This is a genomic window from Pseudogemmobacter sp. W21_MBD1_M6, from assembly GCF_052119585.1.
GTDB lineage: Bacteria > Pseudomonadota > Alphaproteobacteria > Rhodobacterales > Rhodobacteraceae > JBGQOJ01.
The window spans coordinates 1-169,188 of the sequence record NZ_JBGQOJ010000006.1 but is presented as its reverse complement, the minus strand read 5'-3'; the positions used below and the strand labels follow the sequence as shown (position 1 = coordinate 169,188).

Here is a 169,188-nt window from a genome sequence, read left to right as displayed (position 1 = left end):
GCTTGGTGCGTGGGCTGACGACATGATCCCGGTGCCGAGCAACACGCGGGTTTGGCTGGCGGCGGGCGTCACGGATATGCGGCGCGGCTTCAACACGCTGGCCGCACAAACGGAGAAGCTGCTGGCCGAGGACCCGTATTCTGGCCACCTGTTCGTCTTTCGGGGTCGCAGAGGTGACCTTTTGAAGATCATCTGGTGGGATACGCAGGGCGCATGCCTGTTCATGAAACGCCTCGAGAAAGGGCGGTTCGTCTGGCCTGCGGCCAAGGACGGAAAAATCTGTGTCACGGCGGCGCAATTGTCGATGCTTCTGGAGGGCATTGACTGGCGGACGCCGCAACGGACATGGCGGCCGTTGCAGGCTGGATGAACCAATAAAGCATGGGTTTATGGGCATTTTGCGTTCCGTTCAGGAGGCTGTTCGGATATAAAATGCGCATGCGCGCGACGTTCAAATCCCTGCCCGAAGACCCCACTGAGCTGCGCGCTGTCAGTGAATTGATGGCGGCCGAAATCAAGGCGCAGGCCTATCAGATCGAGAAGCTGAAGAAGGAACTGGCGGGACATCGCAAGGCCCGTTTTGGCAGCAAATCCGAAACCATGGATCAGCTGGCGTTCGATCTGCAGGAAGACACCGAAATTGCTGCCGCCTCCGAGGCGCAAAAGACAGCCCCCGAAACTGATACCGATCAAGACGCTCCTGCCAAACGAAACCACAATCGCGCACCGCTGCCCGATCATCTTGAGCGACAGGAGGAAATCCTGTCGCCGGGTGACGCCTGCGGCGATTGCGGTGGTGCGCTCAAGCAGCTCGGCGAGGACGTGACAGAAGAGCTGGAATACGTCCCCGGCCATTTTGTGGTGAAACGGATCGTGCGGCCGCGCATGACCTGCACCTGTTGTGAGGCTTTTGCTCAAGCCGAACTGCCCTCGCGCCCGATCACGCGCGGGCGCCCAGGGCCGGGCCTGCTGGCACATGTTCTGGTCGGTAAATATTGCGATCACTTGCCACTCTATCGCCAGTCGGAAATCTATGCCCGCGACAAGGTCGATTTGCACCGCTCCACGCTGACTGATTGGGTGGGGCGATCAACGGCGCTGCTGGAACCGTTGGCCGACCATATCGGCAAATTGGTTCGGGCCGGTCCCGCCCTGTTCGCCGACGATACGCCCGTCAAGATGCAGGCCAAAGGCAAGGCGCAAACGGCGCGTCTGTGGAGCTATGTGCGCGATGAACGCCCGTGGTGCGGACAAGCGCCGCCCTGCGTGTGGTATCAGTTCAGCGTCGATCGCAAAGGCGAGCACCCCTCATCCCACCTCAAGGGGTATAAGGGGGTGATCCATGCTGATGGCTACACTGGGTTCAACGGCCTGTTCGAGACAGACCGCGCCAGTGAGCAGGCATGCATGGTTCATGTGCGCCGAAAGTTCGTCGATATCTACGAAAGCGAAGGTTCTGCTATCGCTGAGGAAACGATCAAGCGCATCGCGGCCCTTTATGCCGTAGAAAAAGAGGCGCGCTATAAGCTCGCTGTAGAGCGCGTCGCTCTGCGACAGGACAAGGCAAAGCCAGTCTTTAACGCGCTGGAGGCATGGCTATCGCTGCAATTGCCCAAGATCTCCGGCAAATCGACCCTGGCAGCAGCCATCCGTTATGCGCTCGGCCGCATGCCAAAGGCGCGAGCCTATCTTGAAAACGGCGAACTGGAGCTGGACAACAATATCTGCGAGCGATCAATCAGACCGGTGACTCTCGGCCGCAAGAATTATCTGTTCATGGGGTCAAAAAGAGGCGGCGACGCTGCTGCCATCGCTTATACGCTCATTGAGACCTGCCGCATGAACAGTGTCGATCCCGAAGCATGGCTTCGCTGGGTTCTCGCCCGCGTCGCAGATCATAAGATCAACCGCCTCGATGACCTCATGCCGTGGAACTGGTTGGCTGAATAAGTCAACGCCAGTCAGACCGGACGCATACAAATCTTCTGCCAGTGTGTCTAGGCCTCTTGTTGAGTTGCCCATTACTTAGTCTCGAACATTTCTAATCATACGCCGATAGGTGATCGAAGTAAGACGAGACGCCGGACTGAGCCGTAGCGCAATATGGCAGCCTCAAACGCTCGACCACATCACTCTAGGTATTCGTCGTCAGTATCTGGCGCGGGGTCGAAGTTGTCGAAATAAAGTTGCCGATACAGGTGTAAGTTGATCCGAGTCGCTGTCGCTTTGTGGAGCGTACTAATTCCATTAGGGTCGCCGATTCTTGTCGCTTCGATCATGTAAGTTCCCCAAATCGAAAGGCCCTTTGGAAAATTCTTACTGTTCACGGCTGCTTCTGCTGCTACCTTAAAGCCACCATCCTCTTCACGGCAGCGGAATGACTCCCATTCGGCTCCAGTCGCCAAGTCGATCCTTGGTGGAATAGGATTGCCCCCACCTCCTCCTTCGGAGGGCGAGCGGCTACTAGCCCAGTCGCCATAGATTAACCTTGCTTGGTTGTTGGCTTGCTGAAGCTGAAGAAAAAGCCGCCGCTCCAGTATTGGAAATGAAGTCCCAAGGTCAACACCGGCGAAACTATCAGGAAAGCTACTACCGGTTACCGTAATAGGAATGTCGCTTCCACGAAGACGAACAATTTGCTTTACTAGCCCGTCCGCCCAGTTCGTTCTGCTCAAAAGGTCTCTGGACCAACCTGCATCAAGGACAAATCCAAAGTTAGCGTGCTCTGTTTTGCAAACTTCTTCAATGACTTGATCAAAGCGGCGCCCATTCTCGTGATCTAACCTCACCAGAAATGGTTTTTCTCGCTGATTGAAGCCATCGATCTGATTGCGGATTGCGGCAAGCTCGCCATGATTAACTTGAATGCAAGGGTGGGCATGTGGATGGTCGTCAAAAAAATTCACCCAACTCTGATTGTCATCAGAATGATCGACCAATTCAAGAAAGTCCTCCTGTGCCTTTCGTTTGACCTCCTTCACAGGTTCAAAAGGATCAATATCTAGGAAGTAATCGCGGTCACCAAAAACATTTTTAATTTTGAGCATTGCGGCTTCCAGAAGCTTTGCCGTCTTCCATGGCTTCAAGCAAAAGATCGGGGTCAAAAGATCTTTTGCGCTATCAGGAAGCTCGGCGACTGCCTGTAACTCAGCGTTCCGCAGAAACAGAGTTGGAACGTAAGACGTCGCTCTAATGTCAATTGCCACTTAGCCCAACCCTAACCTAATACTCATAGCCGCTTCGGACACATCGTAACGCTCTGCCATGAAGCGCGCAACCTCTGGTGTGGCACGCCCACCAAGCTCGCGCAAAACGCGAATGACGCTTCTTTCTGGCATCAAGAGCTGTGCTCCAAGGCGGTTTGCTTCGGCCTCGCGGGCATCTGACAGTGTAGAGCGGTACAGTATTGAATCTTCAATACCTTCCCCAATGGCGTCACGATGCAACAAGAAGTGAGCAATCTCGTGTGCGATAGTAAACCGCTGTCGAGTAGCTGCTTCATGTCTGTTTATTCTAATTCGAAACCCGGACGGGCTACTGTCAGACGGTTGGAGCTGTCCAGAAATTCTCGGTCGCAAAGTTGCGCTCTTAACTTCAATCCCAAGATCGCGGGCCATAGTCGCGATTTTGACAGGCACGCCTTCCAAGAAAGGCGCGATAATGGCCTTCTCATTCTGTGCAATCCTTTCCCATTCGCGGCTCATAGTGTCTCCTCTTCTCTTGCGCCCTCGTCATATTGTGTGTCGACCGGTTCAACCCCTCTATAGATGATCGACTTGGCTTCTTCTTTTACCAGATTGTGCAATTCCCCGCCTTCCTCCATTGCGTCTTTGAGGAAGGTTTTCGCAAGAGATGAAACGCGATCACCGATTGAGTTCCAGCCGATAAAAGCTAGAAGCGCCATGACAAAGCCAAGCGCCGCCAAGATAAGTGAAACCCCTGTAAGCATGATTGAAACGAAGTCCGAATAATTGATCCGAGTTATGGGTTCCTGCGGAATGTCGAGAAGTAAGCGTAATATAGCACTGGGATAGTGGGTCTCAGCCACGGCATCGGCGTTGACCACTGTAAACGGAGATATTAACGATACTGCTAGTACAATGGCATAAGCCCCTGCACCGCCTAGCGCGATAGCTGCAACGGTGATCAAAAAACGCTTCATGCGGCCTCCACGACAGTACTAAAGTTTCGAGTCTTCTCCCACAGGCGGACTCGCGACGCAACGCCCCTTGAGTTCCCCTTATGTTCTTATTCTGCGCGTTGTTGGAATGGAAAACAAGCTTCGCGTTTCGTCGGTCGTGAGACAGTTTGTTTAGCTGCCGATGATCTTCATCAAGAAAGTATTTTCAGGGATGGTTAGCAGAGCCACTGTGAGGTTGCGCAGAGTCGGTTATTGAGCTTGCTGGGAGCCGTGTGGATGGAGAGCCTAGATGGGACTCTACGCGGCCTCTAACGCAGCTTGCGGGTGAGACGTTCGGGTAGCCGCATCAAGAACTCATGCAATCCATCTACGGCGGTGCGCCGATTCCACATGACGCGGAGCAGGCCCTGCCGGGTGGCGCAGAAGCCGATAGCCTTCCATGGACGGACAGACTTTGAGGACAACGAGCTGCGCACCTGAACGATCCACTGGAGGTGGTCACGACAGGTAATGATGCGCAGTCGGCAATCAGCATCAGTGAAGATCACACCGGTATAGGCATCGGAAGTCTCGGACGAACTGGGCGCTGTATTAATGAGCAAGGGTATTTTGAGGACAGACCTGGAGAAGGCGTTCATGGAGATTATGTTCCTTGTGGACGGTGTTTGTGTGGATGTTGGTGCAGCGATGCGTTGCGAGGCCGCGCAGAGTCAGCGGTTAGGGTTGCGTCGGTATGTGTGACCGGAGAGGAAAGACGGAGACCTGCGCAGCCTTCAGGTACCGCTCATGGTCAGATGCAAGGGCGCCCCCTGAACTCCTCTCGACACGCTTCGCAGATGCAGACCCTAGCGGGATCGAAAGGGACCATGCGCGGCCTCCGCAATATCAGGGAGGCCTTCGATCAAAAGTGCCGCCAGCACCTCTGAGATAGACAACTCAACCCCAGTGTTGAGGGTTGCACGGTCTTGGAGACCCTCAACAATGCCCAGCACCTCGGGGCGGATGCGAACAGTACGCCATTGCTTAGCAGGCCCCGCCGTGAAGCCTGTTGCCATGCTGGCATGTTCAGGGAGGTGGAGATCGTGAAGGCGGGGAAGATCGTTCAGGAAGCGGACAGTGCGTTCGTGTCCATTCTGTTTATTGCGGGCGAATTGGGCCATGGTGGGTTCCTTGCGTGTGACAGAGCGAAAAGGGGAGCAGCCCTCGGGTGAACCAGAAGGGGCAGCTTGGGGAGACCCAATGCAGATCATCTCCACGGCATTAGCCGGAGTAGAGGTGAACCTGAGGGTAACTGGGGGCGCATGGATAGATAGAGACCCCCATGCAGATAGGTGTCGTTGAACATCTTCAGTCAGAAGGGGAAGCGTCGGGTGTTCTGGTGGAGGAGATAGAGCGATATGATCAAGTCTTATCTCACCCCTAACCAACCTCTAAGGTGAACCCCTGAGGGTCAACTGGGTTGTATGGGAGGAGAGGAGATAATGACTACCCCACTCTGAACACCCCTCTAAGGTGCACCTCTAAGGTAGTGATCTATAGGTAACCCTAACCATCTCTAGGCTATGGGTGGGGTTAATCGGCCACGCCTCGCAACCCCTTTTTCTTGTTCAGTTCGGCTTCAGGCCCGCTCAAGCCGTTCCAACGTCCGCATTACCTGCGATGCTGACCACTTACTGCCGCGAGGTGTGGTGACACCTGAGGTGTTAAGAGCCTCCGCAATCTCCCTTAAGGTCTTCCCTGAGGCTTTCAATGGACGAACCAGAGCGGCAACCCTTTGGGCGCTGGCGTCTGCACTGACCTGAATTGCCTTGTTCCGTTCTTCGGTCTTGGGCCGCAACCCGCCCAGCTTCACCCCGTTTGCCTTGGCCTCTGCCAGTGCAGCCTTGGTACGAATAGAGATGAAGTCCCGCTCCTGTTCAGCCAGCATTGCATACAAGTGTAATTCGATCTTTGAGGCCATGGGGATAGAGGCAACCCGAAAGATCACCTTTGGGTCTTCCATAAGGGTGGCGATAAAGGACACCTTGCGAGACAGTCGGTCTAGCTTGGCGACAAGGAGGGTTGCACCCGTCTTACGGCATAGGTCTAGGGCCTTGTTCAACTCAGGTCTGGTATCATCCGCGCCGGACAGAATGTCAGTGAACTCCCCGATGATCTCATGAGGTTCCTCTGCATATGTGGATAAAAATAGGTTCAAGTCTCGTTGTTGAGCGGCAAGACCAAGGCCGGATTGCCCTTGTTCCTTGGTAGATACACGACGGTAGAGTATGAACTTCTTCATGGCCTGACTCACATTTTGCGGGGACTATCGCTTCGTTGTGAGTCAGGCCGTTGCAAATGTCAACGTTCGTTGTGCGCGCAACAAATGATCACGCAGGCTGTAGCTTGGCCTTGATATAGTCGTCAACCTTAGCGGGCAACGAGGGGGGGACGTGACGGCCTCACATATAATCTCAGAGACTCGCATTTGTGGGGCGGAATATTTCGAGGTTGCCCCCAAAGAACTTACCACCAGCCGCGCATTGACCCGAAAACTGCAACAAGAAGAATGAGACCGCCGAGGCTGGCCCCTGCTTGGTAGTCGAAGTAGTCCAAGTTCATAATCCCTTCCCGGACCACCAGAGAGCTTCACCTTAAGGTCCGCATGGAGAGCGGAGACCACGAAATCAATGAAAAAGCCGAAGGAGTAATCCCCCTCGGCTCACATTGAATCTAAGTTGGGCCAGCAGTCCCTAGTGGCAATGGTAGGGCTTAGACCCAGCATGGCAGCACTGACCACGTGGCGAGTCCTTGCGGCAACCGCCGCCGTGTTCAACAATAATGTTTTCCTTTGTTACAGCGACTCCACCCGCAATAGTAGTTTCAGCCATTAGCGGAGCGGCTGACGAGAGCAGAACGCAATGAAACAATACCAATAGATTTTTCTTCATTTTTTCACCTTTGATAAAATAATGCAGTACCTCCAATGCTTCACCCTAGAGGCGAAAGTGTCAAGCCTCTTAAAATAGCCAAAGCAGAAAACCAACTCCGACAATCACTGCGACGATTACAAAAGACTTCCCCCCACTGCCTTGGGCCTGTGCCTTGGGCTTAGAATGAGCGGCCACCTTTGGGGCGCTTTTTCCCCCAGCAATCTTAGTTCGTGTGGAAAGGCCAGTTCCGGCTACACCTACGTTGGCGTGAACGCCTTTCTTACCAACGTTGACCGACGCCCCCCGCGCACCGACCGTGGTGCTTACCCCCCCGAGGCCTATGTTCAGCTTCACGCCCGGGGCGATCTTAATTCTCTTATTGAAACGAAAAGCCATAGCGAACTCCCTTGGCTGTAATACAGAGCACGGAATTGGTGGGACACTGCCACGCATCTATGATTCCCCCAAGACGAAACCTAAGGGGTAGGCAGTTGGTCTGAATGGCTGGTCTGAATGGATAGACTTCCAAGGAAATTATCTCATCAAGTCATTGAAATTGAATGAATATCTGAGATCTACATGAAGATGGTGGGTGATAAGGGATTTGAACCCCTGACATCTTCGATGTGAACGAAGCGCTCTACCACTGAGCTAATCACCCGATTACGGGCGGTTTAGCGTCACTCGGCGGCCACTTCAAGGGGCTCATCGCCATCATCCGGTGTATTCGCCTGAACTGCGTCGGGATCGGTGCGACGCAGCCGCAGGACCAGCATTTCACCGTTGGGAACAGATTTGCGGCGGGTGACCTTCAGCTTGCCGAAGGGTTGCAGGATGGGCTCTTCGCCGTTTTCAAGAGCAAGACCCAACTCGGCCAGAGTGGCATCGACAACAGACTTGACGGTCTGCTTTTTCACACCACAGGCCAATGCGACCCGCTCAACGAACTCTTTCTTGCGCAGCGCCGGACCTGCAACAACGGCAGTGTCGGCCTGATCAATTTGCGGCGTCGCGGCCATATCTGCCTTCGCGGTCGCGGCGGATTTTGCGCCTGCGGCCCCTGTCCCGGCGGAAGCGGCCTTTTTCGGTGTAGAAGTCGAACGTGTCGTCGTTGCTCGTGCCATGTCAGGTCTGCCCCGGTTTGTGTTTATTACCGGAACAATAGGCTTACTCGATGCATATTACCACAGATGTTTGCGGGCCCGGCGCAGGGGTATTGCCTGTAAAGACACCAAAAAAAAAGGCGCGCCGGAGCGCGCCTTCGATTTTCCGTGACCGCAGATCAATGCGCTGTGGCAACGCTCGCTTCACCCGGAGATTTCAGCGCCGAGGCAGCTGCCTCCTCTGCCGCTTCGTCCCATTCGATCGGCTGCGGCTCTGACACCAGCGCGTGCTTCAGAACATCCGTCACGTGGCTGACGGGGATGATGGTCAGCCCCTCTTTCACGTTGTCCGGGATCTCTGTCAGATCCTTCTCGTTCTCCGCCGGAATAAGGACCGTCTTGATCCCGCCCCGCAACGCGGCAAGCAGCTTTTCCTTGAGGCCGCCGATCGGCAACACGTTTCCGCGCAGCGTCACCTCGCCGGTCATCGCGATGTCCTTGCGCACAGGGATCTGCGTCAGCACCGACACAATCGAGGTCACCATGCCCACACCGGCCGATGGGCCGTCCTTGGGGGTCGCGCCCTCGGGCACGTGAACGTGGATGTCGATCTTTTCGAACAACGTCGGCTTGACCCCCAGCTTGGGGCTGATCGATCGGACGAAAGAGCTTGCCGCGTCGATGGATTCCTTCATCACATCGCCCAGCTTGCCAGTCGTCTTCATCCGGCCCTTGCCCGGCAGGCGCAGCGCCTCGATCGACAGCAACTCGCCGCCGACGCTGGTCCAGGCCAGCCCGGTCACAACCCCGATCTGGTCCTCTTGTTCGGCCAGACCGTAGCGATACCGCTTCACCCCCAGGAAATCCTCGAGGTTCTCGGGCGTCACCACGACATGGTCTGTCTCGTGCTTGACGATCTTTGTCAGCGACTTGCGCGCCAGCTTGGCGATTTCACGTTCCAGGTTCCGCACGCCCGCCTCGCGGGTATACGTGCGGATCATCTCCTTCAACGCGGCATCGGTCAGCTCGAACTCGCCCTTTTTCAGGCCGTGGTTCTTGATCTGCTTTTCGATCAGGTGCTGCTTGGCGATCTCGGATTTTTCGTCCTCGGTGTAGCCCGATAGCGGGATGATCTCCATCCGGTCCAACAGCGGCCCCGGCATGTTGTAAGAGTTCGCCGTGGTCAGGAACATCACGTTCGACAGGTCATATTCGACCTCCAGATAGTGATCGACGAAGGAGCCGTTCTGTTCCGGATCAAGCACCTCGAGCATGGCCGATGCAGGGTCGCCACGGAAATCCTGACCCATCTTGTCGATTTCATCGAGCAAGATCAGCGGATTGGTGGTTTTCGCCTTTTTCAGCGCCTGAATGATCTTGCCGGGCATTGAACCGATATAGGTCCGACGGTGGCCGCGGATCTCGGATTCGTCGCGCACGCCGCCCAGCGAGATGCGGATAAATTCGCGCCCCGTGGCCTTGGCAACCGATTTGCCCAGCGACGTTTTGCCGACACCCGGAGGGCCGACAAGGCACAGGATCGGCCCTTTCAGCTTGGCAGAGCGTTGCTGCACGGCAAGATACTCGACGATCCGTTCCTTGACCTTTTCAAGGCCGTAGTGGTCGTCATCCAGAACCTTTTGCGCGTGGCCAAGGTTCTTTTTGACGCGGGATTTGACGCCCCACGGGATCGACAGCATCCATTCCAGATAGTTGCGCACCACGGTCGCCTCGGCGGACATGGGCGACATGTTCTTCAGCTTCTTGATCTCGGCATCGGCCTTGTCGCGCGCTTCCTTGCTCAGCTTGGTCTTGGCGATGCGGGCCTCCAGTTCGGCAACTTCGTTCTGGCCCTCTTCGCCATCGCCAAGTTCCTTCTGGATCGCCTTCATCTGCTCGTTCAGATAGTATTCGCGCTGGGTGCGCTCCATCTGCGACTTGACGCGGGTCTTGATCTTTTTCTCGACCTGAAGCACCGACATTTCGCCCTGCATCAAGCCATAGACTTTCTCCAGCCGCTCTGCGACCGACAGCGTTTCCAGAAGCGCCTGCTTCTGGTCGACCTCGACCCCCAGATGCCCCGACACAAGATCGGCCAGCTTGGCCGGCTCGCGGCTTTCCGAAACGGCGGCAAGCGCCTCTTCGGGGATGTTCTTCTTGATCTTGGAATAGCGCTCGAATTCCTGACTGACCGTGCGCACCAGCGCCTCGATCGTCTCGGGCTCGCCGTCTTCCTCCAGCAGCAGCTCTGCGCTGGCCTCGAAGAAATTATCGTTCTGGTGGTATTGGGTGATGCGCACACGGCTGCGCCCCTCGACCAGCACCTTGACGGTGCCATCGGGCAGCTTCAGCAGTTGCAGCACATTGGCCAGCACGCCGACCTCGTAGATGCCATCGGCGGATGGATCATCGACGGTCGGGTCGATCTGGCTGGACAGCAGAATCTGCTTGTCGTCCTGCATCACTTCTTCAAGCGCACGAACGGATTTTTCACGCCCTACGAAAAGCGGCACGATCATATGCGGGAACACCACAATATCGCGCAGCGGCAGGACGGGGTAGGTCTGGTTGAGTTGCTCTTGCATGCTCTATCCTCAGTCTTGGCAAGAAGGTCCCGGCCCCGTTACATTCGGCAGCGCTCGACCTTCTCCGGTCATAGATATTGTAATTGGGGCGACACGCCCCGGCTTTCAACCACGCCAGTTATGGCAATCGACACAGAATGCCCGTGCAACGATCAAGGGGCAAGGCGATCTTGTCCCCATTGGCCGCAATTTTCAAGGATTCTGCGTATTTTTAGGGCTTCCGGGCCACCGGCACCGTCTCTTTCATCCCCTGAACGGCACATATCTCACATTTTTGAGAACGCAGGCGTCGGGCGGGCCAAAGCCCTGATTTTCTTTGATCCGGTTTGGCTGCCGCTGCCGGATGGTGCGCGCGGCAAAGCCACGGCGGCCATCATAGACGCTCGATGTCACCCTCGGCGCGGTCGGCATGAAATCTGGCCTGAAACGCGTCGAACGTGCCCGCAGCAATGGCCGCACGAATGTCCTGCATCAGGTCCTGATAGTAGTGCAGGTTGTGCCAGGTCAGCAGCATCCCCGATATCATTTCCTGGGCGCGGAACACATGGTGCAGATAGGCGCGCGAATAGTTCGAACAGGCGGGACAGGTGCAGGCCGCGTCCAGCGGGCGCGGGTCATCCTGATGCCGCGCGTTCTTTATGTTGACCACCCCGTGGCGGGTAAAGGCCTGCCCGGTGCGGCCAGATCGCGATGGCAGAACGCAATCCATCATGTCGATGCCACGGGCCACCGCCCCCACGATGTCATCGGGCTTGCCCACCCCCATCAAATAACGCGGCTTGTCCTGCGGCAGCATGTCGGGGGCAAAGTCCAGCACGTTGAACATCATCTCCTGCCCCTCGCCGACGGCCAGACCGCCAACCGCATACCCGTCGAAACCCACCGCGGTCAGGGCCTCGGCGCTTTCGGCGCGCTGGTCCTGAAACACGCTGCCTTGCTGGATACCAAACAATGCGTGCCCCGGCCTGTCGCCAAAGGCATCGCGCGACCGCTGCGCCCACCGCATCGACATCCGCATCGACTCGAGCGAGACCTTCTCTTCGGCCGGAAACGGCGTACATTCGTCGAAACACATCACGATGTCGGACCCCAGCAATCGCTGGATTTCCATTGACCGTTCGGGGGTCAGCATGTGGTCGGACCCGTCGATATGGGATTTGAACCTGACACCGTCTTCGGACATCTTGCGCAGCGCGCTCAGGCTCATCACCTGAAAGCCGCCGGAATCCGTCAGAATGGGTCTGTCCCAGTTCATGAATTTATGCAGCCCGCCCAGCCGGTCGATGCGTTCCGCCGTGGGCCGCAACATCAAATGATAGGTATTGCCCAGCAGAATATCGGCCCCCGTGGCCGCCACGCTTTCGGGCATCATCGCCTTGACCGTCGCCGCCGTGCCGACCGGCATGAAGGCCGGCGTGCGGATATCGCCGCGCGGGGTCGAGATGACGCCGGTCCGGGCCTTGCCATCGGTGGCATTCAGTTGAAAACGAAAGGTCTTTGACATGAGGCACCGTTGCAAGCTGGATCAAAGCGCGTATAGCGCAGATAAGACACAAGAGGAAAGCGACATGGACCAGAAGGGCACAGCGACGCAAGCGGATTTCCGGCTGGGCTGGGAAGAGTGGGCCGCACTGCCCGACCTTGGCCTGCCGGCGCTGAAGGTCAAGGTGGATACCGGCGCGCGCACCTCGGCCCTTCATGCCTTCGATATCGAGCCGTTTGACGACGCCGGAACACCCCGGCTTCGGTTCGGTGTGCACCCTGTCCCCGGACGCGACGATATCAGCATCGTCTGCACCGCCGATGTTGCGGACCGCCGCGAGGTGATCAGCAGCAACGGCGAGGCAGAACTGCGCTATGTCATCCGCACCGATATCCGCATCGGCACCCGCCAGTGGCCGATAGAGATCACCCTGACCAACCGCACAACCATGGCGTACCGCATGTTGCTGGGGCGCACCGCGCTGGACGAGGAGATCCGCGTCAGCCCCTCTGAAAGCTTTTGCCAGCCGAAACTGACTTATGACGGCTACAGCGGCGTGGAAACCGGCCACCCCCGCCCGCTGGCCATCGCGATCCTGACCCGCGAGCCCGAAGCTTACACCACCCGCCGCCTGATCGACGCGGGCGAGGCGGCAGGCCACCGCGTCGACGTGATCGACACCGCGCGGTGCTATATGATGATCGACGCCCGCACGCCGGAAGTGCACTGTGACGGTGCCCGCCTGCCCCGCTACGACGCGGTGATCCCGCGGATCGGCGCCTCGATGACGGCCTATGGCAGCGCGGTTCTGCGTCAGTTCGAAATGATCGGCACCTATTGCCTGAACGGCAGCGCAGGCGTCACGGCCACCCGCGACACGATGGCGGCGCATCAGACGCTGGCACGGGCGGGCCTGACCCTGCCGGTGACGGCACTGGCCCATTCCCCAAAGGATTCCGGCAACCTGATGGGCCTTGTCGGCCCCGCGCCCTTGATGGTGAAACTGATGGACGCGCCCCCCGGTCAGGACGTGGTTCTGGCCGAAACCCGGAAATCCGCGCAAACGGTGATTTCGGCGTTTCGCGGGCTGAAGGCCGACTTTCTGGTGCAATCGTTCCTGCGCGACGCAGTATCCTTGCGCCTTGTCGTCGTCGGTAAAAAAGTTGCAGCTGCCGTCGAATGGCAGGGCAGCGACGCCCCCCAGGTCAAAAAGACCGTGCCAAGCGCAGAGGAACGCCGCGCCGCCCTGCGCGCCGCGAAAGCCTTTGGACTTGGCTTTGCCGCTGTCGATATGCTGCGCAGGGCAGACGGGCCGATGGTGCTTAAAGTCAGCACAACACCCGCGCTGGAACAGGCAGAGCGGATCACCGGAAAAGATATCGCCGCCCGTGTGATCGACGATCTGACGCACCGCCTGCGCCCGGAACCACGTCCACGCAAAATGAAACGCAAAGTCAAATCACCCCGCCCCTAGACGATCGCCGCATAAACCTTATATAATCAGTCAACAACTCTATGAGGTCACAGATGACAGATCAGGCGACAGCCCCCCTTGAAGGCGCACCACTCATTCGGCCCTCAAGCACCGAACACCCTCTGTACGAGCAGGTCGTAGAGGCGTGCCGCTCTGTCTATGACCCGGAAATCCCCGTGAATATCTTCGATCTGGGGTTGATCTATACCATCGAGGTCGGTCCCGAATCCGATGTCCGCATCATCATGAGCCTGACAGCACCCGGATGCCCCGTGGCCGGCGAAATGCCCGGATGGGTCGCCGATGCGATCGAACCGCTGCAAGGCGTGAAAACGGTAGATGTGCAAATGACCTTTGATCCGCCCTGGGGCATGGAAATGATGTCTGACGAGGCACGTCTGGAACTGGGGTTCATGTGATGTTCGGAATTCCCGGAAAACAGGCCGTTTCGATGACCGACGCCGCCGCGCGCCAGATTGCCCGATTGATGGCCAAAGACGGCACAAAGGGTTTGCGCATCGGCATCAAGAAAGGCGGCTGTGCGGGTATGGAATACACCATGTCCTATGTCGCCGAGGTCGATCCGATGGACGAAGTCGTGGAACAGGGTGACGCGCGGGTGATGATCGCCCCTATGGCGCAGATGTTCCTGTTCGGAACGGAAATCGACTACGAGACCTCGCTGCTTGAATCCGGTTTCAAGTTCCGCAACCCCAATGTTGTGGATGCCTGCGGTTGTGGCGAATCGATCAAGTTCGACGAAAAGCTGACGGCGGACAAATGAGCCTCGCCGCGGCGGACATCGCCTTTGCGGTGGATCTGTTCGCAGGGCTGGGCAATATCACGACACGGAAAATGATGGGCGGCCTCTGCATCTATGCGGATGGCCGCCTTTTTTCGATCCTCGACGCGGATGGCACGGTTTACCTCAAGGCGCAGGGCGCTTTCGCGGACAAGCTGGACGCGGCAGGCTCACGGCCGTTCGTTTACAGCCGCAAAGACGGCACATCCCAATCCATGGCCTACCGGACCCTGCCCGAGGCCGCCCTTGACGACCCGGCCCTGGCTTGCGATTGGGCAAAGGACGCACTTGATCATTTGACATAGGAGATCGGCCATGCGGCGCAAACTTGCAGCTGGAAACTGGAAGATGAACGGAACCCCCGCGATGCTGGCCGGGGTCGGTGCGCTGGATGCGGACGCGGGCTGCGAGGTGCTTTTGTGCCCGCCCGCCACGCTGATCGCCCAAATGACGGATCATGCAAAGGGACGGATCACCGTCGGCGGGCAGGATTGCCACCCTCTGGCAGGCGGCGCCCATACCGGCGATATTGCAGCCAGCATGCTGAAAGATGCAGGCGCGACTTATGTCATTCTGGGCCATTCCGAACGGCGTGCCGACCACGGCGAGACCAACGCGACCGTTTCCGCCAAAACCCTTGCCGCATGGGATGCCGGCCTGACCGCCATCGTCTGCATCGGTGAAACCCTGGAAACGCGCGAGGCGGGCCGGACCCTCGACCTCATCGGCACCCAGCTTGCCGGATCGGTGCCCGACGGCGCCACGGCAGCCGGTCTTGTGATCGCCTATGAACCGGTCTGGGCCATCGGCACCGGCAAGGTGCCGACACTGGAACAGATCGCCGAAGTTCATGATTTCATCCGCGCAGCCCTTGAAACCCGCTTTGGCGCCGAAGGCACCGGAACCCGCGTGCTTTATGGCGGCTCTGTCAAACCCTCGAACGCGGCCGGGATCTTTGCCGTCCCCAATGTCGACGGCGCGCTGGTCGGCGGGGCCTCGCTGGCGGCAGAGGATTTCAACGGCATCATCGGCGCCCTCGCAAAGGCCTGATCCCGCTTCTGCCCATTCTTCTTGGTCCAAATATCCAAAAAAACGCCCACTCCCGGCGATATGCCAAGGGGTGGGCGTTGGTTTTTGGATATTTAGAGAACAAAGAATTATTTGATGATAGTCTCTGGACCCATCATCAGTGTCGGCAACCATGTCGACAGGATCGGGATGTAGGTCACCATGATCAGGAACACGAACAGCACCGCAAGGAAGGGCAGTGCTGCCACGACAACCCGCATCATCGGCATCCCCGCAACGCCCGAGGTCACAAACAGGTTCAGGCCCACAGGCGGCGTTATCATGCCGATTTCCATGTTCACCACCATGATGATACCCAGATGGATCGGGTCGATCCCAAGCGTGATCGCAATCGGGAACACCAGCGGCGCCACGATGACGATCAGGCCCGACGGCTCCATGAACTGCCCACCGATCAGCAGGATCACGTTCACGATCACAAGGAACATGATGGGCCCAAGCCCGACCCCCAACATCGCATCGGCGATATGTTGCGGGATTTGCTCGTCGGTCAGAACATGCTTCAGGATCAGCGCGTTGGCGATAATGAACATCAGCATCATCGTCAGCTTTGCCGCTTCGAACAGTGTCCTGCGGGTGTCCTCGTGGAAAAAGGCCGTGACCAGTGCAAGCGGCTTTTGCAGCAGCGTCAGGTTCGGCTGTCCGTCGGGCGTCTTCAGCGGCCCCATGTCACGGTAGACAAAGGTGGCGACAAAAAACGCATAGACAGAGGCGACTGCGGCGGCTTCGGTCGGGGTGAAAATCGCACCTGTGACGCCCGGAATGCCGTAGATCCCGACCATGATGATCACGATCAGAAGCAGACCCCAGATCGCGTCGTTGAAGCTGTCCCAGACCTCTCCCCAGCCCTGCCATTCGCCCTTGGGCAGGTTTTTCACCCGCGCCATGACATAAATCGTCAGCATCAGCATCGTGCCCGCAAGGATGCCCGGAATGACACCCGCAAGGAACATCCGCCCCACGGACACATCGGTGGCCGAGGCATAGACGACCATGACGATCGAGGGCGGGATCAGAATGCCCAGCGTGCCCGCGTTACAGATCACGCCGGCGGCGAATTCCTTGGTATAGCCGACCTTGACCATCGCGGCGATCACGATAGAGCCGATGGCGACAACCGTTGCAGGCGATGACCCCGACAGCGCCGCGAAAATCATGCAGGCAAGCACACCGGCAATCGCCAGACCGCCGCGCAGGTGCCCCACACAGGCAATCGAAAACCGGATGATCCGCGTCGCAACCCCGCCGGTGGACATAAAGCTGGATGCAAGGATGAAGAACGGGATGGCCAGCAGGGTGTAATGGCCCGCCATGGCCTGAAAGAACGACTGGGCGATAGACGCCAGAGAGGTATCGCTGAACATCAGCAGGAACAGCATCGACGACAGGCCAAGCGATACCGCGATCGGAACGCCGATCAGCAACAGGCCGACGATCATCACAAAGAGAAGGGCGACTTCCATGGTTTAGTTCCCCATTTTCTGCGCGGCGTCTTCGACCGCGTCTTCGGCTTCGTGGCTGACGATCAGCGTGTCCTGCGTGCCGCGCAGAATGCGGACCGTGGCCTGCACAAAACGCAACAACAACAAGGCGCAGCCGATGGGCAGCATGGTATAGGGAACGACATCCGGCAGCTTGCCATAGGCATCGCCGTCATTGATCAGGTCGCTCAGGAAATTCAGGAAGAACGGCATCGGCACCTGATCGGTTTCCATGAACGCGCGGCTGCGTGTCGGGGTGAATCCGGTCGGGAACCAGCGACCACTGGTCACATCAAGGCCCGCGAATGGCGCCCAGTAGTCCCATGCGCCTTTCATCAGAAGCACCGCGTAGAAAACGCAGATGAATGCAGCGATGATGGCCAAAGCGCGGCGCGGGCCACGGGGCAACAGGTTGGTCACGGCATCGACACCCAGATGGGTGGTCTTTTTGACGCCATAGCTGATCCCCAGCAGGACCATCCACGCGAACAACATCAGGACGACTTCAAGGCCCCAGATCAGGCTGGCATTGAACAGATACCGGCGCGCCACGTTCACAAACGTGAGGACCGTCATGATTCCAAGAGTATAGGCGATCAGGGTTTCTTCGACCGTGTCGATGAAACGTCCCATGCCCGACGTAGGCTCGTGTCTGTGTGACCCGCTCATTGTGCCCCTCCCCGTTTGCATTTCAGTTGGCAGAACGGCCCGGGGGTTCCCGGGCCGTTCCGTTTCGGCTGTTACCGATTAGTTTGCTGCGTTGAATTCCTGTGCCGCTGCGATGTTCTCGGCACCTACGTCGCCTTCGAACTCGCCCCAGACCGGCATCATCGCATCGACCCACTGCTGGCGCTGCTCTGCTGTCAGTTCGACGATCTTGCCGCCCGCATCCAGAATGGACTGGCGTGCTGCAAGGTCAACGCTGCCGACCGCTGCGTTACGCTCTACGGTGACCTCTTTCAGGATCGTCAGGAACTGGTCGCGCACATCGGCATTCAGGCTGTCGAGCCAGTCAACCGAGGCAACAACCATATAGTCGATCACGCCGTGGTTGGTTTCGGTGATGCCGTCCTGCACTTCGAAAAACTTCTGGCCATAGATGTTGGACCATGTGTTTTCCTGACCGTCCACAACGCCGGTTTGCAGCGCGCCATAGACCTCGGCGAATGCCATTGGCTGGGGCGATGCGTTCAGCGCCTTCATCTGTGCGACAAGAACGTCGGACGGCTGAACGCGGAACTTAAGGCCGGATGCATCAGTCGGCAGAACCAGTGGCTTCTTCGCCGAAATCTGCTTCATGCCGTTGTGCCAGAACTGAAGACCCTGCAGGCCGCGCTTTGCCATTGCGCTTTTCATCTTCTCGCCGGCTTCCGATGTCTGGAACGCGTCGACTGCGTTGATGTTCTTGAACATGAACGGCAGGTCGAACAGGCGGTATTGCTTGGTGAACGATTCAAACAACGACAGCGAAGGTGCCGCCAGTTGAACGTCACCCTGAAGCATGGCCTCAAGAACCTGCTCGTCCTTGTACAGGGTCGAGTTCGGGAAGACCTCCATGCAGGCTTTGCCGTCCATCTCTGCGTTGACCCGCTCCATCAGCAGCGAAGATGCGATGCCTTTGGGGTGCTTGTCCATGTTGGTGACATGGCTGAATTTGATGACGACTTCGCCATCGTCGCAGCCTGCGGCGTGGCTGGCGGCGTTGACCGCGCCTGCGGCAAAGCTGAGGGCTACTGCGGTAGCGACTGCGGTGATGAATTTCATGGTGGTTTCCTCCCAGATGAAGCAATTATTTTCGTCGTGCGCCGTGACTGGCACCCGCGGTCACAAAAGCGTGTCACAAGGGGTGGCTCAAGAAAAACATTCCACGATCTGCACATTCTGCAAAAAACCTTTTGTTTCAATAATTAAGACAAGCCATGCGCCAGACGGAATGCTGGTATGCAAATTTTATGGGCGAAAATCCGCACATAGGTTTGCGGTGACTGTGTGGAAATCCGCACAGCCTAGCGGTAGTCCTCGGCGCGAATCCCATAGCGGGTCAGCTTGTCGTAGAAGGTTTTGCGCGGCAGTTTCAGCGCCTTTGCGGTTTCCGTCGCATTGCCGCGATGATGCCTCAGCGCCTCGATCAGAAGCGAGCGTTCGACCTGCGCCAGTTGCTCTGCAAGGCCCGATTCCCGTTCCTTTTCCGGTTCGGACAGGTTCATCGCGAATCGCATCGCCGCATTCATCAACCCCCGCGCATTGCCGGGCCAGTCCTGTGCCATCAGGCGGCTAATGATTTCAGGCGTGATGTCGGGCGGTGCAAGGTTCGCCTGTTCGCAGGCAATGCCCACATATTTGCGGAACAGGATGGGAATATCCTCTGGCCGTTCGCGCAGCGACGGAATGCGGACCTGCATCACATCCAGCTTGTAGAACAGATCATGGCTGAAACGGCCCTCGGCAATCTCTGCCGCAAGATCCTTGTAAGTTCCCGCCAGAATGCGAACGCCGCGGGTGCCTTCCATCCGTTCCAGAAGGGCAAACTGCGCCTCGGCTGGCAAAGCCGCGATTTCGTCCAGAAAAAGCGTGCCGCGATCGGCGCTGGCAAAGGCGTCGGCCATTGCGTCCGACGACAACGAGGCGGCGGAGCGTTTCACAAACGGCTGCATCGCAAAGGGCGAGGACAGATGGATCACCTCTGCCACTTTCGATATGCCTGTTCCCGGTTCTCCGGTGATCAGAACATCGGCGCTGGATTTCGCCGCTGTGCGCACGCGGTCGCGCAGGTCACGCGCAAGGGCAGAGGCCCCGAACAGCATCCGCGAGGCCGGATCGCCTGTTTCCAGCTGCCGTTTCAAACGCCGGTTTTCCAGCACCAGCGTGCGGGTCTTCAACGCCCGCGCAACCACGACAAGCAAATCCTTCGGGGCACAGGGCTTTTCCAGAAAGTCGAACGCCCCCGCCGCCATACCACGCACCGCCATCGGCACATCGGCCTCACCGGTCAGCAAGATCACCGGCAAATCCGCGTCGATGGTTTGGGCATATTCCAGCAATTGAAAGCCGTCCTTGCCGGGCATCCTGACGTCGGTCACCACCACGCCAGCGAAATCAGGCGCGATGTGGTCTTTCGCCTCGATATAGCTGGCGGCAAGGGTCGGCGTCAGGTCTGCCAGTTGCAGCGTCTGGCCAAGCGCCTCGCGGATCGCAGCATCGTCGTCAACCAACAAAACGCGGGTAATCATGCGGCCTTCTCTATCGGTGCTGTTGCCAGTTCGACAGTAAACACCGCACCGCCGCCCTCGGCATTTCGGCCCCGGATCGCCCCGCCAAAGCTTTGGACCAATCCATAGGAAATGGACAGGCCAAGGCCCATCCCCTCGCCCGCGCCGACGGCCTTTGTGGAATAGAACGGGTCGAATATCTTGTCCGGCGCGGCAATGCCTGGCCCGGTGTCACGCACCTGCACAGTCGCGCGGGCCCCCGCCTGTTCGACCTTGATTTCCAGGCGTTTTCCGGCGCTGCCCTCCATCGCGTCGATGGCATTCGACACAAGGTTCAGGATCACCTGCTGCAACCGCACCTCGCCGCCGCGCACCAGAACAGGCACAGGCGGCGCGGCCCAGTCCACGGTCACATCCGCGCGGTCCAAACGGGCCTCGGACATTTCCAGCACGGCATCCACAACCGCCCCCAGATTGACCCGCACCATCGGCTCGCTCTCTTGCCGCGCAAAGGCCCGCAGGTTTTTTATAATCCGCCCCATGCGCCGCGCCAGTTCGGAAATCCGCGTCAGGTTCTGTGCGGCAATATCGGTTTTGCCGCGCTCCAGAAAAATCTCTGCGTTTTCGGCAAAAGACCGGATCGCCATCAGGGGTTGGTTCAATTCATGGCTGATGCCAGCCGACATCTGCCCCAGCGCCGACAATTTTCCCGCCTGTACCAGATCGGCCTGCGCCTTTTTCAGCGCGGCCTCTGCGTCTTGCCGCTCTGCCACTTCGCGGCGCAGGTTTTCGTTTACCTCAGACAGCTCTGCCGTGCGTTCCTGCACCCGCAGTTCCAGCGCGGCCTTCAGATCGGCCTCGACCAGCAACTGTTCCGCAAGGGCACGGCGGCGCTGCATCACTGTGAACAACATCGCCCCGAAGGCCATAAGCAGGGCCGCGGCAAAAGCCGCCTGCAACCGCGCGACCCGCTCCGCCGGGGCCACGTCGATCAGAACCTCGCCCGTCATCTCGATCAGTGGCAAGGGTTTCATCAGGTGCAAGGCGCGTTCAGGCAGATAGGGGCCCGCGTCCAGCGACCAGATCGAAAGGCCCTGAAAATCGGTCAGTTCATGGTCAATGAAAGGTCGCAGAGTTGTCGGATCATATTCCGCCGTGACCCCGCCCCGCCCCACAGCAGACCCGTCGTTCCGGGTGCGCAGCAACAATTCCGTTCGGTTCGACACAAAGATGACGCCAAGCCCGTCGGTAAAAAAGACCGAGTCAGGATCGCCGATCCAGTCGCCCTCCACGCGGCTGACATCCACCCGCACCCCCACCGCGCCCGTTGTGCGGCCAGAGGCGTCGAAAATCGGCGCCGCAAAGGTGAACACCCGCGCGCCGCTGTCGATATCCTGCGCGTGGAACGTTCCCGTGGCACCGTGCATGGCGCGACGGAAATAGGGCAGTTCGCGGTGGTTGACCTCTGCCCCGGTGGAACTGGCAAGCACCTTGCCCGCAGCCGAAGCCAGAAAAATCTCCAGGCTTCCGGTCTTGTCGGCGGTGCGCAGCAACAGCGAGGCGGCCTCTGGTACTGATCCGCCCTCGCCACGGGCCAAAGGAACCAGCGTCGGATGATCGGACAACAGCACCGCCAGTTCGCGGTATTGCGACAATTGCTGCATCAACCGGTCCGAGGCGAGCGACAGATCCGACCGCCCCCGATCCGCCAACTGGTCCAGCGCTGCACTATAGGCGAACCACCAGACACCGCCTGCAAATGCCGCGACGGTGAAAATGTAGAAGCACAGCGCAAGCGCAAGGCGGGTCATTGGCGGTTTTCCATTCCGGCCAGATTACACAAGGGCCGCTTGCAATTGCCAGCGCCTTTCGTGACGATCACGGCAAACACAGTCAGGCACCCCGACATGCAGATCGTCCATCAAAACCCGAATGACTCCGCCTTCGTGCAAAACCCCTATCCGTTTTACGACCATCTGCGCGGTCTGGGTGATCTGGTGTTCTGGCAGGACTACGGGATGGTCTGCACCGTCAGCCATGCCGCGACCAACACCATCCTGCGCGACCGCCGGTTCGGGCGCGAGGTGCCGGCAGAGTTGCAGGCACCGGTGCCGCCGCATCTTGCGCCCTTTTATGCGGTCGAGGCCCACTCGATGCTGGAACTGGAGCCGCCGCGCCACACCCGCCTGCGGTCCCTTGTCCTGCGGGCCTTCACCTCGCGCAGGATCAAGGCGCTGGGGCCAGAAATCGACGCGCTGTGCCACCAGTTGATCGACGCCTTTCCGCCCGATGAGTTCGACCTGCTGGATGTCTATGCGCGGCCCATTCCCGTCATCATCATCGCGCGGCTTCTGGGTGTGCCCGAAAGCATGGCAGGCGACCTGCTGCGCTGGTCCAATGCCATGGTTGCGATGTATCAGGCGGGCCGGACGCGGACAACCGAAGAGGCCGCCGCAACCGCCGCAACCGAATTCGTCGCCTTCATGCGCGGCCATATCAACGCCCGCCGGACGGCCCCCGCAGATGACCTGATCACGCATTTGATCGCGGCCAGCGATGGCGGCGAAACCCTGACCACCGACGAGATGATAACGACCTGTATCCTGCTGCTGAATGCGGGCCACGAGGCGACAGTCCACACCATCGGGAACGCCGTTAAAACCCTTCTGGATCATGGCCTTGTGGCGCGAAGTGAAGGGTGTGAGGCGCTGACCGAAGAGGTGCTGCGCTTTGACCCGCCGCTGCATATGTTCACCCGCCACACTTATGCCGGAACAGAGCTGTTCGGCCATCGTTTCGAACGCGGCGATCAGGTGGCCTGCCTTCTGGCCTCGGCCAACCGCGACGCGGCCATATACGCGAACCCCGACCACTTTGACCCCGCGCGCGCCATAAAGCCCCACACCAGTTTCGGCGGCGGCCTGCATTTTTGTGTCGGCGCCCCACTGGCGCGGCTGGAACTGCAAATCGCCCTGCCCGCGCTGTTCGACCGGCTGCCCGAACTCGCGTTATCAGGCCCCGCCAGATACGGCGATACCTACCATTTTCACGGGCTGGAACGCCTGCCCGTCAGACCGGCAGAACCGTCGTCGACTTGATCTCTTCCATCGACAACAGGGCCGTGACGTTGAACACGCGCACCTCTGAAATCATCGCCTGATAGAATGCGTCATAGGCCCGTGCGTTCTTGACGCGGACCTTCAGGATGTAGTCGATATCACCGGCCAGACGGTGCGCCTCCATCACCTCGGGGCGCGATTGCAGGGTGTTCAGGAACGCCTTTTGCCAGTCGGCCTCGTGCTCCGACGTGCGGATCAGGACAAAGAAACACGCCTCCAGCCCCAGCGCCTCGGGGTCCAGCAGAACCGTGTGCTGACCGATCACACCCGCCTCTTTCATCTTGCGGATCCGGTTCCACACCGGCGTCTTTGACGACCCCGCATGTTTGGCGATTTCATCCAGGGACTGGCTTGCATCGCGTTGCAGCTCTGCAAGGATTTTCCGGTCAACCTCGTCCAGACGGACTGCCATTCGCATTCTCCTTAGAAATCAGAACACCTGTATACATTGAGCGACTATACAGAACGTGCGTCCTTATCTGCAAGGGTCTATGGTCAAAATACAGGAAAATATCCTATATTGAGGCCTGAAGTCGAACAGCAGGGGCACCGATGAAACATTTTCCGATCTTCCTCGCCGTCGAAGGCCGCCGTATCGTTGTGTCCGGCGGTGGTGACGCGGCGCTGGCCAAACTGCGGTTGCTGCTGAAAACCGAAGGCCGGATCGCTGTGTTCGCGGCCTCCCCCGCGCCCGAGATCGTGGATTGGGCCAAGACCGGTCGCCTGTCTCTGACAACGCGCCCCCTGCAACGCGGCGACGCCATCTGCGCGGCGCTGTTCTATGGCGCGAATGAGGATGCGACCGAGGACGCCCGCACCGCCGCCATCGCGCGCGCGACAGGGGCGCTGGTGAACATCGTCGACAATCTGGGCGACAGCGACTTCATCACCCCCGCCATCGTCGACCGCGACCCGGTCGTTGTCGCCATCGGAACAGAGGGGGCGGCGCCTGTGCTTGCCCGCGCCATCAAGGCGGATCTGGAGGGCCGGCTTTCGCCCGTTCTTGGCACGCTGGCGCGGATCGGGAAAACCTTTCGGCACAAGGCGGACGCCTTGCCAATGGGGGCAAAGCGCCGCGATTTCTGGTCTGCATTCTACTTCAAGACCGGCCCGCAAGTAGTTGAAACTGCTGGGTCGGCGGGCATCATCCCCGCACTTGATGCTCTGCTTGACCATCACCTGGCCAAGGGCGATCAGATCGGCCGCGTCGATCTGGTGGGGGCTGGCCCCGGCGACCCCGAATTGCTGACGATGAAGGCGCGCAAGGCGCTGGATACGGCCGATGTGGTGATCTATGACCGCCTTGTCGCGCCGGAAATTCTGGAACTGGCGCGGCGCGAGGCAACCCTGCTTGACGCCGGCAAAGAGGGGTTCGGCCCCTCGGCCAGCCAGACCGACATCAATGCGATGATTGTTGAGCATGCCGCAAACGGTGCCTATGTCGTGCGCCTGAAGGCGGGCGACCCGACGGTGTTCGGGCGCCTTGATGAAGAGATCGAGGCAATCGAGGCCGCAGGCATAGCATGGCGGATCATTCCCGGTATCACGGCGGCCTCTGCCGCTGTGGCGGGGATCGGCCAAAGCCTGACCAAACGGCAGCGCAACGCCTCTGTCCGGTTCCTGACCGGTCACGACATGAAAGGCTTTGCCGAACATGACTGGCGCACATTGGCCCGCGAGGGCGAGGTTGCGGCGATTTATATGGGCAAGCGGTCCGCGCGGTTCATACAGGGCCGCCTGATGATGCATGGCGCAGGCCCCGCCACACCGGTCACGGTCATAGAGAACGCCTCTCGCCCCGATCAACGCGTTGTTTCCACGACGCTTTCCACCCTTTCGGCGGATCTGGACGAGGCAAACCTCTCTGGTCCTGCCCTAATGCTTTACGGCCTTGCGCCGCGTGCGGCCATGCTGGCCGCTTCCGAATTTCAGACACAGGATATCGCACTATGAGCCGCGCCTTCACCCCCAAAGTCGTCACCGCAAACGCCCTGATCGAAGGCGATGTGATCTATCAGACCGCCGCCGACACATGGACGCGCCACCTGTCGCAGGCAGAGGTGCTGACCGACGAGGCCGACGCGGAATTGCGACTGATCGACGCCAACCGCCACAAGAACGCAATCGTCGGCGCCTATCTGGCCGAGGTAAAGCGCGGACCGAACGGGCCGGAACCCACGCATTTCCGCGAAACCTTCCGCACCCGCGGCCCGTCCAACTACGTCCACGGCAAGCAAGAGGTAGAAACAAATGTATGATTACAACGCCTTCGACACAGAGTTTCTGGCAAGTCGCAACGCCCAGTTCCGTGCGCAAGTCGAGCGCCGTATCGACGGCAGCCTGACCGAGGACGAGTTCCGCCCGCTGCGCCTGATGAACGGCCTGTATCTGCAACTGCACGCCTATATGCTGCGGGTGGCGATCCCTTACGGCACGCTGGACGCGGGCAAGATGCGCCAGCTGGCGATGATCGCCGACCGGTGGGACAAGGGCTATGGCCACTTCACCACGCGCCAGAACATCCAGTACAACTGGCCCAAACTGCCCGATGTGCCGGACATGCTTGATGCGCTGGCCGAGGTCGAGATGCACGCCATCCAGACATCGGGCAACACGATCCGCAACGTGACCGCAGACCATTTCGCCGGTGCCGCCGCCGACGAGATCGAAGACCCGCGCCCCGTTGCCGAACTGTTGCGCCAGTGGTCCACCGACCACCCCGAGTTCCAGTTCCTGCCGCGCAAGTTCAAGATCGCCGTCACCGGCAGCGAGACCGACCGCGCCGTGACAAAGGCCCATGACATCGGGCTGCGCATGGTCCGAAACGACGCCGGACAGCCCGGTTTCGAGGTCATCGTCGGCGGTGGACTTGGCCGCACCCCGATGATCGGCAAGGTGATCCGCGACTTTCTGCCCAAGGCCGATCTGTTGCCCTACGTCGAGGCCATCGTCAGCGTCTACAACCTGCTGGGTCGCCGCGACAACAAATACAAGGCGCGGATCAAGATCACCGTGCACGAGAACGGCATCGACACGATCCGCGATCTGGTCGATGCGCGGTTCGCCCGGATCGTCGAGGGCTTCACCGGCTACGACCAGGACCTGCTGGCGCAGATCGAGACCGCCTTTGCCCCGCCCGTCTTCATCACTGCCCCCGTCGACGCCTTCGAGGCAGAGCGCGCGGCGAACCCCGCGTTCCGGTCGTGGTCCGATACGAACCTGACCGCGCATAAGGCGCCGGGCTATGCCATCGTGTCGATCTCGCTCAAGGCGCATGGCGAAACGCCCGGCGATGCCTCGTCCGACCAGATGCGGGTGATGGCCGATCTGGCGGAACGCTATGGCCACAACGAGCTGCGCATCAGCCACGAACAGAACGTGATCCTGCCCCATGTGCATAAATCCCACCTGCCGGCCCTTTATGCCGAACTGAAAGCGGCCCGTCTGGCGACCGCGAACATCGGGTTGATTTCCGACATCATCGCCTGCCCCGGCATGGATTATTGCGCGCTGGCCACGGCCCGCTCTATTCCGATCGCGCAAGAGATTGCCGTGCGGTTCGACGCGCTGAAGCTGGAACATGAAATCGGCGCGCTGAAGCTGAAAATCTCGGGCTGCATCAACGCCTGCGGTCACCACCATGTGGGCCATATCGGTATTCTGGGTCTCGACCGCGCTGGCGTCGAGAGTTACCAGATCACGCTGGGGGGCGATCACACGGAAAATGCCGCGATCGGCGAACGCGCCGGTCCGGGTTTCGGTGCCGACGACCTGATCCCCGCGATCGAGCGCATCATCTATGCCTACCTTGACCTGCGCGAGGGGCCGGAGGAAACCTTTATTGAAACCTACCGTCGCACCGGCCTTGCCCCGTTCAAAACCGCCCTTTATCCGGAGGCCCGCGCAGATGCCGCTTGAGGCCCCCCTTGCCCCTGTGGCGGAACGTGCGGCGCATCTGAACGGGCGCTACCGTCACCACGGGGCGACCGCCGTTCTGGAACGCGCCATGTCCGACCCGCAGGTCGGGCATCTGGCGATGGTGTCCAGCTTTGGCGCGGAATCCGTGGTGTTGTTGCATCTGGTGTCTGTCATTGACCGCTCTGTCCCCGTGTTGTTCATCGACACAGAGATGCTGTTCAAGGAAACCTTGCAGTATCAACGCGATGTGGCGGAAAAGCTGGGCCTGACCGATGTTCGCATCATCACGCCCGACCGCGAAGAGGTGTTTACCGAAGACAACGAGGGCCTGCTGCACCAATACGCCCCCGATGCCTGCTGCACCCTGCGCAAAACCCGGCCCCTTGCCCGTGCGCTGGCCCCGTTCGACGCGTGGATCACTGGCCGCAAGCGGTTTCAGGGATCGACCCGCGCCGATATCGAGTTTTTCGAGCCAGAGGGCGACATCAGGATCAAGGTGAACCCGCTGGCCCATTGGACCCGCGACGACATCCAGGAGTATATGGTCAACAACCGTCTGCCCCGTCACCCTTTGGTGGCGCAGGGCTATCCGTCTATCGGCTGTGCGCCCTGCACATCGGCGGTGAAAACCGGCGAAGACCCCCGTGCCGGGCGCTGGCGCGGTCAGGACAAAGAGGAATGCGGGATCCACTTTATCAACGGCAAAGCCGTGCGTGGGCCCATCGGCAAAGGAATAGAGCTATGACTGTGATCGTCACCGACGACGGCTTCGCGCCAGAGGATTGGACCCACGGGTTCCAATCCACCGACGCCCTGCCCGCCAATGACAATGCGGTGGCCGTCGATCTGGCCCCCGATGCCGACCTCGACGGCCTGACCGCGCATCTGGACCACATCGACCTGATCCGCATCGCGTTTCCGTCTTTTGCGGACGGGCGCGGGTTTACGCTTGCGCGGCGGTTGCGGCTGATGGGGTTTCAAGGGCGGTTGCGGGCTTATGGCCATGTGATTTCCGACCAATACGCAATGGCACGGCGCAGCGGCTTTGACGAAGTGCAGATCAACGCCGATCTGGCCGCACGGCAGCCCGAACCACAGTGGCTGGCCCGTGCCAACTGGCGTGACCATGACTATCAGTCGCGGATGCGCGGCTGATTACGGGGTTTCCCCTTCCTTCATTGACCTTTAGAACAGGAGGCGGTCCAATCGGGCCGCTATGTCCCTTATGAATGACCAGACCCCCGTGACCGAAGTCAAAGCCGCCGCCGTAAAGGCCCTGCCCGATGCGCAGACCGTGACAGAGGTCCATCACTGGACCGACCGTTTGTTTTCCTTCCGCGTGACGCGGCCCAAAACCTTGCGCTTTCGCTCTGGCGAATTCGTGATGATCGGGTTGCTCAAGGAGGACGGCAAGCCATTGTTGCGCGCCTATTCCATCGCCTCGCCGTCGTGGGACGAAGAGCTGGAGTTCTATTCGATCAAGGTGCAGGATGGCCCGCTGACCAGCCGGTTGCAGCATATCAAGGTCGGCGACGAAATCATCCTGCGCCCGAAACCCGTCGGAACGCTGGTGCATGACGCCCTGCTGCCCGGCAAACGGCTGTGGTTCTTTGCCACCGGCACCGGCTTTGCGCCTTTCGCCTCTTTGCTGCGCGACCCCGAAACCTACGAGCGATATGACGAGGTCATCATCACCCACACCTGCCGCGATGTGGCAGAGCTGGAGTATGGCCGCCAGTTGGTCGAGGGGCTTGCCGAAGACCCGCTGATCGGCGAATTCGTGGGCGACAAGCTGAAATACTACCCCACCACCACCCGCGAACAGAGCCCGAAGATGGGCCGCGTCACCGACAAACTGCGCGACGGGTCGATCTTTGCCGATCTGGGCGTGCCGCCGATGACCCCTGACGTCGACCGTGCGATGGTCTGCGGCTCGATGGGGTTGAACACGGATATGAAGGTGATCCTCGAAGGGTTCGGCCTGCGCGAGGGCGCCAATTCCGACCCTGCGGAATATGTGATTGAAAAGGCGTTCGTCGGATAGCCCGCCCCCGCCCCTTTCCCATAAAAAACGCCGCGTCAGGATCTCCTGCGCGGCGTTTTCTTTTGTCGGCCGTCGATGTCAGCGGTGCGGCGGGACCAGCCCGCCGCGTATCGCTTACATGTTCAGCGCGGCTTTGACCTGCTCCAGAACACCCTTCAGAACGTCGGGGTTTTCCTGGGCCTTGGTCAGCGCAGCCTTCAGCGTCGTTTTCTGCAACGCACCAAGGTCAGAGCCGTCGATCATCTCGGCGACTTTGTCCATGTTGAAGCCGTCAACGGTCAGCAGGTCGCCCGTGCCGGTTGTGACGGTGTCTGTTGCAGCCGTGACGGCATCCGGTGTCACCTCGGTTGCAGTCTCGGTTGCAGTTTCTGTTGCTGTGTCGGCAATGCTCGACGCGGCCTCTGTGGCGGACTGAACGGCAGACTCGACAGCTTCGGTCGCTGTGACTGCGGCGTCGGATGCGGTCGTGGCCGCAGCCTCGGCGGCGTCAGTTGCGATCTTTTCAGCGGCAGCGGCGGCTTCAGCAGCTTCGGCTTCCAGCTTTGCCGCAGCTTCGGTGGCAGCAGCTTCGGCGGCGGCGGCAACTTCAGCCGCTTTTGCTTCGGCAGCTGCGGCGGCTTCGGCGGCAGCAGCAGCGGTTGCGGCAGCGGCTTCTGCGGCTTTGGCCTCGGCCTCGGCGGTTGCTTCGGCAGCGGTTTCCATCGGGGTCGCGGTCTCTACAGCGTCGGTCACTGCGGTTGCGGTCTCTTCAACGGACTTGCCGCTGATGACGAAATACCCGCCCACAACAACAATAAGCGCGACGATCGCGACGATAACTTTATTCATAGCTCAATTTCCTTACTCTGGAAGAGTTTTGCGGTTAACCACGCGCCATATGGCAGAGCGGGCGATAAAATAAAAGCGCTTTGAAACCCGCAGGCAAGGCCTTGCCGAAATGCCTTTGAAATGGTGGTTGAAAGCCTGGCCCACTAAGTCTATTTTGCGCGTTAGATGAATTCACTATGCAAGGAACAATGCTATAGCCCGCAGACCCCACAACGCCCCGCCAGCACGTGATACTGGACCCCGCGTTAACGAACGTATCAACTCCCCCGAAATCCGGCTGATTGGCGCGGACGGCGAAAACGTCGGAGTTGTCACCCCTGCCCGCGGTATGGCATTGGCCGAAGAGGCTGGACTTGATCTGGTAGAGATTTCGCCGAACGCGGAACCGCCCGTCGTCAAGATCATGGATTTCGGCAAATACAAATACGAAACCCAGAAGAAAGAAGCCGAGGCGCGGAAGAACCAAAAGATCATCGAGATCAAAGAGATAAAGTTCCGCCCGAACACGGACAAGCATGACTACGAAGTCAAGATGCGGTCGGTATTCAAGTTTCTTGAGGAAGGCGACAAGGTAAAGATCACCCTGCGCTTCCGTGGCCGTGAAATGGCGCACCAGAACCTGGGTCGCGAATTGCTGGAGCGGGTGGCCGAAGACACCAAAGAAGCCGGTCGGATCGAGAACTTTCCAAAGATGGAAGGTCGCCAGATGATCATGCTGATCGGCCCGCTTCCCAAATAGGTCAAACCTGTCAAATTGACAAAAAGCCCCCGCCAGCGCGGGGGCTTTTTTGTATTCCAGTCCAGAGTGCGGGGGCCGGCAGGGCGGATTTCGCTGGGTTCCGGGCGATGCGTGCAACCTGTTTGCCTTATAGAATCACGCGCGCCCCCTGACCCCTTACCCAAAAAAATAGCGTAAAATCAGCCATCTGAAATGCCGGACAAATGATCGGCGCTCAGAGCATTTTCCCCACCGGCTATGACGATACCCGCGCCGGATGTTTCTTCTAGGCGGGCAGGTAGGCAAGCGTATACGGTGTTCCTATATAACTATGACAATGAGTGCCGAGTGAAATATCTAAATGCGACAGATGCCTTGCATCCTGACCGCATCGCAAAGGCAACCCGGGCCAGTCGACGATAACTTAAAAACATGTCAAAGTGACAAGTTTATCGCGCGGCAGAGTTGCTTTCGGTTATTTCATGGTGCTACCGTAGCTTGAGGGTTGTTCTTGATGGACAAAATTGAGGCAGTCACTGCCCTGCGGACCATGCTTCGCGATATGGAGCGGGAGCTTGGGTTGAGCGTCCTTTCGGGGGCGGAAAAAGATATATTGCTGGCTGCAAATAGCCTGTCAAAGGAACTCGGGGATGTAATTTCTTCTGACAACATTCGCAGACATGCGCTTGTGGAGCCACACGCACAGGCGACCTATCATCGTGCGCTGCGCGCCTTGGTCGGGCGCGGTCTGATCAAAAAAGCAAGCGGTTCAAAAGCAAGGGCCTATGTCGTCTGCTTGGAGGCCCCCAACACAGAATAACGATTTAGCTTAACACATGGCCAAAGGCGTACTCGATGCTTAAGAAGTGGTGGGACGCCTTTGCAATCGTTAGCATTGCATATTCGATATCGTTCTTCACGACATCCGAGCTTGTCACTCCGGTTCAGGCAATGGCATTTCCCCAGACCATCGTCGCGGGAAGCCTACTTTTCTTACCCCACGGAGTGCGCGTTCTGGCCGCATGGTGGCTTGGCTGGCGCTCTGTCGCAGTTCTGTTGCCAATATCATTCGCCTTTCATTACTACGTCTCAGGCCCCGCCGGCTTTATGATCCCGCAGGTTCTTGTGCCGGTATTCGGGGCGGTCTGTGCCGCAGTCGGGTTTTCGCTGATCGCACGGTTCCGGGACGATGGGGATGGATACTGGCGCATGAACATTGGCTGGCGCTGGATTATGGGGGCTGGCCTGATCTCATCGTTGATCAATGTCGCCGGAACATTCCTGACGACAGAGTTGTCGTTTGCCGGCGTATTCACCCAGGTCTTTGGCGACATCACCGGATTGTTCTTTATGCTTTTGATCCTGATGACCGTTTTCCGCTGGCAACGGATAAAGATGTAACCCCACCAGAAAATGCGAAAAGCCCCGTAAAAACGGGGCTTTCCTTTTAGTCGTCCACGGTGGATCAGACGGCCGCCGTAACGGCCCGCCCCGTCATCACGCCGATCAGATGCGCGCGATACTCGGGGGTTGCGTGCAGATCCCCGATCATCCCGTCAGCACTTGCCTTCAGACCCTTGATCGCCGCCGCCGAGAAATCCCGTGACAGCGCCTCTTCCGCCTCGGTCCAGCGGAACACGCCCCCTTCGGACGCGCCCGTCACCGCAACGCGCACGCCATCGGCGAACTTGGCGACAAAGACGCCGACCATCGCAAACCGCGAGGCTGGCTGCACGAACTTCTGGTAGTTGGACTTTTGCGGCACCGGAAAGCGGACCTCTGTGATGATCTCGCCCTCGTCCAGCGCGGTCGTGAACATCCCCAGAAAGTAGTCATCCGCCGGAATGGTCCGGCTGTTGGTGACGATCTGCGCCCCCGAGGCCAAAGCCGCCGCAGGATAGCAGGCGGACGGATCGTTGTTGGCCAGCGACCCGCCGATTGTTCCGCGCGTGCGCACCGCAGGGTCACCGATCTGGCCCGCCAGCCCGGCAAGTCCGGGATAGGCCCCGGCCCCCGCAGCCACCGCGCCATGCGTGGTGGCACCGCCGATGCACAGCAACCCGTCGTCGTTTGTGCAGATCCCCTTCATGTCGGGAATACCGCTTAGGCTGACCAGCGTGGCGGGTGATGCAAGGCGCTGTTTCAGCGTCGGGATCAGCGTTTGACCGCCCCCCAACGCCTGCGCATCTTCGCCTTTCAGCGCTGTTACCGCATCCGCAATGCTGGAGGGCCGTTCAAATTCAAAGTTATACATGGTTCGGCCTCCTTAACCGTTCATTGCAGACCATACGCGCTGTGGGGATAGCGGCATGTCGATATGGGTTACGTTAGTGTGGCCCGCGCGGTGCAGGGCGTCAATCACCGCATTGACGACGGCAGGGGGCGATCCGATCGCGCCCGCCTCGCCGCAGCCTTTGACGCCAAGCGGATTATGGGTGCAGGGCGTTACGCAGGAATGATCGACGTTGTAGAACGGCAGGTCATCGGCGCGTGGCATCGTGTAATCCATATAGCTGGCCGACAAAAGCTGGCCCTCGGCATCATAGGCGCACCCTTCAAGAAGCGCCTGACCGATCCCCTGCGCCACACCGCCATGAACCTGACCCTCGACGATCATCGGGTTCATCACATTGCCGAAATCGTCGGCTGCGGAAAAGCCCAGAACAGTGACCTGCCCTGTCTCGGGATCGACTTCGACCTCGCAGGCATAGGCGCCGGCGGGATAGGTAAAGTTGCCCGGATCGTAGAACGCGGTCTCTTCCAGACCCGGCTCCAGCTCTTCCAGCGGATAGTTGTGCGGGACATAGGCGGAAAAGGCGATCTCGCCAAAGGATTTGGCCTTGTCGGTTCCGGCAACGGTAAAGGATCCGTTCTCGAAAACGATGTCGTCAAGCGAGGCTTCGAGCATATGCGCTGCGATCTTCTTGCCCTTCGCGATGATCTTTTCGGTCGCCCGAACCATGGCCGACCCACAAACTGCAAGAGAGCGCGACCCGTAAGTGCCCATACCAAAAGGAATTTTCGAGGTGTCGCCATGGACGATCTCGACCTGTTCGATGCCGATACCCAGCATGTCGGACACGATCTGAGCGAATACGGTCTCGTGGCCCTGACCGTGGCTATGCGCGCCGACCATGACAGAAAGGTTGCCGGTGGCGTTCACCCGAACCGTTGCCGCGTCGTATAGTCCGACCCGCGCACCCAACTGGCCCACAAGGTTGGACGGCGCGATGCCGCAGGCCTCGATCCATGTCGACAACCCAAGCCCGCGCATCTTGCCGCGCTTGGCACTGTCCGCCACGCGCGCCTCGAAGCCGGCCGGATCGACCATCTCGACCAGACGGTCAAGCGTGGCGCCGTAATTGCCGATGTCGTAGACGACGCCGACGGGGGTCTGGTAGGGGAACTGGTCCGGCTGGATAAAGTTCCGGCGGCGCAGCTCCCATGGCTCCAGCCCCAGTTCGCGGGCGCATTTATCGACCACACGTTCGATCGAGAATGTCGCCTCGGGGCGGCCCGCCCCACGGTAAGCGTCAACTGGCGCGGTGTTGGTGAACACGGCCTTGACGTTCACATAGACCAGCGGCGTCTTGTATGGCCCCGCCATCAATGTTCCGTGCAGGAAGGTCGGCGTCACGGTGGCAAAGTTCGACAGATAGGCGCCGACATTGGCCAGTGTTTCGGTGCGCAGGGCAAGAAAGTTGCCCTCCAGATCCGTCGCCAGCTGAATCTTGGTGACGTGGTCGCGACCATGCGCATCGCTCAGGAACGACTCGGATCGGTCGGCGGCCCATTTCACAGGGCGGCCCAGACGTTTCGACGCCTCAAGCACCACAGCCTCTTCGCCGTAGTGGTAGATCTTGGAGCCGAAACCACCGCCGACATCGGGCGCGATCACGGTCAGTTTGTTTTCGGGAATGCCCATCACGAAGGCACTGATCAAAAGCCGCGTCAGATGCGGGTTCTGCGATGTCGTATACAGCTTGTAATCGCCGGTGCCGGGGTCGTAATCGCCGATCGACGCGCGGGGCTCCATCGCGTTGGGCACAAGGCGGTTGTTCACCAGTTCCAGCGTGGTGACATGGGGCGCTTTTTCGAACGCCTCGTCCACGGCGGCCTTGTTGTCCTCGATCCAGCCCCAGTCGAAACAGACATTGTTCTCGATCTCGTCATGCACCCGGTTCGCGCTGTCGGCCACGGCGGTCGCCATGTCGATGATCGCGGGCAAGGCCTCGATATCGGCGATGATCGCCTCGGCCCCGTTGCGCGCGGCGGCGATGCTTTCGCCAACGACAGCCGCATAGGCGTCGCCCACGTGGCGCACCTTGCCATGGGCCAGCACGGGGCGCTTTGGCTCTTTCATGGCCTCGCCGCCACGGCTTTGAATCAACCAACCGGCGGGGTTGCCGCCCTTGGCCACGAAATCCTCGCCGGTCAGAACCGCCAGAACGCCCGGCATCGCCTCGGCGGCAGAGGTGTCGATCGACACGATCCGGCCATGCGCCACCTGCGAGCGCACAAAGACCACATAGGTCTGGGCGTGCAAATTGATATCGTCTGTGTAACGCCCGCGTCCGGTCAGGAACTTGATGTCCTCGCGCCGGATTGTGCTGGCGCCGATGCCGTTGTCTTTAGGCATGTCTTCCTCCCAAAAGTCATATTGCGGGCAAGCGAAATAGCCGCCCCGCCGTCCGCGTTATTGCGCGGCGATTTGTGAAACGTCCTGTCCGCTGGCCGCCATGATCGCCTTGACGATGTTGTGGTAGCCCGTGCAGCGGCAGATATTGCCCTCGAGGTAATCGCGCACCTCGGACTCTGTCGGTCTGGGGTTCTCTTTCAACAGGGCGGCTGCGCTCATCACCATGCCCGGTGTGCAAAACCCGCACTGAAGCCCGTGATGATCCTGAAACGCCTGCTGGATCACGCTGAGCGACCCGTCGGCGTTTGCCATGCCTTCGATGGTCGAAACCGTAGCGCCGTCCGCCTCGTTGGCGAACATGGTGCAGGCCTTGACCGGCTCGCCGTTCACATGCACGACGCATGCGCCGCACTGCGATGTGTCACAGCCGACATGGGTGCCCGTCATTCTCAGATCGTCGCGCAGGAACTGCACCAGCAGGGTGCGGCCCTCAACCTCTCCCGAAACGGTCTTGCCGTTCACGGTCATGGTGACTTTTGTCATAGTTTCCTCCCTCTACACTTGGCTTCAGTAAATCACTTTGGGTCCGGGCGAGGTATTGCCCTTTAGTCGTAGATGGCGCTGTCCATCTTGTTAATGCTCTCGCGGTTGCGGGCGCGTCGGGATCTCTTTCAGCAACCCGCCCACCCCCATTTCGGCGATGTCGCGCGCCGTGACGGTGAGGCCGCAGGCGATCCGTTCCAGCACCCAATCCGCCCCGTTCAACGCGGGCGACCTTGCGCATCCGGGCAGGCCGATCACCGGCTTCCCCCCAAGATCGCCAAAGAACAGCAGGTTGCCGGGGTCGACCGGCATGCCAAAGCGCGTCACCTGCCCGCCCGCATCGCGCAGCGCCTGCGGGCCGACATCAAACGGGTCCGACGTGGCAGAGGCGGTGAGGATCAGCACCAACTCTCCAGTTGCGCGCCCGATCGCGGCGGCAACGGCGCCGGTGTCGTGCCGTGCGTCCAGCGTTTCGACCCCGGTCATTCCCAGCGCGGCAAGACGCGCGTAGACCGCCTTTGGTCTGGCCTCTGTCTCGGCCCCGGTGTGGGTGACGATCAGGGTCGCGCTGGAATAGATCACCGGCAAAACGCGGATCGCATCGGCGGCGGCACGCGCGGCGGCGGCCACGGCCTGCCCCGCCACCCCGTAGGAAATGATCTTGACCGTGCCGACCATCGTGCGCGGGACCACCCGCGTCAGGGGTGGCACGGTGGCCAGCGTGATCATCGGGTCGATCAGGTTCAACGCATGCAATTTGGCCACATCCAGTTCGACCACCCCGCGAATGGCGGAATAAAGATTCACCCGCCCGGTAAAGCTGTCCGAAACCTCGATCCCTGCCGCGACAGGATCGGGCACAACCGCACGGGCGATGGCATCCGCCGCCTCGTTCTCGTGCAGATCGTCCGCGTCAAGGCGGGCGACGACAACCGTCGCCTCGCCTGCGGCCTTCATCGCCGCAATATGGTCGGGGGTCAGTTCCACCCCTTTGCGCAACCGCTTGCCGCCCAGTTGCACCGAATGGGCAAGGATCGCACCCAGCGCGTCGTCGATAGGGACAGACCCGAAATACATCAGCGCCCCCGCAAAACCCGGGTGATCTGCGCCATGATCGACACGGCGATCTCGGCGGGCGATTTGGCCCCTATATCCAGCCCCACAGGCGCGTGGATACGGGCGATATCAGCCCCCGAAACCCCCGCATCGGTCAGGCGCGTCACCCGCTTGGCATGGGTCCGCGTCGACCCGAGGCACCCCAGATAGAACACATCCGACCGCAAAGCCGCCATGATCGCCGGATCGTCCAGCTTGGGGTCGTGGGTCAGCGTCACCACCGCCGTGCGCGCATCCAGCCCGTGTTTCGTCAGCGCGGCGTCGGGCCAGTCGTGCATCAAAACCGTGTCGGGAAATCGCTCCGGGCTGGCAAAGGCCTCTCTCGGGTCGATCAGAACGGGGTCGTAGCCGGCCATCCGCGCCATCTGCACCAGCGGCTGCGCGATGTGGACCGCGCCGATCACGGCCATTCGCAGCGGGGGATTATGGACGGCGATAAAGGTCGCGCTGCCCTCCTCGAAGCCGGATTTATCGCTGCGCATCCGTGCGGCAATAGACGCGCCCAGCGCCGCATCATCTGCATCCGCCAGACGCCGCTCCCATGTGTCGGTATTCACCACATAGGCCGCCGCACGCCGTTCTGCGCGGGCCGCGACAAGTGCCGCCAACAGATCCTCGGACATGGTGGCCACCGGTTCCACCAGCACACGAATGCGCCCTCCGCAGGCAAGCCCCACGGCAAAAGCCTCGTCGTCGCTGACCCCGTAGTCCAGAATGCGCGGCGCGCCGTCCTCCAGCGCATCCATCGCCTCGACCACAACCGCGCCTTCGACACAGCCGCCCGAAACAGACCCCGCAATCTCTCCGTCGCCGCTGATCGCCAGAAGGCTGCCAACAGGGCGCGGCGCAGACCCCCAGGTTTCAATCACACAGGCAAGGGCGGCCTTGCGCCCCGACCGGTGCCAGGCAAGAGCGGTTTCGGGAATTGCGTCGAATTCTACAGTCATCGGATCCTCCGTTATCCATGAATATGGGGCGGTTGATGCGGCTTGTCACATGGCAATTGCATGAGCGGCGGTTCTTTGGGACAAAGGTCGTAGTGATTGTATTTTTTTACCGGTAAAGATTTTTTATGTCGAATCCGAACACCCATGTCCGCACAGCCCGATTTCTGGCGCGTTTTGGCGCATGGCGCAGCCTTAGACGGCTGATTACCCGCCTGCATGCACGTAACGCGGGCCGCGCATGGGACATTCCCTTTGCGGTTCTGGACGAGCTTTTTGCCCGAACCGCCGGCGGATTACCCGATCTGGCCTATATGACGCTGTTGCTGCCACCGGGGCAATCCGCACTTTTTGGCGCGATCCTGCACAGCGCGCGCATCGGCGGGACGCTGCCGCTTGACGATCTCGTGGCAGACCGCACGATCCACCCTCTGACCCGGCTGGAGGCAAAGGGCTGGGCGCTTTTCCTGCGTCACCGCACCCTGCCCGCAGACCTTGGCGGACAGGGGCCGGCAAACCTGATCCAGTTCTGGGACAAATCCCCCCCGACAGAGATCGAGACCGGCCGTATCGCATGGGCTGGCGTTGCGGTGGGCAGCCATCGCATGTTCGACGATGTCACCGCCACCGACCAGCTGACAACGCTTTACGGCGCGCAAATGGCGCAGGTTTATCGCCGTCTTTGGCATCCGGCACTGAAATCAGACCTGTTCCGCGTGGCGTGGCTGGTGGCAAAGGGCGGCACCTATGTCGACGCCGACACGCTGCCGAAAAAGGGCGCGGCGGCGTTTCTGGCGGGCGCAGGCGAGGCCTGCTTTGCCGTGTCGTCCAGCAGCCTGCCCAAATGCGTGACGCTGAACCACTTTATCGGCGGCCCTGCGCGGTCGCCGCTTTGGACCGCCTATCTTGAACATATGCTGCGCCAGATCGGCACGCGGCAGGACGGGCCGATCTACATGCTGACCGGTCCGGGGGCCTTGACGCAGTTCCTGTATCGGCGGCGCGACGATTCCGTGATCGCGCCGCTGCGCCTGATCCCGTCCTGCGTGGCCCGGCGCCAGATCCTGAAACAGATCGACGCCCCCTACAAACAGACCGCCCGAAGCTGGAGCGTGTACGAGCATCAGATCGGGGTGCGGGACACGGATCTTCTGTCGGATTGATCCGGTGAAACCCGCCCGGCAAGACACGAAAAGGGCCGCGCGACCGGGGCGGTTCCCCTGATCGCGCGGCCCAATGGTTAGATTTTTGCCCGCAGCCTAGCGCGAGGCGACGACCTGTTGCAGGATCGGCGTAATGTCCCGCACGGAGACCCGGCGGTTTTCCCGCGCGTCCCCGTCTGATTTCACCTTCAGGTAGGCCTCGCCGTAGCCTTGAACCACAAGGTTTTCAGGCTGCACGTCGAAGTATTCCGTCAGGGCAAGTGCGACAGATTCCGCGCGTCTGTCCGACAGCGCAAGGTTGGAACTGGCGCTGCCGACCGCATCGGTATGCCCCTCGACAAGGAACAGCGCGCGCGGGTTGGCCGCAATGATGTTGCGCATTTCGGCCCCCAGCGCGGACAGCGCCTTTGCCTCGGTCGGATTGATCGCGGCAGAGCCTGTGTCGAACGTGATTGCATCCACCTCGATGGCAGGCACCATGTCGCGCACCCATTCGGTGTTGCGGATCTGGCGCAGGGAATAGCCACGGTCCAGGGCGGTGCCCGCCTCTGCCTCCAGCGCGCGGCGCAGGGCCGCCTCTTCCAACGTCTCGCCCTTCTTGATCGGCTTGATGTTCGCGGGGCGGGTTTTCGGCAGCGGGGCTGTCTCGATCGTGTCGTCGATAATCACGTATTCCTGCCCCTGCGCATTATAGCTGGTGCGGCGCAGGACCGTGCCGCGCGCATCGCGGATGGTGACCACTTTCGACCCGTCCTCGCGCAGGATCGTGCTGCGGGTAGAGCCGTCGTTGAACGTTTCCGTCGTCACGTCGGACCCGGGACGGCGCAGCAGCGTGTCATCGTCTTTCAGAACCTGAAGCGTGTCGCCGCGTTGCACGACCACGCGGTCGCCGGTGTTCGCCACGACCTTGTCACCGTTTTTCAAAAGTGATCCGACGATCACCGCGCCGGTGCCCAGCAGCAGGAATTTCTCGAAGTTGCTGAGGCCCTTTTTGCTGGGGGCGGCGGCCGTCGGGGTGCCATCGGCGGTGGTTGCAAAGTCCTCGCTGCTGGATCGCGCGGTTTCCTCGGTCACGACCTCTGTCGTGACTTCGGGCGCCGGAGCGTCGGCCTGAGGTTCCTCACCGGCAGGGGCTGCCGCTGCCGCAGCAGAGGGGGCCTCGGGTGCGGGTTCTTCAACTGTCTCGACGGGATTAGCGGCGTCCGCCTCAGTCGTCCCTACCTCGACCTCAGCCTCTGCCTCTGCTTCTGCGGCTGGTTCTGCGGCTGGTTCGGGTGTCGGTTCTGCTGTTGCTTCAGCGGCGGGTTCTTCGATTGCATCCGCAGCCGGCTCTTCCGCTGCCGCCTCGGCAGGTGCGGGTTCGGCGACGGGGTCTTCGACCACAATTGCAGGTTCGGCAGGGGCCGCGTCAGGGGCCGCCTCTGGCGCAGGGGTTTCGGTGACGGTCTCAGTCACGGGCTCTGTCACGGGCGCATCAGCGGCAGGTGCAGCGTCGACAACAGGTGCCGTCTCCTCGACAATGGGCACCCCTTCAACCACAGGGGCTTCGGCGGCTGGGGCGTCAGTCGCAGGCAGCTCTTCGACCAAAGGAACTTCGGCTGCGGGCACCTCTTCAACCACAGGGGCCTCGACCACAGGCGCGACCTCCTCTGCCGGTGCCGCCTCTTCCGTCGTGGCTGCGGCGTCAGGCATTACCTCTGCCGGTACTGGAATGGCTTCTATTCCCTCTGCACAGGGCAGCTCGGTTCCATCGGCACAGATCATTGGCACGGCGTCGCCGGTAACGGTTTCCTGCGCCATCAGTGGCAAGGCAGAGGGCAGCAGCAGCGAAAGGCTGGCAACGAGGGCGGTGCTGGTCTTCAATAGGCGAAGGGTCATGGGACGTCCTTACATAAGTCTGGTTCGCGAAATTAACGCAGACCTGCCACCCTTGGTTCCCGTTCACCATACAACTGCCCGTGACCGCGCGGCTTTCCGCCTAACCCAGTGCCTTCATCAGGCGCGTTTTCTCGCCCGTATCGTCGGGGCGGGACATCGCGTCGGCCAGTCCCTGCAACGACGCGATATTGTGGCCCGCGCGAAAGCTGTCCACATGCGGCAGCATCGCCGCGATGCCCTTGGCCTTGGGTGCGAAGCCGTCCCAGCGCAACAAGGGGTTCAGCCAGATCACGCGGCGGGCGGACAGGTGCAGCCGCTCCATCTGGCGGGCCAGCGCATCCGCATCGTCGCGGTCCAGCCCGTCGGTGATCAACAGCACGACCGCCCCCTGCCCCAACACCCGGCGCGACCAGTTGCGGTTGAAATCGGCAAGGCATTCGCCGATCCGCGTGCCGCCTTCCCAATCCTGCGCCTCTGCCCCTGCGGCGGCCAGCGCCGCATCCACATCGCGGTTGCGCAGGTGGCGGGTGATGTTGGTCAGGCGGGTGCCAAAGGTAAAGGCGTGCACCTCGGACCAGCCCGCGCCATTCTGGTTCGACACCGCGTGCAGGAAATGCAGAACAGCGCGGGAATAAGTCGACATAGAGCCCGAGATGTCGCACAGCGCCACAAGACGCGGCCAGCGGACGCGCTGTTTCTTCGAGGCGAAATCGCGCAACTCTCCGCCAGCGCGCAAGGACGCCCGCATCGTGGCCCGCCAGTCGGGGTGCGCACCGTAATGCGACGCGATCGTGCGGCGCGACTTCAGCGGTTTGATCGGCAGGCTGAGACGCGCCAGCATCCGCTTGGCCTCCGCCATCTCGGACAGGCTCATCTGTTCAAAGTCGAGGGTGCGCAGGCGTTCCTCGGTGCTGGTGGTCAGGGTCGCGTCGATGTCGAACGCGGTCTCTTCGCGCTGCTCTATGGCGGGCGCATCGCGCGTGGCACCGTCCAGCAGCGCCTCTGCCGCCCGTTTTTCCGCCGCCTTCAGCACGCGCTCCTCGGCCACCCCACGGATCGCGGGGATCATCAGCGACATCATATGTTCCAGGAACTGCGGGTCGCGCCAATACAGCCGGAATATCTGGGCAAAGACATCGCGGTGTTCAGGCCTGGAGACAAAGCAAGCGTGCAAGGTCCAGTAGAAATCCTGTTTGCTTGAAAACCCCGCCGCCTGAACCGCGCGGATCGCGTCGATCACCCGACCGGATCCGACAGGCAACCCCGCACGGCGCAGGGCGCGCGCAAAATGCGTGATGTTATGGGTCAGCTTCGGGTGATCGGGAAGATCGAGGGCGGGATACTCAACCATGGTGGCACGCCGGCCGATCCGGGGAATTCGAGTATTTAAGGAACAAAGTAAGGCAAAACTGTCTCATGCCGGCGCCATTGTCGCCCTGGCCTCCTCCAGCAGGCGCTTTGCCTCGGAGCCCTGGATTTTCTGGATGTCGTCCTGATATTTCAAAATCGCGCCCAGAGTGTCCGAAATCACCTCTGGCGACAGGGTGATGACATCCAGCGCCAACAGGCATTTCGCCCAATCGATGGTTTCGGCCACGCCCGGTTTCTTGAAAAGATCCTCGGTGCGCAGGCGCTGCACAAAGGCCACCACTTCGCGGCTCAGCGCCGCCGAGGCCTCGGGCACGCGGGCCTGAAGGATCTGCATCTCGCGGTTGAAGTCAGGATAATCGACCCAATGATACAGGCAGCGGCGCTTCAGCGCGTCATGCACCTCGCGGGTGCGGTTCGAGGTCAGGATCACGATCGGCGGCTCTGGCGCATGGATCGTGCCGAGTTCCGGGATTGTGACCTGAAAATCGCTGAGCGCCTCTAGCAGGAAGGCCTCGAAGGGTTCGTCGGTGCGGTCAAGCTCGTCGATCAGCAGCACTGGCGCACCACCGGCCTGCGGGCGCAGGGCCTGCAACAGGGGGCGCTCGATCAGATAGTCTTCGGTGAACAGCTCGGTCTTGAGCATATCGCGGTCCGCGCCCCCTGCGGCCTCGGCCGTGCGGATGGCGATCATTTGCGCGGCAAAGTTCCACTCATAGACGGCGCTGGACGCGTCAAGCCCTTCGTAGCACTGCAAACGGATCAGACGGCGGCCAAGGGCGGCGGCGATGGCCTTTGCGATCTCGGTTTTGCCGACGCCTGCCTCGCCCTCCAGAAACAAGGGGCGGCCCAGACGCAGGGACAAAAAGACCACCGTCGCCAGCGCGCGCCCGCAGACGTAGTTCTGGTCTGCCAGCATCTGCTGCACCGCGTCGATTGAAACCGTTTGGTCAGTCATGGTCACACTCCTTCTGAATGGCTAAAGCTGCATGCCCCATGCACCGCGTCAAGGGGGCCTTTGGTCTTATGCTTGCGCCTGCCTCTTGCCTGCGGCATTGAGAGGCAATGAATCCGTTGACAAGAACCCGCCTGATGACCCTTGTCGCTGCCGCCCTTGGTGCTGCGGCGTTCATCGCGCTGTCGCTGCCGCTGCCATTGTTGTTGGGGCCGATGGTCGGATGTCTGGTTTTCGCGCTGGCCGGCGCGCCTTTGCAGGGCATGGGGACATTCGGCGTGGTGATGCGCACCTTTCTGGGGGTGGCAATCGGCACGACGGTGACGCCGAACCTGATCCAGGAGTTACCCGGCTACGGGCCGACATTGCTTTTGATCCCGCTGTTTGTGGCGGTGATCGGGGCGGTGGGGTATCCGTTTTTCCGCTATGTCATGGGGTTCAACCACGCCACCTCGTTCTATTCGGCGATGCCGGGCGGGTTGCAGGATATGCTGATCTTTGGCGAAGAGGCGGGCGGCGACGTGCGCGCCATGTCGCTGATCCATGCGACGCGCGTTCTGGTCATCGTGACGGCGGCACCGATCCTGATGACGCTGGCCTACGGCATCGACCTGTCCGCCGCTCCGGGCCGCCCCGCCACCGATGTGGGCGTTGTGCAAATCCTGATCATGATCGCCGCGGGCCTGCTGGGCTGGAAAGGCGCAGAGCGGATCGGCATGTTCGGCGCGTCAATCCTTGGGCCGTTGATCCTGACGGCGGTTCTGTCGCTGTCCGGCATCATCCAGTCCCGCCCCCCTGCCGAAATGATCTGGGCGGCGCAGTTCTTTATCGGCATCGCGGTCGGATCGAAATACGCCGGTATAACCGGGCGGGAACTGCGTATCGATGTGGGGGCCGGACTGGTCTACAGCCTGTTTCTGGCGATCATCGCGCTTGTCTTTGTCGAGGCGGTGTTTCTGGTGTCGCCCGCTGGCACGCTTGAGGTCATTCTGGCGTTCCTGCCCGGCGGGCAGGCCGAAATGGCGGTGATCGCCATTGTGGCGGGCGCCGACGTCGGCTTTGTCGTGGCGCATCACCTGTTGCGGATCTTTGTCGTTATTCTTGCCGCCCCGTTTGTCTCCAGGTGGCTGGACAAAGAGGCACTTTAGCCTCTGCTTCAGCCTGTGCGACCTAATGCGGGAATTGCCCTGCGGCCAATGCCTTGTTAAGCCTGTGGTCAATCAAGGTTCATCCGGAGAATACCAATGACCATGCAGCCCAAGCTTTCCGCCAAAGACGCCCCCGACCTGTCGCGCTTTGATTGGGAAGATGCCTTGCGTCTGGAGGACCAGCTGACCGAGGACGAGCGGATGCTGCGCGACGCGGCGCGAACCTTTGCGCAGGATGTGCTGCAACCGCGCGTGATCGCCGCCTACCGCGACGAGGTGTCCGACCCCGGCATGTTCCGCGAAATGGGCGAGGCCGGGTTGCTGGGCCTGACCCTGCCAGAGCAATACGGCGGGCTGGGCGCGTCCTATGTCACCTACGGGCTGGTCGCACGCGAAATCGAGCGCGTCGACAGCGGCTATCGCTCGATGATGTCGGTGCAATCCTCGTTGGTGATGTATCCGATCTATGCCTACGGCACCGAAGAGCAGCGGATGAAATATTTGCCGAAGCTGGCATCGGGCGAATTCATCGGCTGTTTCGGCCTGACGGAACCCGACGCGGGGTCCGACCCCGCCGGCATGAAAACCCGCGCCGAAAAGACCGCGACGGGCTACAGGATCACCGGATCGAAGATGTGGATCTCGAACGCGCCATTTGCGGATGTGTTCGTGGTCTGGGCCAAGTCCGACGCGCATGACGGCAAGATTCGCGGCTTTGTTCTGGAAAAGGGCATGGACGGCCTGTCCGCCCCCAAGATCGGCGGCAAGCTGTCGCTGCGCGCCTCGACCACAGGCGAGATCGTGATGAAGGGGGTCGAGGTGGGCGAAGAGGCCCTGCTGCCCTTCGTCGAGGGGCTGAAGGGGCCGTTCGGGTGTCTGAACCGCGCCCGCTATGGCATTTCCTGGGGTGTTCTGGGGGCTGCGGAATTCTGCATGCATGCGGCAAGGCAATACGGTCTGGACCGCAAACAGTTCGACAAACCCATCGCGCAGACGCAGCTGTTCCAGAAAAAGCTGGCCGATATGTTGACGGAAATCACGCTGGGCCTTCAGGGGTCGTTGCAGGTGGGGCGTCTGATGGATCAGGGCAAAGCGGCCCCAGAGATGATCTCGATCATGAAGCGCAACAACTGTGGCAAGGCACTGGATATCGCGCGGGCCTCGCGGGATATGCACGGCGGCAACGGCATTCAGGAAGATTACCAGATCATGCGCCATATGGTGAACCTTGAAACGGTGAACACCTACGAGGGCACGCATGACGTTCACGCGCTGATCCTTGGCCGCGCGATCACCGGCTTGCAGGCGTTTTTCTAGGCAGCCCCGCACGACAGTGCCCAATTCTGGCCATGCGCCGAAAGAAAGAGGCAAGATGGCCGGAGTTGTCGGAATAACCTGCCTTCGGAATGATGGCCCGTATTGCGTCGAATGGATCGCGCATCATTTGGCCGCAGGGTTCGACCACATGCTGGTGCTGACCCATGACTGCGAGGATGGCAGCGATGCCCTTCTTGATGCGTTGGCCCGCACGCCGTCGGTGACGCATCTGCCTTTCAGACCATCGGGCAAGAAGTCGGTGCAATGGCAGGCGCTTCAGATCGCGAATGACCATCCTTTGGTGACGGCTGCGGACTGGGTCATGTTCTTTGATTGCGACGAGTTCCTGACCCTCGCGCCGCCGCTTGCCTCTGTGCAGGACATGATAGCCGCGATGCAGGAGATCGGTGGCCAGACTGACGCAATCGCTCTGCCCTGGCGGTTCTTCGGGTCCGCAAGGCAGATGGAAATCACGCCGGGCATGACCCCCGCACGGTTCACCCGCGCCGCGCCCGAGGACATCCATTTCTGGATGGCCCATCTGTTCAAATCCCTGATCCGGCCCAAGGCCTTCCGCCAACTGGGGGTGCACCGCCCACGCGGAAAGGCAAAGGCCCCGGCGCGTTGGCTTGGTCCTTCGGGGCGCAGGCTTTCTGACAGCTTTGCGCAAAGCGATGCCACCATCAGCCTTTACGGACAGAACTGCGGACCGACGCTGGCCTGCCTCAATCACTATTCCGTCCGCTCTGCCGACGAATTCATCCTGAAACGCGCACGCGGCCTACCCAACCACATGACCCGCAGGATCGATCTGGATTACTGGGCGGAACGCAACTTCAACTCGGTCAGTGACGACCGGATCAGGGACATGCTGCCCGCAACGACCGCGAAAATGGCACAGCTGTTGGCGGATACCGACACAGCCGCGCGACATGCGGACTGCCTGGCCTTCCACCGGCAGGCTCTTGAACGCCTACTGGAACAGACCGACGTCATAAAACTGCGCTGGCGGCTGTCGTTGCTTGGGGACAGCACCCCACCATCCGAAGAACAGGCGCGCCTGCACATGCGGCGCCTGCAGATGGCCCGCGACACTTCGGCCTAGCCATCCGGCCGCGCGCAGTTAAAGAAAAACCCCTCGGGCAGGGCCGGATCGAACACGGTGTCGGGAATAACCTGCGGGCCAGTCAGGAACACGTTCATCCCAAAGTGATGGTGCATCCGCGACAGGGCCATGAACCGCGCGGACACCAGCGCCTGATACAGGTCGTCAAACACCGGCTCTGCACGCAGCGCCCTGATCCGTGCGACATGTGCGTCGACACAGGCCAGATGGGCCGCCCTGATTTCGGGATCGTCCAGCAGGGCCGCAAGGGCCGTTTGCAGTCCGGGCAGATGGCGCTGGATCGAGATGTCATTCCGGGCGTTGTTGTTCATCCGGAACCAATAGGCCTGCCCCTGATCCCGCCCGGTATGGTTCACGCGGCCCCTGTCCCGCTTGACCAGAAAGCTTTCCGCATCGCGCACCGCATAGTGGTTCAGCGTCACCAGATCATAGCCATAGCTGCCCTTGCCGGACCGCCACCCCGTTTTCAAAAACGCCTGCGGCATCGGTTCGCCAGAGCCGTTCACCCAGTTCACCTGCATGGCCTTTGCCCGCACCAGCCCGCGCGGCCGGTGCACACCAAGGGACTTGAACAGCCCCACATTCCGCATCACCGTCTTGAAACCCCAGGCCTGATGCGGGCGGCGGATGTAGTGCGGCGCACAGCGCGTGAAACGCGATATGACGGGCGCATCCCTGAAACCGGCCTCGTCGCTGTTGCCGAACAACCGCCATGTCATTGAAATCATATTGGCATCGGGCACCGCCCCGTACAGATCCCGCAGGTGCCCCTGCCCGACGTGGATATTGATGAATTCATCCACATCCATCCCGATCACATAATCGGCGTCCCGGATCACGGGTTCATCGCTGGCGACGGTCAGCGCGGCATGTTGCGGCGCAAGGCCCATGTCCTGAAACGGGTTGTCCCGCCGCACCACAAGCCCGCGATCCGCCAGCAGATCCAGCAACCGGTCCGTGCCGTCGGTGCAGTCGTTGGTATAGACAAGGATGTCATCCACACCGATCATCCGGTGATAGGCCAGCCATTCCAGAATGAACGGTCCTTCGTTCCGCATACAGGTGACAATCGCGGTGCGGCCCGTCGCAGATCGGGACCCGGTCATTGCCGACGGGGCCGCATCGACAACGGGCGCACGCACGGGTTTGAAGTCGAAAAACCCCGACGCGCGGGCGACCAGACCTGCATCCTCGAACAAGGTTTTCTTGTCGATCAGTTGTTGCGGTGTCTTGTCGGGTTGGGACAGGCACATATGCCGGTCAAATGCACCGCCCCTGTCGCTGTCGCGGCCAGAGGTCGGTGCAAGGTCTGGCGCAAGGTCTATTGTCCATATTTGACTTTCAGCTATCAATTTTTGTGAAAAACAAACCCTGAATTGATTAAATTCAGAACCCAAAGGCGTGCAAATATGATCTCCGAACGCCGGGCTTGCCCCTTTGCGGATGCGCCAGGGATAGATGGCCCGTCCCTGCAACGGAAGCCTGCCATCCGGCTGGTCCCGCGCCACGGCGAAACAGGTCCGGCCATCCGCCAGCGGCTGGATCAGATCGCAAACATCGACAACAGCCACCCCTGCCGCCTGCCGCAGGTAACGGGACAAAGCCAGCCGATACAGAACCTCGGGGGCCTTTGGGCCAAATCCGGCACAATCCAGCAGCAGGACATGCGACATCCCCGTGACACGCGCCAGATCGGCCTCGTCAAGGCTATCGCCGGTGTTCAGGACAATCGCGGCGCTACACCCGTGCACTGCCGCGTGAAACATCAGCCAGTCCTGCACGGCAGCCGCGCCTTCATGGTGGCGGTGCCCAAGAATCACATCGGCCCCGTCGAGCGGCCCTGCACCGCCCGCAAAAGCCGGGCAGGACGCGCTGTGCCCTGCCAGCGACAAGGTTACATTTTCTACCCGTGCGGCAAGATTGGCGGTGCTGACAAAGGGTCTGTCCGCGCTGTCGCCCAGCCTCTGTATCCCCACAAGTCCGGCGAAATCGCGGTCTTGCCCCTCGCCCGCGCGATCCGGTGCGGCGGCGAAAAAACAGGTCAGATCAAAGCCGTGATCTGCGGCGGCGATCTGCGCGTCAAGGCAAACAAAGTCGCCTATTGCAACGGGTGTCAGACTGTCGCGCAGAATTCGGGGGCTGTGCGCGGACTTTGGCGGTTCGGGTTTTGGCGGACCGGTCATTGCCGAAGCGCGGCAAGCGCCGCGAATATCTGCTCCAACTCGCGCAGCTGGGCGGGCGAAAACGCATCGGCCCCGGACGACGGTGTCCCGCCTGTCGGCATCTCGAACAAACAGTCGCGGTCCGGGAAATACCGGGCGCGCAGCATCTCGTTCCCCGCCGTAAAACGGTCAAGAAAGACCCGCCGTTCTTCGTCGGTCATAATCGGTTGTTTGTCTTCGCGGCGCTGCGGATAGTGCTGCGCGAAATGGCGTTGGAATTTGCGCGGATCGGCCAACTTGTGTCTGGCGATCATCTGGAACATCTGCACACGGTTCAGGCCGGGCGATACGTTGATATCCGCCTCTGTTGTTCCGGACAAAGGCAGGCCGACCAACCCGCAAAAATCCGCGACGATCCCGCCCGCGTCCATCATCGTCTTGTCATAGACGCGCGGGTGCAATGTTACCCCGTCCGCGACCCCTTCCCACGGGGCCAGCATCGCCGCGTAGTCAGCGCCGCTTCCGTCGAATTTCTCGATATACTCCTGAAGGGTGCCGTAAAACCGCCCGTTCTTGGATTTCTGGATAAAGGCGGCCTCGATATAGGCGTCCTGCCTGCGCATATACACGACCACATGCAGGGGGCGATTGCGCAAGTTCGGCATGTGGCGAAACAGGACATCAGGCGCAAAGCCGTAAAACATCTCGCTGGAGATCACGCCGACCCGCGCCGCGTCCTGCGCGATGCGGGCGTTCAATCCGGCGGCGATACGCGCCAGATCCGTGGTCCGGTCGCGGTTGAACGCGATGGCAAATTCATTGGCGGTGTCGCGGCCATTGGGGGTGATATAGCTAAACCCTGCGCCCGTGCCCGGCCCGCCAGCGGCCATCAGGAACTTTTGCAACGACGAAGACCCCGATTTCGGCGTCCCGATATGCAGCCAGACCTCATCGACCATCGGAACCGCCTATGCCAGCAAATCGGGAACGGTCGAGATACGCTCGATGATCCTGCGATCAATCTTGGCCGGCCCCTCGTCAAAGATATCGCGCCCGATCAGGTTCAGGTGGCGTGACAAAAGCCGCATCTCTGTCGATGTGATTTCAGTGTAGAACTCCGCCGTCTCCTGGACCGACATCAGCTCCGCGATCTTGTCCCGATGCGATTGAACCGCCGCCATGTGCAATTCTTTCACGCCGGGCAATGCCAGAAGGCGGTCGAATTCTTTCTTGGCGCGGGGCAGATGGCGGCGGATAGAGGTGTCGCGTTCCATGTTGAAATTCATCCGCAGCCAATAGGCAAGCCCCTGATCGCGGTCCACATGGTTCACGCGCCCCCGGTCGCGCTTGACCACAAAGCTTTCGGCAGAGCGCACAGCGTAGTGGTTCAGCGTCACAAGGTCATAGCCGCAGGAATGCGTGCCAAAGCGCCAGCCGGAGTCAAGAAACTTGTCCAGCACAGGTTCGCCAGAGCCGTTGACCCAACGCACAGAGGCCAGCGTTTCCTTGATCGGGGACAAGGGGCGGTGAACCCCGATCCGCTTGTATTTTCCGGCCGCATGTTTGCCGCGCGTGCGGAACATGGTTTTGACCGCCCAGGCCTGTATCGGGCTGGGGCAATAGTGCGGGGCGCACAGGTCGAACTGCTCGGTGACGAAACGGTCCTCGTAGTGCAGCACATCGGAATTGCCGAACAACCGCCACATCATCGAGATGCAGTCGATCTCCCCGACCGCGCCCAGCAGATCGGCCAATGTTCCGTCGCCTACGTGGATATTCACGAATTCGTCCACATCCATAACCATGATCCAGTCGGCGGATTTGACGATATCCATATCCTCGGAATACCGAAGCGCGCCCTTTTGCGGGTTATAGTTGCCCTCCATCCGGGCATAGGGGTTATCCATCGTTTGCAGCACGCCCTCGCCCTGCAACCGCTCGAGGATCGTGTCGGTCCCGTCGGTGCAATCGTTGGTGAACACCAGAAAATCCGTGAACCCGATCGCGCGGTGATAGGCGATCCATTCCAGAATGAACGGTCCCTCGTTTTTCATGCAGGTGACGGCAAGGAATGTCTCGGACATGGTCAACCCGCCTTCCGGCGTTCCTGCGCCAACTGGTCCTGAAGGCGTTCCAGAGAGCGGCGGATGTTCTTCGCCTCGCGTCGTTGCAGCGTGTATTCGCAAACCGTGATGGCCAGTCTGGTCTTACCGCGTTTCTCGGCCTCCATCAGGATATCGTGCTGATACCGGTCCAGATCGCGGCGCTTGCGGAACAGGTCGTAGAACATCGGTTTCGACAACGTCCCGTCGGCGGCCGCAAACAGAATTTGCTTCATCACGCCCATCCGCACAAAGGCATTCGGCAGCTGGTGCCCCATGAATGGCGTCCGCAGCCAGGTCATGCCATCCGCCGGGATCCGCGACACCTGATCGAAATCGGGCTGGAAATAGGGATCGGCGATGACAAAGACGTTGCCCTTGTGTGCGTGCATTTTGGCCGCATCGTTGAACCGCCCGTTCCAGTCCAGTTTCCTGGTCCAGCCCCAGCGGTCGTCATCGGGCAGGATCTTGCGGTCCAGCGTTGATTGCGGCGCAACCGCCAGCACGTTGGCGTTCGGGGCGCAGGCGGAATAGACCAAGGCACCGAACCCGCCCATTGACGCGCCGTAGAACAGAACCTCGTCGAACTGCTCGAAGAACCCGCTGTCGCGCAGGGTCTCGAAGGCGTCATGGACAAACTCGTTCCGGAACCAGTTCCGCTGAACAGCCATCACGCCCAGAACCGAGCATCCCATCTTTTCCGACAGCACGTCAAAGCCCCAGGGCCAGCGCTGTTCATCGGTTTTCACGACGCTGAGGTTGTCGAATGTCACCACAAGGCGGCGCGATTTGGGCGCGAACATCAGCGCGTTATCGCCGCCCTCCCAGACGAACCCGCCAGCCCCTTTGACGAAACCGCGGATCTCGTCAAAGCGCGGGTAAAGCGGGGTATCCGAGGCAGAGGCGGGCGCGGGCGGCATCTTTGCGTCGAAACGCGGACCCGCAGCGACAGCCTTTGCCACCGTTTTTTCGGTCGCTTTGAGCGTTGGTTTAACAGGCACTTTAGCGGGCACCTCAGCGGGTGCTTTCACCTCCGCGTTATCCTCGCCACCCTCGTCCTCCCCGTCTTCTTCCTCTTTCGAGACGAAAAGGGCATCGGGGTGACCGGCAAGTGTCAGCCCGTCATACAAGGTCTTGTAATCCGGGCTGGCCAGCAGGCTTTCGATCCGCCCGCGGTGCCATTGCACGGCCTCTTCGTGCATCGCCGCCAGGGGGGCGTCGGCCAGCATCACATCCAGCTCTTTTTTCATCGCGGGAAGGCGCGCGTGGATGCGGTCGTCGACCTCGGTGCCGTAGTTGCGGCGGATCCAGTAATCAATGCCCTGATCCTGATCGGTGTGGTTGATCCTGCCGCGATCCCGTTTCACCAGAAAGCTTTGCGCGGACCGCAAGACATAGTGGTTCAACGTCGCCAGCCGGTATCCCAGCGACCGCTTGGTCGAACGCCAGCCGTTGTTGGTCAGCAGCATATCGGGCATCGCCCGCCCCGACCCGTTGACCCAGCGCACCTGATCGACATCATCCTCTTCGATCTTCAGGGGGCGGTGAACGCCGATCTTGGTGTAGGGCGCCGATTTGTGGAACATCGACTTGAACCCCCAGCCAAGGCGCGGTTTTGGGATGAATTCGGGGGCGCAGCGGGTGAACTGCTCCATCACGGGGCGGTCGGCATAGTCGTTGATGCCGCCGTTCCCGAAGAATTTCCAGGTGAAGGAAATGACATTGGGAAAGTTGCTGGCGCGAAACAGATCGGCAAAGGTGCCGTCGCCCACATGGATGTTCACGAACTCGTCCACATCAATGGTCAGCACCCAATCCGCCTGCGCATAATTCGGCTGGTGCATCGCATCGGCAAGCGCCACATGCTGCGGCTTCCTGGGTGACTCCTTTGTCCAGGGGTTGTCCAGACGCGTCAGATAGCCCAGCGTCTGCAACCGGTCGAGGATCGCGTTGGTATTGTCGGAACAATCATTGGTGTAGACCAGAAAATCCGTCACCCCGATCGAACGGTTATAGGCGACCCATTCCAGAATGAACGGCGCCTCGTTTTTCATCCCCGTGACGACAAGGATCTTTTCGTTGCTGATCGGGGCCTTCGGTGGCGCCATATAGCCCGTCATGGCCCCTGTCCGGCTTTCCAGATCGTCAATCATACGCTGGTATTCGGGGGATTGTTGCAGGGTCATCATCGGCATATCCGCCATCGCCTGCGGCATGTCCGGCGACACGTTCGGGTTCACAATACGCGTGTCGGGCCGCGAAGAGGTGTCTTGCGGCGCCTGTGGTTCTGGCACTGCCTGTCCTGCCGTCCCGGTCGCTTTCTCTGCCGCTTTCGCCTCTGCCTCGGCGACCACATGGGGGGGCGGCACGTCGGGGATCATCGCCTTTGTCGGGTCGATGCCGTGGCGGGTGATTGCCTTGCCCAGAAAGCTGCCCGGATTTGGAATGCCGTTTTCATGGGTGATGATCCGGCGGCGAATGCGGCGGTTCCACAGGTGAACACCGTAACAGCCCGCCCCCAGTTGCGCGTCAATATCAATGCCCGGATCCAACAGATCGCGCCGATCCTTGAACGAGACAGGAAAGAACGCCTCTTGCGGCATGACCTTATCCATCTCTCCGGTTTCGAACAGGAAATGGGTCAGGGCCGCCGGGCCCCAAACGCCCCACTCCAGCTCTGACACATGGATCGGCTCGCCTGCGGCTTTTGCCGCGTCCAGGCGCGCGCGCTCTTCTGGATTGGCCCAGGGCGGGATCGGGTATTCGGAATTGCAGAATTCGTTCAACTGCTTCAGCGTGCGCGAAAAGCGCGGCAAGCCCAGAACGGCGTTGCACACCAGCTTTCCGGTCTTTTCCCAGCCGAACACGAACTGGTCCTTGAAATCCCAAGGCTGCATGCACAAGACATCCGCATCGACCCAGATCACATTCTGCATTTCGATCATGCGATAGCGAAAGGCGTCCGCATGCACTGCGGGGCTGCCCGACTTCTTGTGCGTGATATAGCTGGTGCTGGGAAAAATCGTATTTGCGTCAAGCACCTCGATGCCATCGGGCACATTTTCCACATGCCCATAGCTATACAGAATGGTCCGGTGGCCATGGTCCTTGAAGGATTTAAGGCAAAGCTGCTCGAGATAGCTGAGGCTTCCACCAATCCAGAGCGAAGCGATTACAGGAAGCGTCATTGCGATTGCCTTCGTTTTAGTGTCACACAAATATAATCAAACCAGTTACGGCACTTTAGGGCGTTGTGAGAAACAATAAAACCGGGGAATTCCAACCGGCCCGCCTCTCGTATTGTCTTCACGGTGTGTCGCGCCTCAAAATCCCCTTTTCCGCGCCTTTTCCTTTCGGCGCCGCACCCAACTTTTATAGGGTAGAAATGGGGCGATTTTGTGCCCAGCGCGTTTCAGGGATCATCAGGCAGCGCCGCAGTCGACCCGCAACAAGACCTGCGAATGCTTGTCCTGTTTTTTCAGAACCTCGATTGTTCCTATCGCCTTCAGGACGCTGACACCGCCCGACTTTTTCCGGATGTCAAGAATGACCCCGCCCCCCTTGGCAATACGCCCCCGAAAGAACGCGTCATAGGTGTTCGCCGGATAATGGTAGCCGCAGGAAATCAGGCTGATACACAGATCGACCGGCGCAAGGCTCATCACATCCACTTTTTGCGGATTGAGCAGGGTGATTTTATCCGCAGGCACGCCGTTCGCCTCCAGAAATGCGCGGGCCTTGGCCAGACTGGAATATCCCGCTCCTTCCGCTTCAAGGCCGAAATGCCGCGCCTCGCTGGTCTCGATGTCGATCAGCACGATATCCGCGCCGTAGCGCCGGAACAGCAAAAGATCCGCAAAGGCATAGCCGCAGCCGATATCAGCGATCCGCTGGGGCGCGATGTCGTCCGCAACGGGGATCAGGGACGCGCATGCCTCTGCAATCGCGTCAAAGGCCTTGGTCAGAATGTCGTCTCTGTTGGCTGCGGCATAGGCAACCAGCGGCCCTTCGTCACCTGCCATCCATTGCCGCACCAAAGGACCGGTCGCGCCCACCTCGGACCGCTGAAGCACCAGATTGGCGATATCCCCGTCGTCGAACATCGAGAAATCCAGCCCCTCTGGCCTGCCCGGATGTTCTGGCGTGGCCGGGCGCTTGATCTGCATCAGGTGCTTGGTTTTCTCGGGGTCGATCCCGTGACGGTCCAGCAAATCGCCGACAAAACTGCCCCGTGCCGGAACCTGCCCGCGCTTGGCGGCGATATTGCGGAACCGGCGCCCCCAGAAATGGATCGACAGCGTATCGTCCTTGACCAGCGCGCGCGCCTCGTCTGCAGTTTTCGATTTCAAGGTGATACCGGCATTGGCAAAGGGCACGGGGTACAGAACGTGGCCGGGCTGCGAGTGCCTGATCTCTCCGGTCTGGTTCAGGAACCAGAACAGTGCCTCTGGCCCCCAAATACCCCATGGCAACAAGGACACATGAACGCCCTGCCCCTTGTCTTTCAGCGCTTGCAGCTCTGCCTGTTTTTCGACGCCATACCACGGCGGCACCGGATATTCGTCACTGGTGAATTTCAACATCGCCGCCAGCGTCTTGCTGGTTTTCGGCAGGCGCAGAACGCCGTTGTTCACCTGAGGGGTCGCGTCGGAAATCCAGCCATGCAGGTGCGAACCACGCTTGATGTCCCAAGGCTGGCAGCAGTAGGCATCGGTATCGGCCCAGATATAGTCGGTTTTCTTCAGCATGTGCAGCCGGAAAAGGTCCGCGTGATAGGCGGGACTGCCGGTTCGGGCATGGCGGATGATCTTTTCGGACGGAAGGATTTCTGCGGCATCACGCACATCCACACCCTCTGGCACATTGGCGACTGCATCATAGGTGTAAAGAACAACTTTGTGCCCATGATCCAGAAAGGATTTCAGGCACAGCTGTTCGAGCCAGCTTAGCTCCGCGCCAATCCAAAGCGACGCGATGACCGGAAGAGCCATAAACAGTTTCCTCTTTCACAAACACATTCAACCAAGAGAAGTTTAATTGTTTTCAGTTGGATAGGTAATAAACATCCACGGGATGCATTGTTCGCTTAACGATGGATAAGCGGTGAGAAATTGTCAACGACCCAATGATGCGCGCTGCGCCTTCAGGGTATAAAAGCCGCAGGAACAGGTTTTCCACCCTCGCGCAAAGCCAGATGCGGATTTCTGGCGGTGCTTCCCAAAAACAGCACAGCGGCTTCCAATTTCTGCCCCATTGTGCCACCATTGCAAAGCTTGGATGAACGTTACGGCCTTTGCGCAGTACCAAGTAAAAACGGAGCAGTGTTATGCGAACCAAATGCGCCCCTCTGACCGGGGATCAACAGGAATGGCTGGATCAGGTCGAGGAACTGGGCGAGGATTCCGGATATTTCGAACCGCTGGGGCCAGATCATTCCGCAATCTTGAGCGAAGGGTCGGCAACGCTTCTGGTGACCTTCGAAAGCATTCTGGACATCCGGTCCGAGGCGCCCGATGCCCTGCCTTTGGGAATGCGCTTGTCAGAGTCCAAAGGTTGGTCAAGCCTGTGCCTTCTGGCGCATGGCAACACCTGGTTCAGACATCGCGCGATTTACGAATATTTCGACCGTCTGGTCGATGACGGGTTCTTCGAGGAGTATGACCACGTCGTTTTCTACGGTGTCGGCATGTGCGGCTATGCCGCCGCCGCCTATTCGGTTGCCGCCCCCGGCGCGACCGTTATCGCGATCAGCCCGCAGGCAACGCTGAACCCGCGCATCACCGAGTGGGACGACCGGTTCACCGGGATGCGCCGCGAGGATTTCACCAGCCGCTACGGCTTTGCCCCGCATATGATCGAGGCCGCCGCGCATGCCTATGTTCTGTACGACCCCGAGATGCAGCTGGATGCGATGCATGCCGCGTTGTTCGATGGTTCGAATGTCAGCCGTCTGCGGTGCCGCCACATGAGCGACCAGATCGACAAGGCGCTTGTGACGATGGGCATTCTTGACCCATTGCTGGAAAAGGCCGCAGGCGGCACCCTGACAGAAGCCTACTTTTTCGCACTTTACCGTGCCCGCCGCGCTTATCCGCCCTATCTGCGCAAGCTGCTTGCCAGCGTGGATGACAGCGGGCGGCATGGTCTGACCGAACTGCTTTGCGCGAATGTCATTGCCCGAATCAACGCACCAAGGTTCCGCAAGCGTCTGGCGCAGCTGCAAGCCCAACGCGCGGAAAATGAAGCCCCCCAGACGCTGGAGACCCCGCAACGCGCCTGACGCGGACCAGGGCAGACCTGTCGTGCGCCCGCACACAGTGACCCGATCATGCACAGACCACCGGCAAAGTGAAAAACCGGCGCCCGACCCTCTGGCAAAATCCGCGTGGATTGTGTAGGCGCAGGCTATGACCCAAAGCCTCACCATACGTCGCCCGGACGACTGGCACCTGCACCTGCGCGACGGCGCCATGTTGCAAGGCGTGCTGCCCGAAACCGCCCGCCATTTTGGCCGCGCGATCATCATGCCCAATCTGGTGCCGCCCGTGGTCACCGCAACGGACGCCGCCGCCTACCGCGCGCGGATTATGGCGGCCCTGCCCGCTGGCATGGCCTTCGTGCCCTTGATGACGCTTTACCTGACCGAAACGACCGACCCCGCCGATGTCGCGGCCGCCCACGCCAGCGGCCTGATCACCGCGGTAAAGCTGTATCCGGCAGGCGCCACCACCAATTCCGCCAGCGGCGTGCGCAACTTCGAAAACGTCCGCTCCGTGCTGGAGCGGATGGCAGAGATCGGTTTGCCGCTGTGCATGCATGGCGAAGTCACCACCGCCGATGTTGACATCTTCGACCGCGAGGCGGTGTTCATCGACACGGTCCTTGACCCCCTGCGGCGGTCCATTCCAGGCCTTCGGATCATTATGGAACACATTACTACATCTCAGGGCGTCGATTACGTCAAATCAAATGCCAAGGACCTTGGCGCCACGATCACCACGCATCACCTGATCATCAACCGCAACCACATCCTCGTGGGCGGGATCAAGCCGCATTACTATTGCCTGCCCGTCGCCAAGCGCGAGGAACACCGTCTGGCCTTGCGGGCCGCCGCCACATCCGGCGATGCGCGGTTCTTTCTTGGCACCGACAGCGCCCCGCATATCGACGCGCTGAAGGAACATGCCTGCGGCTGCGCGGGGTGTTTTACCGCGACGAACACCATGTCCTGCCTCGCCGAAGTGTTCGAGCAGGACGGCGCACTGGACCGGCTGGAAGGCTTTGCCTCGCTCAACGGGCCGGCGTTTTATGGCCTGGAACCCAACACCGACACCATCACCCTGACCAAGGGAGATGCTGTCTTATATCCCGCCAGAATCGATACCGGCGCCGGCCCGGTCACCGTCTTTGATCCCGGCTTCCCCCTGCATTGGCACGTCAGCTAAGGACCCCCGCGATGATCCCCACCTCTTACCCCGACCGCGCAACCATGGCCCGCCTGACGGCGAAAATGCTGCTTGAAATCAAGGCAGTGCATTTCAACGCGACCGAACCGTTCACCTTTGCCAGCGGGTTCAAGGCACCGACCTATATCGACTGCCGCAAGCTGATCAGCTATCCGCGTATCCGCTCTACCCTGATGGATTTCCTGACCTGCACCGTGCTGCGCGACGCCGGGTTCGAGGCCTTCGACAACATCGCCGGTGGCGAAACCGCAGGCATACCCTTTGCCGCCCTTGTGGCCGAACGCATGGGCCTGCCGATGACCTATGTCCGCAAGAAACCCAAAGGTTACGGCCGCAACGCCCGCATCGAGGGTGAAATGACCGAAGGCCAGCGCGTGCTGCTGGTCGAGGATCTGACGACCGACGGCGGATCAAAGATCAGCTTTGTCGACGCGATCCGCGACACCGGCGCGACCTGCGCTCATACGGCTGTGATCTTTTACTACGGCATTTTCCCCGAAACGACCAAGACACTCGGCGACCACGGCGTTGCCCTGCACCACCTGTGTACATGGTGGGACGTGCTGGCCGAGGCCAAGGACAGCGGCGCCTTCGACACGGCCACCCTGACAGAAGTCGAGGCGTTTTTGCACGCCCCCCGCGATTGGGCCCCCAAAGGCGCCTGACCGGCTTGCGAATCGCAGTTCGAAGTGGTGGCGAGTAGGCCCGACAGCGGTCTGCGCGCCGACCTCGAAAAATTCGGAACCGTTGTAATTTTGCGCAAGCGTGCGGGACACAGCGCCTATATATTGACGACACGCCCTACAAGGGCGCATAATGTGGGGTGTACGCTGGTTGCGCAAACAATCCACATAAACATACATTTTGCCCCGATGGGCCAACAGTTTTATGACAAACGTCGGGAAGACAGGGGCATAAAAAATGAACGAGATATCGTCGATCGCACAGGCCGCAGCAGCGGCAGCAACCTCGGATTATCTGCCGCATAATATCGAGGCCGAACAACAACTTCTCGGCGCGATTCTGACGAACAACGACATCTATGACCGCGTTGCCTCGATCATCAAACCGCATCATTTCAACGACCCCGTGCACCAGCGAATCTACGAGGTCGCCGTTGCGAAGATTTCCAAGAACCAGCTCGCCTCGCCGGTCACGCTGAAGATTTTCCTCGAAGACGACGACGGCCTGAAAGAGCTGGGCGGCCCCGCCTATCTGGCCCGTCTGGCTGGTGCCGCAATTTCCTCGTTTGCCGCCCGTGATTATGCGCAGATGATCTACGATCTCGCGATCCGCCGCGAACTGATCCAGCTGGGCCGCGACATTTCCGCGACCGCCGCCAAGATCGACGTCGCAAGCGAGCCGAAAGAACAGATCGTCGAGGCCGAACAACGCCTTTACAAACTGGGCGAACAGGGACAGTCTGAAACCGGTTTCCAATCCTTCCTGCGCGCCGTGACCGATGCGGTCAATTCGGCCAACGCCGCCTACCAGCGCGATGGAGGATTGTCGGGCGTGTCCACCGGTCTTGTCGATATGGACAAGAAACTGGGCGGCCTACACCGCTCCGACCTTCTGATCCTTGCCGGTCGCCCGTCCATGGGGAAGACCTCGCTGGCCACAAACATCGCCTTCAACATCGCGAAAGCCTATAAAAAGGGCCTGAAACAGGACGGATCCGAAGGCGCTGTGGACGGTGGCGTCGTCGGCTTTTTCAGCCTCGAGATGAGCTCTGAACAGCTCGCCGCGCGGATCCTGTCCGAAGCGGCAGAGGTGCCCAGCCAGCAGATCAGGTCAGGCGACATGACCGAGGCAGAATTCCGCCGTCTGGTCGATGCCGCCAAGGCGCTGGAGGCCTGCCCCCTTTTCATCGACGACACCCCCGCGCTGCCGATCAGCCAGCTGGCCGCCCGCGCGCGCCGCCTGAAGCGGACCCACGGGCTGGACGTTCTAATCGTCGACTACCTTCAGCTGCTGCGTGGAACCGGCAAGGGCGAAAACCGCGTAAACGAGGTTTCCGAGATCACCCAGGGCCTGAAGGCCGTGGCCAAGGAACTGGATATTCCGGTCATTGCCCTGTCGCAGCTCAGCCGTGCGGTAGAAAGCCGCGAAGACAAGCGGCCCCAACTCAGCGACCTGCGCGAATCCGGATCGATCGAGCAGGACGCCGACGTCGTGATGTTCGTCTTCCGCGAAGAATATTACAAAGAGCGCGAAAAGCCCGGCGACCACGAGATGGAAAAGATCGCCATGTGGCAAGAAGAAATGGAGCGCCTGCACGGCAAGGCCGAGGTCATCATCGGCAAACAGCGTCACGGCCCGATCGGCACGGTCGAACTGTCATTCGAAGGCAGGTTCACGCGCTTTGGCAACCTTGCGAAAAGCTGGCAGCAGGGCGAAGGCGGCACAGACTTCTAATCCTGCGCCTGCGGCGCGGATCGGGGCTCTGCCCCGAACCCCGGGATATTGTTCCCAAAAAGAAAACAGAAAATCTCATTCTTCTTGGTTAAAATATCCTTCGCGAAGCGGAAAACCGCGCGAAGCGCATCTAGAAATGGCGCTGCAAGCGCCTCCGTTTGCTTTTTCCTTGACCTTGCCCGCCCGCCTGTCAAAACCCCGACATGGGAACAGCGACACTTACAATCGACCTCGACGCTCTGGCGGCCAACTGGCGCGCGCTGGATGCGATGACATCAACCGATGTGCAGACCGCCGCGGTGGTCAAGGCTGACGGCTACGGACTTGGGGCGGGGCGCGTCGCGCGAGCGCTTGCGCAGGCCGGGGCGCGCCGCTTTTTCGTGGCCGCCGCCGAGGAAGGCGCTGCGGTGCGTCAGGCCCTTGGGCCGGGGCCGGAAATTTCGATCTTTTCAGGTCATATGCGCGGCGACACCGATATGATCCACGACCTGTATCTGACGCCCATGCTGAACAGCATCGAGCAGATCACCCGCCATTTCGAGGCCTTGCCGGGTCATCCCTTCGGCATCCAGCTCGACACCGGCATGAACCGGCTGGGCATGGAGCTGCCCGAATGGGCCGCCATCGCCGAGATCGCCTTGCAGCAATCCCCCACCCTGATCATGAGCCATCTGGCCTGCGCCGACGAACCGGACCACCCGATGAACGCGGCGCAGTTGAAGACGTTTCACGACATGACCGACGGGGTGACCGTGCCCCGGTCCCTGTCCGCAACGGGCGGCATCTTGTTGGGCCCTGACTATCACTTTGATCTGACGCGCCCCGGCATCGGCCTTTATGGCGGCGCCCCGTTCGATGCGGCAACGCCTGTGGTCAGTCTGTCGCTGCCGGTGATCCAGACACGGGACGTCGAGACGGACGAGACCGTGGGATACGGCGGCACATGGACCGCCGAAATCGCATCGCGCATCGCGACGGTGTCGGGTGGCTATGCCGACGGGTTGCTGCGCAAGATGTCGAACAAGGCGCGTCTGTTCCACGAGGATACGCCCTGCCCCGTCGCAGGCCGCGTATCAATGGATATGATCGGCGTCGACATCACCCATCTGGCGGAAACACCGTCCTGTCTTGATATCCTCGGGCCGAACCAGACCGTTGATCAGCTTGCCGCCATGGCGGACACCATCGGATACGAGATCCTGACCTCGCTTGGCGCGCGGTATACGCGCCGCTACAGTGGTGGGCACGCGTGATTTTGGTTCTGTCACCTGTCGCCTCGCTTGGTCGCCTGACCCTGACGATCTGTGCCACCATCGGCCGGATCGCGCTGTTTGCAGGCCAGACGCTGGGCCATCTGGTGCGTCCGCCGTTCTATATCCGGGAATTCCTGACCGCGCTGATGCAGATCGGCTATTTCAGCCTGCCTGTCGTCGGGCTGACGGCCGTGTTCACCGGCGGCGCATTGGCGTTGCAGATCTATGCCGGTGGCTCGCGGTTCAACGCCGAGGCCGTTGTGCCCTCTATCGTCGCCATCGGCATGGTGCGCGAGCTGGGGCCGGTTCTGGGCGGTCTGATGGTCGCAGCGCGCGTGGCCAGTTCGATCGCGGCAGAGATCGGGACGATGAAGGTCACCGAGCAAATCGACGCGCTGGTCACCCTGTCCACCCATCCGATGAAATACCTGACCGTGCCCCGCGTGTTGGCGGCCACGCTGGCGGTGCCGGTTCTTGTGGCGGTCGGGGATGCCATCGGGATCATGGGGGGCTATCTGGTCGGCGTGAACCGGCTTGGCTTCAACTCTGCCGCTTACCTAAGCAATACCGCTGATTTTCTGGAATTCTGGGATGTCGGGTCGGGGCTTGTCAAAGGTGCTGTCTTTGGCTTCATCGTTGCCCTTATGGGGTGTTATTACGGCATGAACTCGGGTCGCGGGGCGCAGGGCGTCGGTAATGCGGTGCGGCAGGCGGTGGTTGCGGCCTCTGTGCTGATCCTTGCCTCGAACTACATCCTGACAGAACTGTTTTTCAGCGCATGATTACCCTGACCGACGTTCACAAGACATTCGGCACCAATGCGGTGCTGCGCGGGGTCAATCTGACGATCCCGACGGGCACCAGCATGGTGGTGATCGGTGGATCTGGCACCGGCAAGTCGGTGATGCTGAAATGCATTCTGGGACTGGTGACGCCCGATACAGGCAGTATCACCGTCGATGGCGAGGATGCGATGACGGCAGAGCGTGACGCGTTTCTGGCCCGGTTCGGGATGCTGTTTCAGGGTGGGGCGTTGTTCGATTCCATGACCGTCTGGCAAAATGTCGCCTTTCGCCTGATGCGTGGCCCGGCCAAACACAAACCCGCAGAGGCACGAGAGATCGCGATAGAAAAGTTGCGCCGCGTCGGGCTGAAGCCCGATGTCGCAGACCGCTATCCGGCAGAATTGTCGGGCGGTATGCAGAAACGTGTGGGCCTTGCCCGCGCCATCGCGGCAGAGCCGGAAATCATCTTTTTCGACGAACCCACATCGGGCCTCGATCCGATCATGTCCGGCGTCATCAACGAACTGATCCGCGAGATCGTGGTCGAGATGGGCGTCACCGCCATGACCATCACCCACGATATGCGAAGCGTGCGCGAGATTGCCGACACGGTCGCCATGTTACATGCGGGCGTCATCCAGTGGTCCGGTCCGGTGGGTCAGATGGATGCCAGCGGCGACCCCTATCTTGACCAGTTCATCAACGGTCGGGCCGTGGGCCCGATCGAAGCGGTCAGGTGATTGCCGCCACACCGCAATCAGGACCGCCCGGACCACCGCACAGATCCAGGCGCCACGGGCCGCCAAGGCTTGCAAGCCGTAAGGTTTGCGCCTTTATATCAGGCGTCAGACACAGGACCCTTGCCGCGCAAATGACCCTCCTTCGCCTCGCCAATCTTTCGCTTCTGATCCTGTTTCCCGTGGCATGGTTCGCGCCCCTGATGAAGGCAGGGCTGCTGCCCTATTTCAGCCTGTCGGAAATCTCTGTTGTCTCGGGGCTGCAAACGCTTTGGGCCAAGGATGTGTTCCTTGCGCTGGCCGTGACGTTCTTTGCACTGGTTGCGCCGTTTCTCAAAACCCTTGGGCTGGCGCTGGTGCAATTCGGGTATCTGTCGCCACGCCTGATGCCGGCCCTTGGGCTACTCGGGAAACTGGCCATGGCCGATGTGTTTCTGATCGCGCTTTACATCGTGATTGCCAAGGGCGTGGGCCTGGGCCGATTGGAAACCGCGTGGGGCCTGTATCTGTTCACCGCCTGCATTCTGGCCAGTCTGGTGATCGGCATCGCAACCGACCGCTTGCCGAAACCCGCGGCCTAGTCCACAAGGCCCTATGGCAAAACAATCCTCCTTCACCTGTTCCTCCTGCGGTGCCGCCCATAAGAAATGGTCGGGGCGCTGCGACGACTGCGGCGCCTGGAATTCCATCGTCGAAGAGGCGCCCCTGTCCGCAGGTCCGTCCAAGAAATCCCTTGGCGCGCAGCGCGGCAGCGCAATGATCCTGACCGATCTGTCCACCGAAGAACCCGCGCCCCCCCGCGTGAAATCGGGGCTGGACGAACTGGACCGCGTGCTGGGCGGCGGATTGGTCAGGGCCAGCGCCATTCTGGTGGGCGGCGACCCCGGCATCGGGAAATCGACGCTTTTGTTGCAGGCCACCGCCAGCTTTGCCCGTGCGGGCCTGAAATGCATCTACGTCTCGGGAGAGGAAGCCTCGGCACAGATCCGCATGCGGGCGCAACGCCTTAATCTGGCGGATGCGCCGGTGCAACTTGCCGCCGAAACAAACCTGCGCGACATCATCACCACGCTGGACAAGGAGCGCCCCGATCTGGTGGTGATCGATTCGATCCAGACCATGTGGGCCGACAATGTGGAAAGCGCACCGGGGTCCGTGGCACAGGTTCGCGCCGCCTGCCACGAACTTGTGACCTTTGCCAAACGCACCGGAACCTCTGTCGTGCTGGTCGGCCATGTCACCAAAGAGGGCCAGATCGCCGGCCCCCGCGTGGTCGAGCATATGGTCGATACCGTGCTCTACTTCGAGGGAGAGCGCGGCCACCAGTTCCGCATCCTGCGCGCGGTCAAGAACCGCTTTGGCCCCGCAGACGAGATCGGCGTGTTCGAGATGACCGGCGAAGGTCTGGCGCAGGTCACCAACCCCTCGGCGCTGTTCCTGTCAGAGCGCGACAAACCTGCGCCCGGCTCTGTGGTCTTTGCCGGGATCGAGGGCACCCGCCCGGTCCTGTGCGAACTACAGGCGCTTGTCGCCCCATCGCCGCACAGCCAGCCGCGCCGCACCGTGGTCGGATGGGATGGCGGGCGGCTTGCCATGATCCTTGCCGTTCTAGAGGCCCGCTGCGGCATCCCGTTCACCGGCCTTGACGTCTATCTGAACGTGGCGGGCGGCATGCGCATCAACGAACCCGCCGCCGACCTGGCCGTGGCCGCCGCCCTTCTCAGTGCGCGGGAAGATGCGCCTTTGCCCGCCGATATCGTCGTTTTTGGCGAAATAAGCCTCTCTGGCGCCCTAAGACCGGTCGGACAGACCGAAAACAGGTTGAAAGAAGCGCAAAAACTTGGTTTCACAGGCGCAATTGCACCGATGCGCAGCAAGCTGGGGTCGGATGCTGGCTTGAAGATACAGCAGATGTCGGATCTGACGGCATTTGTAGGCGAGATATTTGGAGCGGGTTGACCGCATAAGGGCAAAAGCATGGACGGTTTTACCATTATCGATGGCGTGGTTGCGCTGGTTATCATTGTATCTGCGTTGCTCGCCTATTCGCGTGGCTTTGTCCGCGAGGCAATGTCCATCGCAGGTTGGATCGCCGCCGCGGTTCTGGCGTTCCTTTTTGCGCATCAGGTCGAACCCCTGATCAAGGAAATCCCCGTTCTGGGCGAATTCATCGGTGACAGTTGTGAACTGTCGATCATCGCGGCTTTTGCTGCGGTCTTTGCGGTCTCGCTTGTTGTCGTGTCGCTGTTCACGCCATTATTCGCGGGAATCGTGCAACGCTCCGCCCTCGGCGGCGTGGATCAGGGCCTCGGGTTCCTCTTCGGTGCCCTGCGCGGCATCCTTCTGGTCGCCGTTGCATTGGTGGTCTACAGCCGCGTGATGGTCGAACAGTCGATCCCGATGGTGGACGACAGCCGCACCGCCAAGGTTTTTGCCAGCACCCAGACCAACATCGACGAACAGATCCCCGCAGACGCGCCGGGCTGGATCGTATCGCGCTACGAACAACTGGTCGGAAACTGCGGCTCGTAACCTTTTGCCGGTTTCTTTGTTCTGAAAATACCCCTGCCGGAGGCTTTAGATCTTTTGGCAGGACCTGCAGTCGCAGGAAAAAGATGAGTATTTGGTCCGAGAAGAACACCCGAAATACGCGCCATGTCAGTTTCGTGACGCATCGGCTCGTGACACTTGCTGCGGGAGTGACTAAGAGGGGCTAAACCTTACCTAGCCGGATTCGGAGCACCCGCCCCCATGCGAGACCTGCCGCCCAGCAACCCGTTTGACGACGATAAACTTAAGGAAGAATGCGGCGTGTTTGGCGTCATCGGCGTGGCCGATGCGGCGAACTTCGTGGCCCTAGGACTGCACGCGCTTCAACATCGCGGCCAGGAAGCGGGCGGCATCGTCAGCTTTGACGCTGACAGCGGTTTCAACTCGGCCCGGCGTTTTGGCTATGTGCGCGACAATTTCACCAAAGCATCGCTGATGGAAACGCTGCCCGGGCAGTTGTCGATCGGCCATGTGCGCTATTCCACCGCCGGATCAAAGGGCAACACCCAGATCCGCGACGTGCAGCCCTTCTTTGGCGAGTTCTCCATGGGCGGCGCGGCTATTGCCCATAACGGCAACATCACCAATGCCCTTGCCCTGCGCAAGGAACTGATCGAGCGCGGCTCGATCTTCCAGTCATCGTCGGACAGCGAATGCATCATCCATCTGATGGCGCGGTCGTTGCAGCAGAACATCCCCGAGCGGATGAAAGACGCGCTGCGTCGTGTCGAGGGGGCGTTTTCCATTGTCGCCATGACCCGCACCAAGCTGATCGGCGTGCGCGATCCCTTGGGCGTGCGACCGTTGGTTCTGGGCAAGGTTGCCGACGGCTGGGCCCTGTCGTCAGAGACATGCGCGCTGGACATCATCGGGGCCGAATTCGTCCGCGAGATCGAGCCGGGTGAGATGGTCGTGATCAGCGCCAAGCACGGCGTCGAAAGTTTTCACCCCTTCGAGCGCAAGAAACCCCGCTTCTGCATCTTCGAACATGTGTATTTCAGCCGCCCCGACAGTATTCTGGGTGGCCGGTCCGTCTATGAAACCCGCGTGGCCATCGGGGTCGAACTGGCCAAAGAGGCACCGGTCGATGCCGATCTGGTCTGCCCCGTGCCGGACAGCGGCACGCCTGCGGCCATCGGGTTTTCCCAGCAAAGCGGCATTCCCTATGCCATGGGCATCATCCGCAACCAGTATATGGGCCGGACCTTTATCGAACCGACAGAGCAGATCCGCAACATGGGCGTGCGTCTGAAGCTGAACGTGAACCGCGCCCTGATCAAGGGCAAGCGGGTCATTCTGGTGGATGACAGCGTGGTGCGTGGCACGACCTCGATCAAGATCAAGCAAATGATACTGGATGCGGGCGCTGCCGAAGTTCATTTTCGCATAGCATCGCCGCCCACGGCCTGGCCGTGTTTCTATGGCGTGGATACGCCGGAACGCGGCAAGCTGCTGGCGGCAAACATGACCGAGGACGAGATGCGCGACTTTATCGGCGTCGACAGCCTGAAGTTCATATCGCTTGACGGGCTTTACCGTGCCGCAGGCGAGGCCAAGGGCCGCAACCCCGCCCAGCCGCAATATTGCGACGCCTGTTTCTCGGGTGAATACCCCGTGGCCCCGTCTGACATGATCACCAAAGGGTTCGAGGTAAAGGCCGCAGAATGAGCGAAAAGATTGCCCTTGTCACCGGCGCATCGCGCGGGATCGGTGCCGCCATGGCCGAGGCTTTGGCGGCAGACTATCACGTGATCGCCGTGGCAAAGACCACCGGCGCACTGGAAGAGCTGGACGACCGCATTCAGGCGGCGGGCGGTCAGGCGACTTTGGCGCCGATGGATGTGACCAATGATGACGCGATGCGCCATCTGTGCCGGTCGATCCATGACCGCTGGGGCAAGCTGGATCTTTGGGTGCATGCCGCAATCCACGCGCCCCCCATGTCGCCCGCGCCGTTTGTCGACGAAAAGGACTTTGACAAGACCTTTGCCTGCAACGTCCGCGCGACATCGCATCTGATCACCTTTATCGAACCCTTGCTGAACGCCAGCAACACGGGAACAGCCGTGTTTCTGGATGACCCGCGTGCGGGTGCGGCATTTTTCGGGGCCTACGGCGCATCCAAAGCCGCGCAAATCGCGCTTGCCCGCAGTTGGGCTGCGGAAACGGTCAAGACCGGACCGCGCGTTGTCATCGCCACCCCGGCCCCGATGGCCAGTGCGATCCGGGCCCGGTTTTTCCCCGGCGAAGACAAAAGTGTGCTTGCGGACACAAAAACCGAGGCCGCCAAAATCATCGCCTCTCTTTAGGCGCGCCCTGCTTTACCCCTGCCCGTCGCTGGACTAAGGATAGTCAAACGGCAAACTGGCACGGGTAAACATGCGTATTCTGATCACCAATGACGACGGCATCAACGCGCCGGGGCTGGAAATTCTGACCCGGATCGCGCTGGACATCGCAGGGCCCACCGGCGAGGTCTGGACCGTCGCCCCCGCATTCGAGCAATCGGGCGTCGGGCACTGCATCTCCTATACCCATCCGATGATGATCGCCGAACTTGGCCCCCGCCGATTTGCCGCCGAGGGCTCTCCTGCGGACTGCGTTCTTGCGGCGCTTTACGACGTGATGCCCCATCGCCCGGATCTGGTGCTGTCGGGCGTGAACCGGGGCAACAACGCCGCCGAGAATACGCTGTATTCGGGCACGATCGGTGCCGCGATAGAGGCCGCATTGCAGGGCATCCCCGCCATCGCCATGTCGCAATATTACGGCCCTGAAAACGTCAAACTGGAAGACCCGTTCGACGCCGCCGCGCGCCACGGCGTGGCCACAGTGCGCGCATTGCTGGACAAGGGCATCTGGGACAGCGCCGATTACCGACTGTTCTACAACGTAAATTTTCCGCCCGTTCCCGGTGAAAACGTCAAAGGCCTGCGCGTCTGCACCCAAGGGTTCCGTCGCGACACCTCGTTCGGGGTCGAACCGCACCATTCGCCATCGGGGCGCAAATTCCTGTGGATCAAGGGCGGTGTGCAGAACATGCCCACCGCCGAAGGGTCGGACGCCCACGCCAATCTGGCAGGTTATATTTCGGTCACGCCGATGCGCTGCGATCTGACGGCGCACAGTATGATGTCCAGCCTGAAAGACGCGCTCGAATGACAGAGGCCGCCGAGCGCAAAATGCAATTTCTGTTTGCGCTCAGATCAAAGGGCGTCACCGACAGCCGTGTGCTGACCGCGATGGAAAAGATCGACCGTGGGCCGTTCGTGCGCGGCATCTTTGCCAACCGCGCCTACGAGGACATGCCGCTGCCCATCGCCTGCGGCCAGACCATCAGCCAGCCATCGGTCGTCGGGTTGATGACACAGGCGCTGGACGTGCAACCACGCGACAAGGTGCTGGAGGTCGGCACGGGGTCCGGCTATCAGGCCGCGATCCTGTCGCAACTGGCGCGCCGCGTCTACACCGTGGACCGCCACCGCCGCCTTGTCCGCGAGGCGCGGCAACTGTTCGACGACATGGACCTGACCAATATCATGGCAATCACCGGCGACGGCAGCTTTGGCCTGCCCGAGCAAGCCCCCTTCGACCGCATTATCGTGACCGCCGCCGCCGAAGATCCGCCCGGTCCCCTATTGGCGCAATTGCGCGTTGGGGGTATAATGGTTGTGCCTGTGGGCCAATCCGATACGGTGCAACATCTGATCAAGGTGACGCGGCTGGATACCGGACTGGACTATCAGGAACTGCGCCCCGTGCGCTTTGTGCCCCTTCTGGAGGGGCTTGGAAAAGAATAATAGTAGGCCCGACTGAACGGGTCGCTGATTGAGGACGAGCATATGGCAATCCGACGCCCCCTTTTGCGCGCACTGGTTCTGGGCACAGCACTGACATCCGCTGCCGCCTGTAATGACGGGTTTGACGGTGACTTTCGCGGGGCCGGTGGCCGCGCCTTTGACACGACCGCCGCAGCCCTGAACGCCGCCCCCCGCCCCAAGGCCGATGACCGCGGCGTCATCTCTTACCCGAATTATCAGGTCGCCGTTGCCCGTCAGGGCGATACGGTCACCACGGTTGCCGCGCGACTTGGCATCGCGGCGGCCGAGCTTGCAACATACAACGCCCTTCCCGCCGATGTGCCCTTGCGCAAGGGGGAACTGCTGGCGCTACCACGCCGCGTCGCCGAACCCTCGCCCGCCACGGGCGCCCCGACAACGGGACCGATCCTGCCCGCGACCGACCAGATCGACGTCACGACACTGGCCGGAAACGCGATCGAACGCGCGGGCACAACGACAACGCCCAAACCGGCGGCACAAGTCGGGGCAGAACCCCTGCGCCACAAAGCAACCCGTGGCGAAACGGCCTATTCCATTGCCCGCCTCTACAATGTCTCGGTCAAGTCCCTGTCAGACTGGAACGGCCTCGGCCCCGACCTGTCCGTGCGCGAAGGACAATTGCTGATCATTCCGGTCGCGAATGAAACGAAAACCGCAGCACTGAAGCCCGCTGTGATCACAGCCCCCGGCGTTGGCAGCCCGACGCCCCCCCCCCCCAGCGCAGTCAAACCGCTGCCCGCAGAAAAACCTGCGGCAGCAACCGCCCCGGCAAAAGACACGCCAGCCTCTCCGCAGCTTGACCAGTTCAAAACCTCTGCCGCGACCAAAGCCCCTAAAATGCTCTATCCGGTGAACGGAAATATCATCCGCGACTATGTCAAGAAAAAGAACGAAGGCATTGATATAGCGGCCAAACCGGGCGATCTGGTCAAGGCGGCAGACAGCGGCACAGTCGCCGCGATCACCGCATCGACCGACCAGATTCCGATCCTTGTGCTGCGCCATGCCAACAACCTGTTGACGGTTTACGCGAACGTGGACGGGATCAAAGTGAAAAAGGGCGACACGGTCAAACGCGGCCAGGCTGTTGCGGTGGTTCGTCCGGGCACACCCTCATTTGTCCATTTCGAAGTCCGACAGGGCTTTGACAGCGTCGACCCGACCCCCTACCTGCAATAACAAGGAAGCGCCTTCGGCGCTGTTCCATCTGGCACTTCGTGCGATTTTGCGCTGCGCGCGCGAGTATTTGGACCGAGAAGAACTCACAGCTTCGTCTTGGAATAAATATCCGCGCGCGCAGCGCAAACCCGAGCCGCCGCGCCAGCGGTGCGAGACCAAAACCGTCGCGCGGAACGCGCGTCCTTTGGATCAGAGGGGAATGCCGCGCCGCCCGGCCAGATCTGTAAAATATTGCCACGCAACGCGACCAGACCTGCTGCCTCGTGTTGCCTGCCATTCAATCGCCTCGGCCCGCAGCGTGACATCGTCGATCACCACATCATGCGCATCGCAATAACCGCGGATCATGGACAAATACTCGTCCTGAGTGCAGGGATGGAAGCCAAGCCACAGGCCGAACCGGTCCGAAAGAGACACTTTTTCCTCTGTCGCCTCGGATGGAGAAATCGCGCTTGATCGCTCATTCTCGATCATATCGCGCGGCATCAGATGGCGGCGGTTGGATGTCGCGTAGAACACCACATTGGACGGCCGCCCTTCGATCCCGCCATCCAGGACCGCCTTCAGGGACTTGTAGTGCTGGTCATCATGACTGAACGACAGGTCGTCGCAGAACAGCAGGAACCGTTTGCCCGACGAACGCAGCAGGTTCAGCAAGCGTGCGATAGAGGGCAGATCCTCACGCTGGACCTCGACGATTTTCAACGCATGGCCCTGGCGCAGCACCTCGGCATGGATCGCCTTGACAAGGCTGGATTTTCCCATCCCCCGCGCGCCCCAAAGCAGCGCGTTATTTGCCGGCAGGCCGCGCGCGAATTGCAGCGTATTTTCCAGCAAAGTGTCACGCGACCGGTTGATGCCAATCAGCAAGGACAGGTCCACCCGGTTCACGTCGGGCACGGGGGCCAGACGGTCGGGTTCCACATGCCAGACGAATGCGTCCGCCTCGCTGAAATCCGGCATGGCCGCCGCTGGCGGGCTCATCCGTTCCAGCGCTGCGGCGATACGTCTGATCGCCTCAGCGCTCATGGCTTGTCCTCGGGCTCCGGCTCGTCGTCAGCCAGATCGTCCTCGTCATCCTCGAACCACAGACCCTGTGCCCGCAGATTGGCCTCGCGTTGTTTTTCGACGCGGCGGACCAGCATGATAGAGATTTCGTAAAGGCCGTAAACCACGGTGAACAGGATCACCTGCGTGATAACATCCGGCGGGGTCACAATGGCCGCCAGAAGCAAAATGCCGACGACCGCATATTTGCGCACATCGCCCAGACCCTTGGCCGAGACCAGCCCGGCCTTGCCCATCAAGGTCAGCAGCACAGGCAACTGAAAGCAAAGACCGAAGGCCAGAATGAACTTGATCGTCAACGACAGGTATTCATCGACAGAACCCTGGAACGTTATCCCCGCTTCTGCCAGTTTCGTGCCGTCCGTAGCGGCCGCACCGACACCAGAACCAGTGCCCATCTGTTGAAATCCCAGAAAGAAATCAAAGGCCAACGGGATCACGACATAAAACGCAAAGGCGCCGCCAATCGCGAACATGATCGGCGAGGCCAGAAGGAACGGCAGGAACGCATTCTTTTCGTTCTTGTACAGGCCCGGTGCCACAAACCGCCAAAGCTGCGCGGCGATATAGGGAAAGGCCAGAATGAACCCGCCCATCAATGAGATGCGGATGGCGACGAAAAAGCCTTCTTGCAGCTTGATCAGGATCAGCCCGCATTCCTGCCCGCGATCGCGCAAGGACCCGCAGATCGGGTCGGTCAGGATGTTGAATATCTGGTTCCAGACCGTGTAGCAAATCACCATCCCGATAATAAAAGCGATGACCGACTTGATCAACCGGTTCCTCAGTTCAGCCAGATGCTCGATCAGGGGCGCACTGCTGTCGTCGACGTCGTCGGTCATGCTATGTCAGATCCGGATTGTTTCTTTGCGCGGGGCTTGGCCGCAGGTTTAGGGGCCGCGTTGACTGCTGCCTTGGGGGGAACAGCCGCCTTGGGTTTCGCGGCGGTCTTGGCCGCGACCTTTTTGGCGGCCTGCGCTTTCCCGGCAGGTGCAGGCGTGGTGTCGGCGGGGGCCTCGGCAGCCTTTGCTGCCTTTGCCTCTGCCGTCAAACGCTCTGTCGCCTTTTTTGCCGTGGCCTCCGATATCTTCTTGGCCATCGCCGCGCGCTCTTCGGAAAGTGCCGCAGTCGCAGGGCCCTTGGGGGCCGTCGATTTTGTCGGCTCCCACTTCTCGAACTTCGTCGCGGCATCCTTCAGCTTGTCCAACCCCATGCTTTTGGCAGAGGTCATGTTCTTCAGGTCTTTGCCCATATCGGCCATGCCGCTCTCTTTCGCGGCGTCGTCCATGGCACGCTGAAATTCGCGCCCCATACCCTTTGCCTTGGCGATAAACCGGCCAAGAGTGTGGAACATGCCGGGCAGGTCTTTGGGACCGACCACAATAAGGGCAACAATTCCGATCAGTAGCAGCTCGGTCCAACCGATATCAAACATCCGGGGTCACCCTAATGAGGACAGGCGATCAGGCCTTGTCCTTCTCCGATTTGGGCGTGACGTCTTTTGCGTCGTCCATGCCCTCTTCCAGTTCTTTGGTGCCTTCGCTGACACCCTTTTTGAATGATGTGATGCCTTTGCCCACTTCGCCCATCAAGGACGAAATCTTGCCGCGCCCGAAAAGGACCAGCACGACAACCGCAATAAGAAGAAGGCCGGGAAGGCCGATATTGTTCAGCATGAGTTCTCTCCCACTATGGGCCACAGGACCGGCCCCTATTTCAAGCATTGTATTTATGGGCTCGCAGGTCGAGTGAAAAGGACCAATCACTGCGCCAGGGGGATTTTCCGGGTGTTATTCTGCGGTTTCCGTGCCGAAGCCCGCCTTTAAAAACACTCCTGACATGTTAATGTCAGTTGTGGGGGCTGCGTTGGCCCAGGTTTCTCTAGAATCAGGGGCAAGGAATGCGCAGAAGCGACAGGCTGTTCGAGATGATCCAGATCCTGCGTGACGGGCGCCTTCACCGTGCGCAGGACATGGCGGACCGCTTGGGTGTGGCGGTGCGCACGGTCTACCGTGATATGGACACCCTGATGACCTCGGGGGTGCCGGTGATCGGCGAACGCGGGCTTGGCTATGCGATGACCGCGCCGATCACCCTGCCGCCTTTGAACCTCAGCATGATAGAACTGGAGGCGCTGCATCTTGGAATGGCCGTCGTCGGGCAGGCCGGGGACGCCGAACTTCAGCAGGCCGCGCGCAGCCTGTCGGCCAAGATCGACGCGGTGCTTCCCGAAGACCGGAGCGCACCGCCAACCGGCTGGGGCTTTGCGACCTATCCATTCAAAGACGCGGCGGCGGGGTTTGCGCATTTGCCGACACTGCGGGCCGCGATCCGGTCACGCCAGAAACTGCGGATGACCTACACCAATCTGGGCCGCGAAACCGCCGAGCGCGTCATACGCCCGCTTAAGATGGAATACTGGGGCAGGCTGTGGACCTGCACCGCCTGGTGCGAATACTGCAATGATTTCATGGTGTTTCGGATCGACCGGATGGACGACATCAAATTACTGCCGTCACTCTTTGTCGAGGAACAGGGGAAAACCCTGATCGACCACATGGCCCGCCTGAAAGCCGGGGAGAATATCGCATCCGATTGAGGCGCCTGCGGCGCCATTCCTTTTCGCACTTCGTGCAATTTCGCGCTCCGCGCGCGGATATTTGGACCAAGAAGAGTCTAATCATTCCTCTTGGTCCAAATATCCGCGCCGCAGGCGAAAACCCGAGCTGTCGCGCCAGCGACGGCGAGACAAAGACGTCGCGCGGAACGCGCGGCCTATGGATCAGCGCACCGGAAAGACAAAGCAGCGGTCGCGCCGGATCATCAGCCACAGCGGCATTCCCACTTTCGGCAGAAAGACCGATGGCACCGAGGCCTTCAGGACCGAACCATCAAACTCCATCCGGAACTCAACAAGGCTTTCCTTGCCCATGAACCGTGCGCGTTCCACAAAGGCGCGCGCCGCCACCCCTTCGGACGGCGTAGGGTTGGGGCCACGGCCCGCACGGTCAAAGTCGATGCGCAGGTGTTGTGGCCGGATGATGATCTCGACCTCGGTTCCATCCGCAACACCCGGCGCCAGGAACTGGCCAAAGGGCGTGTCGGTCAAGGCCCCCTGAACTTTGCCTCGCAAGATATTGATATCACTGAAAAAGGCAGCAGCTTCGCGATCCTTCGGCGAATTGTAGATGTTATAGGGCGCGCCGCTTTGCACAATCTTGCCATTGCGCATCAGGGCAATTTCATCGGCCATGCGCATGGCCTCTTCCGGCTCGTGGGTGACCAGAAGAACGGCGGCCCCCTCGTCCTTCAGCACCTCGAGCGTCTGATCGCGGATCTCGTCGCGCAGGCGGTTGTCCAGCCCGGAGAACGGCTCGTCCATCAACATGATCTCGGGCCGCGGCGCAAGGGCGCGGGCCAGCGCGACGCGCTGCTGTTCGCCGCCCGACAGCTGGTGTGGGAAGTCATCAATGTGGCGCAGCATGTCGACGCGGGCCAGCAAATCCTCGACCCGAGCGCGGCGCGCGGCACGCGGCCCGGTCAGGCCAAAGGCAACATTGCCTTCGACCGACAGATGCGGGAACAATGCGAAGTCCTGGAACATCAAACCGATAGAGCGGCCTTCGGGCGGAACGAACACCCCGTCGCCCGCCACCAGTCGGCCATCGACCAGAACGCGGCCCTCGTCCTGCCGGTCCACACCCGCAATAATCCGCAATGTTGTGGATTTTCCACAGCCCGACGGACCCAGCAGGCACGTCACCTGCCCCGGAAGAACCGAAAGCGACACATCGTCCACAACTGCGCGCCCGCCGAAACGGCGTGTGATATGTTGCACTTCTAACCGTGGTTTATTGCCTTGCACGCCTGCCTCGCCCCAAATCCGATCAAAACCATCGGGTTTCAAGCGGGATACCAGCCTCTTTCCAGCGCCGCAACCCCGTGGTGCGCGGCAAGGGGGCGGCGAAATGATCCGGGTCAATGCAAAGCCTCCCGCAGATGGTCACATAAAACAGGCGCATGATTCACGCGGGCGTCGATCACAGGAGGCCCCGATGACCCCGATCCTTGTCGCAACAGATCTTTCGGCACGATCCGACCGCGCGGTGCAGCGGGCCTTTCGTCTGGCGCAGGGGTTGGGTTGCGGCCTGACGGTTGTGTCCATTGTCGACAGTTCGCTGCCCGTCGACATGGCCGAAACGCTGCGCGAGGATGTGGAACGCCGCCTTGCGCGGATGACAAAGGACGTCGCACGGATCACACCCTGCAAATACTCCTGCATGGCGGTTCTTGGCGACATCAGTCTGGATCTTCCCGATATCGCCGAAGACCAGAACGCCAGCCTGATCGTTTTGGGCCAACACCGGCCGCGCGGCTTGGCGGATCTGATCCGCCAGACAACGATGGAACGTCTGGTTCGCGGTAGCCGCAGACCGGTTCTGATCGTCCGCGACCCCGTGTTGCACGACTATGGTCAGGTTCTGGCACCGGTTGATTTCGGGCCTTCCTCGGCCGAGGCCGTGCGCGTTGCCGCACGCATCGCGCCATTGGCCGATATTCATATGGTCCACGCGCTGCACATCCCGTTTGGCGGGTTGACCGGCGCGGCGGCGCTTGGGATTGAGGTCAAGCGCCTGACAACCGAGGCCGAGGCCGAGCGCAGGGCCTGGCTGGCAGACGCCCTTCTGCCAAAGGCGGCGGGGCTGCCCGAGATTGTGCAGGGGTCACTGCATCAGGTGTTCACCGCCCAGATGGCACAGCGACAACCCGATCTGGTGGCGGTCGGCGCGCATGCCCGCACTGGAACCGCGCCCTTTATTCTGGGCAGCTTTGCCAATGACCTGATGCGCGAACTGCCCTGTGACCTGCTGGTCGCCCGCCCCGCGAGGGAGTAGACCGCCCCGCGAGGGAATGAACCGCCCCGCGAGAGCCTAGATCGTTGCGTTGGTCGCACCACCGTCCAGCAGGATGTTCTGCCCCACGATAAAGCCCGCGTGTTGCGAGCACAAAAAGGCGCAGGTCGCGCCGAATTCCTGCGCCGTGCCGTAGCGGCGGGCGGGGATCGTCGCGGCGCGGTTGGCCTTGGCCTGATCCATGCTGATGCCCTGAGCATCGGCGACGCCCGCGTCCAAAGACACGGCGCGGTCCGTGGCGTGGATGCCCGGCAAAAGGTTGTTGATCGTGACACCCGAAGGGGCCACCTGACGCGAGGTGCCCGCAACATAGCCCGTCAGGCCGGTGCGTGCCGCGTTGGACAGGCCCAGTGCCGCGATGGGTGCCTTGACTGATTGGCTGGTGATGTTCACCACCCTGCCCCAGCCCTTGTCCATCATGGCGGGCAACAGCGCGGTCATCAGCGCGATGGGCGTCAGCATATTGGCGTCCAGCGCCTTGATGAAATCGTCGCGGTTCCAGTCGCTCCAGATTCCCGGAGGCGGGCCACCCGCGTTGGTCACAAGGATATCCACATCGCCAGCCGCCGCCAGAACCTCTGCGCGGCCCGCCTCGGTTGTGATGTCGGCGGCAACCGTCACGACAGACACGCCATATGCCGCGCGGATCGCGCGGGCCGCCTCTTCCAGCGGGCCGGTGCTGCGGGCGTTCATGACAAGATCGACACCGGCCCCAGCCAACGCCTCGGCGCAGCCGCGCCCCAGACCTTTTGATGACGCGCACACCAATGCCCGTTTTCCTGCAATTCCAAGATCCATCCGTATCGTCCTTTGTCCTGCGCCTGATTCATTGTCCTATCGCTAGCATCCCGTTTTCATCTGCGAAACCCTATGGTCGCGCCGCCGGCCACGATCACACAGGACCGATTTCGGTGCGAATGCCATGAAACTGCCGCGATGTTGACCCGATCGGGCCAAGCCCCTATGGTATCTCATGGGTAAGCGGACATGTTCGGGCTGCGCTTTTTTCGTTTGCTGGCTGCCCGGTGCATGGCGCATTTACGATTTGAAGGCAGTGCTGGAATGAAGCTTATCCCGACAGGGGGAACCATCCCCGTTCAAAGCCTTCCGGTGTTTGACGCAAATGATTTCATCGTGACCAATGGTGCCAATCTGGGCGATCCTTTGTCCTTTGCGGCAGAGATGATGCTGGACGACGTCTATACCCTGTCCGAGAGTGCCCACCGCCACCGGCTGGCCATCAGCGCACTTCCCGACGGCGACATCTTCACAATCAACAAGGCGACCGAAATCGGCACGCCCGGGTCCAGCCTGCATCTGGATTGCTGCGCGACATTGATGCCCTCCGATGGCTCTACCGTCGAAGTGATCGTCATGGTCGAGGTCAGCGCCGAGGATGATGCCGTCGAAGGCGTCTATTTCCTGCCCATGGCCAACCTGAACCCGAAACAGGAATACTCGCTGGTCGGCATCGACAAGACTGCGCCCCGCGCCCGTTTTGCCGAGGTGGCCTGCGTCAGCTTCACGCGCGGCACCAACATCACGCTGGCCGACGGACGCCAATGCCCGATCGAAATTCTGCGCGCCGGTGACAAGGTGCTGACCCGCGACAACGGCACTCAGGAAATCCGCTGGATCGGGCAGAACACCGTCCGCGCCACGGGCAGTTTTGCCCCGATCCTGATCGCAAAGGGGACGTTGCACAATGAAAATGACCTGACCGTCAGCCCGAACCACCGTCTGTTCATCTACCAACGGAACGACAACCTGAAAGTGGGCCGCTCCGAGGTGCTGGTGAAGGCGAAATATCTGGTGAACGGCACGACGGTCCGGCAACTGGATGGCGGGTTTGTGGATTACTTTCAGTTGTTGTTCGACCAGCACGAAATCATCTATGCTGAGGGGATCGCGGCTGAAAGCCTGCAACTCGACACCCGCACCCGCAGCGCCCTGCCAGAGGATGTGGTCAACCGTCTGGCCAGTGCCGGCACCGTGATGCAACCCAATCGGGGCGCCGAATTCGAAGTGTCGGAACACGGCCTGACCGGACTGGACATCGCCGAGATTTTACGGCGGGCAAGTTCCGGCTGATGCCTAGACCCCGACGACTTCGGGTCTCAGGCTATAGAAAATATACAGCACCTCTGCCTTTTCGTGATCGCCGACGCCAGAGTTCGACAGCGCCAGCATCAGGTCATCGACCGTTGCCATGAATTCCATGTCCGAAATGTTCATGTGCCGGTGGGCGCTGCGCATATCCTTGCCGGCATAGACCTGCGGCCCGCCCGATCCGGTAACAAAGAAATCAGCGGCTATTTTCTTCATCGCGGGCACGTCGCTACCGGCGAACCGCGCGGCGATCAGCGGGTTGGCAACGTGATAATCCACCATCTCCGATGCGATTCTGGTGATCGCTTCGGTCCCGCCCAGTCGGGTAAAAAGTGTGTCTGACATGTTTTGGTCCTTTCCTTGGCAATGAAACATCGGGGCATCCCCCCCCATGACAAAAGGCTAACGCCTGCCCCCAAATCGCGTCCAGTCCAGTTTCTGAACCTCGGACGCCCCACGCCCGCGCCCCGTTTCAAATCCTTGCCCTTCCCCGAACCCGCGGATATACGCGCAGCCATGTTGGATCGCACTCATAACGCCCCCGTTTTGCCGCCCGAAATCGCGCGTCGCAGAACCTTCGCCATCATCAGTCACCCTGATGCGGGCAAGACGACGCTGACCGAAAAATTCCTGCTTTATGGTGGCGCGATCCAGATGGCCGGACAGGTGCGCGCCAAGGGCGAAGCGCGGCGAACGCGCTCTGACTTCATGCAGATGGAAAAGGACCGCGGCATCTCTGTCTCGGCCTCTGCCATGTCGTTTGATTTCGGAGATTACCGGTTCAATCTGGTGGACACCCCCGGCCACTCGGATTTTTCCGAGGACACTTATCGCACCCTGACCGCAGTCGACGCCGCCGTCATGGTCATCGACGGCGCAAAGGGCGTTGAAAGCCAGACACGCAAGCTGTTCGAGGTCTGCCGCCTGCGCGACCTGCCGATCCTGACGTTCTGCAACAAAATGGACCGAGAAAGCCGCGATACATTTGAAATCATCGACGAAATCCAGGAAAATCTGGCGATCGACGTGACCCCTGCCAGCTGGCCCATCGGGGTTGGCCGCGAGTTTATCGGCTGCTACGACCTGCTGCGCGACCGTCTGGAACTGATGGACCGCGCCGACCGCAACAAAGTGGCGCAAAGCGTGTCGATCGAGGGTCTGGACGACCCGAAACTTGACGATCTGATCCCCGCCGATCTGCTGGCAAAGCTGCGCGAAGAGGTCGAAATGGCCCGCGCCCTGCTGCCCGCCTTTGACCGGCAGGCGCTGCTTGACGGCACGATGACACCGATCTGGTTCGGCTCTGCGATCAACTCTTTCGGGGTCAAGGAACTGATGGCCGGCATCGGCAAATACGGCCCCGAACCGCAGGTGCAAAAGGCCGAACCCCGCTCTGTGTCCCCCGACGAGGACAAGGTTGTGGGCTTTGTGTTCAAGGTGCAGGCCAACATGGACCCCAAGCACCGCGACCGCGTGGCCTTTGTGCGCCTCGCCTCGGGCCATTTTATCCGCGGGATGAAGCTGCTGCATGTGCGGTCCAAAAAACCGATGGCCATCTCGAACCCCGTCCTCTTCCTCGCCTCGGACCGCGAACTGGCAGAAGAGGCCTGGGCGGGCGACATCATCGGCATCCCGAACCACGGGCAATTGCGCATCGGCGACACCTTGACCGAGGGCGAGGCGATCCGCGTCACCGGCATCCCGTCCTTTGCACCCGAATTGCTGCAAACCGTCCGCGCCGGCGACCCGATGAAGGCCAAGCATCTGGAAAAGGCCCTGATGCAATTCGCCGAGGAAGGGGCCGCCAAAGTGTTCAAACCTGCCATCGGCTCCGGCTTTATCGTCGGGGTCGTCGGGCAGTTGCAGTTCGAGGTTCTGGCAAGCCGGATCGAGCTGGAATACGGCCTGCCCGTGCGGTTCGGCCCGTCGCAATTCACCTCTGCCCGCTGGGTTTCCGGTGACAAGGCGGCTGTGGATAAGTTTGTGAATGGAAACAAAGGTCACATCGCCCATGACCACGACGGTGACATCGTTTACCTGACGCGTCTTCAGTGGGATATCGACCGGATCGAGCGCGATCACCCGGAATTGAAACTGACCGCGATCAAGCAAATGATGATCTGAAGGCAGTTTCCCTGACAGACGCTGGCCGCAAATGACTGGCTACTGTTTCTCCGATCACGACAATGGCCGGAAACTGGCATAAATGTTACCACTTTGGAACGCCACATTGACCCTGACCCATATTTTGGATAATCAGGCGCGATAAGGGACGCGCTTGTGTATAACCTAAGGCCATCCGGGCCAATGCTCCCATGACCGATACGGCCATATCGTGCCGTAGAACACGGATACGAATGATAAAATTCTCAGACTTGAAGCTGGACCCGAAGGTATTGAAAGCCATCGAGGATAGCGGCTACGAAACGCCAACGCCGATTCAGGCAGGCGCCATTCCTCCCGCCCTTGAAGGGCGCGATGTTTTGGGGATCGCCCAGACGGGGACCGGCAAAACCGCCTCGTTCACCCTGCCGATGATCACCATGCTGTCAAAGGGCCGCGCCCGTGCGCGGATGCCGCGCAGCCTCGTTCTTGCGCCCACGCGCGAACTGGCCGCACAGGTTGCCGCAAACTTTGACGCTTATGCCAAATACACCAAACTGACGAAGGCCCTGCTGATCGGCGGCGTCTCGTTCAAGGAACAAGACCAGTTGATCGACCGTGGCGTCGACGTGCTGATCGCGACCCCCGGCCGTCTTCTGGACCATTTCGAGCGTGGCAAACTGCTGCTGACCGGCGTGCAGATCATGGTCGTGGACGAAGCCGACCGCATGCTCGACATGGGGTTCATCCCCGACATCGAGCGGATCTTCGCAATGACGCCGTTCACCCGCCAGACGCTGTTTTTCAGCGCCACAATGGCCCCCGAGATCGAGCGGATCACAAACACCTTCCTGTCGAACCCCGCCAAGGTCGAAGTGGCCCGCGCCGCCACGACCTCAAAGACGATCGAACAGGCCGTGGTCATGTTCAAACCGACGAACAAAGCCCGGCAATCCGCGGAAAAGCGCGAGATCCTGCGCGCAATCATCGAGTCCGAGGGCGATGCCTGTTCGAACGCGATCATCTTCTGCAACCGCAAAACCGACGTCGATATCGTCGCCAAGTCCCTGAAACAGCACGGCTATGACGCCGAGCCGATCCATGGCGATCTGGAGCAGTCCAAGCGTATGCAGGTGCTGCAAGGCTTCCGCGACGGCACGCTCCGCTTCCTTTGTGCGTCGGACGTGGCCGCACGCGGTCTCGACATCCCGAACGTCAGCCATGTGTTCAACTACGACGTGCCCAGCCACGCCGAGGACTATGTGCACCGCATTGGCCGCACAGGCCGTGCAGGGCGCTCTGGCAAGACCTTCATGATCTGCGGCCCGTCCGACGACAAGAACTTTGCCGCGATTGAGCATCTGGTCAAGGAAACCATCCCGCGCGTCGACAACCCATTGGGCACCAAGGCCCCCGCTGCCGAACCTGCCACCCCCGAGGAACAGGCAGAACCGCGCAAGACCTCGTCGCGCTCGCGGTCCAGATCGCGCACTGCGTCGCGCTCCGAACCGAAGCCCGCTGTGACCGAAGCCGCCCCCGTGATCGACACGCCGGTTCAGGCAGACGCGGCGCAACCGACGCCTGTCGAGTCCGCCCCCAAGCCCGAGGTAAGGCCCGAAATCACGGCAGAGCAGCCCGAACAGGTTGCACGCGCCTCGTCTCGCTCGCGCGCTCCGGCGCAATCCTCGCCCCGCAATTCGGGCGGCGGACGCAACGACAGACAGATCGTCGGCATGGGCGACCATATGCCAACCTTCATCGCCAAAAGCTTTGACGAACGGCGCACGTCGTAACCTACTCTGCCGGGAAGGTCTGTTCAGTATCTTCTCGGCAAAAATACTCTCGCGCAAAAAAACCACAGCGCGCGACCTGAGCACCCGACGGGTGCGAGGCATAAAAAATCGCGCTGAAAGCGCGTCACTTACCTAAAATGCGCTGAAAGCACGTCTGTTGGATCAGAAAAAAGGGGCGGCAGCATCATACTGCCGCCCCTTTTTTTATGCTCTACTGCGCAACCAGACGGCTGACAACAACGGTCACCTCCGGCTTTTTGCCGATTTCATCCATCGACGTCTGGCGGATCACCCGGCGCATTGCCTCTTCCAGCTTGTCGTCATCCGACAGCGTCCGGTGATCGGCACGACCCAGAAACTGGCTGATGCCCGCCTCCAGAATATCGACCAGCGGCGCGTTGGAAATGCCCGTCTCCGCCAGACCCATGGTCTCGACCCAGGCCTCGCCCAGCACATCGTCCTCGTCGTCGATCACCAGCGTTGCCAGAACATGGCCGTTCATCGCCATCCGGATCCGGTCGCGCACAACGCCGTCCATTGCCCCGATCTGGACCTTGCCGTCCAGATAGATGCGGCCGGCCTCGACATGGTCGACAACCTTGGGGGACTTGCCCGTCAGGTCGATCATCGTGCCGTTCGTGGCGATCACGCCCTTGATGCCCTTTGCTTCGGCAATCATTACATGCTCGCGCAGGTGGCGATGTTCGCCGTGCATCGGAATCACGATCTGCGGCTTTACAATGTCATGCAGCGCTTCGATATCGGGGCGGTTCGCGTGGCCCGAAACGTGGTAGACGTTGGAACTGTCATCGACAATATCCACGCCCATCTCGCTGAAATTGTTGATGATCCGCAGAACACCGCGTTCGTTTCCGGGAATGGTTTTCGACGAGAACAGGAACAGATCGCCCTTCTTCATCTCCAGACCCAGATACTTGCCACGGCTCAACGAGGCAGAGGCGGCGCGCCGCTCTCCCTGACTGCCGGTCACCAGCAACAACAGGTTCTCGCGCGGCAACTGCGAGGCATCCTCGGGCGACACAACCGATGGAAAGCCCTTCAGGACGCCCGATTGCTGGCCCGCTTCGACCATGCGACGCATGGCGCGGCCCAGCAGCACAACGCTGCGGCCTGCCTTGTTTCCGGCCTCTGCGATGGTTTTCAGTCGGGCGATGTTCGACGCGAACGTGGTCGCGACAACCATGCCCTTGGCCCCCGCCACCAGCTTGGTGATCTCAGGCCCGACAGTCGCCTCGGACCGGCCCTTGTGCTGGCTGAAGATGTTGGTGGAATCGCACACCAACGCCTTGATCCCGTCCTTCGACACATCCGCCCAAAGCGCCGGGTCAAAGGGTTCGCCGACCACGGGCGTCTCGTCCAACTTGAAGTCGCCCGTATGGATGATCCGCCCCTCGGGCGTGTCGATCACCATCGAAGAACTCTCGGGGATCGAGTGCGAGATCGGCAGGAAACCGACCTTGAAGGGCCCCGCCTGCACCTGCTCCGGCCAGACGTTGGCGATGATCAACTGATCCAGATCCCCGCCCTGCTCTTCCATCTTGCGCCGTGCAATGTTGGCGGTGAACGGACGCGCGTAAACCGGCGCGTTCAGCCGCGACAACAGATGCCCCACAGCGCCCACATGGTCTTCGTGCGCATGTGTGATAAATATCGCGTCCAACCGGTCGGCGCGCTGTTCCAGCCACGAAATATCGGGCAGGATCAGGTCAACGCCGGGGCTGCCCTCTGCTTCGGGGAATGTGACCCCCAGATCAATCAGGATGAACCGTTCTTTATTCCGTGGCCCGTAGCCGTAGACGTAACAGTTCATTCCAATCTCGCCCGCCCCACCGAGGGGGAGGTATATCAGCCTATTGCTGCTCATAAGTTACCTAAGTCCTTGTTATATTTATGGATGACGGTCAACCCGTGCATCGTGAGTGTGTCTTCGAATTCGTCAAACAGCGCGTCGCCTTGTGAAAACAACGTCGCCAGACCGCCTGTGGCGATCACCTTCATCGGTCGTCCATGCTCCGCCTTGATGCGGGTGCAGATCTCGCGGATCAGGCCTATGTAGCCCCAGAACACACCGGCCTGCATGCAGTCCACCGTATTCTTGCCGATCACCTGATTTGGCATGGTAATATCTATGTGCGGCAGGGCCGCAGCGGCCTGATGCAACGCCTCCAGGCTCAGATTGACACCGGGCGCAATCGCACCGCCGATATAGGCGCCATCCTTGTCCGCAACATCGAATGTAGTGGCTGTTCCGAAATCTACAATGATCAGGTCGCCACCGAACAGGTCAAATCCCGCGACCGTGTTGACCAGACGGTCCGGCCCGACCCGCGTTCCCTCGTCAACGCGCACGTCCACCGGCAGCGCGCATTCGGGTTTCCCGACCACGATCGGGCGGCAGTCAAAGTAGCGGTTGCACAGAACCCGCAGGTTGAACACCACGCGCGGCACGGTGGAACTGATGATGGCCTCGGTAATTTTCACGTCGATCTTCTGGAAATTCATCAGCGTCGATATCCAGACATAATACTGGTCCGCCGTGCGCTGATGTTCGGTCGAGGTTCGCCAATGCGACAGGAATTTCTCGCCGTCCCAGATACTGAATACCGTGTTGGTATTACCGCAGTCGATGCAAAGAAGCATATGCGCGTTCCTCAGAAAAAGATGTCGGCAGCAGGGATCGCCCTGCGGCCTGATTGCGATGTCAGCACCAGATTGCCGGTCTCGTCCACCGTGTCGAAGGTGCCAGTCACGGTTTCGGTGCCGGTGCGGGCGGTGATCACCTGCCCGATTTTCGCGGCGCGGGCCAGCCACGCGGTGCGGATCGGGGCGAACCCATAGGTGGTCAGCTGCGCCTCCCAGTGGGCAAAGGCGGGGGCAAGCACGTCCAGAAACTCCTCGGGCGTGACCAACGCACCGGTTTCGGGCATCAGGGCCACGGGCGGCACCGCCCCGGCCTCGACCGCGTCGCGTGGCGGGGCCGCCACTAGATTGACGCCGAACCCGATGCTCAAGTGCCCGACGCCACCGCCCTGCCCAATGCTTTCCAACAAGATCCCGGCAACCTTGCCGCCGTTCAAAAGCACGTCGTTCGGCCATTTCAGCGCGAAAGGCTCTGCCCGACCTGTGACCGCCACAAAGGCCTCGTGCAGGGCCAGCGCCGCCACGAAAGACCGCAGCGCGACCTCTGCCGGTGTGCCGGCGGGACGCATGACCAGCGTTGCGGCAAAGTTTCCGGCGGGGTTAGCCCAGACCCGCCCGCGCCTGCCGCGCCCGGCCGTCTGATGCTGCGCCAAAAGCCAAGCTGGCCCCATCAAGGACGGGGCCAGACGCGCGGCTTCGGCATTTGTGCTGTCGATTTCGGCGTAGACCCTGCGGTCCACGCCTGAGGGCCAGTTAGTTGACAAGCGTCGCCGCCGCCGCCGCCGCAAGTCCCTCGACCCCGAACAGATTGACGATTCCCACAACCATCGCGCCGGCAGAGGCCATCAGAAACCCCCAAAGCACAGGCGACATGCCGCCATCCAACGCCTCGGTGTCCTTGCCGAAATACATGAAGAACACGATCCGCAGGTAATAGAACGCGCCGATCACCGAGGCGATCACCCCTGCCACGGCCAGCCACGCCATATCGGCATCATAGGCCGCACGCAGAACGTAGAACTTACCGAAAAAGCCGACCAGCGGCGGCACACCCGCAAGGCTGAACATCAGCACCAGCATGGCCAGTGCCCGAAGCGGCTCTTTCTTGGAATAGCTGTTCAACGCGTAGATCGAGGTCACGGGCTGGCCGTCTTTTTCCATCGACAGGATAAAGGCGAACGTCCCGATATTCATCGTCACATAGATGGCCATGTAGATCAGCATCGCCTGAACACCAAAGGCCGTGCCCGCCGCCAGCCCCATCAGCGCAAAGCCCATATGAGCAATCGACGAATAGGCCATCAGGCGCTTGATATTGGTCTGGCCAATGGCCGCGATCGCCCCAAGGAACATCGAAATCACCGACAACAGCGCGATGATCTGGCTCCAGTCGGACACGGCATTGCCGAAGGCATCGAACATCACGCGGGCGAACAGGCCGATGGCCGCGACCTTTGGTGCGGTTGCAAAAAAGGCTGTGACCGGAGTTGGCGAGCCTTCGTAAACGTCGGGCGTCCACATATGGAACGGCGCCGCCGATACCTTGAACGCCAACCCCGAAATCAGGAACACCAGACCGATCAACAACCCGATCGACACCTCGCCCGCAGAGGCTGTGGTGATGATCCCCGAAAACAGCGTTGTGCCCGAGAACCCGTAGATCAGCGACGCGCCATAAAGCAACATGCCCGATGACAACGCACCCAGCACGAAATACTTCAGGCCCGCCTCTGTCGATTTGACGCTGTCCCGGCGCAGCGCGGCCACGACATAAAGCGCAAGGGATTGCAGTTCCAACCCCATGTAAAGCGCCATCAGGTCACCGGCGGACACCATCATCATCATCCCGACCGTCGCCAGCGCGACAAGGATCGGATACTCGAACCGCAGCAAACCGCGACGGGTCATATAGTCCTGGCTCATCAGCAGCACCGCCGCCCCCGACAACAGGATCACGACCTTGGCAAAGCGGGCAAAGCCGTCGTCGATGAACATGCCGCCAAAGGCAAGCGTGGTCGTGTTACCGGACAGGCCGACAAAAAACGCCAGCACGACCATGACCAGCGCCGTCGCCCAAAGGATCAGCGGCGCGGCTTTGTCCTTGGTCGTGTAGACCCCGAACAGCAGGGCTGCCATGGAAAAGACGGCCAGAACGATTTCGGGCAGGACTGTTGAAACATCGGCAGAGATCATCGGACCCACCCTTTAGTTCTGAACCAGCGGAAGCGCAGAGGCGAACTCTGCAACCGCTGTTTGATAATTGGACACCAGCGCCCCGACCGAGGGACCGATAATGTCAAGGACAAGCGCGGGATAGACCCCCAAAAGCAGGGTCATCACCACCAACGGCGCAAAGATCGCGCGTTCGCGTCCGGTCATATCCGTGATCGACCGCAGGCTTTCCTTGATCAGATCGCCCAGTACGACACGGCGGTAAAGCCATAGCGCATAGGCCGCCGACAGGATAACCCCCGAGGTCGCGACCAAGGCGACCCAGGTATTGACCTGGAAAATCCCCATTAGAACAAGGAATTCCCCAACAAACCCCGATGTGCCCGGCAGACCGACATTGGCCATCGTGAACAACATGAAGATCAGCGCATAGGCCGGCATCCGCACGACAAGGCCGCCGTAGGCGTCGATATCGCGGGTGTGCATCCTGTCGTAGATCACGCCGACGCACAGAAACAACGCGCCAGACACAAAGCCGTGGCTGATCATCTGGAAGATTGCGCCGTCGATGCCCTGCTGATTGGCCGCAAAGATACCCATCGTGACGTAGCCCATATGGGCGACCGACGAATAGGCGATCAGCTTTTTCATATCGGTCTGCACCAGCGCCACAAGCGAAGTGTAGACGATCGCAATCGCAGACATCCAGAACACCAACGGTGTAAAGATATCGGATGCGACCGGGAACATCGGCAGACTGAACCGAAGAAAACCGTAACCGCCCATTTTCAACAGGATCGCCGCCAGAACCACGGACCCGGCAGTAGGAGCCTGAACATGCGCGTCGGGCAGCCAGGTGTGGACCGGCCACATCGGCATTTTCACCGCAAAAGACGCGAAGAACGCCAGCCACAGCAGCGTCTGCATGCCGCCGTAAATCTCCCAGCCGAAAACATGCAGCGGCGCGGTGGCAAACTGGTGGTTCATCAGCGACGGAATATCCGTCGTGCCCGCGTCCGAGAACATGGCGACCATGGCCACCAGCATCAGAACCGAACCGAAGAACGTATAAAGGAAAAACTTGAACGACGCGTAGATACGTTCCTTGCCGCCCCAGATCCCGATAATCAGGAACATCGGGATCAGGCCCGCCTCGAAGAAGACATAGAACAGCACCAGATCCAGCGCGCAGAACACGCCAAGCATCAGCGTCTCCAGCACAAGGAATGCGATCATGTATTCCTTGACGCGCGTCTCGACCGACCAGCAGGCCGCGATGACAAGCGGCATCAGGAAGGTCGTCAACATCACGAACAGAACCGAAATCCCGTCAACGCCCATCTTGTAGTTCATTCCCAGCAGCCAGGGCCGCTCCTCTACCAGCTGAAAGCCGGTGTCGGACGGGTCGAATTCCGCCAGAATGAACAGCGACACAAGGAACGTCGCAGACGATGCGATCAGCGCCAGAAACTTGGCATTCCGCTGCGCCGCAGCGTCGTCCCCGCGCAAAAAGAACGCAAGGATCAGTGCGGCCAGCAACGGGATAAAGGTAACAATGGACAGAAGGTTTTCCATTAGTTCGCTCCCCCGCTGAGCGTCATCCAGGTGACCAGAACAACGATCCCGATGACCATCGCAAAGGCATAGTGAAACAGAAAGCCAGACTGGGCGCGGCCCGCGAGGCGTGTGAAGAAGGGAATGATCCCAAGGGCAAGACCGTTCAGACCGCCGTCGATGATCGTGCCATCGCCGACCTTCCACAACAGCCGTCCCAGAGCCTTGGCCGGACGGACAAAGACGAAGTCGTAGATTTCGTCAAAGTACCATTTGTTCAGCAAGAACAGATACAAAGGCCGCTGGTTTGCGGCAAGTCTGGCGGGAATTCCGGGGCTGCGGATATACATCAGATAGGCCAGCGCGAAACCGATGACCATCGCGACAAACGGCGAGACCTTGACCCAATTCGGCGCGTGATGCGCGTTGGTCATCGTCTCGTTGCCCGGTGCCATATAGATGCCGCCGGTGCCCGGTGCGGCGCTTTCATGCTCTGGTGCCAAGTCGGCAGCGGGGGCCTCGCCATGGGTGGCGGGGGCCATGTCGGCCATCTCGGCTTGCGCCATGCCAAAGAACGCCTCGACGTCTTTATGATCGCCAAAGAATGAGTTGAACCAGATCATCCCCGAGAAAATCGCACCCAGCGCCAGAACACCCAAAGGCACCAGCATCACCAACGGGCTTTCGTGGGCGTGGTCATGGGTGTGCTTGTCGCCGCGCGGCTTGCCGTAAAAGGTCATGAACATCAGGCGCCAGCTGTAGAACGACGTCATCAGCGCCGCGATCACCAGCATCCAGAAGGCATACATGCCCACACCCGATTGCGCCCCCCACGCGGATTCGATCACCGCGTCCTTCGACAGGAAACCGGCAAAGCCGATATGGGTCAGAGGGATGCCGACGCCGGTGATGGCCAGCGTGCCGATCATCATCGCCGCAAACGTATAGGGGATTTTCTTGCGCAGACCACCGTAGTTCCGCATGTCCTGCTCGTGGTGCATCGCATGAATGACCGACCCCGCGCCAAGGAACAACATCGCCTTGAAGAACGCGTGGGTGAACAGGTGGAACATGGCAACCGAATACACACCCGTGCCGGCAGCCACGAACATATAGCCCAGCTGCGAACAGGTCGAATAAGCGATCACGCGCTTGATGTCGGTCTGGACCAGACCCACAGTCGCCGCAAAGAACGCGGTCGTTGCACCGACGATCGTGACGAACATCATCGCCTCGGGGGCAAATTCCATGATCGGCGACATGCGGCAGACAAGGAACACACCGGCGGTCACCATGGTCGCCGCGTGGATCAGCGCCGAAACAGGCGTCGGACCTTCCATTGCGTCGGGCAACCATGTGTGCAGGAACAGCTGTGCCGATTTCCCCATCGCGCCGACAAACAGCAGGACCGCAATCAGGTTCGCCGCGTTCCACTCACGCCACAGGAAGGAGAGTTGCGTATTGGAAAGCTCTTGCCCAGAGGCAAAGATCACGTCGAAATTTATGCTGTCGGTCAGATAGAACAGACCGAAAATCCCCAGCGCGAAACCGAAATCGCCCACGCGGTTCACAACGAACGCCTTGATCGCCGCAGCATTGGCGGACGGCTTGCGGTAGTAGAAACCGATCAGCAGATAAGACGCGACACCCACGCCCTCCCAGCCAAAGAACATCTGCACAAGGTTATCCGATGTCACCAGCATCAGCATGGCAAAGGTAAAGAACGACAGATACGCGAAAAAGCGCGGCTTGTAGCTTTCGCCGTCTTTCCACTGCGGATCGTGATCCATGTAGCCGTAGGAATACAGATGCACCAGACTGGACACCGAGGTCACAACAACCAACATGATCGCGGTCAGGCGGTCCAAACGGATGCCCCAGTCTGTGCTCAGGCTGCCGCTTTCGATCCAGCGCAACAACTGGATGTGCTGGGTTTCGCCATGCAGGGTGAAGAACACGATCCAGGACAGGAACGCCGCAAGAAACAGCAGGCCCGTCGCGACGGACATCGCGGCCTTCTCTCCGATGATCTTCCAGCCAAAGCCGCAAATCAACGCGCCGACGAGCGGGGCAAACAGGATAATCGTTGGCATTGGCTCAGCCCTTCATCACGTTGACATCTTCGACCGCAATCGTGCCACGCGTGCGGAAGAAGCAGACAAGGATCGCCAGACCGATCGCGGCCTCGGCGGCGGCGACGGTCAGCACGAACAGGGTGAACACCTGCCCGACCATGTCGCCCAGAAAACTGGAAAACGCGACGAGGTTGATGTTGACCGAAAGCAGGATCAGTTCCACCGACATCAGCAGAATGATCACGTTCTTGCGGTTCAGGAAAAGCCCGAAAATCCCGATGACAAACAGCGTCGCCGCCACCGTCAGGTAATGTTCCAATCCGATCATCTGTCCCATCGTCCTTGTCGTTATTATTGGTAGACCAAAGCGCCCTTTACAGGCCCTGCCCCGGCTTTACGTCTTTCATGATCATGGCTTTCGCCGGGTCGCGGTACATCTGGTCCAGCACGTTCTGGCGTTTGATGTCAGGGCGGTGCCGCAGGGTCAGAACGATAGCACCGATCATCGCCACCAGCAGGATCAGGCCGGCGGCCTGAAACAGGTAAATATACTTCGTATAGACCAACTGCCCCAGCGCCGCCGTATTGGTGACCTCGTTCAGGTCGGGCGTCACGGCACCGCGCATCGCCATTGCATTTTCGGCGCCGGTCCAGTTGCCGAAAACCATGGTCAGCTGCATCAACAGGATGACGCCGATCAACAGCGCCAGCGGCATGTATTTCGACATCTCTGCCTTCAGTTCGGCAAAATCGACGTCCAGCATCATCACCACGAACAGGAACAGAACCGCCACCGCGCCGACATAGACGATCATCAACAGCATCGCGACGAATTCCGCGCCCAAAAGCACAAACAATCCGGCGGAAGAAATGAATGACAGGATCAGCCACAGCACCGAATGCACAGGGTTGCGCGACACGACGGTCATCAGCCCCCCGGCGACAACACTGATGGCGAAGATGTAAAAGATGACGGCAGAAACACTCATGCGCCTTTTTCCTCGTTCTCTGCAAAGACCAATTGCGCCAGTTCAGACGCTTTGGCCATGGACGGCAGCCCCCCGAACATCGACATCTGCGTGATGGTCTCGGCGACTTCCTGTTTGGTGGCACCCGCCTCTATGGCGTGGCGAATGGTAATCTTGATCTGCGCCTCGGCCTGCGATCCCAGCACCACAAGTCCGGCAAGGGTGATCAGCAGCCGCGTCTTGGCATCCAGACCCTCCTTGTTCAGCGCGTTCCCAAAGGCCATTTCCATAAAGTCCTTGGTCATGGTCGGGAACAGCGCCTCGAACCCCTTGGGGGTGAAGGATTCAAGCGCCGGATTAAAGGCTTTCGCCATATCCGCCGCCTGGTTCATCATCGCCTCGAATGGGTTCTTCGGATCGGTCATCTGTAGGGTGCATCCAGTTCCAGGTTGCGGGCAATTTCAGCTTCCCAGCGGTCGCCGTTCGCCAAAAGCTTGGCTTTGTCGTAATACAGCTCTTCGCGGGTCTCGGTCGAGAACTCGAAATTCGGCCCCTCGACGATGGCATCCACAGGGCAGGCTTCCTGACAGAAACCGCAATAGATGCATTTGGTCATATCAATGTCGTAGCGCGTTGTGCGGCGGCTGCCGTCCTCGCGGGGTTCGGCGTCGATCGTGATCGCCTGCGCGGGGCAAATCGCCTCGCATAATTTGCACGCGATACACCGCTCTTCGCCGTTCGCATAGCGGCGCAGGGCATGTTCGCCACGAAAACGCGGCGACAAGGGCCCCTTTTCATGCGGATAGTTCAACGTCGCCTTGGGCGCGAAAAAGTATTTCAGCCCCAGACCGAAACCCTTGATGAAATCCGCCAGCAAAAAGTATTTGGCGGCGCGTGTGTAATCCATTGCCATACGCTTAGCCTCCGACTGTCCAGCGGGCATAGGCCCCACCGAATGCGCCATATTGTGCAAAGAACGCCACGATCACGACCCAGGCCAGCGACAGCGGCAGGAACACTTTCCAGCCGATGCGCATCAACTGGTCGTAGCGGTAGCGCGGCGTGATCGCCTTGACCATCGCGAAGACGAAGAAGAAGAACGACATCTTGGCCACCATCCAAAGCGCGCCGTCGGGCAGGCCGGGAATGGGCGACAGCCAGCCGCCAAAGAACAGCAGCGTGATCAGGGCGCACATCAGGAAAATCGCGATGTATTCACCCGCCATGAACAGCAGGAACAGCGTGGACGAGTATTCCACCTGATATCCCGCCACCAGTTCCGACTCCGCCTCTGGCAGGTCGAACGGCGGGCGGTTGGTTTCGGCAAGCGCCGAGATGAAGAACAGGATGACCATCGGGAAATGCGGCAGCCAGTACCAGTTGAAAAAGCCGTAGTTGCCGTCTTGCGCCCGCACGATGTCGCCAAAGTTCAGGCTGCCCGTGGACAGGACCACACCGACGATGATCAGGCCGATCGACACCTCGTATGAAATCATCTGCGCCGCAGACCGCAACGACCCAAGGAACGGGTATTTAGAGTTGGACGCCCAGCCCCCCATGATCACGCCGTACACCTCGAGCGAGGAGATGGCGAAGACATACAGGATGGCGACGTTCAGATCCGCCAGAACCCATGTGTCGTTGAACGGGATCACCGCCCAGGCAATCATCGCAAGCACAAAGCTGACCAGCGGCGCCATCAGGAACACGGTCTTGTCCGCGCCCGCAGGGATCACCACCTCTTTCACGACGTATTTCAGCGCGTCGGCCACCGATTGCAGCAGACCGAACAGGCCCACCACGTTCGGGCCACGCCGCATTTGCACGGCGGCCCAGATCTTTCGATCGCCATAGACGAGGAACAGCAATGAAATCATCACAAACGCAATGACCGCAAGGCACTGGGCCACGATTATCAGGGCAATGCCTGCCCCGGTTGAAAAGAAATCAGCCATAGTCCCTCACACCGTCGGTATCCCTGTTTCCGCACAGTTCGCGACTGCGACTTCTGCGTCGATCGTCTGCATTCCACGCGGCAGCGCTGGCGAGATGGTGTAAACAGCATCTGCACGCCAAACGCCACCCTCTTCCTGCACCTTTGTTCGTACATGTCGCGCAAAACCGTAGCCACGGATCAGCGCATATTGTGCTGCGGCGCACTCTGCATAGGCAGAGACATCGTCGCCATCCCGCGCGCCCCGCATGGCAACCCGGAAATTCACCAGATCCCCATCCATAAGCCGCGTCTCGATGCCCTTGTAGCTTGGCTGATACGGACCTTTTGCGGTCGTCTCAGCCGTGCAGGCCATCAGTGCGCCCGTGGTTGCCAAGGCGATCACCGCTTTGGACAAGGCCACGGACATCTTTACTCTGCCGCCAGCTTCGGCGAGGTGCGCGCCTTCGCGCCGGCACTCAATTCCGCCATCAGGCTGGACGCCCGTGCAATCGGGTTGGTCAGGTAGAAATCCTTGACCGCATTGCGCAGGCTGGCCTTTGCCGGGTCCTGCAATGGCACCCGGTTCCATGCGTTCACCGGCACCTCGTCGATCAGCGCCAGATGCGGCACCGCCGCCACAAGCGCCTGACGCAGTTGCGCGATGGTATCATAGGGAAGTGTCGCGCCCAGTTCCGCTGACAACGCCCGCAGGATCGCCCAGTTCTCTTTCGCCTCGCCGGGGGCAAAGCCCGCGCGCAGGGCCAACTGGGGCCGTCCTTCGGTGTTCACGAACAGGCCCTGTTCCTCGGTGTAGGCGGCGCCGGGCAGAATGATATCCGCACGATGCGCGCCACGGTCGCCGTGGCTGCCCTGATAGATCACGAACGGGCCTGCTGCGACCTCGACTTCGTCCGACCCGAGGTTATAGACAACCTCTGCCCCGTCCAGCGCCGCCGTCAGGCCACCCGTCGTCGTGCAGCCCGCGTCCATCGCGCCGACGCGGCCAGCGGCGGTGTGCAGGATCATCAGCTTGCTGTCGGTCAACTCGGCCAGCTTCATCGCCTGCGACAGAACCGCCGCGCCGTCCGCTTCCATCAAGGCACCCTGACCGATGATGATCAGCGATGGCACCTCAAGAACCGTCTTGAACTCGTGGGACAACAGACCGACAAGCGCCGCGCGATCCGTGCCCACATGCGCATATTCATATGTCAGATCAACAGCTTCGCCGACCAGACCGATATTCGCACCGTTCAGCCATGCCTTGCGGATGCGGGCGTTCAGAACAGGGGCCTCGACGCGGGGGTTGCAGCCGATCAACTGGATCATCTGCGCTGTATCAATGTCCTCGATGGTCGCCGTCCCGACATAGCCGGACCGGTTGCCCTCTGGCAATTTCGCGCCATCGGTGCGGCACTCGACGTTGCCGCCCAGACTTTCGACCAGTTGCTTCAGCGCAAAGGCCGCCTCGACGGGGGCCAGATCACCGACCAGACCGGTCACTTTCCGGCCCTTCATCGCCGCCGCCGCCGCCGCCAGCGCCTCGGACCAGCCCGCTTTGCGCAGCTTGCCGTTCTCGCGAATATAGGGCGTGTCCAGACGCTGCTTGCGCAAGCCGTCCCAGACAAAGCGCGTCTTGTCGGAAATCCATTCCTCATTCACGCCGTCATGGTTGCGCGGCAGAATGCGCATCACTTCGCGGCCCTTGGTATCGACGCGGATACTGGACCCCAGCGCATCCATCACGTCGATGGATTCCGTCTTGGTCAGTTCCCATGGACGGGCGGTAAAGGCATAGGGCTTGGACACCAGCGCGCCGACAGGACACAGGTCGATGATGTTGCCCTGAAGGTTGCTGTCCAGCGTCTCGCCCAGATAGCTGGTGATCTCGCTGTCCTCGCCGCGGCCGGTCTGGCCCATCTGGGTGATGCCTGCGACCTCGGTGGTGAAGCGCACGCAGCGGGTGCAAGAAATGCACCGCGTCATGTGGGTTTCCACCAGCGGCCCCAGATCCAGATCGTCCGTCGCCCGCTTTGGTTCGCGGTAGCGGCTGAAATCCACCCCATAGGCCATCGCCTGATCCTGCAAATCACACTCGCCGCCCTGATCGCAGATCGGGCAATCCAGCGGGTGGTTGATCAGCAGGAACTCCATCACGCCCTCGCGGGCCTTTTTGACCATGGGCGAGTTGGTCTTGATCACCGGCGGCGCCCCCTCGGGCCCGGGGCGCAGGTCCTTGACCTGCATCGCGCAAGACGCGGCAGGCTTGGGCGGGCCACCCACGACCTCGACCAGACACATCCGGCAGTTCCCCGCGATCGACAGGCGCTCGTGGTAGCAAAAGCGCGGAATTTCCACGCCTGCCTGTTCGCACGCCTGTATCAGGGTCATTGCGGGATCAACCTCGACTTCGATGCTGTCGATGATGATCTTGCGTAGGTCTGCCATCTTGTCGTTCCTTGTTTCCGGCCGTCCGGTCGGGCCACCGCAGGCCACGACCGTTCAATTCAATCTATCGCGCCCAAAGAAGAGAGCCGATCAGGCTGCCCTTTTCGATCTCCGCGCGTCCAACCTTGCAGTAGCTTTCGACGTCGCCCTGCACCGCGCCCTGTTCGGCAAGGTAGGCATCGCGCAGCTTGTTCATCCGGGCCTTTTCGACATCCGATTTCAAAAAGGCCTTCACTTCGTCCTCTGTGTAGCCCTGCGCCCGTGCATAAGCCTTCAGCGCATTCGCCTTGGACATCACCGTAAACATCCGCGCATGAACCGTCGGGCAGGTCTTGCGGATCACATCGCCAACGGCCGCCGCCAAAAGCTGGCCGTTGATATGGGTGTTCTTGTTCAGGGGCACCTGCGCCATCGCGCCCGATGCCAGCCCAAGCGACAGAAAAGCCGCCAATGTCAGTGTCATTGCAGTCCGCATTGCCTGTGTTCCTTTGTAAACCATGGTCAGGCCAGCACGTATGCCGGCCCGTTCCACAGTCCACATGGGATCGCAGCCCTTTGTTATGCAATAACACTGCGTCATTCAGCGGCCAAAGCCGACTTGCGGCCGGTGCGCTTTGCCTTGATCCGGTCCTCGATCTCGTCGCGGAAATGCCGGACCAGACCCTGAATCGGCCATGCTGCCGCATCGCCAAGCGCGCAGATCGTGTGGCCCTCGACCTGCTTGGTCACGTCCAGCAACATGTCGATCTCCTCGACCTCTGCCTCGCCCTTCACCAGACGGTCCATGACCCGCATCATCCAGCCGGTGCCTTCGCGGCACGGCGTGCACTGGCCGCAGGACTCGTGCTTGTAGAACTTCGACAACCGCCAGATCGCCTTGATCACATCGGTGGACTGGTCCATCACGATCACAGCAGCCGTTCCCAGACCCGACCGCTGCTCGCGCAGCCAGTCAAAATCCATGATCGCCTCGCCGCAGATGCTGGCAGGCAGCATCGGCACGGACGATCCGCCGGGGATCACGGCCTTCAGGTTGCCCCAACCGCCGCGCACGCCACCGCAATGACGTTCCAGCAATTCCTGCAACCCGATCGACATCGCTTCCTCGACGACACAAGGGTTATTCACATGACCCGAGATCGCGAACAGCTTGGTGCCCGCGTTGTTCGGACGGCCAAAGCCTGCGAACCATTCGGGACCGCGACGCAAGATCGTCGGCACAACCGCAATCGATTCCACGTTGTTCACAGTAGTCGGGCAACCATACAGACCCGACCCCGCAGGGAACGGCGGTTTCATTCGCGGCATCCCCTTTTTGCCCTCAAGCGATTCCAGCAGCGCGGTTTCCTCGCCGCAGATATAGGCCCCTGCCCCGTGGTGCAGGTAAATATCGAAATCCCAACCGGATTTGCAGGCGTTCTTGCCCACCAGACCGGCCGCGTAGGCCTCGTCGATGGCGGCTTGCAGCGCCTCTTTCTCGCGGATGTATTCGCCACGGATGTAGATATAGCAGGCATGCGCATTCATCGCGAAAGACGCGATCAGGCAACCCTCGATCAAGGTATGCGGGTCATGGCGCATGATCTCGCGGTCTTTACAGGTGCCGGGTTCGGATTCGTCGGCATTGACCACCAGATAGGCGGGGCGACCGTCGCTTTCCTTTGGCATGAACGACCATTTCAGGCCGGTGGGAAACCCCGCACCGCCACGACCGCGCAATCCGCTGGCCTTCATCTGGTCCACGATCCAGTCGCGCCCCTTCTGGATGATGCCTGCGGTTCCGTCCCAATGCCCACGCTTTTGCGCGCCCGCAAGCGTGCGGTCGTGCATCCCGTAGAGGTTGGTAAAGATCCGGTCCTGATCCTTCAGCATGTCTTAGTCCTCAATTGTCCTGACGTTTGCGCCAGATCTGGTAGGTCACGACCAGCGCCCAGATGAACGCGGCCAAAGCGGCAAGGTCGAAAAACACAAACGTCCGGTTGGACCATCCGTATTTCGCCCCCAGCCATTGCGCCCCGACCCACAACGCACCTGTGCCAGCGATAACAGCGGCAGCGATCCTGCCCTGCTTTGCCTGTGCCTTGTCGCGGTCGGAACTCATTGTCTTCAATCCTTAGTAAACGCCGCCCTTTTTGACGCGCGACGCGAATTCTGTTGTGCCACCTTTGGCAAGAACTTTGGCTTGCTTGACCCATTCATCGCGCGAGACGCGGCCACGAACACCTTCAAGGTTGTCGTCCATCCATTCCACTTCCTTCTTGCGCCATGCGGCGACCTGATCGAAGTGGTATACACCCATCTTGTGCAACTCGCCCTCCAGCTTCGGTCCGACGCCCTTGATCATTTTCAGGTCGTCCGGTCCACCCTCGCGGGCCGCTGTCAGCAGTTCGGGTTTGCCATCTGCGGCAACCGGCTTGACTGTCGCTTTCGGCGCGGCGGCTTTCGGTGTTGCCGCTTTCGGTGCAGCGGTAGCTTTTGGTGTCTTCGGTGCTGCGGCGGCTTTCGCGACCTTGGCAGCGGGAACAGTCTTTTCCGCAGTCGTGGCAGTCGTTTTCGGGGCCGCCTTCGCCTTAGGGGCCGCCTTGGGCTTTGCCGCCGCTTTTGGCGCGGCAGCGGGGATGGACGCGATGCCAGCAGCAGGCGCAGAGGTCGTCGCATCCACAGAGACGGGCAGCGCAGCAGTTGCCACCGGCGCTACGGCGGTCGGCGCGGGCGCGGCTACAGCACTGGTTGTCGCCTTGGCCTCAGGGGCCGCAGCCGCAGGGATCGACACATCACCCGATTGTGGCGCCGCTTTGCAAAACGCCCAGTTCAACACCAAACCACCGATCAAAAACACAAGCCCGCCAAAGAAAAAGGCATGCAAGAAAGAGCTATCGGCACCAAGTTTCAACAGCGCAAAAACAATCACACCACCAAGCAGCGCAAGCAACCAACAGCCCTGCGTGCAGGTAAGTCCTCCGGATTTCTGTGTCATATCATCGTCCCCTGATAATTTTTATGTGGTCTAGTAAATGCCACCCTTTTTCGCACGACGAGAAAAGTCGGTCTCGCCTCCCGTCGCAAGAACCTTGGCCTGCTCGACCCAGTTGTCACGGGTCGCGCGGCCCTTGAAGCCTTCGAGATTTTCGTCAACCCAGGCCACATCGCCCGCCGTCCAGGCCGCGACCTGATCGAAATGGTAGAACCCTATGCCATGCAGCATGGTTTCCAGCTTTGGCCCGACGCCCTTGATCAGTTTCAGATCGTCCGCGCGGCCCTTGCGGGGGGCCTTCAGCGTTGCGGGCTTGGTCTGCGCGGCGTCGGTTACAGCCGGCGCGGCAGGCTTCACGGCTGCCTTGGCCTTTGCGGGCTTCGCATCGCCGAACTGCCCCTTCCAGGACACGATCAGCGGCACTTCGGTGCCGTCGATGCGCTTGATGCTGTCGCCGATATCAACCGCCGCCTGCGCGGAATAATTGTATTGCTTGCGCCCCGACTCGAAGTCCTTGAGGCTGGTCAGCCCCGACAAGGGCTCGGACCCGTAGCGACCGTTCTGCGGACCGGGCACAGGCACGCCACCGGCGGCCATCTCGTCGATCACCTCGGCCATGCGGGCGGCGGTCAGGTCCTCGTAGTAATCCTTGCCGATCTGCGCCATCGGCGCGTTCGCGCAGGCCCCAAGGCACTCGACTTCTTCCCACGAAAACTTGCCGTCGGCGGACAGCTGATGCGCCTTGGGGGCGATCTTTTCCTTGCAGACCGCCACCAGATCCTCGGCACCGCAAATCATGCAGGATGTGGTGCCGCAGACCTGGATATGGGCCACAGACCCGACCGGCTGCAACTGGAACATAAAGTAGAACGTCGCCACCTCCAACGCACGGATATAGGCCATGCCCAGCATCCCTGCGACATGCTCGATCGCGGGGCGGGTCAGCCAACCCTCTTGCTCTTGGGCACGCCACAACAGCGGAATGATCGCCGACGCCTGACGGCCTTCGGGGTATTTGGTGATCTGCGCCTCTGCCCAGGCCAGATTGGCGGGGGTAAAAGCGAAAGACGCGGGTTGGTCAGCGTATAGACGGCGTAGCATTAACGGTCGATCTCCCCAAACACGACGTCCATCGATCCGATGATCGCGGCAACGTCGGCCAGTTGGTGTCCTTTGGCCAGATAGTCCATGGCCTGCAAATGCGGGAAACCCGGTGCGCGAATTTTCGAGCGGTAGGGTTTGTTGGTTCCATCGGCCACAAGGTAGACGCCGAATTCGCCCTTGGGGGCCTCGACCGCGGCGTAGACTTCGCCCGCGGGAACGTGGAACCCTTCGGTATACAGCTTGAAATGGTGGATAAGCGCCTCCATCGAGGTCTTCATCTCGCCGCGTGTCGGCGGGGTCAGCTTTCCGCGCGCCATGACATCGCCTGTCGACTCGCGCAATTTGCCTATGGCCTGTTTGATGATCTTCACGCTTTCCCGCATCTCGGCCATGCGGCACAGATAGCGGTCGTAACAATCGCCACGGGTGCCCACGGGAATCTGGAACTCGAACTCGTCATAGCATTCATAGGGCTGCGACCGACGCAAATCCCAGGCAAGGCCGGACCCCCGCGCCATGACGCCGGAAAACGCATAGTCCAGAACATCCTGCTCGGACACGATGGCGATGTCGACGTTGCGCTGCTTGAAAATGCGGTTCTCGGTCAGCAGGTCGTCGATGTCGTTCAGTGCGCGGGGGAATTCATGCGCCCACTGCTCGATATCATCGACCAGCTGGTCGGGCAGATCCTGATGCACGCCACCGGGGCGGAAATAGGCCGAATGCAGACGCGCACCGCTGGCCCGCTCGTAGAACACCATCAGCTTTTCGCGCTCTTCAAAGCCCCACAGCGGCGGCGTCAGCGCGCCGACGTCCATCGCCTGCGTCGTGACGTTCAGCAGATGGTTCAGCACGCGGCCGATCTCGGAATACAGAACGCGGATCAGCGATGCGCGGCGCGGCACTTCGGTCTTGGTCAGCTTTTCGATCGCCAGACACCAGGCATGTTCCTGATTCATCGGCGCCACATAATCCAGACGGTCGAAATACGGCAGGTTTTGCAGATATGTCCGGCTTTCCATCAGCTTTTCGGTGCCACGATGCAAAAGACCGATGTGCGGGTCGCACCGCTCTACGATCTCGCCGTCCAGTTCCAGCACCAGACGCAACACACCGTGGGCCGCAGGGTGCTGCGGGCCAAAGTTGATGTTGAAGTTGCGGATCTTCTGCTCGCCCGTCAAAGCGTCGTCAAAGTTTGAGCCGTCCATGTCCTACACCTTCGCCATGTTGTCGGTCAGGCGCGACGGCACCGTGCCGGATGTCGCGCGACTATCATCAGTCTGCGCGGTGAAAACCCTGATGGCCTTCAGCCGCCGCGTGTCATTCATCTTGTCGAAAAGCCGCGATGTCTGTCGCACTGGCGCACCGCAGTCAGGGCGCATGGCGACAGGGTGACGGGGCCAACCGGCCCCCGCCCTGATCGCACCGACCTTACACATGGGCATTGCCTGCGTCATCGCGCTATCCTTTGGCCCCACCGGACTTTTCGTCCCCCGGAAGGATGTACTCGGCACCCTCCCACGGCGACATGAAGTCGAACTGGCGGTATTCCTGAACAAGCGACACTGGTTCATAGACGACGCGCTTCTGCACCTCGTCATAGCGCACTTCGGTATAGCCCGTCGTCGGAAAATCCTTGCGCAGCGGATGCCCGCGGAACCCGTAGTCGGTCAGCAGACGCCGCAGGTCGGGGTGCCCCGAAAACAGGATGCCGAACATGTCGAACACTTCGCGCTCGAACCAGTTGGCGCTGGGGTGCACCGAAATGATCGAAGGCACCATCTCGTCCTCGCGCACCATCGCACGGACCCGCACGCGGTGGTTCTGGTACATCGACAGAAAGTGGTACACCACATCATAGCGCTTTTCGCGCGTCGGATAGTCCACGGCGGTCAGGTCGATCAGCGTCGAGAATTGCGTCGTGCCGTTGGTTTTCAAAAATTCGACAAACCCGACGATCGATGTAGGGGCCACCTCGATTGTCAGTTCGTCAAAGGCCACAGACCAGGACAACACGCAATCGGGGCGCTTCATCTCGATATGGGCACCTAGCTCGTTCAATACGTCGGACATGGGTCTGCCTTATCTTGTGATCGTGCCGGTGCGGCGGATTTTTCGTTGCAACTGCAAGATACCGTATAGCAGCGCCTCTGCGGTCGGCGGGCAGCCGGGCACATAGATGTCCACCGGAACGATCCGGTCACAGCCGCGCACAACGGAATAGCTATAGTGGTAATACCCGCCGCCATTCGCGCAAGACCCCATAGAGATCACATAGCGCGGCTCCGGCATCTGGTCGTAGACCTTGCGCAGCGCGGGGGCCATCTTGTTGGTCAGCGTGCCAGCCACGATCATCAGGTCCGACTGGCGGGGCGACGCGCGGGGGGCCGTGCCGAACCGCTCAAGGTCATAGCGCGGCATAGAGGTGTGCATCATCTCGACCGCACAGCACGCCAGACCGAAGGTCATCCAGTGCAGCGAACCGGTCCGCGCCCAGTTGATGATGTCCTCTGTCGAGGTCAGCAAAAAGCCCTTGTCCTGCAATTCGCGGTTCAGGGTTTGCGTTGCGACCTCTTTGTCGGCACCGGCGGTATTCAGCGAGGTTGCTATTGCCATTCCAGCGCTCCTTTTTTCCACTCGTAGGCGAACCCGATGGTCAGGACGCCCAGAAACACCATCATAGACCAGAAGCCCAGCATCCCGACATCCTTGAACGCCACCGCCCATGGAAACAGGAACGCCACCTCAAGGTCGAAAATGATGAACAGGATCGACACCAGATAGAATCGCACGTCGAATTTCATCCGCGCATCGTCAAAGGCGTTAAAGCCGCATTCGTAGGCAGAGACCTTTTCCGGGTCGGGATTGCGCACGGCCAAAACCACCGCGGCAAGGATCAGAACAAGGCCCAATCCTATCGCCAATCCAAGAAAAACAAGAACCGGCAGATAATTTCTCAGCAGCTCGTCCACGTCTGGCTCCTATCCTGCGTCTGGCGCGCATTCGTTTTGGTTGTCGGTGGTTTACTCTCGCGCATGGGCGGGGTCAACCAAGCGCGACACGCGAAAACGCCCTGAATCATGTTCCCTAAAGGATTGTAGGCCGCGCCACGCGGTTTAAAAGGCACTTAATGCCGCAGCGCAGTAATTTTTGCTGTCGGTAGCGCCGCGCGATCAGGCCGACCAGGGCGCTTTGCGTTTCTCGAAAAACGCTGCGATACCCTGCTGCGCCTCGTCGCTGTCCCACCGCCCCACCAGCGCATCAATCGTGCGCGCGATCACCGCCTCGTCGATCACCGGACCCAGCGACCGCGCCAGCGCCTTTGCCGCCGCCACAGCCCCCGGTGCGCAGACCAGATAGGGTGCAACCTCGTCCTCGATCGCCGCATCCAGATCCTCGATGTCCACCGCATGGCTCAACAGGTCAAGCCGCACCGCCTCGTCGGCGTCGAACACGCGCGCCGACATGAGCACGCGCCGCGCCCGGCCCTCGCCCATGCGTGCGATCACATAGGGCGCGATCGTCGCGGGAATCACGCCCAGACGCGTTTCCGTAAACCCCAGCTTTGCGCCGCGCACGCCGACCGCCACATCACAGACCGACGCAATCCCGACCCCGCCCCCGAACGCCGCGCCATGCACGCGCCCGATCAACGGCTTGGGCAGGGTGTTCAGCGCCTGTAACATCAATGCCAACCGCCGCGCCTCTGCCACGCGACCGGCGGCAGGCGCTTTGAACTGCGCGCGCATCCAGTCCAGATCGCCGCCCGCGCAAAACGATGCGCCAGCCCCTGCCAGCACAACAACCCGCACCGCAGGATCGGCCCCCAATCGCCGGGCCGCTGCGGTCATCGCATCCAGCATCTCCGCCGATAAGGCGTTATGCTTGTCGGGCCGGTTCAGCGTCAGGGTCGCAACCCCGCGTGGATCGGCCCGCACCAATACTGTCTCTGACATCAAACGCCCCGCATCCGGCGGGCCATCGCGGCCGCCTGTTCTATCACGTCCAGATCAAGCTCTGTCTCATAGCCCAATTCCGCCAACCGCCTCGCCACCGCCTCTGTCGCGACATTGCCCGCCGCACCGGGCGCATAGGGGCAACCGCCCAAGCCCCCGACCGCCGCATCGAACACCCGCAATCCCCGCGCCAATGACACCTCTATATTGTCCAGCGCGCGCCCGTTCGTATCGTGGTAATGTCCGGCCAGATGCAGCGGGTCCGCCACCTCCAGCACCGCGTCAAGCATCCGCCCGATGCTCTCCGGCGTGCCCTTGCCGATGGTGTCCCCCAATGACACCTCGTAACAGCCCATCGCGAACAAGGCCTCGACGACATCTGCCACTTTATCGGGGGGCGTCGGTCCGTCATAAGGGCAGTCCGTAACACAGGAAACATAGCCGCGCATTTTCACAAATTCGATATTTGCGACGTCCGATACCGGCTTGAACCGCTCAAGGCTTTCCGCAATCGAACAATTGATGTTTGCCTGCGAAAACCCCTCGGACGCCGATCCGAAAATCGCGATCTCGTCCGCACCCGCCGCAATCGCGTCCTCGAACCCGCGCAGGTTCGGGGTCAGCGCGGCATAGGATACCCCCTCCGCCCGCTTTATTCCCGCCAGCACGGCGGCACTGTCGGCCATCTGCGGCACCCATCGCGGGCTGACGAAACTGGCCACCTCGATCCGCGCAAATCCCGCCTTGGACAGCAGGTTGATCAGCGCGATCTTGTCAGCGGTGGGAATAGGCATCTTTTCATTCTGAAGCCCGTCACGCGGGCCGACTTCGAAAATTTCGACATAGTCCTGCATGGTCAGATCAGTCTTCCAAAGGTGGATAGAAATCCTGTTTGTATAAAACCTCGGACCCTTTCTGCGGCAGACTTGCCACAAACGAAGGCCGGTCGGTGATACGATCATACCACGCGTGAAGCTTTGGAAAACTCTCGATTTTCACAAAATGACGGGCCATATAGATCGCCTGTCCGACGCTGATATCGGCGGCGCTGAAACCGCTGGTCAAAAGATAGTCGCGGCGTTCCACCGGCGTGTTCAACCGCGCCTCGATCGCGGCATAGCATTTCTCAAGCCGCCGCGCCTCCAGTCGGGTCACGATCGGACTGCGGGCCTCGGGCGGATAGATCATCACATGCTGCTGGGTCAACGCCGCGGTGTGCTGGCTGACCGTCTCGGCAAAATGCACCCAGACAAGCCAGGCCATGCGGTCCATGTCTCCCGCTGGTCGCCCCAGTCCACGTTCGGGAAAGATTTCGCACAGGTATTCGGTGATCGCGGCGGTCTCGAACATCCGCTCGCCCTCGATTTCCAGCGCGGGCACACGGCCCGCCGGCGACAGCGACAGATACTGCGGATCGCGCAGCGTCTTGTCGAACGGGTGGATCGACACGCCGAACTTCACCCCCAGTTCATGCAGCAACCACAGCGACCGCATCGACCGCGTCTGCGGACAATGGTGCAAAACGATCATGCCTCGTCCTCCAGCAGGATCAGCGCCGCCCCCGCTTCGACCTGCGCGCCCGCCACGGTCATCACCTCGGCCACGATCCCGTCGCGTGGCGCCAATAGTGCATGCTCCATTTTCATCGCCTCCAAAACGGCAAGCCTGTCACATGCGGCGACCACCTGCCCGACCTCTGCGAACACTGCGCGAACCAAACCGGGCATCGGGGCCGCAATCACGCGCCCGCCCGGCCCCGATGCTGCATCCTGCACCAAAGGATCGATCGCTTCAAACCGATAGGCATGATCGCGGAACACGGTAATCAGCGCATCCTGCACCAGAATGTCGGCCCCGAATTTAGCCCCGTCCACCTGCCAGCCCGATCTGTATGCGATGTGCATGGTTTGGGCATCGGTTGTGACATCGAATTGCCCCTGACCAAGGCAGGAAATCCGCACCCCAACCACCGCGCCACCAAACCGCAGATGCACCGTTTTTTCCAACGGCGCCCATAGCGTGAACCCCTGTGTATCGTTGCCCTTGTCCAGCCCCGCCGCCCCAAGAGCCGCCAGCGCAATCACCCGCGCATCCGGTTTCGGTTCTCGGATCAGCGCGTCAAGGTGCCGCTCGATCAGACCGGTATCCATGTCCCCCGCCACAAAGACCTCGTGCCGCGACAGTGCCGCCAGAAAGGCAAGATTCGTAACGCTGCCAGTCACTTGCGTCCGCTCCAAAGCCCGCTCCAACTGCCGCAACGCCACCGCGCGGGTGGGTCCGTGCACAATCACCTTCGCGATCATCGGGTCGTAAAACGGCGAGATCACATCCCCCGCGCGAACCCCGCTATCGGCCCGCACGCCCTCTGGAAACACCAGATGCGTCAGCCGCCCGGTCGCAGGCAAAAATCCCGCAGGCACATCCTCGGCATATAACCGCGCCTCGAACGCATGCCCGGTGATACCCAGTTCTTCCTGCCGCAACGGCAACCCCTCGCCAGACGCCACCCGCAACTGCCACTCTACCAGATCAACCCCGGTGATCGCCTCAGTCACCGGATGCTCGACCTGCAAACGCGTGTTCATTTCCATGAAATAGAACCGGTCCGCGCGCAGCCCGTCGCTGGCGTCTACAATGAACTCGACAGTCCCCGCACCCGAATAGCCTATTGATTTTGCGGCCTTTACCGCCGCCTCGCCCATTGCCGCGCGCATCTCGGCGGTCATGCCTGGGGCGGGGGCCTCCTCGATCACCTTCTGGTGACGGCGTTGCAGCGAACAATCCCGCTCGAACAGATGGACCGCATCTATCCCGTCACCAAAGACCTGCACCTCGATATGGCGTGGCTTTTCCACGTATTTCTCGACCAGAACCGCCGCATTGCCAAAGGCCCCCAACGCCTCGGACCGGGCAGAAGCCAGTGCTGCGGCGAACCCTTCAGGGGCCTCGACCTTGCGCATCCCCTTGCCGCCGCCGCCCGCGACCGCCTTGATCAGCACCGGATAGCCGATCTCGGCCGCACGCTCCGCCAACGCGTCCTGCGCCGCGCCGTGGTAGCCGGGCACAACCGGCACGCCCGCCTCGACCATCAGCGCCTTGGCGGCATCCTTCAACCCCATCGCGCGGATCGCAAAAGACGGGGGTCCGATAAACACCAGCCCCGCCGCCGTCACCGCATCGACAAAATCGGGGTTCTCCGACAAGAAACCATAGCCCGGATGGATCGCCTCGGCCCCGGTCGACAAGGCCGCGGCAATGATCACATCGCCGCGCAAATAGCTATCCGCAGGGGCCGAGCCACCGATATGCACCGCCTCATCCGCCATCGCCACATGCCGCGCCCCACGATCCGCATCCGAAAATACCGCCACGGTCCGCACGCCCATCCGCGCCGCAGTTTCCATCACACGGCAGGCAATCTCGCCTCTGTTGGCTATCAGGATCTTGGTAAACATGTGCTGCTTTCTTGGTTCCTGTAAATATCCTCGCCGAAGGCAAGAATTCTACATCCTGAAAATGCCAAACCGCGTTTCATCAATCGGGGCGTTCAACGCAGCCATCAGCGACAGCGCCAGCACATCGCGGGTCTTGCGCGGGTCGATCACACCGTCATCCCACAGCCGCGCCGAGGCATACAAAGGGTGCGACTGCTCCTCGAACATCTTGATCGTGGGCTGCTTGAACGCGGCTTCTTCCTCGCTCGACCATGTGCCGCCGGCCCGCTCTATCGCGTCACGCTTGACCGTCGCCAGCACCCCTGCCGCCTGCGGCCCGCCCATGACCGAGATGCGGGAATTGGGCCAGGACCACATGAAGCGCGGCTGATAGGCCCGCCCCGCCATCCCGTAGTTTCCCGCCCCGAAGGACCCGCCGATCACCATGGTGATCTTGGGCACCGATGTCGTCGCCACAGCCGTCACCAGCTTGGCACCATGCCGCGCGATGCCCTCGTTCTCGTATTTTCGACCCACCATGAAACCGGTGATGTTTTGCAGGAATATCAGCGGGATACGCCTTTGCGAACAGATCTCGATGAAATGCGCACCTTTTTGCGCGGCTTCGGAAAACAACACGCCGTTGTTTGCGATGATGCCGACCGGACAGCCGCGCAGATGGGCAAACCCGGTGACCAGCGTTTCCCCGAACCGCGGCTTGAACTCGTCGAACCGCGACCCGTCCACCACCCGGGCGATCACCTCGCGGATGTCATAGGGCGTGCGCAGGTCAGCGGGCACGACGCCCAGCAATTCCTCGGGATCAAAGGCCGGTTCCTCAGATGTCTGCCAGACGACCGTGTCGGGTTTGCGGCGGTTCAGCCCCGCCAGCGCCTGCCGCGCAAGGGCCAACGCATGGGTGTCGTCCTCGGCCAGATAGTCGGCGACGCCCGAAAGCCGTGTGTGTACATCGCCGCCGCCCAGATCCTCGGCGGTGACCACCTCGCCCGTCGCCGCCTTGACCAGCGGCGGGCCGGCCAGAAAGATGGTGCCCTGTTCCTTTACAATGATCGTCACATCCGACATCGCGGGAACATAGGCGCCGCCCGCCGTGCAAGACCCCATCACCACCGCAATCTGTGCTATGCCCTTTGCGCTCATCCGCGCCTGATTGTAGAAAATCCGCCCGAAATGGTCGCGATCGGGGAACACCTCGTCCTGATTGGGCAGGTTTGCGCCGCCGCTGTCCACAAGATAGACGCAAGGCAGGTGGCATTCCTCTGCGATCTCCTGCGCGCGCAGGTGTTTCTTGACCGTCATCGGGTAATAGGTGCCGCCTTTGACGGTGGCATCGTTACAGACCACCATCACCTCCTGCCCGTGAACGCGCCCGACACCCGCGATCAGTCCGGCACAAGGGGCGGCACCGCCATAAAGCCCGTGAGCCGCCGTCGCGCCGATCTCAAGAAAGGGCGATCCCGGATCCAGCAGGTTCGCCACCCGTTCACGCGGCAGCATCTTGCCCCGCGACAGATGCCGCGCGCGCGACGCCTCGCCACCGCCAAGGGCCGCCTGACCGGCGGCGGCGCGGATGACCTCCAGCGCCTCCAGATGGCCCTTGCGGTTGGCAAGAAACGCCTCGGACAAGGGCAGTGCCGTTGAACTCATACGCGCCATCGGGTCAGGTCCTTCGTCCAAAGGATCGCGATGCCTGCAAAACCTTGATCATCCCATCGTCCCCATCATTTCCCGGCCGATCAACATCCGGCGTATTTCGCTGGTTCCTGCACCAATTTCCATCAATTTAGCATCCCTGAACAGGCGCGACACCGGACTGTCGTTCATGAACCCGGCCCCGCCCATCGCCTGCACCGCCTGATGTGCCTGCACCATCGCCTGCTCGCTGGAATACAGCACACAGGCCGCCGCATCGGCGCGGGTTACCGTGCCTTTGTCGCAGGCTTTTGCCACCTCGTAGACATAGGCCCGCGCGGTGTTCAGTGCCGTATACATATCGGCGATTTTGCCCTGCATCAGTTGAAAGTTCCCGATCTTTTCACCGAACTGGCGGCGTTCGTTCAGGTAGGGCATGATCTCGTCCAGACAGGCGGCGATGATGCCTGTGCCGATCCCGGCCAGCACGACCCGCTCATAATCCAGCCCCGACATCAGCACGCGCACGCCGCGCCCCTCGTCCCCCAGAACATTCTCGAACGGCACCTCGACGTCATCGAAAACCAACTCGGCCGTGTTGGACCCCCGCATGCCCAGCTTGTCAAAATGCGGGCTGGTGCTGAACCCCTTCATCGACTTCTCGATCAGAAAGGCCGTTATCCCCTTCGATCCGGCGTCCGGGTCGGTCTTGGCGTAAACGACCAGCGTGTCGGCGTCCGGCCCGTTGGTGATCCAGTATTTCGTGCCGTTCAGCGTATAATATCCATTCTTCTTTTCCGCCCGCAGTTTCATTGACACCACATCGCTGCCCGAGCCCGCCTCTGACATGGCAAGCGCACCGACGGTCGTACCCGAAATCAGACCCGGAAGGTATTTGCGTTTTTGCGCGTCAGTGCCGTTCAGGCGGATCTGGTTAACGCAAAGGTTGGAATGGGCGCCGTAGGACAACGAGACGCTGGCACTGGCCCGCGCGATTTCCTCGACCGCGACGGTATGTGCCAGATAGCCCATGCCCGCGCCGCCGAACTCTTCCTCGACCGTGATCCCCAGCAGGCCCAACTCTCCCATCTCGCGCCACAGCTCTGCGGGAAAGCTGTTCTTGCGGTCCAGATCGGCGGCAATGGGTTTCACCCGCTCCTGCGCCCAGCGGTGCACCATATCGCGCAGCGCGTTGACATCGTCGCCCAGATCGAAGGTCATGGAAGCGGTGAACATGGGGCACTCTCCGTGATTATTGAACGGTTGTTCAATTCATAGCCCGCAAAGCCCGGTCGGGTCAATGTCAGTTCGCGCGGCTTATTTGTCCGCCTGCCCCTGATAGACGGCAAGAACCTCTGCCCGGATGATCCGCGCGATCTGTTCGCAGTCGGCGATGGAAAAGGTAAGCGGCAGGCGCATATCCAGAATACCCGCCAGTATCCTGTCGGATTTGGGCATCGGCGCGGGGTTGGCATAGCGCCAACTGTCGTATTTCGAGGTGAAGGCAACGGGATCGGGCGCGCCGAACCATTTCAGCTCTACCCCGCGGGCCGCACATCGCGCCACCACATCGCGCACCGCATCGCCCTGCCAGTCAAGCAACAGGAACTGGAACGACGAGGCGACGAACTGTTCCGCCTCTGGCCGCTCGATCAGGGTCAGGCCGGTCATACCGCGCAATCCCGTCTCGACGGCCCTGTAGCGGGCGTTCCATGCGGCGCATTGCGATGACAGGTTGCGCAATTGCGGCCGCAGGATCGCGGCCCGCAGGTTGTCCATGCGCCCCGAGATGTTCGGGGTATCGAACCGGATCTGCGCGAAGGCCTCGGGGGGCGGCGCGGCGCGGTGCCGCGCATACATCATATACGACCCCGACAGAATGATCGCCCGCGCCATCGCCTGTGGATCGTCCGACACCAGAAACCCGCCCTCGCCGGAATTGAGGTGCTTGTAGGTCTGGGTGGAATAGCAGCCCATTACCCCGTGCCGCCCCGACATCGTGCCGCGCCACGCGGCCCCCATTGTATGGGCGCAATCCTCGACCACCTGCACACCCGCCGCGTCGCAGATCGCCATAAGGCGGTCCATGTCGCAGATATGCCCGCGCATATGCGACAGCAGCAGAACCCCTGCCTGCCCCGCCTTTGCTGCCAGATCGTCCAGATCAATCGTCAGATCCTGCGTCACCTCGACAAAGACAGGCACGGCCCCGACCGACGCAATCGCCCCCGGCACAGGCGCAAGGGTAAAGGCATTGGACAGCACGCGGTCCCCCGGCTTTACCCCCAGGGCGCGCAGCGCGGTGGACATCGCATAGCCGCCGGACGCCACGGCAAGCGCATATTGCGCGCCCATCGCATCGGCGAATTCCTGTTCCAGAAGGGCGGTTTCCGCCACCTCGCCCGCGACGGTGTTATATCGGTGCAACCGCCCGTGACGCAGGACCGCAAGCGCCGCCTCTATCCCGTCCTCGGGGATCGGTTCCTGCTGGGTGAAACTGCCTGTAAAACTCTCGGTCATTCGGGCCTCCGTTGCCGGCAACATTGGGGGGCGGCAACGGGACAGTCAATAACCCCGCATGACGCGACGTGTCACGATAGGCGGGGCAATCGCGGTGCCCCAAGGAGCTGTCTCAGCCGATCAACGGCACCAAAACAACGTCAAGATCATCGTAGTGATCCAACAGCGCCTCTGGCTTCAGCGCCTCGACCCCGCGCCCCGACGGGCCAAAGGTCACCAGCACCGAAGGCACCCCCGCCGCCGCCGCCGTTTTGCGGTCTGTCACCGTATCGCCGATCAGAACCGACCGGCCAACAGCCCCGCCCAACCGCGCCACCGTTTCGAAATAGGGGGCAGGGTCGGGTTTGCGCGTTGGCAGCGTATCGGCCCCCACCAAAGCCCCGAACATGTCCCGCACCCCCAACCGCGTCATCAGCGTTTCGGCAAGGCCCTCTGGCTTGTTCGTGCAAATGCCCACAACCGTTCCCGCCACGCGCAGCCGGTCCACGGCGTCGATGACACCGGGGTAAAGCGTCGTGTGGGTGTCGATGTCGGCCTCGTAGGCGGCCAGCAAGACCGGATACTGGCGCGCCACCTCGGCCTCGTCAAATCCGCTGACCCGCGAAAACCCAAGCCGCAGCATCGCCTTGCCACCGGCAAAGGCCGTTGCCGCATCGGCCAGCGGGTCCAGCAGGTTGCCCAGCCCAAGCCCGCGGAAACAGCTATTGGCAGATCCGATCAGATCGGCGCTTGTATCGGCCAAAGTTCCGTCAAGATCGAAGATGACTGTGCGCATGTCTGCCCCTTTGGCTGATTTTCGCCTGCCCTTGTAACGAACCGTAAACACTTTTGATACGTTCAACCCTTGCGGCGTTGCGTCAGACGGATAGAACGGGCGCGACCTGATTAAAAGAGAATACATATGCCAATCGCCCTGATTATCCTCGCCGCCGGACAAGGCACCCGAATGAATTCCGACCTTCCCAAGGTTCTGCACCAGATTGCCGGTGCCCCAATGCTGGTTCACGCCATGAAATCCGGCGCGGCACTTATGCCCGAGCGGACAGTCATCGTGGCTGGCCATGGCGCGGATCAGGTCAAAGCGGCGGCGCTGGCCTATGACGACAGCGTGTCGGTCGTGGTGCAGGTTGAACAACTTGGCACCGGCCATGCCGTCGCACAGGCGCGTGACGCATTGGACGGCTTCACGGGCGACGCGATCATCCTTTACGGCGACACGCCCTTTGTGCAACCCGAAACGCTGGACGCGATGATGTCGGCCCGTGCCGCAGGTCACGCGGTTGTCGTGCTGGGCTTCGAGGCGGCCGATCCGGGCCGCTATGGACGGTTGGTGATGCAGGGCGACAGCCTGACACGGATTGTGGAGTTCAAGGATGCGACGGATCAGGAACGCGCCATAACCCTTTGCAACAGCGGTGTTATCGCCGCCGATGCGCAGGTGATGATGGATCTGGTTGCGGCCATAGGCAACGAAAACGCAAGCGGCGAATACTACCTGACCGATATCGTCGAACTGGCCCGCGCACGCGGGCTTTCGGCGACCTCGGTCACCTGCCCCGAGGCAGAGACGATGGGCGTGAACACCCGCGCTGGCCTTGCCGTGGCCGAGGCGGCGTTCCAATCCCGCGCCCGCGCAGAGGCTCTGGAAAACGGGGTCACCCTGACCGCCCCCGAAACCGTCTTTTTCGCCCATGACACCTATCTGGGCCGCGACAGCATGATCGAACCCAACGTGGTCTTCGGCCCCGGCGTAACGGTGGAAACCGGCGCGCTTATCCGCGCCTTCAGCCATCTTGAAGGCTGCCATGTGGGGGCCGGTGCCGTCGTCGGCCCCTATGCCCGCCTGCGCCCCGGCACCGAACTGGCCAACAACGTCAAGATCGGCAATTTCGTCGAGGTCAAGAACGCGGTGCTGGAGGAAGGCGCGAAGGTCAACCACCTGTCCTACATCGGCGATGCCCACATCGGCGAGGCGACGAACATCGGCGCGGGCACGATCACCTGCAACTATGACGGCGTGATGAAGCATCGGACGACCATCGGCGCGGGCGCCTTCATCGGCTCGAACACCATGCTGGTCGCACCTGTCACAATCGGCAACCGCGCGATGACCGCCAGCGGATCGGTCATCACCAAAGACGTCCCCGCCGAGGCATTGGCCGTGGCCCGCGGGGTGCAAGAGAACAAACCGGGGCTGGCGGTGAAATTGTTCGATAAGTTAAAGGCAACCAAGGCGCGTCGCCAGAAGGAAGCAGAATAATGTGTGGTATTGTCGGTGTCCTGGGAAATCACGAAGCCGCCCCCCTGTTGGTCGAGGCGCTGAAACGCCTGGAATACCGCGGCTATGACAGCGCCGGTATCGCCACCGTGAACAATGGCGTGCTGGACCGTCGCCGCGCGGTTGGCAAGCTGGTCAACCTGTCCGATCTGCTGGTGCATGATCCTTTGGCGGGCAGGTCCGGCATCGGCCATACCCGCTGGGCCACCCATGGCGCACCGACGGTTGTCAACGCGCACCCGCATCAGGCGGGCGCGGTTGCGGTTGTGCACAACGGCATCATCGAGAATTTCCGCGAATTGCGCAGTGAACTGGCGGGATACGGCATCACCTTCCAGTCCGAGACAGACACGGAAACCGTGGCCCTTCTGGCACATCACTACATGGCGCAGGGGCTTGACCCGCGCGCCGCCGCCGAAAAGACCATATCGCGGCTGCACGGCGCCTTTGCCCTTTGCTTTCTCTTCAACGGAGAGGACGACCTGCTGATCGCCGCCCGCAAGGGCTCTCCGCTTGCGATCGGGCATGGTGACGGCGAAATGTTTGTCGGCTCCGACGCCATCGCGCTGGCCCCGATGACCGACCGGATCACCTATCTCGAGGAAGGCGACCGCGCGATCCTGACCCGCACCAGCCTCGAGATCTTCGATGCCGAAGGCCTCCGCGCCAACCGCCCCGTCAAGACAATCCAGATCGACAGCGCCCGGGTGGAAAAAGCCGGTCACAAGCACTTCATGGGCAAGGAAATTGCCGAACAACCCGCCGTTCTTGGCGACACCATCAACCATTACCTGTCGGGCGACGGGCGCAGCATTGTGCTGCCCGAGGGCGACATCGACTTCAGCAAGATCGAGCGGATCACCATGGTGGCCTGCGGCACGGCGTTCTATGCCTGCCTGACAGCCAAATACTGGTTCGAACAGATCGCGCGCCTGCCGGTCGAGGTCGATGTCGCCTCTGAATTCCGCTACCGCGAGCCGCCGGTCACAAAAGGCACCGTGGCGCTTTATGTCAGCCAGTCAGGCGAAACCGCCGACACGCTTGCCGCCCTGCGCTACACGATGGGCAAAGCAGACCGCATCGTCTCGGTCGTCAACGTCCCCGAAAGCTCGATCGCGCGGGACAGCGACCTGTCCCTGCCCATTCTGGCGGGCATTGAAATCGGTGTTGCCTCGACCAAGGCATTCACATGCCAACTGACGGTCCTGTTGATTCTGGCGCTGAAGGCCGCTCATGACCGGGGTATCATCGACAGCGACAAGCTGGCCGATCACCTGTCGGCCCTGCGCAACCTGCCGGGGGTGATGAATCACGCGCTTGGCACCTCGGACGATGTGCGCCGCGTCGCGCGCAAACTGGCCGAAGCGCAGGACGTGCTGTTTCTGGGCCGTGGCGCGATGTATCCAATTGCACTGGAAGGCGCGCTGAAACTAAAGGAAATCAGTTACATACACGCCGAAGGTTATGCCTCTGGGGAGCTGAAACACGGCCCCATCGCACTGGTCGACAAACGGGTTCCCGTGGTGGTCATGGCCCCGCGCGACGCGCTGTTCGACAAGACGGTGTCAAACATGCAAGAGGTCATGGCGCGCGGCGGCAAGGTGCTGCTGATCACCGACCCCAAGGGGGCCGCGGCGGCGAGCGACGGCGTCTGGCAGACCCTGGTCATGCCGGAAATCGACAACATCCTTGCCCCGATCCTTTATGCAATCCCCGCCCAGCTTCTAGCCTACCACACGGCGGTCGCCAAAGGCACCGACGTTGACCAACCCCGCAATCTGGCCAAATCGGTAACCGTAGAATGACCCCTGAAACTGCAATCGCGGCCCTGACCGCCCTGTCCGATCCTGCAAAAGCCGCCGAGGCACTGGCCTATCACAAGGTCGATCGCCCCTATCTGGGCGTCCCGGCGCCCCGGATCGACGCGCTGGCGAAAGAGTGGCGGGCAGACCTGACCACATCCAAACGTATCGCACTATGCGAAGCGCTTTGGGCGAGCAATATCCACGAGGCGCGGATCGCCGCAGCAAAGCTGCTGACGCAGGCAAGGATCAAGCCCGACGACAGCGGTGCCTGGCAATTGATTTCCGCGTGGGTCGAGGACCTGGATGCCTGGGCAATTGCAGACACGGTCTGCACAGCCGGACAAAAACGCCTGATCGCCGATCCTGCGCGACTGGACGAGGTAGAGGCCTGGACCACATCGGAAAACATGTGGACCCGCCGCGCGGCACTGGTCATCACCCTGCCTTGGACCAAAATGAACTTTCCCAAACCCGCCGATCTGGAAATCCGCGACCGGGTTCTGGGATGGATGGGCGTCTATGCAACCGATCACACCTGGTTCATCCAGAAAGCCATCGCCTGGTGGCTGCGCGAACTGTCGAAACACGACAAGGACCGCGTTGCCGATTTCATTGAGGAGCATGGCGACAAGATGAAATCCTTTGCCAGAAAAGAGGCGCTGCGCCTGCTCGACTGACCTGTTGTTTTCTTTGTGCTAAAAATATCCCCGCGCGGAGCGCAAAAATCTTTCATAGAAAGTTTTGCCTTCGGCGAGGATATTTAAGGAACAAAGAAGATCAAAGACCGCGCAATTCCCGTCGCATGATCTTGCCTGTCGCGGTCATCGGCAGCGCGTCCACCGCAACAATCATGCGCGGGGCCACATGGGGGCTGATCTTTTGCCGCACACGGGCGATCAGCTCTGCCTCCAGCCCTTGCCAGTTTGCCCCCTCGCGCAGGACGACAAAGGCTTTGACGACCTCGGTTCGGACAGCGTCCGGCACGCCGATGGCGGCGGCCATAACCACATCGGGGTGGCCCGTCAGACAGTTCTCGATCTCTGACGGGCCGATCCTGTAGCCCGCAGAGGTGATGACATCGTCGTCGCGGCTGGAAAATGTCAGGAAACCATCCGCGTCCATCGACCCAAGATCGCCAGTGCGCATCCAGTCGCCCGAAAATTTGGCGGCGGTCTGTTCGGGTTTATTCCAATACCGCAGGAACATCACCGGGTCGCCACGCCGCACGGCAATTTCCCCGATCTGGCCGCGTGGCACCTCTTGCCCATCCGCGCCAAGCACGACCACATCGTGCCCCGGCACTGCCTGCCCCATCGACCCGACGGGGGCCTCGACCACGCTGCGGGATGTGCAAACCACAAGATTGCATTCGGTCTGGCCGTAGATCTCGTTGATCGGGGCGCCAAGGGTGTTCTGCCCCCAGTCAAGGATCTCTGCCCCAAGGCTTTCACCACCCGAGCTGATGCTGCGGATATCGACCGCAGGTGGAACCGCCGCCTGACGCATCAGTTTCAGCGCCGTCGGCGGTAGAAACATATTGCGCACGCCATGTCGGGCAATCATCGCATAGGCTGCGTCAGGATCGAACTTGCGCATTCTGTGACTGACCAGCGGCACCCCGTAATACAGGCAGGGCATCGCCAGATCCATCAGCCCGCCGATCCACGCCCAGTCGGCCGGAGTCCAGCCGCAATCGCCCGCCTGCGGCATAAACCCGTGGCTCAGTTCTACATTCGGAAGATGCCCCAGCAAGAAACGGTGCGCATGCAGCACACCCTTCGCGGGGCCGGTGGTGCCCGAGGTATAGATCATGACGGCGGGATCATCGGCCGATGTGCGCACCGGAACGATGTCCGGGCGCGCCTGCTCGATCACCGCCCAGAAGTTGGCAACAGGGGCCGGGTCAATGCACAGAACTTCCTTCAGATCCGGCAGGGTCGGGCGCAGCGCCTGAAGCTTGTCCAGATTGGCGGCATCGGTCACGCAGAGTGCAGCGCCACTGTCGGCCAAACGGTAGGCCAGCGCGTCCTCTCCGAACAGTGTGAACAGCGGCAGCACAATCGCGCCCAGTTTATGCGCCGCGAAATGGGTGATCAGGACGGCGGGGCCTTGCGGCAACAGCACCGCCACACGGTCGCCCCGCGCCACGCCCTTGGCCCGCAACGCGTTGGCCAGACGGTCAGAGGCGGATTTCAGCGCGCCATAGGTCCAGTTCTGCGGGTTGCCGGCATCATCGATGTGGATCAGCGCGACCCGGTCGGGGTCCGTCCGCGCCCAGCTGTCGCAACAGGCATCCGCCATGTTGAAAAACGGCGGAATGTCCCACCGAAAAGCGGCGCGCATGTCCGACCAGCTTGCACGGTGGCGGATAAGGCGGCGGTCCTCCTGCATTGCATTATTGCCCAAAGACGACAAGCTCCGGCAGTGCCGTCAACGGCGCACCCAACAGACGCAGCGCCGCCAGAGAGACCTGACTTCCCCCCGTCGCAGGACCGCCAAGCGGGATCAGGTCAACCTCGACCGACGTTCCGGTGACGGGATATTCGATGCGCCCTTTGGTCGCCGTTTTGACCAGCGGCGTTTTCATCCAGAACCCTTGTTCCGCCGGATTGCCAAGCGAGGCAATCGTGGTCCCAAGTCGCGGCGTGCCGGGTGCAGAGGCGGCAATCACGGCAGCCTTGCGTTCCTCTGTGGTTGTGCTGTCGAAATCCTCGGCCGATCGCGGCGCTTCGGGCACAGATGGCCGCGCCACGGGGGTGGTCGGCGCAGGTGCGGTTGCAACAGGACCGGCGGCCGGTGTCAGCCCCAGTTCGGCGCAGGCCGTCAGGGACAGCGAAACCGCGATGGTAAAGCAAGTGAAGATGATGTGTTTCATCGCCAAAGGCTAACGCCAATCACAGGTGCGTTCAACGGCGTTCATACGACTTAAACACACTTGCCGCACGCGACGCGGCGGCATAGGCTATGCCCTATGGAACCCAAACTGATCGACCCGTTTCACCGCGCGATTTCTTATCTGCGTGTCTCTGTCACCGACAGATGCGATTTCCGCTGTGTCTATTGCATGTCGGAAAATATGACCTTCCTGCCCAAAAAGGAACTTCTGACGCTGGAAGAGCTGGACCGCATGTGCACGGTCTTTGTCGGCCTTGGCGTCGAAAAGCTGCGGATCACTGGTGGCGAGCCTTTGGTGCGGCGCGATATCATGACGTTCTTCAAGGGCATGTCGCGGCATCTGGAAAGCGGCGCGTTGAAAGAGCTGACGGTCACGACCAACGGATCGCAGCTGGAAAAATTCGCGGGCGATCTGGCGGCCTGCGGGGTGAAGCGGATCAATGTCTCGCTAGATACGCTGGACGAGAAAAAGTTCGCGGCGATCACCCGTTGGGGTCGCCTGCCCCAGGTTCTGGCGGGCATCCGCGCCGCGCAAAAGGCGGGGCTTCGGGTCAAGATCAACGCTGTCGCCCTGAAAGATTTCAACGAGGATGAATTGTTCACCCTGGCGCATTGGTGCGCCGAGGAAGGCATGGACCTGACCTTTATCGAGGTGATGCCGATGGGCGACCTTGGAAACGAGGACCGCATCGGCCAGTACTGGTCGCTGAAAGACCTTCGCGCCCAGTTGGAAACGCGGTTCACCACCACCGATTTGTCAGAGCGTACCGGCGGCCCCGCCCGCTATGTCCGAATCAACGAGACCGGGCAAAAGATCGGCTTTATCACACCGTTGACCCATAATTTCTGCGAAAGCTGCAACCGTGTGCGCCTGACCTGCACCGGAGAACTGTATATGTGCCTCGGGCAGGAAGATATGGCCGACCTGCGCAAGCCGCTACGCGAGCATGCGGACAACGCCACCCTTGAGGCCGCGATCCGCGACGCTATTCTTCGCAAACCGAAGGGCCATGATTTCGACTATTCACGCCAGAAGGTCGACGGACAGGTCACCCGCCACATGAGCCATACCGGCGGCTAGCCCCTGTTCCTTGGTCGTCGGGCGTCCTTGGTGTTGCTGGCGGTCCGTCTGGAAACGCGGGGCACGGGCTGTCTTGTACAAGCCCGTCCCGTTCTTCTTGGAAAAAATATCCTCGCGCGATGCGCAAAACTGTCCGCCTTCGGCCCTGCGACCCCCGCGATCAGGCGGCGGGCATACGTTGTTCCACGATCTCGGCCCACCATGAACAACCGGCAGGGATCGCGTTATCATCAAAGTTGTACTTCGGATGATGCACCATCGCCGTGTCACCATTGCCGACCAGAATATAGGCGCCGGGGCGTTCTTCCAGCATATAGGCGAAATCCTCTCCGCCCATCACCAAGGGTGCATCGGCACAACCACCAGAGACCTTGCGCGCCACATCGGCGGCGAATTCGGTCTGTTCCTCGTGGTTCACCATCACCGGATAGCCGTGCATATAGGTGACGCGGGCAACCGCACCAAAGGCATCTGCCGTGGCTTCCGCAATCTTGATCAGTCGCTTTTCGGCCAGTTCGCGAACGGCCTTGTCCATCGTCCGCACAGTGCCCTTGATCTGAACATGCTGCGGAATGACATTGAACGCTTTGCTTTCTGTCTCGAAGCTGGTGACAGAGACAACAACCTGCATCGTCGGGTCCACGTTGCGGCTGGCAATGGTTTGCAGGGCCAGAACAATGTGGCTGGCCACGACCGTGGTGTCGATGGTTTCATGCGGCTTTGCGGCATGACCGCCCACCCCCTCGACCGCGATTTCGAACTGGTCGGTCGCGGCGAAAAACGCGCCGGGCCGGATCGCAAACGATCCAACGGGTTGTCCGGGCCAGTTGTGCATGCCGTAGACCTCGGTGATGTTCCAGCGGTCCATCAACCCGTCCTCGCACATCTCGCGGCCGCCACCGCCCCCCTCTTCTGCGGGTTGGAAGATCACCACACAGGTTCCGTCGAAATTGCGCGTTTCCGCCAGATATTTCGCCGCCCCCAGCAGCATCGCAGTATGCCCGTCATGGCCGCAGGCATGCATTTTTCCGGGCGTCTTGCTGGCATAGTCCAGCCCCGTCGCCTCAAAAATCGGTAGCGCGTCCATATCCGCGCGCAGGCCGATGACTTTGCCGCCGGTGTTCGTCTTGCCGTGGATCACGCCGACCACGCCGGTGCGGCCAATGCCCGTCACCACCTCGTCACAGCCGAATTCACGCAGCTTGTCGGCGACCACGCCCGCCGTGCGGTGGGTGTCGAACAACAGTTCGGGGTTTTCGTGCAGGTCCCGTCGCCAGACTGTGATCTCGGGCAGAAGTTCGGCAAAGCGGTTCTTGACGGGCATTGGCTTAGTCCTCGGCTAGATGGGTGATCAGGCGGTGCATGAACTGCTCTCCCGCCTCGAATTGCGCGATTGTGATGTATTCGTTGGGTTGGTGGGCCTGTGCAATGTCGCCCGGCCCGCAGATGATGGCAGAGTAGTCCTGCGCCTGGAACTGCCCCGCCTCGGTGCCATAGCTGACCACATGATGGCCGTTGTCGCCGGTGATACCGCGCACCAGACCTTCGGCGGCGCCATCCGGTTCGGGTTGCAGGGGCGGCACATAGAACCGGATCGCCGTGTCGATGCCCGTCTCTGGGCGGATCGCCTGCATCTCGGCCTCCACCTCTGCCACGCGGGCCAGAAATGCGGCCTTCCATGCCTCCATGTCCTCGCCGGGAACACAGCGGAAGTCGACGCCGAACCAGCAATCCTTGGCAGTGATGTTATGCGCGGTGCCGCCCGAAATCGTGCCCACATGAACGGTGGTAAAGGGCGGATCGAACTGTGCCGCAAGCGGGCCGGGCGTTGCGGCCATGTTCCTGGCGTTCTTTTCGTTCGCCCATTCGATCAGCTTTGCGCCATACATGATCGCATTGACGCCGGTATGCAAAAGCGACGAATGCACCTCGAAGCCGCGCACATGCACGGTGAACCCCGTTCCGCCCTTATGGCCGGACACAGCCCGCATCATCGACGGCTCGCCCACGATCACGGCGGCGGCAGGCGGCAGGGTCCGGCGCATTTCGGCAATCATCGAGGGTGCGCCAAGGCAGCCGACCTCTTCGTCATAGCTGAACGCCAATTGCAGCGGGCGTTTCAGGCCCGCCTTCAGCGCAAGGGGCACGGCGGCCAGCGCAAGCGCATCGAACCCCTTCATGTCGCAGGTGCCGCGACCATACAACTTGCCGTCTTTTTCGGTGACGACAAAGGGGTCGGTATCCCAGTTCTGCCCGTCCACCGGGACGACATCGGTGTGGCCCGACAGGACGACCCCGCCGGCAACCGCGGGGCCGATATTGGCGTAAAGGTTCGCCTTGGTGCCATCGGCGTTATAAACACGGGTTGCGGATACGCCGTGACCGGCCAGATATCCTTCGATCCAGTCGATAATATCCAGATTGCTTTCCCTGCTGACAGAGGGAAAAGACACAAGTCTGGCAAGCAATTCGCGGGCCGACATCACATCACCCATTCAAGACATCCTTCCTTCTGTCGCATGATCCGCAGGGTGATGCGCAAGCAGGCAGAGGTCAAGGGTCGTCGGATAATATTTGAACATCCGGTCAGGTTTTCCAAGGCTCCGTCAGGTAATGTGTTGCTACGCGCAAGAATCCTGCTAACACTTTTGTAACACGTCGAGGTGCCAGCATAGGTGCCCGATAAAAAGACAATAAAATCAACCAGCTGGGGAGCTTGTTCATGCCCGATGGGGCGCTGCCAGTCCTTGATGTCAAGGATCTCAAGACCGTTTTCAAAACGAGAGTCGGAGAGGTTCATGCGGTTAACAATGTCAGCTTCAGCCTGAAGCCCGGCGAATTGCTGGGCGTTGTCGGCGAAAGCGGATCGGGCAAATCGGTGACGATGATGTCGCTGATCGGCCTGTTGCCCTCGCCCCCCGCCGAGGTGCGGCGCGGGCAGGTTCTGTTCGGCGGCATCGACCTGTTACAGGCAACCGAGGACCAGCTTCGCGCCGTGCGCGGCGCGCGCATCGGGTTTGTGTTTCAAGACCCTATGACCTCGCTGAACCCGGTGTTCACGGTCGGTTACCAGATTGCGGAACCTTTGCGCACCCATATGGGCCTGTCCAAGGCGCAGGCGCGGCAGCGCGCGGTCGAACTGCTGGAACTGGTGGGCATTCCCGATGCCGGCCGCCGTCTGGGCGACTATCCGCACCAGTTTTCCGGCGGCATGCGCCAGCGGGTGATGATCGCCATCGCGCTGGCCTGCGACCCCGAAGTGCTGATCGCGGACGAGCCGACAACCGCGCTGGACGTGACCATTCAGGCGCAGATCCTGGAGCTGGTGAAAGAGCTGCGGCAAAAGCTGGGGATGGCGATTGTCTGGATCACCCATGATCTGGGCGTGATCGCCGGTATCGCCGACCGCGTGATGGTGATGTATGGCGGGCAGGTCGTGGAACAGGCCCCCGTAAAGGAATTGTTCGGCAATCCGCAGCACCCCTATACCCGTGCCCTTTTGACAACCATCCCCTCGGTGCGCGGCCCCCGCGCCGACAAACTGACCGTGATCGAGGGACAGCCCCCGATGATGACGGCCGAACCCACCGCCTGCCCGTTCCGCGACCGCTGCGATGTGGCGTTCGACCGCTGCGCGCGGGAAAACCCGCCGCGATATGACGTGGGCAACGGGCACGACGCCGCCTGTTTTTTCGATGCCAATACGGGGGCACCGCGACATGCTTGACGAAGGGCGCAAAAAGCTGGTCGAGGTCAGCGGGCTGAAAATGCACTTTCCGATCTATGGCGGGATCATCCGCAAGCGGGTGGGAGAGGTCAAAGCCGTCGATGGTGTGTCTTTTGACATCTACGAGGGCGAGACACTGGGCCTTGTCGGGGAAAGCGGCTGTGGCAAATCCACAGTCGGGCGTGCGGTTCTGCGTCTTTACGAGGTGACCGAGGGGTCGATCCGGATCGACGGTTACGACATCGCCGACGCCAGCCCTGAAAAGCTGCGCAAGATGCGGCCCACCATGCAGATGGTGTTTCAGGACCCGCAGGCCTCGCTCAACCCGCGCATGACCGTGGCCAGTATCATCGGCGAGCCGTTGATGGAGCATACAAAGCTGAACAAGGCCGGTCGCCTTGCGCGGATCTACGAATTGATGGACGCCGTGGGGCTGAACCGTGATTTTGCAAACCGCTATCCGCACGAATTCTCGGGCGGGCAGCGCCAGCGCATCGGGATCGCCCGCGCCTTGGCCCTGAACCCCAAGTTCATCGTCTGTGATGAACCCATTGCTGCGCTGGATGTGTCTATTCAGGCGCAGGTGGTCAACCTGCTGGAAGAATTGCAGGACCGGCTTGGCCTGACCTATCTGTTCATCAGCCACGACCTGTCGATGGTGCGCCATATCGCCGACCGTGTGGCGGTGATGTATCTGGGCCAGATCGCGGAACTTGCCCCGCGCGACGCGCTTTATGCCGAACCGTTGCATCCCTATACGCGGGCGCTTTTGTCGGCGGTGCCGGAACCCGACCCCAGCCTCGAGGCGCGGGTCGAGCGTGTCATCCTGACCGGCGACGTGCCCTCGCCCGCGAACCCACCCAAGGGCTGCAACTTTTGCACGCGCTGCCCGCAGGTGATGCCGGTCTGCAAAGTGATCGAACCGGATTTCCAACAGATAGAGCCGGGCCGCTTCGTGGCCTGCCATCTGTTCCAGAACACAAAAACGACTGCTGGTTGAACCGGCAGCGGCCCGAGGAATAACGAGCACAACCAACTAGGAGCGTAACATGAAACTCAAGACACTTATGCTTGGCGCTGCCGCGGCCTTTGCTGTGGCGCCCATGTCGGCCCATGCAGAGCGCGGCTCTGACGGTCAGGTCAATATCATCTATTGGCAAGCGCCCTCGACCCTGAACCCCTATCTGTCCAGCGGCACCAAGGACATCGAGGCGGCAAGCCTCGTGATCGAGCCGCTTGGCCGCTACGACGAGGTCGGCAACCTTGTGCCCTACCTTGCCGCCGAGATCCCGACACTTGCCAATGGCGGCGTGTCCGAGGATCTGAAAACGATCACATGGAAGATCAAGGAAGGCATGCTGTGGTCCGATGGTAGCCCCTTCACCTCGACCGATGTGAAATTCACCGCAGACTACTGCATGAGCCCCGAGGGCGGTTGCGCCCAGTTGGCCAAATTCGAAGGCATCGAGTCGGTCGAGGCCGTTGACCAGCTGACCGTCAAGGTCACGTTCAAAGAACCCAAACCGAACCCCTACGGCCCCTTCATGGGCGGCCAGTCGCCAATCCTTCAGGCGGCACAGTTCGCCAATTGCATGGGGGCCGCGGCGGCCACCTGCACCGACGCCAACTTTATGCCGATCGGCACCGGCCCGTTCCGCGTGACAGAGTTCCGCACGAACGACGTGATCCAGATGGAAGCAAACCCCAACTACCGTGATCCGGCGAAACCGGCCTTTGCGACGGTCAACTTCAAAGGCGGCGGCGATGCGGCGGCGGCTGGTCGCGCGGTTCTGGAAACCGGCGAGTTCGACTATGCGTGGAACCTGCAACTGGCACCCGATGTTCTGGCTGGCATGGCGGCCGCAGGCAAGGGCGTTCCGGTTTCGGCCTTCGGCACCTTGGTCGAGCGGCTTGAGATGAACATGACCGATCCGTCGCCGTCCCTGCCTGAGGGCGAGCGCGCAACTGCGGCCCATCCGCATCCGTTCCTGTCCGACGTCCGCGTACGCAAGGCGCTGTCGATGGCGATCGACCGCGATCTGCTGGTGGAAATCGGCTATGGTCAGGCCGGTCGTCCGACCTGCAATCTGGTCCCCGCCCCTTTGAACTATGCGTCGGACAACACCGACTGTCTGGTTCAGGATCTTGAAGGTGCCAAGGCGCTGCTGGACGAGGCAGGCTTCAAGGTTGGGGGCGACGGCATCCGCGTGAACGATGCGGGCGTGCGTCTGTCGATGCTGTACCAGACATCGGTCAATGCTGTGCGTCAGGACTTTCAGGCGCTGATCAAACAGTGGTGGAACGAAATCGGCGTCGAGGTCGAACTGCGCCAGATCGACGCTTCGGTCTACTTCGGTGGCGATGCCGGCTCTCCGGATACGTTCCAGCGGTTCTATGCCGACGTGGAAATGTATGCGAACAACTTTGACGGCACCGACCCCGAGGCCTATCTGGCCGCCTATACCTGTGACAAGGCCCCACGGCCCGAAACACAGTGGCAGGGCGAGAACATCAACCGCTTCTGCGATCCCGCATACGACGCGATGGTTGCCGAACTGGGCCGCACCGGTGATCTGGCCAAGCGGGGCGAGATTGCGAAAAAGATGAACGATATGCTGACCAAAGACAGCTATGTCATCGTTCCTTTGGTCGACCGTGGCCGCGTTTCGGCACATTCCAACTCGCTTGGCGGCGTTATCCTGAACACATGGGATTCCGAGCTTTGGAACGCGGCCGACTGGTTCCGCGTCAAGTAATCCATGACCTTGCGGGCGCCTCCCTTCGGGGCGCCCGCCCCCTTTTCGACCGATGTACCGAGGCGTAACCGATGCTGAACTACACAATAAGGCGGCTGCTGTTGGCGATCCCGACGCTTCTGTTCATCAGTCTGGTGATTTTCCTGTTGCTGGAACTCGCCCCCGGCGATCCGATGGCGAATGTGCCGATGACCGTCCCCCCCGAGGTGAAGGAGAAGATGCGCGAAAGCCTTGGGTTGGGGCAACCGTGGCATGTGCGCTATGTCCTGTGGCTGTTCCAGTTCTTCGTGACAGAGCCGCTGCACCTGCTGGATTACTGGTTCGGCACCCATTGGGCAGGCGACGGGCAGCGCGCGATCAGCTGGCAGTCGCGCAGCCCGATCATGGACATCGTGATAGAGCGGATGCCGCAAACCCTGTGGGTCGTCGGCATGGCCTATGTGATCGGCGTTCTGATCGCCCTGCCCATCGGCATCATCTCTGCCTACAAACAATATTCCCTGTTCGACCAGATCGGCACGTTCATCTCGATGATCGGGTTTTCCGTGCCGACCTTTTTCACCGGTGTCCTGCTGATTGTGGTGTTCTCGGTCAAGCTGCAATGGTTCCCGTCGATCTATGACACCACGCTTGTCGTCAACAGCTGGGCCAGTCTGGGACAGCAGATCCGGCAGATGGTGCTGCCCGTTTCGGTTCTGGCGCTTTACAACGCGGCGCAGATCAGCCGGTTCATGCGGGCCTCGATGCTGGACAACCTCAATCAGGACTACGTTCGCACCGCCCGCGCCAAGGGGCTGACCGAAAAAGTCGTGGTTCTGGTGCATGTCCTGCGCAACTCGATGATCCCGGTGGTCACGGTGATCGCGCTGGGGGTGCCGCAGGTGTTCAGCGGTGCGATCATCACCGAGCAGGTGTTCAAGGTGAACGGCCTTGGCGCCATGCTGATCACCGCCATTCAGGGCAACGACCTGCCGATGGTGCAGACGCTGACCTTCATCTTTGCGGTGCTTATCGTGCTGTTCAACCTGATCGCAGACGTCCTTTACGGCGTTCTGGACCCGAGGATCCGCTATGACTGACGTCACAACAAAGGCCCGCCCCCCGCGCAACCAGTGGTGGGACGTCTGGGACCAGTTCCGCACCCATAAGGGTGCGATGCTGGGGCTGGTCTTTTTCGTATTCATCTTGCTGTTCGTCATCGCCGGACCCTACATCTGGACGATAGAGCCGACCCGCATCGACATTCGTGCCCGCAATCAGGGCCCAAGCTGGGTGCACCCGATGGGCGCAGACCAACTGGGCCGCGATATTCTTGCGCGGATGATCAAGGGCGGGCAGACCTCGCTTTCGGTGGGCATGACGGCGATGCTGCTATCGCTGTTCCTTGGCACGGTGGTTGGCGTAATGGCGGGCTACTTCAAGCGGTTGAACGTCGCGTTGATGTCCCTGACCGATCTGTTCCTTGCCCTGCCCCTGCTGCCCCTCCTGCTGGTCATGGTGCTGTTGTTCCGCGATGTGCTGCGCACGGCCTTCGGGCCTGAAACCGGCATTTTCATCCTGATCGTGGGGGCCATCGGCATCACCAGCTGGATGCAGACCGCGCGGATCGTGCGCGGCGATGTTCTGGCCCTGAAGGAACGCGAATTCGTGCTGGCCGCGCGATCCATCGGCACCCCAAGCCGCCGGATGATCACGCGGCACATCCTGCCGAACGTATTGTCACCGATCATGGTCTCGGCCACGCTGGGCATCGCCAATGCCATCATCACGGAAAGTGCACTGTCGTTCCTTGGCCTCGGCTTTCCGTCGGACTTTCCCACATGGGGGCGGCTGCTGTTCGACGGCACCGACTATCTGCGCGACTACCCCGAGCGCGTGATCTGGCCCGGCCTTGCGATTTCGCTGACGGTGCTGTCGGTCAACTATATCGGGGACGGGTTGCGCGACGCGCTGGACCCGCGGATCAGGGGGCGCTAAGCGGCGGACACCACGTCGAATAAGAACACTGTCATTGCAATCGGGGCATGGGACCAACGCCATGCCCCTTTCGTTTGCAAACTCGGGATGATTTGAGAAAAGCACCCCGCACGAAAGAACACTGTTCCACTTCGGGGCTGACAGAAACACATTCAGCACCTTGATTGCGTGGTAAATCCAAGGCAAGCAGAACAAAATTCCGGTTCAGGAGAAGCCCAATGTTCGAATCCCTTGGTTTCGACGATATCACTGCCCGCCAGGCCTCGGTCATACTGGGGCTGGCCCTTGGCGTTTTGTTCGGCGCCTTGGCGCAGCGGACGCGGTTTTGCTTTCGTCGCGGTGTCGTGGGCACTGGCGCAGAGCGGCGCCTTGCCCTTGGCGTCTGGCTGACCGCCCTTGCAACCGCCCTGTTGGGCACGCAGGCCGCCGTAGCCTACGGGGTGATCTCGTTTGCAGAGCATCGGTTCTACGCCCCCGATCTGCCGGTTCTGGCAATCGCCGCGGGTGGCCTGATGTTCGGCGCGGGCATGGTTCTGACGCGCGGCTGCGTCTCGCGGCTGACGGTCCTCAGTGGCTCTGGCAACCTGCGCGCGCTTTTGGTGCTGGTCACCTTTGCCATCGTCGCCCATGCCACGCTGAAGGGGTTGTTGTCGCCCCTGCGCACGGCGCTGGGGACAGTGACCCTGCCGCTGGGCGAGACCGTCAGCCTTGCCGCGCTGCCGGGTGGCGCACTGGTCTGGACGGCTGTGATCGCGATCGCAGCACTGACTTACGCCCTGCGGTCGGGCAACCGCGCCGGCACATTGGCGATGGCGGCGCTGATCGGCCTGCTGGTGCCCGCCGGTTGGGTTGGCACGGGGTTTGTCCTGTTCGACGAATTCGATCCGGTCGCGCTGGAAAGCCTGTCGTTCACCCTGCCCGCTGCGGAAACGTTGTTCTGGGGCGTCGCATCCACCGCCATTCCTGCCAGCTTTGGCACCGGCCTGTTCACCGGCACGTTGTTGGGCAGCCTTCTGGCCGCGCTGGCCTTCCGCGAATTCAAATGGGAAAGCTTTTCGGATGCGCGCCAGACTGGCCGCTACATGGCGGGCGCTGCCCTGATGGGTTTGGGCGGGGTTCTGGCCGGGGGCTGCACCCTTGGGGCGGGCCTGTCGGGGGTTCCGACACTGGCGTTCTCGGCCCTGCTGGCCATCGGCGCAATCGCGATCGGGGGCGTTGTCACCAACGCCGCCCTGTCCCGCGTCAATCCAGATGCTTCCGTATCCGCCGCACCATCCCCCACACCAGCAGGATAACCAGCGGCGTCAGCACCGCTGTCGCCATCCCCTTGGACACATGCAGCGGCTCTGTCAGCGGATAGATCGCATAAGCCGCAAGGTTGATCGCGTAATAGCTGATCGCGACCACGGACAGGCCCTCGACCGTCTTTTGCAGGCGCAGTTGCAGGTCTGCCCGTGTGTCCATGCTTTCCAACAGCTTCTGGTTCTGGGCAGAGCGTTCCACATCGACCCGCGTCCGCAACAGATCACCGGCGCGGATCGCACGCTCTGCCATGGTCTGCAACAGCCGTTCGGATGACTTGACGGTTCGCATGGCAGGGTCGAACCGGCGCATCATGAATTCGGCAAAGGTCTGGCGCCCCTGAAAGCGCACTTCGCGCAGGATTTCGATCCGTTGGTTTACGATGGCCTCATAGGCCCCCGTGGCGCCGAACCGGAAACTGGACTGTGCCAGCAAGTTCTCCAGTTCCGCAGAAATCCCCAACAGGGCTTTCAGCGTGGTGTCTGCATCGCTGACCTCGCCGGTCATATCGCTGACCATCGAAGACAGCTTGACGTCGATCTCTCCCATCGGGGCCGACAGGGCGCGGGCGCGGGCAAGGCCCAGCATCGACATCGACTTGTAGGTCTCGATCTCGCACAGGCGCTGGACGATGCGCCCGATCCTGCGCTCTCCGGTTGATGGATGGACAAAGACGGCGAACCGCATGTGCCCGGCGATATCAATGCGGAAATCCCCCGCGATCACGGCGGTGGCATCCAGAACCGCACTGACGGCAAGGCTTTCGGGAACGAACCAGTCGTCGACCTTCTGGACGATCCCCTCGTCCGTCTTGATCATCTCGACGCGGATCAACGCCGAGGTCACCCGCGTTCCGGGCATCGCGTCCAGCCAGTCGTCTGGAAAGACCTCGAACTCTGTCGGGTCGAACGGCCTGTCGCCGACGCCCGATGTGAAGACGGTATAGGTCACGAATTCCGTATGTTGTTCCCATTTCAGGCTGTGCCGCCCTATTGTGCCAAAATAGTGTGTCGCGCCCGGTTGCGGGTGTGGTGCGCCAAAGCGGTCCAGCAGCGCCAACAGATGGGCGCGATCAGCCTGCCTGTCGCGCCCCGCAGCATTGGCCGCAGGTTTTACGGCAAGGAACGCGGCCATGCAGGGCGCATCCAGCGAGGGAAACGGACGGGCATGCAGTTCATTCGCCAAAGCGTAGCGCAGCGGGTGTTCCTGAATGGGCGGCATGGCGTATCCTTCGACAACATCGCACCATAATGGCCTCGCGCCACAGTCAAGTAAAGAAAATATGTATTTATTTCGGTGCCTTAGAGGTATTCCATTGCATACAGAAACGGGCCGCAGCGACTTGGACAAGACCCTTGTGCGCAAAGTGGCAGAGGTGAAACGCGAACAGGCCCCGCCTATCGGGGCGGGGCCTGTCTGTAACATTGGCGGGGACGGTCAGCCGATCATTGGCAGCAATTCGTCCAGCGACTTTTTCGCATCGCCATAGAACATCCGCGTATTGTCCTTGAAGAACAGCGGGTTCTCGATGCCGGAATAGCCGGTGCCCTGACCGCGCTTTGACACAAAGACCTGCTTTGCCTTCCACACTTCCAGAACCGGCATGCCCGCGATGGGGCTGTTGGGGTCTTCCTGCGCGGCAGGGTTCACAATGTCATTCGAGCCGATAACGATCACGACGTCGGTCTTGGGAAAGTCCTCGTTGATCTCGTCCATTTCCAGAACGATGTCATAGGGCACCTTCGCCTCGGCCAGCAGCACGTTCATGTGACCGGGCAGACGCCCCGCCACAGGGTGGATCGCAAAGCGCACGGTCTTGCCCGCAGCCCGCAGTTTGCGTGTCAGTTCCGACACCGACTGCTGCGCCTGCGCCACGGCCATGCCGTACCCCGGAACGATCACAACGCTATCCGCGTCGTTCAGTGCCGCCGCAACGCCACCGGCGTCGATTGCGATCTGCTCGCCCTCGATCTCCATCGCGGGGCCGGTGCTGCCACCGAAACCGCCCAGGATAACGTTGATGAACTTGCGGTTCATCGCCTTGCACATGATGTAGGACAAGATCGCACCCGACGACCCGACCAGCGCGCCGGTCACGATCAGCAGATCGTTGCCAAGGGTGAAACCGATCGCCGCAGCCGCCCAGCCGGAATAGCTGTTCAGCATCGACACAACGACAGGCATATCCGCGCCGCCGATGCCCATGATCAGGTGATACCCGATGAAAAAGGCCAGCAGCGTCATCAGCAACAGCGCCCAGATGCCCGCACCATTCACATACATGACCAACAACAGGATGGACCCCAGGGCCGCCGCCGCATTCAGCATGTGACCGCCCGGCAACTGGGTTGCCTTGCCATCGACCTTGCCCGCCAGCTTGCCGAAGGCAACGACGGACCCGGTGAAGGTGACCGCGCCGATGAACACGCCCAGAAACACCTCGACCTTCAGGATCGAGATTTCCACGCCGGTTTTATGCGCCAGAACACCGGCGAACCCAGCAAGCTGATCCACCGCGCCGCCCGTGGCCTTTAGCGCCATGACATTGCCCAGCTCGATATCGGCGTTAAAGCCGATAAGAACCGCAGCCAGACCGACGAAAGAATGAAGCGCCGCAACAAGCTGCGGCATTTCCGTCATCTGGACCTTGCCCGCAACGTAAAAACCCGCATAGCCACCCGCCGCGATGGCGAGAACCAGCAGGACATAACTGCCCATGCCGGGGCCGAACACAGTGGCGAAAACCGCCAGCCCCATGCCGACCATGCCATACCAGATCGCGCGTTTCGCGCTTTCCTGACTGCTAAGCCCGCCAAGCGACAGGATGAAAAGAACGGCAGCCGCAATATAGGCGGCAGAGACGATTCCAATGCTCATGTCGTTCTCCTCAAGACTTCTGGAACATGGCAAGCATCCGGCGTGTCACCAGAAAGCCGCCGACAATGTTGATCGCCGCGATACCGACGGCAATCGTGGCAAGGATCGTGACCAGCCAGCTGGACGATCCGATCTGAAGCAATGCCCCGAGGATCACGATGCCCGAGATCGCGTTGGTCACAGCCATCAGCGGTGTGTGCAGGCTGTGCGACACGTTCCAAATCACCTGGAAACCAATGAAAACCGCCAGAACGAAGACAATGAAATGCTGCATGAAACTGACCGGCGCAAAGGCCCCGACCAACAGCATCAGCGCGCCACCGACCCCCAACAGGGTCACCTGCGACTTTGTTGCGGCCTTGAACGCGGCCACTTCGGCGGCGCGTTTTTCGACAGGCGTCAGTTCCTTGACCTTTTCCTTTGGCTTTTGCGCGGCAATCGCGGCCACCTTCGGCGGGGGCGGCGGGAAGGTGATCGCGCCCTCGAAGGTCGCGGTCGCGCCACGGATCACGTCGTCTTCCATGTTGTGCACAACCTGACCGTCCTTGCCGGGGGTCAGATCGGTCATCATGTGGCGAATGTTGTTGGAATACAGCGTCGAGGCCTGCGCGGCCATCCGGCTTGGGTAATCGGTATAGCCCACAACCGTCACGCCGTTGTCGGACACGATCTTTTGGTCCGGCACGGTCAGGTCGCAGTTGCCGCCACGCTCTGCCGCAAGGTCGATGATCACGGAACCCGGCTTCATCAGCTCTACCATATCCTTGGTCCAAAGCTTTGGCGCGTCGCGTCCGGGGATCAGGGCCGTGGTGATGACGATGTCGATCTCGGGGGCAAGCTCGCGGAACTTCGCCAACTGCTTTTCACGGAACTCGGGGCTGGAGGGGGCCGCGTAGCCACCCGTTGCCGCGCCATCCTGCGCCGGTTCGTCGAATTCAAGGAACACAAACTCTGCGCCCATCGATTCGATCTGTTCGGCCACTTCGGGGCGCACGTCGAACGCATAGGTGATCGCACCCAGCGAGGTCGCAGTGCCGATCGCGGCCAGACCGGCAACGCCGGCCCCCACAACCAGAACCTTGGCCGGGGGCACTTTGCCCGCCGCCGTCACCTGACCGGTAAAGAACCGGCCAAAGTTATTGCCCGCCTCGATCACCGCACGGTAGCCCGCGATATTGGCCATCGACGACAGCGCATCCATTTTCTGGGCGCGGGAAATACGGGGAACCATGTCCATCGCAATGACATTGGCGCCCTTGTCCTTGCAAAGCTCCATCAGGTCCTTGTTCTGGCCCGGATAAAAGAAGGAAATAAGGGTCTGGCCCTTGGCCAGCTTTTTCGCCTCGGCATCCGAGGGCGGACGCACCTTGACGATGACGTCTGCCGCTTTGAACAGCGCGGCTGCGGTTTTCACCACTTCGACGCCGGCAGCCTTGTACAACTCGTCTGAAAATCCGGCGGCTTTGCCCGCTCCGGTCTCGATCAAACATTCATACCCCAGTTTCTGCAACTGGAGGGCGCTGTCAGGGGTCATCGCAACGCGCGCTTCCCCTTCAAAGACTTCCCGTGGAGCCCCTATTTTCAATGCATTGTCCCCTTATTTCCTGCTTTTGGTCCGAGTTTGTACAAAACAGACGAAAGTTCATTATCACCACGCGACAAAGTTACACAAGGCGAAGTCGCTATTGATGGCGCTAACGTCGTTTTCCCCTAGATCCAGCGCCGGACTTTGCGCTCATAGCGGGCGAAATCGGCGTGAAAGGCGCGGCGCAGGCGGTTCTCTTCGGGGAGGATGAAACGCCGCTCTATCAGCCAGACAAAGACCGGAATCAGCGGCAGACACAGCACCGCGTCCCATCGCAGGATCAGCCCCGCCAGAATGGCGACATCCCCCAGATAGATCGGGTTGCGCGTGCGTTTGAAAATTCCCGACTGGATCAACGATGACGCGGTCTGATGCGGGATCACCGTAGTGCGGTGCTTGCGGAACTCGGCGAACGCCAACGCCATCAGGATCACCCCCGCCCCCACAAGGACACCACCCAGAAAGCCGGTCACAGGTCCGGCAAGGCTGAGCACCGGAAAATACGTCGCCTGCACCCACGCGATCGACAAGAATGCGGCAAGCCAGACGGGGGGAATATCTATATATTTCATACTTAGGGCTTATAAGGTGCCGTTTCGCGCCAGCCAAGCAATCCCGTCTGCAAAACCAGAACATTTTCGCGCCCCAGCAGCCGTGCGGCAAAGGTGGCCTGTGCTGACAAGGAACCGGTGTTGCAGAACAAGACGACCATGCCCGTGTCCGGCAGTTCGTCCAGACGCGCGGGGATCTCGCGCCATTCGATGTTCACAGCCCCCGGAATGCTGCCCTCCGCGAACTGCCCTGCGTCGCGGGTGTCGACCAGAAAAGCCGCGCGGAACACGTCTTCGGTCAGCTGTTCAGGAACGATGATACCGGATTCGTATGGGGCGAAATCCATGTAACTTTGAACCTCTTCGGCCAAATCCTGTGCCTGACCTGCCACTGGAAATGCCAATCCAAGGGCCAGAACCCCCGCGCGTATATATGATGTCATAAGAACCTCCCTGTTCACGCGTCATATTCACGTTTCGGAATTCAAATGCAATCGCTTTACGCCTTGCGCCGCCCGCATCTGCCGATAGCCTGTGCGCCAAACGGATGGGGCCACAGGATGAACCTGACAGGAAAACACGCATTGGTCACCGGCGGCGGCGGCGGCATCGGCGCCGCCATCGCGATTGAACTGGCAAAGGCGGGGGCCGATGTCACGATCACCGGACGCAGTCTGGGCCGCCTTGACAGCATCGCGCGGACCTCGCCCCGGCTTTTTCCGGTCCAGATGGATGTCGCCAACGAGGACAGTGTCCGCGACGGGGTTCAGGCGGCGATCGGTGCGCGCGGTCCGGTTGCGATCTGCGTCGCCAACGCGGGCATCGCCGAGGGCGGCGCCTTTGCCCGAACCTCGCTTGCCACATGGCGCAAGACGATGGCGACCAATCTGGATGGTGCCTTTCTGACGATACAGGCCTGCCTTGGCTCGTTGAACGACGGCGATTGGGGGCGGGTGATTGCCATCAGTTCGATCGCCGGGGTGCGCGGGCTGAAGGGCGCGGTGCCCTATACCGTGTCGAAACACGGGATGATCGGGTTGGTGCGCGGTCTCAGCGAGGAATACATCGGCGGCAACGTCACCTTCAACGCGATCTGTCCGGGCTATGTCGAAACCGATATCGTCCGCAATCAGGCCCCTGTCATTGCGCGGCGGATGAATATGACAGAGGATGAGGCGACCGCCTATCTGGCCAAGGGAAACCGGCACCGCACCCTGCTTCAGGTCGACGAGATCGCGACGGCGGCGCTTTGGCTGTGCGACGAGGGATCGCGCAGCGTAAACGGCCAGTGCATCCAGATTTCCGGAGGACAAGTATGAGCATTTTTGCAAAGACCAAGACGATGTTCCACTTGCCAGAGGGCATGGTCTATCTCGACGGCAACTCGCTTGGCCCGCTGCCCAGGGCCGCGACGGCCCGGGTCGCCAGCACAATGACCGACGAATGGGGCGAGATGCTGATCACCGGCTGGAACAAGGCCGGGTGGATGACGAAACCCACAGAGATCGGCGACCGCATCGCGCGGCTGATCGGCGCTGAGGCGGGGCATGTGGTTCTGGGCGACACGCTGTCGATCAAGGTCTATCAGGCGCTCGCCTCTGCGCTTGATCTGAACCCCGCCCGCAAGGTGATCCTGTCTGATACCGGCAATTTCCCGTCGGACCTTTATATGGCCGAAGGGCTGATTGCCTCGTTGAAACAAGGGCATATCCTGAAAACCGTGGCCCCCGAAGACGTGGCAGAGCATCTGGATGACACGGTCGCCGTGCTGATGCTGACAGAGGTCGATTACCGCACGGGGCGGCTGCACGATATGGCCGCGCTGACGAAACAGGCGCATACGGTTGGGGCGCTGACGGTGTGGGATCTGGCGCATAGCGCGGGGGCGACGCCCGTGGACCTGACCGCCGCCAATGCGGATTTCGCGGTCGGCTGCACCTATAAATACCTGAACGGCGGACCGGGTGCGCCCGGCTTCATCTACGTCGCCCCCCGCCACGCCGAGGCCGCCCGCCCCGCCCTGTCGGGCTGGCTGGGCCATGCCGCCCCCTTTTCGTTCCACCTGAACTATGCGGCGGGCGCGGGCATCGAGCGGATGCGCGTCGGCACCCCGCCGGTCCTGCAAATGGCCGCGCTGGAAACCGCGATGGATATCTGGGACATGGTGACCATGGACGCGGTGCGCGCACGGTCCATCGTGCTGACCGAACTGTTCATCGCCGAGGTCGAGGCCGCCTGCCCCATGCTGTCCCTCGCCTCGCCCCGCGATCCGCACCAGCGCGGCAGTCAGGTTTCGTTCCGTTTTGCCGAAGGGTATGCCGCGATGCAGGCTCTGATCGCGCGGGGCGTGATCGGCGATTTCCGTGCGCCCGACATCATGCGCTTCGGCTTTACGCCGTTGTTCATTGATGCCGCCGATGTGCATGCAGCTGTGGCAGTTATGGCCGATGTCATGGGCAACCGGCTGTGGGACAGGCCCGAATACAAGATCCGCGCCCGCGTGACATGATCTCGGTTCGACCCTACCACGCGGCGGATTGCCACCCGACCTTTGCCGTGTTTTTCGATGCTGTGCGCAACGGCACGGCGGCATACTACACGGCAGAGGAACGCGCGGCCTGGGCCTCGACCGATGTGCCCCCCGCAGGCTGGCACGCGCGCCTTGCCGATCATATCACCTATGTCGCGACAGTCGGCAGCGGCATTGCCGGCTTTATGACCATGGGGCGCGACGGGCACATCGACCTTGCCTATGTCGCCCCCGCGCACACCCGCAGCGGGGTCGGCGATGCGCTTTACGCAGCACTTCTGACAAAGGCCCGCGCGCTGGGTCTGGCCCTGCTGGACACCGAAGCAAGCCACCTGGCAAAGCGGTTCTTCCTGCGCCACGGCTGGCAGATCGAGGCCCGCCAAAGCGTGATCCGGCATGGTGTGGCAATCACCAATTTCCGGATGTTCAAGCCGCTTTAGCCTTCGCCATTGTTTCGAATGCGAAAACAATGCGCCAATTACGGCAAAGTTATTAATAAGTTTAATCACTTATTTTCAATTAGTTGGTGAATTTTCTTAAACATTTTCGAAACTTCATGACAAATTCAAACCCCTCAAAAGCCACAGTTGACCCACACTTTTGCGCAGATGCTCTGCCAAAAAGAATGGACCGGTAGCACAATATTTCGTGCCTCTCCTCCGGTCAGTATCGAGCATCGCCGCACAGCGCCAACGCGCCAGGTGGCATTTTTGGAATGGGATTTGAGACATGCCTAGCGGCTATCTGGTAACTCTTGGCGACGGAAAGCTCGACTCGGCCGATTCAATCGGCGGTAGCCTGATTAACTTTGGCACCGGCACCAATCTGGGGGCGGGAAACTGGATTTGGTCCGGCACCTACGGCGGCACGACCTACACGAATGTTTCCGAACCCGGAACCTATTACCGGGCCACCAATGGCAACGTTTATTTTGTTCCCAGCTACGGCCCCGTCACAACGATCACAAGCTCTACAACGACCGATATACCGACCTACGACTCTGCCATTTTCGGAACCGCCGGAAATGACGGGGCACTGTCTGGCACAGCAAACGATGACCTGATCTATGGCGGTTCAACCCGGTCCGAGACGGCAACCGGCAATGACACCATTACTGCGGGCAACGGCAACGACACCGTCTTTGGCGGTAGCGGCACCGACACGATCTATGGTGGCGCGGGCAATGACATAGTGTCGGGCGGGCGCGGCAACGACATTCTGGACGGTGGCACCAACAACGACACGTTGATTGCCGGCGACGGGGACGATACCGTCTATGGCGGCAGTGGCGCGGACACCATCTATGGCGGCGCGGGCAACGACATCATTGATGGCGGCAGCGAGAACGACATTCTTTATGGCGATGTCCCCGAGGGGACAGTCTCCACGAACGAGTCGTTGAACTGGGACGCTGTCAACATCAACACCGCCTCGATCTCGGGCGGGTTCACCCAGACCACCGGCGAGATGGACGTCCGCGTCTCCTTTACCAACAACGGAAACAACAACCCGACCTTCACCATCGATACGGCAACGACCAACTACGTCGGCGCGGGCGAACCGATGGCGACGAATTCCAGCGTCTTTCTCTACGGCGCGGGCAATGCTGCAACATCGACGACGCGGCTGGATTTCTCGGCAAAAACCGGCAGTTTCTACAGCGACGATGTCGCCAACGTCACCTTCCGCATCAACGATATCGACTGGGCAAGCGGCAACCACCGCGACGCCGTCACGGTCAATGCCTACGACGCCGATGGCAACCCCGTCGCCGTTACAATCACGCCCGGAACCGGCGATACCGTGGCGGGCAACACCATTACCGCCGGCAGCACCTCTGAAAGCTCGGCCGATCGGGCAGGATCGTCCCTTATCCAGATCACGGGGCCGGTGTCCTACATTGACATCATCTATTCCAACGTAACCTCGGGCGGTGCCGCGACGCATGCCATCAACGTCACCGACGTGTATTTCGACACGATTGTCCCCACCTCCGGCGAGGACACGATCACCGGCGGCACCGGCAACGACACGCTTTATGGCGGCGATGGCGCTGATAGTCTGACCGGCGACGCTGGCGCGGATACCGTTTTTGGCGGCGCGGGCAATGATACGGTCTACGTCGGAGTGGGCGACACCGTGACCGGCGGTGCAGGCGACGATACCTTTATCATCGACCCCACCCAGATCGGTGGCGGAACGATCACGATCAACGGCAGCGAAGGCACCGAAATCGCCGGCGATACGATTGTCCTTGGCGCGAATGGTGGCCGGAACTCTGCCGTCTATACCGACGACGGCGACGCGAACGGCGGAAAATCCGGCACGATCACGCTGACCGACGGCACCATCATCAACTTTTCCAGCATCGAGAATATCATCTGTTTTGCCTCGGGCACCCGGATCATGACCCCGCAAGGCGAACGCGCGATAGAAACGCTGCGCCCCGGCGATATGGTCGTCACCCTTGACAGTGGCCCCCAGCCGATCCGCTGGATCGACAGCCGCACGGTTCCGGCCTATGGAAACCTCGCGCCAATCCGCTTTGACACGCGGGTGCTGAACACGCATCGCCCGCTTCTGGTCTCGCCTCAGCACCGCATGCTGATCAAGGGCTACCGGGCCGAGCTTTTGTTCGGCCAAAGCGAAGTTCTGGTCAGTGCCAAGCATTTGCTGGACAACCAAGCCGTCACGCAGGCTGTTGGTGGCACGGTCACCTATGTTCACATGATGTTCGACGCCCATGAAATCGTTTATGCCGAAGGTGCCCCAAGCGAAAGCTTTCACCCCGGCGATATCGGCCTGTCCGCCGTCAGCGATGCCGCGCGCGAAGAACTGTTCCGTGTTTTCCCCGATCTGCGCGCCGATCCGGCGCACTACGGTCCAACCGCGCGGGTTTGCACACGCAGCTTCGAGGCAAAGCTGTTGCACGCCGCCTAGTGAACGGCGGTTCCGTTCGCCCGCCAGCATATCCCCATCAGGCGGATTTGCGCGAAATTCCGCGCTTGATCGCGGACCAATCCGCAACCGCCGCGCCAAAAGCCTGAAACAAGGGCCGCGACACAGGGTCGGCAGAGGCGTGCCATTCCGGGTGCCACTGCACCGACATCGTGAACCCCGGCGCGCCTTCGATATAGATCGCCTCAGGCGTGCCATCCGGCGCATGACCGTCGATCACCACCCGCGTCCCCGCGCATTTGATACCCTGCCCGTGCAGCGAATTGGTCATCACCTCCTGCGCGCCCATCAGACGGTGAAACGGCCCGCCTTCGGTAAACCGCACTGCGTGGCGCAGCTCGAACTTCTCTTCGATCGTCCCGTCGGGCGGCATGCGGTGGTTCATCCGTCCGGGCAGATCGCGGATCTCGGGATACAGGGTGCCGCCCATCGCCACGTTCACCTCCTGAAAGCCGCGGCAGATCCCCAGAAACGGCTGCCCCCGCTCGACGCAGGCCCGGACCAATGGCAGGGTGATCGAATCGCGGGCACGGTCGAATGCGCCATGCGCCTCTGTCTCGGGCTCGCCGTATTCTTCGGGGTGGACATTGGGGCGCCCGCCGGTCAGCAGGAAACCGTCAAAGGTGTCCAACAGATCCTGAACCGATACAAATCTGGGATCGGCCGGGATCAATAGCGGCAGCGCGCCTGCGACCTCCGATACCGCCTCGGAATTCATCGCCCCACCTGCATGTGCAGGATATTGGTCATTCAAAAGATGGCTGTTGCTGATAATGCCGACGATAGGCCGTGTCATAGCTGCCGTTCCCCTTTTCCAATACTATATATGGGAAATCAGCGGGGCCAAGGCCACAGTTGCGGCAAACGCCCCCTCATGGGGCATCTGCCTGTTTTTCACGCAAGGGTGACCCCGGTTGACTAGATTTCTGCGGTCAGGCCAACAGCCTCGATGCCGGCAACGGCCGCAATCGCATCATTGTCCGATGAATCGCCCGTCACACCGACAGCGCCCATGATCGCGCCTTTGGCGTCACGCACCAGAACCCCGCCCGGAACCGGCACCAGCTTTCCGTCGAACGCGGCATTGGCCGCCGCGATAAAGAACGCCTGGTTTTCGGCCCGCGCCTGCTGGGCAGTGCCTGCCATTCCCAGCATGACAGAACCGTAAGCCTTACCCTGCGCAATCGCGAACCGCCCCGGAGACGCGCCATCCTGACGCTCGAACGCCTTCACATGGCCGCCTGTATCCAGAACGATAACCGACAAGGGCTTCATCCCCAGCTCGGTGCCTTTGGCCAAAGCCGCCTTGATGATCGTGCGCGCGCGGCGCAATGAAATCTCTGCCATTGTCCTATTCCCTGCCCTGCCGGAAAGGGCATGACGCCCCTCCCTCTTGGTTTCATAAATATCCATATCCCGCCGGATGTCACCGGCGGAACCTTGGGGTCAAGCCGCGCTTTGCGCCTTCAATTCCAGACGCCGGGCGTGCAGAACAGGCTCGGTATAGCCCGACGGCTGAACACGCCCCTTGAACACCAGATCGCAGGCGGCCTGATAGGCGATGCTGTCATAGGCGGGTGCCATTGGCCGGTAGGCCGCATCACCCTCGTTCTGACGGTCGACAACAGCGGCCATCTTTTCCATCGCCGCACGCACCTGCGCCTCTGAGACCACGCCATGATGCAGCCAATTGGCCAACGCCTGTGCGGAAATCCGGCAGGTGGCGCGGTCTTCCATCAGGCCGACGTCATGGATATCGGGCACCTTGGAACACCCGACCCCCTGATCGACCCAACGCACCACATAACCAAGAATGCCCTGCGCGTTGTTCTCGATTTCTTCCGCGATTTCCTGATCGGACCAGTTCTGCCCCATCGCGACGGGGATAGTCAGCAGATCGGCAAGCGTGCCGCGCGGGCCGCCTTTGGCGATCTGGTTCTGCACCTCGATCACGTCCACCTGGTGATAATGCGTCGCGTGCAGCGTCGCCGCCGTGGGGCTTGGAACCCAGGCGCAGTTTGCGCCCGCTTTGGGGTGGCCGATCTTGGCCTCCAGCATCGCAGCCATCAGGTCGGGCATGGCCCACATCCCCTTGCCGATCTGCGCGCGGCCCTGCAACCCGCAGGCCAGGCCGATATCGACGTTGCGATCCTCGTAGGACTTGATCCAGACCGAATGCTTCATCTCGCCCTTGCGCACCATCGGTCCCGCCTCCATCGAGGTGTGGATCTCGTCGCCGGTGCGGTCCAGGAACCCTGTGTTGATAAAGGCAACGCGGGATTTCGCGGCGCGGATGCATTCCTTCAGGTTCGCGCTTGTGCGGCGCTCTTCGTCCATGATGCCCAGCTTGACGGTATTGGCGGGCAGGCCCAACGCGGTCTCGACCCGTGTAAATATCTCGTCGGCAAAGGCCACTTCGTCGGGGCCGTGCATCTTGGGCTTTACCACATAGACGGACCCGGCAACCGAATTGCGCGCGCCTTCGGACTTGGACAGGTCGTGCATCGCGATCACGGTGGTGCAGATGGCATCCATCAGCCCCTCGCCCACTTCCGCGCCATCACGGTCCAGAACGGCGGGGTTGGTCATCAAATGCCCGACATTGCGCACCAGCATCAACGAGCGGCCCTTCAGCACAGAGGTGCTGCCATCCGCTGCCGTGATCACCACATCAGGGTTCAGGCGGCGGGTGATCACGCGGTCCCCTTTGGCGACCTCTTCGGTCAGATCGCCCTTCATCAGACCCAGCCAGTTGCGATAGGCGATCACTTTGTCTTCGCCATCCACAGCCGCGACACTGTCTTCGCAGTCCATGATCGTCGACATGGCGGATTCAAGAACCAGATCGCTGATCCCTGCGGGATCGGACTTGCCGATCTGGCTGTCGGGGTTGATCAGGATGCGCAGGTGCAGACCGTTTCTGACCAGAACCACCTCGGCAAGGGTGCCGTCATCGGCCATGACGCAGCCCGCGAACTGCGCCGGATCGGCCAGTTCGGTCACGCCGCCACCGGTGACCAGTTCCAACACCCCGTCCACAACGGCAAGGCGGGCGACCTGATCCCATTTGGCGTGGCTCAAAGGGGCTGCAATATCCAGATGCGCCTTGGCCGCCGCGATGACCCGTGCGCCACGCGCCGCGTCAAACCCTTTGCCCGTTGGCAGATCACCCATGGCATCGGTGCCATAAAACGCGTCATAAAGGCTGCCCCAACGGGCATTCGCCGCATTCAGCGCATAGCGCGCGTTCATCACCGGAACCACCAGCTGCGGCCCTGGAACCAGCGCGATTTCGGGGTCGACGCTTGTCGTGTCGATCGCGAACGCGGGGCCTTCGGGCACAAGATAGCCGATCTCGGTCAGGAACGCGGTGTAGGCCGCCGCATCATGGGGCTGGCCGCGACGCGCGATATGCCAGCTGTCGATCTGCGTCTGCAACTCTTCGCGGCGGGCAAGAAGGGCGCGGTTTTTCGGGCCAAGGTCATGGACCAGCGTGGAAAAACCGGCCCAGAAGGTATCTGCGCTGACGCCGGTGCCCGGCAGCGCCTCGGATTCGATGAAGTTCACCAGTGCACTATCGACACTAAGCCCTTGCTTTTCCACACGGTTGACCATGGACGGTTCCTTTTCTAAACTTGGTATTCCGTAGTATGCCGGAACAGGTTCGCTCCTGAATATGAAAAAAGTTTCCGATAGGCAACAAGGCGTGGTAATAATATTTTACCAATTTTCACGAGACACTTTCGTCCTTTCCAGATGATTTGCGCGCGCCCCGACATTTGTCGCTGCAATAGCGCACCTCCTGCCAGACCTTCTGCCACTTCTTGCGCCATGCGAAAGGCCGCCCACAAGTGGCGCATATCTTGGTTGGCAGGTCGGACTTCCTGATCTGTTTCGGCATCTCAGAACTCAAAGCTCATCTGACCAGCCGATGCCTTGCCGGATGATTTGCGCAGGCTGCGCCCCTTGGCAACATGCGCGGCGCCGCCCTTGCGGCTGGCATGTTTGCGGATCACCCTTGCGGATTCGCGGCCAAAGGCATCGCCTTTGCGCACCCCCCAGACCGCATCGCGGGCGGCGGCCCCTGCGGCCTTTGCGTCAACAACCGGCGCGGGGTATTTGCGGCCAAGCAGCCCGTCGGCGCGGTCCCATAACCACGGCTCTTGCAGGAACCGGTCGGGAACCCCGGCCAGTTCGGGCAGCCACTTGCGGGTGAACGCGCCGGTCGGGTCCTGATCGTAGCCCTGTTTGACCGGATTATAGATGCGGATGGTGTTCATGCCGGTCGTGCCCGACTGCATCTGGCACTGGCTCCAGTGAATGCCGGGCTCATAATCAGTGAACATCCGCGCCAGATGCGGGCCGGTGCTGCGCCAGTCCAGCCAGAGGTGATAGCTGGCCACCGCCATCAGCATCGACCGCATTCGGAAATTCAGCCATCCAGTGTGCACCAGAAATCGCATGCAGGCATCCACAAAGGGCAGCCCCGTTTCGCCTTTTTCCCATGCGGCAAGGCGGGTGGCGTCGGGCGCACGCGGGCGCAGGGTTTCATAGGCGGAATGCAGGCAGCGGATCTCGATCGCGGGCTCGTCCTCCAGCTTTTGCATAAAGTGGTCGCGCCACGCCAGACGGCTGGTAAAGGACGCGATGCTGCCTGACCAACCGTCGCGCGCGCCTGCCACCTCTGCCTTGCGGGCGGCAGCGGCATGCGCCGCCTCGCGCGGGGAAATCACCCCGGTGGCCAGATAGGGCGAGAGGCGCGAACAGGCCCATTCACCCTGAACCGGCGAGGACATCGCCCGGCGATAGTCGCGGCCCCGTTCCGTCAGAAACCCGCCCAACGTGGACAGCGCCAGATCGCGCCCGCCCTTTTGCCGCCCGTGGCAGGGGTCGAACCCCATGCCAAGATCGCGCGCGTCGGGCACCGCACAGGGCGCCATCCCGTCCAGCCCGCGCAGGGCTGCGGGCGTCGCCACCAGTGGCGCGCGCATCACCTTGTCCCGCGCCGCCGCCCAGCCATCGCGGTTCCGCAAGCGCCGCACGATACCGGATTGCGGCAGTTCCACCCAGTCTATCCCGTTGCCCCGCGCCCAGGCCCCCACCGCCAGATCACGGCGAAACGTCCAAAGGTTGCCGGTTTCCTCAAGGCTTATGATCCGCGTCGCGCCGTGGCACGCCACCAGATCGCGCAACACCTGAATCGCATCGCCCGTCACCACCTGCAACGGCGCGCCCAGCGCCGCCAGATCACGCCCCAGCGTCGCCAGACATTCCGCCGTGAACCGCCATTGCCGCGCCGAGGTATCGGGCAGCGCCCAATACTCCGGCTCGACAATATACAGCGGCAGAACAGCACCCTCGCCCGCGGCGGCCAGGGCCAGCGCGGGATGATCGGAAATGCGAAGGTCGCGCTTGAACCACAGAATCGTCGTCATGATGCATGGAACATATAGCGAACAATCGTAGCGGCAAGCCCGCGATTACGGATTGACCGCAGGTTCGGTTGCAGGTTCGGTCGTGGTCTCTGGCTGTGTCGTCGGTTCCGTAGGTGTTTCCATCGGCGTCGCGGCGGGTGCCTCGGGTGCAGGTGCGGTTTCCGTTACAGGTTCCGTCGCTTGCGGCGCGGTGGTCTGGCCGTCATTGACGGCCGTCGGCGTCCAGAACAAGAACAGGGCAACCAACACTGCAAGAATAACGATTACCGCCAGAACGACACTGGACATCGGTCTTTTACGACCTCCGCCGCTTTTTCCTGCATTGGTATCACGTTGTGACATGACAGCACTCCTTTTGCATTGCGATCCCCCGCGCCACAGACGTTGCAGCCGGGATCGCATCACACTAACGTCCCCGCGATGAGTGATGCATTGACGCACGACAAAGGAGACGCGCCGTGAAAGACAGCAGCCCCGCCAAGATACATCTGTCCGACTACACCCCGCCGGCCTATCTGGTGGACAGCGTGCATCTGACGTTCCGTCTGTCGCCCGATGCCACCCGCGTCATCAGCAGGATCACCTTTGTGCCCAATCCCGCGACGCCATCGCGGCATTTCCAACTGGACGGCGAGAACGTCAAACTGATCTGGGCCAGAATCGACGGTCAGCCCGTCACGCCGGACATCCACCCCGAATTCCTGACCTGCACCGCCCCCGACGCGCCGTTTGTCTGGGAATCCGAGGTCGAGATCGCGCCTGCGTCGAACACCGCCCTTGAGGGGCTTTATATGTCGTCCGGCATGTATTGCACCCAGTGCGAGGCGCAGGGCTTTCGCAAGATCACCTATTACCCCGACCGCCCCGATGTGATGGCCGTGTTCACCGTGCGCATCGAGGGTCCGGCACCTGTGCTTTTGTCCAACGGCAACCCTGTGGCGCAAGGCGATGGCTGGGCCGAATGGCACGACCCCTGGCCAAAGCCCGCCTATCTGTTCGCGCTGGTCGCGGGCGACCTGATCGCGCATCCGGGGTCTTTTACCACCATGTCGGGCAAGGACGTGGCGCTGAACATCTATGTCCGCAAGGGCGACGAGGGCAAATGCGCCTTCGGGATGGAGGCGCTGAAGCGGTCGATGACATGGGACGAGGAGGTCTATGGCCGCGAATACGATCTGGACATCTTCAACATCGTCGCTGTTGACGATTTCAACATGGGCGCGATGGAAAACAAGGGGCTGAACATTTTCAACTCCTCCTGCGTGCTGGCCTCTCCCGAAACCTCGACCGACCAGAACTTCGAGCGGATAGAGGCGATCATCGCGCATGAGTATTTCCACAACTGGACCGGCAACCGGATCACCTGCCGCGACTGGTTCCAGCTGTGCCTGAAAGAGGGCCTGACCGTCTACCGCGACCAGCAGTTCACCGGCGACATGCGATCCCATGCGGTCAAGCGGATCGACGATGTGCTGGCCCTGCGCGGTCGCCAGTTCCGCGAGGATAACGGCCCGCTGGCCCATGCCGTTCGCCCCGACAGTTTCGTCGAGATCAACAATTTCTACACCGCCACGGTCTATGAAAAGGGGGCCGAGGTGATCGGCATGTTGAAACGGCTTGTGGGCGATGCCGACTATGCCCGTGCGCTGGACCTCTATTTCCTGCGCCACGACGGGCAGGCCTGCACGATCGAGGATTGGCTGAAGGTGTTCGAGGATACCACAGGCCGCGACCTGACCCAGTTCAAACGCTGGTACGAACAGGCGGGCACCCCGCGGCTGAACGTGACCGAGGAGTTCAGCGACGGCACCTACAGCCTGACATTCACGCAAAGCACCCCCGCCACCCCCGACCAGCCGCACAAAGACCCGCGGGTCATTCCGATTGCCGTGGGCCTTTTGAACCCCAATGGCGACGAGGTGGTGCCGACCACCGTGCTGGAAATGACCGAAGCCACCCAGACCTTCACCTTTGGCGGTCTTGCGGCGCGGCCCGTGCCCTCGATCCTGCGGGAGTTTTCGGCCCCCGTGATCCTGTCCCGCGACAGCACCAACGCAGAGCGTGCCTTTCTGCTGGCCCATGACACCGACCCGTTCAATAAATGGGAGGCGGGCCGCGCCCTGACCAAGGACGTTCTGGTGCGGATGATCACAAAGGACGCCGCCCCCGACACCGCCCTGATGGAGGCGCTGACAACCGTCGCACGCGACGACAGCCTTGATCCGGCGTTCCGTGCCCTGTGCCTTGGCTTGCCCGGTCAGGACGATCTGGCGCAAACCCTGTTCGATGCGGGCATAACGCCGGACCCCGCGCGGATCTACCTTGCGCTGCAAACGCTGGCGCAGGCTATCGCGCAGCACATGCAGGACCTGCTGCCGCGCCTTTACGCGGGTATGCAGGTCGAAGGCCCCTATTCCCCCGATGCCGGCGCCGCAGGCCAGCGGTCGTTGCAACAGGCCGTGCTTTCGCTAATCTCGCGGCTGGATGGCGGGGCGCAGGCGGCCAGACAATACGAATCGGCGGATAACATGACGCAACAATTGGGGGCCTTGGCCTGCCTGCTGGATGTGGGCAGGGCCGACACGCAGCTTGCCGCGTTTTACCAGCAGTGGCAGGGCGACCGCCTTGTCATGGACAAATGGTTCGCCTTGCAGGCCAGCCGCAGCGCCCCCGAGGTGTCGGCAGATGTGGTGGCGCGGCTGACACAGCACCCCGATTTTGAGTGGAAGAACCCGAACCGGTTCCGGTCCCTGATCGGAGGGCTTGCGGCGAACCCCGCCGCGTTTCACGACCCCTCGGGGACATCCTATGCGCTGGTGGCGGACTGGCTGATCAAGCTGGACCCGCTGAACCCGCAGACGACCGCCCGCATGACCACCTTGTTCGAAACCTGGCGCCGATATGATGCGGACCGTCAGGCGATGATGCGCGAGGCGCTGACGCGGATCAGGGACACACCGGATCTCAGCCGCGATGTGTCAGAAATGGTCGGCCGCATTCTGGGCGCCTGACGCAACCGGGGCCGGACGATTATGACGTCCGGCCTGTGCTTTTCCCCTTAATGCCCGATGAAAACCTGTGTGATGTCACGTTGTCGCCCCAATCCGGTGGCAAACTAGGGATGTGTTCGTATGAAGGATGTATCTCGTGCAAAGCGTTTATTGTCGGCCTTATCCCTTTGGAAATGACAGGATGGAAACCAGGATGTTCACAAGATTGTCCAGAATGATCGCAAATTTCCGTCCAACGGCGCGGCTTACGACCGAAATGGGTATCTCTGAATTCAACGCAGGACGCGGAACCGATCACGCCGCCGGAACGCCCGACAACGTGTCACAGCCCAAGGACCGGCCGCGGAATGTGCATGACATCGAACAACTGGCACGTGCCGGTGGCTGGAGTGACATCGCCAAAAGCCTGCGCACCTCCGACAGGCTGCACCGCCAGGGCGCGCTGTCCATAGCCTGAACGGCTTAGTCCCTGTTTCGGCCAGTTTTGGCCCATGACGCACAGACGTCATTAAACCGTTAGCCGGTTGTCATAGAGCTGTTGTATTTTTGCGCGAGGAGCGCTTATGCAACATCGTATCGACCCTTTGATCGCAGAACGTGCCCCATGGCTGTTTCACCGCCATGCAGGGCCGATGCGGCATGGACTGATGCGCCTGCTGGGCTACCCCAGAACCGTGGCGCTGGCGGCGGCGATGGACCAGCATAACGCCCAGGGGATCATGGCCGCGATGGGCGCGCTGCTGGCCCGCGATGTCGAGGTGACGGGGCTGGAAAACATCCCGCGTCAGGGGGCCGCGCTGATTGTCGCGAACCATCCGACGGGAATAGCTGACGGCGTGATCCTTAGCCATCTTCTGGCCCGCACCCGCCCCGATCACTACTTCTATGCGAACCGAGACATCCTGCGGGTGCTGCCGCAAATGGACGCGATGATCGCCCCGGTGGAATGGCGGCATGACAAGCGCAGCCATGCCAAGACCCGCGAAACCATGGCCTTTACCAGAACGGCCGTCAATCAGGGACGGCTCGGCGTGATCTTTCCGTCGGGGCGTTTGGCGAAACGGCGGGGTCTGCGGCTATATGAACGGCCATGGATGGCCTCTGCGGCGATGCTGGCGCGCAAGTTCGACCTGCCGGTGATCCCCGTCAATATAAGGGCGCGGAATTCTGCGTTGTTCTACCTGTTCGACCTGATCCACCCGACGCTGCGCGACATCACCCTGTTCCACGAGACCCTGAATAAGGACCGCCAGCCCTACCGCGTCACTGTCGGAGAGGCGATCTCGCCCAGCGCCCTGCCCGCCACATCGGACGAGGGCATAGAGATGCTGCGCCGCGCCACCTTGGCCCTTGGCGGCAGGCACGCGCCCACGGTGTCGCTGATCGACAGCTCCCGGCGGCACGTCTGGTCCTGACCGATCAGGGCCTTGGTTTAGGGCGAACCGACCCGGACAACCGGCAATAGCCCTGATCGCGCGTCCAGGCCGACATCGCGTCGCGCTTTTGCGCGCTTCGCATCGGGCCCCAGTCGGCGGCAACGCCGCGCCAGCGCCCGTCCTTGATCGCGATTGCCCGATCCCGAGGCACGGTTCTGGCCATAATCCGCACCGCGCAGGACAGGTTTGCAGCCCCGCTTTGCAACGCCGCCCCCGATGTCGCGGCGCAGCCGTATCCGCGCGCAGTCGCGGGCAGGATCTGGAACAGCCCGTACCAAAGGTCGCCTCCGCCCACCGCCTTTGGCCTCCAGCGGCTTTCATATTTCGCAAGCGCCGACAGCATCCCGACCCAGAAGGCGCGGCGCTGTTCGGGGGGCGCATCCAGGTAGGCGGGGCACCATCCGGCGATGTCGCGCGGCACTGTCTGTTCCAGCCCCTTCCCGTGGGTGCGCAGCGCCACCAGCGCGGCCTGCGTCCAAAGTGCGCCTTTGGCATGATGATCCCATTGGGTGCGGGGCAAGGCGCCCTGACGCATGGGGGGCGGATCGGCAGGGCCGGCAGCGGCAGCCGTGCAAAACGCCACCAGACAGAGGACAAAAAGGGGGGCCTTTGGATACATGCGCGGACTTTGCCGAAACAGGGGCCGCTGCGCAAATGGTTTGCGCCCTTTGGCAGCCACACCGGCAAAGCATCGCCATCGGCAAGGTGACTGCCTCTCGACATTTCGCGCTGCGGATGCGATGCATCGGCCCCAGCGTTGAATGGGATCGCAGGAACAGGTCTTCGGTATGAATTTCGTGGTCTTTGTGAACGGGGCGGTCCTTAGCTTTCTTGCCATTCTTATGGGGATCGACGCGGCGCTGTTCCCTGAAACAGCCTCGGTCTTTGTTATTTCCGCAGTTCTGACGCTGACAGTGGGCGTTTGCCTGTGCATATCCGCCTCGACATCCCTAGGGGAAATAGACCGGCGCCACGCATTCCTGATGACCGCAACCGTCTGGCTGACCGCCGCCGCAGCCGGGGCGTTGCCATTATACATGTGGTCCATGTCCCTGACAGATGCGTTTTTCGAAGCGATGTCCGGCATAACCACCACCGGATCAACGATCATGAGCGGGCTGGACACGACGCCAAAGGGTATCTTGCTGTGGCGCGCGATGTTGCAGTGGCTGGGCGGGGTCGGCTTCATTGTGACTGGGATTGCCCTTCTGCCTCTGATGAAGGTCGGGGGCATGCAGCTTTTTCGCACCGAAAGTTCCGACAAGGGCGAAAAGGAACTGCGCAGCGCCGCCGGTTTTGCGGGCGCCACGCTTTGGATCTATGCCTCGCTGACGATGGCCTGCGCCGTGACCTACGCACTGGGCGGAATGGGCGCGTTCGACGCGATCACCCATGCCATGACAACCCTGTCCACAGGGGGCTATTCGAACTATGATGCCTCGTTCGGGCATTTCGAAAGCGGTTTTTTGCAATGGGCCGGAACCCTGTTCATGGTCTTTGGCGCCCTGCCCTTTGCTTGGTATATTCGCGCGGTAAACCGCCGGATTTTGCACAGCGAGCAGGTCGTGGCCTTTCTTGGTATGCTGGGCGTCGTCATTTCCGTTCTGACCCTCTGGCGGGTGGCGACCAGCACCGTCGGGCCGTTGGACGCGCTGCGTCAGGTGGCGTTCAACGTGGTCTCTGTGGTGACGACGACGGGCTACGCCACGACGGATTACACCGCCTGGGGGGCCTTCGCCACCGTTGGCTTTTTCGTGCTGACGGCGATCGGCGGGTGCACCGGATCGACAGCGGGCGGCGCAAAGACGATGCGCTGGCTTATTCTGGTCCGCAGCATCGGCGCGCAGATCCGCCAGATCCACAGCCCGCACCGCGTGTACCGGCCCAAATACGAAGGGCGCCCGATCGAACCCGATGTCATTTCCGGTGTGACTGCCTTTTTCACCTTCTATTTCCTGTCAGCGATCATCCTGACGGTCCTGCTGGATCTGGCGGGGCTGGACTTTACAACCGCCGTCACCGGCGCGCTGACCGCGCTTGCCAATGTGGGCCCCGGCATCGGACAGACCATCGGGCCGTCGGGCAACTTTGCCTCGCTGGACGATTTGCCGAAATGGATCCTTGCCTTTGGCATGTATGTCGGGCGGCTGGAAATGCTGACCGTGGTCGTGGTTCTGACCCCCGCCTTCTGGCGCAGCATACGCTAAGCGCATCGCCCCCTTGCCGCCCCCTGCCGCCGCGCATAAAAGAGGCGGACCAGATACAGGACGTGACCCATGCTTGACCTTACCTACACCGCCCCCGCCCCCAAAGTCATCGCCGGCGCGAAACATGACTGGGAACTGGTCATCGGGCTGGAGGTTCATGCGCAGGTTGCGTCCAAAGCGAAACTCTTTTCCGGCGCCTCGACCAAATTCGGCGCAGAGCCGAATTCCAATGTGGCCTTTGTGGACGCGGCCATGCCCGGCATGTTGCCCGTCATCAACGAGTATTGCATTGAACAGGCGGTGCGCACAGGTCTGGGGCTGAAGGCCGACATCAACCTCTACTCTGCCTTCGACCGCAAGAATTATTTCTACCCCGATTTGCCGCAGGGCTACCAGATTTCGCAACTGTATCACCCGATTGTCGGCGAGGGCGAGATCATCGTCGACATGGCCCCCGGCGTTGCCCGCCGCGTGCGCGTGGAACGCATCCATCTGGAACAGGACGCGGGCAAGTCGATCCACGACATGGACCCCAACATGTCCTTCGTCGACCTGAACCGAACCGGCGTGGCCCTGATGGAAATCGTCTCGCGTCCCGACATCCGCGGCGCGGACGAGGCCGCGGCCTATGTCGTGAAACTGCGCCAGATCCTGCGCTATCTTGGCACCTGCGACGGCAACATGCAGAACGGCAACCTGCGGGCCGATGTGAACGTGTCGGTCTGCCGCCCCGGCCAATACGAGAAATATCAGGAAACGCAGGATTTTTCCCACCTCGGCACCCGCTGCGAGCTGAAGAACATGAACTCCATGCGGTTCATCCAGCTTGCGATAGATTTCGAGGCCCGCCGCCAGATCGCCATTCTGGAGGACGGCGGTTCGATCATTCAGGAAACCCGCCTGTATGATCCCGACAAGAACGAGACCCGCTCGATGCGCAGCAAGGAAGAGGCGCATGATTACCGCTACTTCCCCTGCCCCGACCTGCTGCCGCTGGAGATCGAGCAGGAATGGGTCGATGCGATCAAGGCCTCGCTGCCGGAACTGCCCGACGAAAAGAAGGCGCGGTTTGTAACGGATTTCGGCCTGTCCGAATATGACGCGTCGGTCCTGACCGCCGAAGCCGAAAGCGCCGCCTACTTCGAGGATGTGGCCAAAGGCAATGACGGCAAGCTGGCCGCGAACTGGGTCATCAACGAGCTTTTCGGCCGTCTGAAAAAAGACGACAAGGGCATTTCGGACTGCCCCGTTTCGCCAGCGCAGCTGGGCGGGATCATCGCGTTGATCACTAAGGGTGACATTTCCGGCAAGATCGCCAAGGACCTGTTCGAAATCGTCTATACCGAAGGCGGCACCCCCGCCGAGATCGTCGAGGCCCGCGGTATGAAGCAGGTCACCGACACCGGCGCCATCGAGACCGCAGTGGACCAGATCATCGCCGCGAATCCGGATCAGGTCGATAAAGCCAGGCAAAACCCGAAACTGGCCGGCTGGTTCGTCGGGCAGGTGATGAAAGCCACAGGCGGCAAGGCGAACCCCGCCGCCGTCAACGCGATTGTCGCAGACAAGCTCGGCCTTTAGATCGCAAAATATCGCGCAGCCCCCGACATCCGCCGCTATCCCTTGTGGGTCGGCGGGTGTTCGCCACTTCTGCGCAAAAAAACCAAGCAAATCTTGGACTTGCGGCACAAACTTCGTTAATGTCGGGACTGCTGTTTTATGGGAGGTATTTTTATGCCCAAGTTTGAATACAAGGTGGTTCCGGCCCCCTCACGCGCCGAACGCGTACGCGGCATAAAGGGAACGCATGCCCTGTTTGCCAATACATTGGCGTCGATCATGAATGAACTGGGGCGTGAAGGCTGGGAGTACCAGCGCGCCGATACCCTGCCCTGCGAAGAACGCTCGGGCTTTACCGGCAAGACGACAACCTTCCAGAACATGCTGGTCTTTCGCCGCGTGATCGAGGCACAGGTTGAACCGGCGGCGGTCACGCCCCATGTGGGAACAGAACCGGCGCATTCACCCGTCTTGTCTGTGGCCACCCCGTCCAACACAGCGCAGATCAAGGCCTCCGGCCTGACCTCGCAGCCCCCCGAGACCGGAAACGCACCTACCTTGGGTGCAGCGCTCGCCAAAGATGACAGGTCGGGCGTCGCTGCGGAATAACCTCTTACCGGATCTTCTCGGTCCAAATACTCATGTCTCACCCGAACGGCACAGGGCGTTTTTCGAGTATTTTTTCCGAGAAGAATCTAGGCGACATCCAAGGCCAGCGCGTGAATCCGGGCAACCAGATCACGCCCCAGCGCCGCATGGACAGCGCGGTGCCGGGCGATCCGGGACATCGGGCCAAAGGTCGCCGCGCGGATGCGGACGTTGAAATGCGTCTCGCCGCCTTCACGGTGGCCGGCATGCCCGCGGTGGCTTTCACTGTCATCCACAACCTCCAGCACCTCAGGAGCGAATGCGTCTTGTAGTTTAATGCGAATTTCGTCTTCAACTGCCATTTTTTCGTCCTTAACCCCTTCTATCTGCCTACCAAAACACTAGACTGTCCAGTCCGAGTCGGAAAGGTAAACCCATGGCAAAGAACGATCCCTTCGGTTTTGATATGTCGGTCTCTTCTGCGAAAAAGAAGAACCCGCGCGGCCGTCGTGGCATGTCCGGCGCATTCGAAACCTCGCAACGAGCCTGTGAACACCCGGGGTGTCAGGAATCCGGTCAGTACCGTGCGCCAAAATCGCCCGATGTGCTGGATGACTACTATTGGTTCTGCAAGGACCATGTGCGCGAGTATAACCTGAAGTGGAACTTCTTCAACGGAGCCACGGATGAGGAATACGAAGAGCAGATACAATCTGACCGCGTCTGGAATAGAGACACTAAGCCCTTTTCCAAAGCCACAGAGGAACAGCGCGCCTGGGCACGTCTGGGCGTTGACGACCCGCATCAGGTTCTGGGCGCGAATGCTACCCAGAACCCCGGCAAGTCCATCACCGGCACGCGCAAGCTGCCACCGACGGAACGCCGCGCGATCGAGGTGCTGGAGGCAAAGGATCACTGGACCAAACCCGAGATCCGCAAGTCCTACAAATCCCTGATCAAGGTCCTGCACCCCGACATGAACGGCGGCGACCGCTCTGACGAGGAAAAGCTGCAAGAGGTTGTCTGGGCCTGGGACCAGATCAAGGACAGCCGCAACTTCCGCGACTGATCCGCACGGACAAACACAAAGCGGCGCCAGAGGGTCTCTGGCGCCGCTGTGGTATGACTGGTGGGCTTTGGCTAGGCTGCGATAAATTTCAGCGACACGCCGTTCAGGCAATGGCGTTTTCCGGTTGGCGGTGGCCCGTCGTCGAAGATATGGCCAAGATGGCTGCCGCACCGGCGGCAATGCACCTCTGTCCGGGTTGAAAACAGGCTGCGGTCTTCTTTGGTTGCAATCGCATTCGGCAGGCTCTGGAAAAAGCTGGGCCAGCCCGTGCCGCTGTCGAACTTGGCCTTGGATGAATACAAAGGCAGGTCGCACCCGCGACAGATATAAATACCTTCGGCGTAGTTCTTGTCCAGCGGGCTGGAGCCGGACCGCTCTGTGTCCTCCTGCCGCATGACCGCATATTCGGTGTCGGTCAGCATTGCGCGCCATTCAGCATCGGTGCGGCTGACCTCGAACGTCCCCTCAGAGGCGGAAACCCGCACGCCCAAAGACATGGCTGCTGCTGCGCTTGTCGACAGGGATAGAAAATGTCGGCGTTTCATTTCACTTCTCCTCCGGATTGCAGGGAAATCGTGACGCATGGCCCGCGGTTCCGCAAGCGCGGGCCATGCACTTATGCGTGACGCGTGTGTTACATCGCGGGCAGCATAACCTTGTCGATCACATGGATCACACCGTTCGACTGCATGACGTCGGCGATGGTCACATTGGCCACGTTGCCCTGCTCGTCGGTCAGTTTCACCATGTCGCCCTCATAGGTCGCCTGCAATGTGCAGCCACCAAGGGTCGGAACCGGATGTGTGCCTTTGTCGTCGGCAATCATGCCCTTCAATGCATCCAGCAGCACGGCCTTGCCGACAACATGGCAGGTCAGGATCTTCGTCAATTGGTCCTTGTTCTCCGGCTTCAGCAAAGTCTCGACCGTGCCGGCGGGCAGCGCATCAAAGGCGGCGTTGGTTGGTGCAAACACGGTGAACGGGCCTGCGCCCATCAAGGTCTCGACCAGACCGGCTGCCGTGACCGCGGCGACCAGCGTTGTGTGATCGGCAGAGTTCACGGCGTTCTCGACGATGTTCTTGTCCGCGAACATTTCTGCGCCGCCAACCATGGGGTTCATCGGCGAATGGCTTGCCGCAAAGGCGGTCGCGCCGGAAAATCCGATGGCAAATGCCGTGGTCGCGGCAATAATATGTTTCATAGTCATGGGTCGTCTCCGTTGTTTGCACCCAAAGCTGATGCCCTGGTTACAAAGAGATACGCAAAGCGCACCGACAAGGTTTCAAAGTCTCAGAATTATTCTCGATAAATGCCAGAACGCTCCGAACTCCCTTGTTCTTCTTGGTAAAAATATCCTCGAGCGAAGCGCAAAACGCCGCTTTGAAAAAGCGGGGCGAGACAAAAAAATGACGCCCCTAGGCGTCACCTTTCTTTTAAATTTCGGTGATGGCGCCCGTGGCCAGCACATCGCCCGTCGGTGCTCCCGTCGGAGAGCCTCCGGGGGGTTCGTCACTGATTGCAAGGATCGCGCCCGCCAATTGCAGCCCCATACCCGCAGGCACCGTCAGGCTGGCTTTTTCGCTATCGGGCAAAACCCCCAGCGACACAGGTGCACCGCCCGGTGCGATGACCCACAGTTCCAACGCACGCCCGCCCCTTGCGCCGCCCGAGGCACGGGTGATCTGCAATTGCTCGCGTCCGGCATCATAGAAGGCAACCAATTGCACCTCTGCGTTCGCATCCCCCACCTGGGTGATAAAGCGCGGACCCTCGGCCACCTGTTGCGCGGGCGGGGTCTGGCTCAGCACAAACGCCAACCCGGCCACCGCCGCAAGCGAGGCAAAGCTGACGCCGCGCCAGAACGCGACACTGGCCCACCAGCCCGATTTTTCCGGCGCGCCGAACAACTGCCCTTCGATCTGCGTTTGCAGACGCGCGGGCGGCGCGACCGGGGCGATTTCCTGCGCGAAGGTCACAAGGCTTTCTTCCCAGAACCGCACCTCTGACTGAAGGGCCGGATCACGGGTCAGGCGGGCGGCAAAGTCCTTCCGCGCCTCAAGCGTCAAAAGACCAAGCACATATTCGGCAGCCTCTTCGCTATGTGTTTCATGATCCGTCATCTTTGCAGACACTCTCTCAATTTCAGCAGGCTGCGCCGCAGCCAAGTTCGCATTGTGTTCACCGGCACGTCGAAATGTGCCGCAAGTTCCTCGTAACTGAACCCTTCCAGATAGGCACCGCGCACGGCCCCGGCCTTTGCGTCGTCCAGTTCCCCCAGACAGCCGTCGATCCGCCGGCGCTCTGACGCGGCGATGGTCTGGGCCTCTGGTCCCGGCGCCTGGTCGGCAAGGTCGAAGGCCTCGTCGATCCGGTCGGTGCGCGGTTTGCGCGCCCTGATCCGGTCAATCGCCTGATTGCGTGCAATCGCGATCAACCATGTCATCGGGCTGTATTCTCCCGACGCATAGCGATCCGCATTGCGCCAGATCTTGACGAACGCCTCTTGCAGAACATCCTCTGCCTCCGAGCGATCATTCAAGATACGCAGGACGACGCCGAAAAGTTTCGCCGATGTCGCAGAGTAAATCGAGGAAAAGGCAGCGCGGTCGCCAAGGGCCATCCTGCCGATCCAGTGTTCAATCTCGCTTGTAGTACTCATCGATGAGGTTTTTCCGTCAACTGAGGGCATCTGTTCCTGTGATAAGACCAGTTAATATTCAACAATGCCAGAGCAAGATGAAATCACCGCGTGACGTTGACCTTGGCCGCTTTATCTTTCACAACAACGACAGCACAAGGCGCACCGCGCCCGGACATAAACCCAAAATCCCCGAAAGAGGACAGTAATGGCGGACGGCACTATGGATATTACAGCCAAACCGACCGAGGAAATCTCGGTCCGCGAGGTTTTCGGGATTGATACGGATATGGTGGTCAAGGGCTTTGCCGACCGCACAGACCGCGTGCCCGACAACGATTCAACCTACAAGTTCGATCCCGACACGACGTTGGCGATCCTTGCGGGCTTTTCCCACAACCGCCGCGTGATGATCCAGGGCTATCATGGCACGGGTAAATCCACCCATATCGAACAGGTGGCAAGCCGTTTGAACTGGCCCACCGTGCGCGTCAATCTGGACAGCCACATCAGCCGGATCGATCTGATCGGCAAGGACGCCATCAAACTGGTGGGCGGCAAGCAGGTGACAGAGTTTCAGGAAGGTATCCTGCCCTGGGCCCTGCGCACCCCCACCGCGATCGTGTTCGACGAATACGATGCAGGCCGCGCCGATGTCATGTTCGTGATCCAGCGCGTGCTGGAAGTGGACGGGAAATTGACGCTTTTGGACCAGAACAAGGTCATCACCCCGCACCCCTATTTCCGCATCTTCGCCACGGCGAACACCGTCGGTCTGGGGGACACGACGGGTCTGTATCACGGCACCCAGCAGATCAATCAGGGCCAGATGGACCGCTGGAGCCTTGTCGCCACGCTGAACTACCTCAGCCACGACGCCGAGACCGCGATCATCCTGTCCAAGAACCCAACCTACAACACCGAAAAAGGCCGCCGCACCATCAGCCAGATGGTGACCGTTGCCGATCTGACGCGCACCGCCTTCATGAACGGCGATCTGTCCACCGTCATGTCGCCACGCACGGTGATCGCATGGGCGCAGAATGCCTCGATCTTCCGCAACATCGGCTATGCGTTCCGCCTGTCCTTCCTGAACAAATGCGACGAGCTGGAGCGTCAGACCGTCGCCGAGTTCTATCAGCGCTGCTTTGACGAGGAACTGCCGGAAAGCGCCGCAAGCCTGAGCCTGGGGTGATGTTTCGCGCCTCCTGTGTTGCCCTGTCCTTGGGCGTTCTGGCCGCCCCCCCCGGGGTCGCGGCCACGCAGGATGCGCTCTACCCTGCAGCACAATGCGCGGCCCTGTGGTATGGATATGGCGACTATGCAAAGGCCTCGGCTTATCTTGAAGGAGAGGACGAGGCCCATGCAACCGCCGACGGGTTCTACCGGACCGCGATACGCCTGAACGACGGCGCGGCAGCGGCCATAGACAGCTTTGTCGCGGAACAACGCCCCCTTATGGCGCTGATGATAGAGGCCTATATCTATGGCCACGACAAACAAAGTCAGGACCTGTTCGAAAGCCTGAGCCAGATATGCAGCGACTTCGCTGCGACCCAACCCGAGACGCGGATACAGCCATGACCCAATCCGACAACCCCGCCGATCCGTTCAAAAAGGCCCTTGCCGAGGCCACCAAGGTCATGGCCAACGACCCTGACATGACGGTCAGCTATTCGGTCGATCCTTCGGGCATGACCGGCGACACCATGCGCCTGCCGCAGGTCAGCCGCCGTATGACCCGCGCCGAGGTTCTGTTGGCACGCGGAACCGCCGACGCCTTTGCGCTGCGCCACCGGTTCCACAACGACGCGACCGGTGCCCGCTATGCGCCCGATGGGCAAATGGCGCGCGACCTTTACGAGGCGATGGAGACCGCCCGCTGCGAGGCCGTGGGCGCCCGCGCCATGCCGGGAACCGCAGGCAACATCGACGCCAAGATCGGCCACGAGGCCGACCGCAAGGGCTATGCCCAGATCACCGAGGCCAGTCAGGCCCCGCTTGCCACCGCCGCAGGGTATCTGATCCGCCATCTTGCCACGGGGCGCGACCTGCCTGCCGGTGCGCAGAACGTGATGAACCTGTGGCGCGGGTTTATCGAGAATCAGGCCGGTGCAACGCTGGACAACCTGCAAGACACCCTGACCGACCAGGCCGCCTTTGCCCGCTTTGCCCGCCAGATCATCAGCGATCTTGGCTACGGCGACCAGTTGGGCGACGACCCCGACGCGCAAGACCCCGACGAAGAGGGCGGCGAGGAGGAGACCAGCCAGGAGGACGAGCAGCAGGACAGCACCGGCGACGACGACTCCGGCGAGGAGTCAGAAGCCTCTCCAGAGCAGTCGCAAGACCAGCAGCAGGACCAGCAGCAAGCCAGCGTCACGATGGACGACATGGCCGATATGGAGTCGGGCGACGAGGCGGAAATGCCGGATGGCGAAGCCCCGATGGAGCCGCCCGCCCCTGCCCCCGTGTCCGATGCCGACCCGAACTACGCCGTTTACAACGCCGCCTTCGACGAGGAAATCAAGGCCGAGGATCTGGCCGAACCCGCCGAACTGGAACGCCTGCGCGCCTATCTTGACCAGCAGCTGGAGCCGCTGAAAGGGGCCGTGTCTCGCCTTGCCAACAAGTTGCAGCGCCGCCTTCAGGCGCAGCAGAACCGTGCATGGGAGTTCGACCTCGAGGAAGGCACGCTTGACGCGGGTCGGCTGGCGCGTGTGGTGGCCAACCCGACCACGCCGCTGTCCTTCAAGGTCGAGAAGGACACCGAATTCCGCGATACCTGCGTGACGCTTTTGCTCGACAACTCCGGTTCGATGCGCGGCCGCCCGATCAGCATCGCCGCGATCTGCGCCGATGTTCTGGCCCGCACGCTGGAACGCTGTCAGGTCAAGGTCGAAATCCTGGGCTTTACCACCCGTGCCTGGAAAGGCGGCCAATCGCGAGAGCAGTGGCTGTCAGAGGGGCGCCCGCAACAGCCCGGCCGCCTGAACGATCTGCGCCACATCATCTATAAATCCGCCGATGCCCCGTGGCGTCGCGCGCGGCCCAATCTGGGACTGATGATGAAAGAGGGACTGCTGAAGGAAAACATCGACGGCGAGGCGCTGGAATGGGCGCACCGGCGCATGGTCGGGCGGCCCGAGTCGCGCAAGATCCTGATGGTGATTTCCGATGGCGCGCCGGTCGATGACAGCACCCTGTCGGTCAACCCCGCGAATTATCTGGAAAAGCACCTGCGCGACGTGATCGCCATGGTCGAAAAGCGCCGCGCGGTGGAACTGATCGCGATCGGCATCGGCCATGATGTGACCCGCTACTATACTCGCGCCGTGACCATCACCGATGTCGAACAACTGGCCGGTGCGATGACCGAGCAGCTGGCCGGTCTGTTCGACAGCGATCCGCGCAAACGCGCCCGCGTTCTGGGCATGAAAAAGGCCGGATAATGTTCCAGACCTTCACCGCCGCCACCCGCCCCGAAGATGGCCTGCCGCGCCTTGCCGCGTTGCGCCGTGAACTGGTGCGCGATGGCTTGGACGGGTTCCTGATTCCCCGTGCCGACCGGCATCAGGGGGAATATGTCGCCGATTGCGACGCGCGGCTGGCATGGCTGACCGGCTTTACCGGATCGGCGGGCTTTTGCGCCGCGTTGCGGGATCGCGCTGGCGTGTTCATCGACGGGCGCTACCGTGTGCAGGTCAAGGCGCAGGTGTCGCCCGATGTGTTCACGCCGGTGCCGTGGCCCGAAACCAAACTGGCCGACTGGCTGCAAGACGCACTGCCCCATGGCGGAATTATCGGGTTCGATGCCTGGCTGCACACGGCAGACGAGATCGGAAAATTGCGCGCGGGGCTGGAGCACACAAAGATCACGCTGATCGCCACCGAAAACCTGGTGGACCGGATCTGGGCCGATCGCCCCGCCCCGCCGCAGGGCAAGATCACCGCCTATCCGGTGGAACTCGCCGGGAAAACCAGCGCCGAGAAACGTGCCGACTGTGCCGCGCGGCTGACAAAGGCCGACCAGCGTGCCGCCGTGCTGACCCTGCCCGACAGTATCGCCTGGCTGCTGAATATCCGTGGCACCGACCTGCCATCGCTTCCCGTGGCACAGGCCTTTGCGCTGCTGCACGATGATGCCCGCGTGACCCTGTTCACCGATCGGGCCAAGCTGGCAGAGCTGCCGCTTGATCCGCAGATCGAAGTTCTGGACTGGTCCGCCTTCGACGCGGCCCTTCTGGCGCTGTCCGGCCCCGTGCGTGTCGACCGCAAAACCGCCCCCTATGCCGTGTCCACCCTGCTGGCCGACGCAGGCATCAAACTGCACTATGCCGACGATCCCTGCATCCTGCCCAAGGCGTGCAAAACCGAAGCAGAGATCGCCGCGACAACTGTGGCACATTTGCGCGACGGCGCCGCCATGGTAGAATTCCTGTGCTGGCTTGATGAAAACGCGCCGTCCGGTTCGCTGACGGAAATCGACGTCGTACGGGCGCTAGAAGGGTTTCGCCGCGCCACCAATGCCCTGCGGGGTATCAGCTTTGACACCATCTGCGGCACCGGCCCGCATGGCGCCATCGTGCATTACCGCGTGACCGAGGACACCAACCGCCAGATTGCAACGGGCGACCTGTTGCTGGTGGACAGCGGCGGGCAATATATCGACGGCACCACCGACATCACCCGCACGGTGCCGATCGGCCCCCCGTCCGACGACCACCGCGCCTGCTTTACCCGCGTTCTTCAGGGGATGATTGCCATAAGCCGCGCGCGCTGGCCCTTGGGGCTTGCCGGGCGCGATCTGGATGCCCTGGCGCGGATGCCGCTTTGGCAGGCCGGACAGGACTATGACCATGGCACCGGGCACGGCGTGGGGGTGTTCCTGTCGGTCCATGAGGGCCCGCAGCGGATCAGCCGTGTTTCAGACACGCCGCTGGAATCCGGCATGATCCTGTCGAACGAGCCAGGCTACTACCGCGAGGGCGCCTTCGGCATCCGCATCGAGAACCTGATCGTGGTGCAACCCGCCCCCGACCTGCCGCAAGGTGATGCGCGAAAGATGCTGTCTTTTGTCACACTTACCTATGTTCCCATCGACAGGCGGCTGATTGACGCTATGGTGCTGTCAGCGGCGGAACGGGAATGGCTGAACGCCTACCACGCCGCAACATTTGAAAAGATTTCGCCACGCGTCAGCGCATCCGCGCGCGTATGGCTTGCCGCCGCAACAGCCCCCATCTGACATTAAACTGTCATGCTCCGGGGCTATTGCGGCTGAAACGAGGGGGAAAAACATGTCTGACACAATTAAAATCCGTAAGTCCGAAAGCAGCTGGGTTGTTCGCGCTGGCGGCGCCATACTGGGCGAATCCAGCGACGCGCTGGAACTGACCGAAGGCGACAGCGAGCCTGTCATTTATTTCCCCCGCACCGACATCGCGATGGCTTTCCTTGATACATCCGACACGACCAGCACATGCCCTCACAAGGGCACGGCAAGCTATTTCTCGATCGTCACCAAATCCACCACGATTCGCGACGCAGCATGGTCCTACGAGACGCCCCGGGACAGCGCCGAGGCGATTGCGGACTATCTGGCGTTCTACCCGGACAAGGTCACCGTCGAAAGCGTATGAGGTTCAGAAAACAGTGCGCAGCGGCCAGACCTTCAGGCCGCTGCGGCACGACTTATGTGCGATAGTCGCGCATCACGGCCTCTGCGATGGTATCGCGGGTCAAAACCCCCAACACATTCTCGGGCCGCGGAATGCGCCGATCCGGCGAGACGACAACCGCCGCATGACCACGGTCGACCATATGCGTCATCGCGGATTGCAGGAACGAGGTTTCGCGCACCACCCCGACCGGCCCGATCAGCGGCCCGATCACCCGGCCCGGATGCGCGGGGTCAACCGGCACGATCCCGACGATAAACCGCCCTTCGGTGACCAGCGCGAAACTGCGCGCGCCCTCTTGCACCGGCGACATGGATACGGACTGCGGCAGGTCTTCCTTGGCGAATATCCCTGCAACCGGTTCCATCACTTCGCGCGCCATGCGGATCGCAAACATATGCGATCTGCGGTCGCGCGGAATATGATGCCCACGGCGTGCCAGCTTGGTCGTGTAGATGTCCTGCGGCGAAAGCCCGCTGCGCACCCCGACAGCACAGACCACCGCAACGATGGCGGCCAGGGTGATGGAATAATCCCCGGTCATCTCGAACAGCATCATGATAGAGGTCATCGCCGCGCCCGTTGATCCGCCGACGATCGCCGCCATGCCGATCAGGGCAAAGGTGACAGAACTGAAGCCAAGATAAGGAAAGGCCATATCCAGAAGCGCACCGAAGGTGCCGCCAAGGGCCGCGCCCAGAAACAGCGAGGGCGAGAACACCCCGCCCGAAGACCCGCCTGCAAGGCTGATAGAGGTTGCCGCCATTTTAAGAAAGAACAGCAGCAGCAGGAAGCCCGGCGCACTGATCTGGCCGGTCAGGATCGCCTCGATTGTGGCATAACCGACGCCTGCGGTGTGATACATTCCCGTCGTTTGCATCAGCACATAGAACATCACGCCCAGCGTGGTCATGGCGACGATGTTCTTGATGTAGTCGTTCACCTTGATCCGGTTGAACAGATCCTCGGTGCCGTAAAGCACCTTGACGAAAATGGTGGCGGCGCCGCCGGCAATCAGGCCGAACAGCACATAAAGCGGCAGCATATCGACCGACAACGGCACGAACAGCTCTGGCCGCTGGTAGGCCGCGACCAGAAAGGCGGGTTCGATCCCGAAGGCCAGCCGCCCCATATAGGTTGCCGTGCCGGTGGCCAGAACCACGGGCAAAAGGGTGCGGGCGCTGAATTCCGGCAGCATCAGTTCAATGGCAAACAGCACAGCGCCCAACGGGGTGTTGAACGTCGCCGCGATCCCCGCGCCTGCGCCTGCGGCCACAAGCGTGATGACCTGCCATGTTCTAAGGTTGAAATACTGCCCCAGAACCGACCCGATCCCGGACCCGATCTGGATGATCGGTCCCTCGCGGCCCACCGACGCCCCTGATCCGATGGACAAGGCCGAGGCCAGCGATTTGATGACCACGACCGCTGGCCGGATCTTTCCGCCTTTGTAATAAATCGCGTCCATCACCTCGGGCACACCATGGCCCTTCGCCTCTGGCGCATAGCGCTTGACCAGAAAGACCACGATCAGGCCACCGATGACCGGCGCCAGAATGACGAATGGCCCATAGGGGCCGGGCTCTGTCGCGATGTTGGCATCATAGTGCAGCGAGAATTCGCCAAGAAAGAAGATGTTGTGAATAACCGAAATCAGCATCCGCAAAAGGATCGCCCCAAGGCCGGTCACAACCCCGACCGCGACGGACAGAAGCGCCAATGTGATTGCAGAGGCTTGCCGGTTGTCGACTGTGCTGGTCTTTGTCATCCGCGAGACGTCCCGATCCTTGGGATACGCCCACAAGTCGCTGAAAAAGCGCGCTTTGGACGTTATCGTTGAGCTGGCAGCCGGATTCGACTGTTGCGTTCGGCCTACTCTTTTGTCAATTGAGATGCAAACAGGTCAACCCCCTTCGAATTCGCCGTCTGGCCTGAACTGAAAGGACGATCATATGCCTGTACGCGCGGAACGCCGCCGTCTGCACCTTCGCCGCGATACGATCAAGATCCTGCTGGCAGCCTCGGTTTTCGGAGCGGTCTATTTCCTGTTTCTGTCGCTACAGAATGACCGTGCCCAATCCTATTTCGAAGACCTGCGGCGCACGAACCCGGACCTGTATCTGGACAACCTGCGAAAAAGCGATGGCTTTGCGGAATACGTCGACACATTCCGCCTGCTCGAAGGGTATTATACGGACAAGATCGCCGCTCCGCCTTTTCTGGTCGGGCGCTGGACGATGAAACCGGCCCCACAGCGCATCGCCTCGGGAACCGTCTTTGCCGATTGCAAGGACCCTATCGTGTTCGAGCAAGGTCTGGTGGAATTCGCCCGCGACGGAATCAAGACCCAACATCAGGTGACCTACAGGATCATTGGTCAGAAGGTATTTCTGAACGGCGAAGACATCAACCATCTGGCGGTGACCATGGTCAGCTACGGGGCTGCGATCGACCATCTGGAACTGGTCCCACCCGGTCGTGACCAAACCCACTACGCCTACCCTTGTGGCACCTGAGCCTTAGGCCGCGTCAGAAAAATGCGTCAAAGCAACGTCGCCAAAGGATCGGGCGGCACCGCTTCGGGCTTTCCCAGAGTGCCCGCTTGGCCTAGTCTTCCGAGTGTTGGCACCAAGGGAACAAAGGTATGACAATCCAGACTGCACTTTCCGAATTACATACCGTTCTGGGCGATCGTTTAAGCCGTTCCGCTTCCGATCTTGAAATCCATGGCCGGTCAGAGGTTCATTTTGCCGACGCGCCCCCCGATGCCGTGGCCTACCCCGAAACCACAGAGGAGGTCAGCCGCATCATGGCGATCTGCCATGCCAATGACTGCCCCGTGGTCGGCTGGGGCACGGGCACCTCTCTGGAAGGGCACGCCTTGGCGGTGCGTGGCGGGGTCACCGTTGATTTTACACGCATGAACAAAGTGTTAGAGGTCAATCTGGAGGATATGGATGTTCGCATCCAGCCCGGCCTGACCCGCGAGGATCTGAACCGTGAACTGCGCGCCACGGGCCTGTTCTTTCCCGTCGATCCCGGTGCGAACGCCTCGCTTGGCGGTATGGCCTCGACGCGGGCCAGCGGCACGACTGCCGTGCGCTATGGCACCATGCGCGACAATGTTCTGGCGCTGGAGGTGGTGCTGTCCGACGGGCGTGTGATCCGCACCGGCAGCCGCGCGCGCAAGACCGCCGCAGGCTATGACCTGACCGCGCTTTTCGTCGGGTCCGAAGGCACGCTTGGCCTGATCACCGAACTGACCCTGCGCCTGCGCGGCCAACCAGAGGCGGTTTCAGCCGGGATCTGTTCCTTTGCCACCATCAGCGACGCGGTCAACACCGTGATCGCCACGATCCAGATGGGTATTCCAATGGCGCGGATCGAATTTGTCGACGCCGCCACCGCCCGCGCGTTCAACGCCTATTCGGGCGCAAAGATGCAGGACGCGCCGCATCTGATGGTCGAATTCCACGGATCGCCCGCCGGTGTCGCGGAGCAGGCCGAACGCTTCGGCGAAATCGTCGCCGAGATGGGAGGAAGCCCGTTCAAATGGTCGTCCGAGGTCGAAGACCGCAACGCGCTGTGGAAAATGCGCCACAATGCCTACTACGCCATCGTCGCCTCGCGGCCGGGATGCACCGCCATGGCCACCGACATCTGCGTGCCCATCTCGCGATTGGCTGAAGCCGTTGAACAAACCATCGAGGACATCGAAAAAGGCACCATCCCTGCCCCCATTCTTGGCCATGTCGGTGATGGCAACTTCCATGCGACGATCCTGATCAAAAAGGGCAACGCGGCAGAGCTGGCAGAGGCGAAAGCATTGTCGCACCGCATGGCCCTGCGCGCGCTTGCCCTGGGCGGAACCGTAACAGGCGAACACGGCGTCGGCATGGGGAAACTGAGCTATATGGAGGCAGAGCACGGCCCCGCCTGGGAGGTCATGTCGGACATCAAGCGCACGCTGGACCCGACAGGCATCATGAACCCCGGAAAAATGGTCAGGACCAACTGACTTTTTTGCGCTTCGCGCGAGAGTATTTTTAGAACAAAGTATAAGAAATCATCCGGGCACCTCTAAAAATTGCGCCTGATCTGACGGCGGTGTAGACATTGGGCCAGTGTGAGATGGAGGCTGGTTGTCATGGCGCAGATGGGTTTTTTTGATCTCTCGGATCGTTACGCGAGCCTGGATGCGAA

Annotated in this window: 159 protein-coding genes and 1 tRNA gene; 69 read left to right on the top strand and 91 right to left on the bottom strand. The window is 60.9% G+C overall.

Annotated elements, in window-relative coordinates; all coding sequences use genetic code 11:
- Nucleotides 1-22: 22 nt before the first annotated feature.
- Together tnpB and tnpC are read left to right on the top strand one after the other, a co-directional pair.
- The gene (gene tnpB / locus ACEN2R_RS09450; RefSeq protein ID WP_442041564.1) at nucleotides 23-370 is read left to right on the top strand and encodes an IS66 family insertion sequence element accessory protein TnpB; all 348 of its coding nucleotides are present in this window, start codon (nucleotides 23-25) and stop codon (nucleotides 368-370) included.
- A 68-nt stretch (nucleotides 371-438) separates the two neighbouring features.
- Nucleotides 439-1,950 carry an IS66 family transposase gene (tnpC, locus tag ACEN2R_RS09445; protein ID WP_442041562.1) on the top strand — a complete coding sequence of 504 codons (1,512 nt, stop codon included), beginning with the start codon at nucleotides 439-441 and terminating at the stop codon, nucleotides 1,948-1,950.
- A 179-nt stretch (nucleotides 1,951-2,129) separates the two neighbouring features.
- Here tnpC and ACEN2R_RS09440 read toward each other — a convergent pair whose 3' ends face one another.
- The 11 genes from ACEN2R_RS09440 to tgt all read right to left on the bottom strand — a co-directional run bounded on the left by ACEN2R_RS09440 (nucleotide 2,130) and on the right by tgt (nucleotide 12,245).
- Nucleotides 2,130-3,206: a beta family protein gene (locus tag ACEN2R_RS09440; RefSeq protein WP_442041550.1), complete on the bottom strand. Its 1,077-nt coding sequence runs from the start codon at nucleotides 3,204-3,206 to the stop codon at nucleotides 2,130-2,132.
- The gene (locus ACEN2R_RS09435) at nucleotides 3,207-3,704 is read right to left on the bottom strand and encodes an ImmA/IrrE family metallo-endopeptidase (RefSeq protein WP_442041548.1); all 498 of its coding nucleotides are present in this window, start codon (nucleotides 3,702-3,704) and stop codon (nucleotides 3,207-3,209) included.
- Nucleotides 3,701-4,162, bottom strand: a complete 462-nt coding sequence (locus ACEN2R_RS09430; RefSeq protein WP_442041546.1) for a hypothetical protein — start codon at nucleotides 4,160-4,162, stop codon at nucleotides 3,701-3,703. The genes ACEN2R_RS09435 and ACEN2R_RS09430 overlap by 4 nt, the downstream gene beginning before the upstream one ends.
- 287 nt (nucleotides 4,163-4,449) lie before the next feature.
- Nucleotides 4,450-4,779 carry a hypothetical protein gene (locus tag ACEN2R_RS09425; protein ID WP_442041544.1) on the bottom strand — a complete coding sequence of 110 codons (330 nt, stop codon included), beginning with the start codon at nucleotides 4,777-4,779 and terminating at the stop codon, nucleotides 4,450-4,452.
- A gap of 207 nt (nucleotides 4,780-4,986) precedes the next feature.
- On the bottom strand, nucleotides 4,987-5,301 hold the full coding sequence (locus ACEN2R_RS09420) for a hypothetical protein (protein ID WP_442041542.1): 315 nt from the start codon (nucleotides 5,299-5,301) through the stop codon (nucleotides 4,987-4,989).
- 458 nt (nucleotides 5,302-5,759) lie between these two features.
- A complete protein-coding gene (locus ACEN2R_RS09415) occupies nucleotides 5,760-6,422 on the bottom strand; it encodes a recombinase family protein (protein ID WP_442041540.1) in 663 nt (220 codons plus the stop codon).
- A gap of 718 nt (nucleotides 6,423-7,140) precedes the next feature.
- Entirely contained in the window at nucleotides 7,141-7,449 is a 309-nt protein-coding gene (locus ACEN2R_RS09410; RefSeq protein ID WP_442041538.1) for a DUF4236 domain-containing protein, read from the bottom strand.
- A 190-nt stretch (nucleotides 7,450-7,639) separates the two neighbouring features.
- Nucleotides 7,640-7,714 (bottom strand) — tRNA-Val (locus ACEN2R_RS09405).
- Nucleotides 7,715-7,733: 19 nt separating this feature from the next.
- Nucleotides 7,734-8,177 (bottom strand): HU family DNA-binding protein, encoded by a 444-nt coding sequence (locus ACEN2R_RS09400; protein ID WP_442041536.1) that lies wholly within the window; start codon nucleotides 8,175-8,177, stop codon nucleotides 7,734-7,736.
- Between the two features lie 158 nt (nucleotides 8,178-8,335).
- Complete coding sequence (gene lon / locus ACEN2R_RS09395; RefSeq protein WP_442041534.1) at nucleotides 8,336-10,741, bottom strand: endopeptidase La; 2,406 nt, start codon at nucleotides 10,739-10,741, stop codon at nucleotides 8,336-8,338.
- Nucleotides 10,742-11,114: 373 nt separating this feature from the next.
- Nucleotides 11,115-12,245: a tRNA guanosine(34) transglycosylase Tgt gene (gene tgt, locus ACEN2R_RS09390; RefSeq protein ID WP_442041532.1), complete on the bottom strand. Its 1,131-nt coding sequence runs from the start codon at nucleotides 12,243-12,245 to the stop codon at nucleotides 11,115-11,117.
- Between the two features lie 64 nt (nucleotides 12,246-12,309).
- On the opposite strand from tgt, the gene ACEN2R_RS09385 reads away from it, so the two are divergent.
- From ACEN2R_RS09385 to tpiA, 5 genes are read left to right on the top strand one after another with little or no spacing between them, the layout of a single operon-like run.
- Entirely contained in the window at nucleotides 12,310-13,698 is a 1,389-nt protein-coding gene (locus ACEN2R_RS09385) for a putative ATP-dependent zinc protease (protein WP_442041530.1), read from the top strand.
- A 53-nt stretch (nucleotides 13,699-13,751) separates the two neighbouring features.
- Nucleotides 13,752-14,117 (top strand): SUF system Fe-S cluster assembly protein, encoded by a 366-nt coding sequence (locus tag ACEN2R_RS09380; RefSeq protein WP_442041529.1) that lies wholly within the window; start codon nucleotides 13,752-13,754, stop codon nucleotides 14,115-14,117.
- Nucleotides 14,117-14,482, top strand: a complete 366-nt coding sequence (locus tag ACEN2R_RS09375) for a HesB/IscA family protein (RefSeq protein WP_442041527.1) — start codon at nucleotides 14,117-14,119, stop codon at nucleotides 14,480-14,482. The genes ACEN2R_RS09380 and ACEN2R_RS09375 overlap by 1 nt, the downstream gene beginning before the upstream one ends.
- Nucleotides 14,479-14,805: a TfoX/Sxy family protein gene (locus tag ACEN2R_RS09370; RefSeq protein WP_442041525.1), complete on the top strand. Its 327-nt coding sequence runs from the start codon at nucleotides 14,479-14,481 to the stop codon at nucleotides 14,803-14,805. Before ACEN2R_RS09375 ends, ACEN2R_RS09370 begins: the two co-directional genes overlap by 4 nt.
- 10 nt (nucleotides 14,806-14,815) lie before the next feature.
- A complete protein-coding gene (tpiA, locus tag ACEN2R_RS09365; RefSeq protein ID WP_442041523.1) occupies nucleotides 14,816-15,550 on the top strand; it encodes a triose-phosphate isomerase in 735 nt (244 codons plus the stop codon).
- Nucleotides 15,551-15,657: 107 nt separating this feature from the next.
- Here the strand turns inward: tpiA and ACEN2R_RS09360 are convergent, their stop codons facing one another.
- The 5 genes from ACEN2R_RS09360 to ACEN2R_RS09340 form a co-directional block, all read right to left on the bottom strand.
- The gene (locus ACEN2R_RS09360; RefSeq protein ID WP_442041521.1) at nucleotides 15,658-17,052 is read right to left on the bottom strand and encodes a TRAP transporter large permease; all 1,395 of its coding nucleotides are present in this window, start codon (nucleotides 17,050-17,052) and stop codon (nucleotides 15,658-15,660) included.
- A 3-nt stretch (nucleotides 17,053-17,055) separates the two neighbouring features.
- A complete protein-coding gene (locus tag ACEN2R_RS09355) occupies nucleotides 17,056-17,739 on the bottom strand; it encodes a TRAP transporter small permease (protein WP_442041519.1) in 684 nt (227 codons plus the stop codon).
- Between the two features lie 78 nt (nucleotides 17,740-17,817).
- The gene (locus tag ACEN2R_RS09350; RefSeq protein WP_442041517.1) at nucleotides 17,818-18,834 is read right to left on the bottom strand and encodes a DctP family TRAP transporter solute-binding subunit; all 1,017 of its coding nucleotides are present in this window, start codon (nucleotides 18,832-18,834) and stop codon (nucleotides 17,818-17,820) included.
- A gap of 242 nt (nucleotides 18,835-19,076) precedes the next feature.
- Entirely contained in the window at nucleotides 19,077-20,300 is a 1,224-nt protein-coding gene (locus ACEN2R_RS09345) for a sigma-54-dependent transcriptional regulator (protein ID WP_442041515.1), read from the bottom strand.
- Nucleotides 20,297-22,090, bottom strand: a complete 1,794-nt coding sequence (locus tag ACEN2R_RS09340; RefSeq protein ID WP_442041513.1) for a sensor histidine kinase — start codon at nucleotides 22,088-22,090, stop codon at nucleotides 20,297-20,299. The genes ACEN2R_RS09345 and ACEN2R_RS09340 overlap by 4 nt, the downstream gene beginning before the upstream one ends.
- Before the next feature lie 96 nt (nucleotides 22,091-22,186).
- On the opposite strand from ACEN2R_RS09340, the gene ACEN2R_RS09335 reads away from it, so the two are divergent.
- Nucleotides 22,187-23,377 (top strand): cytochrome P450, encoded by a 1,191-nt coding sequence (locus tag ACEN2R_RS09335; protein WP_442041511.1) that lies wholly within the window; start codon nucleotides 22,187-22,189, stop codon nucleotides 23,375-23,377.
- On the opposite strand, the gene ACEN2R_RS09330 is transcribed toward ACEN2R_RS09335, so the two are convergent.
- Nucleotides 23,349-23,810: an Lrp/AsnC family transcriptional regulator gene (locus tag ACEN2R_RS09330; RefSeq protein ID WP_442041507.1), complete on the bottom strand. Its 462-nt coding sequence runs from the start codon at nucleotides 23,808-23,810 to the stop codon at nucleotides 23,349-23,351. The genes ACEN2R_RS09335 and ACEN2R_RS09330 overlap by 29 nt on opposite strands.
- A 140-nt stretch (nucleotides 23,811-23,950) precedes the next feature.
- Between ACEN2R_RS09330 and cysG the strand changes: the two genes are divergently transcribed.
- The 6 genes from cysG (at nucleotide 23,951) to ACEN2R_RS09300 (ending at nucleotide 29,360) form a co-directional block, all read left to right on the top strand.
- Nucleotides 23,951-25,351 carry a siroheme synthase CysG gene (gene cysG, locus ACEN2R_RS09325; RefSeq protein ID WP_442041505.1) on the top strand — a complete coding sequence of 467 codons (1,401 nt, stop codon included), beginning with the start codon at nucleotides 23,951-23,953 and terminating at the stop codon, nucleotides 25,349-25,351.
- Complete coding sequence (locus ACEN2R_RS09320) at nucleotides 25,348-25,656, top strand: DUF2849 domain-containing protein (RefSeq protein WP_442041503.1); 309 nt, start codon at nucleotides 25,348-25,350, stop codon at nucleotides 25,654-25,656. Before cysG ends, ACEN2R_RS09320 begins: the two co-directional genes overlap by 4 nt.
- The gene (locus ACEN2R_RS09315; protein WP_442041501.1) at nucleotides 25,649-27,316 is read left to right on the top strand and encodes a nitrite/sulfite reductase; all 1,668 of its coding nucleotides are present in this window, start codon (nucleotides 25,649-25,651) and stop codon (nucleotides 27,314-27,316) included. Before ACEN2R_RS09320 ends, ACEN2R_RS09315 begins: the two co-directional genes overlap by 8 nt.
- A complete protein-coding gene (locus ACEN2R_RS09310) occupies nucleotides 27,306-28,061 on the top strand; it encodes a phosphoadenylyl-sulfate reductase (protein WP_442041499.1) in 756 nt (251 codons plus the stop codon). The genes ACEN2R_RS09315 and ACEN2R_RS09310 overlap by 11 nt, the downstream gene beginning before the upstream one ends.
- Nucleotides 28,058-28,471, top strand: a complete 414-nt coding sequence (locus tag ACEN2R_RS09305; protein WP_442041497.1) for a DUF934 domain-containing protein — start codon at nucleotides 28,058-28,060, stop codon at nucleotides 28,469-28,471. Before ACEN2R_RS09310 ends, ACEN2R_RS09305 begins: the two co-directional genes overlap by 4 nt.
- A gap of 70 nt (nucleotides 28,472-28,541) precedes the next feature.
- Complete coding sequence (locus ACEN2R_RS09300; protein ID WP_442041560.1) at nucleotides 28,542-29,360, top strand: ferredoxin--NADP reductase; 819 nt, start codon at nucleotides 28,542-28,544, stop codon at nucleotides 29,358-29,360.
- Nucleotides 29,361-29,474: 114 nt separating this feature from the next.
- Here ACEN2R_RS09300 and ACEN2R_RS09295 read toward each other — a convergent pair whose 3' ends face one another.
- A complete protein-coding gene (locus ACEN2R_RS09295; RefSeq protein WP_442041495.1) occupies nucleotides 29,475-30,188 on the bottom strand; it encodes a translation initiation factor 3 in 714 nt (237 codons plus the stop codon).
- A gap of 169 nt (nucleotides 30,189-30,357) precedes the next feature.
- Here ACEN2R_RS09295 and infC point away from each other — a divergent pair, with 169 nt between their 5' ends.
- The 3 genes from infC (at nucleotide 30,358) to ACEN2R_RS09280 (ending at nucleotide 32,307) form a co-directional block, all read left to right on the top strand.
- Nucleotides 30,358-30,927, top strand: coding sequence for a translation initiation factor IF-3 (infC, locus tag ACEN2R_RS09290; RefSeq protein WP_442041558.1), 570 nt, complete (start codon nucleotides 30,358-30,360; stop codon nucleotides 30,925-30,927).
- 493 nt (nucleotides 30,928-31,420) lie between these two features.
- Nucleotides 31,421-31,726: a hypothetical protein gene (locus ACEN2R_RS09285; protein ID WP_442041493.1), complete on the top strand. Its 306-nt coding sequence runs from the start codon at nucleotides 31,421-31,423 to the stop codon at nucleotides 31,724-31,726.
- Nucleotides 31,727-31,761: 35 nt separating this feature from the next.
- Complete coding sequence (locus ACEN2R_RS09280; RefSeq protein ID WP_442041491.1) at nucleotides 31,762-32,307, top strand: hypothetical protein; 546 nt, start codon at nucleotides 31,762-31,764, stop codon at nucleotides 32,305-32,307.
- Between the two features lie 64 nt (nucleotides 32,308-32,371).
- On the opposite strand, the gene ACEN2R_RS09275 is transcribed toward ACEN2R_RS09280, so the two are convergent.
- The 5 genes from ACEN2R_RS09275 to ACEN2R_RS09255 all read right to left on the bottom strand — a co-directional run bounded on the left by ACEN2R_RS09275 (nucleotide 32,372) and on the right by ACEN2R_RS09255 (nucleotide 38,151).
- On the bottom strand, nucleotides 32,372-33,160 hold the full coding sequence (locus tag ACEN2R_RS09275; protein WP_442041489.1) for an FAD binding domain-containing protein: 789 nt from the start codon (nucleotides 33,158-33,160) through the stop codon (nucleotides 32,372-32,374).
- A gap of 12 nt (nucleotides 33,161-33,172) precedes the next feature.
- On the bottom strand, nucleotides 33,173-35,545 hold the full coding sequence (locus tag ACEN2R_RS09270) for a xanthine dehydrogenase family protein molybdopterin-binding subunit (RefSeq protein WP_442041487.1): 2,373 nt from the start codon (nucleotides 35,543-35,545) through the stop codon (nucleotides 33,173-33,175).
- A 57-nt stretch (nucleotides 35,546-35,602) separates the two neighbouring features.
- On the bottom strand, nucleotides 35,603-36,088 hold the full coding sequence (locus ACEN2R_RS09265; protein WP_442041485.1) for a (2Fe-2S)-binding protein: 486 nt from the start codon (nucleotides 36,086-36,088) through the stop codon (nucleotides 35,603-35,605).
- Nucleotides 36,089-36,178: 90 nt separating this feature from the next.
- A complete protein-coding gene (locus ACEN2R_RS09260) occupies nucleotides 36,179-37,165 on the bottom strand; it encodes a molybdopterin-binding protein (RefSeq protein ID WP_442041483.1) in 987 nt (328 codons plus the stop codon).
- Nucleotides 37,165-38,151 carry an XdhC family protein gene (locus ACEN2R_RS09255; protein WP_442041481.1) on the bottom strand — a complete coding sequence of 329 codons (987 nt, stop codon included), beginning with the start codon at nucleotides 38,149-38,151 and terminating at the stop codon, nucleotides 37,165-37,167. The genes ACEN2R_RS09260 and ACEN2R_RS09255 overlap by 1 nt, the downstream gene beginning before the upstream one ends.
- Before the next feature lie 125 nt (nucleotides 38,152-38,276).
- Between ACEN2R_RS09255 and ACEN2R_RS09250 the strand changes: the two genes are divergently transcribed.
- Nucleotides 38,277-39,311: a glycosyltransferase gene (locus tag ACEN2R_RS09250; RefSeq protein WP_442041479.1), complete on the top strand. Its 1,035-nt coding sequence runs from the start codon at nucleotides 38,277-38,279 to the stop codon at nucleotides 39,309-39,311.
- 96 nt (nucleotides 39,312-39,407) lie between these two features.
- Here the strand turns inward: ACEN2R_RS09250 and ACEN2R_RS09245 are convergent, their stop codons facing one another.
- The 3 genes from ACEN2R_RS09245 to ACEN2R_RS09235 all read right to left on the bottom strand — a co-directional run bounded on the left by ACEN2R_RS09245 (nucleotide 39,408) and on the right by ACEN2R_RS09235 (nucleotide 43,515).
- A complete protein-coding gene (locus ACEN2R_RS09245; RefSeq protein WP_442041477.1) occupies nucleotides 39,408-41,189 on the bottom strand; it encodes an OmpA family protein in 1,782 nt (593 codons plus the stop codon).
- Nucleotides 41,190-41,289: 100 nt separating this feature from the next.
- Nucleotides 41,290-42,540, bottom strand: a complete 1,251-nt coding sequence (locus ACEN2R_RS09240) for a vWA domain-containing protein (RefSeq protein ID WP_442041475.1) — start codon at nucleotides 42,538-42,540, stop codon at nucleotides 41,290-41,292.
- A gap of 63 nt (nucleotides 42,541-42,603) precedes the next feature.
- Entirely contained in the window at nucleotides 42,604-43,515 is a 912-nt protein-coding gene (locus ACEN2R_RS09235) for an AAA family ATPase (protein ID WP_442041473.1), read from the bottom strand.
- A 134-nt stretch (nucleotides 43,516-43,649) separates the two neighbouring features.
- Between ACEN2R_RS09235 and ACEN2R_RS09230 the strand changes: the two genes are divergently transcribed.
- From ACEN2R_RS09230 to ACEN2R_RS09220, 3 genes are all read left to right on the top strand, one after another.
- The gene (locus ACEN2R_RS09230; RefSeq protein ID WP_442041471.1) at nucleotides 43,650-44,660 is read left to right on the top strand and encodes an AbrB family transcriptional regulator; all 1,011 of its coding nucleotides are present in this window, start codon (nucleotides 43,650-43,652) and stop codon (nucleotides 44,658-44,660) included.
- A gap of 96 nt (nucleotides 44,661-44,756) precedes the next feature.
- Nucleotides 44,757-45,977: an acyl-CoA dehydrogenase gene (locus ACEN2R_RS09225; RefSeq protein ID WP_442041469.1), complete on the top strand. Its 1,221-nt coding sequence runs from the start codon at nucleotides 44,757-44,759 to the stop codon at nucleotides 45,975-45,977.
- Between the two features lie 55 nt (nucleotides 45,978-46,032).
- Nucleotides 46,033-47,082 carry a glycosyltransferase family 2 protein gene (locus ACEN2R_RS09220; RefSeq protein ID WP_442041467.1) on the top strand — a complete coding sequence of 350 codons (1,050 nt, stop codon included), beginning with the start codon at nucleotides 46,033-46,035 and terminating at the stop codon, nucleotides 47,080-47,082.
- On the opposite strand, the gene ACEN2R_RS09215 is transcribed toward ACEN2R_RS09220, so the two are convergent.
- The 5 genes from ACEN2R_RS09215 to ACEN2R_RS09195 form a co-directional block, all read right to left on the bottom strand.
- Nucleotides 47,079-49,286: a glycosyltransferase family 2 protein gene (locus ACEN2R_RS09215; protein ID WP_442041465.1), complete on the bottom strand. Its 2,208-nt coding sequence runs from the start codon at nucleotides 49,284-49,286 to the stop codon at nucleotides 47,079-47,081. The two genes, ACEN2R_RS09220 and ACEN2R_RS09215, sit on opposite strands and share 4 nt — an antisense overlap.
- Complete coding sequence (locus tag ACEN2R_RS09210; RefSeq protein ID WP_442041463.1) at nucleotides 49,283-50,224, bottom strand: hypothetical protein; 942 nt, start codon at nucleotides 50,222-50,224, stop codon at nucleotides 49,283-49,285. The genes ACEN2R_RS09215 and ACEN2R_RS09210 overlap by 4 nt, the downstream gene beginning before the upstream one ends.
- A 9-nt stretch (nucleotides 50,225-50,233) precedes the next feature.
- Nucleotides 50,234-51,349, bottom strand: a complete 1,116-nt coding sequence (locus ACEN2R_RS09205) for a glycosyltransferase family 2 protein (protein WP_442041461.1) — start codon at nucleotides 51,347-51,349, stop codon at nucleotides 50,234-50,236.
- Between the two features lie 2 nt (nucleotides 51,350-51,351).
- Nucleotides 51,352-54,555, bottom strand: coding sequence for a glycosyltransferase family 2 protein (locus ACEN2R_RS09200; RefSeq protein WP_442041460.1), 3,204 nt, complete (start codon nucleotides 54,553-54,555; stop codon nucleotides 51,352-51,354).
- Nucleotides 54,556-54,789: 234 nt separating this feature from the next.
- Nucleotides 54,790-56,358 carry a class I SAM-dependent methyltransferase gene (locus tag ACEN2R_RS09195; protein WP_442041458.1) on the bottom strand — a complete coding sequence of 523 codons (1,569 nt, stop codon included), beginning with the start codon at nucleotides 56,356-56,358 and terminating at the stop codon, nucleotides 54,790-54,792.
- 335 nt (nucleotides 56,359-56,693) lie between these two features.
- Here ACEN2R_RS09195 and ACEN2R_RS09190 point away from each other — a divergent pair, with 335 nt between their 5' ends.
- From ACEN2R_RS09190 to ACEN2R_RS09120, 15 genes are all read left to right on the top strand, one after another.
- Nucleotides 56,694-57,647, top strand: a complete 954-nt coding sequence (locus tag ACEN2R_RS09190; protein ID WP_442041456.1) for a phosphoadenosine phosphosulfate reductase — start codon at nucleotides 56,694-56,696, stop codon at nucleotides 57,645-57,647.
- A 127-nt stretch (nucleotides 57,648-57,774) separates the two neighbouring features.
- Nucleotides 57,775-58,812 (top strand): dihydroorotase, encoded by a 1,038-nt coding sequence (gene pyrC, locus ACEN2R_RS09185; RefSeq protein ID WP_442041454.1) that lies wholly within the window; start codon nucleotides 57,775-57,777, stop codon nucleotides 58,810-58,812.
- Nucleotides 58,813-58,823: 11 nt separating this feature from the next.
- Complete coding sequence (locus ACEN2R_RS09180) at nucleotides 58,824-59,498, top strand: orotate phosphoribosyltransferase (protein ID WP_442041452.1); 675 nt, start codon at nucleotides 58,824-58,826, stop codon at nucleotides 59,496-59,498.
- 256 nt (nucleotides 59,499-59,754) lie between these two features.
- A complete protein-coding gene (locus ACEN2R_RS09175; protein ID WP_442041450.1) occupies nucleotides 59,755-61,251 on the top strand; it encodes a replicative DNA helicase in 1,497 nt (498 codons plus the stop codon).
- 203 nt (nucleotides 61,252-61,454) lie between these two features.
- Nucleotides 61,455-62,504 carry an alanine racemase gene (gene alr, locus ACEN2R_RS09170; RefSeq protein ID WP_442041448.1) on the top strand — a complete coding sequence of 350 codons (1,050 nt, stop codon included), beginning with the start codon at nucleotides 61,455-61,457 and terminating at the stop codon, nucleotides 62,502-62,504.
- A gap of 2 nt (nucleotides 62,505-62,506) precedes the next feature.
- On the top strand, nucleotides 62,507-63,286 hold the full coding sequence (locus tag ACEN2R_RS09165; protein WP_442041556.1) for an MlaE family ABC transporter permease: 780 nt from the start codon (nucleotides 62,507-62,509) through the stop codon (nucleotides 63,284-63,286).
- Complete coding sequence (locus ACEN2R_RS09160) at nucleotides 63,283-64,029, top strand: ABC transporter ATP-binding protein (protein WP_442041446.1); 747 nt, start codon at nucleotides 63,283-63,285, stop codon at nucleotides 64,027-64,029. Before ACEN2R_RS09165 ends, ACEN2R_RS09160 begins: the two co-directional genes overlap by 4 nt.
- A gap of 131 nt (nucleotides 64,030-64,160) precedes the next feature.
- A complete protein-coding gene (locus ACEN2R_RS09155; RefSeq protein ID WP_442041444.1) occupies nucleotides 64,161-64,607 on the top strand; it encodes a paraquat-inducible protein A in 447 nt (148 codons plus the stop codon).
- Nucleotides 64,608-64,620: 13 nt separating this feature from the next.
- Nucleotides 64,621-65,985: a DNA repair protein RadA gene (gene radA / locus ACEN2R_RS09150; RefSeq protein WP_442041442.1), complete on the top strand. Its 1,365-nt coding sequence runs from the start codon at nucleotides 64,621-64,623 to the stop codon at nucleotides 65,983-65,985.
- Between the two features lie 18 nt (nucleotides 65,986-66,003).
- Nucleotides 66,004-66,558, top strand: a complete 555-nt coding sequence (locus ACEN2R_RS09145; protein WP_442041440.1) for a CvpA family protein — start codon at nucleotides 66,004-66,006, stop codon at nucleotides 66,556-66,558.
- Nucleotides 66,559-66,777: 219 nt separating this feature from the next.
- Nucleotides 66,778-68,244, top strand: a complete 1,467-nt coding sequence (purF, locus tag ACEN2R_RS09140) for an amidophosphoribosyltransferase (protein WP_442041438.1) — start codon at nucleotides 66,778-66,780, stop codon at nucleotides 68,242-68,244.
- Complete coding sequence (locus ACEN2R_RS09135; RefSeq protein WP_442041436.1) at nucleotides 68,241-68,885, top strand: SDR family NAD(P)-dependent oxidoreductase; 645 nt, start codon at nucleotides 68,241-68,243, stop codon at nucleotides 68,883-68,885. Before purF ends, ACEN2R_RS09135 begins: the two co-directional genes overlap by 4 nt.
- Nucleotides 68,886-68,955: 70 nt before the next feature.
- A complete protein-coding gene (gene surE / locus ACEN2R_RS09130) occupies nucleotides 68,956-69,738 on the top strand; it encodes a 5'/3'-nucleotidase SurE (protein WP_442041434.1) in 783 nt (260 codons plus the stop codon).
- Nucleotides 69,735-70,376, top strand: coding sequence for a protein-L-isoaspartate(D-aspartate) O-methyltransferase (locus tag ACEN2R_RS09125; protein ID WP_442041432.1), 642 nt, complete (start codon nucleotides 69,735-69,737; stop codon nucleotides 70,374-70,376). Before surE ends, ACEN2R_RS09125 begins: the two co-directional genes overlap by 4 nt.
- Before the next feature lie 42 nt (nucleotides 70,377-70,418).
- Complete coding sequence (locus tag ACEN2R_RS09120) at nucleotides 70,419-71,597, top strand: peptidoglycan DD-metalloendopeptidase family protein (protein ID WP_442041430.1); 1,179 nt, start codon at nucleotides 70,419-70,421, stop codon at nucleotides 71,595-71,597.
- Nucleotides 71,598-71,786: 189 nt separating this feature from the next.
- Here the strand turns inward: ACEN2R_RS09120 and ACEN2R_RS09115 are convergent, their stop codons facing one another.
- From ACEN2R_RS09115 to ACEN2R_RS09100, 4 genes are read right to left on the bottom strand one after another with little or no spacing between them, the layout of a single operon-like run.
- Entirely contained in the window at nucleotides 71,787-72,626 is an 840-nt protein-coding gene (locus ACEN2R_RS09115) for an ATP-binding protein (protein ID WP_442041428.1), read from the bottom strand.
- Nucleotides 72,623-73,507: a twin-arginine translocase subunit TatC gene (gene tatC / locus ACEN2R_RS09110; RefSeq protein ID WP_442041426.1), complete on the bottom strand. Its 885-nt coding sequence runs from the start codon at nucleotides 73,505-73,507 to the stop codon at nucleotides 72,623-72,625. Before tatC ends, ACEN2R_RS09115 begins: the two co-directional genes overlap by 4 nt.
- Nucleotides 73,504-74,100, bottom strand: a complete 597-nt coding sequence (gene tatB / locus ACEN2R_RS09105; protein ID WP_442041424.1) for a Sec-independent protein translocase protein TatB — start codon at nucleotides 74,098-74,100, stop codon at nucleotides 73,504-73,506. Before tatB ends, tatC begins: the two co-directional genes overlap by 4 nt.
- 28 nt (nucleotides 74,101-74,128) lie before the next feature.
- The gene (locus ACEN2R_RS09100; RefSeq protein WP_442041422.1) at nucleotides 74,129-74,341 is read right to left on the bottom strand and encodes a twin-arginine translocase TatA/TatE family subunit; all 213 of its coding nucleotides are present in this window, start codon (nucleotides 74,339-74,341) and stop codon (nucleotides 74,129-74,131) included.
- Nucleotides 74,342-74,565: 224 nt separating this feature from the next.
- Here ACEN2R_RS09100 and ACEN2R_RS09095 point away from each other — a divergent pair, with 224 nt between their 5' ends.
- Nucleotides 74,566-75,264: a helix-turn-helix transcriptional regulator gene (locus ACEN2R_RS09095; RefSeq protein ID WP_442041420.1), complete on the top strand. Its 699-nt coding sequence runs from the start codon at nucleotides 74,566-74,568 to the stop codon at nucleotides 75,262-75,264.
- A 183-nt stretch (nucleotides 75,265-75,447) separates the two neighbouring features.
- Here ACEN2R_RS09095 and ACEN2R_RS09090 read toward each other — a convergent pair whose 3' ends face one another.
- Nucleotides 75,448-76,503 carry an ABC transporter ATP-binding protein gene (locus tag ACEN2R_RS09090; protein WP_442041418.1) on the bottom strand — a complete coding sequence of 352 codons (1,056 nt, stop codon included), beginning with the start codon at nucleotides 76,501-76,503 and terminating at the stop codon, nucleotides 75,448-75,450.
- 217 nt (nucleotides 76,504-76,720) lie between these two features.
- Between ACEN2R_RS09090 and ACEN2R_RS09085 the strand changes: the two genes are divergently transcribed.
- Nucleotides 76,721-77,560, top strand: coding sequence for a universal stress protein (locus tag ACEN2R_RS09085; RefSeq protein ID WP_442041416.1), 840 nt, complete (start codon nucleotides 76,721-76,723; stop codon nucleotides 77,558-77,560).
- A gap of 36 nt (nucleotides 77,561-77,596) precedes the next feature.
- Here ACEN2R_RS09085 and ACEN2R_RS09080 read toward each other — a convergent pair whose 3' ends face one another.
- On the bottom strand, nucleotides 77,597-78,376 hold the full coding sequence (locus ACEN2R_RS09080) for an SDR family oxidoreductase (protein WP_442041414.1): 780 nt from the start codon (nucleotides 78,374-78,376) through the stop codon (nucleotides 77,597-77,599).
- A 264-nt stretch (nucleotides 78,377-78,640) separates the two neighbouring features.
- On the opposite strand from ACEN2R_RS09080, the gene ACEN2R_RS09075 reads away from it, so the two are divergent.
- Nucleotides 78,641-79,669: a Hint domain-containing protein gene (locus tag ACEN2R_RS09075; protein WP_442041412.1), complete on the top strand. Its 1,029-nt coding sequence runs from the start codon at nucleotides 78,641-78,643 to the stop codon at nucleotides 79,667-79,669.
- Between the two features lie 3 nt (nucleotides 79,670-79,672).
- On the opposite strand, the gene ACEN2R_RS09070 is transcribed toward ACEN2R_RS09075, so the two are convergent.
- Complete coding sequence (locus tag ACEN2R_RS09070; protein ID WP_442041410.1) at nucleotides 79,673-80,032, bottom strand: group I truncated hemoglobin; 360 nt, start codon at nucleotides 80,030-80,032, stop codon at nucleotides 79,673-79,675.
- 171 nt (nucleotides 80,033-80,203) lie between these two features.
- On the opposite strand from ACEN2R_RS09070, the gene ACEN2R_RS09065 reads away from it, so the two are divergent.
- Both ACEN2R_RS09065 and ACEN2R_RS09060 read left to right on the top strand, forming a co-directional pair.
- Nucleotides 80,204-81,811, top strand: coding sequence for a peptide chain release factor 3 (locus ACEN2R_RS09065; RefSeq protein ID WP_442041408.1), 1,608 nt, complete (start codon nucleotides 80,204-80,206; stop codon nucleotides 81,809-81,811).
- Nucleotides 81,812-82,044: 233 nt separating this feature from the next.
- Nucleotides 82,045-83,583, top strand: a complete 1,539-nt coding sequence (locus ACEN2R_RS09060; RefSeq protein WP_442041406.1) for a DEAD/DEAH box helicase — start codon at nucleotides 82,045-82,047, stop codon at nucleotides 83,581-83,583.
- A 211-nt stretch (nucleotides 83,584-83,794) separates the two neighbouring features.
- On the opposite strand, the gene ACEN2R_RS09055 is transcribed toward ACEN2R_RS09060, so the two are convergent.
- From ACEN2R_RS09055 to ACEN2R_RS08905, 31 genes are all read right to left on the bottom strand, one after another.
- On the bottom strand, nucleotides 83,795-85,468 hold the full coding sequence (locus tag ACEN2R_RS09055) for a ribonuclease J (protein WP_442041404.1): 1,674 nt from the start codon (nucleotides 85,466-85,468) through the stop codon (nucleotides 83,795-83,797).
- On the bottom strand, nucleotides 85,465-86,244 hold the full coding sequence (locus ACEN2R_RS09050) for a type III pantothenate kinase (protein ID WP_442041402.1): 780 nt from the start codon (nucleotides 86,242-86,244) through the stop codon (nucleotides 85,465-85,467). Before ACEN2R_RS09050 ends, ACEN2R_RS09055 begins: the two co-directional genes overlap by 4 nt.
- A gap of 11 nt (nucleotides 86,245-86,255) precedes the next feature.
- Entirely contained in the window at nucleotides 86,256-86,984 is a 729-nt protein-coding gene (locus ACEN2R_RS09045; protein ID WP_442041400.1) for a biotin--[acetyl-CoA-carboxylase] ligase, read from the bottom strand.
- 13 nt (nucleotides 86,985-86,997) lie between these two features.
- Complete coding sequence (gene nuoN, locus ACEN2R_RS09040) at nucleotides 86,998-88,437, bottom strand: NADH-quinone oxidoreductase subunit NuoN (protein ID WP_442041398.1); 1,440 nt, start codon at nucleotides 88,435-88,437, stop codon at nucleotides 86,998-87,000.
- Nucleotides 88,438-88,449: 12 nt separating this feature from the next.
- On the bottom strand, nucleotides 88,450-89,991 hold the full coding sequence (locus ACEN2R_RS09035) for an NADH-quinone oxidoreductase subunit M (protein WP_442041396.1): 1,542 nt from the start codon (nucleotides 89,989-89,991) through the stop codon (nucleotides 88,450-88,452).
- Entirely contained in the window at nucleotides 89,991-92,063 is a 2,073-nt protein-coding gene (gene nuoL, locus ACEN2R_RS09030) for an NADH-quinone oxidoreductase subunit L (protein WP_442041394.1), read from the bottom strand. Before nuoL ends, ACEN2R_RS09035 begins: the two co-directional genes overlap by 1 nt.
- 4 nt (nucleotides 92,064-92,067) lie before the next feature.
- A complete protein-coding gene (gene nuoK, locus ACEN2R_RS09025) occupies nucleotides 92,068-92,373 on the bottom strand; it encodes an NADH-quinone oxidoreductase subunit NuoK (RefSeq protein ID WP_442041392.1) in 306 nt (101 codons plus the stop codon).
- Between the two features lie 46 nt (nucleotides 92,374-92,419).
- A complete protein-coding gene (locus ACEN2R_RS09020) occupies nucleotides 92,420-93,034 on the bottom strand; it encodes an NADH-quinone oxidoreductase subunit J (RefSeq protein ID WP_442041391.1) in 615 nt (204 codons plus the stop codon).
- Nucleotides 93,031-93,438: a carboxymuconolactone decarboxylase family protein gene (locus ACEN2R_RS09015; RefSeq protein WP_442041389.1), complete on the bottom strand. Its 408-nt coding sequence runs from the start codon at nucleotides 93,436-93,438 to the stop codon at nucleotides 93,031-93,033. The genes ACEN2R_RS09020 and ACEN2R_RS09015 overlap by 4 nt, the downstream gene beginning before the upstream one ends.
- Nucleotides 93,435-93,956 carry an NADH-quinone oxidoreductase subunit NuoI gene (gene nuoI, locus ACEN2R_RS09010; protein ID WP_442041387.1) on the bottom strand — a complete coding sequence of 174 codons (522 nt, stop codon included), beginning with the start codon at nucleotides 93,954-93,956 and terminating at the stop codon, nucleotides 93,435-93,437. Before nuoI ends, ACEN2R_RS09015 begins: the two co-directional genes overlap by 4 nt.
- Nucleotides 93,931-94,968: an NADH-quinone oxidoreductase subunit NuoH gene (gene nuoH, locus ACEN2R_RS09005; protein ID WP_442041385.1), complete on the bottom strand. Its 1,038-nt coding sequence runs from the start codon at nucleotides 94,966-94,968 to the stop codon at nucleotides 93,931-93,933. The genes nuoI and nuoH overlap by 26 nt, the downstream gene beginning before the upstream one ends.
- 6 nt (nucleotides 94,969-94,974) lie before the next feature.
- Nucleotides 94,975-95,376, bottom strand: a complete 402-nt coding sequence (locus ACEN2R_RS09000) for a hypothetical protein (RefSeq protein WP_442041383.1) — start codon at nucleotides 95,374-95,376, stop codon at nucleotides 94,975-94,977.
- Between the two features lie 2 nt (nucleotides 95,377-95,378).
- Nucleotides 95,379-97,397 carry an NADH-quinone oxidoreductase subunit NuoG gene (gene nuoG, locus ACEN2R_RS08995; RefSeq protein ID WP_442041381.1) on the bottom strand — a complete coding sequence of 673 codons (2,019 nt, stop codon included), beginning with the start codon at nucleotides 97,395-97,397 and terminating at the stop codon, nucleotides 95,379-95,381.
- A gap of 64 nt (nucleotides 97,398-97,461) precedes the next feature.
- Complete coding sequence (locus ACEN2R_RS08990; RefSeq protein WP_442041380.1) at nucleotides 97,462-97,872, bottom strand: DUF5333 domain-containing protein; 411 nt, start codon at nucleotides 97,870-97,872, stop codon at nucleotides 97,462-97,464.
- Between the two features lie 101 nt (nucleotides 97,873-97,973).
- Nucleotides 97,974-99,269 carry an NADH-quinone oxidoreductase subunit NuoF gene (nuoF, locus tag ACEN2R_RS08985; protein ID WP_442041378.1) on the bottom strand — a complete coding sequence of 432 codons (1,296 nt, stop codon included), beginning with the start codon at nucleotides 99,267-99,269 and terminating at the stop codon, nucleotides 97,974-97,976.
- A 10-nt stretch (nucleotides 99,270-99,279) separates the two neighbouring features.
- Nucleotides 99,280-99,498 (bottom strand): DUF5337 domain-containing protein, encoded by a 219-nt coding sequence (locus ACEN2R_RS08980; protein WP_442041376.1) that lies wholly within the window; start codon nucleotides 99,496-99,498, stop codon nucleotides 99,280-99,282.
- 12 nt (nucleotides 99,499-99,510) lie between these two features.
- Entirely contained in the window at nucleotides 99,511-100,374 is an 864-nt protein-coding gene (locus ACEN2R_RS08975) for an NADH:quinone oxidoreductase (RefSeq protein ID WP_442041374.1), read from the bottom strand.
- Nucleotides 100,375-100,404: 30 nt separating this feature from the next.
- Nucleotides 100,405-101,472: an NADH-quinone oxidoreductase subunit NuoE gene (nuoE, locus tag ACEN2R_RS08970; protein ID WP_442041372.1), complete on the bottom strand. Its 1,068-nt coding sequence runs from the start codon at nucleotides 101,470-101,472 to the stop codon at nucleotides 100,405-100,407.
- Nucleotides 101,472-102,683, bottom strand: a complete 1,212-nt coding sequence (locus ACEN2R_RS08965) for an NADH-quinone oxidoreductase subunit D (RefSeq protein WP_442041370.1) — start codon at nucleotides 102,681-102,683, stop codon at nucleotides 101,472-101,474. Before ACEN2R_RS08965 ends, nuoE begins: the two co-directional genes overlap by 1 nt.
- Nucleotides 102,684-102,686: 3 nt before the next feature.
- Nucleotides 102,687-102,932: a hypothetical protein gene (locus ACEN2R_RS08960; RefSeq protein ID WP_442041368.1), complete on the bottom strand. Its 246-nt coding sequence runs from the start codon at nucleotides 102,930-102,932 to the stop codon at nucleotides 102,687-102,689.
- A 4-nt stretch (nucleotides 102,933-102,936) separates the two neighbouring features.
- A complete protein-coding gene (locus tag ACEN2R_RS08955) occupies nucleotides 102,937-103,548 on the bottom strand; it encodes an NADH-quinone oxidoreductase subunit C (RefSeq protein ID WP_442041366.1) in 612 nt (203 codons plus the stop codon).
- A 9-nt stretch (nucleotides 103,549-103,557) separates the two neighbouring features.
- The gene (locus ACEN2R_RS08950; RefSeq protein WP_442041364.1) at nucleotides 103,558-104,091 is read right to left on the bottom strand and encodes a NuoB/complex I 20 kDa subunit family protein; all 534 of its coding nucleotides are present in this window, start codon (nucleotides 104,089-104,091) and stop codon (nucleotides 103,558-103,560) included.
- A complete protein-coding gene (locus tag ACEN2R_RS08945) occupies nucleotides 104,082-104,447 on the bottom strand; it encodes an NADH-quinone oxidoreductase subunit A (RefSeq protein WP_442041362.1) in 366 nt (121 codons plus the stop codon). Before ACEN2R_RS08945 ends, ACEN2R_RS08950 begins: the two co-directional genes overlap by 10 nt.
- A 201-nt stretch (nucleotides 104,448-104,648) precedes the next feature.
- The gene (locus ACEN2R_RS08940; RefSeq protein WP_442041360.1) at nucleotides 104,649-105,431 is read right to left on the bottom strand and encodes a crotonase/enoyl-CoA hydratase family protein; all 783 of its coding nucleotides are present in this window, start codon (nucleotides 105,429-105,431) and stop codon (nucleotides 104,649-104,651) included.
- On the bottom strand, nucleotides 105,431-106,285 hold the full coding sequence (locus tag ACEN2R_RS08935) for a hydroxymethylglutaryl-CoA lyase (RefSeq protein ID WP_442041358.1): 855 nt from the start codon (nucleotides 106,283-106,285) through the stop codon (nucleotides 105,431-105,433). Before ACEN2R_RS08935 ends, ACEN2R_RS08940 begins: the two co-directional genes overlap by 1 nt.
- 7 nt (nucleotides 106,286-106,292) lie before the next feature.
- Nucleotides 106,293-106,961, bottom strand: a complete 669-nt coding sequence (locus ACEN2R_RS08930) for a glutathione S-transferase family protein (RefSeq protein WP_442041356.1) — start codon at nucleotides 106,959-106,961, stop codon at nucleotides 106,293-106,295.
- Nucleotides 106,958-108,886 (bottom strand): ATP-binding protein, encoded by a 1,929-nt coding sequence (locus ACEN2R_RS08925; protein ID WP_442041354.1) that lies wholly within the window; start codon nucleotides 108,884-108,886, stop codon nucleotides 106,958-106,960. The genes ACEN2R_RS08930 and ACEN2R_RS08925 overlap by 4 nt, the downstream gene beginning before the upstream one ends.
- A 48-nt stretch (nucleotides 108,887-108,934) precedes the next feature.
- Nucleotides 108,935-110,533 carry a carboxyl transferase domain-containing protein gene (locus ACEN2R_RS08920; RefSeq protein WP_442041554.1) on the bottom strand — a complete coding sequence of 533 codons (1,599 nt, stop codon included), beginning with the start codon at nucleotides 110,531-110,533 and terminating at the stop codon, nucleotides 108,935-108,937.
- A 57-nt stretch (nucleotides 110,534-110,590) separates the two neighbouring features.
- Nucleotides 110,591-111,754: an isovaleryl-CoA dehydrogenase gene (locus ACEN2R_RS08915; RefSeq protein ID WP_442041352.1), complete on the bottom strand. Its 1,164-nt coding sequence runs from the start codon at nucleotides 111,752-111,754 to the stop codon at nucleotides 110,591-110,593.
- 81 nt (nucleotides 111,755-111,835) lie between these two features.
- On the bottom strand, nucleotides 111,836-113,038 hold the full coding sequence (locus ACEN2R_RS08910; RefSeq protein ID WP_442041350.1) for a DegT/DnrJ/EryC1/StrS family aminotransferase: 1,203 nt from the start codon (nucleotides 113,036-113,038) through the stop codon (nucleotides 111,836-111,838).
- Between the two features lie 112 nt (nucleotides 113,039-113,150).
- The gene (locus tag ACEN2R_RS08905) at nucleotides 113,151-113,813 is read right to left on the bottom strand and encodes an HAD hydrolase-like protein (RefSeq protein ID WP_442041348.1); all 663 of its coding nucleotides are present in this window, start codon (nucleotides 113,811-113,813) and stop codon (nucleotides 113,151-113,153) included.
- A gap of 126 nt (nucleotides 113,814-113,939) precedes the next feature.
- Here ACEN2R_RS08905 and glmU point away from each other — a divergent pair, with 126 nt between their 5' ends.
- The 3 genes from glmU to ACEN2R_RS08890 are packed head-to-tail and all read left to right on the top strand — an operon-like array spanning nucleotide 113,940 to nucleotide 117,798.
- Nucleotides 113,940-115,298 (top strand): bifunctional UDP-N-acetylglucosamine diphosphorylase/glucosamine-1-phosphate N-acetyltransferase GlmU, encoded by a 1,359-nt coding sequence (gene glmU / locus ACEN2R_RS08900; RefSeq protein ID WP_442041346.1) that lies wholly within the window; start codon nucleotides 113,940-113,942, stop codon nucleotides 115,296-115,298.
- Nucleotides 115,298-117,121: a glutamine--fructose-6-phosphate transaminase (isomerizing) gene (gene glmS / locus ACEN2R_RS08895; protein WP_442041344.1), complete on the top strand. Its 1,824-nt coding sequence runs from the start codon at nucleotides 115,298-115,300 to the stop codon at nucleotides 117,119-117,121. Before glmU ends, glmS begins: the two co-directional genes overlap by 1 nt.
- Entirely contained in the window at nucleotides 117,118-117,798 is a 681-nt protein-coding gene (locus tag ACEN2R_RS08890; RefSeq protein ID WP_442041342.1) for a DNA alkylation repair protein, read from the top strand. The genes glmS and ACEN2R_RS08890 overlap by 4 nt, the downstream gene beginning before the upstream one ends.
- Nucleotides 117,799-117,898: 100 nt before the next feature.
- Here ACEN2R_RS08890 and ACEN2R_RS08885 read toward each other — a convergent pair whose 3' ends face one another.
- Together ACEN2R_RS08885 and ACEN2R_RS08880 are read right to left on the bottom strand one after the other, a co-directional pair.
- Complete coding sequence (locus ACEN2R_RS08885) at nucleotides 117,899-119,512, bottom strand: AMP-binding protein (protein WP_442041340.1); 1,614 nt, start codon at nucleotides 119,510-119,512, stop codon at nucleotides 117,899-117,901.
- 4 nt (nucleotides 119,513-119,516) lie between these two features.
- On the bottom strand, nucleotides 119,517-119,996 hold the full coding sequence (locus tag ACEN2R_RS08880; protein ID WP_442041338.1) for a hypothetical protein: 480 nt from the start codon (nucleotides 119,994-119,996) through the stop codon (nucleotides 119,517-119,519).
- A 96-nt stretch (nucleotides 119,997-120,092) separates the two neighbouring features.
- On the opposite strand from ACEN2R_RS08880, the gene moaA reads away from it, so the two are divergent.
- Nucleotides 120,093-121,097, top strand: coding sequence for a GTP 3',8-cyclase MoaA (moaA, locus tag ACEN2R_RS08875; protein WP_442041336.1), 1,005 nt, complete (start codon nucleotides 120,093-120,095; stop codon nucleotides 121,095-121,097).
- A gap of 160 nt (nucleotides 121,098-121,257) precedes the next feature.
- On the opposite strand, the gene ACEN2R_RS08870 is transcribed toward moaA, so the two are convergent.
- Nucleotides 121,258-122,421 carry a M20 aminoacylase family protein gene (locus tag ACEN2R_RS08870; RefSeq protein ID WP_442041334.1) on the bottom strand — a complete coding sequence of 388 codons (1,164 nt, stop codon included), beginning with the start codon at nucleotides 122,419-122,421 and terminating at the stop codon, nucleotides 121,258-121,260.
- A gap of 4 nt (nucleotides 122,422-122,425) precedes the next feature.
- Nucleotides 122,426-123,592, bottom strand: a complete 1,167-nt coding sequence (argE, locus tag ACEN2R_RS08865) for an acetylornithine deacetylase (protein ID WP_442041332.1) — start codon at nucleotides 123,590-123,592, stop codon at nucleotides 122,426-122,428.
- Nucleotides 123,593-123,819: 227 nt separating this feature from the next.
- Between argE and ACEN2R_RS08860 the strand changes: the two genes are divergently transcribed.
- The 6 genes from ACEN2R_RS08860 (at nucleotide 123,820) to ACEN2R_RS08835 (ending at nucleotide 130,852) form a co-directional block, all read left to right on the top strand.
- Nucleotides 123,820-124,824, top strand: coding sequence for an ABC transporter ATP-binding protein (locus ACEN2R_RS08860; protein ID WP_442041330.1), 1,005 nt, complete (start codon nucleotides 123,820-123,822; stop codon nucleotides 124,822-124,824).
- Nucleotides 124,817-125,824 (top strand): ABC transporter ATP-binding protein, encoded by a 1,008-nt coding sequence (locus ACEN2R_RS08855; protein ID WP_442041328.1) that lies wholly within the window; start codon nucleotides 124,817-124,819, stop codon nucleotides 125,822-125,824. The genes ACEN2R_RS08860 and ACEN2R_RS08855 overlap by 8 nt, the downstream gene beginning before the upstream one ends.
- Before the next feature lie 49 nt (nucleotides 125,825-125,873).
- Nucleotides 125,874-127,580, top strand: a complete 1,707-nt coding sequence (locus ACEN2R_RS08850) for a peptide ABC transporter substrate-binding protein (RefSeq protein WP_442041326.1) — start codon at nucleotides 125,874-125,876, stop codon at nucleotides 127,578-127,580.
- A gap of 71 nt (nucleotides 127,581-127,651) precedes the next feature.
- Nucleotides 127,652-128,659: an ABC transporter permease gene (locus tag ACEN2R_RS08845; RefSeq protein ID WP_442041324.1), complete on the top strand. Its 1,008-nt coding sequence runs from the start codon at nucleotides 127,652-127,654 to the stop codon at nucleotides 128,657-128,659.
- A complete protein-coding gene (locus tag ACEN2R_RS08840; protein WP_442041322.1) occupies nucleotides 128,652-129,557 on the top strand; it encodes an ABC transporter permease in 906 nt (301 codons plus the stop codon). The genes ACEN2R_RS08845 and ACEN2R_RS08840 overlap by 8 nt, the downstream gene beginning before the upstream one ends.
- Before the next feature lie 218 nt (nucleotides 129,558-129,775).
- The gene (locus tag ACEN2R_RS08835) at nucleotides 129,776-130,852 is read left to right on the top strand and encodes a YeeE/YedE family protein (protein WP_442041320.1); all 1,077 of its coding nucleotides are present in this window, start codon (nucleotides 129,776-129,778) and stop codon (nucleotides 130,850-130,852) included.
- Here the strand turns inward: ACEN2R_RS08835 and ACEN2R_RS08830 are convergent.
- From ACEN2R_RS08830 to ACEN2R_RS08810, 5 genes are all read right to left on the bottom strand, one after another.
- On the bottom strand, nucleotides 130,800-132,080 hold the full coding sequence (locus tag ACEN2R_RS08830) for a DUF3422 family protein (RefSeq protein ID WP_442041318.1): 1,281 nt from the start codon (nucleotides 132,078-132,080) through the stop codon (nucleotides 130,800-130,802). The genes ACEN2R_RS08835 and ACEN2R_RS08830 overlap by 53 nt on opposite strands.
- A gap of 216 nt (nucleotides 132,081-132,296) precedes the next feature.
- A complete protein-coding gene (locus ACEN2R_RS08825; protein WP_442041316.1) occupies nucleotides 132,297-133,736 on the bottom strand; it encodes an NAD(P)(+) transhydrogenase (Re/Si-specific) subunit beta in 1,440 nt (479 codons plus the stop codon).
- Between the two features lie 10 nt (nucleotides 133,737-133,746).
- Nucleotides 133,747-135,321, bottom strand: coding sequence for a Re/Si-specific NAD(P)(+) transhydrogenase subunit alpha (locus tag ACEN2R_RS08820; protein ID WP_442041314.1), 1,575 nt, complete (start codon nucleotides 135,319-135,321; stop codon nucleotides 133,747-133,749).
- A gap of 125 nt (nucleotides 135,322-135,446) precedes the next feature.
- Nucleotides 135,447-135,893 carry a methyltransferase family protein gene (locus ACEN2R_RS08815; protein ID WP_442041312.1) on the bottom strand — a complete coding sequence of 149 codons (447 nt, stop codon included), beginning with the start codon at nucleotides 135,891-135,893 and terminating at the stop codon, nucleotides 135,447-135,449.
- Between the two features lie 2 nt (nucleotides 135,894-135,895).
- Nucleotides 135,896-136,315: a rhodanese-like domain-containing protein gene (locus ACEN2R_RS08810; protein WP_442041310.1), complete on the bottom strand. Its 420-nt coding sequence runs from the start codon at nucleotides 136,313-136,315 to the stop codon at nucleotides 135,896-135,898.
- 45 nt (nucleotides 136,316-136,360) lie between these two features.
- On the opposite strand from ACEN2R_RS08810, the gene ACEN2R_RS08805 reads away from it, so the two are divergent.
- From ACEN2R_RS08805 to ACEN2R_RS08790, 4 genes are all read left to right on the top strand, one after another.
- The gene (locus tag ACEN2R_RS08805; protein ID WP_442041308.1) at nucleotides 136,361-137,191 is read left to right on the top strand and encodes an SDR family NAD(P)-dependent oxidoreductase; all 831 of its coding nucleotides are present in this window, start codon (nucleotides 136,361-136,363) and stop codon (nucleotides 137,189-137,191) included.
- Nucleotides 137,188-138,381 (top strand): kynureninase, encoded by a 1,194-nt coding sequence (kynU, locus tag ACEN2R_RS08800; protein WP_442041306.1) that lies wholly within the window; start codon nucleotides 137,188-137,190, stop codon nucleotides 138,379-138,381. Before ACEN2R_RS08805 ends, kynU begins: the two co-directional genes overlap by 4 nt.
- Nucleotides 138,378-138,842, top strand: a complete 465-nt coding sequence (locus tag ACEN2R_RS08795) for a GNAT family N-acetyltransferase (RefSeq protein WP_442041304.1) — start codon at nucleotides 138,378-138,380, stop codon at nucleotides 138,840-138,842. Before kynU ends, ACEN2R_RS08795 begins: the two co-directional genes overlap by 4 nt.
- 289 nt (nucleotides 138,843-139,131) lie before the next feature.
- A complete protein-coding gene (locus tag ACEN2R_RS08790; RefSeq protein ID WP_442041302.1) occupies nucleotides 139,132-141,342 on the top strand; it encodes a Hint domain-containing protein in 2,211 nt (736 codons plus the stop codon).
- A 37-nt stretch (nucleotides 141,343-141,379) separates the two neighbouring features.
- On the opposite strand, the gene ACEN2R_RS08785 is transcribed toward ACEN2R_RS08790, so the two are convergent.
- The 6 genes from ACEN2R_RS08785 to ACEN2R_RS08760 all read right to left on the bottom strand — a co-directional run bounded on the left by ACEN2R_RS08785 (nucleotide 141,380) and on the right by ACEN2R_RS08760 (nucleotide 147,137).
- Nucleotides 141,380-142,156 (bottom strand): gamma-glutamyl-gamma-aminobutyrate hydrolase family protein, encoded by a 777-nt coding sequence (locus ACEN2R_RS08785; RefSeq protein WP_442041300.1) that lies wholly within the window; start codon nucleotides 142,154-142,156, stop codon nucleotides 141,380-141,382.
- A gap of 122 nt (nucleotides 142,157-142,278) precedes the next feature.
- A complete protein-coding gene (locus tag ACEN2R_RS08780) occupies nucleotides 142,279-142,707 on the bottom strand; it encodes a GlcG/HbpS family heme-binding protein (RefSeq protein ID WP_442041298.1) in 429 nt (142 codons plus the stop codon).
- 99 nt (nucleotides 142,708-142,806) lie between these two features.
- Nucleotides 142,807-144,975: a malate synthase G gene (locus ACEN2R_RS08775; RefSeq protein ID WP_442041296.1), complete on the bottom strand. Its 2,169-nt coding sequence runs from the start codon at nucleotides 144,973-144,975 to the stop codon at nucleotides 142,807-142,809.
- Nucleotides 144,976-145,090: 115 nt separating this feature from the next.
- Entirely contained in the window at nucleotides 145,091-145,261 is a 171-nt protein-coding gene (locus ACEN2R_RS08770) for a DUF2256 domain-containing protein (RefSeq protein WP_442041294.1), read from the bottom strand.
- Nucleotide 145,262: 1 nt separating this feature from the next.
- A complete protein-coding gene (locus tag ACEN2R_RS08765; protein ID WP_442041292.1) occupies nucleotides 145,263-146,795 on the bottom strand; it encodes an FAD-binding domain-containing protein in 1,533 nt (510 codons plus the stop codon).
- Nucleotides 146,796-146,840: 45 nt separating this feature from the next.
- Nucleotides 146,841-147,137, bottom strand: a complete 297-nt coding sequence (locus tag ACEN2R_RS08760) for a hypothetical protein (RefSeq protein ID WP_442041291.1) — start codon at nucleotides 147,135-147,137, stop codon at nucleotides 146,841-146,843.
- A 116-nt stretch (nucleotides 147,138-147,253) separates the two neighbouring features.
- Here ACEN2R_RS08760 and pepN point away from each other — a divergent pair, with 116 nt between their 5' ends.
- From pepN to ACEN2R_RS08745, 3 genes are all read left to right on the top strand, one after another.
- Nucleotides 147,254-149,806, top strand: coding sequence for an aminopeptidase N (gene pepN, locus ACEN2R_RS08755; protein WP_442041289.1), 2,553 nt, complete (start codon nucleotides 147,254-147,256; stop codon nucleotides 149,804-149,806).
- A 214-nt stretch (nucleotides 149,807-150,020) separates the two neighbouring features.
- Nucleotides 150,021-150,263 (top strand): hypothetical protein, encoded by a 243-nt coding sequence (locus ACEN2R_RS08750; protein ID WP_442041287.1) that lies wholly within the window; start codon nucleotides 150,021-150,023, stop codon nucleotides 150,261-150,263.
- Between the two features lie 106 nt (nucleotides 150,264-150,369).
- Nucleotides 150,370-151,221: a lysophospholipid acyltransferase family protein gene (locus ACEN2R_RS08745; RefSeq protein ID WP_442041285.1), complete on the top strand. Its 852-nt coding sequence runs from the start codon at nucleotides 150,370-150,372 to the stop codon at nucleotides 151,219-151,221.
- Nucleotides 151,222-151,225: 4 nt separating this feature from the next.
- On the opposite strand, the gene ACEN2R_RS08740 is transcribed toward ACEN2R_RS08745, so the two are convergent.
- Entirely contained in the window at nucleotides 151,226-151,861 is a 636-nt protein-coding gene (locus ACEN2R_RS08740; protein WP_442041283.1) for a transglycosylase SLT domain-containing protein, read from the bottom strand.
- Nucleotides 151,862-152,030: 169 nt separating this feature from the next.
- Between ACEN2R_RS08740 and ACEN2R_RS08735 the strand changes: the two genes are divergently transcribed.
- The 3 genes from ACEN2R_RS08735 to ACEN2R_RS08725 all read left to right on the top strand — a co-directional run bounded on the left by ACEN2R_RS08735 (nucleotide 152,031) and on the right by ACEN2R_RS08725 (nucleotide 155,618).
- Complete coding sequence (locus ACEN2R_RS08735) at nucleotides 152,031-153,449, top strand: TrkH family potassium uptake protein (RefSeq protein WP_442041281.1); 1,419 nt, start codon at nucleotides 152,031-152,033, stop codon at nucleotides 153,447-153,449.
- 69 nt (nucleotides 153,450-153,518) lie between these two features.
- Nucleotides 153,519-155,030 (top strand): Asp-tRNA(Asn)/Glu-tRNA(Gln) amidotransferase subunit GatB, encoded by a 1,512-nt coding sequence (gatB, locus tag ACEN2R_RS08730; protein ID WP_442041279.1) that lies wholly within the window; start codon nucleotides 153,519-153,521, stop codon nucleotides 155,028-155,030.
- Nucleotides 155,031-155,183: 153 nt separating this feature from the next.
- On the top strand, nucleotides 155,184-155,618 hold the full coding sequence (locus ACEN2R_RS08725; protein WP_442041277.1) for a DUF4177 domain-containing protein: 435 nt from the start codon (nucleotides 155,184-155,186) through the stop codon (nucleotides 155,616-155,618).
- An 86-nt stretch (nucleotides 155,619-155,704) separates the two neighbouring features.
- On the opposite strand, the gene ACEN2R_RS08720 is transcribed toward ACEN2R_RS08725, so the two are convergent.
- Nucleotides 155,705-155,959, bottom strand: a complete 255-nt coding sequence (locus ACEN2R_RS08720) for a BolA family protein (protein WP_442041275.1) — start codon at nucleotides 155,957-155,959, stop codon at nucleotides 155,705-155,707.
- A gap of 74 nt (nucleotides 155,960-156,033) precedes the next feature.
- Here ACEN2R_RS08720 and ACEN2R_RS08715 point away from each other — a divergent pair, with 74 nt between their 5' ends.
- Entirely contained in the window at nucleotides 156,034-156,666 is a 633-nt protein-coding gene (locus ACEN2R_RS08715) for a DnaJ domain-containing protein (protein ID WP_442041273.1), read from the top strand.
- Nucleotides 156,667-156,737: 71 nt separating this feature from the next.
- On the opposite strand, the gene msrB is transcribed toward ACEN2R_RS08715, so the two are convergent.
- The 4 genes from msrB to ACEN2R_RS08695 all read right to left on the bottom strand — a co-directional run bounded on the left by msrB (nucleotide 156,738) and on the right by ACEN2R_RS08695 (nucleotide 159,325).
- The gene (gene msrB, locus ACEN2R_RS08710; protein ID WP_442041271.1) at nucleotides 156,738-157,211 is read right to left on the bottom strand and encodes a peptide-methionine (R)-S-oxide reductase MsrB; all 474 of its coding nucleotides are present in this window, start codon (nucleotides 157,209-157,211) and stop codon (nucleotides 156,738-156,740) included.
- 89 nt (nucleotides 157,212-157,300) lie between these two features.
- Nucleotides 157,301-157,867, bottom strand: coding sequence for a fasciclin domain-containing protein (locus ACEN2R_RS08705; protein WP_442041552.1), 567 nt, complete (start codon nucleotides 157,865-157,867; stop codon nucleotides 157,301-157,303).
- 232 nt (nucleotides 157,868-158,099) lie between these two features.
- Entirely contained in the window at nucleotides 158,100-158,786 is a 687-nt protein-coding gene (locus ACEN2R_RS08700) for an anti-sigma factor (RefSeq protein ID WP_442041269.1), read from the bottom strand.
- Nucleotides 158,783-159,325, bottom strand: coding sequence for a sigma-70 family RNA polymerase sigma factor (locus ACEN2R_RS08695; protein ID WP_442041267.1), 543 nt, complete (start codon nucleotides 159,323-159,325; stop codon nucleotides 158,783-158,785). Before ACEN2R_RS08695 ends, ACEN2R_RS08700 begins: the two co-directional genes overlap by 4 nt.
- Nucleotides 159,326-159,512: 187 nt before the next feature.
- Here ACEN2R_RS08695 and cobS point away from each other — a divergent pair, with 187 nt between their 5' ends.
- Genes cobS through ACEN2R_RS08670 form a run of 5 tightly spaced genes read left to right on the top strand, consistent with a single transcriptional unit; the run spans nucleotide 159,513 to nucleotide 164,946 of the window.
- Entirely contained in the window at nucleotides 159,513-160,499 is a 987-nt protein-coding gene (gene cobS, locus ACEN2R_RS08690) for a cobaltochelatase subunit CobS (RefSeq protein ID WP_442041265.1), read from the top strand.
- Nucleotides 160,499-160,888 (top strand): hypothetical protein, encoded by a 390-nt coding sequence (locus tag ACEN2R_RS08685; protein ID WP_442041263.1) that lies wholly within the window; start codon nucleotides 160,499-160,501, stop codon nucleotides 160,886-160,888. Before cobS ends, ACEN2R_RS08685 begins: the two co-directional genes overlap by 1 nt.
- Nucleotides 160,885-162,756, top strand: coding sequence for a cobaltochelatase subunit CobT (gene cobT, locus ACEN2R_RS08680; RefSeq protein ID WP_442041262.1), 1,872 nt, complete (start codon nucleotides 160,885-160,887; stop codon nucleotides 162,754-162,756). The genes ACEN2R_RS08685 and cobT overlap by 4 nt, the downstream gene beginning before the upstream one ends.
- Nucleotides 162,756-164,552: an aminopeptidase P family protein gene (locus ACEN2R_RS08675; protein WP_442041260.1), complete on the top strand. Its 1,797-nt coding sequence runs from the start codon at nucleotides 162,756-162,758 to the stop codon at nucleotides 164,550-164,552. Before cobT ends, ACEN2R_RS08675 begins: the two co-directional genes overlap by 1 nt.
- A gap of 52 nt (nucleotides 164,553-164,604) precedes the next feature.
- Nucleotides 164,605-164,946, top strand: coding sequence for a DUF427 domain-containing protein (locus ACEN2R_RS08670; RefSeq protein WP_442041258.1), 342 nt, complete (start codon nucleotides 164,605-164,607; stop codon nucleotides 164,944-164,946).
- A gap of 52 nt (nucleotides 164,947-164,998) precedes the next feature.
- Here ACEN2R_RS08670 and ACEN2R_RS08665 read toward each other — a convergent pair whose 3' ends face one another.
- Nucleotides 164,999-166,753, bottom strand: a complete 1,755-nt coding sequence (locus ACEN2R_RS08665) for a chloride channel protein (protein WP_442041256.1) — start codon at nucleotides 166,751-166,753, stop codon at nucleotides 164,999-165,001.
- Between the two features lie 184 nt (nucleotides 166,754-166,937).
- Between ACEN2R_RS08665 and ACEN2R_RS08660 the strand changes: the two genes are divergently transcribed.
- Both ACEN2R_RS08660 and ACEN2R_RS08655 read left to right on the top strand, forming a co-directional pair.
- Nucleotides 166,938-167,501 (top strand): hypothetical protein, encoded by a 564-nt coding sequence (locus tag ACEN2R_RS08660; protein WP_442041254.1) that lies wholly within the window; start codon nucleotides 166,938-166,940, stop codon nucleotides 167,499-167,501.
- 128 nt (nucleotides 167,502-167,629) lie between these two features.
- On the top strand, nucleotides 167,630-169,003 hold the full coding sequence (locus tag ACEN2R_RS08655; RefSeq protein WP_442041252.1) for an FAD-binding oxidoreductase: 1,374 nt from the start codon (nucleotides 167,630-167,632) through the stop codon (nucleotides 169,001-169,003).
- Nucleotides 169,004-169,188: the final 185 nt, after the last annotated feature.

What these genes read in the sequence shown, in the direction of transcription:
- tnpB (WP_442041564.1), top strand. Translation starts at nt 23, where the DNA reads ATGATCCCGGTGCCGAGCAACACGCGGGTTTGGCTGGCGGCGGGCGTC.
- tnpC (WP_442041562.1), top strand. Translation starts at nt 439, where the DNA reads ATGCGCGCGACGTTCAAATCCCTGCCCGAAGACCCCACTGAGCTGCGC.
- ACEN2R_RS09435 (WP_442041548.1), bottom strand. Translation starts at nt 3,704, where the DNA reads ATGAGCCGCGAATGGGAAAGGATTGCACAGAATGAGAAGGCCATTATC.
- ACEN2R_RS09430 (WP_442041546.1), bottom strand. Translation starts at nt 4,162, where the DNA reads ATGAAGCGTTTTTTGATCACCGTTGCAGCTATCGCGCTAGGCGGTGCA.
- ACEN2R_RS09425 (WP_442041544.1), bottom strand. Translation starts at nt 4,779, where the DNA reads ATGAACGCCTTCTCCAGGTCTGTCCTCAAAATACCCTTGCTCATTAAT.
- ACEN2R_RS09420 (WP_442041542.1), bottom strand. Translation starts at nt 5,301, where the DNA reads ATGGCCCAATTCGCCCGCAATAAACAGAATGGACACGAACGCACTGTC.
- ACEN2R_RS09415 (WP_442041540.1), bottom strand. Translation starts at nt 6,422, where the DNA reads ATGAAGAAGTTCATACTCTACCGTCGTGTATCTACCAAGGAACAAGGG.
- ACEN2R_RS09410 (WP_442041538.1), bottom strand. Translation starts at nt 7,449, where the DNA reads ATGGCTTTTCGTTTCAATAAGAGAATTAAGATCGCCCCGGGCGTGAAG.
- ACEN2R_RS09400 (WP_442041536.1), bottom strand. Translation starts at nt 8,177, where the DNA reads ATGGCACGAGCAACGACGACACGTTCGACTTCTACACCGAAAAAGGCC.
- lon (WP_442041534.1), bottom strand. Translation starts at nt 10,741, where the DNA reads ATGCAAGAGCAACTCAACCAGACCTACCCCGTCCTGCCGCTGCGCGAT.
- tgt (WP_442041532.1), bottom strand. Translation starts at nt 12,245, where the DNA reads ATGTCAAAGACCTTTCGTTTTCAACTGAATGCCACCGATGGCAAGGCC.
- ACEN2R_RS09385 (WP_442041530.1), top strand. Translation starts at nt 12,310, where the DNA reads ATGGACCAGAAGGGCACAGCGACGCAAGCGGATTTCCGGCTGGGCTGG.
- ACEN2R_RS09380 (WP_442041529.1), top strand. Translation starts at nt 13,752, where the DNA reads ATGACAGATCAGGCGACAGCCCCCCTTGAAGGCGCACCACTCATTCGG.
- ACEN2R_RS09375 (WP_442041527.1), top strand. Translation starts at nt 14,117, where the DNA reads ATGTTCGGAATTCCCGGAAAACAGGCCGTTTCGATGACCGACGCCGCC.
- ACEN2R_RS09370 (WP_442041525.1), top strand. Translation starts at nt 14,479, where the DNA reads ATGAGCCTCGCCGCGGCGGACATCGCCTTTGCGGTGGATCTGTTCGCA.
- tpiA (WP_442041523.1), top strand. Translation starts at nt 14,816, where the DNA reads ATGCGGCGCAAACTTGCAGCTGGAAACTGGAAGATGAACGGAACCCCC.
- ACEN2R_RS09360 (WP_442041521.1), bottom strand. Translation starts at nt 17,052, where the DNA reads ATGGAAGTCGCCCTTCTCTTTGTGATGATCGTCGGCCTGTTGCTGATC.
- ACEN2R_RS09355 (WP_442041519.1), bottom strand. Translation starts at nt 17,739, where the DNA reads ATGAGCGGGTCACACAGACACGAGCCTACGTCGGGCATGGGACGTTTC.
- ACEN2R_RS09350 (WP_442041517.1), bottom strand. Translation starts at nt 18,834, where the DNA reads ATGAAATTCATCACCGCAGTCGCTACCGCAGTAGCCCTCAGCTTTGCC.
- ACEN2R_RS09345 (WP_442041515.1), bottom strand. Translation starts at nt 20,300, where the DNA reads ATGATTACCCGCGTTTTGTTGGTTGACGACGATGCTGCGATCCGCGAG.
- ACEN2R_RS09340 (WP_442041513.1), bottom strand. Translation starts at nt 22,090, where the DNA reads ATGACCCGCCTTGCGCTTGCGCTGTGCTTCTACATTTTCACCGTCGCG.
- ACEN2R_RS09335 (WP_442041511.1), top strand. Translation starts at nt 22,187, where the DNA reads ATGCAGATCGTCCATCAAAACCCGAATGACTCCGCCTTCGTGCAAAAC.
- ACEN2R_RS09330 (WP_442041507.1), bottom strand. Translation starts at nt 23,810, where the DNA reads ATGGCAGTCCGTCTGGACGAGGTTGACCGGAAAATCCTTGCAGAGCTG.
- cysG (WP_442041505.1), top strand. Translation starts at nt 23,951, where the DNA reads ATGAAACATTTTCCGATCTTCCTCGCCGTCGAAGGCCGCCGTATCGTT.
- ACEN2R_RS09320 (WP_442041503.1), top strand. Translation starts at nt 25,348, where the DNA reads ATGAGCCGCGCCTTCACCCCCAAAGTCGTCACCGCAAACGCCCTGATC.
- ACEN2R_RS09315 (WP_442041501.1), top strand. Translation starts at nt 25,649, where the DNA reads ATGTATGATTACAACGCCTTCGACACAGAGTTTCTGGCAAGTCGCAAC.
- ACEN2R_RS09310 (WP_442041499.1), top strand. Translation starts at nt 27,306, where the DNA reads ATGCCGCTTGAGGCCCCCCTTGCCCCTGTGGCGGAACGTGCGGCGCAT.
- ACEN2R_RS09305 (WP_442041497.1), top strand. Translation starts at nt 28,058, where the DNA reads ATGACTGTGATCGTCACCGACGACGGCTTCGCGCCAGAGGATTGGACC.
- ACEN2R_RS09300 (WP_442041560.1), top strand. Translation starts at nt 28,542, where the DNA reads ATGAATGACCAGACCCCCGTGACCGAAGTCAAAGCCGCCGCCGTAAAG.
- ACEN2R_RS09295 (WP_442041495.1), bottom strand. Translation starts at nt 30,188, where the DNA reads ATGAATAAAGTTATCGTCGCGATCGTCGCGCTTATTGTTGTTGTGGGC.
- ACEN2R_RS09285 (WP_442041493.1), top strand. Translation starts at nt 31,421, where the DNA reads ATGGACAAAATTGAGGCAGTCACTGCCCTGCGGACCATGCTTCGCGAT.
- ACEN2R_RS09280 (WP_442041491.1), top strand. Translation starts at nt 31,762, where the DNA reads ATGCTTAAGAAGTGGTGGGACGCCTTTGCAATCGTTAGCATTGCATAT.
- ACEN2R_RS09275 (WP_442041489.1), bottom strand. Translation starts at nt 33,160, where the DNA reads ATGTATAACTTTGAATTTGAACGGCCCTCCAGCATTGCGGATGCGGTA.
- ACEN2R_RS09270 (WP_442041487.1), bottom strand. Translation starts at nt 35,545, where the DNA reads ATGCCTAAAGACAACGGCATCGGCGCCAGCACAATCCGGCGCGAGGAC.
- ACEN2R_RS09265 (WP_442041485.1), bottom strand. Translation starts at nt 36,088, where the DNA reads ATGACAAAAGTCACCATGACCGTGAACGGCAAGACCGTTTCGGGAGAG.
- ACEN2R_RS09260 (WP_442041483.1), bottom strand. Translation starts at nt 37,165, where the DNA reads ATGTATTTCGGGTCTGTCCCTATCGACGACGCGCTGGGTGCGATCCTT.
- ACEN2R_RS09255 (WP_442041481.1), bottom strand. Translation starts at nt 38,151, where the DNA reads ATGACTGTAGAATTCGACGCAATTCCCGAAACCGCTCTTGCCTGGCAC.
- ACEN2R_RS09250 (WP_442041479.1), top strand. Translation starts at nt 38,277, where the DNA reads ATGTCGAATCCGAACACCCATGTCCGCACAGCCCGATTTCTGGCGCGT.
- ACEN2R_RS09245 (WP_442041477.1), bottom strand. Translation starts at nt 41,189, where the DNA reads ATGACCCTTCGCCTATTGAAGACCAGCACCGCCCTCGTTGCCAGCCTT.
- ACEN2R_RS09240 (WP_442041475.1), bottom strand. Translation starts at nt 42,540, where the DNA reads ATGGTTGAGTATCCCGCCCTCGATCTTCCCGATCACCCGAAGCTGACC.
- ACEN2R_RS09235 (WP_442041473.1), bottom strand. Translation starts at nt 43,515, where the DNA reads ATGACTGACCAAACGGTTTCAATCGACGCGGTGCAGCAGATGCTGGCA.
- ACEN2R_RS09230 (WP_442041471.1), top strand. Translation starts at nt 43,650, where the DNA reads ATGACCCTTGTCGCTGCCGCCCTTGGTGCTGCGGCGTTCATCGCGCTG.
- ACEN2R_RS09225 (WP_442041469.1), top strand. Translation starts at nt 44,757, where the DNA reads ATGACCATGCAGCCCAAGCTTTCCGCCAAAGACGCCCCCGACCTGTCG.
- ACEN2R_RS09220 (WP_442041467.1), top strand. Translation starts at nt 46,033, where the DNA reads ATGGCCGGAGTTGTCGGAATAACCTGCCTTCGGAATGATGGCCCGTAT.
- ACEN2R_RS09215 (WP_442041465.1), bottom strand. Translation starts at nt 49,286, where the DNA reads ATGACCGGTCCGCCAAAACCCGAACCGCCAAAGTCCGCGCACAGCCCC.
- ACEN2R_RS09210 (WP_442041463.1), bottom strand. Translation starts at nt 50,224, where the DNA reads ATGGTCGATGAGGTCTGGCTGCATATCGGGACGCCGAAATCGGGGTCT.
- ACEN2R_RS09205 (WP_442041461.1), bottom strand. Translation starts at nt 51,349, where the DNA reads ATGTCCGAGACATTCCTTGCCGTCACCTGCATGAAAAACGAGGGACCG.
- ACEN2R_RS09200 (WP_442041460.1), bottom strand. Translation starts at nt 54,555, where the DNA reads ATGACGCTTCCTGTAATCGCTTCGCTCTGGATTGGTGGAAGCCTCAGC.
- ACEN2R_RS09195 (WP_442041458.1), bottom strand. Translation starts at nt 56,358, where the DNA reads ATGGCTCTTCCGGTCATCGCGTCGCTTTGGATTGGCGCGGAGCTAAGC.
- ACEN2R_RS09190 (WP_442041456.1), top strand. Translation starts at nt 56,694, where the DNA reads ATGCGAACCAAATGCGCCCCTCTGACCGGGGATCAACAGGAATGGCTG.
- pyrC (WP_442041454.1), top strand. Translation starts at nt 57,775, where the DNA reads ATGACCCAAAGCCTCACCATACGTCGCCCGGACGACTGGCACCTGCAC.
- ACEN2R_RS09180 (WP_442041452.1), top strand. Translation starts at nt 58,824, where the DNA reads ATGATCCCCACCTCTTACCCCGACCGCGCAACCATGGCCCGCCTGACG.
- ACEN2R_RS09175 (WP_442041450.1), top strand. Translation starts at nt 59,755, where the DNA reads ATGAACGAGATATCGTCGATCGCACAGGCCGCAGCAGCGGCAGCAACC.
- alr (WP_442041448.1), top strand. Translation starts at nt 61,455, where the DNA reads ATGGGAACAGCGACACTTACAATCGACCTCGACGCTCTGGCGGCCAAC.
- ACEN2R_RS09160 (WP_442041446.1), top strand. Translation starts at nt 63,283, where the DNA reads ATGATTACCCTGACCGACGTTCACAAGACATTCGGCACCAATGCGGTG.
- ACEN2R_RS09155 (WP_442041444.1), top strand. Translation starts at nt 64,161, where the DNA reads ATGACCCTCCTTCGCCTCGCCAATCTTTCGCTTCTGATCCTGTTTCCC.
- radA (WP_442041442.1), top strand. Translation starts at nt 64,621, where the DNA reads ATGGCAAAACAATCCTCCTTCACCTGTTCCTCCTGCGGTGCCGCCCAT.
- ACEN2R_RS09145 (WP_442041440.1), top strand. Translation starts at nt 66,004, where the DNA reads ATGGACGGTTTTACCATTATCGATGGCGTGGTTGCGCTGGTTATCATT.
- purF (WP_442041438.1), top strand. Translation starts at nt 66,778, where the DNA reads ATGCGAGACCTGCCGCCCAGCAACCCGTTTGACGACGATAAACTTAAG.
- ACEN2R_RS09135 (WP_442041436.1), top strand. Translation starts at nt 68,241, where the DNA reads ATGAGCGAAAAGATTGCCCTTGTCACCGGCGCATCGCGCGGGATCGGT.
- surE (WP_442041434.1), top strand. Translation starts at nt 68,956, where the DNA reads ATGCGTATTCTGATCACCAATGACGACGGCATCAACGCGCCGGGGCTG.
- ACEN2R_RS09125 (WP_442041432.1), top strand. Translation starts at nt 69,735, where the DNA reads ATGACAGAGGCCGCCGAGCGCAAAATGCAATTTCTGTTTGCGCTCAGA.
- ACEN2R_RS09120 (WP_442041430.1), top strand. Translation starts at nt 70,419, where the DNA reads ATGGCAATCCGACGCCCCCTTTTGCGCGCACTGGTTCTGGGCACAGCA.
- ACEN2R_RS09115 (WP_442041428.1), bottom strand. Translation starts at nt 72,626, where the DNA reads ATGAGCGCTGAGGCGATCAGACGTATCGCCGCAGCGCTGGAACGGATG.
- tatC (WP_442041426.1), bottom strand. Translation starts at nt 73,507, where the DNA reads ATGACCGACGACGTCGACGACAGCAGTGCGCCCCTGATCGAGCATCTG.
- tatB (WP_442041424.1), bottom strand. Translation starts at nt 74,100, where the DNA reads ATGTTTGATATCGGTTGGACCGAGCTGCTACTGATCGGAATTGTTGCC.
- ACEN2R_RS09100 (WP_442041422.1), bottom strand. Translation starts at nt 74,341, where the DNA reads ATGCTGAACAATATCGGCCTTCCCGGCCTTCTTCTTATTGCGGTTGTC.
- ACEN2R_RS09095 (WP_442041420.1), top strand. Translation starts at nt 74,566, where the DNA reads ATGCGCAGAAGCGACAGGCTGTTCGAGATGATCCAGATCCTGCGTGAC.
- ACEN2R_RS09085 (WP_442041416.1), top strand. Translation starts at nt 76,721, where the DNA reads ATGACCCCGATCCTTGTCGCAACAGATCTTTCGGCACGATCCGACCGC.
- ACEN2R_RS09080 (WP_442041414.1), bottom strand. Translation starts at nt 78,376, where the DNA reads ATGGATCTTGGAATTGCAGGAAAACGGGCATTGGTGTGCGCGTCATCA.
- ACEN2R_RS09075 (WP_442041412.1), top strand. Translation starts at nt 78,641, where the DNA reads ATGAAGCTTATCCCGACAGGGGGAACCATCCCCGTTCAAAGCCTTCCG.
- ACEN2R_RS09070 (WP_442041410.1), bottom strand. Translation starts at nt 80,032, where the DNA reads ATGTCAGACACACTTTTTACCCGACTGGGCGGGACCGAAGCGATCACC.
- ACEN2R_RS09065 (WP_442041408.1), top strand. Translation starts at nt 80,204, where the DNA reads ATGTTGGATCGCACTCATAACGCCCCCGTTTTGCCGCCCGAAATCGCG.
- ACEN2R_RS09060 (WP_442041406.1), top strand. Translation starts at nt 82,045, where the DNA reads ATGATAAAATTCTCAGACTTGAAGCTGGACCCGAAGGTATTGAAAGCC.
- ACEN2R_RS09055 (WP_442041404.1), bottom strand. Translation starts at nt 85,468, where the DNA reads ATGAGCAGCAATAGGCTGATATACCTCCCCCTCGGTGGGGCGGGCGAG.
- ACEN2R_RS09050 (WP_442041402.1), bottom strand. Translation starts at nt 86,244, where the DNA reads ATGCTTCTTTGCATCGACTGCGGTAATACCAACACGGTATTCAGTATC.
- nuoN (WP_442041398.1), bottom strand. Translation starts at nt 88,437, where the DNA reads ATGATCTCTGCCGATGTTTCAACAGTCCTGCCCGAAATCGTTCTGGCC.
- ACEN2R_RS09035 (WP_442041396.1), bottom strand. Translation starts at nt 89,991, where the DNA reads ATGGAAAACCTTCTGTCCATTGTTACCTTTATCCCGTTGCTGGCCGCA.
- nuoL (WP_442041394.1), bottom strand. Translation starts at nt 92,063, where the DNA reads ATGCCAACGATTATCCTGTTTGCCCCGCTCGTCGGCGCGTTGATTTGC.
- nuoK (WP_442041392.1), bottom strand. Translation starts at nt 92,373, where the DNA reads ATGATCGGATTGGAACATTACCTGACGGTGGCGGCGACGCTGTTTGTC.
- ACEN2R_RS09020 (WP_442041391.1), bottom strand. Translation starts at nt 93,034, where the DNA reads ATGAGTGTTTCTGCCGTCATCTTTTACATCTTCGCCATCAGTGTTGTC.
- ACEN2R_RS09015 (WP_442041389.1), bottom strand. Translation starts at nt 93,438, where the DNA reads ATGACCGATCCGAAGAACCCATTCGAGGCGATGATGAACCAGGCGGCG.
- nuoI (WP_442041387.1), bottom strand. Translation starts at nt 93,956, where the DNA reads ATGCCCGCTGGACAGTCGGAGGCTAAGCGTATGGCAATGGATTACACA.
- nuoH (WP_442041385.1), bottom strand. Translation starts at nt 94,968, where the DNA reads ATGGCTGATTTCTTTTCAACCGGGGCAGGCATTGCCCTGATAATCGTG.
- ACEN2R_RS09000 (WP_442041383.1), bottom strand. Translation starts at nt 95,376, where the DNA reads ATGTCCGTGGCCTTGTCCAAAGCGGTGATCGCCTTGGCAACCACGGGC.
- nuoG (WP_442041381.1), bottom strand. Translation starts at nt 97,397, where the DNA reads ATGGCAGACCTACGCAAGATCATCATCGACAGCATCGAAGTCGAGGTT.
- ACEN2R_RS08990 (WP_442041380.1), bottom strand. Translation starts at nt 97,872, where the DNA reads ATGCGGACTGCAATGACACTGACATTGGCGGCTTTTCTGTCGCTTGGG.
- nuoF (WP_442041378.1), bottom strand. Translation starts at nt 99,269, where the DNA reads ATGCTGAAGGATCAGGACCGGATCTTTACCAACCTCTACGGGATGCAC.
- ACEN2R_RS08980 (WP_442041376.1), bottom strand. Translation starts at nt 99,498, where the DNA reads ATGAGTTCCGACCGCGACAAGGCACAGGCAAAGCAGGGCAGGATCGCT.
- ACEN2R_RS08975 (WP_442041374.1), bottom strand. Translation starts at nt 100,374, where the DNA reads ATGACACAGAAATCCGGAGGACTTACCTGCACGCAGGGCTGTTGGTTG.
- nuoE (WP_442041372.1), bottom strand. Translation starts at nt 101,472, where the DNA reads ATGCTACGCCGTCTATACGCTGACCAACCCGCGTCTTTCGCTTTTACC.
- ACEN2R_RS08965 (WP_442041370.1), bottom strand. Translation starts at nt 102,683, where the DNA reads ATGGACGGCTCAAACTTTGACGACGCTTTGACGGGCGAGCAGAAGATC.
- ACEN2R_RS08960 (WP_442041368.1), bottom strand. Translation starts at nt 102,932, where the DNA reads ATGACGCAGGCAATGCCCATGTGTAAGGTCGGTGCGATCAGGGCGGGG.
- ACEN2R_RS08955 (WP_442041366.1), bottom strand. Translation starts at nt 103,548, where the DNA reads ATGTCCGACGTATTGAACGAGCTAGGTGCCCATATCGAGATGAAGCGC.
- ACEN2R_RS08950 (WP_442041364.1), bottom strand. Translation starts at nt 104,091, where the DNA reads ATGGCAATAGCAACCTCGCTGAATACCGCCGGTGCCGACAAAGAGGTC.
- ACEN2R_RS08940 (WP_442041360.1), bottom strand. Translation starts at nt 105,431, where the DNA reads ATGTCAGAGACAGTATTGGTGCGGGCCGATCCACGCGGGGTTGCGACC.
- ACEN2R_RS08935 (WP_442041358.1), bottom strand. Translation starts at nt 106,285, where the DNA reads ATGCAGGACTATGTCGAAATTTTCGAAGTCGGCCCGCGTGACGGGCTT.
- ACEN2R_RS08930 (WP_442041356.1), bottom strand. Translation starts at nt 106,961, where the DNA reads ATGATCGTTTTGCACCATTGTCCGCAGACGCGGTCGATGCGGTCGCTG.
- ACEN2R_RS08925 (WP_442041354.1), bottom strand. Translation starts at nt 108,886, where the DNA reads ATGTTTACCAAGATCCTGATAGCCAACAGAGGCGAGATTGCCTGCCGT.
- ACEN2R_RS08920 (WP_442041554.1), bottom strand. Translation starts at nt 110,533, where the DNA reads ATGAGTTCAACGGCACTGCCCTTGTCCGAGGCGTTTCTTGCCAACCGC.
- ACEN2R_RS08915 (WP_442041352.1), bottom strand. Translation starts at nt 111,754, where the DNA reads ATGTTCACCGCTTCCATGACCTTCGATCTGGGCGACGATGTCAACGCG.
- ACEN2R_RS08910 (WP_442041350.1), bottom strand. Translation starts at nt 113,038, where the DNA reads ATGACCGAGAGTTTTACAGGCAGTTTCACCCAGCAGGAACCGATCCCC.
- ACEN2R_RS08905 (WP_442041348.1), bottom strand. Translation starts at nt 113,813, where the DNA reads ATGCGCACAGTCATCTTCGATCTTGACGGAACTTTGGCCGATACAAGC.
- glmU (WP_442041346.1), top strand. Translation starts at nt 113,940, where the DNA reads ATGCCAATCGCCCTGATTATCCTCGCCGCCGGACAAGGCACCCGAATG.
- glmS (WP_442041344.1), top strand. Translation starts at nt 115,298, where the DNA reads ATGTGTGGTATTGTCGGTGTCCTGGGAAATCACGAAGCCGCCCCCCTG.
- ACEN2R_RS08890 (WP_442041342.1), top strand. Translation starts at nt 117,118, where the DNA reads ATGACCCCTGAAACTGCAATCGCGGCCCTGACCGCCCTGTCCGATCCT.
- ACEN2R_RS08885 (WP_442041340.1), bottom strand. Translation starts at nt 119,512, where the DNA reads ATGCAGGAGGACCGCCGCCTTATCCGCCACCGTGCAAGCTGGTCGGAC.
- ACEN2R_RS08880 (WP_442041338.1), bottom strand. Translation starts at nt 119,996, where the DNA reads ATGAAACACATCATCTTCACTTGCTTTACCATCGCGGTTTCGCTGTCC.
- moaA (WP_442041336.1), top strand. Translation starts at nt 120,093, where the DNA reads ATGGAACCCAAACTGATCGACCCGTTTCACCGCGCGATTTCTTATCTG.
- ACEN2R_RS08870 (WP_442041334.1), bottom strand. Translation starts at nt 122,421, where the DNA reads ATGCCCGTCAAGAACCGCTTTGCCGAACTTCTGCCCGAGATCACAGTC.
- argE (WP_442041332.1), bottom strand. Translation starts at nt 123,592, where the DNA reads ATGGGTGATGTGATGTCGGCCCGCGAATTGCTTGCCAGACTTGTGTCT.
- ACEN2R_RS08860 (WP_442041330.1), top strand. Translation starts at nt 123,820, where the DNA reads ATGCCCGATGGGGCGCTGCCAGTCCTTGATGTCAAGGATCTCAAGACC.
- ACEN2R_RS08855 (WP_442041328.1), top strand. Translation starts at nt 124,817, where the DNA reads ATGCTTGACGAAGGGCGCAAAAAGCTGGTCGAGGTCAGCGGGCTGAAA.
- ACEN2R_RS08850 (WP_442041326.1), top strand. Translation starts at nt 125,874, where the DNA reads ATGAAACTCAAGACACTTATGCTTGGCGCTGCCGCGGCCTTTGCTGTG.
- ACEN2R_RS08845 (WP_442041324.1), top strand. Translation starts at nt 127,652, where the DNA reads ATGCTGAACTACACAATAAGGCGGCTGCTGTTGGCGATCCCGACGCTT.
- ACEN2R_RS08840 (WP_442041322.1), top strand. Translation starts at nt 128,652, where the DNA reads ATGACTGACGTCACAACAAAGGCCCGCCCCCCGCGCAACCAGTGGTGG.
- ACEN2R_RS08835 (WP_442041320.1), top strand. Translation starts at nt 129,776, where the DNA reads ATGTTCGAATCCCTTGGTTTCGACGATATCACTGCCCGCCAGGCCTCG.
- ACEN2R_RS08830 (WP_442041318.1), bottom strand. Translation starts at nt 132,080, where the DNA reads ATGCCGCCCATTCAGGAACACCCGCTGCGCTACGCTTTGGCGAATGAA.
- ACEN2R_RS08825 (WP_442041316.1), bottom strand. Translation starts at nt 133,736, where the DNA reads ATGAGCATTGGAATCGTCTCTGCCGCCTATATTGCGGCTGCCGTTCTT.
- ACEN2R_RS08815 (WP_442041312.1), bottom strand. Translation starts at nt 135,893, where the DNA reads ATGAAATATATAGATATTCCCCCCGTCTGGCTTGCCGCATTCTTGTCG.
- ACEN2R_RS08810 (WP_442041310.1), bottom strand. Translation starts at nt 136,315, where the DNA reads ATGACATCATATATACGCGCGGGGGTTCTGGCCCTTGGATTGGCATTT.
- ACEN2R_RS08805 (WP_442041308.1), top strand. Translation starts at nt 136,361, where the DNA reads ATGCAATCGCTTTACGCCTTGCGCCGCCCGCATCTGCCGATAGCCTGT.
- kynU (WP_442041306.1), top strand. Translation starts at nt 137,188, where the DNA reads ATGAGCATTTTTGCAAAGACCAAGACGATGTTCCACTTGCCAGAGGGC.
- ACEN2R_RS08795 (WP_442041304.1), top strand. Translation starts at nt 138,378, where the DNA reads ATGATCTCGGTTCGACCCTACCACGCGGCGGATTGCCACCCGACCTTT.
- ACEN2R_RS08790 (WP_442041302.1), top strand. Translation starts at nt 139,132, where the DNA reads ATGCCTAGCGGCTATCTGGTAACTCTTGGCGACGGAAAGCTCGACTCG.
- ACEN2R_RS08785 (WP_442041300.1), bottom strand. Translation starts at nt 142,156, where the DNA reads ATGACACGGCCTATCGTCGGCATTATCAGCAACAGCCATCTTTTGAAT.
- ACEN2R_RS08780 (WP_442041298.1), bottom strand. Translation starts at nt 142,707, where the DNA reads ATGGCAGAGATTTCATTGCGCCGCGCGCGCACGATCATCAAGGCGGCT.
- ACEN2R_RS08775 (WP_442041296.1), bottom strand. Translation starts at nt 144,975, where the DNA reads ATGGTCAACCGTGTGGAAAAGCAAGGGCTTAGTGTCGATAGTGCACTG.
- ACEN2R_RS08770 (WP_442041294.1), bottom strand. Translation starts at nt 145,261, where the DNA reads ATGCCGAAACAGATCAGGAAGTCCGACCTGCCAACCAAGATATGCGCC.
- ACEN2R_RS08765 (WP_442041292.1), bottom strand. Translation starts at nt 146,795, where the DNA reads ATGACGACGATTCTGTGGTTCAAGCGCGACCTTCGCATTTCCGATCAT.
- ACEN2R_RS08760 (WP_442041291.1), bottom strand. Translation starts at nt 147,137, where the DNA reads ATGTCACAACGTGATACCAATGCAGGAAAAAGCGGCGGAGGTCGTAAA.
- ACEN2R_RS08750 (WP_442041287.1), top strand. Translation starts at nt 150,021, where the DNA reads ATGATCGCAAATTTCCGTCCAACGGCGCGGCTTACGACCGAAATGGGT.
- ACEN2R_RS08745 (WP_442041285.1), top strand. Translation starts at nt 150,370, where the DNA reads ATGCAACATCGTATCGACCCTTTGATCGCAGAACGTGCCCCATGGCTG.
- ACEN2R_RS08740 (WP_442041283.1), bottom strand. Translation starts at nt 151,861, where the DNA reads ATGTATCCAAAGGCCCCCCTTTTTGTCCTCTGTCTGGTGGCGTTTTGC.
- ACEN2R_RS08735 (WP_442041281.1), top strand. Translation starts at nt 152,031, where the DNA reads ATGAATTTCGTGGTCTTTGTGAACGGGGCGGTCCTTAGCTTTCTTGCC.
- gatB (WP_442041279.1), top strand. Translation starts at nt 153,519, where the DNA reads ATGCTTGACCTTACCTACACCGCCCCCGCCCCCAAAGTCATCGCCGGC.
- ACEN2R_RS08725 (WP_442041277.1), top strand. Translation starts at nt 155,184, where the DNA reads ATGCCCAAGTTTGAATACAAGGTGGTTCCGGCCCCCTCACGCGCCGAA.
- ACEN2R_RS08720 (WP_442041275.1), bottom strand. Translation starts at nt 155,959, where the DNA reads ATGGCAGTTGAAGACGAAATTCGCATTAAACTACAAGACGCATTCGCT.
- ACEN2R_RS08715 (WP_442041273.1), top strand. Translation starts at nt 156,034, where the DNA reads ATGGCAAAGAACGATCCCTTCGGTTTTGATATGTCGGTCTCTTCTGCG.
- msrB (WP_442041271.1), bottom strand. Translation starts at nt 157,211, where the DNA reads ATGAAACGCCGACATTTTCTATCCCTGTCGACAAGCGCAGCAGCAGCC.
- ACEN2R_RS08705 (WP_442041552.1), bottom strand. Translation starts at nt 157,867, where the DNA reads ATGAAACATATTATTGCCGCGACCACGGCATTTGCCATCGGATTTTCC.
- ACEN2R_RS08700 (WP_442041269.1), bottom strand. Translation starts at nt 158,786, where the DNA reads ATGACGGATCATGAAACACATAGCGAAGAGGCTGCCGAATATGTGCTT.
- ACEN2R_RS08695 (WP_442041267.1), bottom strand. Translation starts at nt 159,325, where the DNA reads ATGAGTACTACAAGCGAGATTGAACACTGGATCGGCAGGATGGCCCTT.
- cobS (WP_442041265.1), top strand. Translation starts at nt 159,513, where the DNA reads ATGGCGGACGGCACTATGGATATTACAGCCAAACCGACCGAGGAAATC.
- ACEN2R_RS08685 (WP_442041263.1), top strand. Translation starts at nt 160,499, where the DNA reads ATGTTTCGCGCCTCCTGTGTTGCCCTGTCCTTGGGCGTTCTGGCCGCC.
- cobT (WP_442041262.1), top strand. Translation starts at nt 160,885, where the DNA reads ATGACCCAATCCGACAACCCCGCCGATCCGTTCAAAAAGGCCCTTGCC.
- ACEN2R_RS08675 (WP_442041260.1), top strand. Translation starts at nt 162,756, where the DNA reads ATGTTCCAGACCTTCACCGCCGCCACCCGCCCCGAAGATGGCCTGCCG.
- ACEN2R_RS08670 (WP_442041258.1), top strand. Translation starts at nt 164,605, where the DNA reads ATGTCTGACACAATTAAAATCCGTAAGTCCGAAAGCAGCTGGGTTGTT.
- ACEN2R_RS08665 (WP_442041256.1), bottom strand. Translation starts at nt 166,753, where the DNA reads ATGACAAAGACCAGCACAGTCGACAACCGGCAAGCCTCTGCAATCACA.
- ACEN2R_RS08660 (WP_442041254.1), top strand. Translation starts at nt 166,938, where the DNA reads ATGCCTGTACGCGCGGAACGCCGCCGTCTGCACCTTCGCCGCGATACG.
- ACEN2R_RS08655 (WP_442041252.1), top strand. Translation starts at nt 167,630, where the DNA reads ATGACAATCCAGACTGCACTTTCCGAATTACATACCGTTCTGGGCGAT.